We start from the raw sequence: 220,265 nt of genomic DNA, 5'->3' as shown, positions 1-220,265 counted from the left end.
ACCTTCATCGATGATCAAGGCGACAGCTCGCTCACGAAATTGCGGTGAGTACATCATCGGCACGGGCGGAGATCCTTCCACGGGTAGGAATCTCACAACCCAGCGGACAGAAGATCAGGACAGCCCAAAGCCGGTCCCTTACCCGTGACGGTTCAGGTTTCACCTAACCAGTGGGCGAGATGGAACCGTGCTGTGCGGCAATCGGGATGTACCGAGCCCAGGGTTTCTACGAAGAGAGGCAGCCAAGCGGCCCACATGTCGCGGTTGTCTGCTGCCCGGACAGTCTCGGAAGCCGCAAGCAATTGCACGGCGGCCGTAGAGTCTCCACAGGTCAAATGATGGCGTACGCCAGCTGCCCGGGCATATTCGACCGTGCGGTCTCCATCCGCTCCCGAGATCGCGGTGGAGATCGCGCGATGCGCCTCAACAACGGGCACTCCGAGTCGGTCGGCTTCATCCTGCGTTGGGGACACGAAATCTTGGTGCGTCATTCCCAACATCTCTTGCCGAGTACCTGAGTTGCCCCGACTGATCAGCGCCCCAAGCGCCACCACAACGTCGCGAACTTCCCTGATGGATAGGTGGTGGCCAAGCACGACTACAGCGTCACGCAACAGCTCGATGGGCATTATCGGACCCGATCCCGCCGCCGCCAAAACAGCTAACACTGCCGCCATCGAATCGTTCGGTGCAGGGGCGGCTGTGCCGAGCGCATACCGGATCCGCTCCTTGACCAGCTCGTCCAGACCACCGTCAGCCGCGGCCTTGCAGGCTCGGTCGTCAGTTATCTCGGTCAACAATCGAGCGAGCAGCCAACCTCCTGCTTCCGTCTGTCGCAGCAGCTGGCCGACAGATTGCTCCCACGCTGAATCACTCGCTAGCCCACGATTTGCAACTGCTCTGGCAAGCTCTTCAACCGTGGGCGGAGGCAGCTCGATGCGATGCATCCCTGCAAAAGTGGCGAGATCATCGATACCCGTCCCTGAACGAATCCCAACAATGACTCTGACATGTGTCAGATCAGAACGACCCGCTAGGTCCGCGATCGCAGTTACGATCAGCTGTCGGACGCCAGGCTCAGCCTGATCAATGCCGTCGATTACCAGATTGATTGGCTCCCATGCTGTTTCGAGCCGCGCAAGCGGCGTGAGCACCAATAGATCGAACAGATCAGCAGCGGAATTGTCTCCACTGGCATCGGCGACGGCCGTAGCGATGGGCGCGAAGCCGTCCACTCGACGACACAGTTGGTCAGACAACTCTCGGGCCAGCGATTCGATCGAGCTGGCTGCTGAGACAAACGCTGCTGCAGCGACGTACTCGGACGTGAACCTCGCTCGCGCAAGTAGGTTGGGCCGGATCAGCAACGACATCAGCGTAGACTTGCCGGAACCGGCCGGACCGACTACCCTGCGCAACCGGCTGGAATTGTCGTTCAAGACCTCCGCGAGCCGGCGACGCAAGGTTTCTGTGATCAGTAAGCCGTTCGTGAGTTGGTCTACGAAACCCGCTGTGGGCCTGCCCCACACCGCGTCATTGCGCCGCGCCGCGTTGGGAACCAACCACAAGCCTGGGTCGCCGCCATGCGCGATGCCCAGATGCCCGGGCATCTGACGCGCACACTCGACTTCCAACGGATCGAGCAAATCTACAGGCATGAGATTCTCCCCACGCAGGGGCAAACCTTGATCGAAGACCGCCAACGTGGTCCGGGTGAAGCACCCCCCGTACGCGGCATCGTTACCAGTCGCTATCAGTAATTCGATCCGTCGCGCGGCCAACTCGATTCGATCGGTTAAATGCCGGGCGGCACCACTCAGACTCTCCTGCGTCTCACAGGCATCGATCAGCACGATCAATCCATCAAGGGCATACCTGTCCAGCTGTTCACTGATCACTTGGATGACGTGGAGGGCAGTATCCGACTCCGGGTGCTGGGGGGAGTCATGCGCAAGCAGAAAAAGTTGCCACCCCCCGTCGCCACGCCGTGGCCGACAAAGCTGAGTAGCAGCGCGGCCTGCCGCCGGGCAGCCAGGGCGAACGCGGCTTTAACTTCCGCTACCAACTCTCGCGACGTTGGATTCAGGAGCGGTCCATCATCCAAGCGAGCAGAGTCCCAGCCACCCAACGTAGTCAACCGCGAATGAAGATCAGTGGCCAACTGCAACGGAAAACCCAACTCACCAAGCACTTTGCACTCGGAACCGACAACGAGCGCAAGTCTCCCACCCATACTGGGAAGATACCGGATACGCACCCGACCCAGTTCCGGATCGAGACGAATCGGTGTGCGAGACATGAACAACGCGGCTACCTCGAGTCGCAATCGACCCGAGGTATGTGCGGCTGAAAGTTCAGATGTGCCTGAAGTTTCCTGCCAATATCCCGCTAAGGAACACGTCCCACTCGTGTGGGGTGAAGGCAAGTACCGGGCCGCGCTTCTGCGCCTTGGTGTCCCGAACAGCCACATTGCCTTCCTTTAGGAAGGCTACTTCTACACAGGCTCCGTCGGGTCCGCTAAAGGTACTCTTACGCCAAACAGCGTCCGTCAGATCAACTTTCACGGCACTAGCTCCTTTGCCTGCGTCGAGAACGCGAATTTACCTGACATGGTTCCGCTCGCACCGAACACCCGCGGGGACCACCGCATGCGTTCTCTGCATAGCGTTAGCACGCGGTTTCTACGGCGCGACATCATCACCCTGCACCACTAGGTGCAAACACCACTTTTGAGGGCTGCCCCCGCAACTCAGACCTTAGCAGGTCTATTGAAAGTTTGCCCAGCTCTTGGCTATTAGGCCATCGCAAATGCCAAGTTTGCGAAGACAAAATGTTGCGGGAACATTGCCCATGGGCATAGACCATTCCTCTGATCGGTCATCCGCAAACGTTACGGCCTATGTGATTGCTCTGTGATCCGTCATCATTTCCGCCTTCGGACACTGGCACATCGACGCCATCGCCGGGGGCAGTGCATGATGGAAGTCATGGTTGACCGCGATCGCGACGACGCAGGTCGCGCCCTCAACTCACGTCCGCGTGATCGATTGGGCCGTCCGCTTCCACCCGGCAGTGTCGGAGTTGCCCGAATTCCCGACGATCTGGACCTGCCGCCGCAGCAAACCCTGACCTTCGCTCAGCAACTGCTGGACGATGGTTTGGCATTCAACGCGCACGAGGTATTAGAGGCGGCGTGGAAGAACGGCCCGTTCGCCGAACGGATGCTGTGGCAGGCGCTGGCCCAGCTCGCTGTCGGTGTCACACACATCCAGCGTGGTAATGCGAAGGGCGCGCGCACGCTGCTCACCCGCGCGATCACCCGGCTCACCGAGTTTCACCCGGCGGACGACGCGGACGTGCCCTACGGCATCGACCGCGCGGGTCTGATCGCGCACGCGCAGGCACTGCTCGACGCCCTGGACGCGGGCACCCCGATCTCGCCGACGGAGCTGACGCCGCGCCTGCGCGGCTGATATCTACGATGGGCATCGTGTCCACGTCATGCCGTACCAGCCGGGCCCGTGCCTGAGCCGGGTGCGGGCCGGTACGCGCCGAGCCCCTCCGGGGACCTGCACGTCGGCAATCTGCGCACGGCCCTGCTCGCGTGGGCGTTCGCGCGCTCGACCGGCCGGCGCTTCCTGATCCGGGTCGAGGATCTCGATCGCGTCCGCCCGGGTGCCGAGCAGCGCCAGCTCGACGATCTGGCCGCGATCGGGCTCGACTGGGATGGTCCCGTGGTCCGGCAGTCCGAGCGGCTGCCGTATTACCAGGCCGCCATCGACCGGCTCATCGCCGCCGGGCTCACCTACGAATGCTTCTGCACGCGAAGGGAAATCCAGCAGGCGGCGACGGCACCGCACGGTCCGCTGGGCGCCTACCCCGGCACCTGCCGCACCCTGACCGAGCAGGCGCGCACCAGGTTTCGTGACGAAGGCCGCCCGGCCGCGCTGCGCTTACGCGCGGCGGCAACCGAATTCGAGATCGTCGACGACCTGCACGGCCGCTATCGCGCCCCGGTGGACGACGTGGTGCTGCGGCGCGGAGACGGCATTCCTGCTTACAACCTCGCGGTGGTGGTCGACGACTCGGCGCAGGGCATCGACCAGGTGGTGCGCGGCGACGATCTGTTGCCGTCCACGCCACGGCAGGCCTATCTCGCGACGCTGCTCGATCTGCCGGTGCCGCACTACGCCCACGTTCCACTGGTACTCAACACCGAAGGGCAGCGCTTGGCCAAGCGCGACGGTGCGGTCACGCTGTCCGATCAACTCGCGCTCGGCAACACGCCCGACCAGGTAGTGGCCGCGATGGCCCGATCATTGGGCTACGCAGCAACGTCGTCGGCGGAGCTCCTCGACAGTTTCGACCCGGCACATCTGCCACGCGAACCGTGGATACTCGACGGGAATGGGTTGTTGCAACGCAGTCGATGTCCGTAACGTACGCATTCGTCCAACTACTGATCACTCGACGAGGACAAACAACTATGACAAGCGGTGGGTACGACCCCAACCAATATCCGCAGGGCGGGCAGCCGTATGGGCAGCCGTACCCGCAAGGCGGCCAGCAACATCCGCAAGGCGGTCAGCAGTATCCGCAGGGCGGCCAACAGTTCCCCCAGGGCGGCCAGCAGTACGGCCAGCAGCCCCAGTACGGTCAGCAGCCGCCGCAGTACGGGCAGCAGCCGCAGTACGGCCAGGCGCCGCAGTACGGGCAGCAGCCGCAGGACGCCTACGGTCAGTACCCGCAGCAGCCGGGCGGTTTCAACAACTACGGTGGGCAGCCGGGTGACCTCGGCACCCGCATCGGTGCGCGCGTCATCGACGCGCTCATCCTGATGATCCCTTATTTCATCCTCTACATGCTGGTCAAGAACAGCATGGGCCTGACCATCGGCCTCGGCCTGGTCTGGACCTTGGTTCAGCTCGGCTACTTCGTCGGCATGGAGACCTCGCAGGGGACCACCCTCGGCAAGAAGGTGCTCGGTCTGAAGGTGCTCGCCCCCGGCGGCGCGGCCAAGATCGACCCGGTCACCTCGCTGAAGCGCAACCTGTTCGTCGCGGCGAACATCATTCCGTGCGTCGGCGGCCTGGTCTCGCTGGGTCTGGCGATCTACATCATGGTCACCATCTCGCAGGACCCGAACAAGCAGGGTTGGCACGACAAGTTCGCCGGCGGCACCCAGGTCGTCAAGTCCTGACGTCGAACGGCTGACACATACGCGCAGGGGCGCACCCGTTTCCGGGTGCGCCCCTGACGTTTTCGGCGGGCGGCTGCTACATGCCGCTGAATCCGGCTACGAACGCGACGACGAACCACAGGATGCCGAGCACGATGGAGCCGACGCCGATCCAGACGCCCGCGAGCGCCATGCCGCGGCCTTCCTGGCCGGACTGCTTGACCTGGTTCAAGGCGATGACACCGAGGATGATGCCGATGATCGAGCCGAGGCCACAGGTGACGAACCCGGCCAGCGAGGAGATCAGCGCGCCGATCGCCATACCGTTGGTGCCCTGCTGCGGCGGCATGCCGTAGGGCTGGTAGGCGGGCTGATAACCGTAGTTCGGCTGCTGACCGTAGGGCTGCTGCGGTTGGCCGTACGGTTGCTGCTGGTAGCCCGGGTACTGCTGTTGCGGCGGGGGCGTCATCGGCTGGGCGGGCTGTTGCGGGTATTGCGGCGTCGACGGGTACCCCGAGGGCTGGTCAGCGTTCGGGTATTGCGGAACAGAGCTCGGAGCACCGGATTCCGGCGATACGCCTTGGCCGCCGTACTGCTTCCACCATTCGTCGGAATCGCCGGGATTCGTCATTGCTACAGGGTATTCCACAACCTGGTTGGATGATGCGGGTGAGTGAGCCGAATAAACCCGAAGCCCCGGAACCTGGGCACCCCGCGCCGGCACATGCGGCATTCGCCCAGGTGGCGCGGGGGTACTACACACCGATCGTGGCGTTGTTCACGGCGACGCTGATCATCTCCAATATCTGCGCGACCAAGGGCGTGCAGTTCTTCACCGATCAGTCGGTGAAGATCGGACCGGTGGAGCTGCTGCCGATCAGTACCGACGGCGCCTTCTTCCTCTTTCCCCTCGCCTACATCCTCGGCGATGTGCTGAGCGAGATCTACGGCTTCCGGTCCGCCCGCCGGGCCATCTACTACGGCTTCGCCGTCCTGCTGCTGACGGTGGTGTGCTTCAAGATCGCGATCGAGTTGCCGGCCGCCGGGTTCTACGAGAATCAGGACGCGTTCCGCACCGTCATCGGCAGCACGCCGCAGCTGGTGGCCGCGGGCCTGGCCGGTTACTTCGTCGGCGAGATGCTGAACTCCGCGACGCTGGTACTGATCAAGGAACGCACCAAGGAAAAGCACCTGTGGGCGCGACTGATCGGCTCCACCGTGGTCGGCGAGTTCGGTGACACGCTGATCTTCTGTTCGATCGCGGCCACCGCCATCGGCATCGACTCGTGGAGCCAGTTCGTGAACTACGTGATCGTCGGCTTCCTGTGGAAGACGCTCGCGGAGATCCTCGTGCTGCCGATCACCTATCGGGTGATCGCCTGGCTCAAGAAGAACGAGCCGACCTACGCACCGCGCAAAGAACCCGCACTACAAAGCTGAAAGACGTTGGCGGCCACCGGACTGCACGCCGTGGAGTCCGGGGCCGCCGGTCTACGGCGTCGGGATGCGGCCCTTCCAGCGACCGAGTGTCTCGGCCTTGTGCTCGTCGAAGTAGCCGCCCTCGATGCTCTCGCGGATCCGGTCGACCAGCCGAATCGTGTAGCGCTCGTTGTGAATGGTGCACAGGGTGGCGGCCAGGATCTCCTTGGCCTTGAAGAGATGGTGCAGGTAGGCGCGGGTGTAATTGGCGCAGGTGTAGCAGTCGCAGGTCTCGTCGATGGGCGTGAAGTCACGCCGGAAACGACTGGTGTTGATGTTGAATCGGCCCTCGGCGACATAGATGGCGGCATTGCGCGCAACCCGGGACGGGTTCACACAGTCGAAGGTGTCCGCGCCGTTCTCCACGGCGGTGAAGATGTCCTCCGGCTCGCTGATGCCGAGCATGTGCCTCGGCTTGTCCTCGGGCAGTTCGTCGCAGCACCAGCCGACGATGGTGCCGAGGTTGTGCTTCTCCAGCGCGCCGCCGATGCCGTAACCGTCGAAACCCGTTCCCGCGCTGCCGCGCAATGATTCCAGGCCGCGACAGGCCTTGCGCCGCAGGTCTTCGTACTGCGCGCCCTGGATCACACCGAACAGCGCCTGGTACGGGCGGTGCGTGCGGGCCGCGGTCAGTCGCTCGTGCTCGTCGAGGCAGCGCTGCGCCCACTCGTGCGTGCGCTGCAACGACTTCTCTTGATAGCCACGGGTATTGAGCAGAGTGGTGAGCTCGTCGAAGGCGAACATGATGTCGGCGCCGAGCTGATGCTGGATACCCATCGACACCTCGGGGGTGAACCGATGCGTCGAGCCGTCGAGGTGCGAGCGGAAGGTGACGCCGTCGTCGTCGACGGTGGCCAGTCGCTCCTTACCCTTCGCGATCACATCATCGCTGCGGACATCGACCGCTTCCATCGCGAGCACCTTCTTGAAACCGACGCCCAGCGACATCACCTGGAAGCCGCCGCTGTCGGTGAAGGTGGGCCCCGGCCAGTTCATGAACTTGCCGAGCCCGCCCGCCTCGTCCACGATGTCGGACCCGGGCTGTAGATAGAGGTGGTAGGCGTTGGCCAGCAGAGCCTGCGCGCCGATCTCTTTCATCGTCTCCGGCAGCACCGCCTTCACCGTCGCCTTGGTGCCGACGGGGATGAACGCGGGGGTGGCGATATCGCCGTGCGGCGTGCTGATCACGCCCGATCGGCCGTGCCGCGCTTCCAGGCGCTTACGAACAGCGAACGAAAAAGATCCGGGTCCAACCACTCGGCCATCCTCCCAGGTCCGCGACCCGCCCCGCACCGAGGCAACCCAAGCCGGTGAACCGAGCGTTCTCGACCTGGGCGACAACTCCACGAGCCGGGCGTTCTCGATCCAGCTACACCTCGGCCGCTGCCGCCGCGAACTGCGCGTTGTAGAGGCGGTAGTAGGCGCCGCGTTCCGCCAGCAGGCGTTCGTGGGTGCCGTGTTCGACGATGCGGCCCGCCTCCATGACAACGATCAGGTCGGCGTCGCGGATGGTGGACAGGCGGTGCGCGATGACGAAGCTGGTGCGGTCACGGCGCAGGGCCGCGGTCGCGTGCTGCACCAGCAGTTCGGTGCGGGTGTCCACCGAACTGGTCGCCTCGTCCAGGATCAGGATGGACGGTTTCGCCAGGAACGCCCTGGCAATGGTGATCAGCTGCTTCTCGCCGGCGCTGACGCCGGAGCCCTCCTCATCGATCACGGTGTCGTAGCCGTCGGGCAGCGCGTGCACGAAACGGTCCACGTACGCGGCCCGCGCGGCTTCGAGGATGTCCGCTTCACCGGCGTTCGGGTTGCCGTAGGCGATGTTCTCCCGGATGGTCCCCTTGAACAGCCAGGTGTCCTGCAGCACCATGCCGATGCGCGAACGCAGGTGGTCGCGGCTGATCCGGGTGATGTCGACGCCGTCGATGGTGATCGCGCCGGAGTCCAGTTCGTAGAACCGCATCAGCAGATTCACCAGCGTGGTCTTGCCCGCGCCGGTCGGGCCGACGATGGCGACCACATGGCCGGGTTCGGCGAGCAACGACAGCCGTTCGATCACCGGCTGCTCCGGTTCATAGCGGAACGAGATGCCTTCGAACTCGACCTGCCCGCGGTCGACCGGGCGGGTGTCGGCCACCGCCGGGTCGGGGCTCTGCTCCTCGGCGTCGAGGATCTCGAAGATCCGCTCGGCCGAGGCGACGCCGGACTGCAGCAGGTTCGCCATCGCGCCGATCTGGGTGAGCGGCTGGCTGAACTGACGCGAGTACTGGATGAAGGCCTGCACGTCGCCTAGCGAGAGCTGGCCCGTCGCGACCCGCAGGCCGCCGACCAGCGCCACCAGCACGAAGTTCACGTTCCCGAGGAACATGATCGCGGGCATGATCAGCCCGGAGATGAACTGTGCCTTGAAACTCGACTGGTACAGCTCCTCGTTGCGCTTGTCGAACTCCGCGCCGACCTCGCGGTTACGGCCGAACGCGGTGACGATCTCGTGCCCGGTGTAGGCCTCCTCGACCTGCGCGTTCACCAAACCGGTGTTCTTCCACTGGGCCACGAAGTGCGGCTTGGAGCGCTTGGCGATCAGCGCGGTGACGTACACGGCGGCGGGCACGGTGAGCAGGGCGATCAGCGCCAGCAGCGGCGAGATCCAGAACATCATGACCAGGATGCCGAGCACCGTGAACACCGAGACGATCAACTGGCTCATCGTCTGCTGCAGGCTCTGCGCGACGTTGTCGACGTCGTTGGTGACCCGGCTCAGCACGTCGCCGCGCGGTTGAGAGTCGAAGTAGCGCAACGGAAGTCGATGGATCTTGTCCTCGATGTCGCTGCGCAGCCGCTTGACCGTCCGGTTGATCACCAGGTTGAGCAGATAGGCCTGCAACCAGCCGAACACCGACGCGCCGAGGTAGAGGGCGAGCACCAGCAGCAGCACCCGGCCGACCGCGTCGAAGTCGACGCCGACCCCGGGCACCACGTGCATGGCGCTGAGCATGTCGGCAAAGGTGTTGTCGCCCTTGGCCCGCAGGTACTCGACCGCCTGCTCCTTGGTGGTCCCCGCGGGCACATCCAGCTGCTTGCCGACCACACCGTCGAAGACGATGTTGGTCGCCTTACCGAGCAGGTACGGACCGAGGGTGTTCAGCACCACCGAGACGATGGCGAGCGCCACGACGAGCCAGACGAACATGCGTTCCGGCGCGAGCCTGCGCAGCAGCCGCTTCAGCGACGGTCCGAACGACTTCGGCTTGGCGTCCGGCGCACCGGGGGCCGGCATTCCTGGCCTCATCGCACCTCTTCCGCGCTCAGCTGGGACGACACGATCTCTTGGTATTCCTTGCAGTCGCGCATCAATTGCTCGTGCGTACCGACCCCGGCCATCTCGCCGTCCTCCAGCACCACGATCTGGTCCGCGTCACGAATCGTGGTAATCCGTTGCGCCACAATGATCATCGCGCAATCCCTGGTCGCCGGCCGCAACGCGTCCCGCAAGCGGGCGTCGGTCGCCACGTCCAGCGCGGAGAAGGAGTCGTCGAACAGATAGACCCGGGGCTGCTTGACCAGGGCCCGCGCGATGGCGAGCCGCTGGCGCTGACCACCGGAGACCGTCGTGCCACCCTGGGCGACCGGAGTGTCCAAGCCCTGCGGCATCGCGCGCACGAAGTCGGCGGCCTGCGCGATCTCCAGACAGCGCCACAGGTCCGCGTCGGTGGCGTCCGGATTGCCGTAGCGCAGGTTGCTGGCCACCGTCCCGGAGAACAGATAAGCCTTCTGCGGGATCAGGCCGATCTGCGCGCGCAGCAGTTCGAGGTCGATGTGCCGGACATCGGTGCCGCCGAGGTAGACCGCGCCGTCGGTGACGTCCATCAGCCGCGGAATGAGGTTGAGCAGCGTGGTCTTGCCCGAACCGGTGGCACCGACGATGGCGGTGGTGGTTCCCGGCTTCACTTGGAACCGAATGGCTTTCAGCACAGGCTTCTCGGCGCCGGGGAACGCGAACTCGGCGAACTGGAAGTCGACATCCGCCGGGTCGCCCTGGAACGGTTGCGGCAGCGGCGGCGGGACGACCGACGACTCGGTCTCGAGCACCTCGCCGATCCGGTCGGCGGAGACCGCGGCGCGCGGCGCCATCATGGCCAGGAACGAGGCCATCATCACCGCCATCAGGATCTGCATGATGTAGGAGAGCAACGCGGTGAGCGAGCCGATCTGCATGGTGCCCGCGTCGACGGCGTGCCCGCCGAACCAGATCACCGCGACGGCGGTGACATTGCTGATCAGCATGACCAGCGGGAACATCAGCGCCATCAGCCTGCCGACGCGCAGCGCGGTATCGGTCAGTTCGGAGTTGGCGACGCCGAAGCGCCAGGTCTCCTGGCGTTCCCGGACGAAGGCCCGCACGACGCGGATGCCGGTGATCTGCTCGCGCAGCACCCGATTCACCTCGTCGATCCTGGTCTGCATGTCCCGGAACCCGGGCACCATCTTGCTGATGATGAAAGCCATCGACAGGCCGAGCGCCGGCACCGCGATCAACAGCAACCAGGACAGGCCGAGGTCTTCACGCAACGCCATGACGATGCCGCCGACGCACATGATCGGCGCCATCACCAGGATGGTCGCCGACATCGCGATGAGCAGCTGCACCTGCTGAATGTCGTTGGTATTGCGGGTGATCAGCGAGGGTGCGCCGAACATGCCGACCTCGCGCGCGGAGAAGGTGCCGACCCGATGCAGCAGTGCGCCGCGCATATCGCGGCCCGCGCCCATGGCCGCCTGCGCCCCGAGGTACACCGAGCAGCCCGAGGCGACGATCTGCACGCCGGTGACCGCGAGCATCCACAGGCCGGTGCTCCAGATGTATCCGATATCGCCCTTGGTGACGCCGTTGTCGATGAGGTCGGCGTTGAGACTCGGCAGATACAACATGGCGATCACCGAGATCAACTGCAACACAACGACCCCGGCCAGCTGGGCGCGGTAGGGGTGCAGATAGGTGCGCAGTAGTCGAATCAGCATGATGGATCGCAGGCTACCGGCAACCGGTGACGGGCGTCGTAGACATTTCTGACCAGCATCAATACCCTCCAGTAGAGGCGCTTACCCATTAATCGCGCGGCCCTGGCAGCTGATCATCCGGTGCGTTTTGTCGATCGCCGACCTAATTCAGCGGATGCTCTCGGCGCGCCCACGCACCCGGGTCGTTGGTGAGCGCGTCGACGAACTCGGGCAGCCGATCGTCGGCGACCTCATCGATCGACACGTTCTCCAGTACCGCACGAATATTCACCCGTAAGGCGATCCAGACCCGTTGCAGCGATTCGGCCGCACCCGAATACGTCACATCCTCGGGGCGCTCGCCGCGCACCGAGGCGAGCGGGCCCTCGATCGCCCTGATCACATCGGCGATGGAGATCTCCGACGCCGGGCGGGCCAGCCAGTAACCACCGTCGGGCCCGCGCCTGCTGATCACCAGATCGGCGCGGCGCAGATCGCCGAGCACGGTCTCGAGCACCTTCGGCGGGATGCGCTGCGCGGTCGCGATGGCGTCGGCCTTGACGACCGGCGCCGCCTGCACGACCGGGCCGCTCGGGACCTGATTCAACCGCGGTGCGCGGGCGATTTCGAGCAGCGTCCGCACCGCGTAGTCGACCTTCGCGGTGATGTGCACAGCGTCTCCTGGCGTTGGCGGTGGTCCGACGAGTAGCTGCAATCTACGCGCTACGCAGCGAAGTCAGCACGCAGGTCGCCGCATCGAGCAGCGTGGCTTCCACCAGCGCGTCGTCGGCGCCGGGTGCGAACTCCTTGGACATCAGCGCGACGCCGAGCATCGCGAGCGCGGCGCTGGCGCGCAGCTTGGCTTCATCGGTGGCGTCCGGGCCGGCCAGCCATTCGCGCAGGGTCTGGTCGTCGTCGACGAGATCGGGATGCCGGTCGGCCATCGCGTTGACGATCGTCACGGTGTCGCGCAGCACCAGCGCCCCCGCGTCGCGGTGGTGCACCATGCCGCGCAGATAGCTGCGCAGCACGTAGCGAATGCCGTCCGCGTCGCGGGGCGTCCGGTCCAGATCGACGACCACCGAACGCAGGTGATCGATGATCGGATCGATGATCGCGTGCAGCAGATCGAGCTTCGAAGCGTAGTGATAGTAGAGCGACGCCTTTGTGATTCCCACCGCATCGGCGACCTCGCGCAGGCTGGTCTGCTCGAATCCTTTGTCACCGAACAGCTTCACCGCGGCGTCGCGTATCGCGGATTTAGTGCCCCGACCAGCGGCAACGGTGGCGGGGACGGAACGAGCGGCCATCAAGTGATCCTCTCACCATTCGTGCGCCGAGCTAACGATGCCCGCGAAATTGAGGTTGTGCCTCCGCTTAGACCTCGATAGTCTACCTACCGCACGGTAGGCAGAAAGCGCCAGTGGAGGCGGGGGCATGCAGGGCATCCCGCGAGTGCTGTCTACGGCTTAATCAGCACGCACCCAGCTATCGCTAGGAGATCCTTCGTGTCCGTTTATCTGTACCGATGGGGAAAGTTCGCTTTCCGAAGAAAGTGGATAGTACTGCCCGCCTGGCTCGTGCTGTTCCTGCTCCTCGGCGGCCTCGGCGCACAGCTCAGCAAGCCGATGACCAACGACTTCAGCATGCCGGACCTGCCGTCGGCCCGCGCCAACGACATTCTCGACCAGCACTTTCCCGGCGCCTCCGAGGCATTCAAGTTCGACGCCGTCACCGGCACCTATGTGATCGGCGCGCCGGCCGGCCAAAAGCTCACCGACCAGGTGAACCGGACGGCCCTGGACGCCTTCATCGCCAAGCTCGGCGCACTCGACATCGTCGACCACAGCAAGCCGATCGTGAACCCGGTCGAAGCGGCCGACAAGATGGGCTGTCTGGCCAATCCCGATCCGGGATCGTGCAGTGGCGCGCCGCTGAACGTACTGAGCAAGACCGTGCCCGACTCGGTCGCGGTGCTGAACGTGCCGTTCGCCATCAAGAAGTTCACCGACGTCACCGACGAGCAGCGCGACGCGGCCTACGCGGTCGCCGCCGACGCGCGCAACGCCGGGCTGACCGTCGAGATGAGCGGCTCGATCGCGATGAAGCAGGAGGCGCCGAGCGGCAAGTCCGAGCTGATCGGCATGGGCGTCGCGCTGGTCGTGATGATCGTGGCGTTCGGCGCGATCGTCGCCGCCTTCGTGCCGATCGTCACCGCGATCGTCGGCCTCGGTGCGGCCACCTCGCTGATCATGCTGGGTACCTCGGTGATCGAGGTGCCGAGCTTCACCACCTTCCTCGCCTCGATGATCGGTATCGCGTTGTCCATCGACTACGCGCTGTTCATCGTCTCGCGCTACAAACATGAACTGGCAGTGCAGGATTCGCCGGAGGAAGCGGCCGGTATGGCGCTCGGCACGGCCGGGTCCGCGGTGGTGTTCGCCGGTCTGACCGTGATCATCGCGCTCGGCGGGCTCAGCATCGTCGGCGTGCAGTTCATGACCTTCATGGGGCTGGGCGGCGCGATCGCCGCCGGATTCGCGGTACTCACCGCGGTCACGCTGATGCCCGCGCTGCTCGGCGCGTTCGGCCGGTTCCTGTTCAAGCCGAAGCTGCCGCTGGTCGCCAAGCACGACCCGGAGGACGACAACTCGGTCACCAACGGCATGCGCTTCGGCAAGCTGATCGGCAAGGCGCCGTGGGTCGCGCTGATCCTCAGCGTCGTGGTGCTCGGCGCGCTGGCCGCGCCCGCGGCCGGACTGAACCTCGGCCTGCCCGGCGACGACAGCCAGCCGAAGACCTCCACCATTCGCAAGGCCTACGAGCTGCGCACCGAGGGGTTCGGTGAGGGCAGCAACGGCGTGCTGAACGTGGTGGCCGACCTGTCGAAGGTGCCTGCGGAGAACCGGGACAACGCGGTCAAGGCCTTGCGCGACAAGCTGTCCGCCTACCCCGGCATGGACTACGTGACCGAGCCGCAGTGGAGCGAGGACAAGCAGGGCGTGCTGCTCGACGGCGTGCCGAAGTCGGGTCCGAACAACCAGGCCACCAAGGACCTGGTCAGCGACGCCCGCGACGCGGAAGGTCAGCTGAAGGCCGAGTTCGGCATGGAATACGGCATCACCGGCACCACCGCCATCTATGCCGACGTGGACAACGTGCTGCTCGGCAAGATCGTGCCGTACCTGGCGATCGTCGCCGGTGCCGCGTTCGTCCTGCTGATTCTGGTGTTCCGCTCGATCCTGGTGCCGCTGACCGCGGCCTTGGGCTTCCTGCTCTCCATGGCGGCGACGTTCGGCGCGACCGTGCTGATCTTCCAGGAGGGCAAGTTCGGGCTGATCGAGGACCCGCATCCACTGGTCAGCTTCCTGCCGATCATGTTGATCGGCTTGGTGTTCGGCCTCGCGATGGACTACCAGGTGTTCCTGGTGACCCGGATGCGCGAGGAGTTCGTCAACGGCAAGTCGCCCAAGGACGCGGTCGTCGCCGGTTATCACCACGGCGCTCGCGTGGTGACCTCCGCGGCCATCATCATGATCTCGGTGTTCGGCTCGTTCCTGATGGAGACCGACGTGACGGCGAAGTCGTTCGGCTTCGCGCTGGCGGCCGGTGTGCTGTTCGACGCGTTCATCGTCCGGATGGTGCTGATCCCGTCGCTGCTGATCCTGATGGGCAAGTGGTCGTGGTGGATTCCGCAGTGGCTGGACCGGATCCTGCCCGACATCGACGTCGAGGGCGCGAAGCTGCGTGAACTGCAGCAGCGCTCGGCGGACACGGTGAAGGAGCCGGTCGGCGTCAGCTGATCACCCGGTAGAACCTCTCGGCCCCGCACCCGTTCTCGGGTGCGGGGCCGAGTCGTATCCGGAGTCGGTTCTTGATCTTGTGCGCCGTCCGCAGCAGACTCAGTAGCAGTTCGGCCTCCAGCTCGGTAGTTCCCCGGCGGGTGCAGTCGGCCCGCGCGCGTTTTGTCGCTCGATCCGGCACGACTCGATCACCGCGAGGAGAACCCTGTGTCCGTGTACCTGTACCGATGGGGAAAATTCGCCTTCCGCCACAAGTGGATAGTGCTGCCCATCTGGATCGTCGGCTTCCTGGTTCTCGGTGCGCTGGGAACACAGCTGAAAGAGCCGATGAGCGACGGCTTCAGCATGCCCAACCTGCCGTCGGAGCGCGCGACGCAGATCCTGGACAAGCACTTCCCCGGCATGTCCGAGGCGTTCAAATTCGACGCCGTCACGGGGACCTACGTGCTCGGCGCGCCCGCGGGGCAGAAGCTCACCGATCCGGTCAACCGGCAGGCGATCGACGCGCTGATCGAGAAGCTGAACCAGCTCGACATCGTCGACCACAGCAAGCCGATCCCCAACCCGATCACCGCGACCGAGGAGATGGGCTGCCTCGTCCCCGACCCGGACGCCTCGAAATGCAGCGGCGCACCGTTGAACGTGCTCAACAAGACCGAGCGCGATACCGTCGCGTTCTTCTCTGTGCCGTTCGGGATCAAGAACTTCACCGATGTCACCGCCGACAATCGCAAGGCCGCCTACGACGCGGCCGACCAGGCGCGCGGTGCGGGACTGTCGGTCGAGCTGAGCGGCACCATCGCGATGGAACAGCAGGCGCCCAGCGGTAAGTCCGAGATGATCGGCATGGCCGTCGCGCTGATCGTGATGATCGTGGCGTTCGGCGCGATCGTCGCCGCGTTCGTGCCGATCATCACCGCGATCGTCGGGCTGAGTGCGGCCACCTCGCTGATCTTCCTCGGCACCTCGTTCCTGTCCATCCCCAGCTTCACCACGTTCCTCGCCTCGATGATCGGCATCGCGCTGTCCATCGACTACGCGCTGTTCATCGTCTCGCGCTACAAACATGAACTGGCCGTACAGGACTCACCGGACGAAGCGGCGGGAACCGCGCTCGGCACGGCGGGCTCGGCGGTGGTGTTCGCCGGTCTCACCGTGATCATCGCGCTGGTCGGGCTCAGCATCGTCGGCGTTCGGTTCCTCACCTTCATGGGTCTGGGTGGCGCGGTCGCCGCGGCGTTCGCGGTGCTCACCGCGATCACACTGATGCCCGCGCTGCTCGGCGCGTTCGGGCGGTTCCTGTTCAAGCCGAAACTGCCGGTCATCGCGCAGCACGATCCGGAGGACGACAGCTCGGTCACCAATGGCATGCGGGTGGCCCAGGCGATCGGCAAGGCGCCTGCTGTCGCACTGATCCTCAGCGTTGTCGTGCTCGGTTTGCTCGCGCTGCCCGCCGCCAATATGAACCTCGGGCTGCCCGGCGAGGACAGCATGCCTAAGACCTCCACCGTCCGAAAGGCCTATGAGCTGCGCACGGCCGGGTTCGGCGAGGGTAGCAACGGCGTGCTGCAAGTAGCCGTCGATCTCACTGCCGTACCGGCCGAGAAACGCACCGCAGCCCTGAATTCCCTGCGGGACGAGCTGGCGTCCTACCCGGACATGGACTACGTGACCGAGCCGCGCCTGAGCCAGGACGGGCTCGGCGCCGTCATCAACGGCGTGCCGAAATCAGGCCCGAACGATCAATCCACCAAGGATCTGGTCCGCGACGCCCGCAACGCCGAGGGGCGGCTCGAAGCGGAGTCCGGGATGGAATACGGCATCACCGGCACCACCGCCATCTACGCGGACATCGACCATGTGCTGCTCAGCAAGATCGTGCCGTACATGGCGATCGTCGCGGGCGCCGCGTTCATTCTGCTGATCCTGGTCTTCCGATCCATCCTGGTGCCGCTCACCGGTGCGCTCGGCTTCCTGCTCTCCATGGCGGCGACCTTCGGCGCGACGGTGCTGATCTTCCAGGAGGGCAAGCTCGGGTTGATCCAGGATCCGCGGGCGATCGTCAGCTTCCTGCCGATCATGTTGATCGGCTTGGTGTTCGGGCTCGCGATGGACTACCAGGTGTTCTTGGTGACCCGGATGCGTGAGGAATACGTGCACGGTAAACCGCCGAAGGAGGCGATGATCAGCGGCTATCACCACGGCGCCCGGGTGGTCACCTCCGCGGCCATCATCATGATCTCGGTGTTCGGCTCGTTCCTGCTGGAGTCCGATGTCACCGCGAAGATGATGGGTTTCGCGCTGGCGGCCGGCGTGCTGTTCGATGCCTTCCTGGTGCGCATGCTGCTGATCCCGTCGCTGCTCGCGCTGATGGGCAAGTGGGCATGGTGGATGCCGCGGTGGCTGGACAAGATCGTGCCGGATATCGATGTGGAGGGCGCCAAGTTGTTCGCATTGCGTGGACAGCCGACGCCGGGCCAGGCGCGGCAATCCGCTGACGTCGGTTGATGACACTCGCCCCCACCGCTCGGTGGGGGCGAGGTCGTTTATTGGCTCGGCTGCGGCAATGTGCAGTCGTCGACCTTCGGGTTCACACCCATGTAGTTGAGCGGGCCCGCGATCGCCGTGACAGCGATCGTGCCCCAACCCGCGCAATTGGTCGGACTGCTGTCGAAATAGTGACGCTGACCGGCGGCGAGCAAGCCGACGGCCAACCAGATCAGCAACAGAAAGCTGAAGAACCGGGTACCTGTACGGCGCACTGCTCGACCGCGCACACCGCGGTCGCGAATCTCGTGGTCGCGCATGTCGTCGCTCCCTTTCCGTGCTCCCCACCTGGGAATACCCGTCTGAGCACGGTTTATCCCCTACGGGCTCGGCTGCGGCACGTTGCAGTCGGCGACCTTCGGGTTCACGCCCACATAATTCAGCGGGCCGGCGAGGACGGTGAGCGCGGTATTGCCGAATCCGGCGCAATTGATCGGACCGCTGTCGAAGTAGTCGCGCTGGCCCGCGGCGATCACGCCGACCACCAGCCAGAGCACGACAATCAAACTGCCAAGTCGCATCGCTGCCTCGTTTGTCGGCGTCCTTTGAGCAAGCTCATTATGTGGCGCGGAACGCGACGCGCCGAACGCAGCGAGGGACCCTGCGCGCCGCCTGCGATGCGGAGGACCGACACGGTGGAACCTCTGCGCGGTCGCATGCGGCGGACCTCGCGCCCACTGCCGGGCGCGAGGTCACCGAATGGGTTGGGCCGGTGCGCTATCCGCGATCACCGGGTCTGGCGACTACGGACTCGGTTGCGGGACATTGCAATCGTCGACCTTGGGGTTCACACCCATGTAGTTGAGCGGGCCTGCGATCACAGTGACGATGATGGTGCCGGTACCGGCACAGTTCACCGGGCCACTGTCGAAGTAGTCGCGCTGGGCTGCGGCGATCACGCCGATCAGCAACCAGACCAGGACAATAATGCTTCCGATTCTCATGTTTCTCTCGCTCATCGGTCTCGAGCGGACTGTTCGACGGCGCATGGGCCACCACGTCCTTCCCGCGTTTAGCTATCCGGCGTATACCCCGGTTCGCGCGGAATATCCGTTGCGGGTGAACTATTGCTCGTCGGCGCGCGAGTCGGCGTGTCGTCCCTGGTCAGGGGGTTATGGACGGCGGCGCGGCACTTCGACCCGATCAAACGGATGGAGACGGAGACGCCGCACCACCACCGCAGAGCCCAGACCGAGGGCTGCTGGGATGGTGACCACCGTGAACGGTGTCGATGCTGCGGAGGAAACGCGGAAGGCGCACTATCCTTCGGTGTCGACCTAGACCGGCGCACCGCAATGCTGCGAGCCGAAGGACGAATGAGCTTGGCCCGCCTAGCCTTCCGATAGTGGACCGTCGGCACGCCGAGCGAGGGATGATGTGTCGATGGAGCGGTCGATGAACCAGCAGTGGCAGCGGTTAGGCGAACATCTCGAGTCCGCGCCCGGACGGCTACCGAGCGAGGTGCGGCGGCAGATACGCGGGCGCGCAACCGATTCGACGGAGGGTGACGGCATTTCCGCCGAGCTCGCCGCCTTCACCGATCTGGTCGCGCAGCGCTCCTCCCGGGTTACCGCAGCGACCGTCGCCGGGCTGACAGCGGCGGGTCACAGCGACGACGAAATCTTCGAAGCAGCCGCCCTCGCGGCGTACGGGGCGGCCGACCGGCGTCTGCGGGCCGCCCGCCGCGCCTGGGAAGGACTCTGAAATGTGGCTCACTGCAGTCGAATCCGGACATGACCGGCCGACCCGGTGGATGTTCGCCATGATGCGGCGTTTCACCAGAGGGGACGTGCCCGCCGTGCTGAAGGTGATGTGCTACCGGCATCGCTTTCTAGGGACGCCCCTGTCCGACCTCACGCATCAGGCCATGCGCGGACCCTCGTTCTGGACCGAGGGCGAACGCGAGATCTTCGCCACCGGCACGGCGCAGATCAACGAGTGTCCCTTCTGCGCGTCGGCCCATCACGCGATTGCCAGCGCCTACGTGGACAGCAACGTCGTGCGCCTGGCCTTGGCCGCCGGTGACGATTCGCCGCTGCGGCCCGAGGCACGGGCGATGCTCGAATTCCTGGAGAAGCTGGCCCGCGACCCCGACGGACTCACCCCCGGCGACGCGGACAAGGTGCGGCAAGCGGGCGTCTCCGCCGAAGCATTCGAGGAGGCCGTGTGGGTGGGTACCACCTTCGGCGTGACCACCCGCATGATGAACATGGTCGGCGCCGGCCCGCTGGAGCCCGAAGAAGCCAAGGTCGGCGCACGATTCATCAAGAGTTTCGGGTACCGGATGCCGCCACCGATTACGCTCTTGTCACGCGGCACTTGACCCTCGCAGCTCGCCCGGCATACCCCACCTGTCCAGGAGGTAGCACGATGAGCAGGTCCTTCCCCCGAACCCTCGTGAGCGCCGCGGTCTTCGCAGCCCTCACCGTCACCGCCGCCACCGTCGGTCCGCCGGCCAACGCCGACGTGGTCTCCGTCAGCGCCGCCGTCGGGGCCGAGGGGCTGCTGACCGGCTGCCGCTACACCGTGACGGCCGCCGTCACCGATGCGGTGATCCCGCCCGGCTCGGTGTTCTTCATGCTCGCCGGCGGCGTGATCCCCGGTAACGGTGAACGGATCCCCGGCGAGGTCGTGCACCATCCGGAGAACAACACCGTCACCGCCACCTGGACGCCGACCAGGGTCGGTTCGCAGAATCTGATCGGCATCCAGAGCGAACCGGGGAAGTACACCTCGACGAAGTTCATCACGGTCGAGGTCGTCGGCAGCGGGCTCGACACCGGCAGTTCCTGCGTGCGGATCGGTTAGCCGTTCGTCAGGCGAAGTCCGCGGCGTGGTCGGCTGCCCACTGCTGGTAACCGCGGGCCGGCGATCCGGTGACTTCCTGAACCGTCGAGGTCGGCTGTCCGGGTGCGTCGACCATTGCTGCCAGCCCGGACAGCACAAAATCGGCGTATTCCGCTGGGAGCCAGGTCATGTGCTGTGCGGCCTGCTCCGGCGGGAGTTCCTCCCATTCCAGTGGGCGGCCCAGTGCCGCGCCGATAGCGGCTACCTGTTCGACCCTGCTCAGCGAAATCGGCCCGGTCAGTTCGTATTTCGCACCCGCGTGCCCGTCGGTGGTCAGCGCGCGAACGGCAACGGCGGCAATATCCGCCTCGTGCAGCAACGTCATCGATGCCGCACCGTAGGCGCCGCGCACGATATTGCCCGCGCGGATCTGCGGTGCCCATTCCAGCGTGTTCGTCGCGAAACCGTGTGGCCGCAGGAAGGTCCACGCCAGTCCGGACTCGACGATCGGCCGCTCGACGGCCGCGTGCGCCGCGCCGATCGGGTTGTCCTGCTCATCGATGTCGTCACGGACCGCGCCAGAAGACAGCAGGACAATACGATCCGCGTGCTCGGCGATCACCTGAACCGCCGAGTTCGCTACGGCGGCAGGCAAAGTGGGCCAAGTCATGTACACCGCGTCCACGCCGTCGAGCGCGCGGGCCAGCGTCTCCGGCGCGGCCAGGTCGCCGGGCGCGATTTCGACGTCCGCAGGCAACGAAGCCGCTTCAGGTCGGCGAACCAATGCGCGCACCTGCACCCCGGTCTCCGCCAGCTGCGAAACCACTTGTCCGCCAACATGACCGGTCGCGCCGATCACCAGAATTCTGTTCGGTTGAGCCATGCGCTCACGATACGAAGGAAGCTAACTTCAGGTAAGGCCCTACCTCGAAGTAAGCTCATACCGTGGACGTAGGTTTCCAGAACAGCAAGCTGCCACCCGCTGCCCAGCGTGACGTATTCGACAGCGACTGCCCTGCCCGCACCGTCCTCGACAAGCTGACCAGCCGCTGGGGAGTCCTCATCCTCTCGGCTCTGCGCTGCGGACCGATGCGCTTCCACGCCCTGCGCGACAACATCGGTGGCATCAGCGAAAAGATGCTCTCCCAAAACCTGCGCACCTTCACCAATTACGGCCTGGTCGACCGCACCGTAGAACCCACCACCCCACCCCAGGTCACCTACGCCCTCACCCCGATGGGCAAGGAAGTGGCCGAACAATTACACGGCCTACTGTCCTGGGTCAGCGTCAACGCCGCAGCCATAGTCCAGTTCCAGTCGGAATCGTCGCCATAAGATGTAGTCGATCAGCATAGAAAAAAAGCCCTTCACCTGCTCGTGCAGATGAAGGGCTCTTTGGCGGTGGCGGAGGGATTTGAACTCTCCGTCACCCCGCTACCACGACCAGGGTTAACGACGCAAGAGACCTGCTAGCGCCGGAATCTCATCCACTCGCATCTATGGCCAAGACCGGCCTTCGACCGACATTCCTTGTCAGATTCTTGTCAGCAATCCTGCGGACTATCGCCGCAAGCTGCACGAACCTGTTGAGTGTCGATCCGCGCAGCATGGCTGCATCGACGGCGGCGCGCGCTCGGCTGACCTGCCCATCCATGCCCCTCCCGCCCGGCCCGCTTCAGTTGGTAGAGGACTCTGTGTCGACAGCTTCCAAAGGGTCCTTTTGCCGCCTCTCGCCCCACATCGGAGCACGGGGTGAGGACAGTGGTTGCGGCTTCCTGGGACCTCGCCTCACGCCGGTCACTTGGGCTATCGCGTCGGCTAGTCCAACGGCCGCACACGCACCCTAAATGCATGGCACGCAACCCATCCGGCGCTAGGCTCGGCACCTAGCAACGGCAGCAACCACCGCCCCGAAGGACCTTCATGACGGAACAGCAGTTCACCTTCACGCTTCTCCCGACAGAGGCCACGGTGACCGACGTACTTGCGCACGATTTCGCGGAAAGCCTGCAAGAGGAACTTCCCGATGCCACAATTACGCGCATTCGAGAAGACCCACTGAATCAGGATTTCGGAGCCACCCTTGCCGTCATCTTGAGCGCTCCGGCTGCCATCTCGCTGGCAAATGGCATATCGAAGTGGTTGGCTCGAAGGTCGGATGCCAAGCTGGTTATGCGACGCACAGATGGCGACGGGAAGAAAATCGAGGTTACTGTTAATGGACGTCTTGGAAGGCAGCAAACCGAAGTGCTGATCCGCAAATTCTTTGATGGAGAGCAGTCATAGCCACATGGATACTCCTTCGGATAGGAAGTATCCGCTAGCGGTAATCTGCGGCGCAAGCGAGTGGCCTAGACTGGCCCAATTCAGCTCAAGTCAAGCGTTCGCAAATACTGCGAACCGCGTCCGTGGCTACCTGACAGGCGCGACTGGGCTTGAACTCTCTGACGAGAACGTTCTGTGGTTATTCAATTCCTCCGATAATTCGATCTCTCAGCTTGATCAAGTAGCAGAATTTCTTCGAGAGAGATTCGACCACTTTGGCACTCCCCATGGTGTCGGGTCAACAGTATTTTTTGTTTACGTCGGCCATGGCACTTTACTGGGAAGCGATCAGGCTTACCATTTGCTACTACGGGACACCCATGAGCCGCTGCTCGCTGCATCCAGCCTTCGTGTTGCAGATATTGCTCACACGCTCCGAACCTGCGCCCCTCGAAGTTCGCGGTTCGTAATCCTTGACGCATGTTTCGCGGGTACAGCCTTCAAGTATTTTCAGAGCGACATACAGCAAATCGCGCAGCAGAGACTCGAATCCGAAATTGCCGGAGAAGACAGGAGTGGAGTTGCGCTACTGTGTGCCACGAGCGCGCGCAATCCGGCACGGCTGGAGAAGGCCGGGTACTCGACTCTGTTCGGAAATGCACTTCTCCAAGTCCTTGAGAATGGGGATCCAGACACCCCGGGGCCAATGAGTCTCGACCGAGTGTGCCACCTTACTCGTGAGGTTCTGTCAGCCTACGAAGACGCGCCATACCCGGAGATGCACGCGCCAGATCAGAAGGCCGGTAATTTAACTCAGCTGCCGTTGTTTCCCAATCCTGCCGTAGGCGGCTCCTCCGCAGTGCTGGAAAGCGCTCCGACAGTAGTGTCATCTGATCAAAGTCAATCAACGCGAATCCAAACCCGAGAACAAGACAGGCATGAGGACGCTCTAAAGGTTGCTATGGCGACACTTGAGGATGCAGCCAGGATCGCACATGAGAATCTGATCGATATTACCAAGTCGATTGTTGTCAGTTACGAACTTTTGCGCAGGCAATTGGATTTCGAAGGACTTGAACTAGCCTTAGCTGATGGAATGACAATCAATCTTGCTGGCTTATCCATCGAACATCGGCGAGCCATCCTGATGTGGACGGCTCAGGATAAACTGCGCACACATCTTCAAGAAGCCTCAACAATGATGTACTCGCTGGTTTCCTTCCGATTGGCGCGGCCAATCGATCTCAGAAACTTCTGGGATGAGGTAATGGGCGACTTGGAAGAGCGTCAGAAGAATAATCCCGGTGACCCCTTGATGCTGAAGCGAATGTTGGTGTTTAAGCAGATAGATCCAACCGAGGGATTCGACCCCGAATAGACGGGCCTACGAAACTTCAAACTAGTCTTCAGGACTTGCTGCTTGTGGTGTCTAGTCTATGCGCGAGCCGATCTTGACCGTGCGTTCAATAGTAATACGAATAGTTAAACATGCCTCGTTCAGGCGACCGACTGCCGCGCAAGAATATTGAACGTCCGGTGCAAGATTTATTTGATTTCTTGCGCCTGGCTGATATTTCGCTCCTACCAGGGCCGCCCACCCCCAGGCTGCCTTTCAGGCTCGCATCGCATCACTCGGTTGGTCCCTCCGTATACGGATTCCACGGGTCCTTTTGGCTGGTTGCCCGCTGGCGGTGTCGGCACGGAGCCGCATTGTCGGGCTACGTCCCAGATGGTGCGGCCAACCGGAGCTACAGTCCCAGCGTGGACCTCGTAGCTTGGTTGACGATCGTTGGCATCATTGTGGCGGGGCTTGCTGTCGTCGTTGCACATCGCCAATTGAAGATCGAGGCAGACCGGCGGCATGAGGAACTCGCTCCGGTGTGGGAAACGCCGCGGTTTAAGGCCGTCGGTGAAGGACCGTCATGGCGGCTGGAGCTCACGCTTGCGCGAGGGCTACTGGACGATCTGGTCCTTGAGATCCACGACAGTCCGGGTATCACATTCGACACAGTCCGCCAGCCCGGCGCGACTGCGGATCGCCTCGAACGCAACGCGACGATGCACCCCGGAAGCTCGACGTATTTCTGGATAAGGGTCAATCGGAGTCATGAGGGCAGATTTCGCCTGCGTGCGACAGCAAGTCTCCAGGGCAAAGCGTGGAACCCTGACCTGCTTCCCGAGGTTTCGGTTGTTCACGGCCTGGGTGAGTGACTTGAACTGGATGCTCCGCGACCCTGGAACCCGTACAACGGCGCTTCTGCTATACGGAACGGTGACACAGATGGCGGGGGTGGGGGTATGCCCCCTGGGGTGGTTGCTCCAGGTCGTCCGTTCTCGGCCTGTCGGCCGCTGATCGAGCAGACGCGCTCGGGTAGTTTCTCACCCTTCGCCTCCGTGCGGAGTACACCGAGGAGCCTGTCATGCTGAATGAGGGATGGCGCGACCAGTACGAGCGTATGCGCAGGGCGCACCGCCGCCTCGTAATCGCATGCAGCCCAATCGAAGATGCTGGTTCGGACGATGCCCGTGACACGCTGTACGCGTTCTTTGAAGAGGCGTACAAGCTGAAGGACTGGATCAAGCTCGACACGGCGACGTCCCATCTCGGGAGTGCCGTCGAGAGGACGGTTAGTCGCTCGGTCGCACTGGCCGCGTGCGCCGACATCGCCAACCGGGCCAAGCATTTGAATCTGAATGGCTCCCCGCGTACTACTGGCGGTCGGCATGCGGAGGTTTCAACGCAGGGGGTCACCATCTTTGTGCCACCTGCGAAGGCGACGATTCATGGCGACGGCACCATTACCCATGAGGAGAGCAAAGGCGGACGGACACAGCACATCTGGACCGTAACCGCAGACCACGGCAATGTTTACGACGCATTGGTTCTCGCAAACGCCGCAGTAGCGGACTGGGATGCGTGGCTGAAGGCCAGGAACCTTCTCTGATTTCGTCGCCTGACGGAGTCCGGCGACCGGTAGCTTTGGGCAATGCTGGATCGCAAACCGACCTGGGCGTGGGGTCTCGCTCAGAGCGAGTTGGAGATACCACTACCCCGACGATGGGCACATACGCAGGGAGTGGCCCGCGCGGCAGCCGCTCTCGCCGAAAAGCTCAGCTGCGACCGTGACTTGTTGGTGGCATCCGCTGTTCTGCACGATGTGGGTTATGCACCGCGGATTGCGGTTACCGGCTTCCACCCGCTGGACGGCGCTCGTTTCCTGCGCGACGAGCACCGGGCCGACGAACGGGTGGTGCGCCTGGTCGCCAATCACACGTGCGCTCTCCTCGAGGCGGAGGAACGAGGGCTGAGTGACCAGCTGGCGTCGGAGTTTCCCGTCTTCGATGACGGACTCCTGACGGATGCGCTGACCTACTGCGATATGACCACCACGCCCGACGGATCGCCAACAACTCCGGTCGAACGGATAGGCGAGATCGTGGGACGCTACGGACCCGATTCGGTTGTGGGGCGATTCATCCGACGTGCTGAGCCGAGAATTCTCGCGATGACCGGCCGGATCGACAGTGCGTTGTCGGCTCAGCCGAGGAACGGATAGTTGCCGGACAGATAGTCGCCGATCTGCTGGCGCATGCTCGGGTGGATGTCGTACTGGTCCAAGTCCGCCGAGGCTACGAAGGTCACACCGTCGGCCTCCTCGTTGATCGTCGGCTCCCCTGCAACCGGTCGACCGATGTAGGTGTTCTCGTATTGCTGGCGAGTCTCACCGTCGGTGTAGGCGACGATGTGATTCGGGTTGCTGTACACCCCGAGGAATCCGGTGATCTCAGCAGTAATACCGGTCTCCTCCCGGCATTCCCGGATGGCGCACTCAGCGGCGGTCTCGCCGAAGTCCATCGCTCCACCCGGCAGCGCCCACTGCCCGGTATCCCGCCGGCGCTGTAGCAAGATTGCTCCCGATTCATCGGTCACGAGCAGATTGCACGCCACCACAAGGGAATTCGGCTTGGGAGCTTTCGGGTCGTTGTAGTACTCGATCCTGCCCATGATCGGCCTTTCCTCAAGGTGCCCAGGGCTGCGCGTCAGCCCAGACGGCGTCAAAGCTTTCGGTGTAGTTATCGAACCATCCGGCATCGTCCACACGCTTCAGTTGGAACACCGGGTTCGCACTGGCCGGCTGGCCCCAGATGTGGGGGTTGACGATCAGGTTGTCGTCGTACCGGAACAACGAGTTGTACAGCGTGGTGTCGTGTAACCGGACCTCGCAACGATCCTTGGCAACCAACGGACGGTAGTAGGTCAATGAGGCCCGGACCTTCGCCGCCAACGTATCCCCGATGCCCTCCTCTTGGCCCCGCGTAGCCACGGCCTCCCCGTTCGGGTTCCCGAAGCACAGCCGGACCCTGGCGCCCTGCGCAGCTCGTTCGGCGAGCATCTTCACCACCTGGGGATTCGACTGCACGACGAAGGTGCCCGAGAAGACAAGTACATCTATCTGCTCGGTCGCTTCGCGAAGCAGGGAAAGCCACACTTCGCGAGGCACCTCGGCACGGTTCGGATAGGTGGCAACCAGTTCGAGGTTCTTCGGGACCGGCGGAGTGTCGGGGACTGGCGGCCAAAGGAACTCCGCTTCAACTCGGAGATGGTCAGCGACAAGGTGTCGGTGTTTCGGATGCGGCACCCTGCCTCCGAGCCACCGCCCGACTGTCTTCGGATCCACCTGGCATACCTCGGCCAGCGACTCTGGCCGGACTCCCCGCTGGTGCAACACGGTCTGAAGGCGGATGTTCACAGTTTCTATGGAAGCCGACGCGCAGCTGATCGGCAAGGCAACCACCACCGGGACGCCGCAAACGTCCCCAGGACGTCTGTCGCCCCGGCCCAAACGCGGTTACGCGGTCCCGGCTCAGCCCGCCACGATGGCTTTCCACCCACGAAACATAAGGGGGCCAACGTGATTGAAGAAGTCACCGGTATTCGCAAGATTCGGATGCTCTACCTACAGCTGCTGTACCGCTGCAATTTCAGTTGCGGCCATTGCTTCCACGGTGAGCGCCTCAAGCACGCTGACGCCTTCACCGCTGAGCAGGCGTTCAACCTCATGCGACTCATGTGGCGAGAGCACGACACCGAGGCTGTGACATTGCTCGGTGGCGAACCGTTCGTCTACAAGGATCTGGCGCACGTCGTCCGGTACGCGAAGCACACCCTCGGGATGGCTGTGGAGATATGCACCAACGGCTACCGCATCGGACCACGGTTACGGGAAATCGCACCGTGCGTTGACTTGCTGCGGGTCTCGCTCGAAGGGATCGGGAACACGAACGACCTCATTCGCCGCGCCGGAAGCTACACGGCCGCAATGGAAACCCTCGCTGTGGCGCGAGACCTGTGCGTGCCTACCGGCGCCACGATGACGGTCAATCGCTACAACATCGGCGAAGTGGTCGACCTGGCCGCCACCCTGGAAGCGCTGGGGGTTACCCAGCTCAAATTGCACCAGCTACGCCCGGTCGGCAACGCGGCACTACACCCCGAGATGCTAGTTCGTGATCCGGCCGAATACTCCGTGATGCGCGAGCAGCTGCGCCGTGCGGCGCTACGCATTGAAGTGATCTTGGATGAAGACCTATCCGAAGATGGCAGCTCAAGCTGTGCCACGCCGAGCATGCGCCCCGAAATCGACCGCATCGAGTCGGACCCCCGAGGTGCGCTCACGATGTCGTGCAAGGCCGTCGGCAAGGACTCCCATGCCTTCTGGTACGACAAGGACACAGACCGAATCGTGCACCAGCCGTCATCGAATGACGAAGTGGTGCTAGGCATTCCGGATGTGGTGTACAGCCATGCATAGACACCACCTGTTCGAGAGCATCGAAGGTTTGCCCGGAACCGGGAAATCGACGATAGCGCCGCTGTTGGCGCGTGCCCGTCAGGCCGTCCTCGTTCCGACCGTCCCGCCCTTCTACCAACCACTGCGGCGGGAGTTGGATACCAGCGACAACGTGAACGCACGGATGTGCTTCTTCCTGTCCGCGCTCTTCACAGCGGTCGACCAGATCCGCCGCTACCTCGACGCCGGCATACCCGTAGTGGTCGAAAGCTATTTCGCCCGTTGCCTGACCACGCACCGCGTGTACGGGGCCGACATCGACGTGATTCTCCCCAGGAACCTTCCCCAGCCTGTCATCTACCAGCTCGTCTGTGAACCGCACGAACGGCGCAAGCGGATGGCTGCTCGGGCGAAGCCGACAACGCGATGGGACACCCTAGGAGAGCAGAACGCCGACCGTCTTGCAGACGCCTACCTCCAGTTCCCTATCCACCAGATCGAGACGACCGGGCGAAGGCCAGACCAGATCGTGCAAATGATCCTGGACCTGAACGCGATTGGGGCCGACCATGCCTACCGCTAGCCTCTGGGCACACACGTTGACCTTCTTCCCCCAGTTCCGGCGCGCTCTGGCCGAGGAGTGCCAGCCTGGGGCGACCGTGACAGTGGTAGGCGCAAGCGACGGCAAATTCGTTCTCCCGCTTGCCGAGGACGACCACCCGGTAATCGCTATCGAAAGCGATCCCGTGGCCTTGAACGGTGGCGAAGTACTGCTGCCAGTCTCGGGCATCGCGTCCGCGCCCGGTTTGGTGGGACGCCTGAAGGACGCCGGCCTGGATGAGTTGGTCCGCGTGGTGTGCGCTGATTTCCTCGACACTGCCCCTGGGCAGGTGGCTGCGGATGCGGTCTGGACGAGCTGTTCATGGCACTACAGCGCCAACCACAAACGTCCCCTGGGGGAGTTTGTCACCCGTATGCAGCAGCTCGTACGTCCGGGCGGGGTGTTCGGTGCGGAGTTCATGATGCCGTTCGAATACCGGCATGAGTACGTTGAGCACTACACCACGCCGGACCAGCTCGCACGATACTTCGCCCCCGACGAATGGACGGTCTTGCTGAGGTTGCAGACCGAGGTATTCACCGAACGCGCGCATGTCGGCCAACTGCGCGACCACAAACACCGGATGGGGCTGCTCATCGCCAAGCGGCACCCCGAGGATCTGACGGAAGGCGGAACACGACCGCGATGAAGCACGAATACGAAGCCAAGTTCCTTTCCGTGGATGTCGACGCCATGCGGCAGAAGCTGACGAACCTCGGCGCAACACAGTCGTTCTCGCGAACGCTGCTGACGCGCAAAATCTTTGAGGACGACTCGCTAGACAGTGGTGCATGGATTCGCCTTCGCAACGAAGGATCTCGCTCCACCCTGACCCTCAAGCAGGTAACCGACGCCACCACCATCGACGGCACCACCGAGATCGAAACGACAGTGGGCGACCTGCACGCAATGGCCGAGATCCTGGTCAAGCTGGGCCTGCGCCAGGTCAGGTATCAGGAGAACTACCGCGAGGAGTGGCAGTTCGGCAACCTCGTGTTCGACCTCGATACGTGGCCCGGCCTGCCGACGTTCCTCGAGATCGAAGGCCCCAGCGAAGACGCTGTGCGCCTTGCGGCTTCACGATTGGATCTGGACTACAGCGAAGCCAGGTTCGGCAGTGTGGACGAGATTTACAAGAGCGAGACCGACCGCGACATCCTCACCGAACCAACGCTCTTGTTCGAAGCCCCAGCTGATCTACCTTCGCTCGAACACCCTGCCTAGGAACCAAGGAACCCCGCACCTGGCCGGCATCGGTGCGGGGTTCCTTGTGGGTCTGAAAGTCCGGTCCATTGGACGGCGTGTACACCGTGTACGTGCCGTACACGCCCGCATTTGCGCTGGTAGATGCGGATTTTCAGGTGGTGTACGGACAGTACACCGTGTACAGCTACGCGGGTTCGGTCAGCTTGTACCGCGTCCCGCCCTGGACTTCGATGCTGACAAGGTGGCCCGCGTCTACCAAGTCACCGAAGGCATCATCGAGGAAACTCCGGTGCATCGTGTTCACCTTCTTGCGGATCGCCGAAGCGGAAAGCTCGGGACCGTGCTGTCCGTGCAGCACATTCAGCACGGCGTCGCGCGCCTTACTGCGCCTGGACTCGTTTTCCGCTTCTTCCCGCTCGACCACGGCAAGGCCGCGTGCCCGATTTGCGTGCGCCACCCGTGCGTTCAGCGCGTCCTGAGTGGCAGTGCGCGTCAGGTTGGAGAACACCATCACTTCCCCCGCAAGGGTCCAGTCCTCCTCGCTGACGACGCTGCGTCCGTCCAGAATCATCAGCGCAGCAGCGACCTTGAGCCTGCACAGAAGCGCGTGACCGTTGAGCGGATCGACGTTTTCACCTCGAAGCTGCGCGAGACGGTTCCGGCGGATTGCGTACCTCGCCACCTCCGGAATCTCCAGCGTGCACGCATTCCACGCGGGCGCACGCACCTGGAGGGGTTCAGGAGCAGTGGGGGTGATGTCTGGGGCATCCGGGTCGCGGACATCGAGCCAGACAAACCGCTGTGTAGTGCCACCATCCGCACCGGCGAACAGCGCTTCAGCGCGCAGAGGTTGAACCCCGACCGTCAGAGCTGCTCGGTAGGAATGAGCGGGCACGACCGAACGGGTGGCCTTCTGCGCGTTGGTGAACCCCAGCGCTTCCCCGCTGTAGAGCTTGCGAATTTCGCCCTCCAGCGTCGAGCCCTGCCGCCCCAACAGCGATGACAGTGTGTCGATCTCCGGGACCGAGAACAACGCGCGGTCGATGTGATTCCCTGCGTCATCAGCGGTGCCGGCCGGCCGGAAGGTCCGAGAGATTCCCTCACCCGAGCCCAGCGGCAAAACGGGGACATCGATCAGCCGGCCGAGGTTATCCACGAATTCCACCGCATCGCACGCCGCGGATTCGCTTGCCCCTTTGCCCGCACCGGAAGGGCCAACCAGGGCGAAGAACAGGTTGAGCGACATGGGACCGCCGACAATGGCGGGAAGCGCGACATCCGGCGGCACCGACGCGACGGCCCGCGCCAGCACCACACCCAGTGTCGACCACGGCCCAGACATCCGAGCACGGGCGAAGTCCCGCACATGTGCCAGCACCGGGCGCTTGTCCCAGAACTCTTCTTCCGGCTCCTTGAGTCGATCGAGGGCAGCGTTTGTGTAGTCCACCAGCATCATCACGCCGCACTCCGTTGGGCCGACCGAATCGTGCGCCCGATCTCGATACGAGACAGTCCGCAGTCCTCGGCAGCGTGCGCGATTTCCTGCAACACAGATGGGTTGCCGCCTTCGCTGCATGCACGAGATGCGGCCCAGAAGAGCACCTGATTGCGCTGCCCCTCTGTCGCATTCCGGACGGCGCTCACCAGGCCCGTCCCTGAGCCCCTGTGACGCTTGTACGGCGCGACAGGGAACGGCAGGACCGCAGGAACACGGACTCGGACACCGAGATGCGATGGCAGGTAAGCGATCGGAGCGCGATTTGTCCACCTGTAGCGAATGCCGCTGGGGTGAACGCTCGGCGGAGCGACGAGATAGCCGGTGTGGGTTTTGATGTCCACGCCCTGGGTTCCGTCGAGCTTGCCTCTGGCCTTCCCGTCGCAGCGAAACCACAGGTGCCAGCCGCCGCCCCCGGTCGCAGCCGTCCACGTCTCTGGAGTTTCCCCCAACGCATCGAGACTGCCGCCTGAGCGCGGGTCGACATCGAGCACAACGACACCGGAGTGCGGACGAATCCCGATGTTGCACTGAGCGTTACGAAGCCACCAAGCCCGAATGCGGACCGGGTCGGTGGTCGCGTCGTCCTTGCCATGTGCCGATGCTGGAGTCTTGCCCCATGGCGTCAGTGGCAACACCGCCAGCCCTGCACGTGCATACGCCAGCGCATGGTCCACCATTGGCGAGTCCGGCACCGAACTGCTTGCCGTAGAATTGGTCACGATTATTGGAACATCCTTCCTGGTAGGGGTGTCACTCGCGCCCGGTCCGTGCTGCAACACAGACCGGGCGTTTTGCTGAGTTCATTCGCCCCTGATCCATCGCGAGAGGTCTTCGGGGAAGATCCGCCACCGCCCCTTCGGGGCAGTCCGCTGGTAACCCTTCAGCTCCCCCGCCAAGAGTGCGGCGTAGATCGAGTTCTGGTGGCATCCAGCCATTTGCGCCGCTTCTGCGGGGCTCATCGGAGTGGTGATCATGAATCTCCTTGTCCTTCACCATCACGTGAGGTGCAAGACTGTGAACTCTCTTGCACCTTCATTCAGGACTGTAGTCGCAGTGGGCGACAGATTCCAGGAATGCGAGGGGCAAGAGGTGCAACTATGTTAGTGTCATTGCACCTGGAGGGTTCGAGAATGAAAGAAGGTGAACCGCAGTGGATTACGAAGGTGATGACGATCACGACGACGTTTTCTACTCCGACCAGTACCTCGAGCTCCTGGAGGAGGTGCGGGAACTGCTGCGCCATGCGCGACGTGGGAACCGGTTGGACATGGAGGACCGAAGAGCCGTCGCGGGCGTGGTGAGGGGGGATCGCGTAGAGCTCAATCTGACCCAGCGTCGCCTGAGTGAGTTGTCCGGCGTTCCGCTGCGAACCATCAAGCACATGGATGCAGGGGGCGTGCCTCAGACTGCCACTCTGCTAGCCCTCGCAGATGGCATTGCTTCTGCGCGAAGGGAATTGCAACCAAAGCCAGTCGTGACCCGCGAACCTGGCGACCCGTTGCAGATGTTCATGGAAACCGTCGGTCCGATGTACCTCGAGCTCTCGCCGCAGGCGCAGGGGCAAGCGCTACGTCAGTTCATCCTGTGGATGAACGAGGAGATATCGAAGGAAAAGGGTGGGGAGTAAGTGGCATCCGTTCATGAGTACCAGGTGAAGCCAGACCCGAAAATCAAGGGCGACAAGGGTATTCGCTATCGCGTCGCATACAGCAAGCCGGACGGAAAACCCACCGGTAAGCGAGGATTCCTCCGGAAGGCTGAGGCCAACGCCTTCGCCAACAAGGTGGAGGTCAAGAAGATGGACGGCGAGTACGTTGCTCCGTCTCTGGGCCGCGTCACAGTGGCCGAGTTGGCTCCTGCGTGGCTCAAAGGAAAGAAGGCAAGCACCGCGCCGTCGAACTATCGCACTCTCGATGCAGCTTGGCGTACCCACGTCGAACCGCGGTGGGGCAGCGTCCGCATCGCGGATATCAATCTCGAGGCTGTGGAGGAGTGGATTACCGACCTGCGCCTTGCTGCGATGGAGAAGGCCGCAGTTCAGAAGGAGAAGGGCGGCAAGGTTTCCGATGGTGCGACGACGATCATTCGGGCACATGGCGTCCTGGCAGGGATTCTCGACGCAGCGGTGAAAGCCAAGCGACTACCTAAGAATCTGGCCCGGGGCGTCGAGAACTTGCCGGACAAGAAGAAGAAACGCCATGTCTATCTCACCTCCGCCGACTTGGACCGATTGGCCAAGCAGGCTGGGAAGCACAACCTCCTGGTGCTGATGCTCGGCTACTGCGGTCCGCGCTGGGGTGAACTGATCGCGCTCCGGGTTCGCGATATCGACTTCAGGCGAGCACGAATCACGGTTGCGGACAACGCCGTACAGCTCGGTGTCGACCATGCGGAGGGGGACACGAAGGGCAAGGAGATCCGCACGGTGCCAGTAGCTAAATTCATCCTCGATCAGCTGAATGAGCACGTGAAGGGAAGACACAGGGACGCACTCGTGTTTCCTCACCCGGAGGACCTTGAGAAGTACCTTCCACGCCCGAAGTCGGCGGACGGATGGTTCGCCGGCGCGGTGAAGCGGTCGAAGGTGCAGCCGATTACGCCGCACGACCTCCGGCACACCTGTGCGTCGCTCGCAGTGTCGGCAGGAGCGAACGTCCTGGCGTTGGCGCGCCTGCTCGGCCACAAGGACGCGAAGGAAACTCTCAACACCTACGCGGACCTATTCGATGACGACTTGGACCGCGTAGCCCTGGCCATGAACGAGAAGTATTCCGGCGGCAAAGGGTCCGCTGAGATGAGCGCTGGTAGCTGTTCTTGTCAAAATCTTGTCACCGAGGCCAGTCAGCCCGCTGCGTGATCAAAGAAATAGCCCCCCACCTGCGTGAACAGATGGAGGGCTTTGGCGGTGGCGGAGGGATTTGAACCCTCGGAGGGGGGTTACCCCTCACACGCTTTCGAGGCGTGCTCCTTAGGCCGCTCGGACACGCCACCGCCGACAACCATACCGGACTCCCACCGGATCGCTAAATCGCCAGCACACCTACCAGAGCCGGTGTGACTTGACGCACGGAAGGTGCTCGTGACGCAAGCTGCAGCCTGCGTCAAGAGCGCGCACCGTGCGTCAGGTGGGGCTCAGCGCTGGGTTTGGAAGAAGGTGTTGAGGAGGGCGGCGCAGTCGGGTTCGAGGATGCCGCCGTGGACTTGGGGGCGGTGGTTGAGGCGGCGGTCGCGGACTACGTCCCAGAGGGAGCCTACTGCGCCGGTTTTGGGTTCCCAGGCGCCGAAGACGAGGCGGGAGACGCGGGCCAGGACCAGGGCGCCTGCGCACATGGTGCAGGGCTCGAGGGTGACGGCCAGGGTGGCACCCTCCAGGCGCCAGCCGTCGCCGTGGCGTTCGGCGGCGCGGCGGAGGGCGAGGATCTCGGCGTGTGCGGTGGGGTCGCCGAGGGCCTCGCGCGCGTTTGCCGCGCGCGCGAGTTCCCTTCCGGTGGAGTCGAATACGACGGCGCCGACGGGGACGTCGCGTGGGTCGGCCGCGGCGGCCGCGGCGATCGCGGCGCGCACCATGTCGGCGTCCGACGGGGCGGTCATGTCAGCGGGGGAGCTTGTCCAGCACCGCCGCGAGTTCGTCGGCGAAGCCGAGGCGTTGGGCGATCATGCCGAGCTGCTCGTCAGGGTAGAGGTCGGTCTCGGCGAGGATGACGCTCAGTACCGGCTCGGGCAGACCCAGATCGGCGAGCACGCCGAGGTCGCCCTCTTCCCACGGCTCGATGTCGTCGAGCTCGTCGGGGTCGATGTCCGGAATTTCCACGTTGAGGGCGTCGAGGACGTCCGCGGCGATGTCGTAATCAATGGCGGCGGTCGCATCCGAAACCAGCATCCGGGTGCCGCTCGGCGCGGGCCGGACGACGATGAAGAACTCGTCATCGATGTCCAGCAGACCGAACACGGCTCCCGAGCTACGCAAGGCCTTCAGTTCGTTTTCCGCGGCGGACAAATCCGTGAGCGCGGCCTGGCTCAACGGGCTGCACCGCCATTTGCCTTCTTCGCGGACAACCGCCACTGCGAACCCTTCTACGTCGTCGTAATCATCCGACGCCGCCCTATTCGTGCCCGAGCGCTGTGCTGCCATGGGCGCAACGGTAGTCTGCCCGACCCGAAATGTTGAAGTCGTATGCGAATCTGTTCCGGTGACTTCGACTGAGAAAGCGTCCGTGTGCGTCCTCGGCACCGGCTTGATCGGCGGTTCCCTGCTGCGGGCGGCCGTCGGCGCCGGGTACGACGCCTGGGGTTACAACCGATCGCCGACCGGCGCACAGGCCGCGCAGGCCGACGGCTTCGATGTCACCGAGGAGCTGCCCACCGCGCTCACCCGGGCCGCGGCGGCGGACGCGCTGATCGTCATCGCCGTGCCGATGCCGGCGGTCGAGCACCTGCTCTCCGCCATCGCCACCTACGCGCCGGACTGCGCGCTGACCGATGTGGTCAGCGTGAAGGCACCGGTCGCCGAGGCGGTGCGCAAGGAGGGTTTGTCGGCCCGCTACGTCGGCGGACATCCGATGGCGGGTACCGCCGAATCCGGGTGGGCAGCCACCGATTCCGGCTTGTTCCGGGACGCCGTGTGGGCGGTCGGGGTGGACGAGGGCACCCATGTCGAGCCATGGACCAGGGTGGTTCGGCTGGCGTTGGACTGCGGTTCGGTGGTCGTCCCGATCGTCGCCGACGAGCACGACCGCGCGGTGGCCCGGATCTCGCATTTGCCGCACGTGCTCGCCGAGGCGCTGGCGCTGGCCGGTGCGGCGGGCGGCGGGCTGGCCCTCGGGCTGGCCGCGGGCTCTTTCCGCGACGGCACCCGCGTCGCGGGCACCGCACCCGATCTAGTGCGCGCCATTTGCGAACCGAATTCCGGAGCACTGTTGACGGTCCTCGAGGAAACGCTCACCGTGCTCGGCGCCGCACGCGACAGCCTGCGCGCCGACAATTCCCTGGCCGATCTCGTCGAAGCCGGACACGATGCCCGGGAACGCTACGAAACCGCGCGCCGATGGGAAATCACCGACCTCCGCCCCGGCGACCACAATTGGCTCGCGAACCTTCGGGACGCGGGACAACGCGGCGGCGTAATCACTCGACTGACCTGATCCCGAAGCACCGCCGAGGAAACGCGAAGCGCTGAAACTCAGATGCGTTCGGCGAGACCCGGGTAGTCGAGCAGGAAGCCATCCGCGTCGACGGTGACCGTCGCGCTGGAAACCGGGGACAGCACGCTGATGCCGTCGGCAGCGCTGCTGTACGTGAGGCTCGCCTCCTGCACCAGCAGGTCGGGCAGGCGCACATAGACGACCGGGACCTGGACGTCGTGCACCGCGTGCTGCAGGTCGAAGCGGCGGATCGGCAGCGTGTTGAAGAACGGGCTGAGCACCACGTCCACATCGAGCGCGCCGGCGAAGGTGGAGCGCACGTGGCTGCCGCCGGCGTCGACCAGCCAGTAGTTCTCCTCGTCCCTGGCGATGGACGCGTGCCGCTCACCCGCGGCCGTGGTGGTGCGCAGCGAGAGCCGCTTGGTGGCGCCGCTCTCGTCGGTGACCAGGTCGTAGGACGCGCTGAACGCCGGGTGGTCGTCGCACGCGCCGCCGATCATGCGACCGGCGGCGCGGATGCGATTGCCGTTCAGGGTCACGCGCACCGACTCCATCCGCGACGCGTTGTGGGCGCGCCAGGTGAGAATCGCCGGCCAACGGGAGGCCGGGGGCGTCTCGGGGCCGGAGGCCTGGCTCTCGGGGGCTGGAGTCGTCACGTATCTACCGTAAGCGACACCGAGCTGTAGTCCGCACCACACCAGCTCGCATTACACGAGGGATTCGCGCCAGGCCGCGTGCAGGCTGGCGAACCGGCCGGTGCCCGCGATCAGCTCGGCCGGGGTGCCGTCCTCCACGATGCGCCCGGATTCCAGCACCAGCACCCGGTCGGCGATGGCCACGGTGGACAGCCGGTGGGCGATGATCACCGCGGTGCGCTCGCGCAGCACCGTTTCCAGCGCCCGCTGCACCAGCCGCTCGCTCGGGATGTCCAGGCTGGACGTGGCTTCGTCCAGCACGATCACCGCCGGATCCGCCAGGAACACCCGCGCGAACGCGACCAGCTGACGCTGCCCCGCGGAGAGCCTGCCGCCGCGCTTGCGCACGTCGGTGTCGAAGCCCTCCGGCAGCGCCTGCACGAAGTCGTACAGGCCGACCGCGCGGGCCGCCGCGAACACGTCCTCGTCGGTCGCGTCCGGCCTGCCGAGCCGGATGTTGTCGGCCACCGAACCGGAGAACAGATAGGACTCCTGAGTGACCATCACGACATTGTGGCGCAGATCGGCGTCGGAGATCCGCCGCAGATCGATACCGTCCAGGGTGACCACGCCGTCGGACGGGTCGTAGAACCGCGTCAACAGCTTGGCCAGCGTCGACTTGCCGGCGCCGGTGGCACCCACCAGCGCGACCACCTGTCCGGCCGGGATGTCCAGGGAGAACTCCGGCAGCACCTGACGTTCGGCGCCGTAGCCGAACGACACCCGATCCATCAGGACCGCGCCCTCGGCCTTCGCGAGCGGCGTCGGATCGGCCGGCTCCACCACCGAGGGCTCTTCCTCGAGCACACCGGAAATCTTCTCCAGCGCCGCGGCCGCGGACTGATACGAGTTGAACACCTGGGCGAGTTCGTCGAGCGGACCGTAGAACTCGTTGAGGTACAACAGGTATGCCGCGAGCACGCCCACCGCGAGATTGCCCTCGATCACCTGCCAGGCGCCGACCAGGATGATGATCACCGTGGTCAGGTTGCCGAGCAGCCTGGTCAGGCCCGCGTAGTCGCCCATGCCGCGCATGGCCGTGGTGGTCGCCTGCTGATATTCGGCGTCCTCGTAGGCCAGCACCGACTCGTTGCGCTGCTCGCGGCGGAAGGTCTGCACCGCGCGCATGCCGCCCATCGACTCGACGAACTGCACGACCACCTTCGCGATGGCGCCACGGGTGCGGCGGTAACCGGCCCGCTGCCTGCGCTGCGCCCACCGGGTGACGAACACCAGTGGCACGAAACCGATCAGCACGATCGCGGCCAGCATCAGATCCAGATAGATCAGCAGCGCCGCGATGGTCACCACCGAGAGAATCGCGCTCAACGCCTGGTTCAGCGCGCTCTCCAGCAGTTCCTGCAGCGTCTCGATGTCACCGGTGAGGCGCGCGACGACCTTGCCCGAGGTGTACTTCTCGTGGAAGGCGACGCTGAGCCGCTGCATGTGCGTGAACGAGCGCACCCGCAGGTCGAACAGCACGCTCTGGCTGAGCCTGCCGGACACCCGCAGGAAGAGGAACGTGGTCGCGATGCCGAGCAGCACCGCGCCGAGGTAGCCACCGACCGTCCAGGTCAGCGGAGCCCAATTCCCTTGGCGACCTTCGGCTATGCCTTTGTCGAGCCCGTACGCGACGAACAGCGGCGCCGAGACCATCGCGGCGTTGTCGACCACGATGAGCACCAGCGCGAACGCCGCCAGCTTGCGGTAGGGCCGGACCAGGTCGAGCAGCAGTCGGCGAGATCGCTCGGCCAGCACCAGGTTTCCGGCCTGAGTGACCTCCTTGTCCTCGCTGGCGATGCCGCGCCAATCGGCGGCTTCGTCGCGTGGCTTGTCCAGTACCGCCGAATTCTCGGTGGTAGTCGCGTCTTTCGACGTGACCGTTTCCGTGCTCACCGCTGTTCACCTCCCATCAGGTCGCGGTAACGGCTGCTGGTGCGCAGCAGGTTGTCGTGGGTGCCTTCGGCGACGATCCGGCCCTCGGCCAGCACCGCCACCCGGTCGGCCAGCGCGGCCGTCGAGGGACGGTGTGCGACCAGCAGCGTCGTCGCGCCGGCCAGCACGGTGCGCAGCCGCTCCTGCACCCGCTCTTCGGTTTCCACGTCGAGCGCGGACAGCGGGTCGTCGAGCACCATGATCCGGCTGCGGCTGCCGGGACTCGCACCGCTCAGCACGGCGCGAGCCAGCGCCAGCCGCTGCCGCTGGCCGCCGGACAGGCTGAGTCCCTGCTCGCCGATCCTGGTGTCGAGGCCCCACGGCAGGTTGTCCACGAACTCGGTGGCCTGCGCGACCTCCAGTGCACGACGGACATCGGCGTCGGTGGCCGTCGGGTCGCCGAGCGCGACGTTCTCCCGCACGCTCGCCGAGAACAGCACCGGATCCTCGAACGCGACCGAGACCAGCGAACGCAGATCGGTCAGCCGCATGGACGCGATGTCGATGCCGTCGATGGTGATCACGCCGCCGGACAGGTCGTAGAGCCGTGGAATCAGGTTGAGCAGTGCGGTCTTTCCGCTGCCGGTCGCACCGACCAGCGCGACCGTCTCGCCGGGCCTGATCTTGAGCGAAACATCATGCAGCACTGGCGATTCCGCGTCGGGAAAAGCAAATTTCACGCCTTCCAAACGCAATTCGCCGACAACCTTCTCCGGCAACTCCACCGGATCAGCCGGGTCGGTGATGTCGACGGGAGTGTCGATGATCTCCCAGTACCGGTCCCCCGCCGTGCGGGCGTCGTTCAGCTCGGCCAACAGGAAGCCGGTCCAGATGATCGGCCACTGCAGGAAGTTCGCCAGCGTGATCGCCGCGACCAAGGTGCCCAGCGTCATCGAGCCCTGCACCACCGCGTAGCCGCCGAAACCGAGCGCGAACGCGATCGCCAGCTGCGGCAGACCGGTCATCGCCGACCACAGCCGCGCGTCCAGCCGCACCTTGTGCAGCTCGGTCTGCTGGAGTTCGCGCGACTGAGCGAGGAAGCGCCCGCCGAAGAACACGCCGCGCCCGAACGCCTTCAGCACCCGCACACCCTGCGCCGACTCCTCGGCGATGGTGGCCAGGTCACCCGACTGGTCCTGGGACTTCCGCGACGCCAACGAGTACTCGCGCTCGAAGCGAATGCAGATGTAGGTCAACGGAATCGAGATGATCACGAAGATCAGCCCGACCTGCCAGCTCAGCCACGCCAGCACCAGCAGGCCGACCGGGATCAGGATGATGTGGATGATCAGGAACGGACCGGCGAACGCGACGAAGCGGCGCAGGGTGGCCATGTCGTCGACCGCCCTGGACAGCAGCTGACCCGACTCCCAGGACTCGTGGCGTCCGATCGCCAGCGACTGCAGCTTGCGAAAGATCTTGGCGCGCATGGTGATCTCGACCATGGACGCCGGCTTGGACACCAGCCAGCGGCGGCCCCATACGCCGAGAGCCTCCAGCAGACCGAGCACCAACACCAGCAGCACCGGCGCGACGGCCGCGCCGAGATCGCGCTGCGCGATCGGCCCGTCGATGATCTTGGCGATCACCAGAGGGATGACGATCGCGGTCAGCGAGGCGAGGATCGCGAGCGTGGTGGCACCGAGCAGCGCGCGCCGATACGGGCGCACGTAGGGCCAGAAACGCCGCAGCGAATGCAGGCGACCCGGCACGGACGCACCGGGCCGCTCCGGTCTGTCGGCCTCCGGATCCACCGTCGCGACATCAAGTGCAACTGACATAGTTCCCCCTCGAGGTCTGTGGATGGCAGTGTCGAGAACCCGGACACTCGGTGATGTTCGCATCGAGGTCCGACATCTCAGAGTGGCAGCATCACCTGGGTCAGCCAACTGGTTTTCCGGGCCGGCCGATACCGCAGCATCGGTATCCGTGCTGGATATCACGGTCGGACCGCAGCTGGCGACAACCTTCATGAGCCGAGTCAACAACCTCGAGCATCCTCGAGGTCAAGGGTCGATCCGCCGAATAGACTCCGCGGCATGCTGATCGTTGCCGGGTATCTGAAGGTCACCGACCGGGACCGCTATCTCGCCGCCTGCCGCGAGGTGGTCGAACTCGCCCGCGGCACCGACGGCTGCCTGGACTTCACCCTCGGTGCCGATCTGGTCGAGCCCGACCGCGTGAATATCTACGAGCGCTGGACGACCAGGGACGCGGTGGACAAGTTCCGTGGTAGCGGGACCACAAACGACCTCGGCGCCCACATCGTGGGCGCCGAGGTCAGTGAATTCGAATGTGCGAACGAGGTCCGGCTCTAACGAACTCCCGCGCTCTCCCGCTCCGCCGCGGGGGCGTCCGGGAAGGCTTGCTGCTGGTATCCGCCGCGCAGAGTGCCGTCCAGGTACGCGGCCCGGCAGGCACGTCGGGCGATCTTGCCGCTGGAGGTCCGCGGGATCGAGCCGGCGGGCACGAGCAGCACATCGCGCACGGTGACGCCGTGCCGCTGCGAGACGGCCGCCCGCACCGTGTCCGCGACCGGTTCGGTCTCCAGTTTGCCCGCCCCGGTGTTGCGTTCGGCGACGATCACCAACTGCTCGGAGTTGTCGTCGGCGTCGAACTTCAGCCCGGAGTGACTGCCCTTCTCGAAGACCAGCGCAGGCAGTTCGTTGGCGGGCACCGAGAAGGCCGCGACGAAACCAGGCCGCAGTGCGGTGCTGGATTCCTGCGCCGAGAACTCCAGGTCCTGCGGATAGTGATTGCGACCGTCGACGATCACCAGATCCTTCACCCGGCCGGTGATGTACAACTCGCCGTCGAGATAGGCACCGTAATCGCCGGTGCGCATCCAGTGCGCGTCCTCCGGTGTGCCCTCCGCATGACTGCCCTGCGGCTGACGGGCCGAGAGTTGGGCCCGGAAGGTGGCCGCGGTCTCCTCGGGACGTCCCCAGTAACCGATGCCCATGTTCTCGCCGTGCAACCAGATCTCGCCGACCTCACCGTCGGTCCGCTCGACACCGGTCTCCGGATCGACGATCGTGGCCCACTGCGACAACGCCACATAACCGCAGGACACCTGCGCGATCGAGTTCTCCGCGCCCTCCTCGACCTGAACCATCCGGCCCGAATTGAGTTGGGCCCGATCGACATACACGACCCGCGCCTCGTCCTCGGCTTTGGTCGCGGACACGAACAACGTCGCCTCCGCCATGCCGTAGCAGGGCTTGATCGTCGTTTTCGGCAACCCGTACGGCGCGAACGCCTCGTTGAATTTCCGCATCGACGACACCGACACCGGTTCGCTGCCGTTGATCAGTCCGATCACATTCGACAGGTCGAGCTCTTCACCCGGTTTCGGCTTACCGCGCGCCGCGGCGTGCTCGAAGGCGAAATTCGGTGCCGCCGCGAAAGTCCCGGCACCGTCGGAGGCGGCGGCCAGTTCTTTGATCCAGCGGTACGGACGGCGGACGAACGCGCTCGGCGACATGATGGTGATGAATCCGCCACCGACGGTCGGCAGAATCACGCACAGCAGACCCATGTCGTGGAACAGCGGCAGCCAGGTGACGCCGCGCGAATTCTCTTTGACACCAATGGCGTCGATCATCTGCAGCAGATTCGTGCCGACAGCCCGGTGCGTGATCTCCACGCCTGCAGGCGTTCTGGTGGAACCGGAGGTGTATTGCAGGTAAGCGACGCTGTCGATATTGATATCCGGGCGCACCCAGGTCGCGCCGACGCTGTCCGGAATCGCTTCCACCGCAATAATCCGCGGCCGCTGCACCGCGGGCAGATGGCGGAAGAAGTTCCGCACACCGCCCGCCGCGGAGCCGACGGTGAGAATCGCCGCGGGCGTGCAGTCGCTGAGCACCGCGGTGAGCCGGTCGGTGTGCCCCTGCTCCTCCGGGTCGAACAGCGGCACCGCGATATTGCCCGCGTAGACGGCGGCGAAAATGGAGACGACATAGTCGAGCCCCTGCGGTGCCAGAATCGCTACCCGGTCACCGGGTTTGGTCACCTGCTGCAGCCGGGCCGCGACGGCCCGTAGCCGGACGCCGAACTGTCGCCAGGTCAGCTCGTGGTACTCGCCGTCCCGTTCCCGCGAATAGTCGATATAGCGGTAGGCGAGGTCGTCGCCGTTCTCCGCGCTGTGCTTGTCGACGAAGTCGATCAGGGTCTTGTCGCCGCGGATTTTGATATTGCCCTGGTCGTCCAAATAGTCGTCGAAGGTCTCGTCGATCATCGCCTTATCCTTTTGCCAAAGCACGCACACAGGCCGTGCAGTTACACCGAACACAGGTCGATAACGAAGCGTCGGGAAGGCTAGCAGGTGCGCAGCCTTCCGACGCTCAGTACCGCCCGAAGGCGATCGCCACGTTGTGTCCGCCGAAACCGAACGAGTTGTTCACGGCGTAATCGATCCGACCCGGCCTGCTCTGCCCCTTGACCACATCGAGGTCGATGGCGGGGTCCTGATTGTCCAAATTCAGGGTCGGCGGGACGATTCCGTCCCGAATGGACAGCACGGTGATCACCGACTCCAGCGCACCGACCGCGCCGATCGAGTGCCCGAGTGCCGATTTCGGCGCGTAGACCGAGGTGTGACTGCCGATCGCGGACGAAATGGCTTGCGCCTCAGCGGTATCCCCGATCGGGGTGGCGGTGGCGTGCGCGTTCACGTGGGTGACGTCCTTCTTCGACAACCCGGCCTTCTCGATCGCCCTGGTCATCGCGCGCGCGGCGCCCTTGCCCTCGAGATCGGGCGCGACCAGATGGAAGGCGTCGGAGGTGATGCCCGCACCCATGATCCGCGCGTGGATGGTCGCGCCGCGCGCCTTGGCGTGCTCCTCGGTCTCGATGATCATCATCGCGCCGGCCTCGCCGAATACGAAGCCGTCCCGGTCCTTGTCGAACGGGCGCGACGCGCTCTTCGGATCGTCGTTGCGGGTGCTCATCGCGCGCATCATGGTGAACGCCGCGATCGGCACCGCCTGGATGGAGCCCTCGACACCGCCGGTGACGACCATGTCGGCGTCGCCCATCACGATCATCTGCCACGCGTTGGCGATCGCCTCCGAGCCGGACGAGCAGGCCGACACCGGCGTGACCACGCCCGCGCCCGCGCCGAGCTCGATGCCGACGCAGGCGGCCGACCCGTTGGGCATGATCCGCTGCACGGTCAGCGGTGAAATCTTGCGGTAGCCACCGTTTTTGATCCGGTCCCGCGCGTCGATGATGTACTCGCCGCCGCCGAGTCCGGTGCCGATGGCGACGCCGAGCCGGGTCTTGTCGACCTCCGGGCTACCTGCGTTGCGCCATACCTCGCGGCACAGGACCGTGGCCATCTGCTCGACGTAGGACATGTTGGTCGCCTCGACCCTGGTGAGGCTCTCGGCCGGCGAGACCTTCAGGTGCCCGCCGATGCGGACCGGCAGTTCGAACTGGTCGATGAAGCTGTCCTCCAGGACGTCGATCCCGCTCTCCCCGTTGAGCAGGCCTTTCCACGTCGAGTCGATATCGCCCGCAATCGAGGTGGTCGCCGCCAGGCTGGTGACCACGACGTTGGGAAAGCTCCTGTTTTTCGAAGGTATCTGCATGTTCGCTCACTTTCCCTAGCGTGACGACTAAGAAATTTGTCGAGCCCAAAACCTTGTGGAGCACAGACGCTGTGTGGAGCAAATACGTTTCGCATGCGGACGCGCCGCCGAGCACGTGGGGCGGCGTCCGCGCGGATAGCGCTGGAGCGCAGGCAGATCAGCCTGCCGAGCCTGTCATCAGGGCCACACACATGATCGGCCGATGAGCATTATCGAGCAGCAGCAGACCGATCATGTTGCTGACACGCGGACGGTACCAGGCCACCCTCGGGTTTGCTCCGTCGCGCCGTCATGGCGGTGTTCGCGGACGGCACCCGGCAACTCGAGTAACCTCTGCCGGGCACAGGGGAACCGAGGATGCGAAGAAGGGACAGTCGGTGACGGGCGCGCGGATGGTCGGGCTGTTCGCCGGGATCGGCGGGCTCGAGCTCGGTCTCGCCCGCAATGGCTGGCAATCCGAGCTGCTGTGCGAGATCGACGCGGGCGCGCAAGGCGTGCTGGCCGCTCGGTTTCCCGATGTGCCACTGCATTCCGACATCACCAGCCTGCGCGCGCTACCGGCGGGCACCGAACTGGTCGCGGCCGGCTTCCCCTGCCAGGACCTGTCCCAGGCCGGGCGCACCGCGGGCATCACCGGCAAGCGCTCCGGTCTGGTCGACGAGGTGTTCCGGCTGGTGCGCCGCAAACGCGGGCCGCGCTGGCTGCTGATCGAGAACGTGCCGTTCATGCTGCAACTCGGTCGCGGCGCGGCGATGCGCCACATCACCACCGCCCTGGAGGAGCTCGGTTACACCTGGGCCTATCGGGTGGTGGACGCACGCGCGTTCGGCTTGCCACAGCGGCGTCAGCGGGTGCTGATGCTGGCGTCCCGGACCGAGGACCCGCGTGGGGTGTTGTTCGGCGAGGACGCGGGGCCGCGGATCGTCGGCGACGCGGACCGCGATCCGTGCGGCTTCTACTGGACCGAGGGTGTGCGCGGGCTGGGCTGGGCGGTGAACGCGGTGCCCACGCTGAAGGGTGGGTCCGCGCTGGGTATCGCGAGCCCGCCCGCGGTGCGGCTGCCGTCCGGCGAGATCGTCACGCCCGGACTGGTGGATGTGGAACGGCTGCAAGGCTTCGAGCCCGACTGGACCGCACCCGCGGGTGACGTGCCGGGTATCCGGCAGGGGCATCGATGGAAGTTGGTCGGCAACGCGGTGAGCGTGCGGATGGCCGGGTGGGTCGGGTCTCGACTGGCCGCGCCGCTGACTCCGCTGCCCGGTGACCAGCCATTACCGCCGGGCACACCGTGGCCGGTGGCGGCCTGGGGACACAACGGGGTCGCCCACCGGGTGGCGGTGTCGACCTGGCCGGTGCACGAGCCGTACGAGGACCTGCGGAACTTCCTGACCGACTCGCGGCTGCTGTCCGCGCGGGCGACCGCGGGGTTCTTGCGCCGGACCGGCATGGGCAGCCTGCGGTTTCCACCGGGATTCCTCGATGATGTGGAGAGTCATCTCGATCGGATGGGCGGCTGGGCGGCATGAGCGACTCGCGGGACGGTCTGGACGACGCGCCCGGCGATGCGCAACAGCAACCGAGTGACCTGCGGCCGGTCGGGCGCGCACCCCGTCCGACGACCGATGCGGCGACCAGCGCGCGGATGGCGCGGCAGCGGCGCAGCGGGACCAAGCCGGAGCTGGCGTTGCGCAGGGAGTTGCACCGGCGCGGAATGCGGTACTTCGTCGATCGAGCGCCGCTGCGCGGGCAGCGGCGGCGGGCCGATCTGGTGTTTCCGCGACTACGGGTCGCGGTGTACGTCGACGGCTGCTTCTGGCATCGCTGCCCGCAGCATGCGACCGATCCGCGCAACAACGCGCAGTGGTGGGCCGACAAGCTGGCCGGGAACGTGGCGCGGGACCGGGCGACCGATGCGGCATTGCTGGCAGCCGGCTGGCAGGTCGTTCGCGTGTGGGAGCACGAAGACGCGGTGGCCGCCGCCGATCGGGTGCAGGCCGCGCTGAGCCACCGACCTAGCGGGACCTGACCCGGACCAGGGTGCGCGGTGCGTGGGCGGCGAGGTAGCTCGATGCCACCATCACCGACATCACGGCTATTCCGGCGGCGGCTGTTGCGAAGCCGATCATGTGGGACCTCCTTGGGAACGCTTCCCTGACAGCCTGTCGGTCGAACCTGACAGGAGCCTGTGTGCTGGTTGTCAATGGCGTGTGTTTGCCGACGCGCTGACCTACCGTTCGATCATCGGTCCGGCGACAGGGAGGAGAATGGATCCGTGACGAATAGCCAGGAGGTCGCCGCGCGGCGCACGCGAGTGGCGTCCCTGGCGATCGCAGCGGCAATCCTGGTCGCCGGCGTCTGCTACTCGTCCTGGGTGCTCGAGTTCTTCCTGAAGGTCGACGTCGACCCGGTCAACTCGTTCCTCAGCGAGTTGGATGCCGAAGGCAAGCCCTATCGTGCGGTGTTCGCGACCGCGGACAAGATCGTCGGCGCGCTGCTGATCCCCGCCGCGATCGGCGGACTGCTGGTTTTTCCGCGGCGCCGGTTCACCACGATCGGCTGGGTCGCGCTGCTCTGCTTCGGTGCCGCGACGATCGCCGATGTGTTGCTGCCGCTGAAGGATTGCACGGCGAGCGACAGTGCGTGCGGTGGTGAAAGCGAGCTTTTCCCGCAGTTGCACCAACCGCACGCCCTGTCGAGCACCATCGCGGTCACCTCGATCGCCGTCGCCACGTTCGCGTTCAGCCTGGCCGCGTTCCGCTATCACCGCTGGCGGATCCTGCGCGAAGCCGGACTGGTCGTGCTGGTGGTCGGGTCGGCGGCGACCGTGTGGATGCTGGTCGCCGACAACCTGTCCGGCGATTACGCGCTCGGGATCGCCCAGCGGATCCAGGTCGGTTCGATGTCGCTGTGGCTGATCACGTTGGCCGCCGCGGTGATCCTGGAGGGTCGCGAGTGGACCGATCGCGGCGATTAGCTACGCCACCGTCAGCTTGACGGTGTGTTCCGCGGTCTTCGCGGGCAGCTTCGTGGTGTCGACGAAGAGGATCTCGCCGCTGTCCTGCACGCCGTTGGGCAGGGTCTTGGGCTTCAGCGCGAACGGCGGCTGCTCGCCTTTGCTGCCGGCCAGACCGAAGTCGCTGTCGTTGGCGATGTAGAGCGTCTTGCCGCCGTCCAGGGTGGCCACGCCCTCGATCTTGTCGTGGCCGAAGAACTTTCCGTCGGCGTCGAGTTCCCGGACCAGCGCGGCGAAGTCGAGGTTCTCGGTTTTGGCGGCCGGGGTGACGCCCGCCTTGGTCAGCGCGGCGACACCGTCGGCGGTCGAGACCGAGCCGACCAGCGCCTCCAGCGACTTACCGTCGATCTGCAGGCCGCGTTCCAGATCGTATTGCGCGCCAGGCACCTTCGCGTCGGGGCCGACGTCGGTGGCGTTGGCGATGTCGACCGTCCACAGCTTCTTGTCCGCCTTCGGCGCCAAGCTGCCGTCGCGTTCGTCGATCAGGAAGGTGGTCGCGCTGAGCGCGGTGATCTCCGAGTCGGCGACCTTGCTGCTCTTCGGGTTCTCCAGCGGGACCACGAATTCCTTCAGCGCCTTCGTCTTCAGGTCGACGGTGACGATGCGGGTCAGCGGTGTCTCCTTGGCGGAGCCACTGAGGCCGGGCGTGTTCAGGCCGCTCTGCATCAGACCGACGAGGGTGCTGCCGTCCGGGGTGATCGTCAGGCCTTCCATACCCTGGTTCGGTGTGCGCAGCGAAAGTTCTTTGGGCAGGCCGGATCCCGGCGCGAGCCGCTCGATCTCGGCACCCTTGGCATCGAAATGCACCAGGAACGGGCCGTATTCGTCGGAGACCCAGAAGGTGCCGTCGGGCAGCGCGACCAAACCCTCCGGATCGAGGCCGTGATCGGTGGGCGGCAACACATTTCCGGCCAGGTCCTTGATGGTTTCGCCGGTGTTCGCGGCGATGTCGACCTGGCCGTTGAACGGCACGCCTGCCGCGGTGTGCAGGTCGATGCTCGATTGCAGCACCGCCCGGGTGCCGACCAGCTTGAACCGGCCGATCTTGGGCACGAAACTCGCTATCGGCGCGAGCTTCTCGTTCTTGCCGGGGCCGTCCACGTTCGGGCCGCGGTCGGTGAGGCCGTAGAACTCGTCCGTGCTGCCCGGCACCGGCGTCCACGCGGAGCCGAAACCGCTGCCCTGCACCGTGGTTCCGCCGAACTCACCGAGCGGCGGAATGTCGGTGGTGTACAGGCGCACCGCGTCGGTGGTGGTCACCTTGAAGCTGTCGGAGCCGCGGTAGCCGGCATCGGGGGTGTAGACCAGCGCACCGTCTACCCGGCGGCTCAGCTTGCCGTGCTCCGGGTCGGCGATGCGGACGGCGGCGCTGCCACCCGTCTTGTCGAGCAGTTCATCCAGGGAGATCACCAGCGGCTGGTCCGCGGTCGCGGTGAAATCCGCGGGCGAATCCGAGGCGGAACAGCCGGTGGCCAGCGCGCCGACACAGAGGACGGCGGCGGCGGTGACGCGAGGACGAGAATGAGCTTTCACCGGGACTGCCTACCCCGCCGATCCGACTTCTGACCGACGCGCAGGTGACAACTCGGTGTCGAACATCGGCGTTGCCGCCCATTGACTGCCCGATCGACGCCCCATGCGATGCTGTCGCCATGACCGCACGCGTGAACATCTCCTCCGGCTCCGAGTTCGAAGACATCGTCGGCTACAGCCGCGCCGTCCGAGTCGGCAACCACGTCGCGGTCAGCGGCACCACCGCCTCGATCACCGGCGGCAGCGCGGTCGGCGGCGACGACATCGGCGAACAGACCAGGGAAACCCTGCGCCGCATCAGCACCGCCCTCACCGAGGCGGGCGCGAGCCTTGCCGACGTCGTCCGCACCCGCATCTTCGTCACCGATATCGCGCGCTGGCCCGAGGTCGGCAAGGCGCACGCCGAGGTGTTCGGGGACATCCGGCCGGCCACCGCCATGTACGAGATCAGTGCGCTCATCACCCCTGCGCTGCTGGTCGAGATCGAAGCGGACGCGATCATCACCGAGTAGTCCACCGCGATCGACGGGGCATCACGAAGAAGTCCGGCGGGGCCTGCCCGGGATCGCTAGGGTCGGAACTGTGACCAGTGCTGCTTTGGAAGGCCCCGTCTCACTCGACATTCTCGCCGAGGCGACCGATCGTTTCCTCGACACCGCGCGCAAGCTGAGCAACGACGACGTGCACGAACCGTCGCTGCTGCCCGGCTGGACCCGCGGACATGTGTTGGCGCACACTGCGCGCAACGCCGACAGCTTGCTCAACCTGCTGCTGTGGGCGCACACCGGGGTGGAGATCCCGCAGTACGCGAGCATGTTCCTGCGCGATTTCGACATCGAAGCCGGTGCGCCCCGGCCTGCCACCGAACATCTCATCGACAACGAAGCAGCCGCCAAACGCTGGTTCGCCCTGGGCAATTCGTTCGCCGAGGACACCTGGCACGCGGAAGTCCGTACCCGGCAAGGGCGGCCGATCCCCGCCAGCGAAGTGCGGTGGATGCGGTTGCAGGAGGTGGAGATTCACCACGTCGACCTCAATGCCGGGTACACCCATGCCGATTGGCCCGCTTCGTTTGTTGCCCGCGTGCTGCACCAGGCGACCGTCGACATGAACCGAATCACCGCCGCCGCAACCGAACCGGTCCCCGGCTTCGAACTCGACGCCACCGACACCGACTTCCACGGCATCGTCGGCGCCGATGCGCCCACCCGCTCCGTGGCTGGTCCCGCGTCGTCCATCGCCGCCTGGCTCATCGGGCGGTCCGACGGTTCCGATCTCACCGGTGAACTTCCCGAGCTTCCCGCCTGGAAGTAGTGCTGTCCGACATCCGAATGAGCCAGTCGCGCAATGGTTCTCCTTCGCTGAAGGTCAGCGGAAGGTCTCGTACAGGCGAGCGTCGGTAGCGATACCGAAGTGGCCGGTGATGAACTCGTTGCACTCGGCCCTGGGATGGGTTTGCGTCGCGTCCATCTCAGGGTGCGGGCCCGCGTAGGCGTGGCGCTGACTTGTCTGCCGGTACGGGCCGAACCCCAGGCCGCCACGGGTGACGAACACACCGAAGCAGTCGGCTTCCACGGTGAAATACCCGTCTCCGCCCGGGCAGAAGCCCGTCGCCCCGGTCACCGACCGATCCAGGACACAATCCCTCGGCTCCGCCACCGCCGAACCGGCGGTGGCGATGGCCGCAATGTAGCGGCCGACTCCGCCTCGCCCGAGCACCTTCGCTGACTCCAGTTTCGGTGGCAGCCGCGACCTAGCCTTCGGGATAGAAAACGAACAGCGTGCAACCGGTCACCGTCTGCGGAATGTGCGAGGAACCCGCAGGGGCGTGGATGAAAGAGCCTGCGGGATAGTCGCGTACGCCGTCGTTGAAGATCCCGGATACCACGAAAACCTCTTCGGGGCCCGGTTCGTGCACGTCGATTCCCTGCCAACACGTGTTCGGGTCCAGTTCGAGGAAGTAGGCCTTGGCACCATTGCTGCCGAGCCACAGAGTGCGTGCGCGGATACCGGGAAACAACTCGCGAACCGGGGCGTCGCGCGCGGTGGACCACTCGTATCCGGTCATGTTCAGGTCTGTTGCCATGCAGCCAGCCTCGCCGACCGATGCACTGCGGCCGAGTGTCAGAAATGACATCATGAGGTACTTTTCTGCCATGCATCGAGTCGTCGCACTGGTCCACCCACCCCAGTCGACGTTCGAACTCGGTTGCGCGGCAGAGGTCTTCGGGCTGGAGCGACCCGGTATTCCGCCCCGATACGCCTTCAGCGTGTGCACCGAGCAGCCGGGATCCGTTGCGACGTACGCCGGGTACGACATGGTCGTGACCCACGGACTCGACGCGCTGGAGCAAGCCGACACGGTGCTCGTCCCCGGCTGGTTGCCCACCGAGGAGACGCCCTCCCCCGCCGTAATCCGGTCCCTCCGGCGCGCGCACGATCGCGGTGCGCGGCTGGTCAGCATCTGCACCGGCGCTTTCGCCCTCGCCCACGCGGGCGTCTTGGACGGACGCCGAGCGACCACCCACTGGGCCCGCGCCGACGAACTGTCCACCCGGTTCCCAGCCGTCGAAGTCGATCGCGACGTGCTCTATGTCGACCACGGCGATGTGGCCACGAGCGCAGGCGCCGGAGCCGGCATAGACCTTTGCCTGCACCTCGTCCGCACGGATCACGGCGCCGGATACGCCGCGCAGGTCGCCCGGAGCATGGTCATGCCACCGCACCGCGAAGGCGGACAACTGCAGTACTCCGCCCCGCCCCATCCCGCTCAGATCGACGGCTCCCTGGCACCACTGCTGGAATGGGCTACCGAACGCCTCGGCGAACCTCTCACCGTCGAGGACCTGGCCGCCCGAGCCGCCGTCTCCACCCGCACCCTCGCCCGCCGCTTCACCGACCAACTCGGCATCGGCCCCGGACAGTGGTTACTGGCCCAGCGCATCGCGGCAGCCCGCGAACTACTGGAAACTTCGGACCTCCCCGTAGAAGCCGTAGCCCGTCACGTCGGCCTCTCCTCCGCCACCAACCTCCGCCGACGCTTCCTCCGCGCCCTCGGCACCACCCCCGGTGCTTACCGCAGAGCGTTTCGAACCGACCCGCGATGAGTCTCTCGCTGGCTTCTCAACCCGCGTGAATCCCGTAGCACGGGAATAGGTTCCAGAAACACGAGCAGATTTCTCACGGAATCTCTACGCACCTCGGAATGGGCTGCGTTCTAACGGTTTCTGGTCGGCGACCCGGCGTAGGGTGGTGCCACCTCCAGCTCAGGGGCGGTATGGAATCGGTCCAGCCATACCGTGCCGAGAAGGGAGGTGGTGGGTTTGGCGAAGCATCGCCGGGCAAAGAGCAAGGCCCCGGTCGACTACGGCATCATGCTTACAACAGCTGCCGTGATCGCCGGGGCGCTCGTGCTGGTCCGCTGGTTGAGGGGCTAAGTAACCCATCAGGTGGGGCGTCGATTGGCCTCGGCGTCCCACCGCCAGCATCACTTGCGTGATGACCTCACTATACCGGGTCAGGCGAATCTCGAGCGAAGATGAACCGAACCCCAAGCGAATCGATCTCGGTAGGCGAGGGGCTGTTCTCGATGGATGTGGACGCGGGGCCCGTGTAGCGAATCTTGCACCGCAGCTCCACCACGGGCAGCTCCATCAGACATGCAAGAAGGCTCCTCCCGATTACCCGAGAGGAGCCTTCTACCTATGTGCGGCTGAAGGGATTCGAACCCCTAACCTTCTGATCCGTAGTCAGATGCTCTATCCGTTGAGCTACAGCCGCATGGGTATTCAGTTGTGTACCGGTTGCCCGGGTTGTGGCGGAGGCGAGAGGATTTGAACCTCCGGTCCCCGTGAAGGGACAACTCATTAGCAGTGAGTCCCATTCGGCCGCTCTGGCACGCCTCCTGGAGCCTTCTCTTCGAGGGCACCGGTCCTTTCGAACCGCCGAGCATGAAGATTACAGGAGCCGTTGTCCAGATCGCAAAACGGCTGGTTATCAGCGTAAGTTGCTGTCGAACCAGTCGAAAATCCGGGTCTGGGAGTCGACCAGACCGTTGTCGTCTTCGGTGGCGGGATGATCGGCGCGGTGGCGCAGGCCGGGGTAGCTGACGACCAGGCTGGCCACCGCGGCTCGGCCGGTCGCGTCGCGTAGTCGTTCGACCTCCGCGGGCGGGGTGGCCGGGTCGTCGGTGCCGAACAGTCCGAGCCACGGCGCCTGCAGGTGCGGGGCGACGCGGACGAGGGCGTCGGCGTGTTCGGTGAGCGGTTCGACGATGCCGGGCGCGGCGACGCTGACCGCCGCGCCGACCGGGCGGTTGGTGGCGACCAGGAATGCGGCGGTGCCCGCGGAGTCGAAGCCGAGCACGCCGATGGTGTCAGGGAACACCCCGTGCCGGGTCAGCCAGTCGAAGCAGGCGTCGAAGTCGTCGAAGAGCTCGTCGCCGAACACCTCCGCGACCGACTCGCGGCTGGATCGATGGAAGAGGTTGGGCGCGACCACGGTCCAGCCCTCGGAGGCCAGCGAGTTCATCAGCGCGAGCAGCGCACCGGTGAACTCGCGGGATTCGTGCAGCATCACGATGCCGCCGCGGGCATTGCCCTCGGGCTCCACCACGATGATGGGCACCTGGGTGTCGGCGGCCTGATGTTTCGAGCCGGTCTCGGGTTCGGGCGACGGGTCGTCGCGGCGCAGGGGGGCGAGGTCGTTGTAAGTGCCCGACATGAAACCAGCGTAGGGCGACTTCTTGATCTTCGGTAGAAATTGCTGTTGGGGGCCTATCGACCACAGATTTTCCGGTACGCGGGCCAGGCTTTGCGCTGCGCCACCTATGGTTGGTATGTGACAGCGTCAACCCGGCCGGACCTCGATTCGATTCCGGCGTATGTTCCCGGCCGCAACCACCCCGGCGCGGTAAAGCTCGCCAGCAACGAGACCACCTTCGGCCCGCTGCCCGCCGCGGCCAAGGCGATCGCCGAGGCCGCCGAGCTGGCCAACCGGTATCCGGACAATCTGGCCCTGGAATTGCGTGCCGCACTGGCCGAGTTCCTGGGCGTCGCGCAGGACAACGTCGCGGTCGGCTGCGGCAGCGTCGCGCTGTGCCAGGAGCTGGTGCAGATCACCTGCGACGCACCGACCGACGAGGTGCTGTTCGCCTGGCGCTCGTTCGAGGCCTATCCGATCGTCACCAAGGTGGGTAACGCGACCGCCGTCCAGGTGCCGCTCACCCCGGACCACGTGCACGACCTGGACGCGCTGGCCGCCGCGGTGACCGAGCGAACCAAGTTGATCTTCGTCTGCAACCCGAACAACCCGACCGGCACCGCGGTCGGCAAGGCCGAGCTGGCCCGCTTCCTCGACACGGTGCCCAAGCGGGTGCTGATCGTGCTGGACGAGGCGTACTTCGAGTACCTGCGGCTGGCCGAGGAGGACTACCCGAACGGTATCGAGCTGGGTCGCACCCGCCCGAATGTGGTTGTGCTGCGCACCTTCTCGAAGGCGTACGGCCTGGCCGGCCTGCGCGCGGGCTACGCGGTGGGCGATCCGGCCGTGATCACAGCGCTGACGAAGGTGCACATCCCGTTCAGCGTCAACCGGGTCGCGCAGGCCGCGGCGATCGCGTCGCTGGAGGCGCGGCACGAATTGCTGGACCGCACGCACGCTTTGGTGCTCGAACGCGACCGCGTGCGGGACGCACTACTGGCCGCGGGCTATCAGGTGCCGCCGAGCGAGGCCAACTTCGTCTGGCTGCCGCTGGGCGCGCGCAGCGTCGAGTTCGGCGAGGCCAGTGCCGAGGCAGGCGTGCTCGTCCGGCCTTACGCCGGCGACGGAGTGCGGATCACCACCGGCGATCCGCATGAGAACGACCTGTTCCTGAGCTTCGCCACCGATCCCGCAGTGCTGGAACGCTTCTCGATCTAGACCGCAACCGGGTCAGACGCCGAGGGCACCCGCCACGACCGGCCACGACCGGACCAATTCGTCGGCCCAATACGGCCACGAGTGGGTTCCGGTCGGCCGGAAGTGCGCGGTGACCGGGATGCCGAGCACGCGGAGCCGATCGGTGAGCCGGTGCGTGCAGATGTTGGTCGCGGCCTCGAGCGGACCGCCGAAGCTGATGGCGGTGGCCACGTCGACGTCCGGGTTGCCGGGCACGTCGTGGATGCCGGGTATACCGCTGCCGACGGACATGTAGATCGCCTTGCCGCGCAACGCTTCCGCGTGCAGCGTCACGTCGTGGTCCAGCCAGGCTGGATCGTCCTGCGGGCCGAACATGTTGTCCGGCTCGCCCTGATAGGTGGCGATCACCGTCCTGGCCTGCGCCTGGCCGAGGTCGGTGCCCATGGAGAAGCATCCGCTGTGCGCCGCGATCGCGGTGTACAGCTGCGGGTTCCGGAACGACAGCATCATCGCGGCCTCGGCGCCCATCGAAACGCCCATCACGGCGTTGCGCCCGTTGCCGTTGAACTTCGCGTCGATGAGCGGCGGTAGCTCGCGGGTCAGGAAGGTCTCCCACATGTTGGTGCCGAGTACCGGATCGGGCTTCTTCCAGTCGGTGTAGAAGCTGGCCGGGCCGCCGACGGTCAGCACGACATTGACGTCTTTGTCCTCGAAGAACCGATCGGCGTGGCCCATCTCGGTCCAGTTGTTGCTGTCGGGGCTCGCGCTGCGGCCGTCGAGCATGTAGACGGTCGGACGGGGTTTCGAGGTGTCCCGCGGCAGCAGCACCTGCACCTCCACGGCGCGGCGCATGGCGGGCGATTCGACGAAGACCCGCAGCCACCGATCGTTGATCGGTTCGATGCGGTCGATCGCCGTTTTCGCAGCCCGGCCCGTGGTGGGCTCGGCCGGGGCCGGGCCGTCCGAGGAGCCGGTGCTTGGTTTGGGAGTATCCGAGGGGGCCGCCGACGACTGGGGAGCGCCGAACACCACAGCACCGGAAACCAGTGCCGCACTGACCAAGACGCTGGAAACCCAGCGCCGCATCCTGCGCCGAGACAGCATGCGACCCATCCTGCCAGAAATGTGTGGATCGATCGGGCGGCCATAGCGAGTCGCAATAATGTGTGACCAGGGCCACGTTTGAGCTTTAACGCGCCAGTATTCGTGCCCTGCCAGGAACGTTCGCGTCCCGCCGACCGGGCAATGGCGAAGGTGGCGACCCGGCGGACCACAGCACGTCCGGCAATGCTGTTGCCGAGATCACGTGGATCCGCCGTCAGATCCCCGTTGCCCGCCCGCGCAGCCGGCAGCATCCGAGTGACGCGGCTTGCGACGGCGGCGCCCCAGCCGCGCGGAATGTCGACGGTGCCCCACCCGCGCGGAATGTCGGCAGTGCTCCACCCGCGCGGACATACGAGTTGCGCAGCTCGCACGAACGGTGTCCTTCGACCCCGTGAAGTACCACCGCAAACGGCTCGTTCTGCGCACTCAGCAAACTCCTGGTACGCGAACCCGCCACGCCGTCAATGGGACTCGACGCCACCCATTTCGATCCGCGACCCGGTCCGACCCAGCAAATCCAGCAAATCCGGGCACACCGCCAGCACACCCGCCGTACGCTACTCTCCGGGCCTCTCCCGGGCATGAACAAGGACGCACATGATCGTGGATCCGCACTATCGGCACCGAGCTCGCCGCGCTGCGCTTATGCCCAGCAAGCGGACCGGCCGCTCGGTACGGAATCGCGACAGCCCACGACGGCGCGCACTCCCCTTCGAGCCGAAGCTAATTCGCGGCATCGCCCTGCGTGCCCACCCTCGCGGACCACCAGGGGGAGACGGTGTCGGCCACGCGCCCGTACGAATTCTCCCGCTCGAACTTGTCTGTTTCACCGCAGTACCGATGCCCGACCGGAGAAAACCGTGAATCCTGTGTTACCCGTGCCACCGTTCGAAAACTCCCCCGACACAAAGCCTTTCAGTACAGATCTGAAACGCCGGCTACGTGAGTGCGACGAATTCTTCCGCATGCCGGAACTGGCCCATCTGTCGTCCCAGCGCCGCCGCACCGCGCTGGAGCAGCTCGAACAGACCGGCGGCTATCTGCAGACCGCCGAGGAAATCCTGATCGGCGCCAAGCTCGCGTGGCGCAATCACGCCCGCTGTGTCGGCCGAAAGCATTGGCGCTCATTAAAATTGCTCGACGCGCGGCGCGTGCGGTCCGCGCGTGATCTGGCCGAGGTCTGCTGGCAACATCTACAGATGGCCACCAATGGTGGTGCTATTCAATCGATGATCACCGTCGGGCCGCCGCGGCAGCCGGACGGGCGCGAGTTCCGGATCGTCAGCCCGCAGCTCATCCGCTACGCCGGTTACCGCAACGGCGACGGCACGGTCACCGGCGATGCGGCGAATGTGACGCTCACCGAGTTCGCGATGAAACTCGGCTGGCGCGGCGCGGGAACGCCTTTCGACATTCTGCCGCTACTGATCAGCACGCCGGACGAGCCGATCCGCTGGTTCGACATTCCGCCCGAGCTGGCCCGCGAGGTGGAACTGGAGCACCCGGAGTTCGAGTGGTTCGCCGGGCTGGGCCTGCGCTGGCACGCGTTGCCCGCGGTCTCCAACATGAACCTCGAAGTCGGCGGTGTCACTTACCCGTTCGCGCCGTTCAACGGCTGGTACCTGGGCGCCGAGATCGGCGCACGCAATCTGAGCGACACCAACCGCTACAACATGCTGCCGCTGATCGCCGAAATGATGTGCCTGGACACCCGTTCCGAGCGCACGCTGTGGCGGGACTCGGCGCTGGTCGAACTCAATCGCGCAGTGCTGTACAGCTTCCGCAAAGCGGGGGTGTACATCGTCGATCACCACACGGTGGCCAAGCAGTTCTGCGATCACGTCAAACGAGAGGAGGCCGCGGGCCGGACCTGCCCGACCGACTGGAGTTGGATCAACCCGCCGATCTCGTCGGGTCTGACCCCGACGTTCCACCGGTATTACGATCCGCCGGACCCCGACATCCGCCCCAACTTCGTGCGCCGGGATTTCAGCGGAGACGAATGAGCCGTCCCGATTACTCGGGCCAGGTGCCGGTCAACGACTTGTAGCCGGTCGCGCCCGCCCGGTCGATGGCGGCTTTGACGAGGCCGAAGATGGCGCCCTGGAGCGCGGCGGCGATCAAGACCTCGCTCCAGGTGTAGTTCCGCGCTGTGGCGCTGGGAGCTTCGTCCGCACCGCTGACGGTGCGCCACACGCGGGTGAACGCCGCGTTGGCCGCGAGGCCGCCCACCACGCTGACCAGCATGCCGAGCGGCTTGTACAGCGTCTTCATGCCTGCCGCCTGCGCAGGATCCACCAGACGATGAGCGCCGCGAGTGCCGCGGCACCGGCCACGGCGGCGGGCTGCCGACGCGCCACGTCCGCGGCCTGCCTGCCGCGTTCGACGACCGGCTCGGGGGTGGCGGCTTCGGCTTTGTCGACCAGGTCGCGCGCCTGCGCCTTGGCCTGCTGCGTCTTCTCCTCGGTGGCCTGCTTCACCTGCGCGGCCTTCTCGAGGGTCGCCGCCTCCACCTCGGCGGCCTTCCTGCTGGTGGATTCCTTGACCTCCGCGGTCTTTTTGCTCGCGGCCTGCTTGGTCGCGGCAGCCTTCTTGGCCGCGGCGTCCTTGGTTTCGGCCGCCTTCCGGCTGGCAGCGGACTTGGCCTGCGCGGTCTTCTCTGCGGCGGCTTCGGTTGCCTCCGTTGCCTTTTCGCGCACCGTGTCGGCAGTGTCGTGCAGTTTGTCCTGCGCTCGACCCTTGACGTCCATTTTGTCGGTCAGCTCCGAAACCGTTTGCCCCAGTTGCTCTCTGGTCGCATCACGGTCCGCGCGCAGTGCTTCCTCTTCGATCGGACCGCTCACAATCGGCGTGTCGACTTCGGTGGTGTCGTCGGCGGCCCGGCGTCCCTGGTCGCTCATCGGCGTCTCCCGTCCTTGATGGTTTCGATGTCGCGTTTGACGCCCGCGGCCGCTTCCTGCGGCACCGGCGGGACCGCCTCCTGGACGTCCTTCTTGCCGAGGAGGGCGAGTACGGCACCGACGACCACCAGCACTCCACCGACGATCAGCGCCGCGGCCCACGCGGGTAGCGGTATCGCCAAGGCGAATATCGCCGCGGCGATCAAGGCCGCTCCGCCGTAGAACGCCAAGAGGGCGCCGGCTCCGGCAAGCCCGGCACCACGGCCGATCAGCTTGCCCTTTTTCTGTACCTCTAGCCTGGCCAGCTGCAACTCGTCCCGGATCAGCCTGCTGATCTGCTCGGTCGCGTCGTTGACCAGTTCGCCGACCGACCGAGTCTCCGCCGGTGGCCCGCTCCGCGCTTCTGTCATTTGGCACCTCCCAGTCGACGGCCGGTTACCCGGCGTCGCGGGTGACAAACACGCGTTCTGGGCGGCGGCAGGTGAGGGCGATACCCGTCGCCCCCACCCAGGACACCAAAGGTGGTGTCCGTCAACCACTCATGAACCGGCCGAACGACCTAGGTGGTCCGCCAGTGGAAGCCGCGCTCACTGTCGTACGTGCACACCCATTCCCGGCCGGTGGTTCCGGGACCATCCCACGACCTCCAGTTCAGGTAATCCCTGGTACAGGGAATGTCGGTGGGCTCCGCGGTGGCGTTCGGCGCGGCAAGCGCCAACGAGCCCATGAGGGCCGCCGCAGCGGCAATAACGAATGGCATCTTCTTACGGATATTCATGAATCTCCCCGAAACGAGTTACTTCAGTGCGCGCCGAACGCTCGCTGCATCGATCGTCCGACCAGCCGATACGGCCATTACGCCGGACGGCATTGTGGCGAGTGAACTGGACCCCCCAGCCGACTGCCGGAAACCATTCCGACGGCGCATTGCATACCGAACAAATACCCGTGCAATATCCGGTGAACTATGCAGACACGGGCTGTTAATCCCCTTCCCCCGGTTATTACATCCTACTGCGGATGATCGAGATTGCCTGCAGCACTGCCATTTTCAGCACTGCCATTTAGGCACTGCCATTTTTGTCATCTGCGACCGCTGACGAGGGGCGCAGGAGTCGGCGGCACACCGCGGAGCCTGCGCCTCGGGTACTACCGCGGGCTGACCTCCGCCTGTAGCTCGATCGCCACCAGCAATTCGATCAGGTCGTTGACGCTGCGGACACTGCGGCCGGTGAGGTCTTGGATGCGGCGTAGGCGGTATTTGGCGGTGTTGTGGTGGATGCGCAGGGTGTCGGCGGCTTCGCGCAGGTTCATGTCGGCGGCGGCGAAGGCGCGGATGGTGTCGGCGAGCACGCCGCCGCGGGTTCGGTCGTCGGACAGCACGGCCGCGATGCCGGGGTCGATGAGGTGGCGGGCGGTGTCGTCGGCGCGCAGCATGAGGTAGCGAAACGGGGTGATGTGCGGCAGTGCCAGGACGCCGCCCGCCTCGAGCAGCAGGCCGAGGGCGTTCCGGCTCTGCTGGTACGCCTTCGGCAGCTGCGCGATGCCGGCGACGACGGTGCTGACGCCGACGGCGAGGGTGATGCCCGCCGCGCTCAGTTTGCGCTGCATCGCCTGTAGTCGCTCGCAGAGTTCGCCGGTGCTCGCGCTGCGGTTGAGCGCGGGGACGGCGATGATCTCGGTGCCGCGCACCACCGCGAGGGTGCGCAGGCCGTTGACGCCGACACCGGCCATGGCCGCGGCGGCGAGTTGTCTTGCCTCGGTGTCGGTTCCGTCCTGCGCCTCGCGCAGCTGGCTGTCGAGCACGGTCGCGGTGACGACCACCATCGCGGCGGTGCTCTCCGCGCCGATGCCGTGCGCGCTTGCCTTGGCGAGCAGCGGTCCACGCTCGGGCAGTGCGCCGGCGAGCAGCCGTTCCAGCAGGTCCTGTCCTTCGCGACCGAAGTCGGCCGAGCACGCCTGCTGGAACTCGAGGTAGGCGTTGGCGGCCTCGGTACTGACCAGATCGTTGTAGCGCGCCAACGGAGCGACCATCGACAGCGCGGCCTGCCGCCCGGCCTCGGATTCACCGGCGAAGGCCAGCAGCGCCTTCCACGTCGCCTGCTGGCCGAGCCGGAAGGCGGTGATGTAGTCGACCAGGGTGAGCCCGGCCCTGGCCCGGCGCACCGCGGCCCGGCGGGTGTAGGCGAGTTCCTCGACGGTCACCTTGCGGTGCTCCAGGAACGCGCTGAGCCCGGACCGGCACAGCCTGGTCAGTTGATCGTGCACATCGGCGTGGAAGGTGCTGTCACGAGCCGCGTAGCTGGGAATCTGGGCGAGGATCGCCGCCAGTCCGGCGTCGGCGATCTCCTCCGCCTGGGCATAGGCGTTACCGATTATTCGAATGCGCTCGGCCTGTACTTCGTCCGGATACACCGTGCTGTCCGAATGTGACCCAGCTGACATATGCGGATACTCCATCGCTGTATCGGGGGTGTCAACACGACTAGAGCCGGGCCGTCCATGTCCGGCGAGGACAACATCGCGGGCCGGCTTTGGCCTCCACGGCCGATGTGCCCGCTGACCAGCGCACTTACGCTGACCATCTGCACTCCAGGCGGGCAGCTGAAGTTGTTGTCGCGCAGGGATTTTTTCCCACGTCTCAAACGTGGGCTGGGAGGCCGAATGCTCGAAATATCCGACCTGACCGTCCGCTTCGGCGGCATCACCGCACTGCACGAGGTCGGATTCCGGGTGGAGCCGGGACAGATGGTCGGCCTGATCGGACCCAATGGCGCCGGGAAGACCACGCTGTTCAACTGCCTGACCCGCCGCCACCTGCCGGATTCGGGTGCTATGCGCTATCTGGACACCGATCTGCTGACCGTGCGACCGGATGCGCTCGCCGCGCTCGGCATCGCCAGAACCTTTCAGAATCTCGGGCTGTTTCCTCGGATGTCGGTGCGCGACAACGTCCTGGTCGGCGCACACCACCGGGCCGGTGCCGGATTCACCAGCGCGGCATTGCGGTTACCGCGGGTGCGTCGCGAGGAACGAGCCTTACGCATCGAAATCGACGCGCTGCTCGACCGTTTGGAGCTGGCCGACGTGGCCGATCATCCGGCCGCCGGGCTGCCGTTCGGGACGCTCAAACGGATCGAACTGGCCAGGGCGCTGGCCGTCCAGCCGCGGTTGCTGCTGCTGGACGAGCCGGTCAACGGGCTCAACCACAGTGAGGTCGGCGAATTCGCCGATCGCTTGCGGGCGCTGCGTGACGAATCGGATCTGACGGTGATAGTCGTCGAGCATCACATGGGGTTCGTCATGGGCACCTGCGATCGGGTCGTCTGCCTCGACTTCGGGCGGCTGATCGCCGAGGGCGATCCCGAAGCGGTGCAACGGGATCCGGCCGTCATCGCGGCGTACCTGGGGACGGCGGCATGAGTGCGGAAGCCTTCCTGTCCGTCACCGAGCTGCGGGCCGGATACGGCGGTGCCCAGGTGTTGCACGGGGTGAGTTTCACGGTCCGCCGCGGCGAGGTCTGCGCGATCCTCGGCGCCAACGGTGCGGGGAAATCGACGCTGCTGCGCGCTATCTGCGGCATGATCCGGCCGCGCGGCGCGGTTCGGCTCGACGGCGCCGAAGTCACCGGACGCGCACCGGAGGCGATGGCCCGGCTCGGCGTCGCCCACGTGCCGGAGGGACGCGGCACCTTCATGCCGCTGACCGTCGAGGAGAACCTGCGGCTCGGCGCGTATCCGCGTCGCGATCGCGCCCGCGTCGAGACGGACCTGCAGCGGGTGTTCGGTTACTTCCCGGTGCTCGCGGACAACCTGCGCAAGCCGGCCGGTGGCCTGTCCGGCGGCCAGCAACAGATGCTGGCCATCGGCCGGGCGCTCATGCTGGCGCCCCGGCTGTTGCTGCTGGACGAGCCGTCGCTCGGACTTTCGCCGCTGGTCACCCAGGAGCTTTTTCGCATCGTGCACACCATCAACGAAGAGGAAAAAACCACGGTGATCGTTGTCGAGCAGAACGCTCATCTGGCACTGGAGAACGCGCATCAGGCGCATGTGCTCGAGACCGGCCGAATCGTATTGTCCGGCACCGCCGCCGAGATCAAGGCCGACGAGCAGGTCGCCCGGTCTTACCTCGGATACAGGGTGTAATCGTGGCCGAATTCCTACAGCAGATTTTCGAAGGCATCAGTTCCGGCGCGTTGTACGCCGGGCTGGCGCTGGCTTTGGTGCTGATCTACCGGTTCACCGGGATAGTAAATTTCGCCCAGGGTGAGCTGGCCATGTTCTCGGCTTTTCTCGCGTGGCAGTTCATGCAGCACGGCTTTCCCTTTTGGTTGTCGCTCATCGCGACACTCATCGTCTCGTTCATCGGCGGGATGCTCATCGAACGGGTGATCATCCGGCCGGTCGAGGGCGCCCCGGAATTGACGCTGGTCATCGTGACGGTGGGGTTGTTCTTCTTCATCAACGCCGCCGCGGGCTGGATCTGGTCTTTTCAGGTCAAGTCGTTCCCGAATCCGTTCCCGGACGGTGCGTTACGAGCCGGTGGCGTGACCGCCGGATACGGGAATCTCGGTGTGCTTGCGGTGGTCGGTGTGGTGATGGGACTGCTGTATCTGCTGTTCCGCTACACCAAGATCGGGTTGGCGATGCGGGCGGTCGCGTGTAATCCACAGTCCGCCAGGCTCGTCGGGATTCGGGTCGGCACCGTTCTCTCGCTCGGGTGGGGGCTCGCAGCTTTGGTCGGCGCGGTGTCCGGGGTCTTGTCCGCCCCGCTGCTCTTCCTCGAACCCACCATGATGGGCGGGGTCCTCATCTACGCCTTCGCGGCGGCGACGCTCGGCGGTTTCGACAGCCCGGGCGGGGCGGTGGCGGGCGGTTTGATCGTCGGCATCGCCGAAACCCTCACCGGCGCGTACGTCGACGTGATCGGGACGGAACTCAAGATCGGTGTGCCACTGGTGATCATCCTCGGCGTTCTGCTGGTCCGGCCGCAAGGCCTGTTTGGCCGGGCGGTGGTGGAGCGGGTATGAGCGAAATCACCAAGCCGGTCACCGAGACGGTGACCGCCGAACATACTGTGCCACAACGGAAGACATCGCTGCGCGGACTCGCGGCACAACACTGGCGCTGGCTCGCGGTCGCCGCGGTGATCGTCCTCGCCTGCTATGCGCCGTTCCAATTGGTGCCGTTTCGCACCTTCCAGCTCGCGATGGCGATGATCTACGCGATCGCCCTGGTGGGACTCAATCTGCTGGTGGGGCATACCGGTCAGATCTCGCTCGGACACGGCGCGTTCTTCGCCATCGGCGCATACACCACCGCGGTACTGATGAACCGTTGGGACACAGCGTATCTCGCGACGCTGCCGGTCGCGGCGCTGGTGGCGTTCGTGCTCGGCTTCGCGCTCGGCGTGCCCGCGCTCCGGCTGCGCGGGCTCTATCTGGCCTTGGTCACGCTGTCCATCGCGATCTTCCTGGTGCCGCTGCTCAAACGCTTCGAGACGCTGACCGGCGGATCCATGGGCCTGACCCTGACCAAACCGGTACCGCCGCAATCGACCGGGCTGGCCGAGGACCAGTGGCTGTACTTCCTGGCCTTGGTCAGCACCGGGCTGTGCTTCCTGCTCGTCGCGGGACTGCTCAGATCGCGGGTCGGCCGCGCGCTACACGCCATCCGGGACAACGAGATCGCCGCGGAGATGCTCGGCGTGCGCACGGCGTTCTACAAGACGCTCGCCTTCGCCTGGAGCGCGATGCTCGCCGGCGTCGCGGGCTGTGTCTACACCTGGGTGATCGCCTTCGTCTCCCCCGACTCGTTCGCGGTCGGGCTGTCGATCACGCTGCTGGCCGGGCTGGTCGTCGGCGGGCTCGGCGCCCAGTGGGGACCGCTGCTCGGCGGGCTGTTCGTGCTGTACGTGCCGAGCTTCGCCCAGGACATCAATCAAGCCGCGCCGGGCGTCATCTTCGGACTGCTGATCATCGCGGTCATGTACCTCGCGCCGAACGGATTGGCCGGGCTCATCGGCCGGGCGGCGCGCTGGATCGAAAACCTCCTTCGGAAAGGGAAAACCCATGCGCACTAAGGCGATCCGAGCCGTGGGAGCGGCGGTGGCCGTGCTGCTCACGGCGACCGCCTGCGGAGGCCGCGGCGAAGACGGCGGCACCGTGGGACAGGGCGACTGCAAGGGGCAGCAGACCACCGGCATCACCGAGACCAGCCTCAAACTCGGCGGCGTCTACCCGCTGTCCGGGCCCGCCTCCGCCTACGGCGAACTGCCCAAGGGCGTGCGCGCGTACTTCGACTACGTCAACGCCGAACAGGGCGGAGTCGACGGACGCAAGGTCGAGTTCCTGATCCGCGACGACGGTTACCAGCCGCCCAAAACGGTGGAGGAAACCCGGCGGCTCGTCGAACAGGATCAGGTGTTCGCGGTCTTCTCCACCCTGGGCACGGCGACCTCGGCGGCGGTATGGGACTACCTCAATCAGCGGAAGGTGCCGCAGGCGTTCATCGCGGGCGGTGCGACCAAATGGGGCAGCGACACCGAACACCCGTGGACCATCGGCTGGCAGCCCAGCTATAAGGCCGAGGGACAGGCGTTCGCGCGCTACGTCCGCGAACAGCGGCCGAACGCGACCGTCGCGGTGCTCTACCAGAACGACGACTTCGGCAAGGACCTGCTGACCAGCTTCACCGAAGCCGTCGCGGGCAGCGGCATCAAGATCGTGGGTGAGCAGAGCTACGAGGTCACCGACCCGACCGTGGAACCGCAGCTGCGCAATCTCGCCAACACGAAAGCCGATGTGCTGCTGAACTTCTCGACACCGAAGTTCGCGTCGCAGGCCTTGGCCGCCGACGCCCGCAACACCGACTGGAACCCGCTGCACATCCTCGCGCAGGTAGCGAACAGCGTCACCATGCTCAAGCAGGTCGGCTTCCAGAACGTGCAGAACGTGGTGTCGGTCGCGTTCATGAAGGACCCCGCCGACGCGCAGTGGGACGCCGACGCCGGCATGCGCACCTACCGGGACAAAGTGGCCCAGTACACCCGCGACGCCGACCCCACCAACCAGTACACGGCGGTCGGCTGGGCGATGGCGCAGACCTTCCACAAAACCATGGAAGCGGCGAAATGCCCCACCCGCGAAGGACTCCGCGACGCCATGCGGGCCCTCGACAACATCGACATCGGCCTGCTGCTGCCCGGCATCACCGTCAAGACCGGCCCCGGCGACGCGTTCCCACTCGAAGCCATGCGGATCCAGCGGTTCGAAGGTGACCACTGGACGCTCATCGGCGACCTGATCAACACCGGCAAGTAGCCGCGCACGACCTTGACCTGCTGGTTCAGGTCAAGGTCTGTTGCGGAGACGGAGGGATTTGAACCCTTCTAGCGATGCTGGCAGAGGCACCAGAATCGCCCCTACCAGCTAAAGCACATCACTGTGACTTACACCAACTGACCCGGATTCACAGCGGATTGTGGCCAGGATGTGTCCACGGCAAGCGAGCGGCCCCGGCACCTCGAGAGGAGGTAGCCGGGGCCGCAGTCGTCTATGGGGACGCCCATACGCCCCCCGCTCACGTCATCCAGACGTTCTACATCAAGTCGTCGAACTCGCCGCGCTTGCAGCCCTTCAACCAGGCAGAGAACTCGTCGCGGGTGAACGCGACGGTTCCGGCATCGCGCGCGTTCGAGTTGCGGACGAATACCGTGTCGGGGGTTCCGGCTACTTCCACGCACGTCCCGTTGTCGGTGAAGCTCGACACTCGCCACTCGAGGTTATCCATGGTTCCTGCTCTCCCATTCCTCAGCTAGCCCAAGTACGAAACGGCGGGATTCGGTGGGGCTCAGCGCGACCTTAGCCGCGTGATCGAACGCCGCAGCGAAGTAGCCCACTTCATCCGCATCCGTGATGAACGTACCGCCACGGTAGCTCTCGATATGCACCCGTGGGTTGCCCCATGGATGGGACATCAGAGAGAAGCCTCCGAGCCTGCGCGCTTCGTACTGCCCAACCTCGAACGTCGTTACTCGCACCGTGACATTGGGCAGCTCTGCCAGCTCCGCCAACGTACGCAGCTGCTCGGCCATCACGGTTGGGGTACCGACTCTGAGTCGTAGTGCAGGCTCCGGCTGAATCACGTCAAGTACCAAGTCGCCGGACCGAACTCGCTTCTGCCGGTGTAGCCGTTGGTCTACCGCCTGTTGCACGTAAGTGTCGGACACTCCGCTTATGCCGACACGGCTGACCAACGCTTCAACGTAGGACGGAACCTGTAGGAGTCCGTACACCGCGCGCGGTTCGTGTGTACGGATCGAAGTTGCCGACTGCTCCATGCCGAGATACGTCGATAGCCATTCGGGCATCTCGCCGGTCACCGACGGAACGCTACTCAGCATCGCTGAGAGTTCATCCATCGTGATGCCCAGGGCTTCCGCATATTTGGGCCGTTGCGCCGGGTGCGGCGTCCCCTCGTTGCGCTCCCATCGCCCTAGCGTCGTTCGATCCACCTCGACTTCTTCGGCAATCTGCTCTTGCGTCTTGCCTGTTGCCTTGCGAGCGTCGATGAGGCGTTCCCTGCGCATAAGTGCATCGTAGGTACGTCTTGCGCGCCGTGGTCCGTTTCGCTATGTCCCCGGACCATTACCTTATGGCTCCAACGCTAAGCAAGTGCCGGTCTGCGGTGCTGGTCGCACTGGTACCTGGCGGAATCCAGTTGGCGTGGATGCCCCATCACCGACAGGGCGGGCGCACTCTCACCGGCCGATGCGAGCAGGGGACCGAAACGCGATGAAGAACATACCTTTTGGGGATACGGCAGTTTCTCGATGCGTCTACTACCGGTTGGTGTGCGGACTGCCCGCCAATATCGACCCGCCCGGTTCCGGGCATCTCGCGTTCCCTGCCGGGAGCACGGGCGCGCTCACCATGCCGGGACCATTGGGGAGCATGCTGCGGACCTACATGCAGCGTCATGGCGTAGCGCTCGGCCCGACCGTGGCACACATCGGCTCGAATCGGTGGAGCTTTCTTGTCCGGCCTGACGTACCCGATGACGACACGGGACTGTTCAGCGACATGTTCCGGCTGAACGTCATGATCGTGCGTTCGGGCAGTATCTCGCTGCCGTCACCGACAGCGGAATCCAACGGCGTGCGACGGTGGATTGAACTGCCGCGCAACACCTTCCGCCCCTCGGGTGCCGTTGTGGTCAATGCGATACGTGCATGTGCTGGTACCAATCGCGATTCGCAACCGTTGGCGGTCCGTCGTGGCTGGTGATAACTCAGTTCGGTTACGCCGATGAATGCCGACAGGACTGCTGACCATAGCTCTCCTCATCCGGAGGAACCGGACCTACACCTACGCGTGAGGCTGCGGGGTGAATCGCTGGACTTCGCCGCGTGCCTCACCTCGGCGCTGTTCTTCCTGGAGGAGCAACGCCAGAGGGGTTTCATCGACGCTGTGACCGTAATCCCTGGCGACACAACAGGTTTGCGACGATTGCCGACCGAAAGACTGTACGACGGGCCATGAGCGAGTACCGGAAAGCGCTGAGCGAATGGCATCGGGCCAAGGATGCATGGACCATCGCCGGGGAGCCGCAGTCCGGGCCTCTCCTCGAACGGCTCAATGCCGCGCGGGAACGGTTCATCGACGCGCAGCGGCCCGACGCAGAATAATTCGGCAAGGGTGCGTGGTAGTGGTTCGAACCGGGCCACCACGACGCCCGCCCGAGCAGAACCAAGAACCCTGTGTAAATGAGCGGACAGCGGTAAACCCGGCCTCGATGACGAATTCCCCGACCGCAAGGCACCAAGTCGGGGTGTCGTGGTGAGGTAGGCCGGGATCACGAGAGCAGGCGCGATCGTTGCGTGCAGCATCCTCCGCAATTTGCATCTCGAACGCCACCAAACATCCGCTTGTGCCGCGCCGTGCGGACGTTCTACACGACGAGATCGACTGCGGCGCAGAACGTCCGGTATAGCCGATTATCGTGCGCCAATCAGTCCGTGCGCCTGCGCGAACCCCGATCCGGCGGGAGCATCGATACGAGTTAACCCAGCAATCACACGGGGTAGTGGATGAGTGGCGAATGACGGCGCTGAATCTGCGGAATTGCGATATGCATCAAGTGCAGCATCCACGACAATGGCGCATCCGTGTCGATCCACTGCCAGCCGGTCAGTGGTGGCTCGCCACCTCGTCTCAGCTGGACAGGTCCGATGCCCGATCGCAGGTTCCACATCAAGCCCCTTCCCAGAATGCAGATCGCGTCGAGCGCGTGCTGTGGAGTGTCTTCTTTGAAGAAGAGTTTTGTCGGCTGCACAGGTGCCAACGGAGCATCGTTCATCCGCTTCAACAGCGTGTCGATTGCAACGTCGTTCTCTAATGCCAACACGAAAAATGGAGGAAGAAGTTGAGTCTCCACCAAGTACTCTTCTGAATGGTTTAGTACGACGTCGTCCTTACCGACTGCACGCCGAAGCCGCTTGAAACTAAGCCCTTTCGCGATGCAGTCGGGCAGTTCGTCGGTTGTGAGTTTGGTCTTGACCTCGCCGACGGCAGCTACACCGTCAAGCATGTACGGCATCGCTTGATGCCCCGGATGAGTGAAGGGGTGGTCCAGTGTCGTGACAACGATGTCCATCTGCTTACTGGTGTCGCCGTATCGGTCGAAGACCTCGCCGTGGCCAACGTCGAATTGCCGAGGTAGCACGTCGCGAAGCGCCTTTCGTGCTGCGTCTTCAACGCGGCCGCCACGGTTGCCCATATGGCTCAGACCGACGCGGGCTTTGCTGAGTTCGACTTGCATTTCTGCCTCGACCGCTCGGAACATGTCCCCGAGCTTTGTTGCGGGGCTATTGGCTTCCCGATCATTCACACCGCCGATCGTAGCCGCGGAAGCCTACCGCGCGGCTTGCTGCGGGATGCCTTGCTGTTCAGGGCATCCCCGCTATTGCCTGCGGATTCCGTATGCCTAGAGCCAAAACGGTGCTCCGGTCACTCCGAGCTCGGAGGCCACTCAGTGCCAAGGTGCTTCTTCAACAGCGCGCTTACCATGTCACCTAGGCCTTCCGCACTGAGCGGGGCTGGTGGCCTGGGCGACATCAGCGTCCACAGTTCGGAAAGGAACGCCGACGACCGGGGATTGGGGAACAGGATCCCGGTCAGGTGGGCCTGACCGGGAGGCATCACCCAGTAGGTGACCACCGAACTGACCTTTTCGAACAGTTCGGTCGCCATTTCCTCGGTGCACTGTTCGGCAGGAACGCGTATTGAACCCGATTTAGTTTCGAAGTCCACATAGAAACCTGCCTGTTTGCCGCGGTCGTGCTCGGCCGCCTTACCCGGGGCGGAGTTCCATTCGCGTAGCCAATCAGCATCGCCGACCGAGCCAATTGGCCCCCACTCCTGGCCGTCAACGTACTGCCCGAACCATGCGGCGAACTTCGGCTTGTGGAGCCTGAAGTCCCGCCAGAATTTCTCCCACGTGTGGTCCTTGGCGTCCATAGACAAGCTTTCCAGAACACAGCGGTGGAATTTCCCGTACTCCTCTGCTGCCAGGACTGTGACACTGTAGGCACGAGGCCACCTCCCGCCTGCGAGGAGCAACTGAGCGTCGTCCAACAACGAAGCGGAATTATCGAGTGCGGCTCTGGCAAGTTCTGCAACCTGCGACCTGGTCAGTGCGGGCGAATGCTTTCCCACTACTCCAGCATGCCACTGTTTCGCCCCGAGAGGCTTCTCGATACCGAAATAAATATACTGGACCCGTCAGTGAGCCGCAGTCAACAACGCACTCTCTTGCCACATATCGCGCGTTCAACGCCCGTATGGCAGGTGCGGGACTGCACGGGTTTTCGGGCTGTCGAATCGGGGTGTGGGGCTGGAAAAGTTCGGCCCCCGCCCCTGACTCGGTCGGTTGCAGTCAGGAGAATTTTCTGTCCCGGACGAAACTTCGGAACCCGTACGGAGTGGCAGGCTCTATGCCAACCGCCCGAGCTCAGGCCGGCGGGGAGGGGCTGCCGCCCCGCCGGCCTAAGTCGGGGTCTGCTGTCTGGTGTTGTGCTGGTGGCGCGCGGCGTAGAGCACAGCGGGGTTCTCGGCGATGTTCCATTGCGACCATCCGCATTCGCATTCGGCGAGGTACTGCTCGCGGCGCGGGTCAGTGAGCTGTACGAGCTTGATCGTGACCCGATGGTCTGGGTACTTGTTGAGTATCCAGACCAGTTCGGGCCACGGCGTCCACATTGCTAGTCCTGCTGCTCGGTCGGGCCGAGGAGGTTGCCGAATCGGTCGTAGCGGTGTGGTTTCGGGGGTTCGATGGGCTTGCCTTGGTTGTCCACGCGTACGCCTTGGGCGCGCTGTTTGGCGGTGATGCTGGCGAGTAGGTCGCGGTGGTGGTGTGGGTTGCTGGCGTCCTGGATCCGGGTGTCGGTCATGGTTCTAGACCTCTGTGGTGAGTGCTTGGACTACCGCGCCAAGGATGAGGTCGCGGGCGGGGAATGGGTTGGTGTTGTCGACGGTGAGGCCCTGGCGCCGCAGGTCGGTGTCGATGGCGACGGGCCACACCCGCGCGGTGGTGTCGTAGCCGTAACCACCGAGCCAGTCACGGGCAGCGAACGCCGATACCGCGACCTCGAGTTCGGCGGCGAGAGCTTCGGCTTTTGGTAATAGCGCGGCGAGCAGATCCGGGCGCGGATCCTCGCTGGCGAACCAGGCGCGCGTTTTCGCGTCTTCGCATTCGATGGTCACCGCGGCCAGGGCGGCACGGTGGGCATCGAGTTCTCGGGTGGCTTTGTCCCGGTCGCTGGTCAGCTTCGGTATGGCCTTGGGGGCGGGGATGGGTTTCCCGGCCCGCGCGGCTGCTGCTGCGGTGTCGGCGTCGGCGCGCTCGGCGTCTCGGTCGCGCTGTTCGTCGGCCAGGTGGGCGCGTGCGGTGTCGGCGACACTGACTCGCTCGGCGATCGTGTCGCGTTCGGTGAGCAGGGCTGCCAGCTCAGCGGGTACCAGCTCGAGCGGGGGGCGCTCTGCGGGGTCGAGCTGGCGCGACGATGGACCGAGGACCTGCCTGCCTTGGTTCGGTGTGTATCTCATTCGGTGTTCCTTCCGTCTCGATGTTCGGTGATGGCGTTGGTGTCGAACAGCCATCGGTGCCCGATCCTGTGGCCGCCGATCCGTTCGCCGAGACGGCGGATGTGGCGGGTGCTGCAACCCAGTGCTGCTGCGGCCTCAGTGGTGGTGATGAACCGACCGGGACCGGACGACTCCGATGCTGCCGCGACAGCGGCATCGGCTGGTCCGGTCGCGGACGCCAGCGCCGCACCGTGGGCACGGAAATGTGCCCGAAGCCGTTCGGGCACAGGCAGACCGTGACGTTGGCGGCGCGTGATCTCGCAAGCCGCGAGCCAATGCGCAAGCCCGAGATCGACACCCCTATCCCGGATTTCAGGTGTCCCGCGTCCCGTTGTCCCGCTCTCTAAGAGAGGAGAGCGGGACGGGACGAACGGCGCGGGACGGGACAACAGCGGGACGGACGCGGGACGGCGGGACGTTCTCATTGCCCACCATCTCCGGGCGGCAACCTTGTACACACGTACCGCACCCGGCTCCCGGTGCCGACGTCCCGCAGGATTCCACGCTCTACCAGCATGTTTATCGCCTCGTAGGCGCGTGTGCGGCTGACATCGTTGTCCATGGCGAGGTCTCGCAGCTGTGCGGTAGTCAAACCGCCTGTGCCGCATGTCGTCCCGGCGATGTCCCACACCTTCCGCAGCGAGACCGGCTCGTCGGACTGAGTCGTCCCGCGCGCAAACGGGACGATTACCAGGGACTTTCGCCCGTCCTCGCCGACGCCTGGCATCAGTGATTCCGACACCGTGTGCGGCACGAGCCGGTAGTCGAAGTCCATCCCGCTCGGCGCGTCCTTGTGCTTCTCGACATGAATCGACACCGCGAGGTAGTCCGACTTGAGCCGCAGGTCCGACCACACCGCGCCGTCCCATGCGGTCGAACCACGCGGGGCGGTTCCGCTGCGTCCGGTGTGGTGCACGGCCAGCACGGTGCAGCCCGCTGCCTCACGGATACGCTCGGCTGCGTCGATCGCTCTGCCCTGCTCGGTCGCCGAATTCTCCTCGAGTCCCAGCGTGCAACGCGCACGGGTATCGAGCACGAGCAGGCCCGCGCCGATCTCGGCGGCCAGCTGGGCAGCCTCGGTCACCTCGAGCAGCGCGCCGAGCTGTACCGGGCATGGCAGCACGTACAGCCAGCCCTCGAGGTCACGCGGATCCACCCGTGTCAGCTCGCACCACGCCAGGATGCGAGCACGTAGCCCCGAAGCACCTTCGGCCGCAACGTAAACGACCTTCTCGCGCGACGGGACATGGTGGGTCTCCCAGTTCTGTCCTGTCGACAGCGCGCACGAAATACCCACTGCCACAAACGATTTGTACGAACCAGGTGGTCCGGCGAGCTGGGCAAGAGTGTTGCGATAGAGCAGGCCATCGACCAACGGCTCCGCTGCGGGCAGTAGGCCGAGGTCGGCCAGCGACAGCAGACGCTCGCCCAACGGTTTGCGCCGACCGGGCGGTGCTCGCCCATGGTCCGGCGCACCAGGTTCGGGTTCCCTCGGAAAGTCCTCGTCGGTGCGATGCCTCGCGACGACCGCCGCCGCATCGGCCGGAGTGGAGATCTGGGTCACGCTGCGGACCCGCCCGCCCGATACACCCGTTCGGCTATCTCCCGGTCCGGGCCGCCCCGATGCCACAACAGGCGCGCGATCTCTACCGGGATTATGGGTGTAAGCCCATCCGCTACAACATGATTCGCAGCGTGGCACCACGCCTCCAGCTTGCGGGCAGTCAGCTCGGGTTCACGATCGTTCAGCCCTTGAACCCACGGATCCCCGCCTGGCAACCGACGCGCAGCTTCTGCGCGGCGGCGGAGCGCGCTATCCCGAATCCGGTCCGCCCGACCATCCGCCGCCTCCGCGCCGGGGCGCGTGAATCTCTGGGGCACCTCACGCCACCCCCGACCGTTCATCGGTGCGCGAAATCGTGTGCGCCGCTTCCCATTCCAAAATCTCGGCCCACTGATACAGAATCCTGCGGCCCCGCTTGAGGAACTTCGGACCGGTACCCCGGTACCTGTCTTGCGCCAGCGATTCCTGCGTGGTGTGCCAGCGGTCGGCCAGCTGCTCTGGCGTCGCATACGCGCCTGGTGTCGACATTGGTTCGGACTCCTCCCCGCAGGAGATCATCTCCCACAATTCGAGATCATTCTGTGGGAAATCATTCCATTGTCGAGCATTCAACGCAATATACTGATATATTGTGGGATTATGACGCAAAAAACGTGGGAGGCACGGCAGGCTGAGGCGATCGGCCGTGCAATCAAGGAGCTTCGAGGGAAGCGTTCGGCTCAATGGCTGTCCGACCAGACCACCGCACTCGGCTACGCGGTGTCCCGATCGACCATCACCGACATCGAGAACCGACGCCGCAAGTACATTTCGACGGCAGAACTGTCCGTGATCGCATGGGCACTCGGTGTGCCCCCGGTACAACTGCTGTTCCCAGCGCTGCCCGATGGCGACGCCGAAATCGTCCCCGGAGTCCACACCACCGCGATCCGAGCCGCGACGTGGTTCTCCGGCGAGACGCTGATGCGCCCCGTCCTCGAGTCGACAGACGAGCCGGACGAGCAATGGAAAGCCGACGCCGCCCGGATCATGGAACTCGAAGAGCGCGCCGAACTGATCCTTCTGTCCCGTCGCCGAATCGAATTGAACCAGCGGTTGCACACAGTCGCATCCACGATCGCCCAACTCAGCGACTCTGCGCCCGACGCCATCCCCTCAATGCTCGAATCGCTCACACGCGCCAAGGTCGAGCTGGGACAGGTCGAGGGCGAACTACTGCAAATTCCTGGCGCAGTCGTCGTAGCCACCGACGCCACAACCATGAACCCGAACCAGTCCAGATGACACCCAAGGGTGACCCCCGCCGGAAGTCCCGCAGTTCCAGCTGCGGGCGACGGGGGCCACGGACGCCACTACCCACAACCAGCAAGGAAATGGAGCAGCAGCATGGATAAGCGTAGCGAGACGGCCGGAGGTCGATAGGCGTGGCCACAGTCGAGCCGTACTCCACACAATCCGGCCAGAAGCGGTACCGAGTCCGCTACCGCAAGCCGGACGGTAAGCAGACCAGCAAACGCGGATTTCGGCGCAAAGTAGACGCCGAGAACTTCAAGAGCACGGTCGAGGTCCAGAAGATGACGGGCGACTACGTCGCGCCATCCCTCGGGCGGGTCACCGTGGCGGAACTTTCGCTGAACTGGTTGGCACGCAAGGAATCTGACCTCAAGCCCTCCACATACAAGTCGATCGAGACCGCTTGGCGCATACATGTCGAGCCACGCTGGGGCGGCGTGCGAATCTCCGATATCGACCTCGATTCGGTAGAGACCTGGATCTCGGATATGGGCCGGACAGTCATCGACCGAAACGACTCCGACAAGGTGGTGAAGAAGGGCAGCGGCGCTACCGTGGTCATTCGCGCCTACGGCGTCCTGGCGGGGATTCTCGACACCGCTGTGAAGGGAAAGCGGTTGGCCAAGAATCCCGCTCGTGGTGTCGAGAACCTGCCGAAGAAGAAGCGGAAGCCGCGCACCTACCTCACTCACGAACAAGTCGCCCTGCTCGCCAGCAAGTCAGGTCAGCACCGACTCCTCGTGTTGGTTCTCGCGTACTGCGGTATCCGCTGGGGCGAGGCGATCGGGCTACGGGTCAAACACCTTGACCTGCTGCGCAAACGGCTCAGCGTGGTCGAGAACGCCGTGCAGGTGAATATGGAGGTGCACGTCGGCACGCCGAAATCCGAGGACGAGCGGTCGGTGCCGGTACCGATGTTCATCGTGACCGAGCTGGCTCGGCGGTGTGAGGGCAAGCGCCGCAACGACCTCGTGTTTCCGGGAAGCGACGGCCAGCACCTGAAACGGCCGATCAGTCATTCTGGTTGGTTCAACAAGGCCGTGCGGGCCTCCGATATCCCTCGCGTCACTCCGCACGATCTTCGGCACACGGCGGCAAGCCTCGCGGTGTCCGCCGGGGTCAATGTGAAAGCGCTGCAAAGGATGTTGGGGCACGCCTCGGCCGCGATGACCTTGGACACTTACGCGGACTTGTTCGATGACGATTTGGACGCCGTCGGCGAAGCGCTGGACAAGGCCGCCGCGGCCAGTGTGGCCAAAATGTGGCCAGACGGTAGGCCAGCTGTGCCGACTCCCCCGAAAATAGTGCCCCTGACCTGCCGGAGCAGGTCAGGGGAAGTTGCGGAGACGGAGGGATTTGAACCCCCGGTCGATCTCTCGACGCTCGCTTTCAAGGCGAGTGCATTCGGCCGCTCTGCCACGTCTCCAGGATCACGATGGTAGCGGACGGGTCAGAGGGGGCGCGTTCCGATTTCCTGATCGACGCGGGCGAAGACTTCGGCGATGACCTCTAGCTGGTGCGGGGTGAGCAGGTCGACGAAGTCGCGGCGGACGGCTTCGACGTGGCCGGGAGCGGCGGCTTCGAGGCGGCGCATGCCCTCGTCGGTGAGTTCGGCGAGGACGCCGCGGCCGTCTTCGAGGCAGGTATTGCGGCGCACCATGCGCTCGCCTTCCAGGCGCCGGATCTGGTGGGTGAGGCGGCTGCGGGAGGAGAGCACGCCGTCGGCGAGTTCGCTCATCCGCAAGGCGCGGCCGGGCGCTTCCGACAGCAGCACCAGGATGCGGTACTCGGCGACGCTGAGGTCGCTGTCGCGCTGTAACTGGCGGTTCAGCGCGGTCATCAGTCGCTGGTGGCCATCCATATAGGCCCGCCAGGCCCGTTGCTGCGCCGGGGTGAGCCACCTCGGTTCGGCCACGGGACTACTCGGTTCTGGATGCACGGTGCTCATTCTATGCCGCCCTCAACTGCGGAAATTCCCTGTGGGGAAAGATGTATCGCTCAGTGCACAGTCTCGCTCAGTGATCTCTCCAGCTCGGCGCGGTTCGCGAAACCGCGAGAATGCGCTTGTGGTTGCGCCTGAGCCGACCGCTACCGCGACCGCTCACGAGGGGCCCGCGGTTCGGGACGGTGCGGGCGGGGGCACTATGGAACCTGTGCGTGCTATCGAGCTGAACGGATTCGGCGGGCCCGAGGTAATGACGTGGGGCGAGGCGGCAGATCCCGCGCCCGGCCACGGTGAGGTGCTGATCCAGGTGGCGGCGGCCGGGGTGAACCGCGCCGACCTGATGCAGCGCCAAGGGTTTTACCCGCCGCCGCCGGGTGCCAGCGAGGTGCTCGGTCTCGAATGCTCCGGCGTCATCGCCGAGCTCGGTGACGGCGTGCAGGACTGGCAGGTCGGCGACCGGGTGTGCGCGCTGCTGTCCGGCGGCGGGTATGCCGAAAAGGTGGTCGTCCCGGCCACGCAACTGCTGCCGGTGCCCGACGGGCTGGATCTCGGCGCGGCCGCCGGGCTGCCCGAGGTGGCGGCGACGGTGTGGTCGAACCTGGTCATGACCGCCGGGCTGCAAGCGGGTCAGCTGGTGTTGATCCACGGTGGCGGCAGCGGAATCGGCACGCATGCCATCCAGGTGGCGCGCAGCCTCGGTGCGCGGGTCGCGGTCACCGCAGGCTCGGCCGACAAGCTGCAGCGGTGCAAGGAACTCGGCGCGAGCGTGCTGATCAATTACCGGGACGACGATTTCATCGCCGCGGTGCGGGCCGACGGCACGGGCGCCGACGTCATCCTGGACAACATGGGCGCGGCCTACCTGGCCCGCAATGTCGAGGCCCTGGCGAATTTCGGGCACCTGGTGGTGATCGGCATGCAGGGCGGGGTCGGCGGCGAGCTGAATCTCGGTGCGCTGCTGCGGAAATGGGGCACGGTGCACGCCACCAATGTGCGCAACCGGCCGGCCACCGGCCACGGCAGCAAGGCTGAGATCATCGCCGAGGTGCGTAGGCAGCTGTGGCCGTTGGTCGCCGACGGCACCGTGGCGCCGGTCATCCACGCGGAATTGCCGATCAGTGAGGCGGGCGAGGCGCATCGGTTGCTGGAATCCGGTGACGCCTTCGGCAAGGTCGTGCTGCAAGTACAGGATCTCTGAGCTCGTAAACCCAAGGGAGAGTGGCCACCCCGCGGGAAGAACGTGGCTCTACTACTCCATCGCGGCGAGCGCGCGGCCGAGCTGGTCGATCTCGAACTTGGTGGTGTACGGCGCCAGGCCGATGGTGACCGCGCCGCCTTCGTCGTTCACACCGAGGGCGTCGAGCAGCCGACTGCCGCCGTGCACGCCGCTGAGGGTGCCGATGCGGTTGTCGGCGAGCTTGGCGGCGACCTTCTCGGCCTGCATGCCCGCGAGAGTGAAACTGACGGTGGGGATTCGGGTGGAGGCCCGGCCGATCACGGTGAGGTTCGGGATCTTGTCCAGCACATCCATCAGGTGCTCGAACAGCTGATCGTGGTAGTCCTGCAGCGAGGTGATCGACATTTCCAGGCGCTGGCGGCGGCTGCCGCGGGCCCGCTCGTCGAGGCCGGCCAGGAAGTCGATCGAGGTGGTCAGCCCGGCGAGCAGGGCGTATTGGTGTCCGCCGACCTCGAGCCGCTCGGCGCCCTTCGCGTAGGGGTTCAACGACATCGAGGGAATCCGGTCAAGAAAGGCCGGATCGCGGAACACCAGCGCGCCGATCTGTGGACCGCCCCAGGCGGGTGCGCTGAGCGCGACCACGTCGGCGTTGAGTTCGTCGATGTCGATGAGCGCGTAGGGCGCCGCGCCGAACGCGTCCGCGACGAGCAGTCCGCCCACCTCGTGCACCCGGTCCGCGGCCACCCCGACCGCGGGGGCGGAGCCGACGATCGGCGAGGCGGCGGTGAGCGCGACCAGTCGTGCGGTGGGCCCGATCAACTCCTCGAACTGCCAGGACGGCATCTCGCAGGTCTCGATCTCCACCTCGGCCCAGCGCACGTGCGCGCCGTAGCGATTGGCGATGCGCAACCACGGCGCGACATTCGCCTCGTCGTCCAGCCGGGACAACACGATGCCGGTGCCGAGCCCGAGCCGCGAGCTCAAGGATTCGGCCAGCCAGGCGAGCAGCACGGCCCGATCCGGGCCGAGCACAACGCCCGCCGGATCGCCGCCTACCAGATCCGCCACCGCCTCGCGGGCCGCGTCCAGAATGGCGGCGCTACGCACCGCCGCACCATTGCGACCGATATGCGAAAAAGAGGAAGTTCGGAATCCTGTTGAGACGGCGCGAGATACCGCATCGGGCACCAGCATGCCCGCTTGCGGGTCGAGATGGATCCAGCCGTCGCCGAGGGACGGTATCAGGCCCCGAACCCTCGCGACGTCGTAAGTCATGTTGGCCACTCTAAGGGCAGCGGGCGAGCCTGTGTAACCGTGTTCCCCTCCGCTTCATAGCGGGGGCACAGCGACCTGGGACTCAGCATGGCAACCGACTTTCAGCAAATCCGAACCACACGACCCGAACAGAATAGAACGCCGCCCCGCGCCTATGACGAGGACCGGGCAACCTGGTCGCAGCCGGTTATCCGCAGGCGGCGTGAACACCGGCTTAGCGCGTTCGGGAGCGACGCGACATGATAGGGACCATGACGCAATCGGATGAGGCCCCGGACCACATCGTCGTAGTCGGGCCCGACGGCCGCCCGTTGGTCATCCCAGCGGAGGCCGCGGACGACGCACCGTTCACCGCGCAGGTGGTGACCGACGAAGACAAGAAGGACAACTCGGACGACCGGGACGATTCGGGTGAATCGCTCGCCGACATGGTCGAGCAGCCCGCGAAGGTCATGCGCATCGGCACCATGATCAAGCAGCTGCTGGAGGAGGTGCGCGCGGCTCCGCTCGACGACGCCAGCCGCAGCAGGCTGAAGGAGATCCACAAGTCGTCGGTGCGCGAACTGGAGCAGGGCCTGGCCCCGGAACTGCGCGACGAACTCGAGCGGCTGACGCTGCCGTTCACCGATGACGCCATTCCGTCCGACGCCGAACTGCGGATCGCGCAGGCCCAGCTGGTCGGCTGGCTGGAGGGCCTGTTCCACGGCATCCAGACCGCGCTGTTCGCGCAGCAGATGGCCGCGCGGGCGCAACTCGAGCAAATGCGCCAGGGCGCGCTACCGCCCGGCATCCACGCGAGCGACCCCCGCGGCGGCCCGGCCAATCACGTGACCGGCGGTTCCGGGCAGTATCTGTGAGGCGCTGACCCGCGTGTGCCACGCGGGTCGGTAGGAATGTCCAAGGGTAGTGTCGAGCACCGTGCCCGCCGCTGCCGCTCGCCCCGACTCGGAACAGAGTCCGGGGCGTCCTGAAGAGAGCTCAGTGCGTTCAGATGACAGCCAAGTGCGTTCAGATGACTCCGTGCGTCCGGAAGAGGATTCCTCCGGCGACAGCACGGTGCGCTCCGATGACGGCGCGGCGGAAGAGGATCCGGTGAGTCCCGCGGAGACCCCGGCCGCGCCCGGGCAGACCGCCGAGGTCGCCGAACCGGTGGACACCGAGCCGATCGCCTCGGATTCGCAGACCCTGCAGCGGGCGTTCAAGGATTTCCGCGTCGGTTTCGGCCAGCGCGAACTGTGGTTGTCGCTCGGCTGGCAGGACATCAAGCAGCGGTACCGGCGCTCGGTGCTCGGCCCGTTCTGGATCACCATCGCGACCGGTGTCCAGGCGGCCGCGATCGGGCTGCTGTACGCGGCGCTGCTCAATCAGCCGATCAAGGACTACCTGCCCTACGTGGCGGTGGGCATCATCGTCTGGAACGTGATCAACGCGAGCATCCTCGAGGGCTCCGATGTCTTCATCGCCAACGAGGGGCTGATCAAACAGTTGCCCTCGGCGTTGAGCGTGCACGTCTACCGGCTGGTCTGGCGGCAGCTGCTGTTCTTCGCGCACAACATGCTGATCTATCTCGTGGTGCTCGTCGCGTTCGGTGTGTGGGAGAAACTGCACTGGACCGCGCTGTTCGCCATTCCCGCGCTCGGGCTGCTGTTCCTGAACGCGATGTGGGTGTCGATCGTGTTCGGCATCTTCAGCACCCGCTACCGCGATATCGCGCCGATCCTCGGCAGTCTCACGCTGATGCTGTTCGTGCTGACGCCGGTGATGTGGAATACCAAGAGCCTCGAGGCGCAGGGCGGCCAGGTCAGCGAACGCGCGAAATTGGCCGAGCTGGTCCCGACGTTCCACTATCTGGAGATCATCCGCGCGCCATTGCTCGGCGACGATCAGCATCTGTATCACTGGGGCATCGTCGGCGCCATCACCGTGGTCGGCTGGCTCGTCGCGATCTACGCGATGAAGCAGTTCCGCTCGCGCGTGCCGTACTGGGTTTAGGAGGGCATCGATGACCGACCATGTGAGTATCGAAACCCGCCAGGCCTGGGTCGAATTCCCGATCTTCGACGCCAAATCGCGATCGCTGAAGAAGGCGTTCCTCGGCAAGGCGGGCGGCGCGATCGGGCGCAACCAATCCGATGTGGTGGTGGTCGAGGCGCTGCGCGACATCACCCTGTCGCTGAAGGAAGGCGACAAGGTCGGCCTGGTCGGGCACAACGGCGCGGGTAAATCCACGCTGCTGCGGCTGCTTTCGGGCATCTACGAGCCGTCGCGCGGCAGTGCGCGCATCCGCGGCCGGGTGGCCCCGGTGTTCGACCTCGGCGTCGGCATGGACCCGGAGATCTCGGGCTACGAGAACATCATCATCCGCGGCCTGTTCCTCGGGCAGACGCGAAAGTCGATGCTGGCCAAGATCGATGAGATCGCCGATTTCACCGAGCTCGGCGAATACCTGTCCATGCCGCTGCGCACCTACTCCACCGGTATGCGGGTTCGCCTGGCGATGGGCGTGGTGACCTCGATCGACCCGGAGATCCTGCTGCTGGACGAGGGCATCGGCGCGGTGGACGCCGAATTCATGAAGAAAGCCCGGCTGCGTCTGCAGAAATTGGTGGCCCGATCAGGCATCCTGGTATTCGCCAGCCATTCCAACGAATTTCTCGCGCAACTCTGCGATTCCGCGTTGTGGATCGATCACGGACAGATCCGCCTGCGTGGCGGTATCGAAGAAGTGGTGCGAGCCTACGAGGGTCCGGACGCGGGAAACCACGTCGCGACCGTGCTGCGCGAATTGGAAGCCGAAAAGACCATGGACACCGAACGAGAACTGGAGCGGAACCAGGCATGAGTGAGCCGACCGGGCAGGACACCCCGATCGAGAAAGGGGCATCTGCTCCGGTCGACGCCACCACAGCGCCGGTGCGTGCGAGCGGTGCCGTCGGCACCGGCCCCGACGCGCGGATCGTGGCGATCGTGGTCACGCACAAGCGTCGCGAACTGCTCGCCGAGTCGCTGAAAGTCATTGCCTCCCAGTCGCGCCCGGTCGATCACCTGATCGTGGTCGACAATGCCAACGAGCCCGAGGTCGCGGACCTGGTCCGGGACCAGCCGATCGAGACCACCTACCTCGGTTCGGCACACAACCTCGGCGGCGCGGGCGGTTTCGCGCTCGGCATGCTGCACGCGTTGAGCCTCGGCGCGGACTGGGTCTGGCTGGCCGACGACGACGGACGGCCCGAAGGCCCGGAAGTCCTTGCCATCCTGCTGGATTGCGCGAAGCGGCACGGCCTGGTCGAGGTGTCGCCGGTGGTCTGCGACATCAACGAGCCCGACCAGCTCGCCTTCCCGCTGCGCCGCGGCGTGGTGTGGCGGCGGTTGCGTTCCGAACTCGGCGACGAGGACTTCCTGCCCGGCATCGCCTCGCTGTTCAACGGAGCGCTCATCTCCGCCAAGGCCGTCGACGTGATCGGCGTGCCCGACCTGCGCCTGTTCGTGCGCGGCGACGAGGTCGAGGTGCATCGCAGGCTGGTCCGCTCCGGGCTGCCCTTCGGCACCTGTCTGCAGACCGCGTATCTGCATCCGAATGGTGCCGCCGAATTCAAGCCGATCCTCGGCGGCCGGATGCACACCCAGTACCCCGACGACCCGGTGAAGCGTTATTTCACCTACCGGAACCGGGGCTACCTGATGTCGCAGCCCGGGATGCGGAAGCTGCTGCCGCAGGAATGGATTCGCTTCTCCTGGTTCTTCCTGGTCACCCGCCGCGACCCGGCGGGCCTGCGCGAATGGTTCCATCTGCGCTCGCTGGGCCGCCACGAGCAGTTCGGCAAACCCGACGAGCGTCCCTGAACTGCGCGCAGCCAGGCTGCGCGCACGCGGGTAGTCGGAACCCGGCAATAAATGAGTTGCGTGGGGTGTCGAGCCATGTCAATGTTGGGCAACTGCGAGTGAGGCGAGGAGGTGTGGACCGTGGCTAGGAGCTTGCGGATTGTCGTGTTCGGACGAGCTGTGCCTGCGCACGCCGCCACACGAAACGCCCCCTCATTCTTCAGTCACTGAGTCCGCGTTGGGCTCGGTGCCCAACGAAAGATTCCTTCCATCATGGTCGAGAACGACCTCCTTGTCCCTTACGGCTGGACCGAAGCCGTAGCCGATGAATACGCCTCGCTGATCGAGGAAGGCTGTGTGCCCGCCCGGGTGATCCGGATGGACCGCAGCGAATGTGATGTCGCCACACCCACCGGGCCGGCTCGGGCCAAGTGCCCGCGCGCCGATGCCGAGGTCAGCGGGCTCTGCACCGGTGACTGGGTGACGATCGATGCCGAATCCGTTGTGCGACAGCTGCTGCCACGAAAGTCGGCGATCATGCGATCGTCAGTATCCGGACGCTCGCAAGGACAGGTGCTCGCCACCAATGTCGATACGGTGCTGATCTGCACCGCGGCCGACGGGGACGTCGACCTCGGGCGGATCGAGCGGATGCTCGCGCTGGCCTGGGAAAGCAACGCCCAACCCATCGTGGTGCTCACCAAAGCCGACGCGGCAGAAGATATTCCGCTCGACGAGGTGCGGGCCGTCGCACCCGGTGCCGCGGTGGCCGCGGTGAGCGCGAACAGCGGTGCCGGCCTGGATGTGCTCGCCGCCATGCTCGACGGCACCGTCGCGCTGATCGGACCGTCCGGCGCGGGGAAGTCCACCCTCGCCAATGCCCTGCTCGGTCAGGAAGTGTTCGCCACCAACGCCGTTCGCGCCGCGGACAAGAAGGGTCGGCACACGACGGTGCATCGGGAACTGCGGCCGCTGCCGAACGGCGGCACGCTGATCGATACACCGGGACTGCGCGGGATCGGGCTGTGGGACGCCGCCGAAGGCCTCGAGAAGACCTTCAGCGACATCGAATCCCTCGCCGCCCGATGCCGATTCGGCGACTGCGCGCACAACGGCGAACCCGGCTGTGCCGTGCTCGAAGCCATCGACAACGGCGAACTCCCGCAGCGGCGCTTCGACAGCTACCGCAAGCTGGCCAAGGAGAACGCCTGGATGGCGGCGCGCACCGACAAACGCCTGCAGGCCGAACGCGACCGCAACTGGCGCAGCATCATGAAGCAGCAGCGACTGGGTTACAAGGAACGAGGTTCCCGCCGCTGACCCCGGGCGGCCGGGCGGGCGGTAGCAGTCGGCGACCAGCGCCGCCCGCCCTTGGCCACCGCGTTGCATCAGGCAACGGCCCGAGCGGCGTTATTGATCATGAAGAACCTGCTCAGCATGCTATGCAACTGGTTGCATATGACGAGGGTTTACGCTTAGTGTGCACACGGTGGACGGCTGCGGGGTCTCCCCTGCGGCGCTGACGACAGGAGCAGGTCAATGACGGAACCGGGATCCAAGCCGCTCGCGGGTAGAACGCTGATCATGTCGGGCGGCAGCCGCGGCATCGGTCTGGAGATCGCCAAGCGGGCAGCGGCCGACGGCGCGAACATCACCCTGATCGCCAAGACCGATCTTCCGCACCCGAAGCTTCCCGGCACCATCCATACCGCGGCGGCCGAGCTCGAGGCGGCCGGCGCTCAGGTGCTGCCGTTCGTCGGCGATGTACGCATCGACGATTCGGTGGCCGAGGCCGTGCGGCAGACGGTCGAGCGGTTCGGCGGCATCGACATCGTGGTGAACAACGCCTCGGCCATCGACTTGTCGCCCACCGACGCGCTGACGATGAAGAAATACGACCTCATGCAGGACATCAACACCCGCGGCAGCTTCCTGCTGTCGAAGCTGAGCATCCCGCATCTGCGCGCCTCGGCCGCGGCCGACCGCAACCCGCACATCCTCACCCTGTCCCCGCCGCTCAATCTCGACCCGAGATGGGCGGGCATGGCGCTGGGTTACACCATCGCCAAGTACGGAATGTCGCTCACCACACTGGGTTTGGCGGAGGAGCTGAAGGGCGACGGGATCGGCGTGAACTCGCTGTGGCCGCGCACCACCATCGCCACCGCCGCGGTGAAGAACCTGCTCGGCGGCGAGGAGATGATCGCGACCTCACGCACCCCCGACATCTACGCCGACGCCGCCTACCTGGTGCTCACCTCGCCGGCCAAGTCGACCTCCGGCAACTTCTTCATCGATGACGATGTTCTTGCCGCGCACGGCATCACGGATCTGGAGAAGTACCGCGTGGTCCCCGGCGACGGCCCGCTCACCACCGACCTGTTCTTGTCCGACTCGCCACTGGGCAGGTAGCACGGAAGCGGGGGACGGGCCAGGCCCGTCCCCCGCTCATGTCCGTGCGAGATCAGCTGTCTTGCTTGGCATTCGCGATGCCGTACAGCCGCTCCCAGTTGGCGCGGCTGGTCAGCTCGGGCACCGCGGCGCGGTATTCCCGTTGCAGGGCCGGCAGTTCGTTGCGGAGCCTGCGCAGCACGTGAATGGTGCGGCGCAGCAGCTGACGGGCCCGCGCCTTGTCCCGCTGCCGAACGCGAACGCCGGACTGCGAGGCGTCGGTGACCACCACGTGGTCGAACAGCGAGACATGCCACCAGTACGCGTCTTCGCGGGTGACGCCGATGACGCCGTGCTGAGTGCGGCCGAACCACTGGTTGACGGCGCGCTTGATCAGCACGAGCATCGGGCGGCTGGGTTCGCCGGTGGCGCGGCGCAATTGGATGTCACCGGAGCGCACGGGCGGTGTCGAGGCCGGATGCTTGATCGTCTCCGGGTAGTCGGCCCGGCTGCCGCGGGCGGCGGCCAGCGCGGCGATACCGCCGTCCTGCAACACCTTCGGGCCCTTCAGGAAGTCCTCGATGCCCTGCAGGGTGGTGTGCACCAGGCCGTACTGCATTGCGACCAGCTGTTCGGCCAGCTCGCGGAACAGCTTGCGGGTGATCGCCTTTCCGTCGAGATCGGTGTGCAGCGAGCCGACGATCAACGAGTTGCGCGTGCTGAAGTAGCGCGCCCAGTCGTCGTAGTCCTTCCAGTAGAAATCCGCGTGCCAAACCGCCGCGTTCGGCAGGGTGACCGTGACGAAACCGTTCTCGCGGGCGCGGATGCCGTATTCGACGTCGTCCCACTGGAAGAAGATCGGGACGGGCAGTCCGATCTTGGCGACCACCTCGGCCGGGATCAGGCAGGTCCACCACGCGTTGTACCCGGCATCGACGCGCCGCTCCTGGTTGCGCTTGAGCATGCTGGTGTTGCGCAACGCCTTCGGCACCTTCTGACCGTGCCGCAGCTGCTGAAGGTGCACCTCTTCGGCGCCGACATTGAGGTAATCGGGGTTGAGCAGGAACAACATCTGCGCGCCGACCAGGGTCGGCTCCACCGTCATGTTGGCGAAGGCGTTGAGCCGCAACACCGTTTCCGGTTCGCACAGGATGTCGTCGTCCATCAGGATGACGTCGGCGTGCTCGTTCGCCGCGGACACCTCGTAGAGCCCGCGCGTGAAGCCGCCCGCCCCACCGAGATTCGGCTGGCGCAGGTAGCGCAGCTTGTCGCCGAACACCGGCACGACCTCTTGGTACAGCGGCCGATCCTGCACCAGGTCGGTGCCCTGGTCCACCACGTACACCGCGTCGATCGCGCCGAGCACGACCTCGTCGGAGGCCAGCGCCGCGACGGTGTGCGCGCAGTCCTCGGCGCGGTTGAAGGTGCAGATGGCGATCGCGACGGGCCGGATGTGGTCCGGTGCCGCCGTGGTCCAGCTGACCTCGGTGATGCCGAGGTCGCCACCGATGGCGTCGAATTCGAGCCAGATCGCCCCGCCGTCGACGTACTGATCCAGCGGCGCGGTGAGCGTCAGCGGGCCGCTTTCGGTGACTTGCGCGGTGTCGATGATCCGGCGGTGCCCCGCGATATCGGAGGCGACCAGCCGGATCCTGGCCTTCTTGGTCACGTCGAGCACCATGGCCACCCGTACCTCGGTGACGGTGGTCCAGCGCTGCCAGTAGCTCGCGGCGAATCGGCCGAAGTAGGTGTTGGTGTGCGCGGCGGCGCCCTTTTCCAGCCGCAGCGCCTGGCGTTCCCGATGCGCGCGACCCTTGACGACGGCATACAGCTCGTCGCTCACCTTCGCCGAGGGACCGGTGAAGATGCCGCGCTGCAACACCAGCCGATCCGGCGCCCGGTGGTCGGAGCGCAGCGAGGCAGGCGCGACAACGGCCGGCGCTCGATCGTTCGTTTCGGTAACGGCCTGGGTAGCCGACTGATCCATGAAGTCCTCGAAATCGTTATCGTGCCGGACGGGACAGACTGCCCCTGGATGCCGTTCGCGGCGGGGGTGAGGATATCAACCACCGTAGCGAGCTGCCTGCTCAGCCGTGGTGCCGCCGTGTCCTATTTCGGTTGCTGAGCGTTCGCTACTCCGTCGGTGCCTGCCTCGTCGCCGCGCTCGCGCGCGCCGGTGAAGACGAATTTGTCGTAGGCCCAGTAGCGGAAGACCACCGCCACCATCTGGCCGATGAGCGTGCCGGAGATGTTGTCCGAGAGCGGCGAGGACAGGTCGAGCACGTACCGGGAGAAACCGAGGCACCCCAGTTGCAGGCCGATCGCGACGACATTGAAGACGGCATAGAGAAGGTATTCGCGCCCCGGGTTGTCGGTCTTCTTGTGCGCGAAGGTCCACCACTTGTTGCCGAAATAGGTGACCACCGTGGCCACCGCGATCGCAATGATCTTGGCGGGCAGCGGGTAGTGATAAAGCATGCCCTCGCCGCCCCAGAACACCAGGAGGTTGTAGGTGCCCGCGTCGACGAGGAAGCCGATGGCCCCGACCACCAGGAACGCGCTGCCCTGCCGCAGCGCGGCGAGCACCTTCCCGACGATCGATGCCTCGGCGGGCACGGTCTCGCCCGCCCGCGCGGTCGATTCACTGGTTGGCACGGCCCGACGGTACCGCAGCCCCGGCGCGCCATGGCGCGAGGCGAAATTCCCCTGTCGGCGCGCTGAGGTCGGCCACACGTCCGCAGTGAGTTCCCTGTACCCTCCCGGTGTTCCCACATTCACCACCGATCGCGAGGATTGACCCGGGTGGACTCCACCGAGCTTCGAATTGCCGCCGTGGTGCCGTGCCACAACGAGGAGGCGTCCGTCGCCAAGGTCGTGGCCGACCTGCTGGCCGCCGTGCCGGGAATCGTCGTCTATGTCTACGACAACCTGAGTACGGACAAGACGGCCGAACGCGCCCGCGAGGCCGGTGCGATCGTGCGCCACGAATACACCAAGGGCAAGGGCAATGTGGTGCGCCGCGCCTTCGCCGACATCGAGGCCGATGTCTACCTGATGATCGACGGCGACGACACCTACGAGGCGTCGGCCGCGCCGCTGATGATCAAGACCCTGCTCGACGGTCCATACGACCACGTGCTCGGCGTCCGCAGGCAGGACGAGAGCGGATCGGCGTACCGCACGGGCCACGAGACCGGTAACAAGGTGCTCAACGGCGTGGTCGGCAAGGTGTTCGGCGAGAACGTCGAAGACATGCTGAGCGGCTTCCGGGTGTTCTCCCGCCGGTTCGTGAAGAGCTTCCCCGCCGTGTCGCGCGAGTTCGAGATCGAGACCGAGCTGACGGTGCACTCGCTGCACCTGCGGGTGCCGCGGACCGCGGTGCCGGTCGGTTTCCGCGACCGCCCCGCGGGCAGTGAGAGCAAGCTGCGCACCTATCACGACGGGTTCAAGATCCTGGCGCTGATCATCGGCCTGGCCAGGCACGAGCGCCCCGTCGCGTTCTACGGCCTGTTCGGCACGCTGAGCTGGCTGGTTTCCATCATTCTGAGCGTCCCGATCGTGGTCGAGTTCTACAACACCGGTGAGGTGCCCCGGTTCCCGACGCTGTTCCTCGCCTTCACCTTGCTGCTGCTCGGCAGCCTGGCCTGGACCGCGGGCCTGATCCTGGACGGCATCCGGCGCTCGCGGCACGAGGCCGCGCGACTGGTGTACCTGCGCTACTCCGCGGTGAGCGCGGACGAGCACCAGCCCAACGGCAACGGCGGTGACGCCCGCACCGGCGGAGCAGGACTGTGACCACCGCGGCGGAGGACACCGAATCGAATACGACACGGGCGCTGGACGAATCGGCTGCTGAATCGACCAATGGGTCGACGAAGACCACGGCGGTCGAAGCTTCGGTGAAGTCCGGGTCGGCTCGTGACTTCGGCGCGCGGATCGTGACGCGCCTCGGCGGGGCAACGGTCGCGTTCACGGTGCTCGTCGCGATCTTCGGCGGGCTGTTCACCGTTCTCACGCCGCCCTTCTGGGGCCACGACGAGATCACCCAGTTCGGCCGCGCCTACCAGGTCGCGCACGGCGGGTTGTTGCCACAGAAGATTCACGACACGCGCGGAGTCGCCTACGGCGGCGATGTGCCGAAAAGCATCACCGCCGTAATGGGTTACGCGCTGCGCGACTACACGACCAATCCCGAAGAGCCGGGCTCGATGGTCGAGGACCCGGGCGCCTACGACCGGCTCGGCGGGGCCGCGGTCTCCGACGCCACCGAACCGGTCTGGTTCACCAACACCGCCGCCTACTCACCGGTGCCGTATATCCCTGCCGCCGTGGGCATTCGGCTGGCCGAGCTGTTCGGGCTCGACGTCGGCGGGATGATCGCGCTGACCAGGCTCGCCGGGCTGCTCGCCTACCTCACGGTGGTCGGCTTCGGCCTGTACGCACTGCGCAAGCATCGGGTGCAGTGGCTGGCGTTCACCGTCGCGGTGCTGCCGATCGCGGTGTTCCAGGCGGGCACCGTCACCGCGGACACCATGACCAACGCGCTGGCCATCATGGTGTCGGCGCTGCTGGTGAAGGCGCTGTTCCTCGGCGACCGGCTCGGTCGCGTGGAAACCGGTGCGCTGCTCGCCGCGACGATCCTGCTGCCGGTGAGCAAGCCGACCTATGTGCTGCTCGCGATGCTGGTGGTGCTGGTGCCCGCGGACCGGCTGGGTTTCACCGGTTGGCGGCGCTGGATTCCGTGGGCCTTCGCGGCCGCGGCCGGTTTGGTCTTCGCCGTGTGGATGAAGATCGCGGCGCCCACCGGCGACGGCATGGGCCTGATGCGGCCCGAGCACCAGTGGCGCTCGGTGCAGCCTGGCGAGCAGCTGCGCGGAATTCTCACCGATCCAGGGCATTTCATCTCCGTGTTCGGCGAGAGCATCGCACTGCGCGACCAACGGTGGTTCAGCCAGTTCTTCGGTGAGCTCGGTTTCGCCTACATCGATGTCCCCGCATTGACGATGCTGGCCTGCCTGTTCGCGTTCGCGGTGAGCATCGGCGTCGCGGATCGGCTGACCGCGGCCACCTTCCGGCGCACCCTGCTCGTCGCGCTGACCGTGGCGGCCAGCGTGGCGATGATCTACGTGACGCTGTACATGTCGTTCACGCCGGTCGGCTACTACATCATCGACGGTGTGCAGGGCCGCTACTTCGTGCCGCTGGCGATCGTCGCCTTCGCCGTGCTGCTGCGCTGGATGCCGTTGCGGCTCACCAACATCGCGGGCCGCACGCCGACCGTCGGCCCCGCCGTCACCATCATCGTCGCCACCGTCATCGCCCTCATCGGCGCGGTCTGGAAGTACTACGACATCGTCTGGGGCTGAACCGCACCGTTATTGATTTCCCGCACCTGGAATCGCAGGCGAATCTCGGTGCGGGAAATCGGAAGGTGTGCGGCTAGTCGGTTGGGGTGAGGGTCTGTTCGCCCGCCGCGACGTACGCGCGCTCGGTGATGGCTTTGTAGGGGCGCCACCAGGATTCGTTGTCGCGGTACCACTGGACGGTCGCCGCGAGGCCCGCGCGGAAGTCGGCGTAGCGCGGGGTCCAGCCGAGTTCGGTGCGCAGCAGCGTCGCGTCGATGGCGTAGCGCTGGTCGTGGCCCGGCCGGTCGGTGACGTGGTCGAAGTCGTCCGGGTCGCGGTCGAAGGCTTGCAGGATCATCCGCACCACGGACTTGTTGTCCAGTTCGCCGTCGGCGCCGATCAGATAGGTCTGCCCGATCCGGCCGCGCTCCAGGATGTCCCACACGGCGCGGTTGTGGTCGTCGACGTGGATCCAGTCGCGCACCTGATGGCCGGCGCCGTAGAGCCGCGGCCGGACGCCATCGATCAGATTGGTGATCTGGCGCGGGATGAACTTCTCCACATGTTGATAGGGACCGTAGTTGTTGCTGCAGTTCGACAGGGTGGCACGGACGCCGAACGAGCGGGTCCAGGCGCGCACCAGCAGATCACTGGAGGCCTTGGTCGCCGAGTACGGACTGGACGGGTTGTACGGAGTGCGTTCGGTGAACGCGGGCTCGTCGGGGGTGAGATCGCCGTAGACCTCGTCGGTGGAGACGTGGTGGTAGCGCACGTCGTAGCGGCGCACGGCCTGCAGCAGTGAATAGGTGCCGATGATATTGGTCTGCACGAACGGCCACGGCTCGGCCAGCGAGTTGTCGTTGTGCGATTCGGCGGCGAAATGCACCACCGCGTCGACGCCGCTGACCAGTTCGTCGACCAGATCGAGGTCGGCGATATCGCCGTGCACGAAATCGATCCGATCGGCCACCGGGTCCAGCGAGGCGCGATTTCCGGCGTAGGTCAGTGCGTCGAGCACCGTTACGGTGGTATCGGGACGGTCGGCAACGGTCTGCTTGACGAAGTTGGCTCCGATGAATCCGGCTCCGCCGGTGACAAGCAAGCGCACCCCATGACCTTACTTCCACCGGTTAGGCACAGCGTGATCGATTCGAGATAGGCGCGCTCGAACGATCGAACTAGCCCATGCCGCCAGAGTTGCGCTCTGTGACCTTGGTCTCTTACTCTTCAGTAGAAGTCGGACATCCAGTCCTGTTTGTAGCCCAAAACCGCACTTAGAGTGTGTGTTTCCGACACCCCACCATGCCACGAGTCTCTTTGGTGAACAAAATTTGAATAAAAGGTCACAACCCGTTCACCACTCGTTGGCTGGTCTAGATTTCGATCGTCTAGTCCCCTCCGAACGCTTCACATTGAGGTTCCACCACATGCTGATGAGGAAATTCGCCGTCTCTTCGGCGCTGCTGATCGCCGCTCTCGGCGTGACCGCGGGCACCGTCAACGCGGCCCCCGCTGCCGATCAGAAGGTGATCAACTACACCGCTACCGGCACCGACACCCAGTCCATTCTCTCGATCGACCAGGGCTCGATCGAGGTCGAAGACGGCGCCCTCAAGATCAAGGACGCGGCCGGCACCACCGTCGCGGGCACCCCGCTCGTCATGCGCGTCGACGACTTCGAATTTCCGATCGCCGCGGACATCTCCGATCGCACCGCCACCCTGACCCCGCAGCTCGACATGGCGCACGCGACCTACAAGCCCGTCGCCCTGCCCTACGAGGACAAGGCGCCCTGGAAGACCGAATACGATCGTGAGCAGGCCGCCTGGTCGCGCATGACCTCCACCATCTCCATGGGCGCCACCATCGGCACCCTCGTCGGCGGCCTCGGCGGCGCCGCAATCGGTTGCGTCCTCGGCGGCGCCGCAGGCCTCGTCCTCACCGGTGCCCTCTCCGCAATGCTCGGCGCCCCGGTCGGTTTCATCGGCGGCTGCATTGCCGGCTTCCTCGCGATGGGTGCCGTCGGCACTCTCCTGGGTCAGATTTTCGTGACGGCTCCTGTCGCGATCGGCGCGGCCATCCAGTACTTCACCACCATCAACGCCCCCTTCGTTCCCCCGGCCCCGGCCAAGTAGATACGTCCGTGCCCAGCTGAAGCTGGACTGGCACAACTGAATTCACCCAACCGAATTGCAACCGAACATCGAGCCAGGAACCCCTGCTCCCGGCGCACCGCCGGGGGCAGGGGTTCCTGAGGACCGCGCCCCGGTTACTGAAAGTTCGTGAGATCAGTTGCCGGTCGTTTCACTCACTCAACGCACCCGATGAGGAACCAAAGCACATGCGTATCACTAAGTTTGCCGCCACCTCCGCGTTACTGATCGCCGCTCTCGGCGTGACCGCGGGCACCGTCAACGCGGCCCCCGCTGCCGATCAGAAGGTGATCAACTACACCGCTACCGGCACCGACACCCAGTCCATTCTCTCGATCGACCAGGGCTCGATCGAGGTCGAAGACGGCGCCCTCAAGATCAAGGACGCGGCCGGCACCACCGTCGCGGGCACCCCGCTCGTCATGCGCGTCGACGACTTCGAATTTCCGATCGCCGCGGACATCTCCGATCGCACCGCCACCCTGACCCCGCAGCTCGACATGGCGCACGCGACCTACAAGCCCGTCGCCCTGCCCTACGAGGACAAGGCGCCCTGGAAGACCGAATACGATCGTGAGCAGGCCGCCTGGTCGCGCATGACCTCCACCATCTCCATGGGCGCCACCATCGGCACCCTCGTCGGCGGCCTCGGCGGCGCCGCAATCGGTTGCGTCCTCGGCGGCGCCGCAGGCCTCGTCCTCACCGGTGCCCTCTCCGCAATGCTCGGCGCCCCCGCCGGCTTCATCGGCGGCTGCATCGCCGGCTTCCTCGCCATCGGCGCTCTCGGCACCCTGCTCGGTCAGGTCTTCGTGACCGCTCCTGTCGCGATCGGCGCGGCCATCCAGTACTTCACCACCATCAACGCCCCCTTCGTTCCCCCGGCCCCTGCCAAGTAGGCAACGCGCACAACCGAATACGAAACTGAACCCCGCTCGGCCGTTGCCGGGCGGGGTTTTTCGTGGTCCCGGCATGCGCGAGCCCCGTCCCGGCCACAGCGGAACGGGGCTCGCCTGGACAGGCCGGCCGGCTTACGCCGTCCGCGCCTGTTGGCCTTCCTCGATCCGAGCCCGGACGAAGCGCGACACCCTGGCCAGGGCCGCTCTGCTCTCCGGCAGGCTCGGTGCGATGCTCATGAACGCGTGCACTTGGCCGCGCCAGAGCTCCACCGCGTTCGGCACGCCTGCGGCGGTGAGCCGCTGCGCCATCAACTCGCAGTCGTAGCGGAGCACCTCGTCTTCGGCGGCGATCAACAGCACCGGCGGCAGGCCAGCCAGGAGCCCGTTGACCGGGGACAGCAGCGGATCGAGTTTTCCGTCGATCTCCGCGCCGATGCGGACCACGGCTTCCAGCGCGAGCAACGGAATGTACGGATCTTTCCGCACATTCATGTGGGTTCGCTTCGCCGCGTAGTCCAGGTCGAGCAGCGGACTCAGCCCGACCAGTCCGGCGGGGGCGGGCAGGCCCTCCTCGATGGCGCGCAGTGCGGTGGCGAAGGTCAGGTAGCCGCCCGCCGAGTCACCGGCGAAGACGATCCGGCGGGCGTCCGCGCCGTGGCGCAGCAGCCAGCGGTAGGCGGTGAGACAGTCGTCGACCGAATTGGTGATGCGCTTGCTCGGCAACTGCCGATAGTCGACGTTCACCACGGGCAGGCCCGTGCGCCGCGCCAGGCTCGCCGCGACCGGCCGGTGGGTACGCAACCCGCAAACCGCGAATCCGCCGCCGTGCATGTACAGCAGGGCCCCGTGGCGCAGTGCCCTGGCCGCGCCCGCGGGCCGCACGATCTCCATTCGGAAACCGTTGAGCGACACCTGCTCCCGATCGATACCCTGCGGCTCCGGCCGCAACCTGGCGAGCGTGTCGATCGCCAGCGCGCCGATCGGGATGGTCGCGCGGGTGATCGGTGCGGCGCGCAACGCGGGACGGACCACGCCGAGGCAGGCCGCCAGGACCAGACGCGCGGGGGCACTCAGATTTTCCGGATTCATGACAGTGGCTGACTCGCCGACCCTGGTCGCTGCCATCGCGCACCTACCTCACCAACTGGCGCGCCGAGCCACGACCGAGCGGTCCCAGGCGAGCTGTCGGCGCTGACATCTCACACAGTGTTGTTTCAGAACACCATGCATTGTGTGACCTAAGCAACAGAATCGCTGAACCGACCGCTCCGGAAACCGTGAATGCCGATTCCGTAATCAATTCGACGAGCAGTCGGAACCTCGCCGACGCTTGGCCAAGGCCGAACTGGCAGACTCCTGGTCATGCGGGGCATTATCTTGGCGGGTGGCACCGGCTCCCGGTTACATCCGATCACACGCGGGGTCAGCAAGCAGCTGGTCCCGGTCTACGACAAGCCGATGGTCTACTACCCGCTGTGCACGCTGATGCTCGCGGGCATCCGCGACATCCTCGTCATCACCACGCCTGCGGACGCCGACGCGTTCGGCAGGCTGCTCGGCGACGGCGCGCAGTTCGGCCTCTCGATCAGCTACGTGGTGCAACCCGAGCCGGACGGCCTGGCCCGCGCCTTCGTGCTCGGCGCCGGCCACATCGGCACCGACAACGCGGCGCTGGTGCTCGGCGACAACATCTTTCACGGCCCCGGGCTCGGCACCAGCCTGAACCGCTTCGCGGGCATCGACGGCGGCGCGGTGTTCGCCTACTGGGTATCGGACCCGACCGCGTACGGCGTGGTCGAGTTCACCGAGGGGCGCGCGGTGTCCATCGAGGAGAAGCCGAAGACCCCGCGCTCGAACTACGCCATCCCCGGGCTGTACTTCTACGACAACGACGTGGTCGAGATCGCGCGCACGCTGAAGCCCTCCGCGCGTGGCGAATACGAGATCACCGACATCAATCGGGCCTACCTGGAACAGGATCGGCTCCGGGTCGACGTACTCGCGCGCGGCACAGCCTGGCTCGACACCGGCACCTTCGATTCGCTGCTCGACGCCGCCAACTACGTGCGCACCATCGAAGAACGGCAGGGCCTCAAGATCGGCGTGCCGGAGGAGGTGGCCTGGCGGATGGGCTACATCGACGACGAACAGCTGTGCAAGCTGGCCGAACCGCTGACCCGCTCCGGCTACGGCAGCTACCTGCTCGACATCCTCGAACGCGGCCGGGACTGGTGAGCATGGAGTTCCGGGAGCTCGACGTCCCCGGCGCCTGGGTGATCACCCCGCGCCAGCTCGGCGACGGTCGCGGCATGTTTCTCGAGGGATTCAAGGCCTCGGAGTTCGAGAAGGTGACGGGCCGGCCGTTCGATCTGCGGCAGGTGAACTGCTCGGTTTCCGCCGCCGGGGTGCTGCGCGGCATCCACTACACCGAGGATCCGCCGGGGCAGGCGAAGTACGTAACCTGTGTGCGCGGTGCGTTTCTCGACGTGGTCGTCGACCTGCGCCCGGGCTCACCCACCTACGGGCGCTGGGACAGCGTGCTGCTCGACGATGTCGACCGGCGCTCGATGTTCCTGTCCGAGGGCCTCGGCCACGCGATCCTCTCGCTGGAGGACAACTCCACCGTCACCTATCTGTGCTCGCTGGAGTACACGCCCGAATTCGACAGGGACATCGACGCTTTCGATCCGCAGCTCGGCATCGACTGGCCGACGGTCGGCCGCGACGGTAGTCCGCTGACTTTTGTTCGCTCGGCCAAAGACACTGCCGCACCGCCCTTTTCCTGAGTAGCCCGAAACAGGCCGGCCCCACCTCGCGGTGGCACCGGCCTGTTTCGTGTCGGCTGTCGGAGGTCAGCCGACGAGCTCGAGCTCCGGTTCCGGAGTCCGCTCGGCCTGCTTGGTGCGCTTCACGAAGAAGGCCGAAAGGGCAACCAGCGCACCGGCGATGGAGACGGCCGCGGCGAAGATCAGGCCGGGGCGGTAGGTGTCCAGCATCGCGGTGGGCGAGGTGTCACCGTGGCTGCCCGACGCGATGATCGCGGTGGTCACGGCGAGCACGATGGCCGCACCGACCTGCATCGAGGTCTGCAGCACGCCCGCCGCGAGACCCTGTTCGTCGTCGTCGATCCCGTTGGTCGCCTGAATGTTGATGGCGGGGAAGCCGACCCAGCCGATGCCGATCAGCATGATCGCGGGCAGCAGCATCGTCCAGTACGACGGCGCGGTGTCCAGTCGCAGGAACATCAGGTAGCCGACGGCCATCACGGCCATGGTGACGCCGATGATCGGGCCGGTGCCGAACCGGTCGACCAGCTTGTCGGAGAACACCGCGGACAACGCGACCATCAGACCGACCGGCAGCAGCGCCATCGACAGCTTCAGCGGCGACCAGCCCAGGGTGTCCTGCATGTACATGGTCACGATGAACTGCCAGCTGAAGTAGGAACCGGCCACCGCGACGATCGCCAAGCTGGCGCGGACCAGCGAGACCTTGCGCAGGATGCCGAGCCGGACCAGCGGGTGCTTGACCCGCTTCTCCACCGCGACGAAGCCGGCGAACAAGACCAGCACCGCGGCGAACGAGCCGAGGGTGCGCGCGGACACCCAGCCCGCTTCCGGCGCCGTGACGACGGTGTAGACCAGCAGCAGCATCGCGGAGGTGGACAGCAGCGCGCCGAACAGGTCGTGGCCGCCTTCCTCGGCGGGCTTGTCCTTCGGGACCAACACCCACGCGGCGGCCAGCGCGGCCAGCGCGATCGGGACCGGCAGCAGGAAGGTCCAGCGCCAGCCGACCCCGGTCATCAGGCCACCGAACAGCAGGCCGGACGAGTAGCCGCCCGCGCCGAACACGGTGTAGATGGACAGCGCCTTGTTACGGGCCGGGCCCTCGGCGAAGTTGGTGGTGATGATCGACAGGCCGGTCGGCGCGGTGAACGCGGCGGCCAGGCCCTTGATGAATCGGGTGAGGATGAGCAGCGGCCCGGAGCTGACCAGGCCACCGGCCAGCGAGGCGACGGCGAAGACGGCCAGTGCGATCAGGAAGACCTTGCGGCGCCCGAACAGGTCGGCGGTGCGTCCGCCGAGCAGCAGCAGGCCGCCGTAGCCGAGGATGTAGCCGCTGACCAGCCACTGCAGGGTGGAGGTCGAGAGATCCAATTCATTGCCGATGGACGGCAGCGCTACGCCGATCATCGAGACGTCGAGGCCATCGAGGAACAGCACGATGCACAGCGTGATCAGCATGCCCCAAAGCCGGGTAGTCCATACGTTCGCGTCGGTCGCGGAGGCGGCCGCCGGGGTTGCCGGTGAAGTCATGCGGGGTACGTTACATGCGCACGCATTAAATGCCAACACATTTAATGCAGTTGCATAGACCTCCGATGGCCACTAGGATGGGGCCATGTCGAACCCGTCGGCAATCCAGACAGCCCGGCGCACCGTCGCGCCGACCGGGCTGGTTGGCGAGTGGCGCGAGCTGCTCGACCGGCATGCGACGGTGAGTTGCGCACTGGAAAAAGCGCTACAGGGACAGCATCGGATCGGACTCAGCGAGTTCGAGACGCTGGACCGGCTGGTCGACGCCAACTGTGGCGACTATCGAATGAGCGATCTGGCCAACGACATCTACCTGAGCCAGAGCGCGCTCTCGCGTGCGGTGGCCCGGCTGGAACGCGACGGCCTGGTCTCGCGCACCATGTGCCCCGAGGACCGGCGCGCCGTGTTCGTCTGCCTCACCGAGAAGGGCCGCGAGGTCTACCAGCAGGCGCTGCCCACCCACCGTGCGGTGCTGAGCGACACCTGGCCGTCGCCCGGTCGAAAGTGCTGAGACCCCGCCGAAACCGCTGAGGCACAACGAACTTCAGACGGCGCAGCTCTCGCGCGCCGCCTCGATGCCGTCGCGTGCGTCCACCGCCACCGCCCCCAGGCTCGCGAAAGCCCTTCGGTAGCGGTCGATGTCGTTCTCCTTGTCCAGGTAGACCGGTCCGGTGAACGCCTCGACGTAGACCACCGGCGGCTCGGGCTGCTCGCCGACGCGCAACTCGGGGAATTCGAGCATGACGAACCGGCCCGAGTCCATGCCCTCGTGGTAGCCGGAATCCGGTGGCACCACCCGGATTCGGACGTTGGGCAGGTCGCACATCTGCCGCAGGTGCGCCAGCTGCCCGGCGGCCACCTCGGCCCCGCCGATGCGGCGCCACAGCACACTCTCACTGATCACCGCGTCGAGCTGCAACGGCGCGTCGGCCCGGGTGACCAAGGCCTGCCGGGCCATTCGCAGCTGCACCCGGCGATCGATCTCGCTCGCGGACATGTCGGGGCGCGCGGCGGCCAGCATCGCCCGCGTGTACGCCTCGGTCTGCAACAGACCGGGCACCAGCTCGTTCTCGTAGGTCGACAGCCGGGACGCGGCTTCCTCGAGGCCGATGTACACCTCGAAACCCTCGGCGATGACGTCACCGTAGGCGGTCCACCACCCCCGCGCCTTGGTCTCCCGCGCCAAGGCGGTGAGCGGACCGATCAGATCGGACGGCGCGCCGTACACCTTGCACATCGCCTCGACATCGAGGCTGCGCAAAGAGGTTTGGCCCGTCTCGATCCGCCAGATCTTGGCCTCCGACCATTCCAGCTGCTGAGCCGCCGTCCTGGTGGTCATCCGGGCGCGATTGCGCAGATCACGCAAGTGACGCCCCAGCTGGCGCCGGGGCATCGTCGATCCAGTGGTCCCCTGCGGTAAAGCCATAGTTGTTCCCCCCTCGTTGCCGTGCGCCGGCCGCACTGCCGAACCCCTCACGAGTTCGCCATTGTGACCATCCCTACCAGATGCTGTCGTCGGAACACCGGCATCCAAACAGCATTGTTTCACAGCAAAACGGACATAGGTCACGATGGGTGTCACAGCTAGGCCGGTGGCAAAACAACGCCAAAAACCCTGCGCCGGGCGCGATTCGGCGCGTCTACCTGCGCGAGCCGCCCTTGCGGAAGCGCCAGAACTGCACGGCGCGAACGTCTTCGGAGAGCTGATTGACCGGTTCGGCGACATCGGACAGCGCCTGGAACAAATCGTCGGCCAGCTCGCTGATGTGCTCCACCCTGGTCGCCAACCGGGACGCGTTCACCAGGAATTCCAGCATCAGGCGGACCACGGCCGCGATGGTCAGCCCCAACGGAATTCCGATCACCGCGGCGAGCACCCCCAGCACCGCGGAGACCCGCCACATGAGTACTGTCAGCGCGATCGGAACGGCGCAGGCGAACACCAGACCGAGGATGTAGGCCAGCGGCAGCAGCGTTCGGGTGGCGGGCCGCCGGAACTGCACATCGAGCAAGCCGCGCGCCGCCTCGACACTCCACTGGCCGAAGGCGCGCGGACTCTCGAACGGCTCGGCCGGTTGCTCCTCCTCGATGACAGCGGCGCGGGAGAACCGGCGGGTCGCTGATTCTTTCCAGGTGATCCACCGCGATTCGGCTTCGTACCCCGCCGGGTCGGGCAGCTCGGTCCCCTTGCCCGCGCCGGTGGACTCATCGCTCATGGTCGAAATCCTCCCCGCAATCCCACATCCGAGCCAGCCGGAGAAGTAGCGCAGACCACATCAGTCCCATCATCCTCAGCGGGCTCGCAGTAATGGCACAGCGAAAGGACAGGTCAGCGACTCAAAGTAGCCGGGGGACAACAAAATTTGCGAAGTTCGAGCAACGTCATAGCAATTTGCTTTCAAGGGCACCTGAAAGAGACGTAGCCAACACTGGCAAAGAAGTTTCGAAGATCGCGTAACGCTGCGGACAGCTGGCACCGATACGACCCATGAATGCAGGACCCAGATCTACCGGGGAATGGAGAGAACAGTGCGCACCACGTTTCCGACTTCCGTCTCGGCGGCCGCTATGACCGCCGCTGCGCAGGACTACACCCAGCGCGGATGGACGGTCGCAGAAACGGCCAACGGTCTCTGCCTGATCACCGATGACGACCTTTCGGCCATCGAGGTCAGCGGCGAGCTGGCCGGCGAGGTTCGCCGCTTTCTGCGGGCGAACAATCTTTCCGGCCCGGTCATCGAACTGCCCGGCGCGGAGCGTCGCGAGATCCACCTGGTCACCGGCGTCCGCAAGGCCGCCATGGCGCTCGAGGCGCTGACAGCCGCAGGTGCCATCGTGCACACCGACGGCGCGACCGTCCCGCTGCCGCCCACCCACCTGCTGGCCGGTTCGGCCTGCTGGGGTGTCGCACCGGGCGAGGCCCGCTGGGTTCCGCCGGTGGTCGCGATCAGCGCCGCCGTCCGGGCTGCGACCGCGCAGAAGCGCGACCAGCTCACCAGCGTCGCCTGCTAGAGGTTTTGAACGACGGCCGGGTGACCCCCGGCCACTACGACCGATATCCGATTCGCGTCGACAGCCCCGGCGCTCCGGTATCGGTCGTTCTGCTTCCAGCGATGCGAGGGATCCGCAGTCCCCGCCAGACACCCGCACCACGTCTTCGATGTCCGAAGAAGAGGTAGCGGGTATCGGTCGTTGTAGCCGGCACCCGCCTCGCATATCCCGCGTTCCCTTTTCAGACCGGCGATAGCGCGGGAGGATGTGGCATGGCCTCGATCACGGAATCACGCAATCTGTTGCGCACCTGCCCGCTCTGCGAGGCGGTGTGCGGACTCGAACTCACCCTCGATTCCGATGATCATGTGACCTCGGTCCGCGGCGACAAGCAGGACCCCTTCAGCAAGGGCTTCATCTGCCCCAAGGGGGCGAGCTTCGGCCATCTCGACGAGGACCCCGATCGGGTGACCGAGCCGATGATTCGCGACCGGGCCACCGATACCTGGCGGACCGCCTCGTGGAACGAGGCCTTCGATCTGATCGCGGAACGCTTTCCCGCGGTGGTCGCCGAACACGGAAAACAGGCGGCGGCAGCCTATTTGGGCAACCCGAACGCACACACCGTAGCTGGGGCGCTCTATGTTCCTGTGCTGCTGCGCGCGTTGAGTACCAAGAACCTTTTCTCGGCGAGTACCGCCGACCAGATGCCCAAGCAGGTGGCCAGCGGGCTGATGTTCGGCGATCCGCTGACGGTGCCGGTCCCGGATCTGGATCGCACCGATTACCTGCTGATGCTCGGCGCGAATCCGCTGGAGTCGAACGGGTCGTTGTGCACCGCACCGGATTTCCCCGGGCGGTTGAAGGCGTTGCAGCGCCGCGGCGGCCGGTTCGTGGTTGTGGACCCGCGCGTCACCCGCACCGCGAAGCTGGCCGACGAGCACCTGTTCATCCGGCCGGGCAGCGACGCGTACCTGCTGTTCGGCATCGTGCACACCCTGTTCGCCGAGCAGCTCACCGACCTGCGGGTCGAGGTCGCCGGGCTCGACGAACTGCGCACGGCCGCAGCGGCCTTCAGCCCGGACTCGGTGGCGGTCCGCACCGGGGTGCCCGCGGCGACGGTGATCCGCCTCGCCCGCGAGCTCGCGGCCGCGCCGACCGCGGCGGTGTACGCCAGGATCGGCACCTGCACAGCGGAGTTCGGCACCATCACCCAGTGGCTCGTCGATGCGATCAACGCGTTGACCGGCAACCTGGACTCGCCGGGCGGGGCGATGTTCGCCACCGCGGCGGCGGGCGGGATCTCGCGCAGCAGGCCGTTCCGGCTCGGCCGCTGGGCCAGCCGGGTGCGGGGCCTGCCCGAGGCAATGGGTGAACTGCCGGTCGCGACGCTGGCCGACGAAATCCTCACCCCGGGTGAGGGGCAGATCCGCGCGCTGGTGACGGTCGCGGGCAACCCGGTGCTCTCCGCGCCGAGCGGTGCCCGGCTGGACGCCGCCTTCGCCCAGCTCGACTTCATGGTCAGCGTGGACCGCTACCGCAACGAAACCACCAGGCACGCCGACGTGATCCTGCCGCCGCCGCGACCGGTGCAGTCACCGCACTACGACTTCGCCCTGCTGCAGTTCGCGGTGCACAACTACGCCCGCTACTCCCGGCCATTGGTGCCGCTCGGCGATCGCCCGTCGGAGTCGGGGGTGCTGGCGCGCCTGGCCGCGGCGGTCTCGGGCATGCCGCACGAGGGTGCCGACGGGGTGGACCCGCTCACCGGGGTGGACGAACTGATCATGGCGGGCATGCTGCAGAAAGCCGGAATGGCGGACCGGCGCGGCGAATTGATCGGGAACGACACCACCGAGCAGCGCCTCGACCTGATGCTTCGCCTCGGGCCGTACGGCGAATGGAACGGCGGCACGCTGAATCTGCAAGTGCTGCTCGACAATCCGCACGGCATCGATCTCGGGCCGTTGCAGCCGAAGCTGCCCGGCGTGCTGCGCACCGAGTCGAAGAAGGTGGACCTCGCCCCGCGGCAGTTGCTCGACGATGTGGCCAGGATGCGGGCCCGGCTGGCCGACACCGCGCCGGACGTGGTGCTGATCGGGCGGCGCCAGCTGCGGTCCAACAACAGCTGGATGCACAACATCGGCCAGCTGGTGAGCGGGTCGAATCGCTGCACGCTGCATATCAATCCGGCCGATGTGGCGCGGCTCGGGCTCGGTGAGCACGCGGTGGTGAAGTCGGCGGCGGGCACGCTGACGGTGCCGCTGGAGCCGACCGAGACGATCATGCCCGGCGTGGTGAGCCTGCCGCACGGCTGGGGCCACACCGACAGCACGCAGACGGTCGCGCGGGCGCACGCGGGCGTCAACGCCAATGTGCTGACCGATGATTCGGTGGTCGACGTGCCCTCCGGCAACGCGGTCTTCAACGGTGTCCCGGTGACCCTGAACCCGGCGTGACGCGCGCCCGGAAACCCTCTCCCGCACGTCGACCCGGCCGGCCGATCATTCCGGCCGGTCGGCTTGTAGCTAAGTTTCGGAATCCCTTGCGCTAACTACGCATTCGGTGCATTCTCAACTTGGATTTCGTAGTTTTGCCAGGCCGAACGGACTTAACATGGACAGGATTTCGGTTTAGTCGCGGGCTCAACGCCGAACCCTCGCAGGATCCGGATTCCGGCTACCAGAGGGTGACGAAGATGCCCAGTACGCAGTGCGGCAGTGACGGCGAGCACGAGCTACAGGAGCGGTACGGCACACAGGACAGAGCGGCGCGTTTCTACCACGACCAGGTACTCGAGCAGCTCAATCCCACGATGATCGAGTTCATCGGGCGGATGGACATGGCCTTCATCGCCACGGCGGACAAACACGGCGAGTGCGACTCGACCTTCCGGGCGGGCGAACCCGGTTTTCTGCACGTCATCGACGAACGCACGATTGCGTATCCCGAATACCGCGGCAACGGGGTGCTGGCCAGCCTCGGCAACATCCTGGAGAACCCGCACGTAGGCATCCTGCTCATCGATTTCGTGCGCGACCTGATCGGCCTGCACATCAACGGCTCGGCCCGGATCATCCCGGACGCAACCTTGCGCAACGCGGTATCCGGCCTGCCGGAGAACCTCAAGGGCCGCACCGCCGAACGCTGGGTGGTGGTCGACATCGAAGAGGCCTACATCCACTGCCGCAAGCACATTCCGCACCTGGTCCCCGCCGACCGCGAACGCCGCGACTGGGGCACCGACAATGTCCGCGCCAAGGGTGGCGACTACTTCGGCGCCAAAGCAGAGAGCGGCGACCGGGTAGAGGTGGCCGCGCTGGTCACCCGCTGATCGAGCCGTCCCGCGGGCCTAGTGGATCTTGAAGATCACCAGGCGCTGCACGACGAAGTTGATCACGGTGGCGGTGCCCTGGGCGACGACGAAGGCCAGGAGCTGACGCCAGACGGCGTCGGGCAGGGCTTCGTAGAGCACCGCGTTGATACCGACCTGGACGGCGAAGGTGACCGCGTAGAGGATCACCACGGCGACGAACCGGGCTCGGCTCGGCGCCGCCTGGAAGGTCCACCGGCGGTTGATCAGATAGGCCGTGGTGGTGCCCGCGATGAAGCTGAGCGACTTCGCGGCCTCGCGCGGCAGCCCGAGCACGTTGAACAGCAGGCTGTACAGCCCGAAGTCGACGACCGCCGACAGACCGCCGGTCAGCGTGAACCGGACGATCTGGGTCTTCAGGTCGACGTCGGTACCGCCCGGCTCGTCGACCAGCGGCAGCTCGGCCGGGAGCGGCAGGTGGGGTTCGGCATGCACGCGACGAGCGTAGCGGTCGCCAAAACGATATGTAGATCACTACTCCGGAGTAAGAGACCTCGACCGGATGTCCGGTCATACCTGTAGCCTCTATCCCGATGTCCACGAAAGCTCCGACCGCCACCACGACAACCGGTAACGAGAGCGGCACCACCGTCACAAACGATGGGGCCGACGCCGGGAACGCGTTCGCATTGCCGACGCACACCCGCACGTTGACCGGGTGGGGTCGCACCGCACCAACCTCTTCCGAAGTGCTCTCGACCAGCGATCCCGAACTGATCGCCAAGGCCGTCGCCATGGTCGCCGAGGACAACGACTCGAAGCCACCGCACCTGCGCCGCGGCATCATCGCGCGCGGGCTCGGGCGCTCCTACGGCGACCACGCGCAGAACGCCGGCGGGCTGGTCGTCGATATGACGGCGCTGAACCATATCCACCGGATCGACCGCGATACGCGGATCGTCGACGTGGACGGCGGCGTCAGCCTGGACCAGCTCATGAAGGCGGCGCTGCCGTTCGGGCTCTGGGTTCCAGTGCTGCCGGGCACCCGTCAGGTGACGATCGGCGGCGCCATCGCCTCCGACATCCACGGTAAGAACCATCACAGCGAGGGCAGCTTCGGCAACCACGTGCGCTCGATCGATCTGCTGACCGCCGATGGGCAGGTGCAGCACATCACCCCGAAGCGCAACGCCAAGCTGTTCTGGGCGACCGTCGGCGGCAACGGCCTCACCGGCATCATCCTGCGCGCGACCATCGAGATGACGCCCACCGAGTCGGCGTACTTCCTCAACGACGGCGTGAAGACCACCACGCTCGACGAGACCATCGCGGCACACAGCGACGGCAGCGAGGCGAACTACACCTACTCGAGCGCGTGGTTCGACGTGATCAGCCCGCTGCCGAAGCTCGGCCGGGCCACCATCACCCGTGGCCGCCTGGCCAAGGTGGACGAGCTGCCCAAGCGGCTGCGCAAGAAGCCGCTGAAATTCGATGCGCCGCAACTGATGACGGTGCCCGACATCTTCCCGAACTGGACCATGAACAAGCTCACGCTGCGGTCCATCGGTGAGGCGTACTACGCCATGGGTGGCAACTACACCGGCAAGGTGCAGAACCTGACGCAGTTCTATCACCCGCTGGACATGATCGCGGAGTGGAACCGTGGCTACGGTTCCAACGGATTCCTGCAGTACCAGTTCGTGGTGCCGACCGAGGCGGTCGAGGAATTCAAGCGCATCATCATCGATATCCAAGGGTCCGGGCACTACTCGGCGCTCAACGTGTTCAAGCTGTTCGGCGCGAGCAACCCGGCGCCGCTGAGCTTCCCGATGCCGGGCTGGAACATCTGCGTCGACTTCCCGATCAAGCCGGGTTTGAACGAGCTGGTCAGCGAGCTGGACCGCCGGGTGCTGGAGTTCGGCGGCAGGCTGTACACCGCGAAGGACTCGCGGACCACCGCGGAGACGTTCCACCAGATGTACCCGCGGATCGACGAGTGGATCAAGATCCGCCGAAGCGTCGACCCCACAGGCGTTTTCATGTCCGATATGGCGAGAAGGCTGGAGCTGCAGTGATCAATGCCGTAGGAAACCCGCAGGCCATCCTGCTGCTCGGCGGGACCTCCGAAATCGGCCTGGCGATCTGCGCGGAATACCTGAAGAAGGGCCCCGCGCGCATCGTGCTCGCCGCGCTGCCCAACGATCCGCTGCGGGACGAGGCGGTCGCGCAGATGAAGGCGGCGGGCGCGAGCCAGGTCGACGTCATCGACTTCGACGCCCTCGACACCGACGGCCACCCGAAGGTGATCGACGCGGCGTGGGACGGCGGCGACGTCGATGTCGCCATCGTCGCGTTCGGGCTGCTCGGCAATGCCGAGGAGCTGTGGCAAGACCAGCGCAAGGCCGTGCAGATCGCCGGAATCAACTACACCGCCGCGGTTTCGGTCGGCGTGCTGATCGGCGAGAAGATGAAGGCGCAGGGCTACGGCCGGATCATCGCCATGTCCTCGGCGGCCGGTGAGCGGGTGCGCCGCTCGAACTTCGTCTACGGCTCGACCAAGGCCGGCCTGGACGGGTTCTACCTCGGCCTCGGCGAGGCGCTACGGCCGTTCGGCCCGCGCGTCCTGGTCATCCGGCCCGGTCAGGTGCGCACCAAGACCACCATCGACGCGTGGGCCTCGGCAGGTGTCAAGGAGGCTCCGCTCACCGTCGACAAGGAAGACGTTGCGGCGCTTGCCGTTTCGGCTTCCCAGCGGGGCAAGGACCTGATCTGGGCACCCGGTGCCTTCCGCTACGTGATGATGATCCTGCGGCACATCCCGCGCCCGATCTTCCGCAAGCTGCCCATCTGAGTTTTGCTTCGAGCCGCACCTCGATCCGATCCCGCATCCGGTACGCGGGTCGGCGAGGTGCGGTTTTCGTTTCGCCACGACCGGCACAGGTCGCCGCATCCGACGCCGGACCTGGCAGCATGATCGCCGATCCCCCGCACGCTCTCGATCCGAGACCGTGCGGCGCCGACGCGAATGCTCAGCCCGAGTGAACCCGGAGATGCCATGCGAGTAATCCGAGAAGGCCGCACCGGCACGGCGTGCCTGCCGCACGTCGAGGCCGCCGGAGTGGGCCGATGACGGCCACGGTCGCCGAGCGGGGCGAAGCACCCGCTCCCCTCGGTGGGCGAGGTGCATTGCTGCTCAGGCACATCGGGTCCGGCGTCGGCGAGGCGCTGCTGGCAACGCTGGTCGCCATCGCGGTGACCGCGGTGGGGCTCGTGGCGTTTTCGATGGTCCAGTGGCCCGCGTTCAACTCCTCCAACGTGACTCGGGCACTGACGACGGTGGGACAGGTCGTCGCCGCGGTCTTCGTGGTCGCGGCCATCGCGCTGGTGCGACGCGGACAGCGCCCGGGCAAGTGGTTCACCCAGCCATGGGTCGCGAAACTGCTGTCCTGGGTGGGTATTTCGACCTTCGTCACGTTCACCCTCGGCATGCCGTTGGCGGCGACCAAGCTGTATCTGTTCGGTGTCTCGGTGGATCAGGAGTTCCGTACCGAATACCTGACCCGCCTCACCGATTCGGCCGCGCTGCACGACATGACCTATGCGGATCTGCCGCCGTTCTATCCGGCGGGCTGGTTCTGGATCGGCGGGCGCGTCGCGAACGTGCTCGGCATGGACGGCTGGGAGGCGTTCAAGCCTTATGCGATCGGGTCGATCGCGGTGGCGGCGGTGATCTCGCTCGTGCTGTGGTCCAAGCTGATTCGCGCGGACTGGGCGATCGCGGTCACGGCGGCGGTCACCGCGCTCGCGGTGGCATACGCCGCGCCGGAGGCGTACAGCTCGGTGATCGTCATCCTGTTGCCGCCCGCGCTCGTCCTCGCGTGGGGAGCGCTGCACCGGCCGGAGGAACCGACCGCGCGCGGCACCGCCGGCGGCTGGGGCGCGGTGGTCGGCACCGGCCTCTTCCTCGGTGTCGCGGCGACCTTCTACACGCTGTACCTCGGCGTCGCGGCCTTCGCCGTCGGCCTGATGGGTCTGGTGGCAGCCTGGCTCGCCGTGCGGGAACGGCGGCTCGCCGGTCATCCACGGCGGGTTCGCACCGCCGAAGGCGCGGCGCGGCCGGTGTGGCGGGCAGCCGTCTCGCCGCTGGTGCGGCTGGTGGTGATCGCCGCGATCGCCGCGGTGGTCGCACTGATCGTGTGGCTGCCGATCCTGTTGAAGGCGCTGGACGGGGTGCCGACGAGGTCCGGTTCGGCGTTCCACTACCTGCCGGAGGGCGGAGCCGAGCTGGCGTTCCCGATGGCGGAGTTCTCGTTGCGTGGCGCGCTGTGTCTGGTCGGGCTGGTCTGGCTGGTGGTGCGCGCGGCCTCGTCGCGGCGGGCGCAGGCGCTCGGCATCGGTGTGGTGGCGATCTACCTGTGGACGCTGCTGTCGATGACGGCCACCGCGGCAGGCACCACGCTGCTGTCGTTCCGGCTGGAGCCGGTCCTGCTGGTACTGCTCGGGGCGGCGGGTGCGTTCGGCTTCGTCGAGGGTGCCAGGGCCGTCTACCAGGCGATCGGCGAGCCGAGCAGGTTCCGGCTCGCGGCGGTGGCCGTCGCCATCGTCGGCGCGCTGGCGTTCACCCAGAACATCCCGCACGTCCTGGCGCCGGAGATCACCACCGCGTACACCGACACCGACGGAAACGGCGAACGTGCCGATCAACGCCCACCCTCAGCGGTCGCGCACTACCGGGCGGTGGACGCGGCGCTCACCGCGCAGACCGGCCGCCCGCGCTCGGACACCGTGGTCCTCACCGCCGACACCAGCTTCCTGTCCTTCTACCCCTACTACGGCTTCCAGGCGCTCACCTCGCACTACGCCAACCCGCTCGCCGACTTCGCGGGCCGGGCCGCGACCATCGAGGGCTGGAGCAAGCTGAAGTCCTCCGGCGCGCTGCTGGACGCCTTGGCGGCCTGCCCGTGGCGGGCGCCGGATGCCTTCCTGTTCCGGCGCAGTGCTGACGCCTACACCTTGCGCCTCGCCAAGGACGTCTACCCGAACGATCCCAACGTGGAGCGCTACACCGTCACCTTCCCCAAGGAGCTCTTCGCCGACCCGCGCTTCACGGCCACCGATATCGGCCCGTTCGCCCTGGTCACTCTCCGTCGATAGCGCAGCTCCGCACGGAACACCGCAGAAGCGCGTCCCAACCTGCGCGTCTGCGGTGTTCCGTGCACCCGTCAGCCCCCGTTGCCAGGCACAACACAGCCTGTTCGGTTACCGTGGGCGGCTGAGTTAGAGCTAGCTAGTAGGAGAAGTTTGCAGGTGGAACGGGTGCAGCAGGTCGATTCGGGCGGTTTGGACGGGTCGGCGGTCGGGGTCGCGAGCAGGGAATCCATCGCGACCGAAGTGCTCACCAAGGGCCCGTCGGCTCCGGTTCGGCGGCGAAGACTCCCCCGCCTCCGGGTCAATCGGTTCGACCTGTTCGCCGGACTCGGCTACCTCGCGCTGGCCGTCCTGGTGCTGTCCGGGCAGTGGCGCAATACGCAGAGCGGGTACCTGATCAAGAGCGGTCAGGACCAGACGATGTGGGAGTGGTTCTTCGCGGTCACCGCGCACTCGGTGGCGAATCTGGAGAACCCGCTCGGCACGAACCTGCAGAACTTCCCCGCCGGGGTGAACATGATGGCCAACACGGCCATGTTCGGGGTCGGGGTGCCGTTCACGCCGATCACCCTGCTGTTCGGGCCGACGGTGACCTTCGTGCTCGTGCTCACCCTCGGCCTGGCCGCCACCGCGCTCGGCTGGTACTGGCTGTTCTCCAGGGAGCTCGTCGAATCGAAGTTCGCGGCGAGCATCGGCGGCCTGTTCTGCGGCTTCGCGCCCGCGATGATCTCGCATGCCAACGCCCACCCCAATTTCGTTGTGCTGGTGCTTCTTCCGGTCATCGCCGGTCACCTGATCCGGATGGCGCGGCGGGCCGGTGCGGCGGGGGCGCGCAGCCGGGTCCGGGATGCCGTCGTGCTCGGACTGCTCGTCGCCATGCAGATCGCGCTCGGCGAGGAGCCGCTGCTGATCTTCGCGCTGTCGTTCGGGCTGTTCGCGGTCGTGTACTACCTGCACGCGCCGCGGCTGGGGTTGCGCGCGCTGCGCCGGGTCACCCCGACTGTGCTGCTCGCGGCGGTGCTCACGCTTGCGCTCACCGCGATACCGCTGTGGTGGCAGTTCTTCGGGCCGCAGAGTTACCGCTCGATCGATCACGGGCCGATGGGCAACGACCTGAAGGCGATCGTGCAGTTCCCGTCCGAATCGCTGGGCGGAATGTTCTCACCCGGTCAGTACGTGGCGATCAACGAGACCGAGCAGAACGCCTACTTCGGCTGGCCGCTGCTGCTGCTCGTCGCCGCCACCGCCGTGCTGCTGTGGCGTGATCGACTGGTGCGCGCCGCGGTCGCGGTGATCGCGGTGTTCGGTGTGCTGTCGCTGGGTGCGGTCGCCATGCTGGGCAAGCGGAGCACCGGCGTCGAATTGCCGTGGCGCTGGGCCGAAAAGGTCCCGCTGCTCAACACGGTGCTGGAGTCCCGGCTCACCATGGCGGCGATTCCCGCCATCGCGGTGATCCTCGCGCTGGCGACCGATCGGGCGGTCCGGGCCTGGCGCGAGTCGCCGGTCGACTGGCGGCCACTGGCCTGGTTCGGCACGCTCGCGTGCGCGTTGCTGCCGCTGGTGCCGACGGTGCTGCCGGTGATCGAGCGCGCGCCGACGCCGGAGTTCTTCGCCGACGGTGCGGTGCGCGAGTACGTCCGCGACGGGTCGGTCGTCATGGTGCCGCCGCCGCGCCCGGCCGACGCGCGGGCGTTGCGCTGGCAGGCCGACGCCGGCTTCGACTTCCCGTTGGCAGGCGGGTACTTCGTCGGACCGACCGGGACGCAGAAGAAGGGCATCTACGGCCCGGAGATGCGCCCGACCACCGCGCTGCTCGTGCAGGCGCAGGACACCGGGGTGGTGCCGCCGATCGGCGACGAGGAACGCGCGCAGCTGCTCGACGACCTGAACTTCTGGCAGGCCGACGTGCTGGTGCTGGCCGCGACCGCGAACGGCGACACGCTGTCCGCCGCCGTGACGCGGCTGCTCGGCTTCGGGCCGACCCGGGTGGACGACGTGTGGGTTTGGAACGTTCGCGCGCTGCGGTGAGCGCCGGTAACAGTGGTGATCACCGGGTCCGGCCCCGCGGGTAGCTAGCATCAACCCCCGTGCGACCGGACCGATCAACTCGAGCGTTCACCCGTTACCGCCTGATCGCCCTCGTCTCCGGGTTCCTGGGATTCGTGCTGGCGCTGCTGACACCGCTGTTGCCGGTGCGGCAGGACCAGGCCACGCTGGACTGGCCACAGGCCGGGGTCAGCAGCGTCGAGGCGCCGCTGGTGTCGTATCAGCCGCTGCGGCTGACCACGACGCTGCCGTGCTCGGTCATCCAGGCGGTGGGCACGGGCACGGTGGTGTCCACCGTGCCGGTCGCCTCGGGCCAGGCCGCGAGCAAGGGGCTGGTCGTCTCGGTCGCCGACGACACGCTCTCGGTGGTGCTGCGCGACGTTCCGCTGCTGTCCGCGCCGGTCGCCGAGATCACCGCGGCGGGCTGCACGGCGCTCACCGTCGACTCGACCGCCGCCGCGACGACCACCGAGATCACCGGCGCGTCCCGGCAGGACGGAACGCCCTTCCGCAACACCGTGACTCGCGACATCCGCCCGCAGGTGGTCGGGGTGTTCACCGATCTGGCGGCCGGTCGGTTGGCCGGTGCCCGGTTGCACGCCGACATCGACTCCCGGTTCTCCTCGTCGCCGTCGGTGCCGAAGCTGGCCGCGATCATCGCGGCCGTGCTGTGCACGCTCATCGCACTGATCGCGCTGCACCTGCTGGACACCAGCGACCGGCGCCGGGCCCGCCGGTTCCTGCCCGCGCACTGGTGGCGGTTCACCGTGACCGACGGCGTGGTGCTCGGCACGCTCGGGCTGTGGCACTTCATCGGCGCCAACACCTCCGACGACGGCTACATCCTGAACATGGCCCGCGCCTCCGGGCACGCCGGGTACATGGCCAACTACTACCGCTGGTTCGCGGTGCCCGAGGCGCCGTTCGGCTGGTCGTACGAGGTGCTCGCCTGGATGACCCGGATTTCCGACGCCAGCCCGTGGATGCGGCTGCCCGCCGTGCTCGCGGGCGTGGTCTGCTGGCTGGTGATCAGCCGGGAAGTGTTGCCGCGCCTGGGTGCTCGGGTGCGGCGGAACAAGGTCGCGCTGTGGACCGCCGGGTTGGTGTTCCTCGCCTTCTGGCTGCCCTATGACAACGGGCTGCGACCCGAGCCGCTGATCGCGGCGGGTGCGCTGCTCACCTGGTGCTCGATCGAACGGGCCATTGCCACCGGACGGCTGCTGCCCGCCGCGGTCGCGGTGTTGATCGCGGGGTTCTCGCTGGCCGCCGGGCCGACCGGGCTCATCTGCATCGCGGCGTTGATCGCGGGATCGCGGCCGGTGTTGCAGATCATCATCAAGCGGGCGCGCGGGGTGGTCGCTGCGGTAGGCGGTGGAGTGGCCGAAAGCCCCACGGGGGCAATGGGACTCGGTGCCAAAGATGGCACAGGTACCGTGGCGGCCGAGAACGCCGGTCCGACATCGAAGTCCGGGGCACACGAGCCCACCCGCCGCCCCTCCTGGGCGACAACGCTTTTCCGCTACCTCGCGCTGCTCGCACCGGGCCTGTCCGCCGGAACCCTCGTGCTGGTAGTGGTTTTCGCCGATCAGACCCTGTCCACCGTGCTGGAAGCCACCCGGGTGCGCACCATCATCGGCCCGAACGTGGCCTGGTTCGACGAACGCACACGGTGGGATTCACTGCTGATGCTCTCCCCGGACGGTTCGCTGGCGCGGCGGTTCGGCGTGCTGGTCATGCTGCTGTGCCTGCTGGTCTGCGTGCTGCAGGTGCTGCGCAAGGGCCGCATCCCGGGCACCTCGCGCGGACCGTCGGTGCGGATCCTCGGCATCGTGTTCGCGTCGCTGGTCCTGATGATGTTCACGCCGACCAAGTGGACGCACCACTTCGGTGTGTACGCCGGCTTGGCCGGGTCGCTGGCCGCGCTCGCGGCAGTCGCGGTGGGCAGCGAGGGAATTCGCTCGCCGCGCAACCGGGCGCTGTTCGCGGCGGCGGTGCTGTTCCTGCTCGCGATCACCTTCACCGGGTCGAACGGCTGGTGGTATGTGTCCAGCTACGGGGTGCCGTGGTGGGACAAGGCGCCGCTGTTCGCGGGCAAGGGCTTCTCCACGCTGTTCCTGGGGCTCAGCGGCGTCGCGCTGGTGGTCGCCGTCTGGCTGCACTATCGAGAGCCGTACCGCGAGGCACGCACGGCGCCTAAGCGATTCGATCGATTCGCGACCGCGCCGCTGACCATCGCCGCGGCGGTCCTGGTGTTGTTCGAGGTGATGTCGCTGGCCAAGGCGGCGGTCGCGCAGTACCCCGCGTACTCGGTCGCCAAGTCGAATCTTCAGTCGTTGACGGGTGATCCGTGCGCGCTGGCCAACGAGGTGCTGGTGGAGACGGACACCGCCAACTCGCTGCTGAGCCCCTACTCGGGTTCGCCCGCCGACGGATTGGCCGCTGAGACAAAGGGATTCGCGCCCAACGGCGTCGCGAGCGACCTCACCGCCGACGCGGACGAAACCGTGGCCGGCGGCGCGAACTCGGTGAACTCCGACGCCAAGAACAAGACAACCAAGACCACCGGCGCGGGCACCGGCGGCGGCAGCACCGCGCAAACCGGCATCAACGGCAGCACGGTCGCCTTGCCGTTCGGCCTCGACCCGGCGACCACGCCGATCATGGGCAGCTACCAGGAGGACGAGCAGCAGCAGGCCTCGCTGACCTCCCAGTGGTACCGCCTCGACCTGGCCGACAGCATGCGCCACGACCCCGCCTACCAGGTGCTCGCGATCACCGCGGCGGGCCGGATCAGGCATGTCGACGCCGACGGTGTGGTGACCTACGGACAGGAACTGCATCTCGAGTACGGCGTGCACGAGGCGGACGGCTCGGTGCGCAAGCTCGGCACGGTCGATCCTATCGATATCGGGCCCGCGCCGTCCTGGCGCAATCTGCGGGTGCCGTTGGACCAGCTGCCGATCGAGGCGAACGCGGTGCGGCTGGTCGCGGTGGACAACGACATCACCCCGAAGCAGTGGCTCGCCGTCACCCCGCCCCGGCTGCCCAAGCTGGCTCCGTTGAATTCCGTTGTCGGCTCAGCCGATCCGGTGCTGCTCGACTGGCACGTCGGGCTCGCCTTCCCGTGCCAGCGTCCGTTCAATCACCGCGACGGCGTCGCCGAGGTGCCGAACTGGCGCATCCTGCCCGACCGGGTCGGCTCCGACGCCTCCAACGCCTGGCAGGACGACATCGGCGGCGGGCCGCTCGGCTGGACCGGACTGCTGCTGAAGTCGGAGACCATCCCCAGCTACCTCGAGCACGACTGGTCGCGGGACTGGGGTTCGCTGGAGAAGTTCACCCCCTACGACCCGCAGGCCGAACCGGCGCGGATCGGCGTCACCGTCGAAACCCGCACCGGTTTGGCCAAGGACGATCCGATCCGCGTTCGCTAGGGCGATAGCCGCGCGACACCGAACCAGCCGGTTCGGTGTTGCGCCGGCGCAAAGATGTCGTAAACAGACCGGTTGGAAGCCTATTTCGCCGCACGATCGCAGGACGAAACCCACATAAATCCGTAATCTGTGCAGTATGACGTCGACCTTCGACCACATGGATCTGCGCGATCTCGTCGGTCTCCTCACCGCAGAAGAACAGCGCGAACTGCGACCCGCAGTCCTGCGCGTACTAGACCGCCTCCCCGCCCAGGAGGTCCTCCGCCGCGAACTCGGTCTGCGTATGACCAAGGTCTGAGCAACCCCCGGCCACTGAACCGGCGCGAAGCGATCCATACCGCGCAATCCACGGTATGTCGATGCCGCGCAACACAATCGGAGTCCCGACCCCCAAGGTTTGTCTCCCGGGTCGACTGCGCCCTGACCGAACTGCGACACAGTCTCGAATCGGTCATCCCGTCTCGCCCTGCACGACGTCTCCCGAATCCCCTTTCCCTACAACAGTCATCGGCCATAGCCGACAAACGAACACAGGCCCGTCGAGGCCGGCTGGCGTGCCGGTGCGACGGGCCTGTGGTGTTGTCAGGGGTGGCTAGAACACCCGGAGCTTGCCCGGGGACCAGAGGCCGGAGCGGGTGGCCGTGCCGGTTTCCAGGCGGGCGGGGGTGGCGTTGCGGTCGTACTGGTCGTAGCGCTCCAGGGAGCCCCAGTCGCGGGCCCAGTCGTCCTTGAGGTAGGTGGGGATGGTGACCGAGCTCGCGAGCATTTGGGAGAAGCCGAGCAGGCCGCCGAACTCCTGGGCCTGCCAGGTGTTGGTGGAGGTGGTTGCCAGCGGGCGATCAGGGAGGATGCGGTAGCCGGGGACCTCTGCGACGCCGTTCTTGTGGTAAAGCGGGCGCTGGCAGGGGAACTGGAGACCGACGGCCCAGTCCTCGAGCACGGGCTGATCGGGGCCGATGAAGGTGTTGAGCGACTGCAACTTCGGCATCCGCGGCGGAGTGAACGCCAGCCACTGATCACCGATCAGGATCGGGTCGTTGGCGACGATCCGTACCGCGTCCGCCTCGGGCGCGATCTCGGCGAGCGGGACGCGCAGGTTACGCCAGGACGGGGCCGGGCCGATATCGCGCGGCAGGTAGGTGCCGAGCTTCGCGACGCTGCCGTCCGGCTGCCGCTTGCCGTAGTCGAGGGTGAGCGACTGGCCGTACTCGGTGTCACCGGTGTCGTCGACCGACAGGACGCGACCGGCCGCGGAGATCACCACGAGCGGGCTGTCCGCCGAGCGCGGGGCGAGCCCGTACCAGCTCGACGTGAGATGCGCGGGCTGCTGCACATTGTCCTGGTAGCTGCCAAGGACCGGCGTGGTGGCCGGGTCGAGCCCGAACGGCAGCGCCACGGTACTGCCGTTGACGCCGCGCGCGCCCTGACCACCGCCGGTGCCCGCGCTCTGCCCGTCGGCGAACGCGGCGCCGACGGACTGCTTCGAGGTGTTGCCGGTACCCGGCTTCACCTCCACGCTGTCGGCGGACAGGTCGTTGGGCACCCCGTTCGGAGCGAAGCCGACCGCGTCGACCCCGGCCAGCGGATCGTTCGGATCGGCGAGCGGGTTCGCCGGATCGACGATCGGCGCCAGCGCGCCGCCGTTCGGATCCGCTTCCACCAGAACGTCATTGGCGAGACCGCAGCTGTTGCCGCGCAGCGCGTCGAAGTTCGAGCGGGCCAGCGAGTACGCCGGGTACTGCGCGACCGCGCCCTTGACCAGCGACATCGCCTCGAGCAACACCATCAGCGCGGCGACAACGGTCAGCGGGATCGCGGCGAACTTGCGAATTCGCTTGCCACGCGCGGACTTCGGTGAGGCCTCCGGTTTTGCGTAACCCTCGCGCAGCGAGTGCCAGGCGACCAGCGCCAGCGCGAGACCGAACAAACCAAGCATCAGAGTGTTCGACTGGTAGCCGTGCAGCGAGATCCGCTTGTCGAACCACGGCACCCCGAAGCTGGACACATACCAGTAGCCGTTGATGCCGGAGAACGCGAGCGCGAGCACGAACAACAGGCCTGCCAGGAAGATCGCGCGATTCTTGCGTGCGCGCAACGCCGACGCCGAGACGGCGACCGCGGTCACCGCGGCCAGCGAACCGGCGATACCCGCGTACGCGCCGAAGTGGTGCGTCCACTTGGTCGGGTTGAACATCATGAAGAAGACGGTGCCGAAGACGACGCCCATCAACCGCCAGGTCGGCCCGCTCGCGATGCCGGGAACCTGCCTGCGCCGCAACAACACCAGCATGGTGGTGAACAGGCACAGCAGCATCACCAGGAACGCGAACCGGCGGGCCAGCGAGCCGTCGACGGTCTCCACGAACAGGTAGTAGTAGCGCAGGTAGTCCTCGTACCAGGCCAGGTTCGGGCCCTTCACCTGACGCACCCGGTTGGCCTCTTGGATACCCGAGAAGGTCTGGTCGCTGTACACCACGATCAGCACCAGCAACCCGGCCGCGGCGATCGGGGCGAGCAGCGGCAGCGTCGACCACCACTTGGCTCCGGCCGAGCCGAACTGCCTGCGCCTGCGCACCACGATCCGCACCAGCGGGCGAACACCGGCGAGCAACGCCGCCACACACATCAATCCGGTCGGCGCGGCCGCGAGCGTGAACGCCGCGATCAAGACCGCGACACCGGCGGGCAACAACCGTCCGGTCGCGATGGCCCGCTCGATCGACACCCAGGTCAGCAGCGCGCCGAGCGCGACGATCGGCTCCGAGCGCAGGCCGTTGTCGAACGGCATCCAGAACGCGAGGAACACCAGACCGCCGGTCCACAGCGCGACCTTGCTGTTGCGCACCCCGCGGCCGAGCCGGGGCACCACCTCTCGGCTGATCACCATCCAGCAGAGGATGGCGCAGGCCAGCGCGGGCAACCGCACCCACGGGCTGGCGGTGGAGATCTCCGAGAAGACCTGGATCACGTAGTAGTACCAGCCGAACGGCGCCTCCGGCACGCCGTACCAGCGGAAGTAGTTGGCCATGTAGCCCGCGTGCGGCGCGACCCGCACCATGCTCAGGATGTAGCCGTCGTCGGAGGTGTTGGCGCCCACGAAATGCCACGCCAGCAGCGTGCCGACCACCGCGCCGTCGGTCCAGGTCGGCTTCAGCCAGTTGGCAGGCAGGAACCGGCGGTGCCCGCGCCCGTCGCTGCCGTCGAGCCGAGCCAGCGCCGCGAGCGCGACCAGGGTGCACAACACCGCCGCGATCATCGCGATCAGTTTGATCACGGTCGGGCTGGTGCTGAACCGGGTGTCCACCGTCATGTGGAAGTCGAGTCCGGCGGGCGCCGCGCCCTTCAGGTCGGAGAACACGCCGACCACCTGCGGCCGCAGGTCACCGTTCAGCGCGCCCTCGACCGGCACCTCGACCTGCTGCTCGGTCCCGGGCGCCGCGCCCTCGACCGGCTTGGTGACGGTGGTGGTCAGGCCGGTGAACACCGCGTGCGTGCGCTTGTGGTCGGAGGTGAACTCGAGCGCCGAGCACCGCTCCATGTCCGCGCGCGGCGCCGACACCACGACGGCGTTGCGGTCGACCACGTCCACCGAGGTGTCCGACACTCGAATGAACATGGCTTCCAACGCGGCCTTGTGGCCCTGCGGCGGCGCGGTGGCCAGCAGCATGCCGCCCCGCTCCGGCAGCTGCGCGACCGCGCTACACGGAATGGTGGCGCGCAGGTCGATCGGGACCTGAGACATCAAGGGGGCCTGCACATTGCCGAGCGTCGCGCCCTGCGGCCAGTTGAGTTCCGCGGTGGTCTGGGTGACCGGCAGGAACGGGGTGGCCAAGGCGAAGAGCGCGCCGAGCAATCCGGCGACCAGCGCGATTATTCGCGCGGTGCGGAAATCGGCCGTAGAGGCCGCTGGCACGGCAGGCGGTTTCGTCAGGACAGCAGTAGCGGCGTCGGGCACGATTGGCAATGCTAGCTCCCCGGCCCTCCCGCGTCTTCAGGCCCGCTCCCCCCGCGTCTACGCGTTTTCCGGCAAGGTGCGCCGGCTTCTCCGCGACTTCAGGCCGGACTTACTCGTGCAGTAAGTTTGGTTGACGTCCGATGGATATCCACGAGTTACGTTGCGGACGTACCCGGCGAGTTACCCGGATGCCCGCAAGATCAGTTGTTCGTTTCTCCGCCATTTGAAATGCGAGTGAACTTTTCGCCTTCCGACCTGGACAAATGTCACAGCAGATCCGGCCGGAACGCGGCTGGCTCGCCGATCCTGCCCAGCGTGGCGCCCGTTCCCGGCCCGCAGCACACGGCGATACCCGCGCCGCACGCCAAGACCGGCAAAAGGCGCGCGATGGCGGGCTGGCAAGGTGTGGGTATGACCAAGGTGAATCTCTCGACGAATTACGGACCGATCGTCCTGGAACTTGACGACCAGAAGGCGCCGAACACGGTGCAGAACTTCGTGGATTACGTGAACGCGGGCCACTACAACGGCACCATCTTCCACCGTGTCATTCCCGGCTTCATGATTCAGGGCGGCGGCTTCGAGCGCGGCCTGCGCCAGAAGGGCGTGCAGGCGCCGATCCAGAACGAGGCCAACAACGGCCTGAAGAACGACAAGTACACCGTTGCGATGGCGCGCACCAACGACCCGCACTCGGCGACCGCGCAGTTCTTCGTCAACGTCTCCGACAACGCGTTCCTCAACCACTCCGCGCCGACGCCGTCGGGCTGGGGCTACACGGTGTTCGGCAAGGTGATCGAGGGCACCGAGGTGGTCGACAAGATCGCCGGCGTCGCCACCGGCAGCGCGGGCGGGCACCAGGATGTGCCGGTCGACGACGTCGTCATCGAATCCGCCAGCCTCGGCTGAGGTAACCGACCTCGGTGAATCGGGCCGCGCCACAACGGATGCGGCCCGATTCCGGCGTCAGAGCGGCAGCAGGTGGTGCTTGCGCGGATTGCGCGCGAGCGACTTGTCGCGCAGCAGCTGCAAGGCTTTGCGCAGTTCCAACCGGGTGTTCGCGGGCTCGATGACCGCGTCGATATAGCCGCGCTCGGCGGCCACCCACGGCGTCGCCATGGTGGCGTTGTAGAAGTCGATCATCTGCTGGCGCACGGCCGCCCGCTGCTCCTCCGGCGCCGCCTCGATCTGCTTACCGCCGATCAGGCTCACCGCGCTCTCGGCGCCCATCACCGCGATGCGCGCGGTCGGCCAGGCCAGGTTCACGTCGGCGCCGAGCTGCTTGGAGCCCATCACCGCGTAGCCGCCGCCGTACGACTTGCGAATCACCACAGTGACTTTCGGCACGGTCGCCTCCACGAAGGAGAACAGGAACCGGCCGCCGCGCTTGATCACGCCGATCTTCTCCTGCTCCACCCCGGGCAGGAAGCCGGGGGTGTCGACGATGAAGACCAGCGGGATCTCGAACGCATCGCACAGCCGCACGAAATGCGCCGCCTTGTCCGAGGCCCGCGCGTCCAGCGCGCCCGCGTAGACCATCGGCTGGTTCGCCACCACACCGACCGGACGGCCGTCGACGCGGGCGAAGCCGGTGATCATATTGCGTCCGGCGGTGGCGCCGATCTCGTGGAAGCCGCCGTCGTCGAAGATGCGCAGCAGGATGTCGTGCATGTCATAGGCGGCGTTATCCGAGTCCGGCACCAGGGAATTCAGCTCCCGGTCGCTGTCGGTGAGCTCCGGCTCCAGGCCGGGGTTCACGATCGGCGCCAGCTCCTGACAGCTGGTCGGCAGGAAGCTCAGGTAGTCGCGCACCCACTCGAACGCCGACTTCTCGTCCGGGGCGACATGATGGATGTTGCCGTACTCGGCCTGGCTCTGCGCGCCGCCGAGCTCCTCGAGGCTGACGTCCTCGCCGGTGACCTCGCGGATCACCTTGGGGCCGGTGACGAACATGTACGCCTCTTCGGTCGCCACCACCACATCGGTGTTGATCGGGGCGTACACCGCACCGCCCGCGCACTTGCCGAGGATCATCGAGATCTGCGGCACCAGACCGGACAGCGGTTCCTGCCGTCGGCCCAGCTCGGCGTACCAGGCGAGCGAGGTCACCGCCTCCTGCACGCGCGCGCCGCCGGAATCGTTGATGCCGACCACCGGGCAGCCGACCTTGGCCGCGTACTCCATGATCCCGGCGACCTTGCGGCCGAACATCTCGCCGACCGAACCGCCGTAGACGGTCTGGTCGTGCGAGAACACCGCCACCGGCCGGCCCTCGACCAGGCCGTGCCCGGTGACCACGCCGTCGCCGTAGAGCGCGGTGGGGTCACCCGGCTTGCGCACCAGCGCACCGATTTCCACGAAGGTGCCCGGATCGAGCAGCATGTTGATCCGTTCACGGGCGCTGGGAATCCCCTTCTTCGCCCGCTTCGCCACCCCCGCTTCACCCGCCGGTTCCTGCGCTAGATCCATTCGTTTACGCAGGTCGGCGAGCTTCTCGGCAGTAGTGCTCACTTCGTCCCTTTCGTAAGGCGCACCCGCTAAGGGGCGATTGCCGCCAGCTTCGCGGCGAGGTCGGCTCCGATCTTTCCGATCCGCGGTTCGTCGATGATCTGCAGGTGATCGCCCGGGATGTGGACGATCTCCAGGTTGGAAAGGTACTCGTCCCAACCACCGTTCGGCAGTCGTTCGGCGTAGCGCGGCTCCAGCTCGATCGCACCGTCGTGGTAGCGATCTGCGAGGTAGAGCACCACGTCACCGTCGTACTGAGTCGGCCGGACCTGTTGCAGCGCACGGTTTTCGATCCATGAGGTCTTCTGGTGCTCCAGCACGCCGCCGGGAATCTTCGCGCCGCTGATCTTGATGAGATCCGAGATCATCTTGAACTGTTCCTCGTCGCCGGCCTGGGCGAGTTCCTTCAGCTGCTCCGGCGGGAGTTCACCGTCGACGCCGTAGGTCTTCTTCGCGAAGGCCTGGTATCGCTCGATGCGGCGCACCCGCTCCTCGGGACTGTTGTCCTCGGGCTCGCTCGGGATTGCCAGGTCGATCAGGCCGACCACGCGAACGTCCGCGCCCTCAGCGCGCAGCAGCTGCGCACAGGCCATGGCCAGCACCGCGCCAAGGGACCAACCGTAGAGCACGAACGGTCCTTCGCCCTGCAACTTGCGCAGCTCCGGCACGTACTGACGGGCACGCTCCTCGATGGCACCATCGACCCGCTCGAAGCCGTACATCGGGGTGTCCGAGGGAAGGCGCTTCAGCAGCGGTTCGTACACAAGGGTGTTGCCGCCAGCCGGGTGAAATACGAAGACCGGCACTGCGGTCGAACCATCAGTACGTGCACGGAGCGGGCGGACGAAGCCATCGACGTCGGCACCGCTGTCCTGCAAGGTGCGCACGATGTCGGCCAGTTGCTCGATGGTCTCGCAGTCGAGCACGTCGTCTACCGTGACCTCAGCTTTGACCCGATCGGTGAGGCGGGCAGCCAGCTTTTCAGCAGTGTCTTCGTCAAGGATCGGCAGGGTGTTGAAGATGCCCCCGGCCGACTTTCCGGTCACAACCGCCCAGGTAGCGAACGTCAGTCGTTCGGCAGCGTCGCGCGGCGGCACATCGTCTTCGTCGCCCGATTGCTGCGCACCGAAGACTGCCTCCATTGCCGCTGCTTCAGCAACCGGTGCCGCCTGTGCGGCAACCGATTCGGCGGCACCCACCGCGGTCGTGTCCTGATTGTCGAGCGCCCGTTCGTTCGCCGCTTCCTTCGCATCCGCCGCGGCGGCCTGCGCCGGCGACGCCGGGGCGGGGGTCGCGGTACCGGCGGCAGCACCGGTGATGCCTGCGGCCGTCTCCGCCTGCGCGACGATCTGCTCGGCCTCCGCCTGCACCGAGGTGGTCTCGACGTCCAGCGAAACACCTTCGGCGGCAGCTGCTTCGGTGACCGCGGCGGCCGGGTCCGCACCGGCTTCGACGGCCGCGCGGGCGGCGGCGATGAAGTTGCTGTCGACCACGATCTCTTCGCCGGCGGCCTGCCGCTCGGCCACCGCGAGCATTTCCTCGCGATGGTCGATGGCGTAGCGCAGCACCTTGCCGACCTCGGTCAGGTTGGCGTCGCGCACGGCCTGGATCTGCAGCTGCGGGATGTCGAACTCGTACTCGACGCGGTTCTTGATGCGCATGGCCATCAGCGAGTCGAGACCCAGCTCCATCAGCGGGATCTCCATCGGGAGGTCCTCGACCGCGTAACCCATCGACTCGGCGACGATCAGTGCGAGGCGGTCTTCCAGCGGCTGGGTGCCGTCGGGATCCCAGCGCTCACCGAAGGTTTCGACGACCTCGAGATCGGCCTCGCCCGCCGGGGCGGTAGCGGCCGCCGGAACAGCTTCGGCCACCACGGATTCGGGCAGTGGCGCACCGGAGGTGACCACCGCGTCGAACAGCAGCCGGAAAGCGTTGCCCTCCTTGGCATGCACCTGCACCGAGGCGCCGCCGGGGTGCGGGGTCAGCGTGGTGGTCAGCGTGCCGGTGGCCGGAACGGTGGCATGCGCGACCGAAGCGCCCAGCGAGACGTCGCTGAGTACCTGTGCCGCAGCGGCATTCACCAGCGCGGCGAGATCGGCGACCGCGGACGCCTGCACTTCCCACGCGTGCCTGCCGTCCGGCATGGCCACGTGCGCACCCGGCACCCGGGTGTTGCCACTGCCGCTGGCCAGCGAGACTTTCGGCCAGAACTCCTTGCGCACGAACGCGGTTCGCGGAACATCGGCGTACTCGCCAACCGGCAGCAGCGACGACAGGTCCACCTTGTGCCCGTGCACGTACAGCTGGGCGAGTGCGCCGATCACGCCCGCCGCCTCGTCTTCCTTGCGCTTGAGCGTCGGGATGAGCTGTGCGTCGTGCAAGCCCGCCGCGAAGGTGGTGCCCAGCACCTGCATCAGCGCAACGGAATTCGGCGCGAGCTCCAGGAAGGTGGTGTGCCCGGCGTCGACCGCGAGCTTCACCGCGTTGGTGAAGTACACGCTGCTGCGCATGTTCTTCACCCAGTAGTCCTCGGTGTGAATCGGGTCGTTGCCCGGTCGGTAGAACGCGCCCTTGTGCACCGTCGAGTAGAGGCCGGTCTTCAGCTTGGTCGGCTCGATACCGGCCAGCTCCGCGGCCAGTTCACCGAGCAGCGGGTCCATCTGCGAGGTGTGGCCCGCTCCGCGGGTCTGCAGGATCCGCGCGAACTTGCCCTCCGCCTCGACCCGCGCCACGATCGCCTCGACCTGCTCGCGCGGGCCGCCGATCACCGTGTTGGTGGGCGCGGCGTATACGCCGACCTCTACGTCGGGGTATTCGGTGAGCAGCTTCTCGATGTCCTCGGCGCTGTACTCGACGAGCGCCATGTTGCGCACGTCGTCGTCGGTGATCATCTGCTCGCCCTCGTGCATCAAGCGCGAACGGGCGCAGATCACCCGGACCGCGTCCTCGAGCGGCAGGCCACCTGCGATGTAGGCCTCGGCGACCTCACCCATCGAATGGCCGACCACCGCGTCGGGTTGCGCGCCGTGCGCGCGCAGCAGCGCGGCCAGGCCGATCTGGATGGTGAAGATGCCGACCTGCGAGGTGCCGACGTTGTAGTCCTGGCTGTCATCCAGGAACATTTCCCGGATCGAGTACCCGGCTTCGTCCTGCACCAGTTCGTCGACCTCGTCGACGGCCTTGGCGAAGATCGAGTTCTCCAGGTAGAGCGCCTTGCCCATCTTCCGGTGCTGCGCACCGAAACCGGAGAGCACCCAGACCGCACCCATGGTGGCGGGCGCGTCGGCGGTGAACACACCGTTGCCAGGCTTACCCGCCGCGATGGCACGCAGACCGGCGACGGCCTCCTCGTGCGACTTGGCGAGCACGACACCGCGCGAACGCCAGTGGCTGCGCTTGGCCAGCGACCGCGCCACGTCCTCCAGCGAAACATTCCGTCCCGCTTCGGATTCCAGCCAATCGGCCAGCTCGGCGGCGGCGCGGCGGCGGCGCGAGGGCAGGTAGCCGGAGACCGGCAGGATCACCGGCAGCGGCTCGGCGCGCTCGGCGGTCCATTCCGCCACGGGCGCTATGGATTCCGCGACCGGCTCGGCTTCCGCGACCGGCGCGGGAGCTTCGGCGGGCTCGTCGGCCGCCGTGTCCGCTGCCGTGATCACATCGCCGGTCTCGTCATCGAGGTCGGTGTCGAGCGCCGAGGCGGCCACCTCGACCTCCGCAGCGGGCGCGGCAGGTTCGGGCGCGACCTCGGCCGAGGCCGGAACGTATTCCTGCACAACGACATGCGCGTTGGTGCCACCGAAGCCGAAACCGGAGATGCCGATGGTCGCTTTGCCGCTGTAGCGGGGGAATTCGGTCGGCTGGTCGACGACCTTCAACCGCGCCTGGTCGAACGGGATGTACGGGTTCGGACCCGCGAAGTTGATGTTCGGCGGAATGACATTGTGCTGCAATGCCATCACGATCTTGGCGAAGCTCGCCGCGCCGGCGGCGGACTCCAGGTGGCCGAAATTGGACTTCGCCGAGCCGAGCAGCGCGGGCTTGTCGTCGTCGCGACCACGACCGACCACCCGGCCGAGCGCGTCGGCCTCGATCGGGTCGCCGAGCAGCGTTCCCGTGCCATGCGCCTCGATGTAGTCGACAGTGGACGGCACGATGCCCGCGTCCCGATACGCCCGGCGCAGCACTTCGGCCTGGGCATCAGGGTTCGGGGCGACGAGACCGTTGGATCGTCCGTCCGAGTTGATCGCGGAACCCTTGATGACGGCCAGGATTCGATCGCCGTCACGTTCCGCGTCGGCGAGGCGCTTGAGAACGATGAGCCCGGCACCCTCGGAACGGACCATGCCATCGGCATCCGAGGAGAACGCCTTGATCCGGCCGTCCTTCGCGACCGCGCCGACCGAGTCGTAGCCCAAGGTGACCATCGGTGCGAGCAGCATGTTCACGCCACCGGCCAGGGCCAGGTCAGCGTCGCCCTCGCGGAGCGCACGCACCGCCTGATGCACCGCCACCAGCGTGGACGAGCACGCGGTGTCGACGGCGACCGAGGGGCCGCGGAAGTCGTAGAAGTAGGAAACGCGGTTGGAGATGATGCCGGACGACGCACCGGTGATCCCGTAAGCGGCGGCCGAAGCGGGCCGGTTGGGGTCCTGGTCGCCAACCCCGAGCGCCGCGACAAGCATGAAGTCGCTGGTGGAAGTGCCGATGAAGACGCCGACCGGCGAGCCTTTGAGGTCGCTCGCGGGAATCCTGGCGTGCTCCAGCGCCTCCCAGGTCAGCTCCATCATCAGGCGCTGTTGCGGATCGACACTCTCGACCTCGATCGGCGACATCGCGAAGAACTCCGCGTCGAAGCCCTTGACCACGTCTTGGTCCAGGTATCCGCCGAGGGTGTTGGCGGCGGCGATTGCCGCGGCCGCATTCGGATCCGTGGCGAACTCGCCCCAACGGCCCTCGGGCAGTTCGCGAATCGCGTCGCCGCGATTGATCAGGAACTCCCAGGTCGACTCCGGCGTATCGCCCGCACCGGGCAGCCGGGTCGACAGGCCGACGATGGCGATGTCGTGCGCATCGTTCGGCTGGTAGCCCGCCGTATAGAAAGAGTCGCCGGAAGCGTCTTCCACGCTTTCCGGCTCACCGTTGATGACCACTTCGGCCAGCGAGGCGATCGTCGGGTGCTGGTAAACGACCGTCGCCGTCAGCACCACACCGGTCAGTTCCTCGATGTCACCACCGAGGGCGATCGCGTCGCGTGAGGCGAGCCCGAACTCCTCCATCGGCCGATCGACGGTGATCTGCTCGATCGATTGCCCGGTCGCCTCGGCAACCCAGTTGCGCAGCCAGTCCCGCAGCTCCGACACGGTCATGTCGGTCTGCGCGCCGGAAGCCTCGGTGGAGGCAGCGGCCACCTGCGCGGATGCCTGGTCGGCGTCCGCGTCGGCGGGCAGGGATTCGGTCGTCGTGGTGGACGTGCCCTCGTTGTCAGCCATCAATTCCTCAAGCTACCTGTCTGCGAACCGGGCGCACCGCGAATGTCGGCTGTCCGAGGCCACCCCTGGGCAATTACTCGTCTGGTGCATCGGGGAACGCCTGCTGGGTGTAACCACCCCGCAGCGTTCCCTCGAGGTAGGCGGCCTTGCAGGCCCGCCGGGCGATCTTGCCGCTGGAGGTACGCGGGATGGAACCCGCGGGAACCAGCAGTACGTCTCGAACGGTCACCCCGTGGCGCGACGCCACCGCGGCGCGCACCTCGTCGGCGATGGGTAGTGGATCGGCCTTGCCCGCGCCCGGGCCGCGTTCGGCCACGATGACCAGCTGCTCGGAGGCGTCGTCGGCGTCGAACTTGAGTCCGGAGTGGCTGCCCTGGTCGAAGACGAGCGCGGGTAGCTGGTTCGCGGGCACCGAGAACGCGGCGACGAAGCCGCGGCGTAGCGCCTTGGAGGCTTCCTGCGCGGAGAACTCCAGGTCCTGCGGGTAGTGGTTGCGGCCGTCGACGATCACCAGGTCCTTCACCCGCCCGGTGATGTACAGCTCGCCGTCCAGGTACACGCCGTAGTCGCCGGTGCGCATCCAGTTGGCGTCGCGGTCGGTGCCTTCGGCGTGGCTGCCCTCGGCCAACCGGTGCGAGACCTTGTTCTGGAAGGTCGCGGCGGTTTCGTCCGGCCTGCCCCAGTACCCGATGCCCATGTTGTTGCCGTGCAACCAGATCTCACCGACCCGGCCGTCGGGCTGCTCGTGCCCGCCGTCGGCCTCGACGGTCTCCGGATCGACGATCACGGCCCACTGCGACAGCGCGACGTAACCGCAGGAGACCTGCGCGATGGCGTTCTCCGAGCCCGGCTCGACCTTGACCATGCGGCCCGCGTTGAGCTCGTGGCGGTCGACGTAGGTGACCTTCGCTTCGTCCTCGGCCTTGGTCGCGGACACGAACAGCGTCGCCTCGGCCATGCCGTAGCAGGGCTTGATCGCGGTCTTGGGTAGGCCGTAGGGCGCGAACGCCTCGTTGAACTTCTTCATCGAGGAGGTGGTCACCGGCTCGCTGCCGTTGATCAGGCCGATCACGTTCGACAGATCCAGCGACTCGCCGTTCTTCGGCAGGCCACGCGCCGCGGCGTGCTCGAACGCGAAATTCGGTGCGGCGGCGAAGGTTCCGGCGCCGTCGGACTGCGCGGCGAGTTCCTTGATCCAGCGGTACGGGCGGCGCACGAACGCGCTCGGCGACATGATGGTGATGTACTTGCCGCCGACCGCGGGCAGGATCACCGTGAGCAGGCCCATGTCGTGGAACAGCGGCAGCCAGGTGACGCCGCGCGAGTTCCAGTCCAGGTTGATCGCGTCGACCATCTGCAGCAGGTTGGTGCCGACCGCGCGGTGGGTGATCTCCACGCCGGCCGGGGTCCTGGTCGAGCCCGAGGTGTACTGCAGGTAGGCGATGTCGTCGATGGCGATGTCCGGGCGTACCCAGCCCTCGCCGACACTGTCCGGGATCGCGTCGACCGCGATGATGCGCGGGCGCTGCGCGGCGGGCAGCGACCGGAAGAACTGCCGCACACCGGCCGCCGAGGAGCTGGCGGTCAGGATCGCAGCGGGTTCGCAGTCGCCGAGCACGGCGTGCAGGCGGTCGGTGTGACCAGGCTCGTCCGGGTCGAACAGGGGCACCGAGATGGTGCCCGCGTAGATCGCGGCGAAGAAGGAGATCACGTAATCCAGGCCCTGCGGCGCGAGGATCGCGACCCGGTCGCCCGGGTTGGTCACCTGCTGCAGTCGAGCGGCCACCGCGCGCAGCCGAATGCCGAACTCACGCCACGTCAGTTCCTGCGCCTCGCCATCACGCTCACGCGAGTAATCGATGTAGCGGTACGCCAGAGTGTTCGCGTCGTTCCGGGTGTGCTTCTCGACGTGATCGACCAGGGTGTGATCCTCGGGAATTCGGATGTTCCCGGTCTCGTCCAGGTAGTCGTCGAAAGTCTCTTCCATTCCTTCTTCTCCTCCGAGGCACACGCAGCAAGACGGCGACAACGCCGTTGTTACCTGTGAGGCCCCGACTCGCTTTCGCCCGCGGGTGGCTCCAAGTGCTCGAGTCAGCCTGCAGTTATTGGGCGGTCTGCGCGGTGACCGCTATCGGCTAGATGTACTCAAACCAGAGTCATGTTACAGAGAAGACCGGCTCACTCGTCTCGCAGCAGGGGAATAACGGGGGCGAATGCGTCCATCTGGGTGGGAAAGACCCCGACATACGACATCGAGGTGAGTTGGCGCACACGGCGGATCTGCTCGGCGATTTCTTCGAAGCTGCCGATGGCCACGTACGGCGAGTTCAAGATGTCCTCGACCGAAAGCTTCACGTCCACCTCGAGATCCGGGTGCAGACCGCGGTCGATCGCGGAAAGCGCCATCTCAGCGGTCTTCTCGCGATCGTCGGTGATGACGATGGCGGTGATGGCCCAGTTCAGCTCGATATCGGCGAACCGGTCGCCCGCGGCCTCGCGGATCAGGTTCACCTTCTCGATCGTCTTCTCGAGCGTGATGCCCGACAAGAGGCCTTTACCGTTCTTGGTGGTCACCGGCACGACCGAGATGATGTCGGCGTGCTTGGCGGCCAGCCGCAGCATCTTCGGACCGCCGCCACCGGTGCAGATCGGCGGGCGCGGACCCTGCCGCGGCCGAGGCGTGCCCTTGATGCCCTGTACTTGGTAGTACTTGCCCTCGAAGGTGCACTCCTGGCCGCGCAGCAGCACGTCCAGGATGGTCAGCGCCTCGTCGAGCTTCGCGAGCCGAACGCCCGGCGTCTCGTACGGCAGGCCCGCAGCGACGAACTCGTCCTGCTTCCAGCCCGCGCCGAGACCGACCTCGAGCCTGCCCTTGGACAGCACGTCGATGGTGGCCAGATCCTTGGCCAGCACCACGGGGTGCCGGAAACCGTTGGCCAGCACCGACGTTCCGAGGCGGATCTTCTCGGTGGCCTGGGTCAGCGCGCCGAGCGCGGCGATCGGGCCGATCTGGTCACCCAGGTGATCCGGCACGACGAAGGTGTCGAAGCCGTACTCCTCGGCCTGCTGCGCCGTCTGGATGAACTTGCGGGCGCCACCCTCTTGCTTATTTCCCTCGCCCGCTGCCGCGAAGCGGAAGCTGCGCAGCGGCGTACCCAGCGCGGTCAACTCACCGGCTGGTGCGGCGGCTTCTGTCATGAACTCATGCTCCTGGCTGTAAGGAAATTCGGGCGCGACGGTGCAGGGTGAAGTCCCGGACACGGCGTCGGTGCTACCTGCGTCGCGATCACCTGCGGCACTTTACAGCGTGCTGTCCAACGGGAGTCGCGCTTGTCGGGGCAGTACTGGTGTTCTGCGTGCCGACCCCCGCGTTGCCTGTGAAATCTCACGACTACGCCTCGCTGGCGCTCGGCTCCGTCGTGCGATTTACGCGCTGTGTCTCCAGCTAGCGCACTCACGAATGCGGCGGATGCGGTGCCGATTCGACGAGGCCGTTCGCCCAGTTGACGGTCCACTGGGTGGAGGTGGTGCCGTTCTCGTCGACGATGAAACCGTTGTACAGCGCGTGCACCGGGTTGCCCGCCGCGCGCACCAGCGCGCCGACGCTGCCCATGATGTTCCACGGGCTCAGTGCCTCGCGCGGTGCGTCGCAGATCAGGTCGCCCTGCGCGCAAATCGTGAAGGTGCGTTCGGCCAGTTCACCGAATCCACCCGGGCGCGGACCGCTCATCGTGATGCCGGGGACGTTGAGCCCCTTCAGCGCGACCTCCGCGCCGACGCCCGCAGGCACCGCACCGATCTGGACGGGCTGGCCGGGACCGGTGTCGCCGGTGCGCCTGCCATCGGAAATGAGCGTCACGCCGAGCACCTTGTTCGCAGGCACCGGTCCCTTGCCCTGGCCGATCTGCGAAGCCACATCACCCGCGATCACCGCGCCTTGCGAGAACCCGGCGATCACGTAGGTGGTCAACGGACATTCGCGGTGCTGCTGCTGCATCGCGTCGATCATCCGCTGGGTGCCCTCGGACCGGCTGTTGTTGTAGGACTGCTGGCCGTCCGGCGGAATGGCGATGGGATTGGAGAACTGCGCGACGTACGGGACGGTGTACACGTCCAGCCGTTCCTCCGGGAACTGCTGTCCGATCGGGTTGGAGATGTTGAGCATCAGCGAGATCGGATTCGCGGTCGGGTTGTGCGGGTCGTCGTTGCTGTTGGACTCCCAGGTGCCCGGCACCGAGATCATCTGCACGTCCGGACAACTCGCCGGTTGCGAGGTCGGCTCCTCGGGCGGCTTCGGTCCCGGCTTGGGCTGGCGCAGCAGCCCGGCGAGCAGGTACCACAGCAGCAGCACCACGATGATGATCAGGACGGGGATCCCGATCAGCAGGAGACACCCCACCGGCCTCGACCGGCGGGATGTGCCACCACGGCGCGCATTCACAACTGCGCCTCGCTAGCGCTCGGCTCCGTCGTGCCTGCGGTGCAGCTGTGTTCCCGGTTCACTCGCCGCGCTCCTTCACGTCGCTCACGCCTTGCAGTACGTCTGCTTCGCGGCGCTGATGTAGACCTCTCCGGCCTTCTCGACCGGCATCTTCGCCGGGTCGAAGGAGGGGTCGGAGCCGGCCATCGCGGTCACGAAGGTCATCAGATCCTGATCGGAGGCCCCGGACGCGGTGCCCTGGCAGACGTAGTTCGCCACGCTGAGCGCGATATCCGGGGTGGACGGCGTGACGCCCTGCTGCTTGAGCGCGTCGAGGTACTTCTTGTCCTTGTCGGTGAGCTTCGAGGTGTCCGCGGGCGGCGCGGACTCGGCAGGCACCGGCTGTGGACGCTCGGGGGCGACCGTCTCGGCGGGCGGCTGCTCGGGCTGGGGGGTGGGCGCCGGCGCCTGCTGGCCGGTGTCGGCACCGCTGGTGGACGAGGCGGGCGGCTGCGTCGCCGCCGTGGTGCGGGTCAGCGTCGGCGTGCTCGATGCGGTCGAGTCGTTGCCACCGCAGGCGGCGAGCAGGCCGGTCGCCGCGATCGCCACGACAACGCCGAATACCTTGCCACGGGTCCTCTGCATGAATTCTGTCCTCGATCTGTTCGCAAACGGGGGAGGTCGCCACCCAACATAGCGGCAAGACTTAAGAGATCGGAGCCGGACAACAAACAGACCGGTCAGATTTAAAGCCCGTGAACCTCCGGTTTGCCATCGCGCAGCACGATGAAACCGGTTTGGAAGTTCTGCTGCACGCCGCCGGGGACGGGGAACTCGTCGCTGATCGGATAGCCGAGCTTGCCGTTCTCATACCCGAGCACCTGCCAGGCCTCCATGAGCGGACCGTTCTTCACCGCCCACGCACCGGAGAGCGGGCTCCAGTAGATATTGCCGCCCTCGAAACGGCTGTACCGGCCGAGGTCCTTCAGTGGCTGCTCCTCGGCGGCGGGGAAGCCGAGCCAGCTGTTCTCGTAACCCATTTGAGCGTATTTGCCCAGGATCATGCCCTGCACCCGGTGCACACCGGTCTTGGCGCTGTAGTAGAACGGGCCGTTCTCGAACGACTGCACGGCGCCGTCCCGGCTCGGTGTCGCCACCTCGGGTCCGATCGGGTAACCCGCCGGGCTGCTCTCGTACCCCTGCTTGCCCCATTCGTCGAGGATCGCGCCGCGCACCGCCTGCGCACCGGTCTGCGGGGTCCAGTAGAGCGAGCCGTGCTGGAAGGTCTGCATGCGGCCCTTGCCGTCCGGCAGTCCGCGTTCGTCACCGGTCGGCAGGCCGAGCGGACCGGCGGCACCCTGCGTGGCCTGATAACCGCCGCCGATCATGCCGCCGACCGGGTGCGCGCCGCTGCCCGGGGTGAAGTAGACCCGGCCGGACCGGAAGTCCTGGGCCACACCGCCGCCCGCCACCGGATACTCGGCGGACAGGCAGTCCCCCAGCCAGTTGTTGGCAACGGCCACGGTGGCGATCTGCCCGCCGACGGTGCAGCCGGTCTGCCCGGGATCGACGCCGAGCGCGGCCGCGGCCTGCGTCCAGGACTGCCGCATCTCGAAGTCCCAGTAGGGCCACGAGTGCGTGCCGGACGGGCGGTAGTTCACCTGCGCCGGGATCGCCAGCTTGCCGAGCTTGGTGACGAAGTTCTGCGAGGTGAGCCGCGACAGGATCTCCAGCCCCATGCCCGCGTAGTTGGTACTCACGCCGGGAATGCCGGACGCCTGGTCGAACGGGCCGGAGGCGCCGCTGCCGCTGGAGACGTACAGGGTGACGCCCTTGAGCTTCTCGGCCAGCGTGTACGGGTCGTGCGCGGCCCATTCCGGGCTGGTCGGCGGGCCCCACATTGCGCCGACGTCGTAGCCGCCCGCGTCGCGCATGGCGAACTGGATGGCCTGCGGCATGCCGATCGTGGTGGTGGTGAGGAAGCCCGAGTACGACGCGGCGTACTTGGCGAAGCCGGGGTTGCGCGCGGCCAGGAACATGGCCGCCGTGCCGCCCATCGAAAGCCCCTCCATGCCACGGACATCCGTCGCGCGCCAATCGGCTTCGAGTAGCGGCGGCAGTTCCTTGGTCAGGAAGGTTTCCCACTTGTAGTTCTTGCCGTTGTCCGGCTGGATCCAGTCGGAGTAGAAGCTGGACTGGCCGCCGATCGGCAGCACCACGGTGACGTTCTTGTCGGCGAAGAACTCGACGGCGCCCGCGTCCTTGGTCCAGCCGCTCTCCTCGTCGGTGGCACGCAGGCCGTCGAGCAGGTAAAGCACCGGGAAGCGAACGTCGGGGCGGGTGTTCCAGTCCTTGGCGAGCAGCAGCTGCACCTGGATCGGGGTGGCCATGGACGGCGAGTTGATCCACAGGGCGACCCGGCGGTCGGTCAGCCAGATCACCTTCCGCACGGTCGCAGGCGCGCCTGCCTCCGCGGCCGCCGGGCCGGGTGCCGGGGCGGGAGCGGGTTGCGCGGCGGCCGGTGCGGCGCCCGCGGCCAACGGGATGACCATGGCGGTGGCGAGCAGCACTAACCGCCCGCGAGCTGGACGCGCGCCACGACGCTCGCGTCTCCCCCATCTGCCGCGCCGAATCCCTGCCACAAGAGCTTTCTACTCCCGTGCACGCCGTCTTCCGGGGAGGACACGCACTATTAGAAAACCGCCGTGTTCGTTTTGCGGGCTCGCACAACGCATCCGGCGCCGCCTCTTCCGTGCGAGAAGATGCGGCGCCGAAGCGGTCTTACCGGGACAAATGATGTGTGAGCACAGAGATACCGCAGCGAACGGCTCGGCAAACCACCTGTGCCGAAACGCAACTCGGGCCGCACCCCTGAGGGGTACGGCCCGAGTGGTTGATCAGGCGATCACCAGGCGCCGGTCGCGTCCAGGATCTGGTTGCGCGAGTTGAAGAGCTGACCCTCCCAGTACTTCCAGGAGTGGGTGCCCTGGGCCGGGAAGTCGAACCGGGCCGGGATACCCAGCGAGGCCAGGCGAGCCTGGAACGCCCGGGTGTTGACCAGCGAGAGGGCCTCGAGCGCCATCGCGTTGCTGGTGTTGAACGCACCGACCGCCGAGTTCGGCTTGTCGAACTGACCCGGCAGGCCGCTGGCCGCCGAGATGTACATCGGCAGGCCCTTGAGCTGCGGTGCGAACACGAAGGGGTCCATCCGCAGCCACGCCGGGCTCCACGGCGCCGCCATCGAGTCGACGTTGAAGCGGCCCGCGTCCAGCATCGCGACGCGGATCGCCTCGCGCATGCCCGGCGCGGAGATGTTCAGGTAGCCCGAGTACGAGGCGGCGAACTTGAACTGGTCCCGGTGGTAGGCGGCGAGCGCGAGCGCGCCACTGCCACCCATGGAGAGACCGGCCACCGCGTTGTTGGTGCGCGAGACGCCGTAGCCCTCGAGGAAGGTCGGGAGCTCCTTGGTCAGGAAGGTCTCCCACTTGTAGGTGGTCTTCTGGCCGTTGGTGTTGCTCGGCGCGTACCAGTCCGTGTAGAAGCTGGACTGTCCGCCGACCGGCATCACCAGGGTGATGTTGTCGTTCGCGAACTGCTGCAGCGCGTTCGTCTCGAACGACCACGCGTTGCGGTCGTCCCGCGCGCGGAGTCCGTCGAGCAGGTAGAGCGCCGCGTTGCCGCCGCGTGCTGCCCACTGCACCTGAACCTTGATCGGGCCCATGCTGGACGGGACCATCAGATCTTCGAATCCGCCTGCGGGAGCACGCAAGACCGGTGCGTGCACCGGTGCCGCGGTGGCGATCGGGGCCGCCACGCCCGCGGCGATCGGTAGCGCCAATGCAGCGGCACCGACAGCCAGAATTCGATTACGCCAACCACGAGGTGCGCCTCGCCGTCCCGACTCACTTCTCATCGGCGCGGCCGCCCTGCCGAAACGCATGAATCCTGCTCTCTTTCTGCTTTTCTGCCTGTTGTGGTGCCGTCGGCGACCCCGCGAGGGGTGCAACCGCACCAGTGCTGCCAACGAGACGCACGCCGCAGCACACCGGACCCCGACATTCCGGCGCATGCGACTGCGAAACTACGATCTGGTCACACTTGCGCTCGCTGGACGATATTCGACGCCGGTGGCCTTAGCAAGGCCGAGGCAACCAGGTGGCCGAAATCCGCCCGTACGCAATCTGTGATGGTGCGGTGACCCTATCGCGTTCGGCCGGTGATTGTCGTGCCGGAGCACCAAATTTTCACCTGATGGCCGGAAGTGTCAGCACGGGCGCGGGTGCCGAACCCGGCGTGGACAGCGGAGAGTGCCTGGGAATGCGGCGAATTGAGTTCACCCCAAATTCGCGCTGAGATCTGGCAGCATCTGGAAAACCTGGTCCTGCCAGTAGTTCCAGCTGTGCACACCCACCGGGGTGTACACGAACACGGCATTGCTCGGACCGAGACTGTTCATCCGCGCTTCGAACGCACGGGTGTTGGCCAGCGCGATCGTCTCCAGCGCCATCGCATTGCCGAGGTGGTAGACGTCGATCGGGCCATTGATCACATCGCGTGGTCCGTTCACGCCGTTGCCGGTGGCGATCCACAGGCGAGTTCCGTTGTCGCGCAACCGTGGCGCGAACATGAACGGATCGTTGCGCAACCAGCGCGGATCCCATGGCGGACCCCACATGGCGTCGATGTTGTAGCCGCCCGCGTCGAGCATGGCCAGCCGCAAGCCCTCCTTCATGGCCGGCGCGGAGATGTTCAGATAGCCCGAATATGAACCGGCATAACGGAACTGGTCGGCATGGTATGCGGCCAGCGCGAGCGCGGCACTGCCACCCATAGACAAGCCGAACACGCCGTTGCCGCGCGGGTTGAACCCGAGACGGTCGCGCAGCGCCCAGCGCAGATTGTCGGTGAGAAAGGTCTCCCACGCATAAGCCTGCTGTTGGCCGTTGGTATTACTCGGCGCAATCCAATCCGAATAGAAGCTGGACTGGCCGCCGACCGGCATCACCACATTGATGTTCCACTGCGGCAGCACCCGGGAGATGTCGGTGTCGATCTCCCAGCCGCTCAGATCGTTGCGGGCGCGCAGTCCGTCCAGCGCGTAGACCACGCGGTCGGTGTTGCCGTCCGCGGCACGGAAGATCCTGGACTTGATCGGGCCCATGCTGGAGTCGACCCAGAAGTCGAAGCCGCCGGGATCGAATGCGGCCTGCGCGGGGGTGCCGAGGCCGCCGCCGAACGGCAGGGTCATGGCAACGGCAAGACCGGCGACCGAGCGCCGGAACCAGCGGCGACCGATCGATTCGTGCCCGCTGGCAACCGTTCCGCGTACTCCATCCGACCGCATCGACTTCACCTTTCGCCCGTGCGGTCGGCGTTGACCGCAACCGTGGTGCATGGAGATCGACACTCGGCGTCGATGGCTTCCAACGGCGAAGTCCTCGGGCCTATGGCTCTTCTATAGGCAGTTATTCGGGTTTTCCCGTTCGGGAAACGCACGGCGATGCCGGATCGTGACGGAAACCAGTGATTTGCCGTTATCGGCGGACAGCTCGCGCGTCCTGACAATGACAAGATCGCAATTCGGCCGCCAGCGACCAACCAGCCAATAAGTGCGGCCCGGCAGAAAACAACAGACCGCCCGGCGCTGGACAGCGCCGGGCGGTCTGGTTACGACGAATTCGTCAGCCGATATTGGCGGACATGTCCGGAATCATCCGGTAGGCCTCATCGGTCCAGTTGTTCCACGCGTGAATACCGAAGGCGGGATAGGAGTAGACGGTGTTGCCGCCGCCCAGCGTCGCCATCCGCACCTGGAACGCACGGGTATTCGCCAAGGCGAGTGCCTCCAGCCCCATGCCGTTCAGGGTGTTGAAGCTCGGTCCGTCGGTCGCCGTCGGCAGACCGCTGGCCGCGGCGATCCACAGGCGGGTGCCGTTGCGCACCAGGTTGGGCGCGAACACGAACGGATCCATCCGCAGCCACTGCGGGCCCCACGGCGGCGCCATCGAGTCGACGTTGTACCCGCCGGCGTCCAGCATGGCGATCCGGATCGCCTCACGCATGCCCGGCGCCGAGATGTTCAGGTAGCCGGAGTACGAACCGGCGAAGCTGAACTGGTCCGGGTGGTACGCGGCCAGGGTGAGCGCCGCGCTGCCGCCCATGGACAGGCCGAACACACCGTTGCGGGTGTCGCTGAAGCCGAGCCGGTCGCGCAGCGCGTTGCGCAGGTCGCGGGTCAGGAAGGTCTCCCACTGGTACCGGTAGCTCTTGCCCGGCCCCGCGGCCAGGATGTTGAGCGCGCCGGAGCCGGAGGACGAGCCGGTGCCGGCCGGAATGCCGAGCAGCTCGCTCGGCGAGTTCCAGTCGGCGTAGAAGCTGGACATGCCGCCGACGGGCATGACGACGTTGATGTTCCAGTCCGCCAGCACCTGGGGAACGTTGGTCTCGATTTCCCAGCCGTTGAGGTTCTCCGGCGCCCGCATGCCGTCGAGCACGTAGGCGACGCGGTTGGTGTTGCCGTCCCTGGCGCGCAGCACGCGCGACTTGATCGGGCCCATGCCGGAGTCGACCCAGAAGTCGAACGCGGCGGGGTCGAAGCCCGCCGATGCGGTGGCTCCGCTGCCTGCTGCCGCGATACCGAAGGGCAGCAGAAGTGCCACGGCGATCCCCAGAGCGGATCGCTTGACCCACGAACCAGTGGCTCCCGAGGTACCGGGTCTACCTTTCCAGCGGGCAATTCGCATCAAACTCGACCTTTCGTTCGGGCGGCCGGGGGGCAAACAGCTGGCGATCTCTACCGGCCCCCTCTTTCGGACACCGAGTGCCGCTGTCCACCGAAACGGGACGAATCGACCTCTGTGCATGTTCTTCGTGTATCAATCGGCAGCGGAAGCTTATATGTTGCTGGAAAGTGACTCATGCCACAACTCACCGACCACTACCTCTCCACATTCGTTACCGAACAGCACTTGGACGACCGGCACACGAAAAGACCGCCCGGTGCACTCGGCACCGGGCGGTCCTGTCGAACAGACTTACCCGAGAATCACCCGATATTGGCGGACATATCCGGGATCATCCGGTAGACCTCGTCGGCCCAGTAGGTCCAGTTGTGCACACCGACGGCCGGGAAGTCGTAGGTGGCGTTGCTGGCGCCCAGCGTCATCATCCGAACCTGGAACGCGCGGGTGTTGGCCAGGGCCAGCGCCTCGAGCCCCATCGCATTGACGGTGTTGAAGCTCAGCCCGTCGGCAGCGCTCGGCAGGCCGCTGCCCGCCGAGATCCACAGCCGGGTGTTGTTGGCCTTGAGCCGCGGCGCGAAGACGAACGGATCCATCCGCAGCCACTGCGGGCCCCACGGCGGTGCCATCGCGTCGATATTGAAGCCGCCCGCGTCCAGCATGGCCACCCGCAGCGCCTCGCGCATACCCGGGGCCGAGATGTTCAGGTAGCCGGAATACGAACCGGCGTAACGGAACTGGTCCGGATGGTAGGCGGCGAGGGTGAGCGCGGCGCTGCCGCCCATGGACAGGCCGAACACGGCATTGCCGGTCGGGCTGAAGCCGAGGCGGTCACGCAGCGCGTAGCGCAGGTGCTTGGTGAGGAAGGTTTCCCACTTGTAGGTGTTCGACTTGCCCAGGCCCGCCGAACCCGACAGCAGACCCGAGCCGGAGTTGGCCGAACCGGTGGACGAGGATCCGGCGCTGCCGAGACCGAAGAAATCGCTCGGCCCGTTCCAGTCGGCGTAGAAGCTCGATGGTCCGCCCACCGGCATCACGACGTTCATGTTCCACTTGGTCAGCTCGCGCACGACCTCGGTGTCGACTTCCCAGCCGCTCAGATCCGGCCGGGCGCGCATGCCGTCCAGCGCGTAGACCACGCGACTGGTGTTGCCGTCGGCGGCCCGGAACACCCGATTCTTGATCGGGCCCATCTCCGAGTCGACCCAGAAATCGAAGCCGTCCGGGTTGAACGCTGCGGACGCCGGGCCGGCCGGGCCTGCCACCGACACCCCGAGCGGTAGCAGAATCGCCATCGACAGCAGCGCCGAACGCTTCAGCCACGATCCGGCTCTTCGAGTATTCAGACGCCCGAACACGCCTCGCATCAGTTTCGACCTCTCGTTCGTGCAACAGCATCGGCCGTTGTCTAACGATGACCCGCCGATGCCAACACCTAGTTGACGCCATGACGGGCGTACTTTCGCAGCCTAGCGTGTCATCGTGACTCTGGCGTTATCGAACCGAGACAGAGGGGTGTACACCAGATTTGTGGACTCGACCAATGCGACGCGCCGGACCCTGTGAAAGCACCAACCCACCGGCGCCCGGAAAGTCCAGGCCCCGGTGGGTTAATCGGGCATGTTTTCTAGCGCGGCTGCGGAGCCTTGGGGAACGGATCGACCAGGCCGCAGCGTTCGATCTCGTACTTGGGCACCCGGTCGATCCGGTACTTGGCGAAGGTCAGCGCATTGCGCAGGTTGTGCCGGAAACGCTCGAAGGTGAGCGGGTCACGGTAGGAGACCAGCAGCGCTTCGGTGGTCGGGCACGCCATCGCGGTGCGGGCCTGGGTCACCCACTTCTCGTCCATGTACCAGGGCATCCACGGCTTCTTGTCCACCATGCCGGTGTCCACCACGACCCAGTCCGGGTACAGGGCCTTGTCGTGCCCGATCCGGCCGTCGGTGAGCCGCTCGGTGTGCGCGGCGAGCGGATAGGCCAGGCCCATCTGGTCGATGACGCGCACGTCCAGCGGGACGTTCATGCTGGTCATGCCGAGGTTGAGGAAGTACACCGTGTGCCCGGCGCCGCCCGGCGGGATGGGCTGCGGCGGCGGGGCCATGTACCAGAACATGAACGACGGCGAATTCAGCAGCAGGCCGCCGTTCGGGGTCGCGGCGATGGTGTCGACCATCGGGCGGATGCGCGGGTAGTCCAGGTAGTCCTCGGCCAGGATCGGATGATCGTGGCCGGTGTTGAGGACGTAGTAGACCCGCTCGTCGACGATGCCGGACGCGGAGATCTTGGTGCCGGTCTTGATGGCGGTCGTGTTGGCGGCGAACAGCGCCCAGCCCGCGGTGCCGAGCAACGCGAACAACACCACCGCGAACGACCAGTCGGCGGCGGTGGCCGACCGTAATCCGCCCGCGGGCAACCGGATCGGCACCACGGCGACCGGCAGCAGCAGCAAGAACAACTGCGCCAACAGCATTCGGCCGTGCATGAAGTCGCCGCCGACGCGCAGCGCGTAGATCGTGAGCAGGAAACCGCTCACCAGCACCAGGGTGACGACCGCGCCCGGCGAGCGCAGCCACACCCGGATCCGGTGCGCATTCCACCGGGACTGCTCCTCGGGCGCGGCATGGCGTCCGATCGGCGCCGCGGGCACCGGTGCCTTGCCGCGGGCCGCGACCACACCCGCGATGAGCAGCACCAGCAACGGCACCCACAGGTAGTACGGGCCGACCAGATCCCACAGGTAGGTGAAGCCCTGACCCCACTTGGCGCCGCCCGCGTCCTTGGCCACCGCGGTGTTCGGGTAGGGCAGGCCGTAGTAGCCCATCCGCCAGATCTGGTAGCCCATCGGCACCACGCCCGCGACAAGAACGATCAAGCCGCGCAACACGATCGGACTCAGCCGCGCCTGCGGCATCGGCGCGATGACGATCATCAGCAGCGCGAGCCCGCCGACCAGCGTCATCTCCGGACGGATCAGCGGGGCCAGCCCCGCGAGGAACACCAGCCCGAACAGGCCGGGCAGTCGCACCCGCTCCGCCTGACTCCAGCGGATCAGCTGCCACCACAGCAGGCCGAGCCAGCAGATCACCAGGCTGCTCTCCAGCCCGGAGGTGACGTAGTCACGGGCCGGCGGAATGGCGATGTAGACGAGCATCCCGGCGGGCAGCAGCAGCGCCGACGTCGGGCCGCCCCACAGCCTGCTCGCGCCGAGCATGGCGAACACCACCGCGGCCAGCGACAATGTGAACGCGATGCCGAGCACCACGTACTCGAGTCGCGCCTGGGTCAGCCAGCTGAAGAACCAGACGAGGTAGGTCCACGCGGTACTGGTGTTGGTCTCGACGCGCTCGCCCGCGTTGAAGACGGGCCCGTTGCCTGCCAGCAGGTTGCGCACGGTGCGCAGCACGATCAGACCGTCGTCGGCGATCCAGCGGCGCTGCCAGCCGCCGACGGCGAAAAGGACGACGGTGAACGCGATCCCACCGACGAACGTGGCGCGGGATAGGAGGGTGTACCGCGACGCCGAGCGGGCCGGCTGCACAGCCGGCCCCTCGTTCGCGTATTCCGTTTGCTCCACTCCCGCTACCAACATCTCGTCAGGTGAGATAGACAGCGACACCTACCGCTCCGATCCAGGCGATTGCGAGGAACTGGAGGACGCGATCCCCCAGTGCGATCTCTTCGGGTTCACCGGCCTCGCCGCCATCGACGTCGACCGCGTAACGCAGGATTGCGATGGTAAACGGAATCATAGAAATAGAGAACCAGTTGGTGTCTTTCAGACTGTCCTGCTGGAACGCCCACAGACCGTAGAACACCACGACGGCCGTGGCCGCGAGGGTCCAGATGAACCGCAGATAGGTCGGCGTGTAGTACTCCAGCGACTTGCGGATCTTGGCGCCGGTGCCCAGCGCGATCTGCAACTCGGCGTAGCGCTTACCCGCCGCCATGAACAGCGAGCCGAACGCCATGATCAGCAGGAACCACTGCGACAGCACGATATCCGCGGCCGCGCCACCGGCCACGGCACGCAGCAGGAAGCCCGAGGAAACGATGCAGATGTCCAGCACCGCCTGGTGCTTGAGGCCGAGGCAGTACGCCAGCTGGATGCCGATGTAGACCGCCATCACCACGGCCAGATGCCAGGAGGCGAGGAACGATCCGGCGATCGAAGCAGCCAGCAGCAGCACCGCGAGCACATACGCCAGCTTGATCGGGACGACGCCCGCGGCGATCGGCCGGTACCGCTTGGTCGGGTGCGCCCGATCGGCGTCCACGTCGAGCGCGTCGTTGATCAGGTAGATGCCCGAGGCTGCCATGCAGAACACCACGAAGGCGATGGCGATCGGCTGGAGCACGTCGAGTTCGTTGGCCGTGCCCGCGGCCAACGGGGCCGCGAGCACCAGGACGTTCTTGACCCACTGCCGCGGCCGGACAGCCTTGAACAGCCCACCGGCCAATGTCTTCGGCGGACCCTTGACGACCGCTTCGGCTAGGTCGGTTCCGGTTGGCTCTTCGCTCATGACTCCACCTCGCTGGCGCTCGGCTCCGTCATGTGCGAAGCACGCTGTTTCATGATTCGCTCGCTGCGCTCCCTCATGTCAACCAAAGCTCTTTCTGTGGCGGTCATCGAGTCTCTTTTCGGCGGCAAGCACAACGGCGGCGGACGCGGCACCGAGCGCCGAACCAGCGAGCACATCGGAGGGATAGTGCACCCCGAGTACGACCCGGGAGAGCAGCATCGGTGGGACGAGCACCGCAGGCAAGGGTAGCCCGGTCAATCTGCCGAGCAACACCGCCGCCGCGGTGGTCGAGGTGGCGTGCGAGGACGGGAAGCTCAGCTTGCTCGGCGTCGACACGTTGACCTGCACCGAGGGATCGTTCGGGCGCGGCCGCCGGACGACCCGCTTGATGACGATCGAGGCGGCGTGCGCGCCGACCGCCCCCACCGCGACGCCGGCCCACTGCCTGCGCCGCGGCTTGTCGACCAGCCAGCCCGCCGCGGCGATGCCGACCCAGCCGAGCGCGTGCTCACCGAAGTGCGACATGCCGCGGGCGACCTTGACCACCTCGGGCGTGCCGATCTTGGCCTGCACCGCATTGAGGATTCGCACCTCGGCTGCTGCCTGCTCGGTGGACGGCAGCGCGGAGACCGGGCCGCCGTGGCCGTTCGTGCTCTGCAGCGGCTTGTCGACTGCAGTGTTGTCCGCGAGGCTCATGACTTGTCCCCCTTCGTCTCAGCACCGATGCCGAAGGCATTTTCCCAGGCCGAGGTGCTGGTCAGCTGCGGGTGGGCGGCGCGGTAGCGCTGCTGCATCTCCGGGAAGCGCGCGGCCAGTTCCTTGCGCAGGCGCATGGCTTCCTTGAAGAGGCCGAGGGCTTGGCGCGGGTCGCGCTTGCGGTAGACCACGCCGCGGCCGTCGGCGGTGGTGACGGTAACGCCGTCGACCTGCGACAGCAAGAACCACCGGGCGTCCAGCGTCGGGACGTTCAGCTGCGGGATCTCGTGGTGCTGGGTGTGCGCCGGGCGCAGGTTGTGCACGAGGCCCTTGGCCAGGCGGACCACCTTGGCGATCGGGTTGGCCGGCTCGCCGACCGCGCCGACCTCGATGTGGCTGGCCAGCGGCAGTTCGGTGGACGAGGGCAGGATGACCGCGTCCGGGTACTGCTTGCGCAGCGCGTGCACCGCGCCGAGGGCGCTCGGCAGCAGCTGGAACAGCCGCTCCGGACCGGCCAGGAAGTCGCGGATGGCCAGGTTCTGGATGGCGACCGTCGAATACTCCAGGCAGAGCAGGTGTTTCAGGGTCGCCTTGACCGTGTTCACCACCATGCCGCGCCCGTTGCCCGGCATGTGCAGCGAGGCCACCACCAGCCTGTTGCGCAGGTGGAAGTAGGCCTGCCAGTCGATGGCGTCGTCCTTGTCGCTCCACGCCATGTGCCAGACCGCGGCACCGGGCAGGGTGACCGTGGAGTAGCCGTGCACCCGGGCGCGCAGGCCGTACTCGACGTCGTCCCACTTCAGGAACAGCGGCAGCGGCTGGCCGATCTCCTCGGCGACCCGGCGCGGGATCACGCAGGTCCACCAGCCGTTGAAGTCGACGTCGATGCGCCGGTGCAGCAGCTTGGAGTTGTCGCGGTCCTTGAGCGGGTACTTGGCGAAGTCGTGGTCGTACTCGACGTTCGGCGCCGAGGTCCACATGAAGATGCCGCGGTCGACGACCTCACCCATGCTGTGCAGGTGTGAGCGTTCCTGCAGGTTGAGCATCTGCCCGCCGACCAGCATCGGCGACTTGGCGAACCGGGCGAAGGCCAGCGCGCGCAGGATCGAGTCGGGCTCGATCTCGATGTCGTCGTCCATGTAGACGATGTACTGCGCGTCGGTGGTCTCGAGCGCCTCGTACATCACCCGGCTGTAACCGCCGGAGCCACCGAGGTTGGGCTGGTTGTGAATGGACAGCCGGTCGCCGAGCGGCGCGGCGGCCTCGGTGAAGCCGGGCTCGTCGACCACCTTGCGGTTGCCCTGGTCGGCCACGATCACCGCGGTGATCTTCGCCAGCACCAGCGGGTCCGAGCCAAGGGCGGCAAGGGTTTTCACCAGATCGGTAGGCCGGTTGAAGGTCGGCATGCCGACCGCGATGGTGCCCTCGTCGGGTGCGTCCACCGGCGCGTACCAGCCGCCGGACAGCAGCGTGACCGCCGTGTCGGTGGTGATGTCGAACCAGATCCAGCCGCCGTCCTCGAACGGACCGAGGTCGGTCTCGAACTCGACGTGCACCGACTCGGTGCCCGGCGCGACGGCGAACTCCTTGCCCTGCACGTGGATTCGCGAACCGTCCGCCTTCGACCGGTAGACGTCCACCCGGCCGTGACCGGCCAGCTCGAGGCGCAGCACCACCGACTCGAGGATGCTCCAGCGGCGCCAGTAGCTCGCGGGCAGCGCGTTGAAGTAGGTGCAGAACGACACCTCGGACTCCGCGCCGACCGACAGCGAGGTGCGGGTGGCGGCGTGCGCGCGCTTGGCGTTGGTCTTGGATTCCTCGACGTAGAGGGTGCGCACGTCGAGCGGCTCACCCGGCCGGGGCAGGATGATCCGCTGGAGCAGCGATTTCGCGCGAGTCTGGGTGGTCATGTCTTCCACAAGGGCTTGGGAGGTCATTCTGCACTTTCGTCAGCGAGCGGCGCACCGGTCTCCAAGTGCGGTCGCAGCACATTGTCGAACATGCTGAGCGCACTGCCGATGGCCATATGCATATCGAGGTACTGGTAGGTGCCGAGGCGGCCGCCGAAAAGAACCTTCTCCGCCGCGGTTTCCTTCTTCGCGAGCGCGCGGTACGCGGCCAGCTTGGCCCGGTCCTCCGGCGTGTTGATCGGGTAGTACGGCTCGTCCCCGGTCTGCGCGAAGCGAGAGAACTCGCGCATGATCACCGTCTTGTCCTTCGGGTAGTCGCGCTCCGGGTGGAAGTGGCGCGGCTCGATGATGCGGGTGAAGGGCACGTCCGCGTCGTTGTAGTTCATCACCGAGGTGCCCTGGTAGTCGCCGGTCTCGAGCACTTCGGTCTCGAAATCGATGGTACGCCAGCCGAGTTCGCCCTCTTGGTAGTCGAAGTAGCGGTCCAGCGGACCGGTGTAGACGACCGGGGCGTCCGGGTTCGCCGCGCGCAGCTCGTCGCGCACCTCGAACCAGTCGGTGTTCACCCTGACCTCGATGAGCTCGGAGGCGGCCATGTTCTCCAGCCACTTCGTGTAGCCCTCTTTGGGCAGGCCCTCGTAGGTGTCGTTGAAGTAGCGGTTGTCGAAGGTGTAGCGCACCGGCAGGCGAGTGATGTTTCCTGCGGGCAGTTCCTTCGGGTCGGTCTGCCACTGCTTGGCGGTGTAGTCCCGGACGAACGCCTCGTACAGCGGGCGGCCGATCAGCGAGATCGCCTTCTCCTCGAGGTTCTGCGCGTCTTGGGTCTGGACCTCCGCAGCCTGCTCGGCGATGAGTGTGCGCGCCTCTTCCGGCGTGAAGTAGCGGCCGAAGAACTGGGAGATCAGGCCGAGGCCCATCGGGAACTGGTAGGCCTGCCCCTTGTGCATCGCGAAGACCCGGTGCTGGTACCCGGTGAACTCGGTGAACTTGGTGACGTAATCCCAGACGCGGTTGTTCGAGGTGTGGAACAGGTGCGCGCCGTACTTGTGGATCTCGATCCCGGTATCCGGATCCGGCTCCGAGTAGGCGTTGCCGCCGAGGTGGTAGCGACGATCGATCACCAGCACGCGTTTGCCGAGCTCGGTAGCGGCGCGTTCGGCGACGGTCAGCCCGAAGAAGCCGGAGCCGACGACGATCAGATCGAACTGTGAGGTGGAGTTGGCGGAGTTACCCGGGGACGATGCGACGGTCACGGGAGCCCAGAGTATCGGAAGTCCGCGCGGGGTCTGGGTGGAGTCGTGCGGCGCACAGAACGGCGGGTTGTTCGCGGCGGGTTTCGTGTCCGAGCCATCCGAATTTCGCCGGAAGTTTGCCGAGCGGTGGGGCTGGCGGAAACGGGGTGCTATTCACTGGACGGTTCGCCCGGCCGAAGTGCGGATGGACAGCCGGTCAGGGGTGTGGGGGTTGGTAGGGCATCGGGGCGACATAGTGCGCCGGTGCTTGCGGGGTGGCGGATCCGATCGGCGCGGTGGTCACTGTCAGCACCAAGGAGATCAACGCCAGGGCGGCCCCGATGATGATCATTGCGGCCAGGATGAAGGAATCGGACAAGCCGTAGTCCCCGCCATACGTCACGCTGATCAAACCGCCGACGACCAGCCAAGCAGCACCGATGATCTCCATCTGCCGGCCGGCCGGCTTGCCGAGCATGGACAGCAGGTTGCCGAGGGCAAGGAGGCCCGCCATCAGCACCGAGACGATCAGCAGAACTTGCAGCACGGAATGAAATTGCGACGCGAGTTTCCAGGCCTCGTATTTGTCGTCGGTGATCTTCGGCTCGGTGATCCGGTCCACCACCCGGAAATGCTGAAAGCCGGCGAGCGAGCCCATGCCGACCGCCGCCGCGCCGAGCCAGGCCGACAGGATGGTGATCACCCCGGTCAGCCCTTGGTGCGTAGACGTCGAATTGCCCGGTCGGCCATATGGATCAGCCATCGAACCCCCCTCTAGGTACGGGCGAACCTTACCGCGTGACCAGCGGTCGATCGAGCCGATGCGGGGTATCGGATGACATCGAGTCCGGCGAGCTAGATGTCGGACGGCTCCAAAGACGCTTGGCTGTAAGGAGATTCGGCGCGGAAACGTGGTGGGGTGTAGGCGATCCAGCGAGTGGTGTAGCCCGAGGAGGCGGCGAGGAACACCGCTAAGGGCAGCACGGCGGCGGTCAGGGCGGCCGGCCATTCGCGGTGGACCAAGGCGGTGACCGAGCCGACCAGGCCGTTGAAGAGGCCGTTGACGGCTTCGAGCGAATGGCTCTCTGCCGGCAGCCAATCGATGCCGTAGTCGGGCTGGTAGTCGACCAGTGCGCAGGCCAGGGCGACAAGGGCGACTGCGGTCAGCAGGCCCGAGGTGAGGATCAGGAGAAAGCGGCCGGTTTCGTCGCGGCGCAGCAGCAGGACGGCGCCGTAGCCGAGGGCGATGGCGGCGAGCAGGGCGCCCAGGATCGAGAAGACGGCCAGGGATGTATCGATGTGGGATTCGCCGCGCAAGGCGCTGAGCACGGTTCCGGCGCCCCACAGGTTGAGCAGACCGGCGCACAGCGCCAGCACGACCGCGGTGGTCGCGACGGCTCCACTCGGCGCCGCGGGACGCTCACTGGCGTATGTCATCGATGCCCTTTCTCCGCCGACGGCCGGCACGCATCCAGTATGCGTACCGGCCGTCTGTTGGGCGCGATCTACAGGTGTGTCTCGGCGTAGACCCGCATGGCGTCCCGGATCAGCTCCGCGGTGCCTGCGCCGTGTACGTCGTAGTTCGCCGCGAAACGCGGATCGTCGACGTACATCTCACCGAGCCCGATGAAGGCCTCCTTGGCTACCGGGCGACCCTGCCAGCCGATGCCGACCCAGCGGAAATGGCGGGCCGTGATGGCCTGCACCTCCGCGCTGTCCGAGGCGAGCCCGGCGGCGTGGGCCCGGCCGAAATCGGCGGCGATGTCGGCCTGGGTCTGCTGGAACTGCTTCTGCTCGGCTTCGCTCATCGAGCGCCACCAGCGATCACCGCTCTCGTAGGCATCCTTGCCCCAGCGTTCGATCACCTCATCCTTGTACTGAGTGTGGTCGAAGCCGTCGAAAACCTCTGCGGCCATGAGTGGTTCACCTCTTTCCGTCTTGTGCAGCGTGGTTTGCACCGACTCGATCTGGCGCCGGATCCGTTCCTGTTCCTGCCGAAGCAGTTCCAGGTGTGTGCGCAGTGCGGTACCGGAGTCCTGTTCACCGGCAAGAACTTCGGCGATGACCGGAAGGCCGAGGCCGAGTTCCCGCAGCAGCAGGATGCGTTGCAACCGCACCAGGGAGCCCTGGTCGTAGTAGCGATACCCGTTGGTGCCGATCCGGCTCGGCGGCAACAGCCCCAACTGGCCGTAGTGGCGCAGCGTGCGGCTGGTGGTACCGGCCGCCTTGGCCAGATCCTGGATGGACCATTCGGTGCGCACGACCTCGTTCTCCCTTCTCATCTCGTCGGTGTAACCAGCATGCAAGTTGACGTTACGTCAAGGTCAACCCCTTTATTCGCAGCTCAGCGGGCGGTCGCCAGCACCGGCTGGGCAGGCGCCGAAATGGTGATCGGCATGGTCTGTTCGGGGACAGCGGTCGGCGCGGTCGGTGCGTCAACGCCGGCCGAGGCGATCGGTGCGGCAGCGCTGGCCGAGGCGATCGGTGCCGCAACGCTGACCGGCGGGGTCGGTGCCGCAACGCCGGCAGGTCCGGTCGGTGCGGCAATGGTGACCGGCCCGATCGGGGGCGCAGTGTTGACCAGTCCGGTCGGCGCGGCAAGGGTGACCGGCGCGGTCGGTGCCGCAGCGCTGGCCGGCGCGGTCGGCGCGACAACGTTGGGCGACACCGCCTTCGGCCTGCCAGCCATCTGGCCGAGCACGGTGCCGCCCAGCGCGATGACCAGACCTGTCATCTGCAGCGGGCTCAATGCCTGACCGAGCGCGATCCAGCCGATCACGGCGGCGGACACCGGGCTCAGCAGGCCGAGGAAAGCCACCGAGGTCGCGGGGACTTTGGAGATGCCGCGCAGCCAGAGCCAGTAGGCCGCAGCGGTGCCGATGATGCCGATGTACAGGTAGCCACCGATGGCGCCGCTGTCGAGCGCCGGCGGTGCGCCCTCGATAAGGAAGGCCAGCGGCAGGATGAACAGTCCACCGGCGGTGAGCTGCCAGCCGGTCATCGCGAGCGGGCCGACGCCCTCGGGACGTCCCCAGCGCTGCGTGAGTACAGTGCCCGCCGCCATGGACGCGGCACCGGCCAGTCCGGCGATGACGCCGACGGTATCGAGTTGCGCGTTGGCGCGCAGCACCACGAGCGCGACTCCGAAGACACCGATCAGGCCGGCGATCACCTTGCGCCCGTTGGGCTTTTCGGCGAGCACGACGGTGGCCAGGCCGAGCGCGAACATCGGCGCGACGGCACCGAGCACGCCGGCGACGCCGCCCGGCAGCCGGTATGCGGCGAGGAACAGCAGCGGGAAGAAGGCGCCGATATTGAGCAGGCCGAGCACGGCGGCGCGCCCGATCCAGTTGCCGCGCGGCAGCACCCTGGTGATGGCGAGGAGCGCGAGACCGGCGGGCAGTGCGCGCATCAGCGCTGTGAACAGCGGGCGGTCCGGCGGCAGGAATTCGGTGGTGATGGCGTAGGTGGAGCCCCAGACGATAGGGGTGAGGGCGGTGACCGCCAGGGTGCCCGCGTACGAGTTCCCGGTGCGCGGGGTGATGCTTGTGGTCATATCGTTCGCTCCTCATTGATAATCTCAACGTTGAAATATTTACTCCGTCGGGTACCTCAACGTCAAGTAGATCAATGTTAAGATTCTTAGAGTAGAGAGGAGCGATCATGGACGCGGTGGATCTGTTCACTCAGCACTGGAATCGGGAGCGGCCGGATGTCGACGTCTCGCCGATGGCGGTGATCGGCCGCATCCAACGGCTGTCGCGCCTGTTCGAGCAGGACCTCAAGCGGTTCTTCAGCGACTTCGGCATGGAGTTCTGGGAGTTCGACGTGCTCGCCACACTGCGCCGCTCCGGCAGCGAAGCCGGCCTCACCGCGGGTGCGCTGATCAAGGTGGCCATGGTGACCTCGGGTGCGATCACCAACCGGATCGACCGGCTGGTGGCCAAGGGGTGGATCGAGCGCCAACCCTGCCCGGAGGACCGCAGGGTGATCCGAGTCAGGCTCACCCCGGAAGGTCGCAAGATGATCGACGATGTGCTGCCGAAACACATGGAAAACGAGCAGCGGCTGCTCGCGTCCCTGGACATGGACTCGCGCGAGCAGCTCGCAGGGTTGTTGCGGACGCTCGCCGAATCACTCGGCGATGGTGCGCCGGACTGACGTCGGTCTACCGAAAGCCCGGCCTAGGTGGACACTTTCGGCCCTTGCCGGGCTTCTAGCGTTGCGACGCAACGAAAAGTGTCCGCCTAGACCGACACCACCGCGCATTCGTTATCGCCCGCAACCCATCACCGCTCCGCCACAACGATTTCCGTGGATGCGGTGACAAGCCGGTCGCTGGTCGCGTTGCCTGTCGGGATACGCATCCCAGGCGTCGGACGTGGCGTCGGAGTAGCCGCAGTAGTCGGCGCGAGCGTGCGCCCCGGTGACGCTGATGCCGCGGGTGGCAAGGCGCCAGCGGACGGCGCGGACACGGGCGGCACACCGGAACTCGAAGGCGCGGACTCGAATACGGGCGGGACGCTCTCGTTGGACGGCGCCGACTCATACAGAGGAGCCACTACGACATCGGACGGCGCGGGCCCGTGCGCCGATGGCGCGCTCACTCCTGCCGGCACAGAATCCTGCACCGGAGCGATACGCGTACCGGACGGCGCGGATTCCCGCCGCACGCTCTCGTTGGACAACGTGGGCTCGTGTGCCGACGGCGCGCTCACTCCTGCCGGCACAGAATCCTGCACGGGAGCGATGTGCGCATCGGACGGCGGGGATTCACGCCTCCATAGCGCGCTCGCGTTCGACGGCGGGGATTCGTGCAGCCGGTACCCGCTGGTACCGGACGGCGCGGATTCTCGCTGCCGCGGCGTGTTCGCGTTCGACATCACCGGTTCGTACCGCGACAACACGCTGGTACCGGACGGCGCGGGGCCGTTCCCGAGGGGCGCGCTCACACCAGATGGCGCAGCGTCCGGCGCAGCTGGCGAATTCGTCCAGGATGGCGCGAATTCCTTTGCCGGCGTTGAATTTATGTTGGCCACCCCGGATTTCCCTGCGGGCGGCGCACTTCCGCTGGGCAGAACGGGCACACGCCCCGGCTGCGCACTCACATCGGTGGGCGCGGATTCATCGAAAGGCACCGCACCCGTAGGTCCGGGTTCGCGCACAGGAGGCACGTTCAGACCCACCGGCGCGGGCTCACCCACACCGACGGGTGCGGATTCATGCGCAGGCGGCACGCTCAAACCCGCAGGCGCGGATTCATCCACAGGCGCCACACCTGCGGGTGCAGGCTCACCCACAGGAGGCCCGCTCAAATCGCCAGGTGCAGGGGGTACACCCCCGCCAGCGGGCGCGGATTCATGCACAGGCGGCGTGCTCGAACCGGCAGGGGCGGATTTATCCACAGGCGGTGTGCCCACGCCGGACTCGCGGGCGGACGGCACGCCCGGGGCGGGTGTGGCCGGGTCGGGAACCAACTGGAGAAGCGTGGTGAAGTCGACGACCTGGGCACCGAGGGTCGGGGTGGAGATGATGACGCCGTTGGTGAACATGCGGTAGGTTCCGGCGTTTTCGGGCAGTGCCATCTCCGGGCCGAGTGGCTGGCCGACAGCGCTGTTCGCACCGCCGATCCGCCGGTACTCGAGGTCGATCGGCGATTCGGCGACTGCGGCTCGGGTACGTGGGTCCACCGGAATTCGCGGCGCATTGGGGGCGAGATCGCTCAGCGCGGGTCCGACTTCGAAGGTGTAGATGTCGGCGGGTTCGCCGCCGTCGGGGGCGGAGGAGTACTCCGATCGCAGGATACGCCCGTCCCGCAGCAGCACGGTCCCGGCGCTGGCCGCCACGGCGGCGGCCGTGCGCGGATCTTCTTTGACCGTACCGGGATACACCTGACAGTCGGTGCTGTCGCAGCTCTGCGCGTACGAATAACGGCGCTCGGCAAGGACATACGAGCGAGCGGCGATCGCCTGGGCGCGCAAGGCCTCGGCCGCGCCCTGGTCCGCCCAGTTCGCCTGCACCTCGGCCGGCAGGACGCCGAGCAGGTAGTCCTCCACGTCGACGCGGTTGACGGTGCGCGCCGCCCCGTTCTCCAGCGCCACCCCGAGCGCGCCGCGGTACCCGGTGCCGCCACAGAGCGTGAGGTGTTCGGCGGCAGGTCGATTCGGGCCGGGGTCGAGCGGATAGACCCACGGATCGTTGGTCCCCGCCTGCCACAGCACCTCGCCCTCGCACCCGACCGTCACCACCACGTTCGCTCCGCCGTTCGGCAGCGGAGTCAGATGCGCGGCCTGCCCGGCCTGGACCACCCGACCGGCGACGCGCAGACCGGCGGCCGCGTAGGTGTCGAGGGTGGAGTCGTCCTGAGCGGTCAGCCGGATGCCGACGGTGTTTGCCGGAACGGTGCCGAGAGTGGCGCCCGGGTAGTAGTGACCGAGGATGGCTTCGGCGGTCCACCCCTCCTGCGCGTTCGCGAACGCGCCGTGCTGGCTCATGCCGCGTCCGTGGCCCGGTCCCGCCACCGTCCGATAGGGGGACTCACCCGGCCAGGCCCACAGCATGAGAACGGTGCCTACCGCAAGCGCCGCAGTACCTGTGACCAGCACTGGACGCACGGATAGCGCAGGTCGATCGGGTCCGCGTCTGCGCTGCCCCCGGCGCACCGCTCGCTTTTCTCTGCGCGCAGATTTCACCCGCATTCGTGCTCCCCCCGTGCTCTTTCGTTCCGGTGCTGTGTTGCGTCGCATCCGTTCACTCCCACGGTATTCCGGGGCCGGGCGGATTGGATACCTGTCGGCATGTCGTTCCGTCCCGGCCGCATTCCGAGAGCTACATTCGAGCAATCACATAATCCTCAACAAGAGGTTTAGATATGTGACAGTTGTGACTATTGTGGTCGTTGATACATCAGGAAGCAACCCTGGTTTTGCACACGATCACTGGTTCGACCTGAATGGAGACGCTCGTGCCCTACCGCAAACCGAAACGTTCCTACGTCCTCCCGGTTATCACCACGCTTGCGGTAGCGGCCCCGCTCGCGGCGCTCACGATGAGCGACTCGCCCGACTATCGCTCGGCCACCGATACCGAGCTCGCCGCCGTACCGGCGCAGCTGGCCGAGGTCGTGCTGAATTCGGCGCCCGACATCGTGCTTCCGCTGCGCGAACTCACCGGATTGGACCTACCGGATTTACGCCTGTCCGATCTACGAATGCTGCCGCTACCAGCGTCCATTCCCATTCCGGAAGGGCTACCGCTGCCGCCCGGCGTACAACTACCCAAAGAAATTCCACTACCGAAGCTCAATGGTCCACACCCGGCCACTCCCGGCCAGCAGAGCGCGCCAGGTCAGAACTCCACACCTGGACTGAACGCCACTCCCGGGCAAGGCATCGCACCAGGCCAGACACCATTCCCGGGACAAGCCGCCACACCAGGGCAGGCACCCATTCCCGGTCAGGCCACCGCGCCGAATCGAAACGCCATTCCAGGCCAGGCCGCAGCACCAATTCAGAATCCCGCTCCAGGTCAGGCGATAGCGCCGAATCAGAACGCCGTCCCAGGCCAGGCAGCCGCACCAAGCCAGAACGCCGTGCCAGGCCAGGCAGTCGCACCGAGCCAGAACGCCGTGCCAGGCCAGGCCACCGCACCGGCGCAGAACCCGGGTCAGGCGATAGCGCCGAGCCAGAGCGTCGCACCAGGCCAAGCCACTGCGCCGGCGCAAAACCCCATCCCAGGTCAAGTCACCGCACCGGCCCAGAATGTCGTGCCGGGCCAGGCCGCCGCGCCTGGTCAGAACCCCATTCCAAGCCCGGCCGCAGCACCAGGTCAGGCCACAGCACCGGGTCAGGCCATCGCGCCGAGTCAGAACTCCATTCCAGGCCAGGCCGCAGCACCAATTCAGAACCCAGCACCAGGTCAGACCCCTAATTCCGGGCAACCCGCACAGGCACCGACTTACACTCCCGGCGCCCGTTTCATCGCGGATCCCAGCCACCTCGAACCGGGCACCACCCCCGACACGCCCGCGCTCGCACCCGGCGCCGTCCCAGCTGAATGGGCCGACCAGGTCGGCGCCCAGGTCAAGGAACTGTCCCGGGAAACACCTTTCAGCGTGGTCGCACTCACCGCCGCCGACCTGACGAACACCAAGGCGCTGCTGCGTGCCCGCCAAACCGACGGCACCTGGGGCCCCTGGCTCGACACCGAACCGGTGGACACCCGCCGCACCGATCGCACCGCCCCGGGCGGCAAGACCGGCACCGAACCGATCTACGTCGGCACCACCAACGCGGTGCAGATGCTGGTCACCCGCAAGCCCGCCGCGGCGGCAGTCGACGACGCCGTCGCACCGGACCCCGCGAACCCACCGGCACCGAGCACGGACGATCCCGCGCAGGTGGCGGGTGTCGACCTGACCGCCGTTCTCATCGATCCGGGTCGCGGCGCCATCGACAGCGCACTGCACAAGGTCGCGGCACCCGTGCCCGGCGGTGGCGGCCCCAAGGTGATCACCCGCGAGGGGTGGGGCGCCGACGAGAGCATCCGCTGTGAGGAACCCACCTACGACGACGGCCCCGGCAAGGACGGGCTCGGTGGCATCACCGTGCACCACACCGCCGGACGCAACGACTACAGCAGGGAAGAATCCGCGGGCATCGTCCGCGCGATCTACACCTATCACGCGCAGACGCTGGGCTGGTGCGACATCGGCTACAACGCACTGGTCGACAAGTACGGCCAGATCTTCGAGGGTCGCGCGGGCGGGCTCAACCGCGCGGTGCAGGGCGCGCACGCGGGCGGGTTCAACGAGAACACCGCGGGTGTCGCGCTGATGGGCAATTACACCTCCGAGGAGCCCAGCGAAGAGTCCATCGAAGCGATGGGCAACTTCATCGGCTGGCGCGCCAAGATCGCGGGCCTCGACCCGGTCGGCTACACCACGATGTATTCCGAGGGCACCGAATTCACGTCGTATGCCCTCGGCCAGGCGGTGAAGCTGCCGATCGTGTTCGCGCACCGCGACGTCGGCAACACCTCCTGCCCGGGTGACGCCGCCTACGACATGATGGATCAGATTCGCGAAATCGCCGCGAGTGTCGCGGGCGGTGCGAGCCTGGCGAACAGCGGAAACAGCGGCGCGAACAACAGCACAGGCCCCGACGGCACCGCGAACAGCCCGGCTCCGCAGGCCGCGCCGCGCGGCAAACCCGACCTCGCCGCGCTGGCCGCTCTCACCAAGAAGCTGCTCAGCATGGTGAACGACAACGCGATCGCCAAGCACTGGGCCGACAAGGGCGGTCCCAGTGGACCGCTCGGCGCCGCGCAGACCGAGCCGCTGCCCGCCGCGCAAGGCCAGCAGTACGCCAAGTTCGCCAACGGTTACGTCTACACCGCGCCGGACGGCAAGGTGATCGAGGTGCTCGGCGCGATCCTCGATCGCTTCCTGCAGCTCGGCGGTGACGCGGGCGTGCTCGGCCTCCCGCAGAGCGACGCGTACCAGGTGCCGGACGGCTTGCGTTCAGATTTCCAGTACGGCTCGCTGATCCTCAACCAGGCGACGGGGATCGTCACCACGGTGTGGAAGACCTACAACGACATGTATCAGCAGGAAGCGAGTCGGCAGGCTCCGGCTCCGGCCGAATCTCCAGCTCCCGCTGCGGTTCCCGCGCCGGCACCCGCCATAGTCCCGGCCCCGAGCCAGGACTCGGCCCCGGCTGAGGGTCCCGCACCCGCCGAGTTCGCAACTCCGGAACCCGGCACCCTCCAGTTCCCGGCACCCGAGGACTTCCTGCCACACCCCGCTCCGGAACCAGCGGGCTGATCCACGACCGCCCTCGGAGCTCGCTGCCACAGCAGCGGGCTCCGAGTTCGTTCAACGGCATCGTGATCTGCCGCGATTGCGTGTTGCCAACCGCACGGCCCAGGTGGAACTGGTGCATCGCGGCTCTCGGCCGATGCCACACCATCGCCCCTCGGCTTGTGCGCCGGAAATCGCTTGGGCGCGTGCGGCAGTCGCGCGAGCGGGCTACCCGCTCAAATCCACCAGCGCTCGAGAACGCGGGCAACGCCGTCGTCGGAGTTGGATTCGGCGACCTCGTCAGCCGCCTCTTTGGCTTCGGCGTGCGCATTCGCCATCGCGACACCGTGGCCGGCCATGGTGAGCATCGGCACGTCGTTGGGCATGTCGCCGAACGCGACGATGTTCGCGGCCTCGACGCCGAGGCGTTGCGCGACGATCGACAGGCCGGAGGCCTTGGTGACACCAGGTGCGGACAGTTCGATCAGTCCGTGTTCGGTCGAGTAGGTGATGTCGGCGCGCTCGCCGATCAGTGGCGCCAGCACCGTGCGCATGTCGGAGCTGCGGGCGCCGGGTAGGCGGATCAGCATCTTGATCGCCGGTGCGTCGACGACCTCGTTGCGGGCCACCGTGGTGTCGTCCGGATTCAGCCAGGCGTGCTCGTACAGCGGCGAGCTCACGAACTGCGGGGTGACCGCGTCGTGCGCGCTCGCCCCGACCCGCTCGGCCGCGAGCCCGCACCCCGGCAGCGCCTCCTCAGCCAGGTCGGCGACCCAGGACAGGGTGTCCACGTCCAACGTCATGCTGGCCAGCACCCGATCGGTCGCGCTGTCGTAGATGACCGCCCCGTTGCCGCACACGCACAGCGGCGCGTAGCCGAGCCCGTCGACGACCGGATCGATCCAGCGCGGCGGGCGTCCGGTGGCGAGCACGAACGGCACACCGTCGCCGATCAGCGCGTCGACCGCGGCCTTGGTGCGCGCGGTGACCCGCTCGTCATGGTCGATGAGGGTGCCGTCGACATCGGTGGCCACCATCTTCGGCTTGGGCAGGTGCAGGAGGGTCACCTATTCCATCCTGCCGGACAACCATCTCGAAGTGGCGGGCGTGTCGTCCTGCGCACAGGAACCGATCACTCGACGCCAGAGCGGTTACGACGGTGGTGGACGCCAAACACTGTCGTCCTCGGGGTTCGGCGGCTCCGAAGATGGTGGCTGCCGGACCGTCTCGTCATCACGCGTCTCGGGAGCGGGCTGCGCGGACGGATCACCGGCAGCTCGCGACTCGGGTTGCGGACGCGCCTCCTGACCGCTGGGCGGCTGGGCGGGCGCACCCCAAGCAGCTTGCGGCTCTGGCGGAGACGATGCGGCCTGGCCACGCTGTGGCATGGCACCGGATTGTGCGGGTCCATCCCCGCCGACTGGTGGCGCGGCAGGCAGCCACCCGCTCTGCCCGGTCGGCGCCGTGGGCTGTGCGGACAGATTCCAGGCAACCTGACGTGTTGACGGCTCCTCAGCGGCCTTGTCGAGGGACACCGCGTCACCGGATTGCGCGGGCACACCCCAGGTGGGTTGCGGCGAGGGCGCGGCGACCTGATCGGTGGGATCTGCCGACGCGGATTGCGCACGAGGTTGGGCGGGCGCGCTCCAGGCGGCTTGTGGCGGCTGGAGCCAGGCCGCATCGGAGACACCTGGTTGTGCGGGCTGCCAGGGCGGGCCGGGCTGCGGCGGGCCGGGGTAGGGGTATCCGTACGGCTGGGGGATGGCGGCGGCGGGGCTGTGCGCCAACCAGCGGGAGGTGGGCGGAAGCAGCGCGAGGATCACGGTGGCAACGGGAAAGATGAGCCCGATCAGGCTGCCCGCACTACCGCTGATCACGCCGAGCCCGTCCGAGGAACCATCGATGGAACTGACGAGCGCGAACCCGACGATCTCCGCGACGACCACCGTGACACAGCCGACGACGACGAGCAGCCGGCCGAACGATTTCCTGCTGAACATCGCGACCGCGCCGACGCCGAGCACGACCGCGATCACCAGCGACAGCACGCCGGACACGATGGCCCAGGTCTGAAACCAGTCCTGGGAAAACAGCCCGGATGTGTCGTAATCCTGCAGTTGCCAGCCGATGAACCCGAACGCCAAACTGATTCCGCCACCGAGCAATTGGCCGATACTGCCGACGCACGCGAGCACCCCGGCGGTCACCGAGGTTGCCCCGCTCGGCGCGGGAACTCCGGCCGAATACGCCGGATATGGGTTGTATCCCCCGGGATATTGCGGATAACTCACGACTCCCCCTTCGACGCGTCGCACCGCCCGCGCACCTATGTGCCGCAAGAATAAAGGACATGCCGAACCCCGCGTGACACGCGCGACCGGGTCATCGTCCTTATGATCAGGGGCTAATACTCGACGCTGGTCCGTCCAGCCGAAAGACCATGAGGACTGATGACCGGCTTCCTGCTACGACGCGCGCTTCACTATGTCGTGCTGTTGCTGCTGGCGTCGTTCCTGACCTTCAGCCTGGCGTCGCTGACGTTTCGCCCGCTGGACAGTCTGGAACAGCGCAACCCGCGCCCACCGCAGGCGGTGATCGACGCCAAGGCGGAGGAGTTACACCTCAACGACCCGATCCCGCAGCGCTATATCACCTGGCTCAAGGGGATCCCGCAAGGGGATTTCGGCAAAACCCTGGCCGGCCAGCCGGTGAGCGAGGAGCTGCCGCGCCGGGTCGCGGTGAGTTTGCGGCTGCTGATCCTCGGCTCCCTGGTGGGCACCGTGCTGGGTGTGCTGATCGGTGCGGCGGGTGCCATCAGGCAATACAAATTCAGTGACTACTTCACCACGGTGATCTCGCTACTGGTGTTGAGCACGCCGGTGTTCCTGCTCGCGACATTGTTGAAATATGGTGCGCTGGAAATCAATTCGCTCACCGGCTCGCAGATATTCCTCTACACCGGGGAGACCTCGGCGAACCGCATCGACGGATTCTGGCCGCAACTGCTGGACCGCCTGCAGCATCTGGTGCTGCCGACGGCCGGTCTCGCCCTGGGCGGCATGGCCGGCTACAGCCGTTATCAACGCAACGCGATGCTCGACGTGCTGCAAAGCGATTTCATTCGCACGGCCCGCGCCAAAGGCTTGACCCGTAGCAAAGCGCTCTACAAGCACGGTTTGCGCACGGCGTTGATTCCGATGGCGACCTTGTTCGCCTACAGCCTGCTCGGTTTGATCACCGGCGCGACGTTCACCGAGAAGATCTTCGGCTGGCACGGCGTCGGTGAGTGGCTGGTGGATTCGATCAATGCGCAGGACCTGTACGTGGTGGTCACGGTGACCGCGTTCGCCGGCCTGGTGGTGCTGGTGTCGGGCCTGCTCTCCGATGTGGTGCTGGCGATTCTCGATCCCCGGGTGCGTGTGCGATGACTGAAGCCGTCGAGATCATCGTCCAGGGTGCGCCCGAGCCGGCGGCGGCAGGCCGGAGCAAGCTGGTGCTGCGCAGGTTCCTGCGCAACAAGCCCGCCGTCATCGGCGCGGTGATCCTGATCCTGCTGTTCATCGCCAGTTTCGCGTTGCCGCCGCTGCTGAAGTACGACTACCAGCAGCTGGATTACACCGCCCTGTTGAAGCCGCCCAGCGCCAAGCATCCGTTCGGCACCACCCAGATCGGGCAGGACGTGCTGGCGCAGACCCTGCGCGGCATGCAGAAGTCCCTGCTCATCGGCCTGTGCGTGGCGCTGGTCTCCACCACCATCGCCGCGACGGCGGGCGCGACGGCCGGGCTGCTCGGCGGCTGGACCGACCGCGCGATCATGTGGCTGGTCGATCTGCTGCTGGTGGTGCCGAGCTTCATCATCGTCGCGCTGTTCGCACCGCGCACCAAGGGCAGCGGATCGATCCTGCTGCTGATTCTGCTGCTCAGCCTGTTCGGCTGGATGATCAGCGCGCGCATCGTGCGCGGTCTGACGCTCAGCCTGCGCGACCGCGAATTCGTCAGGGCCGCACGGTATATGGGCGCTCCGACGCGCACCGTCATCGTCAGCCATATCCTGCCGAACATCGCCTCGATCCTGATCATCGACACCACGCTGGCGGTCGGCGCGGCGATTATGGCCGAAACGGGGCTCAGCTTCCTCGGTTTCGGTGTGCAGCCGCCGGATGTCTCGCTCGGCTCGCTGATCGCGTCCGGCACCAAGTCGGCGCTGACCTATCCCTGGCTGTTCCTGTTCGCCGGTGGCCTGCTGATCACCATCGTGTTGTGCGCCAACCTGGTCGGTGACGGACTGCGCGACGCATTCGATCCCGGCGCCAAGCGGGCGCGCTCGAAGAAGAAGGCAAAGGTATGACGGGCGCTGACCCCACCGAGAAGGTCGTGGTCGAGAAGAACTTCACCGCACCGCTGCTGGAGGTCACCGACCTTCGGGTCTCCTTCCCCAGCGAGGAGGGCCGCATCGAGGCGGTGCGCGGGGTCAACTACACCGTCTCCGACGGTGAGGTGCTCGCCATCGTCGGCGAATCCGGCTCCGGCAAGTCCGTGTCGTCGCTCGCGGTGATGGGCCTGCTGCCGGAGCAGGCCCGGATCGGCGGCTCCATCCGGCTGCGCGGCCGTGAACTGCTCGGCCTCGGCGACCGCGAATTGTCCAGGCTGCGTGGCAGTTCCATCAGCATGGTGTTCCAGGACCCGCTCTCGGCGCTGACCCCGGTGTACCGGGTCGGCGAGCAGATCGCCGAAGCCCTGCTGGCCCACGGGAAGATGAGCAAGACCGAGGCGGCGGACCGGGCGGTCGAGCTGCTCGGCTTGGTCGGCATCGGCGAACCCGAGGTGCGCGCCAAGGCGTTCCCGCACGAGTTCTCCGGCGGCATGCGCCAGCGGGTGGTCATCGCCATGGCCATCGCCAACGATCCCGCCCTGATCATCTGCGATGAGCCGACCACCGCGCTCGACGTCACGGTGCAGAAACAGATCCTGAATCTGCTACGCAAGGCGCGCGACATCACCGGCGCGGGCGTCATCATGATCACCCACGACATGGGAATCGCCGCCACGCTGGCCGACCGGGTCGCGGTGATGTATGCCGGGAAGATCGTCGAAACCGCTACCACCACTGAGCTTTTCAGCGCACCGCGGATGCCGTACACGGTGGGCCTACTCGGCTCCATTCCTCGGATGGACCGCCCGGCCCGCCAGCCGCTGATCCCGATCTTCGGCGCACCGCCCGCCATGCACGCGCTGCCACCGGGCTGCTCGTTCGCGCCGCGCTGCCCGATCTCCATCGACGAATGCCGGGTCGCCGAGCCGCCGTTGGAGAAGACCAATCCCGGGCATGCCGCCGCCTGCATCCGCACCGCGGAGGTCGGCACGGACGACCTGTTCGAGGCGTATCGGCAGGAAGTCACCGAGCCGAGGGTCGAGGCCGAGGTCAGTGAGCAAGTGGTACTGCGGGTTTCGGAGTTGGTGAAGACCTTCCCGATCACCGCGGGCATCCTGTTCAAGCGCCGTAAGGGCGAGATCCGCGCGGTCGACGGCATCAGCTTCGAGGTGCGCGCGGGCCGCACGCTGGCGCTGGTCGGCGAGTCCGGTTCCGGAAAATCGACGACGCTCAGCCAGATTCTCGACCTGGTCCGGCCGGAATCGGGCACCATCGAAATCATGGGCAGCGACGTCGCGACCCTGACCAAGGCCCGCAAACGTGAGATCCGCCGGAAGATGCAGATCGTCTTCCAGGATCCGACCGCGTCGCTGGATCCGCGCCTGCCGATCTTCGACGCGCTGGCCGAGCCGATGCGCATCGACGGGCGCGGACGCGACGAGATCAGCCGCCGGGTACCGGAACTACTCGAGCAGGTCGGCCTGCGCCGCGATCATGCCGAGCGCTATCCCGCCGACTTCTCCGGCGGCCAGAAACAGCGCATCAGCATCGCCCGCGCGCTCGCGCTGGACCCGGAGCTCCTGGTGCTCGACGAACCGGTGTCCTCGCTGGACGTCTCCATCCAGGCCGGAGTGCTGAACCTGTTGCGCGACTTGCAGATCGAGCGCGGACTGTCCTATCTGTTCGTCTCGCACGACCTGTCCGTGGTGCGCAACCTGGCCCACGATATCGCGGTGATGTACCGCGGCAAGATCGTCGAATCCGGCCCGGCGGAACAGATTTTCGCCGATCCACGGCACGAGTACACCCGCGAGCTCATCGACGCGGTACCCGTGCCTGCCGTCAGCCGATAGGAGGAGAGCGCGATGCCGATCCGAGCGAGCCGAAGGCCGGCATTGTGCTGGGCGATACCGGTGATCGCGCTGAGCCTGATCACGGCGGGTTGCGGTGCGGGTGACACGCCCTCGACCGAGGGTGTGTCCGGCGCGATCGGCTCCACCAGCGACATCAACCCCAAGGGTGTCGACGAGCTGCGCGACGGCGGCAACCTGCGGCTGGCCACCACCTCGTTTCCCGCCAACTGGAACACCCTGTCCATCGACGGCAACGACGGCGAGATCGCCGACATCGAACGACCGTTGATGCCCCGCGCGTTCGACACCAACGCGGCGGGTGAGCTGACGGTCAACCACGACTACTTCACCGATGTCCAGCTCACCAACACCAGCCCGCAGCAGGTCACCTACACGATCAACCCGAAAGCCGTTTGGTCCGACGGTAATCCGATCACCTGGGAAGACATCGCTTCCCAGGCCAAGGCACTCAATGGCACCGACAAGCGTTTCATGATCGCCATCACCGTCGGTTTCGACCGGGTGGAGAAGGTGGAGCGTGGCGTCGACGACCGGCAGGCCGTCATCACGTTCCGTCAGCCCTTCACCGAATGGCGCGGCCAGTTCGCGGGGAACATGTCGCTGTTCCCCAAGTCGGTGACCGCCGACCCGGAAAGCTTCAACAAGGGTCTCGTCGACAAAATGGGGCCGACGGCGGGCCCGTTCCTCGTCCAGTCCACCGATCGCGGCCAGGGCCGAATCGTGCTGGGCCGCAACCCGAACTGGTGGGGCGCCAAGCCGAAGCTCGACACCATCACCTACACCGTGCTCGACCGCAACGCCTGGGTCGGCGGCCTGCAGAACAACGAGCTCGACGCGGTGCTGCTCAGCAACCTCGACGACGCGACCACCGTGCGCAGGTCCTCGGGCGTCGTCGTCCGCCGCGCACCGGGTAATCGCTGGCGGCACATCACCTTCAACGGCGCACCCGGCTCCATCCTCGCCGATCCCGCTCTGCGCGTAGCCTTCTCGAAGGCGATCGATCGCCAAGGCATCGCCACCGCGGTGCAGAACGGTCTGGTCGAGCAGCCGAAGCCGCTGAACAACCACGTCTTCCTGGAGGGCCAAGCCGGCTACCAGGACAACAGCCTAGGCTTCGATCCGGACGCCGCCGCACGGGAACTCGACGCACTCGGCTGGAAACTCAACGGCGACACCCGCGAAAAGGACGGCCGCAAGCTCATCATCCGGGACGTCATGTACAACGACGACACCTGGGTCCAGATCGCCCGCATCATCCAGCAGAACCTCGCCCGAATCGGCGTCGAGCTCACCATCGACCCCAAGCCGGGCACGGGCTTCTTCACCGACGTCATCATCCCCGGCGACTTCGACGCCGCCCAATTCTCCTACATCGGCGACGCATTCCCGCTGAGCAGCATTCCGCAGACCTACGGCTACAACCCCGGCGACTGGCAGAACAACTTCGGCCACATCGGCTCCCCCGAACTCAACGCCCTGATCGATCGCACCCTCTCCGAACTGGACCCGAAGAAGGCGATCGAGTTGGCCAACGAGGTGGATCGAAAGGTGTTCGAGGAAGGGCACTCGTTGCCGCTGACCCAGTCGGAAGGGAACTGGGGCGTGCGCGCGGACATCGCCAACTTCGGGTCACCTGGGTTGGCGTCGTATGACTACACGAAGATCGGATTTATGAAGTGAGCAAAGCCGTGCAACGCCGTGAGGCGTCCCTGTGGGGACGTTCTGCCGCAACAAGATTCGCCATTCCGATGTTCGCGCTCGGGTTGATCGTGAGCGGCTGCGCGAGCTCCGACGACGACGGCCATGCCCAGGGTGAGACCGGTGCGCTGAGCACGACCAACGACATCAACCCGAAGTCGCGCGACGAGCTGCGCGACGGCGGCAACCTGCGGCTGGCGACGTCGGCGATTCCGGAGAACTGGAACACGCTGTCGATCGACGGAAACGACGCCTCGATCAGCAGCATCGTCCGCCCGACGATGCCGCGCGCCTATCGGACCGATGCGGCGGGCAAGCTGTCGATCGACACCGACTACTTCACCGATATCCAGCTCACCAGCACGAATCCGCAGGTGGTGACCTACACGATCAACCCGAAGGCCGTGTGGTCCGACGGGTCTCCGATCACCTGGGAGGACATGCGATCCCAGGGCATGGCGCTGAGCGGGGCCGACAAGCAGTTCCAGATCGCGCAGACGTTCGGCTTCGACCGGGTGGCGAAGATCGAACGCGGTACCGACGACCGGCAGGCGGTCATCACCTTCAAACAGCCGTATGCGGAATGGCAGGGTCAATTCGCCGGCGAGGCGTACCTGTTCCCGAAATCGGTGACCGCGAATCCGGAGGCGTTCAACAAGAGCCTGATCGACGGAATCACCCTGACCGCAGGACCCTTCGTCGTGCAGACGGTCGATCGCTCCCAGCGCCGCATCGTCCTCGGGCGCAATCCGAAGTGGTGGGGTGCTACCCCGAAGCTCGACACCATCACCTTCAGCGTGCTCGACCCCGCCGCAACGCTTCCCGCCCTGCAGAACAACGAGATCGATGCGGTGGGACTCGGCACCATCGATGACGTGCGAACGGCGCGCAGCACCCCTGGCATCACGATCCGCCGCGCGACCAGCAACTTCTGGGGTCATCTGCGCTTCAACGGTGCGCCGGGTTCCATCCTCGCCGATCGCGAACTGCGCATTGCCGTTTCGAAGGCCATCGACCGGCAGGGCATCGTCACCGCCATCCACAACGGCATGGTCGAGAATCCGAAACCGCTGAACAGTCACGTCTTCCTGGCGGGTCAGGTCGGCTACCAGGACAATTCGGCGTCGATCGCGTACGACCCCGCCGCAGCCGCGCGGCTGCTCGACGACCTCGGCTGGAAACTCAACGGCGACGTCCGGGAGAAGGACGGCCGCAAACTCGAGATCCGCGACGTCATGCTCAACAGCCAGGGCTGGATCCAGATGGCGCAGATCATGCAGCAGAATCTGGCCCAGGTCGGCGTCAAGTTGATCATCGACACCAAGCCTGCTCAGGGCTTGTTCACCGACGTCATCCGGCCGGGCAATTTCGACGTTGCCCAGTTCTCACTCGTCGGCGACGCTTTCCCGATCGGCGACCTCGCCCAGGTATTCGCCTACAACCCCGATGACCTGCAGGGCAATTACGGCCGGATCGGTTCGCCCGAGCTGAACGCGCTGATCGAACGCACCGTCTCGGAACTCGATCCGCAGAAGGTGATCGAACTGGCCAACGAGGTGGATCGGAAGATCTTCGAAGAAGGACATTCGCTGCCGCTGTACCAAACGCCGGGCAACGTGGGTGTTCGCGCCGAGCTCGCCAATTATGGGGCGGCCGGGCTGGCCTCGTACGACTACACCACAATCGGTTTCGTCAAGTGACTACGCAGCATCCCTGCGGGAAGGAGCGAAACATGCGGGTTCGTTCATGGACAACGCGATTGGCGATTCCGCTGGTCGCCCTCGGGTTGATCGCGGCAGGTTGCAGTTCCGACGACACCGGTGCGCCCGCGGGTTCCACCGATGCCCTCGGGACTACGAACGACATCAATCCGAAGGACGTCAGTGAGCTGCGTGACGGCGGGAATCTGCGTCTTTCGCTGGGCGCTCTGCCGCAGAACTGGAACGGGCTGACCAACGACGGGAACGATGCCGACACGGCCGCGCTGCTGCGGCCGACCATGCCGCGCGCATTCAAAACCGACGCCGCTGCCAAGCTTTCGGTGAACACCGACTACTTCACCGATATTCAGCTGACCAATACCGAACCGCAGCAAGTCACCTACACCATCAATCCCAAGGCGGTGTGGTCGGATGGTGCGCCGATTACCTGGGAAGACATTCAGTCACAGGCACATGCGATGAGCGGCGTGGACAAGTCGTTCCTGATCGCGGCCAATGCGGGCTTCGACCGGGTGGAGAAGGTCGAACGCGGCGTAGACGACCGGCAAGCGATCATTACGTTCAAGAAGCACTACGCCGACTGGCGTGGACAATTCGCCGGCACCACGTTCCTCTTTCCCAGGTCTGTCACCGCGACGCCGGAGACTTTCAACAAGAGCCTGGTCCAGGATGCCGGACCGAGCGCGGGCCCCTTCATCGTGCAGTCGGTCGATCGAGCACAGGGCCGGGTGGTGCTCGGGCACAACCCGAAGTGGTGGGGTGACAAACCGAAGCTAGAAACCATCACCTTCAGTGTGCTCGACAGCTCGGCGCTGCTGCCTGCCCTGCAGAACAACGAAATCGATGCCGTCGGTATCGCCAGTCGAGATGAACTGAAGACCGCGCAGAGCACACCCGGTGTCGTGCTGCGGCGGGCGCCGGGCAACCAGTGGTCGCACCTGACCTTCAATGGTGCGCAGGGCTCGATCCTCGCCGATACCAAACTGCGTGTTGCGATCTCGAAGGCCATCGACCGGCAGGCCATTGCGACGGCTACCCAGAATGGCCTCGTCGAGAAACCGAAACCGCTGAACAACCACGTCTACCTGCACGGCCAAGAGGGCTACCAGGACAACAGCCTCGGCTTCGATCCGGAAGCCGCGGCAAAGGAACTGGACGATCTCGGATGGAAACTCAACGGCGACGTCCGGGAAAAGGACGGCCGCAAGCTGGAGATCCGCGATGTCATGTACAACCAGGACGTCTGGGTCCAGATCGCCCAGATCATTCAGCAAAACCTGGCGCAGGTCGGCGTCAAACTGACCATCGAGACCAAGCCGGGTACTGGTTTCTTCAGCGACGTGATCATCCCCGGCAATTTCGATGTCGGACAGTGGAGTTGGGTCGGAGACCCGTTCCCGCTCAGCAGCCTGTCGCAGATCTGGGGGTACAACCCGGATGATGTGCAGGGCAACTATGGCCGGATCGGCTCGCCCGAACTCAACGACCTGATCGAGCAGGCGGTGTCGGAACTCGACCCGAAGAAGGCCATCGAGTTGGCCAATCAGGTCGACCGCAAGATCTTCGAGGAAGGTCACTCACTGCCGCTCACCCAGTCGCCGGGCAATATCGCGGTCCGCGACAACCTGGCGAACTTCGGCGCGGCCGGTCTGGCGACCTACGACTACACGAAAATTGGCTTCCTGAAGTGAGTTTCGGATCAGGCCACCCGCTGGCCTATCCGAGCAGCGTGACGGTCGGCGCCCTGGCGATTTGCCTCGCCTGGGCGCCGTTCGGCGATCTGGACCAGGTGGCGGCGCTGGCGACGGTGGCGCTGGGGATTATCGGATACTCGAGTTACCGGATCGCTGTTGCACTCGGGTTTCTCGCCTTCTGGCCCGCCGGATCGACTCGCACTGTGGGGGTTTCGCGCATCCGCCAGCAGCACCGGCTGCTCAGTCGATCCTGGCTGGAGGTCAGCGGCACCGGCCGACCACGGTGGCTCCCGGTCTATTTCGACCCCGCACTGATGACCATGACCGAAAGCCACGCCGATATCACCGATCGAACCATCCACATCGCAGGCCGCCGCCTCTACCCCTCCGGCCGCATCCGCACCACTGAACCACCGGGGCGACTGATCGACAACCCATCCCGCCCCGACCCGGACGCCCCCACCCTCACCACCACCGCGTCCCGCCTACGCCGACGCCTACTCCTCGACGCCCAATCCACCGTCGCCGCCCCCTTCGCAGCCCTGCTGTGGATCTACGTCGACGGCGGCTCCTTCACCACCTTCCTCGCCGCCACCTGCGTCGCCGCCGCCACCGCCCTCTGGCTCTCCGCCGTCCGCGGCTCCGACCCGAGCTGACCGCGGACCGGGTTGGATCTGCGGCGATAGATCTCCGCCGCGCGGACCTGGCGGCGGCAATATGCGGGTAGGCGCTCCGTGGCGTCACCTCGATACGACAATTAAATTGGTCTGACCACTTGACCTCCTGACCTATAGGGCGCAGAGTGGGGGTATGGCTTTGCAACCTGTGGTCAAGCGGTCGGTGTCGGGGGATGTTTTCGAGCAGATCGCGGCGGATGTGCTGAGTGGGGAGTTGGTGCCGGGGGCGACGTTGCCGAGTGAGCGGCAGTTGGCGGAGGCGTTGGGGGTGTCGCGGCCTGCGGTGCGGGAGGCGTTGCAGCGGTTGGCGGCGGCGGGGTTGGTTGCGGTGCGGCAGGGGGATGCGACGACGGTGCTGGACTATCGGCGGGGGGCGGGGCTGGAGGTTTTGCCGCGACTGCTGGTGCAGGCCGGGGAGTTGGATCCGAAAGTGGCGCGCAGCATTTTGGAGGCGCGGCTGCACAACGGGCCGAAGGTGGCGGTGCTCGCGGCCGGGCGGCTGGGTGTGACGGACGCCGAGACTGTGGGTGCCCTGCTGACGGGCTCCGTTGAAGCGCTTGCGGCGGAAGAGGATCCGGTGGCGCAGCAGCGGCATGCGATGGAGTTCTGGGATCACGTGGTGGACGCGGCCGATTCGATCGTGTTCCGGCTGATGTTCAACATGTTGCGGGCCGCTTATGAACCAGCGCTCGCGGCGCTGGCCCCGATCATGTCCGCCGAGGTGGGCAATGTCGAGGCTTACCGCGAACTGGCCGCCGCCATTGTGGCGGGCCGGCCGCAAGAGGCCGCCGAGATCGCCCGGGCCCTGCTCGAGCCGGCGACCACCGCACTGATCGACGTCCTCGACGGACGCTTCAACGAGGAAACAACATGACGAAACCCCATGCTCCCGAGCAGAATTCAGTCGAGGCGAACGCGCGGTCCCGAGTGCGCAACGATGAGCGATCCTTGCGTCGCGGACTCACGCTCGACGCCGCGTTCCGCGAGTTTCTGCGCCACCCCTCGCCATGGCTCATCGGGGTCACGCTGATCGCGGCCGTTTTCGGCCGAATCCTGGTGGGCGACTGGCAATCGACCGATCTCCTGGTGCCCGCAGTGATGCTCGCGGTGTTCCCGATCTTCGAATGGATCGTGCACGTCACCGTATTGCACTGGCGGCCGAGGCAACTCGGTCCGATTCCGATCGACAGCGAACTGGCTCGCAAACACCGGGAGCACCATGTCGATCCGCGCAATATCCCGCTGATCTTCATTCCGACCAAGACTTTGTCGGTGCTGGTGGTGGTGCTGCTCGCGCTGGCCGCCTTCGCTTTCCCGCGCCTCGGCCTGGGCTTGACCTTCCTGATCACCATCACGGTCCTCGGCCTCGGCTACGAGTGGACGCACTACCTGATCCACACCGACTACAAGCCGAAAGGCGCGCTGTACCGCTCGGTCTGGCGGAACCACCGGCACCATCACTACAAGAACGAGCACTACTGGTTCACCGTGACGACCTCCGGCACCGCCGACCGTCTCTTCGGCACCCACCCCGACCCCGCTACCACCGAAGTATCCCCCACCGCCCGCAACCTGCACGCAGGCTGATCGCGCAGTCCACTGAAACAAAGCCACCGCCCCGGGGGCGGTGGCTTTTTCGTGTCCTGGCCGAACACCCCTGTGATCAGGCGCACTTCTCCCGCCGCGAAACAACCTCTTGACTCAGTACCCTAGGGGGGTATGGTAACTAGCAGGAGCACGGCAGAGGCCGTCGCCGGAGAAGGAGAAACACCATGAGCACCGCGATCACCGTGACCGTCACCGGAATGACCTGCGGCGGCTGCGCCACGTCGGTGCGCGACGGGATCGGCCGCGTCTCCGGCGTCGACACCGTCACGATCGACCTGCCCACCGGCCAGGTCACCGTCGAGAGCGCGGCCCCGATCGAGCGCGACACCATCGTCGCGGCCATCGATCAGGCCGGCTACACCGTCGCCGACTGACACCGGAAACGGAGCATCCGATGAACGCAACCACCAAGTTCGCCGGCTTCGCCCTCGGCCTGGCCGCCGTCTTCGGGATCGCCATCGCCACCGGCGCGGCGATCGGCCCCGAGCCCGCAGCCCCCGAATCACACGCGCACGAAGAGGGACCCGCCGCCCCCGCCACCCGAGAACCCAACGGCACGATGGCGACCGAGAGCGGTTACACGCTGCGGCTCGACACCGCACTCACCACTGCGGCGCCGAACACAGCGCTGCGCTTCCGCATCCTGAACCAGGACGGCGCACCACTCACCCGCTACCAGCGCACCCACGACAAAGACCTGCACCTGATCGTGGTGCGGCGCGACATGACCGCCTTCCAGCACGTGCACCCCGTCCTCGGCGGTGACGGAACCTGGAGCGTCCCACTGGATCTCACCCGTGCGGGGGACTATCGAGTGTTCGCCGACTTCACCCCCGAGGGCGGCGAGAACCTGACTCTCGGCACCGACCTGCGGGTGGCGGGCAACTACGACCCACGTCCGCTGCCGGTCGCGGCGACCACCAGCACGGTCGACGGCTACACCGTCACCCTCGACGGCACCGTCACCCCCGGCCAATCCTCGAAGGTCACGCTGTCCGTCAGCCGCAACGGCACGCCGGTCACCGACCTGCAGCCCTACCTGGCGGCCTACGGTCACCTCGTCGCACTGCGCGCCGCCGACCTCGCCTACCTGCACGTGCACCCCGACGGTCACCCCGGCGACGGTGTCACACCGGCGGGACCGGGCATCACCTTCTATGTCACCGCACCGAGTGCGGGCGACTACCGGCTGTTCCTCGACTTCCAGCACGAAGGGGTGGTCCGCACCGCCGAGTTCACGCTGACCGTCGGCCAGGACACCGGGGCGACGGAGTCCGCGACCCACGACGGGCACGGCAGCACACCCCCGCCCGCTCCGGCACCCGGCGCACCGGCCCCGGAACCGGCACACGGCCACTGATGTCCGGTCGGTGCTTCGCAGACCGCAAGGCACCGACTCGACAGATATCGACCCAGCACGGCGCGCACCACGGTCGCGACGACCGAATCTCCACTACCGTGCCGCACAGAACGGAGCACACGATGACCACCGCGACGCAACCACCCGGCACCGGGCAGGTCGAACTGGTAATCGGCGGCATGACCTGCGCGTCCTGCGCCAATCGCATCGAGAAGAAGCTGAACAAGCTCGACGGTGTCACCGCGACGGTGAACTACGCGACCGAGAAAGCGCGGGTCGACGTTACCGGTGACGTCTCACCGGCGGAGTTGATCGCGACCGTCGAGCAAGCTGGATACAGCGCGACACTGCCGCCGCCGAAGTCCGCACCGGCGGAAGTCGCTGCCACCGAGCAAGATCCGACGGCCGCGCTGCGCACGCGACTGCTGGTCTCGCTCGTACTGACGGTGCCGGTGATCGCGATGGCGATGATCCCAGCACTGCAGTTCACCAACTGGCAGTGGCTTTCGCTGACGCTGGCCGCGCCGGTGGTGGTGTGGGGTGCGCTGCCGTTCCACCGCGCGGCGCTGACCAACCTGCGCCACGGCACGGCCACCATGGACACGCTGGTGTCGATGGGCACCCTGGCCGCGTTGGGCTGGTCGCTGTACGCGCTGTTCTGGGGTACCGCGGGCACGCCGGGCATGAAGCACCCGTTCGAGTTCACCATCTCCCGGATGGACGGCACCGGCAGCATCTACCTGGAGGCCGCTGCGGGTGTCACCACGTTCATCCTGGCCGGGCGCTTCTTCGAGGCGCGGTCCAAGCGGCGCGCCGGTGCGGCGCTGCGGGCCCTGCTGGAACTCGGCGCGAAGGAGGTCTCGGTGCTGCGCGACGGTACCGAGCAGCGGATCCCGGTGGAGCAGTTGGCCGTCGGCGACCGGTTCGTCGTGCGGCCCGGTGAGAAGATCGCCACCGACGGTGTGGTGACCGAGGGCTCCTCCGCGGTCGACGCCTCGATGCTGACCGGCGAGTCCGTGCCGGCCGAAGTCGGTCCGGACGACACCGTGGTCGGTGCCACCGTGAACGTCGGTGGGCGGATCGTGGTGCGCGCCAGCCGGATCGGCTCGGATACGCAGCTGGCTCAGATGGCGCAGCTGGTCGAGGACGCGCAGACCGGCAAGGCGCAGGCGCAGCGGCTGGCCGACAAGATCTCCGGCATCTTCGTGCCGATCGTGATCGCGCTGTCGGTCGCGACGCTCGGATTCTGGCTCGGCACCGGCGGTTCCGTCGCCGCGGCCTTCACCGCCGCGGTCGCGGTACTGATCATCGCCTGCCCCTGCGCCCTCGGGCTGGCCACGCCGACCGCGCTGATGGTCGGGACCGGTCGCGGTGCGCAACTGGGCATCCTGATCAAAGGCCCGGAAGTGCTGGAATCGACCAGGCGGGTGGACACCGTGGTGCTGGACAAGACCGGCACCGTCACCACCGGCAAGATGACGCTGCTGGACGTCGTCGCGGCCGACGGCGAAGACACCGCCGAGGTGCTCGCATTGGCTGGGGCACTGGAGGATTCGTCCGAACACCCGATCGCCCAGGCGATCGCCAAGGGTGCCAGGGAGCAGACCGGTACGCTGCGCGCGGTCGAGGGCTTCGCGAATATCGAGGGCCTCGGAGTGCAGGGCGTGGTGGATGGGCACGCGGTGATCGTCGGACGGGCCCGCCTGCTCGCCGACTGGGCACAGCACTTGGACGCGGAGCTGGAGCGGACCATGCAGGCCGCCGAAGCCGACGGCAAAACGGCGGTGGCGATCGGCTGGGACGGTAAGGCGCGCGGCGTGCTCGTGGTCGCCGATGCCGTGAAACCGACTTCCGCCGAGGCGATTTCGCAACTGCGTGCGCTCGGGCTCACGCCGATCATGTTGACCGGCGACAACACGGCCGCCGCCGAGGCGATCGCCGCGCAGGTGGGCATCGACCAGGTGATCGCGGAGGTGCTGCCGCAGGACAAGGTCGCCACCGTCAAGCGGTTGCAAGCCGAGGGCAAGGTCGTGGCGATGGTGGGTGACGGGGTCAACGACGCCGCCGCGCTGGCCCAGGCCGACCTCGGTTTGGCCATGGGCACCGGCACCGATGTCGCCATCGAGGCCAGCGACCTGACCCTCGTCCGTGGCGACCTGCGTGCCGCGGCCGACGCGATCCGCCTGTCCCGCAGGACCTTGGGCACCATCAAGGGCAACCTGTTCTGGGCCTTCGCCTACAACGTGGCTGCGATCCCGCTGGCCATGGCCGGGCTGCTGAACCCGATGCTCGCGGGCGCCGCCATGGCGTTCTCCTCGGTCTTCGTCGTCAGCAACAGCCTGCGACTGCGCACCTTCCGCTCCACCGCGCAGTAGTCGCTGCGAACCGGAAAATCACCGCGAACCCGAAGGGGACGGCACCCACACGGTGCCGTCCCCTTAGACACGCTCAGCGCAGAATGCTGCTGTTACCCACTGCTATACCGTGGCCCGCGCCGCGTCGGCGCTGCTGGTCGCCTACTCGAGCCGCTACGCCAGCGTCATGCGGCCAGGGGTGACCACGTCCGGCGCTTCGAGGAATGCGGCGGCATGATCGGTGGCCCAGTCGGCGTAGGTGCGTGGTGTCCGGCCCAGGATCCGGCTGAGGTCGTCGGTGAGCACAGCGTTGCCGCCCGCACGGACAAAGGCCTGCCCGGCGAGGGCACCCTCGATGAATTCCGCGGACATGCCCAGGGCGCGCATGTGTTCGCGGGCCGCCTCGTCCGGCACGTCGAGCACCGGCACCGGGCGACCGAGTACCTCGGCGAGGGTGGCGGCCTGATCCGTGCTGGTCAGGAGTTCCGGGCCGGTGAGGGTGTAGATATTGCCCGCGTGGTCGGCGGAGAGCAGAGCCTCGACCGCGGCTGCCGAGACGTCGCGTGGGTCGACCACTCCTTGCTGTCCGGTACCGGTCATGCTGGGCACCGGCTGGCCGTTGCGGATCGCGTCGGCCCAGCTCAACGTGTTCGACGCGAATGAGCTCGGGCGCAAGATTATCCATTCGACACCACTCTCGCGGGCCGCCTGTTCGCCGGGCAGGTGCCAGGTGCCGACTCGGCCGAGTGCGGTGTCGCCGGTGCCGATGGCAGAAAGTTTCACGATGCGGCGGACGCCGGCGTCGCGGGCGGTGGCGATCAAAGCACGGTCGGTGTCGATGTATTCCGGGCCGAGGACGCCGACGATGAACGCCGCATCGGTGCCTTGCGCGGCCGCCGCCATCGAGGCGGGGTCGAGGTAGTCGCCGCGAACCACCTCGACACCGGCGGGCAGGTTCGCCCGCGCCGGTTCTCGGGTGACGGCGCGGACCTGCTCGCCACGCGCCACCAATTGCCGGACGAGGTCGCTGCCGATGGTGCCCGTGGCACCGGTGATCAGAATCATGAGCTCAACGCTGCCGTCCGAGCCACCGCGTTCGCTAGGAAATTTCGGCACAGTTGCCGACCTGATCAGTGCTTACAGTGGGTCGGGTGACCACCATGCTGCGCACGGCGCCCGTCGTGACCACGGATCTCGTCGAAGCGACGGTCCCCGTGCCGGAGTCGTTGCGGCCCTGGTTCACCGAGCTCGGTCGCATTCCGATGGTGCACGACCTGCCCGAGTTGTTCACCCACCTGCCGCAGACCGCGACCACGCTCGTGCAGCGCACCGAGCAGTTCGGTCCGCGCGAGATTCTGGTCATCGGCCCGCAGACCACAGCGTTCTACACCGAGCCCATCCAACCCGCGGGGTGCGTCCAGCTCCGCTTGGCGCCCGGTGCGACGCGTCCGCTGCTCGGTGTTCCGGCGGCTGCCCTCACCAACCGGGTGGTTCGTCTCGCCGATCTGCCCGGTGCCGCAGCGGATCTCGCCGATCAGCTGGCCGAATTGGCACCGGAAGAGATGGTTGCGTTCCTGGAAGAGGCACTGCCGCAACGTATCTCCGAGAACGAAGCACTGCGCACCCAACGCGACGTGCTCCGTGCGGCCGTGGTGGCGCTGTCGACGGACCCCACCGGGCACTCGGTGCAAGCGCTGGCCGGTGAACTCGCGGTCAGTGAACGCCAACTCCGCAATCTGTTCACCGCTGGAATCGGCCTGTCCCCCAAGCACTTCGCACGCATCGATCGGGTGCGTCGTGTGTTGGCCCAGGCGGGGAACGCCCGGTGGCTCACCGCCGACACGCAACCGGCCAGGACTACCCTCGCGCAGCTAGCCGCCGACAACGGCTACTTCGACCAATCCCACATGACCGCTGACTTCCGCACCCTCATGGGCGTCCCGCCGACCTCATTCCTCCGCGGTGCCCTCCCCACCCCGACCCCCTGCCGACCACTCGACCGCATCTAGCACGGCGAGCCGCCCACCACGGCCGGTCGGCTGGCGACCGTGCGGTGAGTGGCACACCACGGAGTAAGCAACTCGGCCGATGCCGCAGCCATGTGCCACTCACGCCTGCCGCCCCCTTGGCGCGGCGGAGCGCTAGTGGTGTGGGCGTTGGGATTTGGCTCGGCGCCGGGCCAGTTCTTCCTGCTCCAAAACGGCGGCTTCGGCGAGCGTGGGTGCGGTGCCGCCGAGGCGGGCGGGAACCCAGCGGGCGCCGGGTTCCATGGGGTAGTCCTGTTGAGCCTGGTCGAGGAGCTCGCCCATGCGGGTGCGCAAAGTGGCGGTGAGGGTTTCGGGTGGTGCTGCGGGCGGGAGGGGTTCGCCGATGCGGATGTTGATCGGGAACCGGTGCCGGCCGAGCTGTTTCGGGATGTCCTTGGTCCAGACGCGGTGGGCACCCCAGATGACCAGGGGGACGATCGGAACGTCGGCCTCCAGCGCCATCCGGGCGGCGCCGGACTTGAATTCCTTCAGTTCGAAACTGCGGCTGATGGTGGCTTCCGGATAGACCACGACGAGTTCGCCGTCGCGCAGCGCTGCTACCGCGCGGCTATAGGACTGGGCGCCCGCCGTGCGGTCCACCCCGATCGCCTTGCAGTGCTTCATCAGAAAGCCGACGATGCCGTGCTCGAGCTCGGCCTTCATCATGTACCGGACGTTGCGGCCCGACTTGCGGCCGACCAGCCCGACTTCCATGAAGTCCAGGTACGCGGTGTGGTTCACGGCGAGCACCGCGCCGCCGGTGCGCGGGATCCGGTCCTGGCCCGCGATATCGAACCGCAGTCCCTGCACCAGGAAAATGGTGCGGACCAAGCCGGTGAGCATGTCGTAAACCGGTTCCCGCGCCATCCGAATTCTCCGCTGCTACGTGGCCGTCTTCCGCGCGGCCTTCGCCGCGGCCTCGGCGGCATCGAGCGCGTCGGCCTCTTCCAGGGTAGGAGCGCTGCCGCCGAGCCGGGCCGGTACCCAGTAGGCGCCTGGCTCGTGGGTGTAGTCCTTTTGCAGGTCGAGCAGCATCTCCTGCATGGTCGAGCGCAGTTTCGCAGTCAGCTCGGCGGCCGGCTCGGACGGCGGGATCGGCTCGCCGACCGCGATGGAGATCGGAGTGCTGGTGCGGCCGAGCCGCTTCGGGAAACCCTTGGTCCACACCCGCTGTGCGCCCCAGATGACGATCGGGATGATCGGCACGTCGGCCTCGATCGCCATACGCGCGGCGCCGGACTTGAAGTCCTTGATCTCGAAGCTGCGGCTGATGGTCGCCTCGGGATACACCCCGACGAGCTCACCGCGCCGCAGGTATTCGACCGCGGCCTTGTACGAGTCCGCACCGGCGCCACGGTCGACCGGAATGTGCTTGAGCGCACGCATGATCGGGCCGGAGATCTTGTCGTCGAAGACCTCTTTCTTGGCCATGAACCGGATGTAGCGCTTGGGGGTGCGCACCGGTAGACCCGCATAGGTGAAGTCCATATACCCGGTGTGGTTGACCGCGAGCACGGCGCCACCCCGCGCGGGGATATGTTCATCGCCCTTGACGGTGAACTTCAGGCCTTCGACGAAGAAGACGGTACGGGCTAGGCCGATGATCGTCCGGTAGACGGGTTCCACAATTCCGCTAGCGTAGTCGCTGACTGTCTCATCCGGCAGTGGGCCGCTGCTTTCTCGGTCACACCGGGCCTGGGACGGCTCGCTCGACCGACGCACGCTGTAGAGAAGAGGATCGTCGAAGTGGAAACCGCCCGTCCGAATTCATCTGGACGCGACCGGAAAACGACGCGCCGAACCGGACAGCAGCTCGGCAGGATCGCCCTGGATCCCTCTCGACTGCTCGGCGCGCAGCACTGGTCGGCGTCCCGTGCTCGGCGAGTAGTCGTCGGCAGCGTGGCGATCGCCGGCGCCCTCGTGCTCGCGGGCTGTGACTCGGTCTCGGGCATCCCCGGCGACGAGCCTGCGCCCGCCGCGGTCACCACCCCGCCCGCCGCGGCGCCGACCATCCACGCCACCTCGGCGGCGCCCGCACCGTCGGCCGCTGCCCCGTCGACCGGCGCCGTCGCTGAACTGCCTGCCGCCGTGCAGCGTTGGGCGAACGACCTGAAGACCAGCACGATCGCCCAACTCCAGGCGAAATGCTGGACCATCGCGCCGAAGAACGTGTCCGACATGTACAGCGACGAGCAGCCCATCCTGGCCGCGCTCGCCCAGCCGGGCACCGCCACCGAGGACGCGGTCACCTGGAAGACCCGCACCACCACGGTCGCCGTCGAACGTGCCGCGCTCGACACCGGTTACGCCTGTCCCCGGGTCGCCTCGGCGGGCGCGGACATCGAGTACAACGACGCCGATGCCAGGCACACCGTGCGCCGCTACCTGGCCAGAGTCGTCGGCACTCCGCTCGACGCCGCGGACAAGGACGGCACCTACCCGCTGGTCTGCAAGGCTGCCCCGGCGACCTGGGATCCCACCGGCACCGGCAAGGCCAGCGCCGCGCCACTCGCCAACAACCCCGGCAAGCTGACCGGCGTGACCAAATTCGCCGATCAGGAGATCAGCTCCGAGACGCTGCGCGGGGACTACCTCGCGGTAGAGGTCCCGGTCACCAACTCCGCCGGCGTGACCAAGAGCCGCACCTTCACCCTGGTCGCCGGCGAACAGGGCTACTGCATCGGCGACGTTTCCCCCTAGCCCGGGGTGCTCGTACCGCACCGCGAGCGTCGGCATTCCCTACAGCCACTACCCTGGATGGCTGGTAACGGTAGGAGGAGCAGCTCGTGCAGATCACCAGCGTCGGACACGCCGGATTCCACATCCGCACCGCGGCGGGGTCGATTCTTTGCGACCCGTGGGTCAACCCCGCGTACTTCGCTTCGTGGTTCCCGTTCCCCGACAACACCCAGCTGGACTGGGACGAGCTGGGTAACTGCGATTTCCTCTACGTGTCGCATCTGCACCGCGACCACTTCGACGCGAAGAACCTGACCGAGCACGTCAACAAGGACGCGACGGTGCTGCTGCCGGACTATCCGGTGCCGGATCTGCGGCGCGAGCTCGAGCAGCTCGGCTTCCACAAGTTCTTCGAGACCGAGGACTCGGTCAAGCACACCCTCACCGGCCGGGACGGCGCCGCGCTGGACATCATGATCATCGCGTTGCGCGCGCCCGCCGACGGGCCGATCGGCGACTCCGGGCTGGTCGTCTCCGACGGCGAGACCACCTGTTTCAACATGAACGACGCCCGCCCGGTCGACATGGACGTACTGCACGACTCGTTCGGCCACATCGACATCCACCTGCTGCAGTATTCGGGCGCCATCTGGTATCCGATGGTCTACGACATCCCGAGCCGGACCAAGTCGAACTTCGGTAAACAAAAGCGCCAGCGCGGCATGGACCGGTGCCGCAGCTACATCGAGCAGGTCGGGGCCACCTGGGTGGTGCCGTCGGCCGGGCCGCCGGTGTTCCTGGACGACGAGCTGCGCTACCTCAACGACGATCGCGGCGACGAGGGCAACATCTTCCCGGACCAGATGGTGTTCCTGGAGCAGATGAAGATCCACGGCAACGAGGGCGGGATCCTGATGATCCCCGGCTCGGTCGCCGACGTGCGCGGCGCCGAACTGGAGCTGACCCACCCCTTCGAGCCCGGGCTGATCTACGACAACAAGGCCGAGTACATCGAGCTGATGGCGCAGCGGCTCGCGCCGGTGCTCGCGGCCGAAAAGGCCTCATGGGCAACGGGAGACGGGCCGCTGCTGGAACCGTTGCAGGCGCTGTTCGAGCCGATCATGGCGCAGAGCGATCTGATCTGCGACGGCATCGGTTATCCGGTCGGCCTGGTGCTCGGCGACGAGACCGTGGTGCTGGACTTCCCCAAGCGGGTGGTGCGCGGCCCGATCGAGGGCGAAGGCAAATACCGCTATGGGTTCCGCATCGCGCCCGACCTGGTGCGCACCGTGCTGCGGGACAACGAACCCGACTGGGTGAACACGATTTTCCTGTCCACCCGCTTCCAGGCGTGGCGGATCGGCGGTTACAACGAATTCCTCTACACCTTCTTCAAATGCCTCACCGACGAGCGGATCGCCTATGCGGACGGCTGGTTCGCCGAGGCGCACGACGATTCCGCCTCGACCGAATTGGACGGGTGGGAAGTGCAGCGGCGCTGCCCGCATCTGAAGGCGGATCTGTCGAAATTCGGTGTGGTGGAGGGCAATACCCTTACTTGTAATCTGCACGGCTGGCAGTGGGATCTGGAATCGGGGCGTTGCAAGACGTCCAAGGGACACGAACTGCGGTCACGCAAACTGAGCTGAGGCAGCGGGCGGGCAGGCACCCTTCGGTACCTGCCCGATGTTCGCTCCCCTTGTCGGTGTTCAGGCGGTCAACTCCCTGGTGAGCCGGGATGACCATGGGCACCAGAAGCATCCGGGCAGGAACGCTCCGCACGCCTCGTCGAGGTGGTCCTCCAAATAGGTGATGCTGGCGTCACAGACCTCGATGGCCATGGTGAAGAAGGTGACGGTGTCCGGGTCCAAATGGAAGCTCCAGCCCGGGTTGTAATCGGCCTGCTGCTTACGAATACGTCCCATCACGTGGATCGACATCTGTTCCTCGCCGGATAGGATCCGTCGCGCTTCCGCGATGCGCGCCTCGTTGGTCAATCTGACAACGAATTCTTTGCCGGAGTAATCCGTGAATGCGAAGTCCGCCATGATATTTCACCTCGAAGGATCGGTCGATGGAGCCTTGCCATTCGATGGTAGCCAGCGCTGTTGTACTATTTCCGGCGAAATCGATTGTGCGGCAACATAATTAAAGGACCGTTCCGTATGCGCTCGGTGAAACGGACGAATTTGCTGTAACGGTCGGCGCCGTGCGTACCACAATCCTGATTCGGAGCGTGCTCAGCGCCGGACAACCGTTTTCGCCTGCATTATCAGCTCACGCGCGGCGATCGCACCCCTGGCAACGGGGGCGGTGACCCGACCTTCGGCGTCGATGAGTACCGCCGACGGAGTGCCGCGCACGCGGTAGCGCAGCGCCGCCTCGTTTCCCTGCTGCACCAGCACCGGGATGTCTTCCAGTCCCTGTTCACGCCCCCATTCGGCATGTTCGGCGGCGTCACCGTTGCCGACGACGACGATGGTCAGCGCCGACGCGGTGCGCTGCTGCCAGCGCGGCAATTCCCGCGCCAATGCCGCGCACAGTTCGCACCCTGGGTGGACGAAGACCAGCAGCACCTGCCTGCCCCGTTCCAGCAGCGACGCCAAATTCGTTCGGCCACCGGCGACATCGAGCAACTCGAACTCCGGCGCGACCGCGCCGACCGGCAAGCCCTCCGCGCCGAGCGTCGACAAGGCTTGCTCATCGACCCGCTTGCGCAGCGCATGCACCTCACCCCACACCCACGTCAGCATCGCCACCAACGCTGCGGCCACGGCGAGCCAGACCGCATCGTCGGTAGGCAGCACGCCCGGCACCTGTCGGTACGCCACCGCACCCCACGCGACCAGCGCCGCGAGTACCAGTAGGACACCGTTGCGCACCAGTGTTCGCGTCCCGATGGGCGCCGCACTCATCGCGCCGAAGCACGAGCAGGCCGGACGCTCCCCCCGCCGCAACAGCCGCACCACCGCTGCTGTGAACACGAGCAACAACAGCAACGCCAGCAACGCGCCCGGCAGGACCGTCCACGGCACCAGCACGGCGACAACAACCACCGCCTCCAACGCCGGTAGCCCCCACGCCACCACAGCTACCCGCCGAATCGGAACACCGAACTCCTCCACCGCTTTCCGCGTACCGACCGGATCAGCCACCTTCCCGAAGGCCGACAATCCGAATAGCACACTGACCACCAGCCGCGAAATCCACACCCCGTATTCGATCAGCATGAGCGCACCATCCCACACCCGCAAACCCTCGAAAGACGAATCAGCGGAACTACTTCCAGCTCCCGATCACCGGTGAGTGGCACACCGTGGAGAGGAGTACTCGGCCGATGCCGCAGCCATGCGCCACTCTGGGCGCGCGCACGGGATGTGCCGCGGTCCGACCGGCAAGTGGGCGACACCATGCTGGTGACTGGCCTGAGACGCAAGCGTGCTGCCGCCGGGAAGCTGGTGACTGGGCCGAGACGCAAGCGTGCTGCCGCCGGGAAGCTGGTGACTGGGCCGAGACGCAAGCGTGCTGCCGACGGGAGGCTGGCGACCGCCGACGCAAGTCAGGGGCTGCGGTGTCATCGACGGCCGCGACGCGAGCCAGCGCTGCGGCCTAGCCCACGACCGCGGCGCAAGCCAATGCTGCGGCGCAAGCGACGGCAGCGACGCAAGTCGCGGCAACGGCGCAAGTCGCGGCAACGGCGCAAGTCAGCGTTGCGGGGCTGAGCCACGGCTGCAGCACAAGTCAGGGCTGGGAACGGGTGGCTATGCCGACGGCCACCAATGTCAGCACGCTGCCGACCACCGCGGTGGCGGACAGGCCCGCGCTGGTGGGGGTGGCGAGGTCGAGGGCGATCGACATCACGAGTTGACCTGCGATGGAGGTCAGGCCGAGCAGGAGGACGCCGATCCAGCGGACGGTGAGCGCGGCCAGTGCGATGAAGGCGATGCCGATCAGGCCGCCGAGATAGAGCCAGGGCTGCGTGGGGAATTCGGCGGGCAGGCCGGAACCGAGCAGGACGGCGGCCTCGAGCACCACTAGGGCGATCAGACCCACACAGAAGTTGACCAGGGTGGCGGGCAGCGGGCCACCGGCCTGGCCGACCCGACCGTTCACCGCTTGCTGCCAGGCCAAGCCGATGCCGGCCAGCGCGGGCAGGATGATCAGCAGCGCGGTCGGTGCGCCGCGCAGCGAGTCGGGGACCGAGAGCGCGCCGGTCGGTGCGCCCGAGCGGCCCGACCCGGCGAGCACCACCGCGGCCACCCCCAGGGCGGCACCACCGAAACGCAACGCGGTGACCGGAGTTCGCCCGTTGGGGGCCACACCGAGACGGTCGACCACGAGACTGCTCAGCAGCTGACCTGCGACGACGGCGACAGTGAACGCCGTGACCCCGATCGCCGCGACGGTGAGGCCCTGGCAGGCGACGAAGAACGCGCCACACAGACCACCGAGCAGATGCCACGGACGCAACGTGCCCGCCGCCAGGGCCCGCCGAACCTGCGCCACCCCACCCCGGAGCCGAGCGCTGAACGCGAACGCGATCACCAGGATCAGCAGACCGGTCCCGAAACTGATGGTGGCCGCGGCGATCCCGTCGTGCAATCGCGCCCCGAGCGCCCCGTTGATCCGGCCCTGCACGGCCACACCCGCACCGATGCCGAACCCGAACACCAGTCCCAACCTCGCCCGCGCGGTCACCACCGGCACGCTACCGCCGCAGCACCCCACCCCGCCGCGCGCACGCCGCCCAGGTGGTATCGGGCAATGCCGCCGGCGTGTCCGGCGGCCATGAAACGCGATCAGTCGATGCGTCCGAGGCGACGGACCGTGCCTCACCGCCGACCCGGCCGTATCGCTGCGCGCCGTGCCGACTGCCAGCAGGCCCCCGGTTTCACGGCCGACACTCCGAGCCACGAGCCGCTGGCCATGCCGTGCAGGGGCGACCGAGCACGATCACCCCACCCGCCGACCACTACTGCCACATGGCCACCAACGGCCAGGTGATCAACACGATGCCGGCGATCACGCCGAAGCGACCGGGTACCGGGAGGGCGCGGGCAGCGATCGGTGCGTGCACCCCGCACGGAGGCCGACAGGCCGGATCACCCTGCGCGGAGGGTGGCGCGGGTGGCGTAGGTGTCGTGCCGGGCGTAGGTGCGGTCGCCGCCGTTGCGAGCGATGGAGCCGCGGACCAGGCGGGTGCGGATGCGAGCGCCGAGGTTTTCGTGGAAGCGGGTGGCGCCGGGGAGGATTCGGCGGGGCACCTCCAGCGCGCCGTTGACGACGGCGGTGGCCAGCACGGCGGTCTTGAAGAATCTGCTGTCGGGCAGGTCGAGGAAGTCGGCGTTGCTGGGGCCGAGGATGATTCGGCTGTAGGCGACCAGGTAGCTGGTGACCACGCGGCGCACCGCGCGCTGCGCCGCGGTCGTGTCGCCGACGAAAAGGCCGCCCGCCGCGGGGATGAGGGCTTGGGCCAGGCGCTGGGAATCGGCGTCGGGGATGAATTCGGTGTCGGCGAGGATCCAGAATGCGCGCCAGGTGTCGGTCTCGCAGGTCGGCAGGATCTCCGCGTCCACGCCGAGCAGGAACCCGACGTAGCGCCACAGCTGGAATACCGCGTCCTTCTCCTTGGCCGAGAACTGCAGGCCGAGCGCTTGGGCGCCAACGAGATTCGCCATCGAGAACAGCCCGAGGGTGCCGACGGTGAGTACCTGGTTGACCGGATGGTCCCAGGCCGCGTAGTCCCAGTCGGGGCGCCTGTTCATGCCCGCACGCACCAGCGCGTGCATCAACCGCACGCGCAGCACGCTCTTGTAGCCGACCGCATTGCGTTCCAGGCCACCGGGAGTCGTCACGTCCAGCCACCACTGGGTGGTTTCGGCCAGCCTGCGCGGCGCCATCGCGTCCAGGTCGCCGGTGCCGACGAGGGTCTTGTCCGCGCGCGACGCCAGGTAGCCGCCCATCAGGGCGAACATGCCCATGGCGATGCCACCCCAGACGCCGGTGCGGCCGACGACGCGGGCACCGCGATCGATCTTGTCGCGGTCCAGCCAGTACGGCGCCGCTTCCACCTGTTCGAAGAGCGCCACCAGCTCCGGCGGGGCGTCCGGCACGGCGTCGATACCGTTTTCGACGGCGAGCTCGAACATCCGGCGGCCCTCGCCGACGGGCAGCCGCTTGAACATGGCGACCACGGCGTCCGCCAGCGGATCGCCGACCTGGGTGAAGCGGCGGAACGAGTCGCGCTGGGCGGCGGTGCAGCTCAGGTCGCCCGGTGCCAGCACGGGCACGGCGTACTTGAACGGGAACTCCGTGAACAGCTGCGGAGTGGGCAGTTTCTGGTTGTCATGCGCCATTGCACTTCACCCGTCGGATCGAGGTTCGCGGTCGAACATTCTGACAAGACCGTCCCACAAAATCGGATATCTGGCAAGGATGTATGCCAGAATGTCTCGGATGGCTACCACCTCGCGGTCCTACGGCGGCGTCCCGATCGAACAGCGCAAAGCGCGGCGGCGCGTCGCACTGCTCGATGCCGCGCAGGAAATCATCGGGACCTCGGGTTTCGCCAAGCTGACCGTCTCCGGTCTGTGCACGCAGGCGCGGCTCTCCGAGCGGTACTACTACGAGAGCTTCAGCGACCTCGACGCGGTGTTCAGCGAGGTGTTCGACCGGATCGTCGACGAAATCGGCCAGGCGGTCGTCACCGCGTTCGTCACCACGCCCACCGACATCCGAGCCAAGACCAGGGCGGCCATCGCCGCGGCCATCGACCTCATCGCCGACGACCCGCGCAAGGCGCGCATTGCCACCGTCGAGGCGCAGCTGAACCCCGCCCTGCTGATGCGCCGGGCCGAGGTGATGCGCTCCTTCGCGGGCATCATGCTGGCCGTGTGCGCGGACGAGGTCGGCGCCGACGTCGTCGAAAACGCCGGGGACCACGCCGAATTCGCCGCCACCCACCTCCTAGGCGGCCTCTGGGAGACCACCAACAGCTGGCTGGCAGGCACCCTTCCGGTCACCCGCACCGCGCTGATCGACCGCTCCACCGACCAATTCCTGCTCACCGCAAGCCATCTCATCGGCGTCACACTCGATTAGTCACAGTCGGCATACGCAGGACGCGCCCAGCGGTGGCTCACTCAGCTGACGACGGGTCGACCGGTTTCGGCGGTAGCCACGAGGTCGTCACCAGGGCGATCGGCAGCAGGGTGGCAGCGAGGACGGCGAGAATGATCGGCATGGACCACCAGGCGGTGGCGATGGCGGCGAAAGCGAAGACGACCAGGGCGACAACCTCGCCGAGCAGCCCGGATACCGAGGTCACGGTCGCCCGGGCGGGACCCTCGATGGCGTCCTGGAGGCGCGCGCCCGCGACGACACCGGCGTTGTAGACGATGCCGTAGGAGACGCCGATCGCGGTGAACCCCAGGCCGGTAAGGACATACACGGCGCTCGGCCGACCCTCGGCGAGCCCGGCGATGAGCGAGCCGCCGAGGAACAGCACACCACCGAAACCGACCGCGATCGCCATGGTGCGGCCCGACATGCCCTCGGTGCGCCCGGCGAGGACCGAGCCGATGAGCGAGCCGAGCACCGTCACGCCGACGAGCAACGGCACCACCGCCGTCGCCACCCCGGCCGACTCGGCGAGCAGCGCGAAGTACTCGTCGAACGCGGTGATCCCGAACAACAGCGCCCCGAGCAGCACACCGTTGCGCACCGCTCGCACCCGAATCGCCTCCGCGACACCGGTCTTCAGCATGCCGAGATAGCGAGCGAACGGTCCCGATACATCCGTTGCCGCTGGGTACGCGAGGGGCGGTTGATCGTCCTCTTCCAGCTCGTCGACAGCCGCGGCGGAGACCACTTTCGGTGCACTGGGCAACGTCATCGCGATCACCGTATGCAGGGCGGCGAATCCGACGCTGGACCAACCGATCAGCGCATAGCCACCCCAGAGGTACAGCGGGGTGGCGGCCACGATGCCGATGACGATGGCGGTCTCCGAGGCCGCACGGGTGTAGCCGAGGATGCGCGCGTAGGAGGACTGTTCGCCACGGGCGGCGAGGTCGTCGTACAGCAGCGCCTCGAATGTGCCGGACACCAAAGCGCCTGCCGCGCCCCACAGTACGAAGCCCAGCGCGAAGCCGAGGTAGGTAGGCACCAGGGTCCACAGGGCGAACCCGGCGGTCAGCAGGACACCGCTGAGGATGAGCAGGGCACGGCGCGACACCGTGTCCGCCCAGGCGCCGGACGGCACCTCGAGCAGGAACGCGGTGGTCGACCAGATCGCGAACAGCGAGGAGATCTGCCCGGTGCTCAACCCATGATCGGCGAACAGCAGGGAGTACAGCGCATAGAGCGGGATGAGGTCGCCGATGCCTTTGAACAGCACGGCGCGAATGGTCAGCGCGCGCAGCGACGGCGAATCGGTGCTACCCGTCAGCCGGGCAAGCACCTCACTGACAGGTCAATAGGCATAAACGAGCAAACGCATACGGTCAGCATGCGCAGCCGCGCCGGGCCGCGTCAAGCGGTTATCGCAGCGGCAGCCAACCGTTGGCGGCGGGCATCGAATCGCCGTCGTCGAGCCGCCGGTCCGTCGCACCGGGACCGACCCGTCCGTGGTTCTCGTTGAGGTCGCTGATCAGCTCCGCCACCGGATGCGAGTCGCTGTAGTGGTAGCCCTGGGCGAGCGCGAACCCGAGTTCGGTGAGCACCGCGGCCTGGTATTCGGTCTCCACCCCCTCGGCGATCACCTGGAGGTCGAGCGCGCTGCTCAACGCGGCGATCACGCCGAGCAGCGGCGGCGCCGGGGAGTCGGAGCGGATCGCGGCGACGAAGGACTGGTCGACCTTGAGGATGTCGCTGGGCAGCGTGGCCAGCCTGCTGAGCGAGGAGTATCCGGTGCCGAAGTCGTCGATGGCGATGCGCACGCCACGCTCGCGCAGCGTGTGCAGATTCGCGATGGCGGTGTGGGATTCGGCGGCCAGCTCGCTCTCGGTCACCTCGAGCACCAGTTGCTCGGCGGGCCAGCCGGTGCCGGCGAGGATGCCCGCCACCCGGTCGGCGTAGCCGGCTTCGGCCAGTTCCAAGCCGCTGACGTTCACGTTCAGTGTCAGGTCGAGCTGGGCGAAGGTGTCCTGCAACCGCGCGGCGTCGGCGCAGGCCCGGCGCAGCACCAGCTCGTCCAGATCGGAGATGAGGTCGTACTCCTCGGCGACCCGGATCAGGCCCTCGGTGGTGACATCCGGCTGCGCGCTCGACGACCAGCGCAGCAGCGCCTCGACACCGACCGCCTTGCCGCCACCCTCGGTCAGGCTGACGATCGGCTGGTAGTGCACGTCCAGCAGGCCGCGGTCGATGGCCTCGCGCAACTCCACCGCAAGCGGCAGCTGGCGCGACGACTCGAGCACCGTCCGGTTGCGGCCCGCCTGCTTGGCCCGGTACAGGCCGACGTCCGCGCGACTCACCAGCAGCGAACCGGATTCGCCCGGCTGCCACGAGGTCACGCCCGCCGAACAGCCGGTGGTGACCGCCGCGCGTAGCTGCTCGGTGAGCAGGATGGCGGCCTGCTCGGTGGTGTTCGGCAACAACATCGCGAACGCGTCGCCGCCGTAGCGGGCCAGACGCTGGTCCGGCGCAAGCAGTTTCGACCAGGTGTCGGCCACCCGCTGCAGCACGGCGTCGCCCGCGCGGTGGCCGAGGTGGTCGTTGATCTTCTGGAAGCGGTCGAGATCGACCAGCACCAGCGCGAGACCCTGGCCGGTGCGGGTGGCCTGGTCGATCGCGGAGTTCAGCGCGCGATCGAAGCCGCGCCGGTTCAACAGCCCGGTCAGCACGTCGATATCGGCTTCCGAGGCCATCCTGGTGAGGATGCCGACCACCACGCCGACGCCGACGGTGACACCGGCCGGGATCAGCCCGGACCACCACGGCAGCCCGGGATCCACCGGCCGCGCAGGCAGCACCCACAGGCACAACGCCAGCGCGAAGGCGATGTGCGCGGCGGCTTGCGACCAGGCGAAGAACAGGGCGGCGTCGCAGGCGATGAAGACGTAGAACGCGGCGAGGCTGATCGCGCCGACCGTGTTGGGGAACGCGTACACCGCGATGGTCACCAGCACCGTCGCGATCGCGACGTAACCGTGGTGCACCGAGTGCGGCAACCGCGGCCCCCACGCCAGCAGGGTGAGCCCGAGCGTCAGCGCGATCGCCGCGGCCGTGCCGACCAGCGCCCGATTACCTTCGTCGCCCGGGGCGACGGCAGTGATAAGCAGACCCAGCACACCACCCATGACGTAGAACGCCCCGGTGGTCCGAGCCATGACCATAGCTGTCGCCAGCGCCGATGCCGCCCGCACCCGGGTTCGGGTATCGCCGCGCGCCCCGATTCCTCGCACGGTGAATAGCCTAGACACAACGAATCCCAGCGGTTGCCACATCCCGTGAATCCGGAGTGGCGAACGGTTGGCTATTCATCTTCGCGAAACATTCGGGTAGCCAACGCGACTAGGCCGCGGGTGCCCAGACTCGATATTCATAGGCACTATCCAGTGCGCCGAGGGGCGGACCGGAGGCGATTCGGACGAGCGAATGTCCGCCCACCGCCGCCGACCCGTCCGCTACTTCGGCGGCGTCAGCACCTCGGTGCCGACGAACGGCACCAGCGCCGCGGGCACCCGCACCGAACCGTCGGCCTGCTGGTGGTTCTCCAGGATCGCCACGATCCAGCGGGTGGTCGCGAGCGTGCCGTTCAAAGTGGCTGCGATTTGCGGCTTTCCGTTCTCGTCGCGGTAACGCACCGAGAGTCGACGAGCCTGGAAGGTGGTGCAGTTCGACGTCGAGGTGAGTTCCCGGTAGGTCTGCTGGGTCGGCACCCAGGCCTCACAGTCGAACTTGCGCGCGGCCGAACTGCCGAGATCGCCTGCGGCGACGTCGATGACCCGGTACGGGACCTCGACGGCCGCGAGCATGTCCTGCTCCCAGCCGAGCAGGCGCTGGTGTTCGGCGTCGGCTTCTTCGGGCGTGGTGAAGACGAACATCTCCACCTTGTCGAACTGGTGCACCCGGATGATGCCGCGGGTGTCCTTGCCGTAGCTGCCCGCCTCCCGCCGGAAGCACGACGACCAGCCCGCGTAGCGCTTCGCGCCGTTGCTCAGGTCGAGGATCTCGTCCGAGTGGTAACCGGCCAGCGGCACCTCCGAGGTGCCGACCAGGTAGAGGTCCTCCTCGGCGAGGCGATAGACCTCCGAGGCGTGCTGGCCGAGGAAGCCGGTACCCGCCATGATCTCCGGGCGCACCAGCACCGGCGGGATCATCATGGTGAAACCGTTGGCCACGGCCTTCTGCGCCGCGAGCTGCAGCAGACCGAGCTGCAGCAGCGCGCCGTAGCCGGTCATGAAGTAGAAGCGGGCGCCCGAGACCTTCGCGCCGCGTTCCATGTCGATCAGGCCGAGCGACTCGCTGAGATCCAGGTGGTCTTTCGGTTCGAAGTCGAACTCCGGTGGCGTCCCGATGGTTTCGAGCACGACGAAATCGGCCTCGCCGCCGGCAGGCGCGCCCTCCTGCACCACGTTCGAGATGGCGCGGTGCGCGGCGTCCATATCGGCATCGGCCGCGTGCTGCGCGGCCTCGGCCTCCTTGACCTTGACCGACATCTCCTGCGCCTGCGCGAGCAGCGCGGGCCGCTCCTCTTTGCTCGCCTTGCCGACCAGCTTGCCCATCGCCTTGTGCTCGGCGCGCAGGTTGTCGGCGGTGGCCACCGCCGCACGGCGGGCGGCGTCGGCCTCGAGCAGGGCATCGACGAGGGCGGGGTCTTCGCCACGGGCGCGCTGCGAGGCGCGGACCGCGTCGGGGTTGTCCCGCAGGAATCGGAGGTCGATCATGGGGCCTCAGCCTAGTGGTCCGGATATTGCTGTTTCACCCCGATATCCCAGGATGCGGACCGCTCGGCCGAGGACGCGCGCATAGTTGGCTTGTGGGTACAACTTTCGACGAATCAGCCATCGATGACGTACTGACCGAGCTGACCGCGGGCGAGAAAGCCTGGGCACAGACCCCGCTGCGCCGCCGCCGGGAGCTCCTCGACGACATCCACGCCCGAACCGGGCGCTTCGCCGGCGACTGGGTGCGGGCGGCGCGGACCATCAAGGGTCTGGACGCCGACTCGCCGCTGGTCGGCGAGGAGTGGATGTCCGGACCGCTGACCCTGCTGCAGGCCACGGCCGCGCTCGCCGCGACGCTGGCCGCCCTGGACGAGGGGCGCAGTCCGCTCGACGGAGTCACGGTGCGGACCGCGCTCGGCAATCGGGTGGCGGTGCCGATCCTGCCGCTGAGCAACTACGACCGGTTGCTGCTCAACGGTTTTCACGGCGAGGTCTGGCTGCGGCCGGGGGTCGACGCCGATACCGCGCGGCGGCGGGCCGGGCTGGCGCAGCTCGACCCGACCGCGACCGGCGGGATCGGGGTCGTGCTCGGCGCGGGCAACATCACCTCCATTCCGCCGCTGGACGCGTTGTACGAGCTGTTCGCGCACAACCGGGTGGTCGTGCTGAAGCTGAACCCGATCACCGATCCGCTGTACACGGTGTTCGAGATGGTGTTCGCGCCGCTGTGCGAGCTGGGTGTGCTGCGGATCGTGACCGGGGACGCGGACACCGGCCGCTACCTGGTGCACCACCCGGAGGTCGCGCATGTGCACATGACCGGCAGCGCGCAGACCCACGACACGATCGTGTGGGGGCCGGGCCCGGAGGGGCTGGAACGCAAGAAGGACAAGCGGCCGCTGCTGGACAAGCCGATCACCAGCGAGCTCGGCGGTGTGTCGCCGACCATCGTGGTGCCCGGTGACTGGTCCGACGCCGATCTGCGCTTCCAGGCCGAGCATGTGGCCACCCAGCGGCTGCACAACGGCGGCTACAACTGCGTCGCCGCGCAGGCGGTGGTGCTCAGCAAGGACTGGGCGCTCAAGGACAAGTTCCTGGCCGAGTTGCGCACCGCGCTCGCCCAGGCCCCGCAGCGGGCCGCGTACTACCCGGGCAGCGATTCGCGGGTCGCGGACGCGCTGGCGTCCTATCCGGGCGCAGGCCAGGTCGGCTCGGGCCGGGTGCTGATCGAGCAGCTACCGCTCACCGATACGCCGCTGCTGCGCACCGAGTACTTCTCACCCGTCCTCGGCGTGGTCGAACTGCCCTACCCGGGCGGCGAATTCCTGCAGCGCGCGGTCGATTTCGTGAACAACGAACTCACCGGGACGCTCGGCGCCAACGTACTGGCCCATCCGTCGACCATCCGCAGGCTCGGCATCGGCTTCGAGCGCGCCATCGAACGGTTGCGCTACGGCGCGATCGCGGTGAACGCGTGGACCGGGCTCGCCTTCCTCGCCCCGCACGCCGCGTGGGGCGCGTTCCCCGGCCACACCCTCGACGACGTACAGAGCGGAATCGGCGTGGTGCACAACGCCTTCCTGCTCGACGACGTGGAGCGCACGGTGGTGCGCGGACCGTTCCGGCCCGCGCCGCGCTCGCTGCTGCACGGTGAGCTCGCCTTGTCGCCGAAACCGCCGTGGTTCGTCGGCAACACGGCCGCGGCGGCGACCGCGCGCAAGCTCACCGAGTTCTACGCGAGCGGCAACCCGGCGCGGATTCCCGGCATCTTCGTCTCCGCGTTCCGTGGTTAGCCGGGAAAAGCACTGATCAGAACGGGTCGTGGCACCGCGGCGCGGAGACTGCCATGATGGATCGCGATGTCCCCCTCCGATCACGCCCCCGAGCCAGAGCCGTCGAGCCGGCCGACCACGCGCGCCATGCCGTCACGCAGCGGCGGCGGCGCGGCGCGGCGTTCGTTCGACGCGGTACGGGGCGTGTTCACCGGAGAGACGCCGCTGCCTGCGCCGACGCTGCGCTGGGGGCTGCTGCTGGTGGCCACGGGTGCGGTGATCGCCGCCCTGGTGACGCTGTTCGTGACGGGGTTCGACAACAACAAGATCGAGGCGCACAGCCCGGCTTCGGCCGGTGAACCGGTGGTCGACAAGGAGTTCGGTACCGCGGTCAAGGGCGATTGCCTGAGCTGGTCCAAGCCCGACCACTCCGACCTGGTCAAGGTGCGTTGCGAGAGCAAGCACATGTTCGAGGTCGCGGCGGATATCGACATGAGCAGGTACCCGGGCAAGGAATTCGGGCCCGGCTCACGATTCCCCGACTCGCTGCGGTTGACCGAGCTGAAGGAAGAGCACTGCGTGCCCGCGGTACAGCAGTACATGGGCGGCAAGTTCGATCCGCGCGGGCGCTACATCGTCGGGTTGATGTATCCGAGCCCCGACGGCTGGCAGCACGGCGATCGCACGCTGCGCTGCGGGTTGCAGTACGCGGCTAGCGCGGGCACGCCGCCGTCGACCGGCAGCGCCGCCGAACACGATCAGTCGAAGGTGTACGGGCCGGGCGTGTGCCTCGGCATCAACCAGAACCTGCCGACCGACCCGGTGGATTGCTCGCAGGTGCACGCCGTCGAGATCGTCTCCACCATCGACCTCGGCCAGCGGTTCCAGGGCGGGCCGCCCGCCAAGGAGGAGCAGGACCGGTTCGTCGAGGAGGAGTGCGCGCGCACCTCGGCGGAGTATCTCGGCGGGCCGGATGTCGTGCGCAACAAGACGCTGACGCTGTTCTTCGACTTCCTGGACGCGCGCAGCTGGCTGGCGGGCAGCCGCAAGCTGGACTGCATGGTCGGCAAGGGGGCCGATCGGGAGGGCTTCGCGCCGATCACCGGTTCCGCGCGCGGCGACATCCTGATCAACGGGCAGGCGCCGCAGCCGCCGCCGAATACCGGCCGCTCCACCCCGACGCCGCTGCCCGGCGCCGCGCCGCTGCCGCCGCAGCCGAGGTAATCCGCGACGATGTCGGTCTCCATGTCCGAGGACCGGTTCGAGGAGTTGGTCGGCGACGCGCTCGATCGGATCCCGCCGGAGCTTGCCCAAGCCATCGATAATGTCGTCGTGCTGATCGAAGCACGCAATTCGGATGATCCACATTTGCTCGGGCTCTATCACGGAATCGCACTCACCGAACGGGACAGTCACTATGGCGGCGCGCTGCCGGACACCGTGACGATCTATCGCGAATCCATCCTCGCCATCTGCTCGGACGAGAGCGAAGTGGTGGAAGAGGTGGCGATCACCGTGATCCATGAGATCGCACACTATTTCGGCATTGACGAAGACCGCCTGCATCAGCTGGGATGGGGCTAGTCTTTATCCAGCTGTATGAGTGCGGTTGCAGTTGGGGCGAGACAGGAAGAAACTTCAGGGGATTCGATGGAACCGATCGCTTCGCTGTCGCGTCCTATCACTCGAAGGGGGAATTCTCGTGGTTCCGCCCCATAGCCGCCACTAGAAGGAGTCGAGTCATGGTTGGCCACGTACTAGTACAACCCGAGGTCGTCCTTGCTGCCGCCGCCGAGCTGGATCTGCTGGCCGAGCGGCTCGCCGCCGCCGCCGCGCTGACCGCACCCGCGACGCATGTCGTCCCCTCCGGGATCGACGAGGTGTCACTGCACGCCGCGAACCACCTCAACAAGGGTGCCGCGACGCACGACCAAGCCGTAGCCCAGGGAATTCTGGAACTGCACCACGCCGCCGCGACGTTGCGCAGTCAGCTCATCACCCACGTCGGTGAGGATGTCGTGCGGGCGGGCGCACTCAACATCGTCAGCGGAACAATCGCTTAACGCCTGCGGGCATCGCATAACGCACAAGCAAGGGGAGAAAGCATGACCGCAGGAATCACCGGGGTGTTCTGGCTGCCCCGTCAGGCAGAAGGCAACTCGATCGCGCTGAACGCAGGCGCGCACGCCATCCCGATCTCGGCAGCGGCCACCGCGTGGGGCGGGCTGACCGCGGCCTGGGTCGATGCCACCGCGACCGTCGCCCGGGTGATGGCGGAGCTGGGCGTCGGCATGCAGGGCATCAACGGCATCTCGGCGCTGTCCAAGCTCACCGGCTTCATCGGCTGGTCCGAGCAACAGGGAGTCATGGCGGCCACCATGAGCTCGAAGGCGGCGAGCAACGCGATCGCCTACACCGTGGCCTCGCTGGCCATGCCGAGCATCCCGGAGATCGCGGCGGTGAACGCGGCGCGCATCGCCGCGCACTCGACCGGCGGCGTGCTCAACGGCACCTCGGAGCTGGCCGAGGCCGCCAAGGCCGCGCTCGACCTGCGGGCCGCGCTGACCATGGAGACCTACGAGGCGGCGACCACCGCGATGGTGGTCACCCCCGGCGAGTTCGTGAACCCGCCGACGATCGCGAAGGGTGCGGGCACCGCGGACGCGGGCCAGACCGATCAGGCCTTCCAGGCCACCAACGCCGACCCGGTGCAGAGCGCGATCGCCGCGGCAGGCGCGTTCGTGAACAACCCCGCCGTGGTGGGCGCCGCGACGCAGGCGGCGAACATCGCGGGCTCGGTGGCGACCACCGGTGTGTCCACCGTGGGCACCATCGGCTCGCAGGCGGTCGCGGCCGTCACCACCGCCGCCGCACCCGGAATCACCAGTGCCGCACCGGCCGCCATGGTCGGCGGCGCCGGACTGGCCTCCGCCGCCTCGGCCGCGGGAACGCGGTCCGCGTCGTTCTCCTCCGGCCCCTCGGTCGCGCTCGGCAACGGCTCGCTCAAGCTGCCCGACGGCTGGGGCACCGGTACGCCGACCGGTGCACCCGCCGCGGCACCCGTCGTCGAGAACGTCTCGGCCACTCAGCCCGCCGCGGCACCGGCGCGCAGCAACAACACTGCGGGTAGCCCGTTGCTGGGCAACCAGGTGCGCGACGAGGACGACGAGTCCGAGCACAAGGGGCAGGACTACCTGCGCTCGACCGAGCACTTCAACGACGGCCGCTACGCCGCCGACGGGGTGATCGGCGCCGACGCCGGTATGGCCGCTAAGTGACGGTGCTCGGTGCGGGCCGCGGCCCGTCGATGCTCGCATCGGTGGTGCTGTCGCTCGATGAAATGCAGTTTCTCCTGGAGAAGCTGGAGATCGACGAGGTGCCCGTCGTGCTGGACGCACGCGGGCAGTACGACAACGTCGCCGATCACGATGCCGCGATGGCCGTGGCCGCCCAGTCGCTCACCGATCGGGAACTGCTGATCGGTGACGCGGTCCACCAGGAACTCGAGGACCGGCTGCGCGCGCTGTACCGGCCGCACTGGGTGGTCGCGCTCCGGCTGTTCGTGGAGGGTCAAGCGAGTCGCATGTGTCTCGCGAAGGGCGACGATGTGGTCACCGTCGCCCTGCGCGGGCCGCAGTCCTACGTGATCGACGAAGCGGAGGACGACCTGCCCGGCCCGGTGATCGCGGCGCTCGGCCAAGCCGACCCGCTCGACCTGACCGGCATGCGGGCACCGACCGAACAGCTGGTCCCGATCTTCGACGACACCGGCGACGCCGCGGCGACCGCCAACCGGCTGGCCAAGGTCGGCACTCCACCTGCGGACGCGCAGGCCCTCGCCTCGGCCATGGTGCAGATCCATTCGCACGCCGAGATCGTCGGCGTGGTGTACGGCGACGGCACCCGCGACCTCACCGACAACCACATCGCGGTGTTCAACACCCGCGCGGGCCGCTTCATCGCGACCGCGAGCAAGTCCGATGACGGCGTGAAGTGGACGTCACTCAGCACCGGAACGACCTCCCGCTTGCGAACGGCGTTGCAGGACTTGATCAGTGGACTGCCGGAACGCGCGGAGTTCCCGCGCAAACCGGAACAGGTGTAGGCGGGGCCTAACCCATCGGGTCGTCCGAAGTTGGGGCGACGTCGTAGCCGAAGGGTGGGGTGAAGCGGCCCCAGCGGATGCAGTCCCAGCTGCCGTCGGGCAGCGGGACCAGTTCGATGGTTTCGGTGTTGTCGAGATGGTTGTTCGTGGTGAACGGCGGCAGCACATCGGCGAGATAGCGGGACACCAGGCGCATCGCGGCACCGTGGTTGACCAGCAGCACATCGCCTTCGCTCGACCCCGGCGTCAGGTACGTCTCGCGGAGTTCCTCGATGACGGGCAGGAAACGATCGAGCACGTCGCGGCCGGACTCACCGCCGGGGATGCGTTCATCCAGATCGCCGTTGTGCCAGGCCCGGTAGATGCGCTGGAAGAACAGGTGCGCCTCCTCGCTGTGCTTGCCCTCCAGGTCGCCGGCCTGCACCTCCTGCAGGTTGTCCAGCACCATGGTGGGCACGCCGGTCGCGGCCTCGATGTAGCCCGCGGTCTGCCGGGCGCGCAACGCCGTCGAGCAGAACAGCACGCGCGGCGGGTTCAGCAGGGTTTCGCCGAACAACTTCGCCTGTGCCGCACCGCGTTCGGTCAGCGGCAAACCAGGAACCTTGGTGTCGAGCAGCTTCGCGACATTGCCTTCGGTCTCGCCGTGCCGGACCAGAACCAACTTGGCCGGGCCGATCTTCGCCTCGGTCACAGATCCGCCACCCCCTTTCGTAGCTGGGTCAGCCATCCCGCGGCCGCCTCGTCCGAGGGCGGTGGCGTGCCGGTCGCCGACGTGGCGGGCCAGGAACCGAGGAACCGGATCCGGGCGGTGCGGTGCAAAGCCTTGAGCGCCTCGGCCACCGCGGTGTCATCGATGTGCCCGACGCAGTCGAGATAAAAGCGATAGGTGCCCATGCCGGTGCGGGTCGGCCGGGACTCGATCCTGGTCAAATCGATACCGCGGGTGGCGAACTCGGCGAACGCGCGCATCAGCGAGCCCGGCTCGTTCGGCAACTCCAGCACGATCGAGGTCCGATCCGCACCGGTCGCGGGCGGCGCCACGCACGGCCGGGTGACCAGCACGAAGCGGGTGATCGCCTGCTCGTGGTCGGCCACGCCCGCGGCCAGCACAGCCAGTCCGAGCCGGGTCCCCGCCAGCGCGGTGGACACCGCGGCATCGGCCTTGCCTGCCGCGACGTCCTCGGCCGCAGCGGCATTCGAGGCCGAGACGTAGGGCTGGGCTTGCGGCAGATTCCGCGACACCCACTCGCGGACCTGGGCGGCGGCCACCGGATAGGCAGCCAGCGTGCGCACCTCGGACAGGTCGGTGCCGGGGTGGCCCAGGATCGTGAAGGTCACCTCCAGCTCGGTCTCCGCCACGATCTGCAGCCGCGGGCCGATGGCCAGGGAATCCAGCGTCGCGGCGATCGAGCCCTCGACCGAACTCTCGATCGGCACCACCGCGCCGTCGACGTCCCCGGCGCGGACCAGCTCGAGCGCGGCGCCTTGGCTGGGCGCGGCAACCCGCTCGACGGCCCCTTCGAAGGCCCCCGAGGATTCGAGTTCGGCGAGGGCCATCTCGGTGAAGGTTCCGGAGGGCCCGAAGTACGCGATACGCGGCACGGTTACGACCTTACTTGCGTCCGCGACCGGCGCTCCCGGTATTTACCGGCTAACCCTTTTCACCACGCCTTTCACCGTTGCGCGCGAGCGGGGCGAGGGTGTGGGTTACTTCGTCGGGGTGCTCGGTCTCGATGGCGAGCAGGACGGTTAGGAGAGCTTCTACCGCAGGCGGTTTCAGGGCGTTCAGGAACGCGGTGTCCGGGGTGCTGAGCGCGGTGCGGATGTCTTCGCCGCAGAGGGCGGCGGCGGTGGCGGCGACGATCGCGAGGGCTCTGGTCCCCGAGGAGGTTCGGGCGATGAAGCCGGTATCGGTGTGCACGATGGCGGCCAGGAAGTCGGCGATGTCCGCGTCGGGTGCGTCGGCGTCGAGGATCGGGGCCGCGTCGCCGGTGGTCGGGACGCGCACCAGGTCGTCGACGATGCTGCGCCGGGCCGGTGCCGTCAACGCGATGAGTACCGGTTCGCCAGGTGTTTCCGCTCCGTGCGCCACCGATCCACCGTAACAACCAGGTGCGGTGCGGAGTTCGGCCGTGCAACGGGCGGCGAATTCTCAGGATCAGCGTGGGGCGAACGCTTGCGGATGTTCCGCTCGTCACTTAGCTTAGGGTAACCTAATTGAGCGCCGAGCAAGGCGAACAACGCCCGACCACGGAGGTTTGCATGCCGCGTCCGACACCGACCGTCACACCGTCCACCGCCGAGCGGGTCCGCAGCGCGTGTGCGCATGCGGAGCAGGCGGTGCTGGCCATGCCCGGCATCGATCCGACGCCCGTCTCGGTGCATCACGTACGCGAGTGCGGCGACGCGGTGATCGCGGTCCCGACCACGTCGGTGGCGGCACTGGTGGCCGGTAATTCACCGGACGCGGGTGCGCCCGCGGTCTTGGAGCTCACCGATCATGCCCCGCTCCCCTTGCGCGAACCCGTGCGCGCGCTGGTCTGGCTGCGCGGCTGGGTGCGCGCGGTGCCCGCGCAGGCGCAGCGGGCGCTGGCCGGCGAGGTCGCCAAGGAGAACCCGGACCCGGGCCTGCTCGACGTCGGCCACACCGCGACCCTGCTGCGGCTGGTGATCAACTCCGCGGTGGTCGCCGACTCGACCGGCGCCGAATCGGTGAGCATCGACGAACTACGGGTGGCGCAGCCGGATCCGTTCTGTGCCTTGGAATCCGCCTGGCTGCTGCACATGGACGCCGACCACGCGGACGTCGTCGCACAGCTGGCCAGGCACCTGCCGCCCCGGCTCCAGCACGGCATCGTGCACCCACTCGCCATCGACCGCTACGGCCTCACCCTGCGCGTCGAGGGCCGCGACGGGGACCACGACTTCCGGCTGCCGTTCAACTCCCCCGCCGACGACATCGAATCGCTCAGCCGCGCGGTCCGCACCCTGGCGGGTTGCCCGTTCCTCAACGGACTGCGTCGCATCTGAGCCGCCGACCGCAGCGCTCGACTCGATCGTTTGCCTGATCGCTTACGGCAGCCAGGACACGTGGCCGCGCAGGACCGTGTAGCCGAGGTAGGCGACCGCGTCGATGGTGGCGTGCGCGAGGATCAGCGGCCACAGCTTGTTCGTGCGCTGCCAGTAGCGGCCGAAGATCAAGCCCATCACCAGGTTTCCGAGGCCGCCGCCGAGCCCCTGGTACAGGTGGTAACTGCCGCGCAGCAGGGCCGAGGCGAGCAGTGACGAGTTCTCCGACCAGCCGAGCTTACGCAGGCGGGTGATCAGGTAGGCGACCACGATGATCTCCTCGGCCAGCGAGTTCGCGCAGGCGGACAGGATCAGCGCGGGCAGCCGCCACCAGTGGTCGCCGAGCGACGCGGGCACGATCGTGACGCTCACTCCCATGGCGTGCGCGATCAGGTACAGGCCGAGGCCGGGTAGGCCGATGACGGCCGCGAGCACCAGCCCGGGCACGACATCCGCGCGCCACCGCAGCCGGGCCGCCAGCCCGATCAGGCGCGGCCCGATCCCGCTGCGCCACAACAGGTACAGGCCGAGCGCCGCCCACCCGACCAGGCGCGCCACACTCAGCAGCTGGAACAGCAGATCGATGGTCGACTGGGCGGACCGCGACGGATTCAGCGCGACGGTGCGCCCACCCACCCCGCCCGGCGAGAGCGCGCTCTCCACCAGCGACAGCCCCGCATTGAGCCCGCTCAACCCGAAGGTGACCACCAGCACGACCGCGATCTCGAGCTTGATCCCGAGCCGCTCCCGCTCCGTCACCTCGGCCTCGCCCCGCTCCGCCCCGGACTCACCACGCATGGACTCGAATCTATTGCCCCGCCGCCACCGGCGCGGCGCACGCCCCGCGCGCCGCGCCTTTCGTCACACCCGATGCGGCAACGCCGACTCGGCCGGGCCCGTGGCACACCGCCGCCGAGCAGGGTCATCTGGTCGCCGGACTGGCCCACACCACCGCGAGCAGGGGCGTCTAGCTGAACTGGCCGAGGCCGGTGGCACACCACCAGCGCACAGAGCCACCTGGTCGCCGGGCCTCGCTCAGGCCGGTGGTCTCACCGGCCTTGTTGTGGGCGGCGGCGCCACCCAGCGAGCGGACTCGTCTGTTCGCCTGGCCTCGCCCCAGGCCGGGGGGCACACCACCCAGCGAGCAGAATCAACTGGGTCGCCGGGCCTCGCCCAGACCTGTGGTCTCGCGGGCCGCGTCATGGGCGGCGAAGGCGGCGGCACACCACCCAGCGAGCAGAATCGTCTGGCCGCCGGGCCTCGCCCAGGCCGGCCACACGTCACCCAGCGAGCAGGGCCGACACAGGACTCCGCTCACCTGCATCGATACGCCCGGCCAGCTACCGTGACCGAACTGTTCTCCGTCCGGCGATAACACTGCCCGGGCGCCGGCGAATTCATAGAGAGTGCGCGGGCGGACGGGCACTGCGACCGGGGCGATATCCGCGTGCCTACTGAGCAGGAGAACGCTCGGACCGGATCGAGATCATCCGTCGCACCACCGACCCGAACGACGAGCGATAAGTAGAGTCTCAGTGATGAATGGCGACGACCCCCAGTACCGCGCACGGATGCGCCGGGTGCCGCCGCCCGGTCAGCCGCCGATGCCGCGCCCCGGACCGCGCCGCGCGGGACCGCCGGTCGACCCGCAGTCGCCGTACGTCGAGCCGACGCAGGTGCTGCGCCGCGGTGGCCCGCACCAACCGCTCGCGTATTCGCAGGTCCCGCCGGAACCCGCGGTGTCGCGGCGACCACCGCCGCTCGACAAGCCCCGCGGCGGCCCCACGCACGCGCCCACGCAGCAGCCGGTGCCCTATCGCGAGGGCCCGCCACCGCAGCGGCCCCGGCCGCGCCGCGGGAGTCCGCCGCCACCGCCGCCCGGTCCACCGCGCGGCGAACGGCAGCCGCGCGCCCCGCGGCCGCGCCGCAAGCGCCACTATTTCCGCTGGTTCCTGGTCCTGCTGCTGGTGCTCGTGCTGGCCGCTGTCGGCGCCATCGTGAAACTCGACGGTTCGCTGACCCGCATCCCCGCGCTGGCCAACTACTCCGACCGCCTCGGTGATACCCCCGGCACCAACTGGCTGATCGTCGGCTCGGATGGCCGCGCGGGCCTGACGCCCGAGCAGGAACAGGAGCTCGCCACCGGCGGCGAGGTCGGCCCGGAGCGCACCGACACGATCATGCTGGTGCACATCCCGAAGTCGGGGAAGACCACCATGGTCAGCCTGCCGCGCGACTCGTACGTCAGCATTCCCGGCAACGGCCAGGACAAGCTCAACGCCGCCTTCGCCCTCGGCGGGCCGCAGTTGCTCGTGCAGACCGTCGAGATCGCCACCGGCGTGCGCATCGATCACTACGCGGAGATCGGCTTCAGCGGTTTCGCCGGTGTCGTCGACGCACTCGGCGGCATCGACGTCTGCCTGCCGACGGCCATCGACGATCCGCTGGCCGGAATCAACCTGCCCGCGGGCTGCCAGAAATTGAGCGGACCGGAGGCGCTCGGTTTCGTGCGCAGCCGCGCGACCGCGCTCGCCGACCTGGACCGGATCAATAACCAGCGCATCTTCATGGCCGCCCTGGTGAAGAAGGCGACCAGCACTGCGACCCTGGTCAATCCGTTCAAGCTGTGGCCGTTGGCCTCCGACACGGTGAAATCGTTGAAGGTCGACGACGGTGACCACATCTGGCATCTGGCGCAGCTCGGCTGGGCGATGCGCGGCGACACGGTGGCGACGACGGTGCCGATCGGCCGGTTCGCCGATACCGACAGCGGCAATGTGCTGGTGTGGGACAAGAACAAGGCGAGCCAGTTCTTCGATGCGCTCGCTTCCGACCGTCCGATTCCGGAGGACCTGCTGACGAGGTAGCGTCGGTCACATGCCGGACACCGAGCTCGATCGCCCCTTCCCGACTCTGCTCACCGCACAGATTCGTCACGGGTTCACGGCAGCGCAGCAGTATCTCGCCGCCGCCGTGTACCTGGACGCGAATCGGTTGCCGCAGTTGGCCAGACACTGCTACGGCAAGTCCGAGGAGCAGCGCGCCCACGCATTGCGGATGGTCCAGTATCTGCTCGACCGTGATCTCGACGTCCGGATCGGCGGACTGGACGAGATCCAGTCGACCTTCGAATCCCCGCGCGCCGCAATAGCTTTCCTGCTGGAGACCGAACAGCACCGCAGTACTCAGATCACCGGCCTCGCCCGCGCCGCCCGCGAATCGGGCGACTATCTCGGCGAGCGCTTCGTCCAGTGGTTCCTGAAGGAACAGGTCGAAGACGTCGCCAGGATGACCACGCTGCTGACCGTCATCGACCGCGCGGCGGACAACCTGTTCGACGTCGAGGACTTCATCGCGCGCGAACTCCGGGTGCCGCAGCGCATCGATAACGCGACCCCGAGAATGGCTGGGACAGCGAAGAATTAATTAGGCAATACTAGCCTCAATAAGGTTGCACTTGGATGACACGCGCCTTGACCAGCGCTAATGTCAGCTACTATGTCCAGCCATCCGGAGTCCCCACGCAGCAAATTCCACGGCCTGCTCCATGATCAGATCAGGCATGAATTCAATGCCGAACATCAATACATCGCCATCGCGGTGTGGTTCGACAATGCTGATCTGCCCCAGTTGGCCAAGCGTTTCTATGCGCAGGCGGTGGAAGAACGCAACCACGCGATGATGATCGTGCAGTACTTCCTCGACCGGGACATCAGTGTCGAGCTGTCCGGCATCGACGCCGCCAAATCCAAGTTCGAGAATGTGCACGAGCCGATCGCGCTCGCCCTCGCCCAGGAGAAGACGGTCACCGACCAGATCATCCAGCTGGCAAGCACCGCCCGCGAAGAAGGCGATTACCTGGGCGAACAGTTCATGCAGTGGTTCCTGAAGGAGCAGGTCGAGGAGGTCGCCAACATGACCACCCTGCTCACCATTGCCGAGCGCGCCGGGTCCAACCTGTTCGATCTGGAAGAGTTCATCGCCCGGGAAATGAGTGGTCCCAGCGATACTTCCGGTGCCCCGTCGGCAGCGGGTGGATCCGTCTGATAGGCGTCGCCCATCAATAGCAAACAGGCCCGGCTCGCGCGACGAGCTGGGCCTGTTGCCGTTCGAGCAGCGATTTCCGCGGCCGAAGAATAACGTCCGCGGTTTCTTCTCCCGCACCGTCCAGTGAGACCGCGCTCACCTACGCCGCTTTTCGGTAGGAGTAGCGGGCCGCGCAATTAGCCGGACCGGTTTTCGCTGAATTCTCCTACTGGTGCCCCGCAATTCAGCGCAGGGTCACCTGACGCGACCGCAGACCATCGCGCGACCGACGCTCACCGGCGGTCAACGGCGCATCGGAAGCCAGCGCCTCGGCCAGCCGGGCATCGAATTGCTGAGCGGGCTTGGCCCATTCGTCGGCGTGCATCTCCGGATCCAGGTCGAAGACCGGGACGAGCACACCGTGCGTGCGGAACGAGCCCGCGAAGCGGGAGCCCTCGCCGAGCTGCAGACCACCCGCGGCATGCAGGCGAGCCAGCGCCAGCATCAGGTCGTCCTCGTTCTCCGGGCGAACCCAGCGGATGTGCGCCTTGTCGCCGGCGTCCACCCACCACGCCGCACCGACCGCGTCCGGGCCGAGCGCGATCCGAGCGGACGGCTTGATCGCCAGCTTGGCCTGCTCGATGGTCGCGGCGACCTGCGGGTCGGGCTGCACACCCTCCGGCACCCACCAGTCGAAGTCCTGGTGCACCGTGACGTCCAGTGGCGCAGCGGGATCGATCACGTCGGCCAGGCGGGGGCCGCCCGCGACGCTCTCCACCGAGGCCAGCGAGTCGCCTGGCTCGGCGGACTGCGTCCACAGGATGGCGGCGGCGATATCGGCACCCAGGTCGGCGCCTTGGAACTGCACCTGCGCGCCGACGTAGCCGCTCGGCGGCTCGCCCGCCCGCACCAGTGCGGCCACCGCACCCGGTAGCACGGTGGCGAGCACGACCGAACGCTCGGCCGCGACACCGGGCGCCAGCTTCAGCTCGGCGGTCGCCGACGGCACGAACTCGCACAGCGCGACCAGATCGCACTCCGCGGCCAGCCCCTCGAAGGGACGCGAGACGGACTGCGCCGCCTGCTCGAGCGCCACCTTCCGCTCGGCGAGACGCTGTGCCCGGTTCCCTCCGGGCTTAGGACTATTCCGCTTGCTCTTACCCACGGGGGGTCAACCTACATGGTGTGCGCTCCGCCACCCCGCGCGCCACGGCACCGGGACGGTGCTCGACGCGGCCGCGGGCAGGTCGCTGCTGAACGGCGCACGCGCACAACCTGGTTCGCCGGTCCGTCGGGCCGAGGTGAACTAGTCGCCAGACCAACTCTGTCAAGCGGCCTATTCGTCAGCCCATCTGTGTCGGGCCGCGCCGACGAGCAGCGAACCGAGGCGCGCCGATTCGGCGATGACGGGGCGCCGAGTTACCGGCCCTTCGGTCGGGAAGGGCGCGAAGCGGATACGCATGGACTGCTTCAGAGGTCAGCGGTGCCAACCCCATTCGAGCGGGTCAGGCGGCGTCGAGCAACGCCTTGGTCCGACCGGGATGGTTCGTGGCGACCCAGCTGACACCGAGGTCGGCGCACAGGCGCACATCGTCGGGGTCGTCCACGGTCCAGCAGTAGGTGGCGCGGCCTGCGGCGGCGGCCTTGTCGACCAGTTCGGGGTGGTCGCGCAGCGTCTTCACCGACGGGCCGACGGCGGTGGCGCCCACCGTGGTCGCGGCGCCGCCGCCGAGGTAGCGCGACGATTCGCCGAGCAGCACGGTCGGCAGCAGGGGTGCGGCCCGGCGGATCCGCCAGACCGCGGTGGCCGCGAAAGACATGACCACCGCGCGGGAATGATCGGCGGAGGCGGGGGTGGCGATGCCGAACCGCTGCAGTTCGGCCAGCAGTTTGTTCTCCACCAGCGCGCCGTAGCGGACCGGGTGCTTGGTCTCGATGAACAGCTTGGTCGGCCTGCTGCGCCAATCGAGCACCAACGTGATCAGCTCGCTGAGAGTGAGCACCTCCGCGGCTTCGCCGTCGGCGCCGAAGTCGAGTTCCTTCAGTTCGTCCAGCGTCATCTCGCTGACCAGGCCGGTGCCGGAGGAGGTCCGGTCGACGGTACGGTCGTGCACGCACACCAGATGCCCGTCCCTGGTCAGCCGGACGTCGCATTCGACGCCATCAGCGCCTTCCTGGAGCGCCAATTCGTATGCGGCAAGGGTGTGTTCGGGGCGCGCCGCCGAAGCACCTCGGTGCGCCACGACGAACGGTGCGCGACTGACCTGGCTCACTTGGCCAAAACCTCCTGTTGCTCACGGTCCACTGCACCGTTGTCCTCAACACCTGTGCCGTTGTCATCGGCATCGGTGTGCTCGGCCGCGTCCGGTGCGGACGCGCCGACCGCCTGCGGCGCCCGCCCACCGGGATGCACCGGTTCGATCACCGGCACCGCCGGGTCGACGGCTACCAACCAGCGCCGGGCGGTCCTGCTGCGGCCGAGCACGTCTCGTTCCTCGACCGCCCGCATCATGGCCAGGGTGAGCAGCGCGACGGCGGCGGCGACCAGGTCGGTGAACGCGGTGAACAGCACGCCGTCCGCCTCGGCCTGCAACGAATCCGCGGTCCGCCACAGCAGCGCGGCCGCGGCGACCACCCCGCCGAATACCCAGGCGGCCCACCAGATCCGGATGACCCGCAGGGCGCGCGGATCGGACCGTCGTGCGACGAGTTCGGTCAGGAAAACCCCGGGCCACAACAGATTGACCACCGGGATCACACAGCCGAGCACCAGTACCCGCACCGATCGCGGGTCGGCGCGCCCGGTTTCCTGGAAGGCGGCGCGGCGCGCGTCGATCAACCAGCCGACCACGGCCACCGCGCTCAGCAGTGCGAACAACAGAGCGAGCACCGCGGCGCCGATGACGAGCGCGTCGGAGGCGAACAGCAGCGCGGGATGAATCAGCCGGGTGCGATTGCGCAGCAGGAGTAGATAGCGCAGCAACTCGCCGACGGCCGCGACCGCGAACAACGCGGTGGTGGTGATCAGCAGGGTGGATGCCCGGGCGGTCAGCCTGGTGAGCGGACGAGGCGCCGCGGCGGCGGGCTTCGGCGGCGGGTCGAGCAGACCCCAGCGCGGAATATGGGTGTAGCGCGGAGTTTCGGCGCTCGGCACGGGGTGTCCGGCGGCCGGGGACCTACGCGCGCGATGGTCCGGCCTGCGCGCCACCCAGCGATAGTTACGCCGCTCGGCGGGTGCGTCGATGGGCGCAGGCGAGAGCAGCACGCCGCGGCAGCGCGGGCACCAGTGCATCGGGGTCGACTGCACGGCCCAGCGCGCGCCACACCGCGCACAAGGTTGTACGACCGTGCTCACCGTGCCTCCTGTGTCTTGCGGGACACCCGCGCCCGGTCGGCTCTGATGAGCGCTGCGCCATTGTGTCTCATCACGCCTCCTTCGCGGCGGTCCTAGTAGATCTTCGCCTGCCCGTCACCGTCGGCGACCAGCGGGCGGCCCGCCTGCTGCCAGGCGACCATGCCGCCGTTCACCTGGATGGCGTCGAAGCCGATGTGCGTGAGGTATTCGACCACCTGGAGGGAACGGCCGCCTTGCCTGCAGATGACGTAGAGATCGACGTCGTACTCCAGCTCGTCCACCCGGGCGGGCACGTCGACCATCGGGATGTGCACGGCGCCCGGGGCGTGCCCGAGTTGCCACTCGTCGTCCTCGCGCACATCGAGCAGGATCGCTCGCGCGGCGTCGGTTGCCGGTTCGGCGCTGTCGAATTCGCGCGGCACCGCGTCCACCGGGACCGAGGGCACATGGGGACTCGTCACGGTTTCGATCCTGCCATGGGCGACGAGAGGCTGTGCGGTTCCGCCCGCGCGGGGGGCCGTCGGCGGCTCGACATCGAGCCGATACTTCAGGTATGTTCTGCGTCCCGGAACCCTGATCGCTGCCCCGCTCAGGGTCGGCATGTGCATACCTCCGACAGAGTTATCCACATAATCCACAACTTCATCCACAGGCTGCAGCTATCGGACAGCGCACCATTTTCAGGATTTGGCTATCAAAGCTACCCTCCGGCTAACCCGCTCTCCGAGCCCAGATCGCCGGATCAGGGGTCTTATCTCAGCCCTCAGCGGATTCGCGGCATGACCTTCGGCGCGAACAACCGATCCGAGACTCCCCTCCAGCCGCCATCCCGGAGCGGTTATTCGCCGCCGACCTCGGAACTCGCGGCGCGGCGGGTTCCGATATCTACTTGGACGGCGCGGGGTGCGGTTCGGTTCCATAAAAAACGAGAACACTAGCGAAAAACTGAAATACTGGGCTCCACCGGTAGCTGTCGGTAGCCTGTGGCCATGAACGTGAGCAGGGGGCTACTCGACGGCATGGATACGGCTGGGCTCAATGTCGCTCTGTCCGAGGCGACCTGCCTCGGCCTGGAGGTCGACGCGGCGGCCGGACAACTACGACTCGACATAGAGGTGCTGACGCTTCCGGAAAACGGAACGCCCACCGAGGATTACCGGGTGCAGGTCACCTTCACCGGGGTCAGCCGCGTCGCGGCGTCCCTGCGCATGCAGAACTGGGACGACCTCGAACCGCGGGTGCTGCCACTGGAACTCACCGGTCTCGACGAGGCCATCCGCAGCTTCGGCGGCGGCAGGCTGCACGGCTGGGAGTTCATCGACCTCGACGACAGCGGCTGGGCACTGTGGAGCGAGCTGCTCAGCTTCGACACCACCCTCGACGAACATGTCTCCGCGCACGTACTGGAGTTCTCCCAGGAGGAGGGCATCGACCCGCGCGAGCTGGACGTGCGCGTGTGGTTCGACAACATGCTCATCAACGACACCGCAGGCCGGGAGATCCCGCTGGCGGAGTTCATCGCCGGCGCGGCGCGCTGGTGGGCGGCGCACGACGCGGGCGATCCGCGCGCAACCCGTCCGGGAGTAGCACCGCCGCTCTGAATCCACCACACCGATACCGCACACTCGGACTTCCGGATGTGCGGTATTTCTGTCTCCGTGTCGCCGGCGCGGGCGGCAACCGCGGTGATTCTCGGCCGGAAACACGCCCTCGACTCGGGCTGATTCCGGGATCGGCGGCTGCCGCGGATGACCATTGACGTATTGGGTATCCGGAACGAGGATCGGTGCTGCCGACCGGGCAGCGCCGCTCCGAGTGATCATGGACGCGCGCGGGGAGGCGCAGTCGCTCCACTGGTTCGTCGTACCGCGACATGGTTCGATGCAACGCGTGAGGTTCGACCCGCTGCCGATGACGACGTGCCGGTGCACAGCCCGTGTCCGCGTCGGAATGCGGGGGCATCAGGCCCGGTTGCAACCGAGCGGGTGTACGAATGATGGTTGGGTGTGCTCGATAAGGGCGCACACAGCCCGACATAGGAAGGGACATCGTGGCTGAGTACACGCTGCCAGATCTGGATTACGACTACAGCGCCCTGGAGCCCCACATCTCCGGGCAGATCAACGAGCTGCATCATTCCAAGCACCACGCCGCTTACGTCGCGGGCGCGAACACCGCGCTCGAGAAGCTCGAAGCGGCCCGCGAAAGCGGCGATCACGGCGCCATTTTCCTGTACGAGAAGAACCTGGCCTTCCACCTGGGTGGGCACGTCAACCACTCCATCTGGTGGAAGAACCTGTCCCCCAACGGTGGTGACAAGCCGGTCGGCGACCTCGCCGCGGCGATCGACGACCAGTTCGGCTCGTTCGACAAGTTCCGCGCGCAGTTCACCGCCGCGGCCAACGGCCTGCAGGGCTCCGGCTGGGCGGTGCTCGGCTACGACACCCTCGGCCAGAAGCTGCTGACCTTCCAGCTCTACGACCAGCAGGCCAACGTCCCGCTGGGCATCATCCCGCTGCTGCAGGTCGACATGTGGGAGCACGCCTTCTACCTGCAGTACAAGAACGTCAAGGCGGACTACGTGACCGCGTTCTGGAACGTCGTCAACTGGGAAGACGTGCAGGACCGCTTCACCCGCGCCGTCGGCCAGGGCAAGGGCCTCATCTTCGGCTGATAGCGACCACGCGCCCACGGGCCCGTGTCCCTGCCGCGCTCACGCGGTCGGGGGCGCGGGCCCGTCGCCGTTTCGGGTGACTATCGCGACGCGATCAGGACACGCCCGAGCGGCAAACCGGTCTCGGACCGTGGGCCCGACCGGCCGTCGCGGGCCTGTGGGCTGGCTCGATCGCTGGTCAGCTCGATTTCGCCGGGCAGCTGGCACTCTTTGGTACTTGTGTGCCAGGTGATTCGTAGTTCATTCTCGGATTCCACAGTTCGAGGACGGGCAAAGCCGCTGGGAGCGCTATCGAGCGTGAACGCGCGAGGCCGCCCCCGGTTACCCGGACGGGAGGCACCATGCGGACGAATGGACCGATCGGCATCACGCCTTTCCATGCCCGCGGCTCGCTGCGCGGCTTCGTCATCTCCGGCCGCTGGCCGGACACCACCAAGGAATGGGCGCAGGTACTCGTGCTCGCCGTCCGGGTGGCCACGCTACCCGGGCTGCTGTCCACCTCGACGGTGTTCGGGGTGCGCGAGGAGCTGCCGGACGACCCCGCACCCGACATGGTCGGCCTGGTGATGGCCGAGGGCACCGTGCTCGGCGAGGAGGCCCTCGCACCCGGCCGGTTTGCCGATCATGTGCCGGCCGCCCTGCTGATGCTGCATCCGCCCTCGGAAACCCGGCCTTCGCTGCCGGAATGCGCGGGTGCCGCCTCCGGCTGTGTGCTACTGCCCGGCGTGCCGCATCTGGGCCTGGAACACCGGGCGGCGTGGGCCGAGGCCGAATCCGACGGGACGGTCACCTCGCTGGTCAGCCGGGTGGGACTGGACCCGATCAGCGATCCCGACACCGCGGTTCTGGCCATGCTGCTGGCCGCGTAAGGGTACCCGAAACTCTGCACATGGATCGCCAAACTTATTGTGCGCATTGCGATTTCGGTAACAGCCGGTTGGCACACCGCGGCACCCGCGGGTAGAGTTGGTAACAGCGAAGGGGAGTAGCCCCCAATTGCACAGTCGACATACTGACCCGCTTCCCCACGAGGGCTCGGGTCCGGCTGTGTGAACCGGCGTAGACCGGTGGGCGAGACCTTCGGCCGAGACAACTATTTCGTTGTCGGCCGGAGGCATACCCAGACTCCGACCGGCAGGCCGGAGACCCGGGAGCCGCACACATCATGATCGCCACCGTTTTGCTGAGTATCGGCATCGTCTTCCTTGCCGAGCTCGGTGACAAATCCCAGCTGATGGCTTTGACGTTCGCGTTGCGCTACCGCTGGTGGGTCGTGCTCGGCGGCATCGCGACCGCCTCGGCCGCGGTGCACCTGATCTCGGTGGGCGTCGGCTACTTCCTCGGATCGGCGCTGCCCACCCGGGCCATCTCGCTGGTCGCCGCCCTCACCTTCCTGGCCGTCGGCCTGTGGACGCTGCGCGAACACTTCGGCGCGGACGAGGAGAACCCGGCGCCGAAGTCATTGCGCGGGAGCACCGCACCGTTCCTGGTGGTGCTGTCCGCCTTCCTGCTCGCCGAACTCGGCGACCGGACCATGTTCGCGACCGCCGCGCTGGCCACCGACTACGACTGGGTCGGCGTGTGGGTCGGCTCGACCATCGGCATGGTCGCCGCCGACGCGCTCGCCATCGGGATCGGCATCCTGGTCGGCAAGCATCTGCCGGAACGCGCGATCGGGATCGGCTCGGGGCTGCTGTTCCTGTACTTCGGTGCCGCGACGCTGCTCTCCACCGCCGCGCCCGCGCTGGGTGGGCCGAGCGTGGCCGTACTGGCGACCGTCGCGCCGGCGCTGGGTGGTGCGGTCATGCTGATCCTGCGCAAGCTGCGACCTGCCGCGGCACCCGAGCCCGCAGCGGAAACAGCCGACCTGTCAACACCGTCCGGGCTGCCATTGGCTGCCGCAGCGACGCCCGACTCGGCAGTGCCTGCCGCACCCCTCGATCCGAAAGGACGGCGGTAGTCCAGCCGGCGCTGTAGTCGCCTAGGTCCGCGGTTCGTTCGATTCGAGCAAGGCGTCGCCGTACAGCTCCCCGCCGCGCCGCACCAGATTCAGCAGCGGAACCCGCAGGGCGAGCAGACCGTCCAGATCATCCGCCGCGATCCGGCCGGTGACCATCGCGCTGATCGAGGCCGCGAGGGTCTGGCAGGCGAACCGCTGATCGTCGGTGCCCGCGCCGAGCACGTCGGCGATCAGGCCCACGAACAGCTCCATCAGCTGCGCCCGCCGGGAGAGCGCCGCCGAACCCACTGCGTAGACCTCGACCAGGAACAGTCGCGCGCTGGCCGGATCGTCCACCAGGTGCTGCAGATAGGCCTGGAAGATCCGGTCCATCCGGTCCAAGCTGGTCAGTTCGGGTCCGGCCGCTTCGTCGGCGCCGCGCGAGGCATCCTCGATGCGGCCGAGCAGGTTCTGCACGGCCCGCTCGTAGGCGGCTTCGAAACATGCCTCCTTGGAACGGAATTGCTCGTAGAAGGTCTCCCGGGACACTCCCGCGCGCTTCAGGATCGCCGCGACGGACGTTCCGACATAACCGTTCTCGGCCATCGCCTCGGCCATCGCGATCAGGATGCGCTCGCGCTGCGAGGCGACCACTTGCTCCCGCGGCAGGCCGTGCCTACCGCGCGGGAGTTGGCGTGCGCTGGTTGCCGGTTCGGTCATTCGGTGGCTCCGGTGGTTCGGTCGGGCTAGGCTGGCCGCTCCATTTTGCGGGGTCGGGTGGGTTGGTCCGTTGTGAAGGGTGCCTCTTCACTTCGCGCGATCTCCAGGGCACGCCGCACACCTCGGCGCAGCGTCAAGCCGATCAGCCGCTGGGCGATCGGCCGGAACGGTAGTGCGACGGCCACCCACCAGGGCGAAACCACCTGACGACGCCGGCGCGCGATGGCCTTTTCCACCGAATCGATGGCGGGGCCGAGCGGCGCGACGCCGGAAACGGTGGAGCGGCCGAGGATGGCGCGGGCCGCGGCGGTGCCGAAACCGCGCGAAGTCATGTCCGTGTCGAGTTCGGCAAAGTAGGCGATGCCGACCTTCGCACCCGTGTGCTTCAGTTCGATGCGCAGCGTATGGCCGAGCGCCTCCACCGCCGCCTTCGACGCGCTGTAGGCGCCGACCAGCGGCAGGTTCACCGCGGCGGCGAGCGAAGAGACCACCAGCGCATAGCCGTTCGCGTGACTGATGTGCGGACCGGCCGCGCGCACCGTGTAGTAGACGCCGAGCACATTGACCGCGAGCGTCTCCTCCATCACCGCCGGATCGCCACCGATCAACGGCAGCTGCCGCGCCACCCCCGCATTGGCCACCACCACATCCAGCCCGCCGAGCTCACCGACCAGCATCTCCACCACCCGGTCCACCTGCTCGACATCCCCCACATCGCAGTAGCGCCACGGCGCGTCCCCGCACTCCCGCGCCACCTCCCCCAGCAACTCCTCCTCCAACCCCAGCAGCGCAACCTTCGCCCCCGCCTCATACAACTGCCGAGCCAACGCAGCCCCGATCCCCCGCGCCGCCCCGGTGATCAACACCCGCCGCCCAGCCACCGACACCCCACCGAACAGCTTCATGCAGCGACGGTACCACCGAAGAACACGTTTGTTCGCAAATGGCCGTTCCGCATCGTCGGCACGGATTTCGATGATCTCGAGCGGCCTCGAAGCGCCCCACCTCGGTAACCGCACCGCAGGTGAGCCGACAATCCGCGCGGAAATGAGAGGGATGCCTCATGAAGGTCGGTGGGGGCAACCGTTAGGGTGCAATTGACGAAGGGCCAACTGGCTGTCACGAACGAGAGGACCATCGTGGAGATTTCGGGTTCCGCCGCCATTGTCACCGGAGGCGCATCCGGCCTCGGCGCCGCCACCGCCAAGCGTTTCGCCGAGCTGGGGGCCACTGTCTTCGGACTGGATGTGCCGCAGTCGATCGAACGGGCCGGGGACAATGTGCCCGCCGGGGTCACCCTCATTCCGGCCGATGTGACCAGCAATGACGAGGTCAGCGCCGCGGTCGCGCAGGTCGTCGACTCGGGTGCGCCGCTGCGCATCGTGGTCAACTGCGCCGGTGTCGGCTGGGCGGGGCGCATCCTGTCCAAGAACGGCCCGCACGACCTGGAGCTGTTTCGCACCGTCATCACCGTGAACCTGCTCGGCACCTTCAACGTGATGCGCCTGGCCGCCGACGCCATCGCCAAGACCGAGGCCGTGGACGAGTACGGCCAGCGTGGCGTCGTGATCAACACCGCGTCGGTGGCCGCGTTCGAGGGCCAGATCGGCCAGATCGCGTACTCGGCGTCCAAGGGTGGCGTGCACGGCATGACCGTGCCCGCCGCGCGCGACCTGGCCCAGTTCGGCATCCGGGTGAACACCATCGCCCCCGGCATCATCGACACCCCGATGCTGGCCGGCGTCACCGAGGAGTACCGCAAGGGCCTCGAGGCGGGCGTGCCCTTCCCGTCCCGCCTGGGCCGGCCGGACGAGTACGCGCAACTGTCGCAGTACATCGTCGAGCACGACTACCTCAACGGCGAGACCATCCGCATGGATGGCGCGCTGCGCATGGCCCCGCGCTAGCAAGACCAACGCGAAAGCCGCCGCCGACCGACACGGTCGGTGGCGGCTTTTTCGTACTACTCAGGCGAGCGGCTTGTGCCCGATACCGAGGAACGCGGTGGTGGACAACGGCCGCTGCGGGCGATAGTGCTCGGCGAGGTAGGCCTTCATCAGCGCGACGCGTTCGGCCCACACCTGTTCGCCGACGCTGCGGCGCAGCAGAGCCAGCGGCGCGCTGCTGCGCACCAGGGTTTCCCACATCTCGTCGGCGCTGGCGAAGGCGAGCGCGGTCGAATGTCGTTGAATGGAGACGGCTTCGAAGCCGGCGCGGCGCATCTCGGTCTGGAAGACCTCGGGATTTTCCAGGCTGAGGTAGTTGGGCTGCGGCTCCTGAACGCTCGGATCGGCGGCGTGCAGCGCGCCGAACATCGTCCGCATCAGCGGTGATTCGGCCACCGGCGCCCAGCTGGACACCACGGCCGTGCCGCCGGGGCGCAGCACCCGGAACAGTTCGGCGAAACCTTTGGCCCGTTCCGGGAAGAACATCAGCCCGAACATCGAGAATCCCGCGTCGAAGGTGTCGCTGTCGAACGGCAGCGCCTGCCCATCCCCCACCCGCGCTTCGATATTGGTCACCCCGGCGGCCCGCGCGGCGGCGGTGAGCCGCTCGATCATCGGGGCGGAGAAGTCGATGGCCTGCACCCGCGCCACCTGCGGCGCGGCGAGCAGGCTCAGCAGGCCCGTCCCCGCCGCGACATCGATGACCTGGGAAGACGGTGTCAGCGAAGCGAATTCGAGCGCGCGATCGGAGAAGGGCTGCATGAGCACGGGCGCGAATTCGGCGTATCCATCGGCGACGAGATCCCACGGCTCGGCGGCGGCAAGAGGGTTTCCGGACATAAGCTGACGATCCTTTCGATCGCCCAAATTTAACCGCGTCCACCCGTGACCCAGCACCAACTCAGGCGAATAACGCTGTGCGCGAAGCTATTCGGATCGCGTGCCAGAAGGTAGCGAAGCCCGTCATTTCACACTGGACGCAGGATCGTGAATCGCTCGTGCCGGACGTGCTTCGGCGAGAGCCACCGTGGGGTGGCCCTCGCCGAAGTCCGGATCAGAGGGTACGGGTGAGGCGATCGGTGAGGATGTGCGCGAACCGCGCCGGGTCCTTCAGCTCGCCGCCCTCGGCCAAGACCGCTGTGCCGTAGAGCAACTCGGCGGTCTCGGTGAGCTCGGGCACCTTGCCCGCGTCGGCGTCGTCCTTGCGGGTGTCGTAGGCGTCGCGCAGACCGGTGACCAGCGGGTGGGTCGGGTTGAGCTCGAGGATCCGCTTGGTTTCCGGCACCAGCTGACCGGAGGCGCGGTACATCCGCTCCAGCATCGGGGTGAAGTCGAAGACGTCACCGACGAGGCAGGCGGGTGAGGTGGTGAGCCGGTTGGTGAGGCGCACCTCCTTGACGCTGTCGTCCAGGGTCTTGCCGAGCCAGGTCAGCACCTCGGCGAAGTCCTTGTCCTGCTGATCGCGCAGCGCCTCGGAGGCCTTCTTCTCCTCCTCGGACTCCAGGTCGACCTCGCCCTTGGCGATCGAGGTGAAGGCCTTGCCGTCGAACTCGGGCACCGAGCCGACCCACATCTCGTCCACCGGGTCGGTGAGGATCAGCACCTCGCGGCCCTTGGCCTTGAAAGCCTCCATGTGCGGGGAGCTTTCGACCTGCTGACGGGACTCGCCGGTCATGTAGTAGATGGCGTCCTGCCCCTCCGGCATGCGCTCCACGTACTGGGCCAGCGTGGTCAGCTCGGTCTCGGAGTTCGTCGAGGCGAACGAGGAGACCTGCAGGATGGTTTCGCGGTTGTCGAAGTCGCCGAGCAGGCCCTCCTTGAGGACGCGCCCGAACTCCTTCCAGAAGGTCTGGTACTTGGTCTGATCCTCGGCGCCCTGCAGGTCCTTGACCGTGGACAGCACCTTCTTGACCAGCCGCTTGCGGATCATCTGGATCTGGCGATCCTGCTGCAGGATCTCGCGGGACACGTTGAGCGAGAGGTCCTGTGCGTCGACCACACCCTTGACGAAGCGCAGGTACTCCGGCATCAGCTCTTCGCAGTTGTCCATGATGAACACCCGCTTGACGTAGAGCTGCACGCCGCGCTTGTGCTCGCGGGTGAACAGGTCGAACGGCGCCTGCGACGGCAGGAACAGCAGCGCCTGGTATTCGAAGGTGCCCTCCGCCTTGAGCGGGATGATCTCCAGCGGATCGTCCCAGGCGTGGCTGACGTGCTTGTAGAACTCCTTGTACTCCTCGTCGCTGACCTCGCTCTTCGGGCGGGTCCACAGCGCCTTCATGGAGTTGAGGGTCTGGTCCTCGACGATGGTCTGCTCGGACTTCTCCTCGCCCTCACCCTCGGTGACGGTCCGCTCGACCTGCATGCGGATCGGCCAGGCGATGAAGTCGGAGTATTTCTTGACGATCTCCCGGAGCTTCCACTCCTGGGTGTAGTCGAAGAGGTGGTCCTCTTCGTCGGCGGGCTTGAGGTGCAGCGAGACCGCGGTGCCCTGGGGTGCGGTGTCGAGGGTTTCGATGGTGTAGGTGGAACTGCCCGCGGCCGACTCCCAGCGGGTGCCCTCGGTCTCCCCGGCCCGCCGGGTGGTCAGGGTGACCTTGTCGGCGACCATGAAGGTCGAGTAGAAGCCGATGCCGAATTGGCCGATCAGCTCCGCGGTGTCGATGTTGGCGGCCGCGCTCTTGGCCTCGTTGAGCTTCTTGCGCAGCTCGGCGGTGCCGGATTTGGCGAGAGTGCCGATCAGGTCGACCACCTCGGCACGGGACATACCGATGCCGTTGTCCCGAACGGTCAGGATCCGGTTGTCCTTGTCGACTTCCAGCTCGATGTGGAGGTCGGACGTGTCGACATGCAGATCCTTGTCCCGGAAGGACTCCAGCCGCAGCTTGTCCAGCGCGTCGGAGGAGTTCGAGATCAGCTCCCGCAGGAAGGTGTCCTTGTTGGAGTAGACCGAATGGATCATCAGCTCGAGCAGCTGATGCGTCTCTGCCTGGAACTCGAGTTGTTCGACGTGCTCTGTCACGACGCGATAGTACGACGCCCGAAATCCGCTAGGCCAGGAACCTCGAGGTCTGCCCGATTCGACATCCATTCGCGCAGCACCTGGGTGGCCCGGACGTCGTCCTCGTTGTACTCCAGCAACCGGGTGCGCTGGGACATGTCGGGGTCGCCCTCGTAGCCGACGGCCAGCCGATACCAGCTCATCGACGCCTCGCCGCCCGCCTCGGCATCGCGCCAGGCAAACCCCGCGACCGGCGCGATCTTCTTCAGGCCCTTGCCGTTCGGGCAGATGAACTGATCGGAGACGGCCTGGAACATGTCCACCCACTCCGGTCCGTCGACGAACGCGCGCACCTGGTCGACCGTCGGCACGCCGGGGCGCCCGGCGAAGCGGCGCGCCGACTCGTAGAGCCACTTGTCCTCGGCGGTGCGCGAGTAGCAGTAGGCGGCAAAGGTTTTGCCGCGCGCGGCGGCTTCGGCGCGGATGGTCATCAGCCAGGTCCAGAACTCGCCGAACGAGCGGCCCTCGTCCTCGGTGGGCAGCGGATCCCAGGTGACGAACGGGCGGTACACGCCGTCGAGCAGCGTGCCCCACAGGTACGCGCCGTATTCCTGGAAGCTCTCCAGGTCGACATCGACCTCCACGTCGGCCCGCTGCACCCGGATCGGCTCCACCCGGCGGACCAGCGGCGCGCCCGCGATCCAGGCGCGCGCGGTGACCACCGCCTCGTCGAACGGGCCGTGCTGCCAGTCGTCGGGGTCGTCGCCCGCCCACTCGGCGAGTTCGTCGATGGTCTGCACGCCGTGCCTGCGCAGCACGTCGGCGCGCGAGCCGGGCGCGACCAGGCTGACGTCGCGATGCTCGATGAGCCAGCCCTCACAGCTGGGTCCTTCGATGCTGCGCGTCCACCACGGGCACTGCCTGCACTCGGGCACCTTCGACGGAATGGTCGGCAGTTCGCCGCGGACCACCGCGACCCGGTCGGCGTAGCGCTGGTCGTAGTCGGCGAGCACCGGTCCGAGGTCGTGCACCAGGATGCAGTCGAAGTGGTAGCCGATCACGCCGCCGACCAGCGCCGGGCTGGCCATGCCGTGGCGCTGCAGCATTCGGTACAGGTGCGCGAGGCGCTGCTGGTCGCGTGGCTGCTGGCGCAGCTTGCGGTGCCGGTCCGGTTTCGGGTTCCAGTGGTACGGGTTCGAGGTGGTCGGGTGGAAATCGGCGGGTTCGGGGTTTCGCGGGTCGGTCACCTTGTGGTTCACCACGATCACCGGGATGTACCCGCCGCGGTCGAGGTCGCGCAGCAGGATCTCCGAGCCGCCGCGCCTGCCCGTCTCCGGTTCCTGCGGCAGCAGCCCGCCCCAGATGTGTTGCACGCCAGCCGCACACGCCTGCATGGTGGCCTCGGCTCGCTCGGCCGCGCGCAGTGTGGGGTCGATGACCACCCAGCCTGCCGGGTCCGCCGCGATCAGCGCGTCGCGGACCCGTAGCCGATGTGCCGTGGCTGCCTCCCTGCGCTGCCGCACCCCCGGGTCCTCGGTGACGCCGTGCAGCGCCCCGGGATGCGCCGCGTCCAAGTGCAGTCGGTGACGACAGCCGATGAGCGCTCTGGCATCGATGAAGGGGGTCGGCGCATCCGCGACGCCGGCCGGCCGTTCGACGGCCGTGCCGTTGTGCTTGCGACCCGCTCGGTCACCGATGCCCGATTCCACGCTATGCAGTATGGTCCCTACCCCCGACAAACCCACGAACCCCATGGGCAACGGCACCGTTCGCGGCTCGTCGCCCTGCCACGCTCGCTGGTGTCGCGATGCACCCGTTAGGGTAGGACGCAAACCGTGTGACATGGGCGGACGGGCTTTCCCCGGCGTCGTACTGCCATGGCAAACCAGCATGACGGAGGGCCTTCGATGGGGTTGTTCACGAAGCGCAAGCGGCGCCCGAGCCGCAGGGCCGAGGCGAAAGCTCTCAAGCACAAGGCCGGTTTGGAAGCCAAGCTGGTCGCCAAGAACGACCGCAAAGCCCGCCGCGCGGAGGCCCGTACCCAGCGCAAGGTCGCCAAGGCGCAGATCTCGGCCCTGCAGGCGGAGGAGAAGGCCGCGCTCAAGCTGGCCGCCAAGGCCGAGCGTGAGCTGTTCAGCGCCGGTCAGGTGAAGAAGTATCTGGGCGTCGCCCGGGTGCTCATCCCGGTGCTCGCGCCGCTGGCCTACCGT

General features: G+C 66.7%; 198 protein-coding genes, 4 tRNA genes and 1 pseudogene (1 of these 203 cut by a window edge). 98 read left to right on the top strand and 105 right to left on the bottom strand.

All coding sequences use genetic code 11. From position 1 onward, the window contains the following. Positions 1-152: 152 nt before the first annotated feature. Together IBX18_RS06275 and IBX18_RS06270 are read right to left on the bottom strand one after the other, a co-directional pair. A complete protein-coding gene (locus tag IBX18_RS06275; RefSeq protein WP_194832668.1) occupies positions 153-1,898 on the bottom strand; it encodes an ATP-binding protein in 1,746 nt (581 codons plus the stop codon). A gap of 456 nt (positions 1,899-2,354) precedes the next feature. Next, complete coding sequence (locus IBX18_RS06270) at positions 2,355-2,564, bottom strand: DUF397 domain-containing protein (protein WP_194832667.1); 210 nt, start codon at positions 2,562-2,564, stop codon at positions 2,355-2,357. A gap of 423 nt (positions 2,565-2,987) precedes the next feature. On the opposite strand from IBX18_RS06270, the gene IBX18_RS06265 reads away from it, so the two are divergent. From IBX18_RS06265 to IBX18_RS06255, 3 genes are read left to right on the top strand one after another with little or no spacing between them, the layout of a single operon-like run. Beyond that, positions 2,988-3,473 carry a DUF309 domain-containing protein gene (locus tag IBX18_RS06265; RefSeq protein WP_194832666.1) on the top strand — a complete coding sequence of 162 codons (486 nt, stop codon included), beginning with the start codon at positions 2,988-2,990 and terminating at the stop codon, positions 3,471-3,473. 48 nt (positions 3,474-3,521) lie between these two features. Beyond that, on the top strand, positions 3,522-4,439 hold the full coding sequence (gene gluQRS / locus IBX18_RS06260; RefSeq protein WP_194832665.1) for a tRNA glutamyl-Q(34) synthetase GluQRS: 918 nt from the start codon (positions 3,522-3,524) through the stop codon (positions 4,437-4,439). A gap of 47 nt (positions 4,440-4,486) precedes the next feature. Then, on the top strand, positions 4,487-5,200 hold the full coding sequence (locus IBX18_RS06255) for an RDD family protein (protein ID WP_194832664.1): 714 nt from the start codon (positions 4,487-4,489) through the stop codon (positions 5,198-5,200). Between the two features lie 76 nt (positions 5,201-5,276). Here the strand turns inward: IBX18_RS06255 and IBX18_RS06250 are convergent, their stop codons facing one another. Further along, on the bottom strand, positions 5,277-5,810 hold the full coding sequence (locus IBX18_RS06250; protein ID WP_194832663.1) for a DUF4190 domain-containing protein: 534 nt from the start codon (positions 5,808-5,810) through the stop codon (positions 5,277-5,279). A 29-nt stretch (positions 5,811-5,839) separates the two neighbouring features. On the opposite strand from IBX18_RS06250, the gene IBX18_RS06245 reads away from it, so the two are divergent. Next, on the top strand, positions 5,840-6,619 hold the full coding sequence (locus tag IBX18_RS06245; protein WP_194832662.1) for a queuosine precursor transporter: 780 nt from the start codon (positions 5,840-5,842) through the stop codon (positions 6,617-6,619). Between the two features lie 51 nt (positions 6,620-6,670). Here the strand turns inward: IBX18_RS06245 and tgt are convergent, their stop codons facing one another. From tgt to IBX18_RS06220, 5 genes are all read right to left on the bottom strand, one after another. Further along, positions 6,671-7,915: a tRNA guanosine(34) transglycosylase Tgt gene (gene tgt / locus IBX18_RS06240; protein WP_194832661.1), complete on the bottom strand. Its 1,245-nt coding sequence runs from the start codon at positions 7,913-7,915 to the stop codon at positions 6,671-6,673. Between the two features lie 112 nt (positions 7,916-8,027). Further along, positions 8,028-9,947: an ABC transporter ATP-binding protein gene (locus tag IBX18_RS06235; protein ID WP_194832660.1), complete on the bottom strand. Its 1,920-nt coding sequence runs from the start codon at positions 9,945-9,947 to the stop codon at positions 8,028-8,030. Beyond that, positions 9,944-11,677, bottom strand: a complete 1,734-nt coding sequence (locus IBX18_RS06230; RefSeq protein ID WP_194832659.1) for an ABC transporter ATP-binding protein — start codon at positions 11,675-11,677, stop codon at positions 9,944-9,946. Before IBX18_RS06230 ends, IBX18_RS06235 begins: the two co-directional genes overlap by 4 nt. Before the next feature lie 142 nt (positions 11,678-11,819). Continuing rightward, on the bottom strand, positions 11,820-12,329 hold the full coding sequence (locus tag IBX18_RS06225; protein ID WP_194832658.1) for an Rrf2 family transcriptional regulator: 510 nt from the start codon (positions 12,327-12,329) through the stop codon (positions 11,820-11,822). Between the two features lie 43 nt (positions 12,330-12,372). Then, positions 12,373-12,966, bottom strand: coding sequence for a TetR/AcrR family transcriptional regulator (locus tag IBX18_RS06220; RefSeq protein WP_194832657.1), 594 nt, complete (start codon positions 12,964-12,966; stop codon positions 12,373-12,375). Between the two features lie 198 nt (positions 12,967-13,164). On the opposite strand from IBX18_RS06220, the gene IBX18_RS06215 reads away from it, so the two are divergent. Further along, positions 13,165-15,459, top strand: a complete 2,295-nt coding sequence (locus IBX18_RS06215; RefSeq protein WP_194832656.1) for an MMPL family transporter — start codon at positions 13,165-13,167, stop codon at positions 15,457-15,459. Here the strand turns inward: IBX18_RS06215 and IBX18_RS06210 are convergent. Beyond that, a complete protein-coding gene (locus tag IBX18_RS06210; RefSeq protein WP_194832655.1) occupies positions 15,452-15,640 on the bottom strand; it encodes a hypothetical protein in 189 nt (62 codons plus the stop codon). The two genes, IBX18_RS06215 and IBX18_RS06210, sit on opposite strands and share 8 nt — an antisense overlap. Before the next feature lie 26 nt (positions 15,641-15,666). Between IBX18_RS06210 and IBX18_RS06205 the strand changes: the two genes are divergently transcribed. Then, complete coding sequence (locus IBX18_RS06205) at positions 15,667-17,967, top strand: MMPL family transporter (RefSeq protein WP_194832654.1); 2,301 nt, start codon at positions 15,667-15,669, stop codon at positions 17,965-17,967. Between the two features lie 38 nt (positions 17,968-18,005). Here the strand turns inward: IBX18_RS06205 and IBX18_RS06200 are convergent, their stop codons facing one another. The 3 genes from IBX18_RS06200 to IBX18_RS06190 form a co-directional block, all read right to left on the bottom strand. Further along, complete coding sequence (locus tag IBX18_RS06200; protein ID WP_373889170.1) at positions 18,006-18,188, bottom strand: hypothetical protein; 183 nt, start codon at positions 18,186-18,188, stop codon at positions 18,006-18,008. Positions 18,189-18,326: 138 nt separating this feature from the next. After that, entirely contained in the window at positions 18,327-18,527 is a 201-nt protein-coding gene (locus IBX18_RS06195) for a hypothetical protein (protein WP_107653672.1), read from the bottom strand. Positions 18,528-18,749: 222 nt separating this feature from the next. Then, positions 18,750-18,950: a hypothetical protein gene (locus IBX18_RS06190; protein WP_147130179.1), complete on the bottom strand. Its 201-nt coding sequence runs from the start codon at positions 18,948-18,950 to the stop codon at positions 18,750-18,752. Positions 18,951-19,401: 451 nt separating this feature from the next. Here IBX18_RS06190 and IBX18_RS06185 point away from each other — a divergent pair, with 451 nt between their 5' ends. From IBX18_RS06185 to IBX18_RS06175, 3 genes are read left to right on the top strand one after another with little or no spacing between them, the layout of a single operon-like run. After that, complete coding sequence (locus IBX18_RS06185; RefSeq protein WP_194832653.1) at positions 19,402-19,710, top strand: hypothetical protein; 309 nt, start codon at positions 19,402-19,404, stop codon at positions 19,708-19,710. Between the two features lies 1 nt (position 19,711). Beyond that, on the top strand, positions 19,712-20,329 hold the full coding sequence (locus IBX18_RS06180; protein ID WP_194832652.1) for a carboxymuconolactone decarboxylase family protein: 618 nt from the start codon (positions 19,712-19,714) through the stop codon (positions 20,327-20,329). A gap of 47 nt (positions 20,330-20,376) precedes the next feature. Next, complete coding sequence (locus IBX18_RS06175) at positions 20,377-20,814, top strand: hypothetical protein (protein WP_159080102.1); 438 nt, start codon at positions 20,377-20,379, stop codon at positions 20,812-20,814. A gap of 7 nt (positions 20,815-20,821) precedes the next feature. On the opposite strand, the gene IBX18_RS06170 is transcribed toward IBX18_RS06175, so the two are convergent. Next, on the bottom strand, positions 20,822-21,676 hold the full coding sequence (locus tag IBX18_RS06170) for an NAD(P)H-binding protein (RefSeq protein WP_194832651.1): 855 nt from the start codon (positions 21,674-21,676) through the stop codon (positions 20,822-20,824). A 62-nt stretch (positions 21,677-21,738) separates the two neighbouring features. On the opposite strand from IBX18_RS06170, the gene IBX18_RS06165 reads away from it, so the two are divergent. From IBX18_RS06165 to IBX18_RS06140, 6 genes are all read left to right on the top strand, one after another. Further along, positions 21,739-22,128, top strand: coding sequence for a helix-turn-helix domain-containing protein (locus tag IBX18_RS06165; RefSeq protein WP_107653666.1), 390 nt, complete (start codon positions 21,739-21,741; stop codon positions 22,126-22,128). 588 nt (positions 22,129-22,716) lie between these two features. After that, complete coding sequence (locus IBX18_RS06160; protein WP_194832650.1) at positions 22,717-23,079, top strand: hypothetical protein; 363 nt, start codon at positions 22,717-22,719, stop codon at positions 23,077-23,079. Positions 23,080-23,083: 4 nt separating this feature from the next. Then, complete coding sequence (locus IBX18_RS06155) at positions 23,084-24,436, top strand: caspase family protein (RefSeq protein WP_194832649.1); 1,353 nt, start codon at positions 23,084-23,086, stop codon at positions 24,434-24,436. Between the two features lie 383 nt (positions 24,437-24,819). After that, entirely contained in the window at positions 24,820-25,269 is a 450-nt protein-coding gene (locus IBX18_RS06150; protein ID WP_194832648.1) for a hypothetical protein, read from the top strand. 209 nt (positions 25,270-25,478) lie between these two features. Beyond that, on the top strand, positions 25,479-26,003 hold the full coding sequence (locus IBX18_RS06145) for a hypothetical protein (RefSeq protein WP_194832647.1): 525 nt from the start codon (positions 25,479-25,481) through the stop codon (positions 26,001-26,003). Between the two features lie 42 nt (positions 26,004-26,045). After that, positions 26,046-26,615 (top strand): HD domain-containing protein, encoded by a 570-nt coding sequence (locus IBX18_RS06140; RefSeq protein ID WP_194832646.1) that lies wholly within the window; start codon positions 26,046-26,048, stop codon positions 26,613-26,615. On the opposite strand, the gene IBX18_RS06135 is transcribed toward IBX18_RS06140, so the two are convergent. After that, positions 26,597-27,064: an NUDIX hydrolase gene (locus IBX18_RS06135; RefSeq protein WP_194832645.1), complete on the bottom strand. Its 468-nt coding sequence runs from the start codon at positions 27,062-27,064 to the stop codon at positions 26,597-26,599. The two genes, IBX18_RS06140 and IBX18_RS06135, sit on opposite strands and share 19 nt — an antisense overlap. A gap of 13 nt (positions 27,065-27,077) precedes the next feature. After that, positions 27,078-27,737, bottom strand: a complete 660-nt coding sequence (locus IBX18_RS43030) for a DUF5919 domain-containing protein (RefSeq protein WP_306796158.1) — start codon at positions 27,735-27,737, stop codon at positions 27,078-27,080. Positions 27,738-27,971: 234 nt separating this feature from the next. On the opposite strand from IBX18_RS43030, the gene IBX18_RS06125 reads away from it, so the two are divergent. The 4 genes from IBX18_RS06125 to IBX18_RS06110 are packed head-to-tail and all read left to right on the top strand — an operon-like array spanning position 27,972 to position 30,675. Continuing rightward, positions 27,972-28,871 (top strand): radical SAM protein, encoded by a 900-nt coding sequence (locus tag IBX18_RS06125; protein ID WP_194832643.1) that lies wholly within the window; start codon positions 27,972-27,974, stop codon positions 28,869-28,871. Then, positions 28,864-29,433, top strand: coding sequence for an AAA family ATPase (locus IBX18_RS06120; RefSeq protein WP_194832642.1), 570 nt, complete (start codon positions 28,864-28,866; stop codon positions 29,431-29,433). The genes IBX18_RS06125 and IBX18_RS06120 overlap by 8 nt, the downstream gene beginning before the upstream one ends. Positions 29,434-29,449: 16 nt before the next feature. Then, the gene (locus tag IBX18_RS06115) at positions 29,450-30,100 is read left to right on the top strand and encodes a class I SAM-dependent methyltransferase (RefSeq protein WP_228540325.1); all 651 of its coding nucleotides are present in this window, start codon (positions 29,450-29,452) and stop codon (positions 30,098-30,100) included. Next, a complete protein-coding gene (locus IBX18_RS06110; protein ID WP_194832640.1) occupies positions 30,097-30,675 on the top strand; it encodes a class IV adenylate cyclase in 579 nt (192 codons plus the stop codon). The genes IBX18_RS06115 and IBX18_RS06110 overlap by 4 nt, the downstream gene beginning before the upstream one ends. A 166-nt stretch (positions 30,676-30,841) precedes the next feature. Here the strand turns inward: IBX18_RS06110 and IBX18_RS06105 are convergent, their stop codons facing one another. The 3 genes from IBX18_RS06105 to IBX18_RS06095 all read right to left on the bottom strand — a co-directional run bounded on the left by IBX18_RS06105 (position 30,842) and on the right by IBX18_RS06095 (position 33,129). Further along, positions 30,842-32,113, bottom strand: coding sequence for a hypothetical protein (locus tag IBX18_RS06105; protein WP_228540550.1), 1,272 nt, complete (start codon positions 32,111-32,113; stop codon positions 30,842-30,844). Beyond that, positions 32,113-32,874 carry a bifunctional DNA primase/polymerase gene (locus tag IBX18_RS06100; protein WP_194832639.1) on the bottom strand — a complete coding sequence of 254 codons (762 nt, stop codon included), beginning with the start codon at positions 32,872-32,874 and terminating at the stop codon, positions 32,113-32,115. Before IBX18_RS06100 ends, IBX18_RS06105 begins: the two co-directional genes overlap by 1 nt. Before the next feature lie 81 nt (positions 32,875-32,955). Next, the gene (locus IBX18_RS06095) at positions 32,956-33,129 is read right to left on the bottom strand and encodes a helix-turn-helix domain-containing protein (protein WP_194832638.1); all 174 of its coding nucleotides are present in this window, start codon (positions 33,127-33,129) and stop codon (positions 32,956-32,958) included. Positions 33,130-33,305: 176 nt separating this feature from the next. Here IBX18_RS06095 and IBX18_RS06090 point away from each other — a divergent pair, with 176 nt between their 5' ends. Further along, entirely contained in the window at positions 33,306-33,782 is a 477-nt protein-coding gene (locus tag IBX18_RS06090) for a hypothetical protein (RefSeq protein WP_194832637.1), read from the top strand. Continuing rightward, positions 33,783-35,012, top strand: a complete 1,230-nt coding sequence (locus IBX18_RS06085; protein WP_306796157.1) for a site-specific integrase — start codon at positions 33,783-33,785, stop codon at positions 35,010-35,012. A 43-nt stretch (positions 35,013-35,055) separates the two neighbouring features. On the opposite strand, the gene IBX18_RS06080 is transcribed toward IBX18_RS06085, so the two are convergent. From IBX18_RS06080 to IBX18_RS06070, 3 genes are all read right to left on the bottom strand, one after another. Then, positions 35,056-35,146, bottom strand: a tRNA-Ser gene (locus tag IBX18_RS06080). A 141-nt stretch (positions 35,147-35,287) separates the two neighbouring features. Then, positions 35,288-35,746, bottom strand: coding sequence for a nucleoside deaminase (locus IBX18_RS06075; RefSeq protein ID WP_194832636.1), 459 nt, complete (start codon positions 35,744-35,746; stop codon positions 35,288-35,290). A 1-nt stretch (position 35,747) separates the two neighbouring features. Then, positions 35,748-36,287, bottom strand: coding sequence for a tRNA adenosine deaminase-associated protein (locus IBX18_RS06070; RefSeq protein ID WP_107653664.1), 540 nt, complete (start codon positions 36,285-36,287; stop codon positions 35,748-35,750). Between the two features lie 58 nt (positions 36,288-36,345). Here IBX18_RS06070 and IBX18_RS06065 point away from each other — a divergent pair, with 58 nt between their 5' ends. Then, the gene (locus tag IBX18_RS06065; RefSeq protein ID WP_306796156.1) at positions 36,346-37,296 is read left to right on the top strand and encodes a prephenate dehydrogenase; all 951 of its coding nucleotides are present in this window, start codon (positions 36,346-36,348) and stop codon (positions 37,294-37,296) included. A 38-nt stretch (positions 37,297-37,334) separates the two neighbouring features. Here IBX18_RS06065 and IBX18_RS06060 read toward each other — a convergent pair whose 3' ends face one another. From IBX18_RS06060 to IBX18_RS06050, 3 genes are read right to left on the bottom strand one after another with little or no spacing between them, the layout of a single operon-like run. Then, positions 37,335-37,952 (bottom strand): putative glycolipid-binding domain-containing protein, encoded by a 618-nt coding sequence (locus IBX18_RS06060; RefSeq protein WP_107653662.1) that lies wholly within the window; start codon positions 37,950-37,952, stop codon positions 37,335-37,337. 51 nt (positions 37,953-38,003) lie between these two features. Then, a complete protein-coding gene (locus IBX18_RS06055) occupies positions 38,004-39,830 on the bottom strand; it encodes an ABC transporter ATP-binding protein (RefSeq protein ID WP_228540546.1) in 1,827 nt (608 codons plus the stop codon). Positions 39,831-39,883: 53 nt separating this feature from the next. Further along, entirely contained in the window at positions 39,884-41,707 is a 1,824-nt protein-coding gene (locus IBX18_RS06050) for an ABC transporter ATP-binding protein (protein WP_194832633.1), read from the bottom strand. 258 nt (positions 41,708-41,965) lie between these two features. Here IBX18_RS06050 and IBX18_RS06045 point away from each other — a divergent pair, with 258 nt between their 5' ends. Continuing rightward, positions 41,966-42,244, top strand: coding sequence for an antibiotic biosynthesis monooxygenase family protein (locus IBX18_RS06045; protein ID WP_194832632.1), 279 nt, complete (start codon positions 41,966-41,968; stop codon positions 42,242-42,244). Here the strand turns inward: IBX18_RS06045 and fadD32 (IBX18_RS06040) are convergent. Both fadD32 (IBX18_RS06040) and IBX18_RS06035 read right to left on the bottom strand, forming a co-directional pair. Further along, a complete protein-coding gene (gene fadD32, locus IBX18_RS06040; protein ID WP_228540324.1) occupies positions 42,241-44,166 on the bottom strand; it encodes a long-chain-fatty-acid--AMP ligase FadD32 in 1,926 nt (641 codons plus the stop codon). The two genes, IBX18_RS06045 and fadD32 (IBX18_RS06040), sit on opposite strands and share 4 nt — an antisense overlap. A gap of 106 nt (positions 44,167-44,272) precedes the next feature. Further along, complete coding sequence (locus IBX18_RS06035) at positions 44,273-45,520, bottom strand: KasA/KasB family beta-ketoacyl-ACP synthase (protein ID WP_107653658.1); 1,248 nt, start codon at positions 45,518-45,520, stop codon at positions 44,273-44,275. 392 nt (positions 45,521-45,912) lie between these two features. Here IBX18_RS06035 and IBX18_RS06030 point away from each other — a divergent pair, with 392 nt between their 5' ends. The 3 genes from IBX18_RS06030 to IBX18_RS06020 all read left to right on the top strand — a co-directional run bounded on the left by IBX18_RS06030 (position 45,913) and on the right by IBX18_RS06020 (position 48,494). Then, a complete protein-coding gene (locus IBX18_RS06030) occupies positions 45,913-47,046 on the top strand; it encodes a DNA cytosine methyltransferase (protein ID WP_186818603.1) in 1,134 nt (377 codons plus the stop codon). A gap of 59 nt (positions 47,047-47,105) precedes the next feature. Further along, positions 47,106-47,546 carry a very short patch repair endonuclease gene (locus tag IBX18_RS06025; protein ID WP_194832778.1) on the top strand — a complete coding sequence of 147 codons (441 nt, stop codon included), beginning with the start codon at positions 47,106-47,108 and terminating at the stop codon, positions 47,544-47,546. Positions 47,547-47,792: 246 nt separating this feature from the next. After that, a complete protein-coding gene (locus IBX18_RS06020) occupies positions 47,793-48,494 on the top strand; it encodes a DUF998 domain-containing protein (RefSeq protein WP_306796155.1) in 702 nt (233 codons plus the stop codon). Here IBX18_RS06020 and IBX18_RS06015 read toward each other — a convergent pair whose 3' ends face one another. Then, positions 48,495-50,066: an esterase-like activity of phytase family protein gene (locus IBX18_RS06015; RefSeq protein ID WP_306796154.1), complete on the bottom strand. Its 1,572-nt coding sequence runs from the start codon at positions 50,064-50,066 to the stop codon at positions 48,495-48,497. A gap of 119 nt (positions 50,067-50,185) precedes the next feature. Between IBX18_RS06015 and IBX18_RS06010 the strand changes: the two genes are divergently transcribed. Next, positions 50,186-50,578, top strand: a complete 393-nt coding sequence (locus IBX18_RS06010) for a RidA family protein (RefSeq protein ID WP_194832630.1) — start codon at positions 50,186-50,188, stop codon at positions 50,576-50,578. A 70-nt stretch (positions 50,579-50,648) separates the two neighbouring features. Next, positions 50,649-51,380: a maleylpyruvate isomerase family mycothiol-dependent enzyme gene (locus IBX18_RS06005; RefSeq protein ID WP_194832629.1), complete on the top strand. Its 732-nt coding sequence runs from the start codon at positions 50,649-50,651 to the stop codon at positions 51,378-51,380. Between the two features lie 54 nt (positions 51,381-51,434). On the opposite strand, the gene IBX18_RS06000 is transcribed toward IBX18_RS06005, so the two are convergent. Continuing rightward, positions 51,435-51,689, bottom strand: a complete 255-nt coding sequence (locus IBX18_RS06000; protein ID WP_194832628.1) for a hypothetical protein — start codon at positions 51,687-51,689, stop codon at positions 51,435-51,437. 130 nt (positions 51,690-51,819) lie between these two features. Continuing rightward, entirely contained in the window at positions 51,820-52,152 is a 333-nt protein-coding gene (locus IBX18_RS05995; protein WP_373889162.1) for a cupin domain-containing protein, read from the bottom strand. A 70-nt stretch (positions 52,153-52,222) separates the two neighbouring features. Between IBX18_RS05995 and IBX18_RS05990 the strand changes: the two genes are divergently transcribed. Next, on the top strand, positions 52,223-53,173 hold the full coding sequence (locus IBX18_RS05990; RefSeq protein ID WP_194832627.1) for a GlxA family transcriptional regulator: 951 nt from the start codon (positions 52,223-52,225) through the stop codon (positions 53,171-53,173). 600 nt (positions 53,174-53,773) lie between these two features. Here IBX18_RS05990 and IBX18_RS05985 read toward each other — a convergent pair. From IBX18_RS05985 to IBX18_RS05975, 3 genes are all read right to left on the bottom strand, one after another. Beyond that, positions 53,774-53,846 (bottom strand) — tRNA-Arg (locus tag IBX18_RS05985). 35 nt (positions 53,847-53,881) lie between these two features. Next, positions 53,882-53,971, bottom strand: a tRNA-Ser gene (locus IBX18_RS05980). Positions 53,972-54,062: 91 nt separating this feature from the next. Further along, positions 54,063-54,788, bottom strand: coding sequence for a dienelactone hydrolase family protein (locus IBX18_RS05975; protein WP_194832626.1), 726 nt, complete (start codon positions 54,786-54,788; stop codon positions 54,063-54,065). Between the two features lie 117 nt (positions 54,789-54,905). Here IBX18_RS05975 and hisC point away from each other — a divergent pair, with 117 nt between their 5' ends. After that, a complete protein-coding gene (gene hisC / locus IBX18_RS05970) occupies positions 54,906-55,985 on the top strand; it encodes a histidinol-phosphate transaminase (RefSeq protein ID WP_194832625.1) in 1,080 nt (359 codons plus the stop codon). Positions 55,986-55,997: 12 nt separating this feature from the next. Here the strand turns inward: hisC and IBX18_RS05965 are convergent, their stop codons facing one another. Next, a complete protein-coding gene (locus IBX18_RS05965) occupies positions 55,998-57,068 on the bottom strand; it encodes an alpha/beta hydrolase family protein (RefSeq protein WP_194832624.1) in 1,071 nt (356 codons plus the stop codon). Between the two features lie 878 nt (positions 57,069-57,946). Here IBX18_RS05965 and IBX18_RS05960 point away from each other — a divergent pair. Beyond that, the gene (locus IBX18_RS05960; RefSeq protein ID WP_194832623.1) at positions 57,947-59,074 is read left to right on the top strand and encodes a nitric oxide synthase oxygenase; all 1,128 of its coding nucleotides are present in this window, start codon (positions 57,947-57,949) and stop codon (positions 59,072-59,074) included. A 10-nt stretch (positions 59,075-59,084) separates the two neighbouring features. Here the strand turns inward: IBX18_RS05960 and IBX18_RS05955 are convergent, their stop codons facing one another. The 5 genes from IBX18_RS05955 to IBX18_RS05935 form a co-directional block, all read right to left on the bottom strand. Beyond that, positions 59,085-59,342, bottom strand: coding sequence for a DUF4235 domain-containing protein (locus tag IBX18_RS05955; protein ID WP_194832622.1), 258 nt, complete (start codon positions 59,340-59,342; stop codon positions 59,085-59,087). Then, positions 59,339-59,968 carry a DUF3618 domain-containing protein gene (locus tag IBX18_RS05950; RefSeq protein ID WP_194832621.1) on the bottom strand — a complete coding sequence of 210 codons (630 nt, stop codon included), beginning with the start codon at positions 59,966-59,968 and terminating at the stop codon, positions 59,339-59,341. Before IBX18_RS05950 ends, IBX18_RS05955 begins: the two co-directional genes overlap by 4 nt. Continuing rightward, complete coding sequence (locus IBX18_RS05945) at positions 59,965-60,378, bottom strand: phage holin family protein (RefSeq protein ID WP_194832620.1); 414 nt, start codon at positions 60,376-60,378, stop codon at positions 59,965-59,967. The genes IBX18_RS05950 and IBX18_RS05945 overlap by 4 nt, the downstream gene beginning before the upstream one ends. Positions 60,379-60,527: 149 nt before the next feature. Then, positions 60,528-60,746: a hypothetical protein gene (locus tag IBX18_RS05940; RefSeq protein ID WP_194832619.1), complete on the bottom strand. Its 219-nt coding sequence runs from the start codon at positions 60,744-60,746 to the stop codon at positions 60,528-60,530. Positions 60,747-61,117: 371 nt separating this feature from the next. After that, the gene (locus IBX18_RS05935; protein WP_194832618.1) at positions 61,118-62,413 is read right to left on the bottom strand and encodes a CdaR family transcriptional regulator; all 1,296 of its coding nucleotides are present in this window, start codon (positions 62,411-62,413) and stop codon (positions 61,118-61,120) included. A gap of 219 nt (positions 62,414-62,632) precedes the next feature. Here IBX18_RS05935 and IBX18_RS05930 point away from each other — a divergent pair, with 219 nt between their 5' ends. The 5 genes from IBX18_RS05930 to IBX18_RS05910 are packed head-to-tail and all read left to right on the top strand — an operon-like array spanning position 62,633 to position 67,289. Beyond that, positions 62,633-63,391: an ABC transporter ATP-binding protein gene (locus IBX18_RS05930; protein WP_194832617.1), complete on the top strand. Its 759-nt coding sequence runs from the start codon at positions 62,633-62,635 to the stop codon at positions 63,389-63,391. Continuing rightward, a complete protein-coding gene (locus tag IBX18_RS05925) occupies positions 63,388-64,113 on the top strand; it encodes an ABC transporter ATP-binding protein (protein WP_194832616.1) in 726 nt (241 codons plus the stop codon). The genes IBX18_RS05930 and IBX18_RS05925 overlap by 4 nt, the downstream gene beginning before the upstream one ends. Before the next feature lie 2 nt (positions 64,114-64,115). Continuing rightward, on the top strand, positions 64,116-64,997 hold the full coding sequence (locus IBX18_RS05920; protein ID WP_107653644.1) for a branched-chain amino acid ABC transporter permease: 882 nt from the start codon (positions 64,116-64,118) through the stop codon (positions 64,995-64,997). Continuing rightward, positions 64,994-66,049, top strand: a complete 1,056-nt coding sequence (locus tag IBX18_RS05915) for a branched-chain amino acid ABC transporter permease (RefSeq protein ID WP_194832615.1) — start codon at positions 64,994-64,996, stop codon at positions 66,047-66,049. The genes IBX18_RS05920 and IBX18_RS05915 overlap by 4 nt, the downstream gene beginning before the upstream one ends. Beyond that, positions 66,039-67,289 carry an ABC transporter substrate-binding protein gene (locus tag IBX18_RS05910; protein WP_194832614.1) on the top strand — a complete coding sequence of 417 codons (1,251 nt, stop codon included), beginning with the start codon at positions 66,039-66,041 and terminating at the stop codon, positions 67,287-67,289. The genes IBX18_RS05915 and IBX18_RS05910 overlap by 11 nt, the downstream gene beginning before the upstream one ends. Positions 67,290-67,566: 277 nt before the next feature. Here IBX18_RS05910 and IBX18_RS05905 read toward each other — a convergent pair whose 3' ends face one another. Together IBX18_RS05905 and IBX18_RS05900 are read right to left on the bottom strand one after the other, a co-directional pair. Further along, complete coding sequence (locus IBX18_RS05905) at positions 67,567-67,758, bottom strand: DUF397 domain-containing protein (RefSeq protein WP_194832613.1); 192 nt, start codon at positions 67,756-67,758, stop codon at positions 67,567-67,569. Beyond that, complete coding sequence (locus IBX18_RS05900; protein WP_194832612.1) at positions 67,751-68,557, bottom strand: helix-turn-helix transcriptional regulator; 807 nt, start codon at positions 68,555-68,557, stop codon at positions 67,751-67,753. The genes IBX18_RS05905 and IBX18_RS05900 overlap by 8 nt, the downstream gene beginning before the upstream one ends. A 364-nt stretch (positions 68,558-68,921) precedes the next feature. Between IBX18_RS05900 and IBX18_RS05895 the strand changes: the two genes are divergently transcribed. Both IBX18_RS05895 and IBX18_RS05890 read left to right on the top strand, forming a co-directional pair. Next, positions 68,922-69,254 (top strand): hypothetical protein, encoded by a 333-nt coding sequence (locus IBX18_RS05895; RefSeq protein WP_228540323.1) that lies wholly within the window; start codon positions 68,922-68,924, stop codon positions 69,252-69,254. Positions 69,255-69,505: 251 nt separating this feature from the next. Beyond that, the gene (locus IBX18_RS05890; RefSeq protein WP_194832610.1) at positions 69,506-69,655 is read left to right on the top strand and encodes a hypothetical protein; all 150 of its coding nucleotides are present in this window, start codon (positions 69,506-69,508) and stop codon (positions 69,653-69,655) included. 386 nt (positions 69,656-70,041) lie between these two features. Here the strand turns inward: IBX18_RS05890 and IBX18_RS05885 are convergent, their stop codons facing one another. The 7 genes from IBX18_RS05885 to IBX18_RS05855 all read right to left on the bottom strand — a co-directional run bounded on the left by IBX18_RS05885 (position 70,042) and on the right by IBX18_RS05855 (position 74,676). Then, positions 70,042-70,857, bottom strand: a complete 816-nt coding sequence (locus IBX18_RS05885; RefSeq protein WP_194832609.1) for a DUF6602 domain-containing protein — start codon at positions 70,855-70,857, stop codon at positions 70,042-70,044. A 119-nt stretch (positions 70,858-70,976) separates the two neighbouring features. Next, the gene (locus tag IBX18_RS05880; RefSeq protein ID WP_194832608.1) at positions 70,977-71,684 is read right to left on the bottom strand and encodes an AbiV family abortive infection protein; all 708 of its coding nucleotides are present in this window, start codon (positions 71,682-71,684) and stop codon (positions 70,977-70,979) included. A 330-nt stretch (positions 71,685-72,014) separates the two neighbouring features. Further along, positions 72,015-72,227 (bottom strand): hypothetical protein, encoded by a 213-nt coding sequence (locus IBX18_RS05875; protein ID WP_194832607.1) that lies wholly within the window; start codon positions 72,225-72,227, stop codon positions 72,015-72,017. A gap of 2 nt (positions 72,228-72,229) precedes the next feature. Then, positions 72,230-72,418, bottom strand: coding sequence for a hypothetical protein (locus tag IBX18_RS05870; RefSeq protein ID WP_194832606.1), 189 nt, complete (start codon positions 72,416-72,418; stop codon positions 72,230-72,232). 4 nt (positions 72,419-72,422) lie between these two features. Further along, positions 72,423-73,073 (bottom strand): hypothetical protein, encoded by a 651-nt coding sequence (locus IBX18_RS05865; RefSeq protein ID WP_194832605.1) that lies wholly within the window; start codon positions 73,071-73,073, stop codon positions 72,423-72,425. Continuing rightward, positions 73,070-73,339 carry a helix-turn-helix domain-containing protein gene (locus IBX18_RS05860; protein ID WP_194832604.1) on the bottom strand — a complete coding sequence of 90 codons (270 nt, stop codon included), beginning with the start codon at positions 73,337-73,339 and terminating at the stop codon, positions 73,070-73,072. Before IBX18_RS05860 ends, IBX18_RS05865 begins: the two co-directional genes overlap by 4 nt. Positions 73,340-73,533: 194 nt before the next feature. Beyond that, entirely contained in the window at positions 73,534-74,676 is a 1,143-nt protein-coding gene (locus tag IBX18_RS05855; protein WP_194832603.1) for an AAA family ATPase, read from the bottom strand. Positions 74,677-75,126: 450 nt separating this feature from the next. Here IBX18_RS05855 and IBX18_RS05845 point away from each other — a divergent pair, with 450 nt between their 5' ends. Next, on the top strand, positions 75,127-75,960 hold the full coding sequence (locus tag IBX18_RS05845) for a helix-turn-helix domain-containing protein (protein ID WP_228540322.1): 834 nt from the start codon (positions 75,127-75,129) through the stop codon (positions 75,958-75,960). A gap of 290 nt (positions 75,961-76,250) precedes the next feature. Continuing rightward, positions 76,251-77,105 (top strand): annotated as a pseudogene (locus IBX18_RS05840) (tyrosine-type recombinase/integrase); the annotation flags it as partial. A 205-nt stretch (positions 77,106-77,310) separates the two neighbouring features. Here IBX18_RS05840 and IBX18_RS05835 read toward each other — a convergent pair. Continuing rightward, a tRNA-Ser gene (locus IBX18_RS05835) sits at positions 77,311-77,395 on the bottom strand. Between the two features lie 24 nt (positions 77,396-77,419). Then, entirely contained in the window at positions 77,420-77,830 is a 411-nt protein-coding gene (locus IBX18_RS05830; protein ID WP_228540538.1) for a MarR family transcriptional regulator, read from the bottom strand. 292 nt (positions 77,831-78,122) lie between these two features. Between IBX18_RS05830 and IBX18_RS05825 the strand changes: the two genes are divergently transcribed. Then, entirely contained in the window at positions 78,123-79,112 is a 990-nt protein-coding gene (locus IBX18_RS05825) for an NAD(P)H-quinone oxidoreductase (protein ID WP_194832599.1), read from the top strand. A 51-nt stretch (positions 79,113-79,163) separates the two neighbouring features. Here IBX18_RS05825 and IBX18_RS05820 read toward each other — a convergent pair whose 3' ends face one another. Next, positions 79,164-80,366 (bottom strand): cysteine desulfurase-like protein, encoded by a 1,203-nt coding sequence (locus tag IBX18_RS05820; RefSeq protein ID WP_194832598.1) that lies wholly within the window; start codon positions 80,364-80,366, stop codon positions 79,164-79,166. Between the two features lie 251 nt (positions 80,367-80,617). Between IBX18_RS05820 and IBX18_RS05815 the strand changes: the two genes are divergently transcribed. The 6 genes from IBX18_RS05815 (at position 80,618) to IBX18_RS05790 (ending at position 86,600) form a co-directional block, all read left to right on the top strand. Next, entirely contained in the window at positions 80,618-81,223 is a 606-nt protein-coding gene (locus IBX18_RS05815) for a bacterial proteasome activator family protein (RefSeq protein ID WP_194832597.1), read from the top strand. A gap of 292 nt (positions 81,224-81,515) precedes the next feature. Next, positions 81,516-82,358 (top strand): ABC transporter permease, encoded by an 843-nt coding sequence (locus IBX18_RS05810; RefSeq protein WP_246181052.1) that lies wholly within the window; start codon positions 81,516-81,518, stop codon positions 82,356-82,358. A 10-nt stretch (positions 82,359-82,368) separates the two neighbouring features. Next, positions 82,369-83,208 carry an ABC transporter ATP-binding protein gene (locus IBX18_RS05805; RefSeq protein ID WP_135234298.1) on the top strand — a complete coding sequence of 280 codons (840 nt, stop codon included), beginning with the start codon at positions 82,369-82,371 and terminating at the stop codon, positions 83,206-83,208. Next, entirely contained in the window at positions 83,205-84,209 is a 1,005-nt protein-coding gene (locus tag IBX18_RS05800; RefSeq protein WP_228540321.1) for a glycosyltransferase, read from the top strand. Before IBX18_RS05805 ends, IBX18_RS05800 begins: the two co-directional genes overlap by 4 nt. A 252-nt stretch (positions 84,210-84,461) precedes the next feature. Then, complete coding sequence (gene rsgA, locus IBX18_RS05795) at positions 84,462-85,508, top strand: ribosome small subunit-dependent GTPase A (protein WP_194832596.1); 1,047 nt, start codon at positions 84,462-84,464, stop codon at positions 85,506-85,508. A 219-nt stretch (positions 85,509-85,727) separates the two neighbouring features. Continuing rightward, positions 85,728-86,600: an NAD(P)-dependent oxidoreductase gene (locus IBX18_RS05790; protein WP_194832595.1), complete on the top strand. Its 873-nt coding sequence runs from the start codon at positions 85,728-85,730 to the stop codon at positions 86,598-86,600. Positions 86,601-86,652: 52 nt separating this feature from the next. Here the strand turns inward: IBX18_RS05790 and IBX18_RS05785 are convergent, their stop codons facing one another. Next, positions 86,653-88,566 carry a glycosyltransferase gene (locus IBX18_RS05785; protein WP_194832594.1) on the bottom strand — a complete coding sequence of 638 codons (1,914 nt, stop codon included), beginning with the start codon at positions 88,564-88,566 and terminating at the stop codon, positions 86,653-86,655. A gap of 122 nt (positions 88,567-88,688) precedes the next feature. Then, entirely contained in the window at positions 88,689-89,234 is a 546-nt protein-coding gene (locus tag IBX18_RS05780) for a GtrA family protein (RefSeq protein ID WP_306796153.1), read from the bottom strand. 147 nt (positions 89,235-89,381) lie between these two features. Here IBX18_RS05780 and IBX18_RS05775 point away from each other — a divergent pair, with 147 nt between their 5' ends. Together IBX18_RS05775 and IBX18_RS05770 are read left to right on the top strand one after the other, a co-directional pair. After that, the gene (locus IBX18_RS05775) at positions 89,382-90,374 is read left to right on the top strand and encodes a glycosyltransferase (RefSeq protein ID WP_135234294.1); all 993 of its coding nucleotides are present in this window, start codon (positions 89,382-89,384) and stop codon (positions 90,372-90,374) included. Further along, on the top strand, positions 90,371-91,945 hold the full coding sequence (locus IBX18_RS05770; RefSeq protein ID WP_194832593.1) for a DUF2142 domain-containing protein: 1,575 nt from the start codon (positions 90,371-90,373) through the stop codon (positions 91,943-91,945). The genes IBX18_RS05775 and IBX18_RS05770 overlap by 4 nt, the downstream gene beginning before the upstream one ends. Before the next feature lie 73 nt (positions 91,946-92,018). On the opposite strand, the gene rfbB is transcribed toward IBX18_RS05770, so the two are convergent. Further along, positions 92,019-93,032 (bottom strand): dTDP-glucose 4,6-dehydratase, encoded by a 1,014-nt coding sequence (gene rfbB, locus IBX18_RS05765; protein WP_194832592.1) that lies wholly within the window; start codon positions 93,030-93,032, stop codon positions 92,019-92,021. A 319-nt stretch (positions 93,033-93,351) separates the two neighbouring features. On the opposite strand from rfbB, the gene IBX18_RS05760 reads away from it, so the two are divergent. Both IBX18_RS05760 and IBX18_RS05755 read left to right on the top strand, forming a co-directional pair. Beyond that, entirely contained in the window at positions 93,352-94,059 is a 708-nt protein-coding gene (locus IBX18_RS05760) for a hypothetical protein (RefSeq protein ID WP_107653631.1), read from the top strand. A 206-nt stretch (positions 94,060-94,265) separates the two neighbouring features. Further along, a complete protein-coding gene (locus IBX18_RS05755; protein WP_194832591.1) occupies positions 94,266-94,973 on the top strand; it encodes a hypothetical protein in 708 nt (235 codons plus the stop codon). 132 nt (positions 94,974-95,105) lie between these two features. Here IBX18_RS05755 and IBX18_RS05750 read toward each other — a convergent pair whose 3' ends face one another. Further along, the gene (locus IBX18_RS05750) at positions 95,106-96,098 is read right to left on the bottom strand and encodes an alpha/beta hydrolase (RefSeq protein ID WP_194832590.1); all 993 of its coding nucleotides are present in this window, start codon (positions 96,096-96,098) and stop codon (positions 95,106-95,108) included. A gap of 237 nt (positions 96,099-96,335) precedes the next feature. Between IBX18_RS05750 and rfbA the strand changes: the two genes are divergently transcribed. Then, positions 96,336-97,208 carry a glucose-1-phosphate thymidylyltransferase RfbA gene (gene rfbA / locus IBX18_RS05745; protein WP_194832589.1) on the top strand — a complete coding sequence of 291 codons (873 nt, stop codon included), beginning with the start codon at positions 96,336-96,338 and terminating at the stop codon, positions 97,206-97,208. A gap of 2 nt (positions 97,209-97,210) precedes the next feature. After that, positions 97,211-97,759, top strand: coding sequence for a dTDP-4-dehydrorhamnose 3,5-epimerase family protein (locus IBX18_RS05740; RefSeq protein ID WP_194832588.1), 549 nt, complete (start codon positions 97,211-97,213; stop codon positions 97,757-97,759). A 66-nt stretch (positions 97,760-97,825) separates the two neighbouring features. Here IBX18_RS05740 and IBX18_RS05735 read toward each other — a convergent pair whose 3' ends face one another. Continuing rightward, a complete protein-coding gene (locus IBX18_RS05735; protein ID WP_228540319.1) occupies positions 97,826-99,289 on the bottom strand; it encodes an MFS transporter in 1,464 nt (487 codons plus the stop codon). Between the two features lie 85 nt (positions 99,290-99,374). On the opposite strand from IBX18_RS05735, the gene IBX18_RS05730 reads away from it, so the two are divergent. Then, complete coding sequence (locus IBX18_RS05730; RefSeq protein WP_194832587.1) at positions 99,375-99,800, top strand: MarR family winged helix-turn-helix transcriptional regulator; 426 nt, start codon at positions 99,375-99,377, stop codon at positions 99,798-99,800. 33 nt (positions 99,801-99,833) lie between these two features. On the opposite strand, the gene IBX18_RS05725 is transcribed toward IBX18_RS05730, so the two are convergent. Both IBX18_RS05725 and IBX18_RS05720 read right to left on the bottom strand, forming a co-directional pair. Continuing rightward, positions 99,834-100,682: a helix-turn-helix transcriptional regulator gene (locus IBX18_RS05725; RefSeq protein ID WP_228540318.1), complete on the bottom strand. Its 849-nt coding sequence runs from the start codon at positions 100,680-100,682 to the stop codon at positions 99,834-99,836. Positions 100,683-100,929: 247 nt separating this feature from the next. Then, on the bottom strand, positions 100,930-101,505 hold the full coding sequence (locus IBX18_RS05720; RefSeq protein WP_194832585.1) for a DUF4282 domain-containing protein: 576 nt from the start codon (positions 101,503-101,505) through the stop codon (positions 100,930-100,932). A gap of 313 nt (positions 101,506-101,818) precedes the next feature. On the opposite strand from IBX18_RS05720, the gene IBX18_RS05715 reads away from it, so the two are divergent. The 3 genes from IBX18_RS05715 to IBX18_RS05705 all read left to right on the top strand — a co-directional run bounded on the left by IBX18_RS05715 (position 101,819) and on the right by IBX18_RS05705 (position 105,614). Then, on the top strand, positions 101,819-102,301 hold the full coding sequence (locus IBX18_RS05715) for a hypothetical protein (protein WP_107659908.1): 483 nt from the start codon (positions 101,819-101,821) through the stop codon (positions 102,299-102,301). A 251-nt stretch (positions 102,302-102,552) separates the two neighbouring features. Then, positions 102,553-104,739, top strand: a complete 2,187-nt coding sequence (locus tag IBX18_RS05710; protein ID WP_194832584.1) for a molybdopterin-dependent oxidoreductase — start codon at positions 102,553-102,555, stop codon at positions 104,737-104,739. A gap of 239 nt (positions 104,740-104,978) precedes the next feature. After that, the gene (locus tag IBX18_RS05705) at positions 104,979-105,614 is read left to right on the top strand and encodes a pyridoxamine 5'-phosphate oxidase family protein (RefSeq protein ID WP_147135464.1); all 636 of its coding nucleotides are present in this window, start codon (positions 104,979-104,981) and stop codon (positions 105,612-105,614) included. Between the two features lie 18 nt (positions 105,615-105,632). Here IBX18_RS05705 and IBX18_RS05700 read toward each other — a convergent pair whose 3' ends face one another. Continuing rightward, positions 105,633-106,088 carry a GtrA family protein gene (locus IBX18_RS05700; protein ID WP_147135459.1) on the bottom strand — a complete coding sequence of 152 codons (456 nt, stop codon included), beginning with the start codon at positions 106,086-106,088 and terminating at the stop codon, positions 105,633-105,635. A 98-nt stretch (positions 106,089-106,186) separates the two neighbouring features. Between IBX18_RS05700 and IBX18_RS05695 the strand changes: the two genes are divergently transcribed. The 6 genes from IBX18_RS05695 (at position 106,187) to IBX18_RS05670 (ending at position 116,519) form a co-directional block, all read left to right on the top strand. Then, positions 106,187-107,668, top strand: coding sequence for an FAD-binding oxidoreductase (locus IBX18_RS05695; RefSeq protein ID WP_228540316.1), 1,482 nt, complete (start codon positions 106,187-106,189; stop codon positions 107,666-107,668). After that, entirely contained in the window at positions 107,665-108,444 is a 780-nt protein-coding gene (locus IBX18_RS05690; protein WP_194832583.1) for a decaprenylphospho-beta-D-erythro-pentofuranosid-2-ulose 2-reductase, read from the top strand. The genes IBX18_RS05695 and IBX18_RS05690 overlap by 4 nt, the downstream gene beginning before the upstream one ends. 275 nt (positions 108,445-108,719) lie before the next feature. Continuing rightward, positions 108,720-110,747 (top strand): galactan 5-O-arabinofuranosyltransferase, encoded by a 2,028-nt coding sequence (locus IBX18_RS05685; protein ID WP_194832582.1) that lies wholly within the window; start codon positions 108,720-108,722, stop codon positions 110,745-110,747. A gap of 237 nt (positions 110,748-110,984) precedes the next feature. Further along, complete coding sequence (locus IBX18_RS05680) at positions 110,985-112,769, top strand: glycosyl transferase (protein ID WP_373889169.1); 1,785 nt, start codon at positions 110,985-110,987, stop codon at positions 112,767-112,769. 59 nt (positions 112,770-112,828) lie between these two features. Then, positions 112,829-116,221, top strand: a complete 3,393-nt coding sequence (locus IBX18_RS05675; protein WP_194832580.1) for an arabinosyltransferase domain-containing protein — start codon at positions 112,829-112,831, stop codon at positions 116,219-116,221. Between the two features lie 136 nt (positions 116,222-116,357). Further along, entirely contained in the window at positions 116,358-116,519 is a 162-nt protein-coding gene (locus tag IBX18_RS05670; RefSeq protein WP_167768902.1) for a hypothetical protein, read from the top strand. 294 nt (positions 116,520-116,813) lie between these two features. Here the strand turns inward: IBX18_RS05670 and IBX18_RS05665 are convergent, their stop codons facing one another. Continuing rightward, a complete protein-coding gene (locus IBX18_RS05665; protein ID WP_194832579.1) occupies positions 116,814-120,176 on the bottom strand; it encodes an arabinosyltransferase domain-containing protein in 3,363 nt (1,120 codons plus the stop codon). A gap of 411 nt (positions 120,177-120,587) precedes the next feature. Between IBX18_RS05665 and IBX18_RS05660 the strand changes: the two genes are divergently transcribed. Then, positions 120,588-121,085 carry a peptidylprolyl isomerase gene (locus IBX18_RS05660; RefSeq protein WP_135234275.1) on the top strand — a complete coding sequence of 166 codons (498 nt, stop codon included), beginning with the start codon at positions 120,588-120,590 and terminating at the stop codon, positions 121,083-121,085. 57 nt (positions 121,086-121,142) lie between these two features. Here IBX18_RS05660 and IBX18_RS05655 read toward each other — a convergent pair whose 3' ends face one another. The 20 genes from IBX18_RS05655 to IBX18_RS05560 all read right to left on the bottom strand — a co-directional run bounded on the left by IBX18_RS05655 (position 121,143) and on the right by IBX18_RS05560 (position 151,250). Then, positions 121,143-122,645 (bottom strand): acyl-CoA carboxylase subunit beta, encoded by a 1,503-nt coding sequence (locus IBX18_RS05655; protein ID WP_167769152.1) that lies wholly within the window; start codon positions 122,643-122,645, stop codon positions 121,143-121,145. A gap of 68 nt (positions 122,646-122,713) precedes the next feature. Continuing rightward, entirely contained in the window at positions 122,714-128,176 is a 5,463-nt protein-coding gene (pks13, locus tag IBX18_RS05650) for a polyketide synthase Pks13 (protein WP_194832578.1), read from the bottom strand. Between the two features lie 73 nt (positions 128,177-128,249). Continuing rightward, on the bottom strand, positions 128,250-130,163 hold the full coding sequence (gene fadD32 / locus IBX18_RS05645; RefSeq protein WP_194832577.1) for a long-chain-fatty-acid--AMP ligase FadD32: 1,914 nt from the start codon (positions 130,161-130,163) through the stop codon (positions 128,250-128,252). A 191-nt stretch (positions 130,164-130,354) separates the two neighbouring features. Then, the gene (locus IBX18_RS05640) at positions 130,355-131,374 is read right to left on the bottom strand and encodes an LLM class F420-dependent oxidoreductase (protein WP_107653612.1); all 1,020 of its coding nucleotides are present in this window, start codon (positions 131,372-131,374) and stop codon (positions 130,355-130,357) included. Positions 131,375-131,630: 256 nt separating this feature from the next. After that, entirely contained in the window at positions 131,631-132,575 is a 945-nt protein-coding gene (locus IBX18_RS05635) for a cutinase family protein (RefSeq protein WP_306796151.1), read from the bottom strand. 126 nt (positions 132,576-132,701) lie between these two features. Continuing rightward, positions 132,702-133,241 (bottom strand): DUF732 domain-containing protein, encoded by a 540-nt coding sequence (locus IBX18_RS05630; protein WP_167768901.1) that lies wholly within the window; start codon positions 133,239-133,241, stop codon positions 132,702-132,704. Positions 133,242-133,342: 101 nt separating this feature from the next. Then, positions 133,343-135,148, bottom strand: a complete 1,806-nt coding sequence (locus IBX18_RS05625) for an alpha/beta hydrolase-fold protein (protein WP_194832771.1) — start codon at positions 135,146-135,148, stop codon at positions 133,343-133,345. A gap of 353 nt (positions 135,149-135,501) precedes the next feature. Continuing rightward, positions 135,502-136,536 (bottom strand): alpha/beta hydrolase, encoded by a 1,035-nt coding sequence (locus IBX18_RS05620; protein WP_373889161.1) that lies wholly within the window; start codon positions 136,534-136,536, stop codon positions 135,502-135,504. Positions 136,537-136,929: 393 nt separating this feature from the next. After that, on the bottom strand, positions 136,930-137,940 hold the full coding sequence (locus IBX18_RS05615) for an alpha/beta hydrolase family protein (protein ID WP_194832574.1): 1,011 nt from the start codon (positions 137,938-137,940) through the stop codon (positions 136,930-136,932). 337 nt (positions 137,941-138,277) lie between these two features. Next, positions 138,278-139,339, bottom strand: a complete 1,062-nt coding sequence (locus tag IBX18_RS05610) for an alpha/beta hydrolase family protein (RefSeq protein ID WP_194832573.1) — start codon at positions 139,337-139,339, stop codon at positions 138,278-138,280. 302 nt (positions 139,340-139,641) lie between these two features. Then, positions 139,642-140,703, bottom strand: a complete 1,062-nt coding sequence (locus IBX18_RS05605) for an alpha/beta hydrolase family protein (RefSeq protein WP_228540315.1) — start codon at positions 140,701-140,703, stop codon at positions 139,642-139,644. A gap of 260 nt (positions 140,704-140,963) precedes the next feature. Then, on the bottom strand, positions 140,964-142,925 hold the full coding sequence (gene zomB / locus IBX18_RS05600) for a flagellar motor control protein ZomB (RefSeq protein WP_228540314.1): 1,962 nt from the start codon (positions 142,923-142,925) through the stop codon (positions 140,964-140,966). A gap of 4 nt (positions 142,926-142,929) precedes the next feature. Beyond that, complete coding sequence (locus tag IBX18_RS05595; protein WP_135234264.1) at positions 142,930-143,856, bottom strand: decaprenyl-phosphate phosphoribosyltransferase; 927 nt, start codon at positions 143,854-143,856, stop codon at positions 142,930-142,932. A 78-nt stretch (positions 143,857-143,934) separates the two neighbouring features. Further along, on the bottom strand, positions 143,935-144,552 hold the full coding sequence (locus IBX18_RS05590) for a phosphatase PAP2 family protein (RefSeq protein ID WP_228540313.1): 618 nt from the start codon (positions 144,550-144,552) through the stop codon (positions 143,935-143,937). Beyond that, entirely contained in the window at positions 144,549-146,489 is a 1,941-nt protein-coding gene (locus IBX18_RS05585) for a glycosyltransferase (RefSeq protein ID WP_194832571.1), read from the bottom strand. The genes IBX18_RS05590 and IBX18_RS05585 overlap by 4 nt, the downstream gene beginning before the upstream one ends. Next, complete coding sequence (gene glf / locus IBX18_RS05580; RefSeq protein ID WP_194832570.1) at positions 146,486-147,715, bottom strand: UDP-galactopyranose mutase; 1,230 nt, start codon at positions 147,713-147,715, stop codon at positions 146,486-146,488. Before glf ends, IBX18_RS05585 begins: the two co-directional genes overlap by 4 nt. Positions 147,716-147,911: 196 nt before the next feature. After that, positions 147,912-148,457, bottom strand: coding sequence for a hypothetical protein (locus tag IBX18_RS05575; protein WP_194832569.1), 546 nt, complete (start codon positions 148,455-148,457; stop codon positions 147,912-147,914). 92 nt (positions 148,458-148,549) lie between these two features. Then, a complete protein-coding gene (locus IBX18_RS05570) occupies positions 148,550-149,131 on the bottom strand; it encodes a hypothetical protein (protein WP_194832568.1) in 582 nt (193 codons plus the stop codon). A gap of 68 nt (positions 149,132-149,199) precedes the next feature. Continuing rightward, entirely contained in the window at positions 149,200-149,976 is a 777-nt protein-coding gene (locus tag IBX18_RS05565) for a MerR family transcriptional regulator (RefSeq protein WP_194832567.1), read from the bottom strand. A 62-nt stretch (positions 149,977-150,038) separates the two neighbouring features. Beyond that, complete coding sequence (locus IBX18_RS05560; protein WP_194832566.1) at positions 150,039-151,250, bottom strand: EamA family transporter; 1,212 nt, start codon at positions 151,248-151,250, stop codon at positions 150,039-150,041. Between the two features lie 107 nt (positions 151,251-151,357). On the opposite strand from IBX18_RS05560, the gene IBX18_RS05555 reads away from it, so the two are divergent. Then, a complete protein-coding gene (locus IBX18_RS05555) occupies positions 151,358-151,855 on the top strand; it encodes a MarR family winged helix-turn-helix transcriptional regulator (protein WP_228540311.1) in 498 nt (165 codons plus the stop codon). Between the two features lie 128 nt (positions 151,856-151,983). Here the strand turns inward: IBX18_RS05555 and IBX18_RS41925 are convergent, their stop codons facing one another. Then, the gene (locus tag IBX18_RS41925; protein WP_228540310.1) at positions 151,984-154,188 is read right to left on the bottom strand and encodes a SpoIID/LytB domain-containing protein; all 2,205 of its coding nucleotides are present in this window, start codon (positions 154,186-154,188) and stop codon (positions 151,984-151,986) included. 458 nt (positions 154,189-154,646) lie between these two features. Between IBX18_RS41925 and IBX18_RS05545 the strand changes: the two genes are divergently transcribed. Further along, the gene (locus IBX18_RS05545) at positions 154,647-157,517 is read left to right on the top strand and encodes an N-acetylmuramoyl-L-alanine amidase (RefSeq protein ID WP_373889160.1); all 2,871 of its coding nucleotides are present in this window, start codon (positions 154,647-154,649) and stop codon (positions 157,515-157,517) included. Positions 157,518-157,729: 212 nt separating this feature from the next. Here IBX18_RS05545 and IBX18_RS05540 read toward each other — a convergent pair whose 3' ends face one another. Both IBX18_RS05540 and IBX18_RS05535 read right to left on the bottom strand, forming a co-directional pair. Next, positions 157,730-158,530 carry an HAD family hydrolase gene (locus IBX18_RS05540; protein WP_107659896.1) on the bottom strand — a complete coding sequence of 267 codons (801 nt, stop codon included), beginning with the start codon at positions 158,528-158,530 and terminating at the stop codon, positions 157,730-157,732. A 114-nt stretch (positions 158,531-158,644) separates the two neighbouring features. Continuing rightward, on the bottom strand, positions 158,645-159,784 hold the full coding sequence (locus IBX18_RS05535; RefSeq protein ID WP_194832565.1) for a hypothetical protein: 1,140 nt from the start codon (positions 159,782-159,784) through the stop codon (positions 158,645-158,647). A gap of 159 nt (positions 159,785-159,943) precedes the next feature. Between IBX18_RS05535 and IBX18_RS05530 the strand changes: the two genes are divergently transcribed. The 12 genes from IBX18_RS05530 (at position 159,944) to IBX18_RS05475 (ending at position 174,872) form a co-directional block, all read left to right on the top strand. Beyond that, positions 159,944-160,921, top strand: a complete 978-nt coding sequence (locus IBX18_RS05530) for an ABC transporter permease (RefSeq protein WP_107653598.1) — start codon at positions 159,944-159,946, stop codon at positions 160,919-160,921. After that, a complete protein-coding gene (locus IBX18_RS05525) occupies positions 160,918-161,841 on the top strand; it encodes an ABC transporter permease (RefSeq protein ID WP_194832564.1) in 924 nt (307 codons plus the stop codon). The genes IBX18_RS05530 and IBX18_RS05525 overlap by 4 nt, the downstream gene beginning before the upstream one ends. Next, entirely contained in the window at positions 161,838-163,718 is a 1,881-nt protein-coding gene (locus IBX18_RS05520; protein WP_107653596.1) for an ABC transporter ATP-binding protein, read from the top strand. Before IBX18_RS05525 ends, IBX18_RS05520 begins: the two co-directional genes overlap by 4 nt. Before the next feature lie 12 nt (positions 163,719-163,730). Further along, positions 163,731-165,419 (top strand): ABC transporter family substrate-binding protein, encoded by a 1,689-nt coding sequence (locus tag IBX18_RS05515; RefSeq protein WP_194832563.1) that lies wholly within the window; start codon positions 163,731-163,733, stop codon positions 165,417-165,419. 68 nt (positions 165,420-165,487) lie between these two features. Then, the gene (locus IBX18_RS05510; RefSeq protein ID WP_373889168.1) at positions 165,488-167,137 is read left to right on the top strand and encodes an ABC transporter family substrate-binding protein; all 1,650 of its coding nucleotides are present in this window, start codon (positions 165,488-165,490) and stop codon (positions 167,135-167,137) included. 32 nt (positions 167,138-167,169) lie between these two features. Further along, positions 167,170-168,849, top strand: a complete 1,680-nt coding sequence (locus tag IBX18_RS05505; protein WP_194832562.1) for an ABC transporter family substrate-binding protein — start codon at positions 167,170-167,172, stop codon at positions 168,847-168,849. Next, the gene (locus IBX18_RS05500) at positions 168,846-169,508 is read left to right on the top strand and encodes a hypothetical protein (RefSeq protein ID WP_306796149.1); all 663 of its coding nucleotides are present in this window, start codon (positions 168,846-168,848) and stop codon (positions 169,506-169,508) included. Before IBX18_RS05505 ends, IBX18_RS05500 begins: the two co-directional genes overlap by 4 nt. A gap of 154 nt (positions 169,509-169,662) precedes the next feature. Beyond that, positions 169,663-170,403 carry a FadR/GntR family transcriptional regulator gene (locus IBX18_RS05495; RefSeq protein ID WP_194832561.1) on the top strand — a complete coding sequence of 247 codons (741 nt, stop codon included), beginning with the start codon at positions 169,663-169,665 and terminating at the stop codon, positions 170,401-170,403. Beyond that, a complete protein-coding gene (locus tag IBX18_RS05490; RefSeq protein ID WP_228540309.1) occupies positions 170,400-171,116 on the top strand; it encodes a sterol desaturase family protein in 717 nt (238 codons plus the stop codon). Before IBX18_RS05495 ends, IBX18_RS05490 begins: the two co-directional genes overlap by 4 nt. Positions 171,117-171,301: 185 nt before the next feature. Beyond that, entirely contained in the window at positions 171,302-171,511 is a 210-nt protein-coding gene (locus IBX18_RS05485) for a heavy-metal-associated domain-containing protein (RefSeq protein WP_107653590.1), read from the top strand. 20 nt (positions 171,512-171,531) lie between these two features. Further along, entirely contained in the window at positions 171,532-172,497 is a 966-nt protein-coding gene (locus IBX18_RS05480; RefSeq protein WP_194832560.1) for a hypothetical protein, read from the top strand. 122 nt (positions 172,498-172,619) lie between these two features. Further along, complete coding sequence (locus IBX18_RS05475; protein WP_194832559.1) at positions 172,620-174,872, top strand: cation-translocating P-type ATPase; 2,253 nt, start codon at positions 172,620-172,622, stop codon at positions 174,870-174,872. 153 nt (positions 174,873-175,025) lie between these two features. On the opposite strand, the gene IBX18_RS05470 is transcribed toward IBX18_RS05475, so the two are convergent. Continuing rightward, positions 175,026-175,916, bottom strand: coding sequence for an NAD(P)H-binding protein (locus IBX18_RS05470; protein WP_194832558.1), 891 nt, complete (start codon positions 175,914-175,916; stop codon positions 175,026-175,028). A 95-nt stretch (positions 175,917-176,011) separates the two neighbouring features. Here IBX18_RS05470 and IBX18_RS05465 point away from each other — a divergent pair, with 95 nt between their 5' ends. Further along, positions 176,012-176,860: a helix-turn-helix domain-containing protein gene (locus IBX18_RS05465; protein WP_194832762.1), complete on the top strand. Its 849-nt coding sequence runs from the start codon at positions 176,012-176,014 to the stop codon at positions 176,858-176,860. 132 nt (positions 176,861-176,992) lie between these two features. Here IBX18_RS05465 and IBX18_RS05460 read toward each other — a convergent pair whose 3' ends face one another. Together IBX18_RS05460 and IBX18_RS05455 are read right to left on the bottom strand one after the other, a co-directional pair. After that, complete coding sequence (locus IBX18_RS05460; protein ID WP_194832557.1) at positions 176,993-177,745, bottom strand: 1-acyl-sn-glycerol-3-phosphate acyltransferase; 753 nt, start codon at positions 177,743-177,745, stop codon at positions 176,993-176,995. A 15-nt stretch (positions 177,746-177,760) separates the two neighbouring features. Then, positions 177,761-178,504 carry a 1-acyl-sn-glycerol-3-phosphate acyltransferase gene (locus IBX18_RS05455; protein WP_194832556.1) on the bottom strand — a complete coding sequence of 248 codons (744 nt, stop codon included), beginning with the start codon at positions 178,502-178,504 and terminating at the stop codon, positions 177,761-177,763. A gap of 120 nt (positions 178,505-178,624) precedes the next feature. Between IBX18_RS05455 and IBX18_RS05450 the strand changes: the two genes are divergently transcribed. Both IBX18_RS05450 and IBX18_RS05445 read left to right on the top strand, forming a co-directional pair. Continuing rightward, a complete protein-coding gene (locus IBX18_RS05450; RefSeq protein ID WP_306796148.1) occupies positions 178,625-179,578 on the top strand; it encodes a hypothetical protein in 954 nt (317 codons plus the stop codon). Between the two features lie 86 nt (positions 179,579-179,664). Continuing rightward, on the top strand, positions 179,665-181,206 hold the full coding sequence (locus IBX18_RS05445) for a Rieske 2Fe-2S domain-containing protein (RefSeq protein WP_194832555.1): 1,542 nt from the start codon (positions 179,665-179,667) through the stop codon (positions 181,204-181,206). 60 nt (positions 181,207-181,266) lie between these two features. Here IBX18_RS05445 and IBX18_RS05440 read toward each other — a convergent pair whose 3' ends face one another. The 4 genes from IBX18_RS05440 to IBX18_RS05425 all read right to left on the bottom strand — a co-directional run bounded on the left by IBX18_RS05440 (position 181,267) and on the right by IBX18_RS05425 (position 185,913). After that, the gene (locus IBX18_RS05440; protein WP_194832554.1) at positions 181,267-181,605 is read right to left on the bottom strand and encodes a calmodulin; all 339 of its coding nucleotides are present in this window, start codon (positions 181,603-181,605) and stop codon (positions 181,267-181,269) included. Between the two features lie 192 nt (positions 181,606-181,797). Then, the gene (locus tag IBX18_RS05435) at positions 181,798-182,787 is read right to left on the bottom strand and encodes a peroxiredoxin (RefSeq protein WP_194832553.1); all 990 of its coding nucleotides are present in this window, start codon (positions 182,785-182,787) and stop codon (positions 181,798-181,800) included. A gap of 511 nt (positions 182,788-183,298) precedes the next feature. Continuing rightward, positions 183,299-184,255, bottom strand: coding sequence for a DMT family transporter (locus IBX18_RS05430; protein ID WP_306796147.1), 957 nt, complete (start codon positions 184,253-184,255; stop codon positions 183,299-183,301). Positions 184,256-184,659: 404 nt separating this feature from the next. Next, entirely contained in the window at positions 184,660-185,913 is a 1,254-nt protein-coding gene (locus IBX18_RS05425; RefSeq protein ID WP_194832551.1) for an oxygenase MpaB family protein, read from the bottom strand. 100 nt (positions 185,914-186,013) lie between these two features. Here IBX18_RS05425 and IBX18_RS05420 point away from each other — a divergent pair, with 100 nt between their 5' ends. Beyond that, positions 186,014-186,658 carry a TetR/AcrR family transcriptional regulator gene (locus tag IBX18_RS05420; RefSeq protein ID WP_194832550.1) on the top strand — a complete coding sequence of 215 codons (645 nt, stop codon included), beginning with the start codon at positions 186,014-186,016 and terminating at the stop codon, positions 186,656-186,658. A 37-nt stretch (positions 186,659-186,695) separates the two neighbouring features. Here IBX18_RS05420 and IBX18_RS05415 read toward each other — a convergent pair whose 3' ends face one another. The 3 genes from IBX18_RS05415 to serS all read right to left on the bottom strand — a co-directional run bounded on the left by IBX18_RS05415 (position 186,696) and on the right by serS (position 191,448). Continuing rightward, positions 186,696-187,979 carry an MFS transporter gene (locus IBX18_RS05415; RefSeq protein WP_194832760.1) on the bottom strand — a complete coding sequence of 428 codons (1,284 nt, stop codon included), beginning with the start codon at positions 187,977-187,979 and terminating at the stop codon, positions 186,696-186,698. A gap of 118 nt (positions 187,980-188,097) precedes the next feature. After that, a complete protein-coding gene (locus IBX18_RS05410; protein WP_306796146.1) occupies positions 188,098-189,963 on the bottom strand; it encodes a bifunctional diguanylate cyclase/phosphodiesterase in 1,866 nt (621 codons plus the stop codon). A 222-nt stretch (positions 189,964-190,185) separates the two neighbouring features. Next, positions 190,186-191,448: a serine--tRNA ligase gene (gene serS, locus IBX18_RS05405; RefSeq protein WP_194832549.1), complete on the bottom strand. Its 1,263-nt coding sequence runs from the start codon at positions 191,446-191,448 to the stop codon at positions 190,186-190,188. Between the two features lie 92 nt (positions 191,449-191,540). On the opposite strand from serS, the gene IBX18_RS05400 reads away from it, so the two are divergent. The 6 genes from IBX18_RS05400 to IBX18_RS05375 all read left to right on the top strand — a co-directional run bounded on the left by IBX18_RS05400 (position 191,541) and on the right by IBX18_RS05375 (position 197,325). After that, entirely contained in the window at positions 191,541-193,241 is a 1,701-nt protein-coding gene (locus IBX18_RS05400) for an aldehyde dehydrogenase family protein (protein WP_194832548.1), read from the top strand. A 66-nt stretch (positions 193,242-193,307) separates the two neighbouring features. Further along, positions 193,308-194,444 carry a septum formation family protein gene (locus IBX18_RS05395; RefSeq protein ID WP_228540308.1) on the top strand — a complete coding sequence of 379 codons (1,137 nt, stop codon included), beginning with the start codon at positions 193,308-193,310 and terminating at the stop codon, positions 194,442-194,444. A 9-nt stretch (positions 194,445-194,453) separates the two neighbouring features. After that, complete coding sequence (locus IBX18_RS05390) at positions 194,454-194,804, top strand: metallopeptidase family protein (RefSeq protein ID WP_107653575.1); 351 nt, start codon at positions 194,454-194,456, stop codon at positions 194,802-194,804. A 158-nt stretch (positions 194,805-194,962) separates the two neighbouring features. Then, positions 194,963-195,283 (top strand): PE domain-containing protein, encoded by a 321-nt coding sequence (locus tag IBX18_RS05385; protein WP_107653574.1) that lies wholly within the window; start codon positions 194,963-194,965, stop codon positions 195,281-195,283. 42 nt (positions 195,284-195,325) lie between these two features. After that, entirely contained in the window at positions 195,326-196,498 is a 1,173-nt protein-coding gene (locus IBX18_RS05380; protein ID WP_194832547.1) for a PPE domain-containing protein, read from the top strand. Then, positions 196,495-197,325: an ESX secretion-associated protein EspG gene (locus IBX18_RS05375; protein ID WP_194832546.1), complete on the top strand. Its 831-nt coding sequence runs from the start codon at positions 196,495-196,497 to the stop codon at positions 197,323-197,325. Before IBX18_RS05380 ends, IBX18_RS05375 begins: the two co-directional genes overlap by 4 nt. Before the next feature lie 7 nt (positions 197,326-197,332). On the opposite strand, the gene IBX18_RS05370 is transcribed toward IBX18_RS05375, so the two are convergent. Genes IBX18_RS05370 through IBX18_RS43025 form a run of 3 tightly spaced genes read right to left on the bottom strand, consistent with a single transcriptional unit; the run spans position 197,333 to position 199,417 of the window. Then, positions 197,333-198,016 (bottom strand): histidine phosphatase family protein, encoded by a 684-nt coding sequence (locus tag IBX18_RS05370; protein WP_306796145.1) that lies wholly within the window; start codon positions 198,014-198,016, stop codon positions 197,333-197,335. Beyond that, entirely contained in the window at positions 198,013-198,927 is a 915-nt protein-coding gene (gene pheA, locus IBX18_RS05365) for a prephenate dehydratase (RefSeq protein ID WP_194832544.1), read from the bottom strand. Before pheA ends, IBX18_RS05370 begins: the two co-directional genes overlap by 4 nt. A gap of 49 nt (positions 198,928-198,976) precedes the next feature. Beyond that, entirely contained in the window at positions 198,977-199,417 is a 441-nt protein-coding gene (locus IBX18_RS43025) for a hypothetical protein (RefSeq protein ID WP_194832543.1), read from the bottom strand. Between the two features lie 170 nt (positions 199,418-199,587). Here IBX18_RS43025 and IBX18_RS05355 point away from each other — a divergent pair, with 170 nt between their 5' ends. Then, a complete protein-coding gene (locus IBX18_RS05355; protein ID WP_194832542.1) occupies positions 199,588-200,355 on the top strand; it encodes a DUF2470 domain-containing protein in 768 nt (255 codons plus the stop codon). Between the two features lie 42 nt (positions 200,356-200,397). Here IBX18_RS05355 and IBX18_RS05350 read toward each other — a convergent pair whose 3' ends face one another. Beyond that, positions 200,398-201,192 carry a CPBP family intramembrane glutamic endopeptidase gene (locus IBX18_RS05350; RefSeq protein WP_194832541.1) on the bottom strand — a complete coding sequence of 265 codons (795 nt, stop codon included), beginning with the start codon at positions 201,190-201,192 and terminating at the stop codon, positions 200,398-200,400. 740 nt (positions 201,193-201,932) lie between these two features. On the opposite strand from IBX18_RS05350, the gene IBX18_RS05345 reads away from it, so the two are divergent. The 3 genes from IBX18_RS05345 to IBX18_RS05335 all read left to right on the top strand — a co-directional run bounded on the left by IBX18_RS05345 (position 201,933) and on the right by IBX18_RS05335 (position 204,441). Further along, the gene (locus IBX18_RS05345; protein ID WP_194832540.1) at positions 201,933-203,261 is read left to right on the top strand and encodes an LCP family protein; all 1,329 of its coding nucleotides are present in this window, start codon (positions 201,933-201,935) and stop codon (positions 203,259-203,261) included. Positions 203,262-203,271: 10 nt separating this feature from the next. Beyond that, positions 203,272-203,820 (top strand): ferritin, encoded by a 549-nt coding sequence (locus IBX18_RS05340; RefSeq protein ID WP_107653566.1) that lies wholly within the window; start codon positions 203,272-203,274, stop codon positions 203,818-203,820. Positions 203,821-203,892: 72 nt separating this feature from the next. Beyond that, positions 203,893-204,441, top strand: coding sequence for a ferritin (locus IBX18_RS05335; protein ID WP_107653565.1), 549 nt, complete (start codon positions 203,893-203,895; stop codon positions 204,439-204,441). Between the two features lie 223 nt (positions 204,442-204,664). Here the strand turns inward: IBX18_RS05335 and IBX18_RS05330 are convergent, their stop codons facing one another. The 4 genes from IBX18_RS05330 to IBX18_RS05315 all read right to left on the bottom strand — a co-directional run bounded on the left by IBX18_RS05330 (position 204,665) and on the right by IBX18_RS05315 (position 208,236). Next, on the bottom strand, positions 204,665-205,585 hold the full coding sequence (locus tag IBX18_RS05330) for a DUF5926 family protein (protein WP_194832539.1): 921 nt from the start codon (positions 205,583-205,585) through the stop codon (positions 204,665-204,667). Positions 205,586-205,925: 340 nt separating this feature from the next. Beyond that, complete coding sequence (locus IBX18_RS05325) at positions 205,926-206,693, bottom strand: glycerophosphodiester phosphodiesterase (RefSeq protein ID WP_107653563.1); 768 nt, start codon at positions 206,691-206,693, stop codon at positions 205,926-205,928. Then, positions 206,690-207,775, bottom strand: a complete 1,086-nt coding sequence (locus IBX18_RS05320) for a DUF4328 domain-containing protein (protein ID WP_194832538.1) — start codon at positions 207,773-207,775, stop codon at positions 206,690-206,692. Before IBX18_RS05320 ends, IBX18_RS05325 begins: the two co-directional genes overlap by 4 nt. 92 nt (positions 207,776-207,867) lie before the next feature. Beyond that, positions 207,868-208,236, bottom strand: coding sequence for a rhodanese-like domain-containing protein (locus tag IBX18_RS05315; protein WP_194832537.1), 369 nt, complete (start codon positions 208,234-208,236; stop codon positions 207,868-207,870). Between the two features lie 528 nt (positions 208,237-208,764). On the opposite strand from IBX18_RS05315, the gene IBX18_RS05310 reads away from it, so the two are divergent. The 4 genes from IBX18_RS05310 to IBX18_RS05295 all read left to right on the top strand — a co-directional run bounded on the left by IBX18_RS05310 (position 208,765) and on the right by IBX18_RS05295 (position 212,409). Continuing rightward, positions 208,765-209,376 carry a hypothetical protein gene (locus tag IBX18_RS05310; protein ID WP_228540307.1) on the top strand — a complete coding sequence of 204 codons (612 nt, stop codon included), beginning with the start codon at positions 208,765-208,767 and terminating at the stop codon, positions 209,374-209,376. 449 nt (positions 209,377-209,825) lie between these two features. Then, positions 209,826-210,449 (top strand): superoxide dismutase, encoded by a 624-nt coding sequence (locus IBX18_RS05305; RefSeq protein ID WP_107653560.1) that lies wholly within the window; start codon positions 209,826-209,828, stop codon positions 210,447-210,449. 341 nt (positions 210,450-210,790) lie between these two features. Beyond that, positions 210,791-211,318, top strand: coding sequence for a peptidase (locus IBX18_RS05300; protein ID WP_135234223.1), 528 nt, complete (start codon positions 210,791-210,793; stop codon positions 211,316-211,318). 296 nt (positions 211,319-211,614) lie between these two features. Next, the gene (locus IBX18_RS05295) at positions 211,615-212,409 is read left to right on the top strand and encodes a TMEM165/GDT1 family protein (protein ID WP_194832536.1); all 795 of its coding nucleotides are present in this window, start codon (positions 211,615-211,617) and stop codon (positions 212,407-212,409) included. Positions 212,410-212,430: 21 nt separating this feature from the next. Here IBX18_RS05295 and IBX18_RS05290 read toward each other — a convergent pair whose 3' ends face one another. Further along, the gene (locus tag IBX18_RS05290; protein ID WP_194832535.1) at positions 212,431-213,108 is read right to left on the bottom strand and encodes a TetR/AcrR family transcriptional regulator; all 678 of its coding nucleotides are present in this window, start codon (positions 213,106-213,108) and stop codon (positions 212,431-212,433) included. A 26-nt stretch (positions 213,109-213,134) separates the two neighbouring features. Continuing rightward, complete coding sequence (locus IBX18_RS05285; protein WP_194832534.1) at positions 213,135-214,013, bottom strand: SDR family NAD(P)-dependent oxidoreductase; 879 nt, start codon at positions 214,011-214,013, stop codon at positions 213,135-213,137. Between the two features lie 234 nt (positions 214,014-214,247). Here IBX18_RS05285 and IBX18_RS05280 point away from each other — a divergent pair, with 234 nt between their 5' ends. After that, positions 214,248-215,015, top strand: a complete 768-nt coding sequence (locus IBX18_RS05280; protein WP_107659888.1) for an SDR family NAD(P)-dependent oxidoreductase — start codon at positions 214,248-214,250, stop codon at positions 215,013-215,015. 60 nt (positions 215,016-215,075) lie between these two features. Here IBX18_RS05280 and IBX18_RS05275 read toward each other — a convergent pair whose 3' ends face one another. The 3 genes from IBX18_RS05275 to IBX18_RS05265 all read right to left on the bottom strand — a co-directional run bounded on the left by IBX18_RS05275 (position 215,076) and on the right by IBX18_RS05265 (position 219,809). Further along, positions 215,076-215,894: a class I SAM-dependent methyltransferase gene (locus IBX18_RS05275; protein ID WP_194832533.1), complete on the bottom strand. Its 819-nt coding sequence runs from the start codon at positions 215,892-215,894 to the stop codon at positions 215,076-215,078. Between the two features lie 214 nt (positions 215,895-216,108). Then, positions 216,109-218,076, bottom strand: a complete 1,968-nt coding sequence (htpG, locus tag IBX18_RS05270) for a molecular chaperone HtpG (protein WP_194832532.1) — start codon at positions 218,074-218,076, stop codon at positions 216,109-216,111. Then, positions 218,073-219,809 carry a TM0106 family RecB-like putative nuclease gene (locus IBX18_RS05265; protein WP_228540306.1) on the bottom strand — a complete coding sequence of 579 codons (1,737 nt, stop codon included), beginning with the start codon at positions 219,807-219,809 and terminating at the stop codon, positions 218,073-218,075. The genes htpG and IBX18_RS05265 overlap by 4 nt, the downstream gene beginning before the upstream one ends. 153 nt (positions 219,810-219,962) lie before the next feature. Between IBX18_RS05265 and IBX18_RS05260 the strand changes: the two genes are divergently transcribed. After that, positions 219,963-220,265, top strand: the 5' end (the start) of a protein-coding gene (locus IBX18_RS05260; RefSeq protein WP_194832531.1) for a DUF6474 family protein. Its footprint extends 342 nt past the window's final position; only the first 303 of its 645 coding nucleotides appear in the window; it begins with the start codon at positions 219,963-219,965; its stop codon lies off the right edge, out of view.

The organism is Nocardia sp. XZ_19_369 (assembly GCF_015355715.1).
In the GTDB taxonomy this organism is placed as follows: Bacteria; Actinomycetota; Actinomycetes; order Mycobacteriales; family Mycobacteriaceae; genus Nocardia.
This window is presented reverse-complemented; position numbering and strand designations above follow the sequence as displayed.

Bases quoted from the DNA above. Each gene is read 5' to 3' on its own strand.
- IBX18_RS05565 (WP_194832567.1), bottom strand. From the start codon at position 149,976: ATGAGAAGGGAGAACGAGGTCGTGCGCACCGAATGGTCCATCCAGGAT.
- IBX18_RS05930 (WP_194832617.1), top strand. From the start codon at position 62,633: ATGCTCGAAATATCCGACCTGACCGTCCGCTTCGGCGGCATCACCGCA.
- IBX18_RS05625 (WP_194832771.1), bottom strand. From the start codon at position 135,148: ATGGTCATCCCGTTGGCCGCGGGCGCCGCACCGGCCGCCGCGCAACCC.
- IBX18_RS06180 (WP_194832652.1), top strand. From the start codon at position 19,712: ATGTGGCTCACTGCAGTCGAATCCGGACATGACCGGCCGACCCGGTGG.
- IBX18_RS06070 (WP_107653664.1), bottom strand. From the start codon at position 36,287: ATGGCAGCACAGCGCTCGGGCACGAATAGGGCGGCGTCGGATGATTAC.
- IBX18_RS06030 (WP_186818603.1), top strand. From the start codon at position 45,913: ATGGTCGGGCTGTTCGCCGGGATCGGCGGGCTCGAGCTCGGTCTCGCC.
- IBX18_RS05995 (WP_373889162.1), bottom strand. From the start codon at position 52,152: ATGGCAACAGACCTGAACATGACCGGATACGAGTGGTCCACCGCGCGC.
- IBX18_RS05385 (WP_107653574.1), top strand. From the start codon at position 194,963: ATGGTTGGCCACGTACTAGTACAACCCGAGGTCGTCCTTGCTGCCGCC.
- IBX18_RS05380 (WP_194832547.1), top strand. From the start codon at position 195,326: ATGACCGCAGGAATCACCGGGGTGTTCTGGCTGCCCCGTCAGGCAGAA.
- IBX18_RS06075 (WP_194832636.1), bottom strand. From the start codon at position 35,746: ATGACCGCCCCGTCGGACGCCGACATGGTGCGCGCCGCGATCGCCGCG.
- IBX18_RS05695 (WP_228540316.1), top strand. From the start codon at position 106,187: ATGTCCACGAAAGCTCCGACCGCCACCACGACAACCGGTAACGAGAGC.
- zomB (WP_228540314.1), bottom strand. From the start codon at position 142,925: ATGTTGGTAGCGGGAGTGGAGCAAACGGAATACGCGAACGAGGGGCCG.
- IBX18_RS05865 (WP_194832605.1), bottom strand. From the start codon at position 73,073: ATGAGATACACACCGAACCAAGGCAGGCAGGTCCTCGGTCCATCGTCG.
- IBX18_RS05655 (WP_167769152.1), bottom strand. From the start codon at position 122,645: ATGGATCTAGCGCAGGAACCGGCGGGTGAAGCGGGGGTGGCGAAGCGG.
- rfbA (WP_194832589.1), top strand. From the start codon at position 96,336: ATGCGGGGCATTATCTTGGCGGGTGGCACCGGCTCCCGGTTACATCCG.
- IBX18_RS05525 (WP_194832564.1), top strand. From the start codon at position 160,918: ATGACTGAAGCCGTCGAGATCATCGTCCAGGGTGCGCCCGAGCCGGCG.
- IBX18_RS41925 (WP_228540310.1), bottom strand. From the start codon at position 154,188: ATGAGCCAGCACGGCGCGTTCGCGAACGCGCAGGAGGGGTGGACCGCC.
- IBX18_RS05895 (WP_228540323.1), top strand. From the start codon at position 68,922: ATGCTGCGGACCTACATGCAGCGTCATGGCGTAGCGCTCGGCCCGACC.
- IBX18_RS06050 (WP_194832633.1), bottom strand. From the start codon at position 41,707: ATGTCAGTTGCACTTGATGTCGCGACGGTGGATCCGGAGGCCGACAGA.
- IBX18_RS05465 (WP_194832762.1), top strand. From the start codon at position 176,012: ATGCTGCGCACGGCGCCCGTCGTGACCACGGATCTCGTCGAAGCGACG.
- IBX18_RS05530 (WP_107653598.1), top strand. From the start codon at position 159,944: ATGACCGGCTTCCTGCTACGACGCGCGCTTCACTATGTCGTGCTGTTG.
- IBX18_RS05800 (WP_228540321.1), top strand. From the start codon at position 83,205: ATGAGTGAGCCGACCGGGCAGGACACCCCGATCGAGAAAGGGGCATCT.
- IBX18_RS05575 (WP_194832569.1), bottom strand. From the start codon at position 148,457: ATGGCTGATCCATATGGCCGACCGGGCAATTCGACGTCTACGCACCAA.
- IBX18_RS06105 (WP_228540550.1), bottom strand. From the start codon at position 32,113: ATGATGCTGGTGGACTACACAAACGCTGCCCTCGATCGACTCAAGGAG.
- IBX18_RS06140 (WP_194832646.1), top strand. From the start codon at position 26,046: ATGCTGGATCGCAAACCGACCTGGGCGTGGGGTCTCGCTCAGAGCGAG.
- IBX18_RS05640 (WP_107653612.1), bottom strand. From the start codon at position 131,374: ATGACAGAAGCCGCCGCACCAGCCGGTGAGTTGACCGCGCTGGGTACG.
- IBX18_RS05915 (WP_194832615.1), top strand. From the start codon at position 64,994: ATGAGCGAAATCACCAAGCCGGTCACCGAGACGGTGACCGCCGAACAT.
- IBX18_RS05935 (WP_194832618.1), bottom strand. From the start codon at position 62,413: ATGTCAGCTGGGTCACATTCGGACAGCACGGTGTATCCGGACGAAGTA.
- IBX18_RS05990 (WP_194832627.1), top strand. From the start codon at position 52,223: ATGCATCGAGTCGTCGCACTGGTCCACCCACCCCAGTCGACGTTCGAA.
- IBX18_RS05470 (WP_194832558.1), bottom strand. From the start codon at position 175,916: ATGATTCTGATCACCGGTGCCACGGGCACCATCGGCAGCGACCTCGTC.
- IBX18_RS05540 (WP_107659896.1), bottom strand. From the start codon at position 158,530: ATGGTGGCCACCGATGTCGACGGCACCCTCATCGACCATGACGAGCGG.
- IBX18_RS05475 (WP_194832559.1), top strand. From the start codon at position 172,620: ATGACCACCGCGACGCAACCACCCGGCACCGGGCAGGTCGAACTGGTA.
- IBX18_RS06155 (WP_194832649.1), top strand. From the start codon at position 23,084: ATGGATACTCCTTCGGATAGGAAGTATCCGCTAGCGGTAATCTGCGGC.
- IBX18_RS06245 (WP_194832662.1), top strand. From the start codon at position 5,840: ATGATGCGGGTGAGTGAGCCGAATAAACCCGAAGCCCCGGAACCTGGG.
- IBX18_RS05890 (WP_194832610.1), top strand. From the start codon at position 69,506: ATGAGCGAGTACCGGAAAGCGCTGAGCGAATGGCATCGGGCCAAGGAT.
- IBX18_RS05295 (WP_194832536.1), top strand. From the start codon at position 211,615: ATGATCGCCACCGTTTTGCTGAGTATCGGCATCGTCTTCCTTGCCGAG.
- IBX18_RS05720 (WP_194832585.1), bottom strand. From the start codon at position 101,505: ATGAGCGATGAGTCCACCGGCGCGGGCAAGGGGACCGAGCTGCCCGAC.
- IBX18_RS05435 (WP_194832553.1), bottom strand. From the start codon at position 182,787: ATGCTGATCGAATACGGGGTGTGGATTTCGCGGCTGGTGGTCAGTGTG.
- IBX18_RS06035 (WP_107653658.1), bottom strand. From the start codon at position 45,520: ATGCAGATACCTTCGAAAAACAGGAGCTTTCCCAACGTCGTGGTCACC.
- IBX18_RS06220 (WP_194832657.1), bottom strand. From the start codon at position 12,966: ATGGCCGCTCGTTCCGTCCCCGCCACCGTTGCCGCTGGTCGGGGCACT.
- IBX18_RS05805 (WP_135234298.1), top strand. From the start codon at position 82,369: ATGACCGACCATGTGAGTATCGAAACCCGCCAGGCCTGGGTCGAATTC.
- IBX18_RS05485 (WP_107653590.1), top strand. From the start codon at position 171,302: ATGAGCACCGCGATCACCGTGACCGTCACCGGAATGACCTGCGGCGGC.
- IBX18_RS05390 (WP_107653575.1), top strand. From the start codon at position 194,454: ATGTCGGTCTCCATGTCCGAGGACCGGTTCGAGGAGTTGGTCGGCGAC.
- IBX18_RS05615 (WP_194832574.1), bottom strand. From the start codon at position 137,940: ATGCGGTCGGATGGAGTACGCGGAACGGTTGCCAGCGGGCACGAATCG.
- IBX18_RS05570 (WP_194832568.1), bottom strand. From the start codon at position 149,131: ATGACATACGCCAGTGAGCGTCCCGCGGCGCCGAGTGGAGCCGTCGCG.
- IBX18_RS05735 (WP_228540319.1), bottom strand. From the start codon at position 99,289: ATGACTTCACCGGCAACCCCGGCGGCCGCCTCCGCGACCGACGCGAAC.
- IBX18_RS05545 (WP_373889160.1), top strand. From the start codon at position 154,647: ATGGAGACGCTCGTGCCCTACCGCAAACCGAAACGTTCCTACGTCCTC.
- IBX18_RS05830 (WP_228540538.1), bottom strand. From the start codon at position 77,830: ATGGATGGCCACCAGCGACTGATGACCGCGCTGAACCGCCAGTTACAG.
- IBX18_RS05300 (WP_135234223.1), top strand. From the start codon at position 210,791: ATGCGGACGAATGGACCGATCGGCATCACGCCTTTCCATGCCCGCGGC.
- IBX18_RS06010 (WP_194832630.1), top strand. From the start codon at position 50,186: ATGACCGCACGCGTGAACATCTCCTCCGGCTCCGAGTTCGAAGACATC.
- IBX18_RS06160 (WP_194832650.1), top strand. From the start codon at position 22,717: ATGACGGAACAGCAGTTCACCTTCACGCTTCTCCCGACAGAGGCCACG.
- IBX18_RS05555 (WP_228540311.1), top strand. From the start codon at position 151,358: ATGGACGCGGTGGATCTGTTCACTCAGCACTGGAATCGGGAGCGGCCG.
- IBX18_RS06195 (WP_107653672.1), bottom strand. From the start codon at position 18,527: ATGCGACTTGGCAGTTTGATTGTCGTGCTCTGGCTGGTGGTCGGCGTG.
- IBX18_RS06250 (WP_194832663.1), bottom strand. From the start codon at position 5,810: ATGACGAATCCCGGCGATTCCGACGAATGGTGGAAGCAGTACGGCGGC.
- IBX18_RS05460 (WP_194832557.1), bottom strand. From the start codon at position 177,745: ATGGCGCGGGAACCGGTTTACGACATGCTCACCGGCTTGGTCCGCACC.
- IBX18_RS05755 (WP_194832591.1), top strand. From the start codon at position 94,266: ATGCGTATCACTAAGTTTGCCGCCACCTCCGCGTTACTGATCGCCGCT.
- IBX18_RS05660 (WP_135234275.1), top strand. From the start codon at position 120,588: ATGACCAAGGTGAATCTCTCGACGAATTACGGACCGATCGTCCTGGAA.
- IBX18_RS05520 (WP_107653596.1), top strand. From the start codon at position 161,838: ATGACGGGCGCTGACCCCACCGAGAAGGTCGTGGTCGAGAAGAACTTC.
- IBX18_RS06095 (WP_194832638.1), bottom strand. From the start codon at position 33,129: ATGATCACCACTCCGATGAGCCCCGCAGAAGCGGCGCAAATGGCTGGA.
- IBX18_RS05610 (WP_194832573.1), bottom strand. From the start codon at position 139,339: ATGCGAATTGCCCGCTGGAAAGGTAGACCCGGTACCTCGGGAGCCACT.
- IBX18_RS06235 (WP_194832660.1), bottom strand. From the start codon at position 9,947: ATGAGGCCAGGAATGCCGGCCCCCGGTGCGCCGGACGCCAAGCCGAAG.
- IBX18_RS06135 (WP_194832645.1), bottom strand. From the start codon at position 27,064: ATGGGCAGGATCGAGTACTACAACGACCCGAAAGCTCCCAAGCCGAAT.
- IBX18_RS05495 (WP_194832561.1), top strand. From the start codon at position 169,663: ATGGCTTTGCAACCTGTGGTCAAGCGGTCGGTGTCGGGGGATGTTTTC.
- IBX18_RS06185 (WP_194832653.1), top strand. From the start codon at position 19,402: ATGAACCAGCAGTGGCAGCGGTTAGGCGAACATCTCGAGTCCGCGCCC.
- IBX18_RS05350 (WP_194832541.1), bottom strand. From the start codon at position 201,192: ATGCGTGGTGAGTCCGGGGCGGAGCGGGGCGAGGCCGAGGTGACGGAG.
- IBX18_RS05670 (WP_167768902.1), top strand. From the start codon at position 116,358: ATGACGTCGACCTTCGACCACATGGATCTGCGCGATCTCGTCGGTCTC.
- IBX18_RS05515 (WP_194832563.1), top strand. From the start codon at position 163,731: ATGCCGATCCGAGCGAGCCGAAGGCCGGCATTGTGCTGGGCGATACCG.
- IBX18_RS05925 (WP_194832616.1), top strand. From the start codon at position 63,388: ATGAGTGCGGAAGCCTTCCTGTCCGTCACCGAGCTGCGGGCCGGATAC.
- IBX18_RS06175 (WP_159080102.1), top strand. From the start codon at position 20,377: ATGAGCAGGTCCTTCCCCCGAACCCTCGTGAGCGCCGCGGTCTTCGCA.
- IBX18_RS05335 (WP_107653565.1), top strand. From the start codon at position 203,893: ATGTCCAGCCATCCGGAGTCCCCACGCAGCAAATTCCACGGCCTGCTC.
- IBX18_RS05905 (WP_194832613.1), bottom strand. From the start codon at position 67,758: ATGGATAACCTCGAGTGGCGAGTGTCGAGCTTCACCGACAACGGGACG.
- IBX18_RS05590 (WP_228540313.1), bottom strand. From the start codon at position 144,552: ATGAGCCTCGCGGACAACACTGCAGTCGACAAGCCGCTGCAGAGCACG.
- IBX18_RS05975 (WP_194832626.1), bottom strand. From the start codon at position 54,788: ATGTCGGGCACTTACAACGACCTCGCCCCCCTGCGCCGCGACGACCCG.
- IBX18_RS05310 (WP_228540307.1), top strand. From the start codon at position 208,765: ATGAACGTGAGCAGGGGGCTACTCGACGGCATGGATACGGCTGGGCTC.
- fadD32 (WP_228540324.1), bottom strand. From the start codon at position 44,166: ATGATCGACGAGACCTTCGACGACTATTTGGACGACCAGGGCAATATC.
- IBX18_RS05950 (WP_194832621.1), bottom strand. From the start codon at position 59,968: ATGAGCGACCAGGGACGCCGGGCCGCCGACGACACCACCGAAGTCGAC.
- IBX18_RS05940 (WP_194832619.1), bottom strand. From the start codon at position 60,746: ATGAATATCCGTAAGAAGATGCCATTCGTTATTGCCGCTGCGGCGGCC.
- IBX18_RS06110 (WP_194832640.1), top strand. From the start codon at position 30,097: ATGAAGCACGAATACGAAGCCAAGTTCCTTTCCGTGGATGTCGACGCC.
- IBX18_RS05945 (WP_194832620.1), bottom strand. From the start codon at position 60,378: ATGACAGAAGCGCGGAGCGGGCCACCGGCGGAGACTCGGTCGGTCGGC.
- IBX18_RS05820 (WP_194832598.1), bottom strand. From the start codon at position 80,366: ATGACTTACGACGTCGCGAGGGTTCGGGGCCTGATACCGTCCCTCGGC.
- IBX18_RS05705 (WP_147135464.1), top strand. From the start codon at position 104,979: ATGCCCAGTACGCAGTGCGGCAGTGACGGCGAGCACGAGCTACAGGAG.
- IBX18_RS06190 (WP_147130179.1), bottom strand. From the start codon at position 18,950: ATGAGAATCGGAAGCATTATTGTCCTGGTCTGGTTGCTGATCGGCGTG.
- IBX18_RS05875 (WP_194832607.1), bottom strand. From the start codon at position 72,227: ATGTGGACGCCGTGGCCCGAACTGGTCTGGATACTCAACAAGTACCCA.
- IBX18_RS05345 (WP_194832540.1), top strand. From the start codon at position 201,933: ATGAATGGCGACGACCCCCAGTACCGCGCACGGATGCGCCGGGTGCCG.
- IBX18_RS05685 (WP_194832582.1), top strand. From the start codon at position 108,720: ATGACGGCCACGGTCGCCGAGCGGGGCGAAGCACCCGCTCCCCTCGGT.
- IBX18_RS05510 (WP_373889168.1), top strand. From the start codon at position 165,488: ATGTTCGCGCTCGGGTTGATCGTGAGCGGCTGCGCGAGCTCCGACGAC.
- IBX18_RS05785 (WP_194832594.1), bottom strand. From the start codon at position 88,566: ATGGATCAGTCGGCTACCCAGGCCGTTACCGAAACGAACGATCGAGCG.
- IBX18_RS05490 (WP_228540309.1), top strand. From the start codon at position 170,400: ATGACGAAACCCCATGCTCCCGAGCAGAATTCAGTCGAGGCGAACGCG.
- IBX18_RS05760 (WP_107653631.1), top strand. From the start codon at position 93,352: ATGCTGATGAGGAAATTCGCCGTCTCTTCGGCGCTGCTGATCGCCGCT.
- IBX18_RS05725 (WP_228540318.1), bottom strand. From the start codon at position 100,682: ATGCCCCGGCGCCAGCTGGGGCGTCACTTGCGTGATCTGCGCAATCGC.
- IBX18_RS05290 (WP_194832535.1), bottom strand. From the start codon at position 213,108: ATGACCGAACCGGCAACCAGCGCACGCCAACTCCCGCGCGGTAGGCAC.
- IBX18_RS05620 (WP_373889161.1), bottom strand. From the start codon at position 136,536: ATGCGTTTCGGCAGGGCGGCCGCGCCGATGAGAAGTGAGTCGGGACGG.
- IBX18_RS05585 (WP_194832571.1), bottom strand. From the start codon at position 146,489: ATGACCTCCCAAGCCCTTGTGGAAGACATGACCACCCAGACTCGCGCG.
- IBX18_RS05630 (WP_167768901.1), bottom strand. From the start codon at position 133,241: ATGCAGAGGACCCGTGGCAAGGTATTCGGCGTTGTCGTGGCGATCGCG.
- IBX18_RS05560 (WP_194832566.1), bottom strand. From the start codon at position 151,250: ATGACCACAAGCATCACCCCGCGCACCGGGAACTCGTACGCGGGCACC.
- serS (WP_194832549.1), bottom strand. From the start codon at position 191,448: ATGATCGACCTCCGATTCCTGCGGGACAACCCCGACGCGGTCCGCGCC.
- IBX18_RS05275 (WP_194832533.1), bottom strand. From the start codon at position 215,894: ATGTCCGGAAACCCTCTTGCCGCCGCCGAGCCGTGGGATCTCGTCGCC.
- IBX18_RS05285 (WP_194832534.1), bottom strand. From the start codon at position 214,013: ATGAAGCTGTTCGGTGGGGTGTCGGTGGCTGGGCGGCGGGTGTTGATC.
- IBX18_RS05870 (WP_194832606.1), bottom strand. From the start codon at position 72,418: ATGACCGACACCCGGATCCAGGACGCCAGCAACCCACACCACCACCGC.
- IBX18_RS05790 (WP_194832595.1), top strand. From the start codon at position 85,728: ATGACGGAACCGGGATCCAAGCCGCTCGCGGGTAGAACGCTGATCATG.
- IBX18_RS06170 (WP_194832651.1), bottom strand. From the start codon at position 21,676: ATGGCTCAACCGAACAGAATTCTGGTGATCGGCGCGACCGGTCATGTT.
- IBX18_RS05265 (WP_228540306.1), bottom strand. From the start codon at position 219,809: ATGGGGTTCGTGGGTTTGTCGGGGGTAGGGACCATACTGCATAGCGTG.
- IBX18_RS05730 (WP_194832587.1), top strand. From the start codon at position 99,375: ATGTCGAACCCGTCGGCAATCCAGACAGCCCGGCGCACCGTCGCGCCG.
- IBX18_RS05480 (WP_194832560.1), top strand. From the start codon at position 171,532: ATGAACGCAACCACCAAGTTCGCCGGCTTCGCCCTCGGCCTGGCCGCC.
- IBX18_RS06045 (WP_194832632.1), top strand. From the start codon at position 41,966: ATGCTGATCGTTGCCGGGTATCTGAAGGTCACCGACCGGGACCGCTAT.
- IBX18_RS05395 (WP_228540308.1), top strand. From the start codon at position 193,308: ATGTCCCCCTCCGATCACGCCCCCGAGCCAGAGCCGTCGAGCCGGCCG.
- IBX18_RS06145 (WP_194832647.1), top strand. From the start codon at position 25,479: ATGCTGAATGAGGGATGGCGCGACCAGTACGAGCGTATGCGCAGGGCG.
- IBX18_RS05595 (WP_135234264.1), bottom strand. From the start codon at position 143,856: ATGAGCGAAGAGCCAACCGGAACCGACCTAGCCGAAGCGGTCGTCAAG.
- IBX18_RS05815 (WP_194832597.1), top strand. From the start codon at position 80,618: ATGACGCAATCGGATGAGGCCCCGGACCACATCGTCGTAGTCGGGCCC.
- IBX18_RS05605 (WP_228540315.1), bottom strand. From the start codon at position 140,703: ATGCGAGGCGTGTTCGGGCGTCTGAATACTCGAAGAGCCGGATCGTGG.
- IBX18_RS05900 (WP_194832612.1), bottom strand. From the start codon at position 68,557: ATGCGCAGGGAACGCCTCATCGACGCTCGCAAGGCAACAGGCAAGACG.
- IBX18_RS06120 (WP_194832642.1), top strand. From the start codon at position 28,864: ATGCATAGACACCACCTGTTCGAGAGCATCGAAGGTTTGCCCGGAACC.
- IBX18_RS05355 (WP_194832542.1), top strand. From the start codon at position 199,588: ATGCCGCGTCCGACACCGACCGTCACACCGTCCACCGCCGAGCGGGTC.
- IBX18_RS05965 (WP_194832624.1), bottom strand. From the start codon at position 57,068: ATGCTGTCTCGGCGCAGGATGCGGCGCTGGGTTTCCAGCGTCTTGGTC.
- IBX18_RS05505 (WP_194832562.1), top strand. From the start codon at position 167,170: ATGCGGGTTCGTTCATGGACAACGCGATTGGCGATTCCGCTGGTCGCC.
- rsgA (WP_194832596.1), top strand. From the start codon at position 84,462: ATGGTCGAGAACGACCTCCTTGTCCCTTACGGCTGGACCGAAGCCGTA.
- fadD32 (WP_194832577.1), bottom strand. From the start codon at position 130,163: ATGGAAGAGACTTTCGACGACTACCTGGACGAGACCGGGAACATCCGA.
- IBX18_RS05420 (WP_194832550.1), top strand. From the start codon at position 186,014: ATGGCTACCACCTCGCGGTCCTACGGCGGCGTCCCGATCGAACAGCGC.
- IBX18_RS05425 (WP_194832551.1), bottom strand. From the start codon at position 185,913: ATGGCGCATGACAACCAGAAACTGCCCACTCCGCAGCTGTTCACGGAG.
- pks13 (WP_194832578.1), bottom strand. From the start codon at position 128,176: ATGGCTGACAACGAGGGCACGTCCACCACGACGACCGAATCCCTGCCC.
- IBX18_RS06265 (WP_194832666.1), top strand. From the start codon at position 2,988: ATGGTTGACCGCGATCGCGACGACGCAGGTCGCGCCCTCAACTCACGT.
- IBX18_RS05440 (WP_194832554.1), bottom strand. From the start codon at position 181,605: ATGGCGGACTTCGCATTCACGGATTACTCCGGCAAAGAATTCGTTGTC.
- IBX18_RS06230 (WP_194832659.1), bottom strand. From the start codon at position 11,677: ATGCTGATTCGACTACTGCGCACCTATCTGCACCCCTACCGCGCCCAG.
- IBX18_RS05340 (WP_107653566.1), top strand. From the start codon at position 203,272: ATGCCGGACACCGAGCTCGATCGCCCCTTCCCGACTCTGCTCACCGCA.
- IBX18_RS06255 (WP_194832664.1), top strand. From the start codon at position 4,487: ATGACAAGCGGTGGGTACGACCCCAACCAATATCCGCAGGGCGGGCAG.
- IBX18_RS05740 (WP_194832588.1), top strand. From the start codon at position 97,211: ATGGAGTTCCGGGAGCTCGACGTCCCCGGCGCCTGGGTGATCACCCCG.
- IBX18_RS05955 (WP_194832622.1), bottom strand. From the start codon at position 59,342: ATGAAGACGCTGTACAAGCCGCTCGGCATGCTGGTCAGCGTGGTGGGC.
- IBX18_RS05710 (WP_194832584.1), top strand. From the start codon at position 102,553: ATGGCCTCGATCACGGAATCACGCAATCTGTTGCGCACCTGCCCGCTC.
- IBX18_RS05910 (WP_194832614.1), top strand. From the start codon at position 66,039: ATGCGCACTAAGGCGATCCGAGCCGTGGGAGCGGCGGTGGCCGTGCTG.
- IBX18_RS05750 (WP_194832590.1), bottom strand. From the start codon at position 96,098: ATGGCAGCGACCAGGGTCGGCGAGTCAGCCACTGTCATGAATCCGGAA.